At 70.2% G+C, this 230,686-nt stretch carries 187 protein-coding genes, 1 tRNA gene and 10 pseudogenes (2 of these 198 running past the window's edge); 134 read left to right on the top strand and 64 right to left on the bottom strand.

What is annotated here, in order from left to right:
- The 5 genes from IE325_RS02245 to IE325_RS02225 form a co-directional block, all read left to right on the top strand.
- Positions 1-632 carry the 3' portion of a LysR family transcriptional regulator gene (locus IE325_RS02245; protein ID WP_190067909.1) on the top strand. The gene continues 262 nt to the left of window position 1, outside the view, so 632 of the gene's 894 nt are visible here — the last part of the coding sequence; the start codon falls outside the window, past its left edge; its stop codon occupies positions 630-632.
- Positions 633-758: 126 nt separating this feature from the next.
- Positions 759-1,541 carry an SDR family NAD(P)-dependent oxidoreductase gene (locus IE325_RS02240; protein ID WP_190067908.1) on the top strand — a complete coding sequence of 261 codons (783 nt, stop codon included), beginning with the start codon at positions 759-761 and terminating at the stop codon, positions 1,539-1,541.
- Between the two features lie 57 nt (positions 1,542-1,598).
- Complete coding sequence (locus IE325_RS02235; RefSeq protein WP_229911616.1) at positions 1,599-2,633, top strand: alcohol dehydrogenase catalytic domain-containing protein; 1,035 nt, start codon at positions 1,599-1,601, stop codon at positions 2,631-2,633.
- 23 nt (positions 2,634-2,656) lie between these two features.
- Positions 2,657-3,721, top strand: a complete 1,065-nt coding sequence (locus tag IE325_RS02230) for a flavin monoamine oxidase family protein (protein ID WP_190067907.1) — start codon at positions 2,657-2,659, stop codon at positions 3,719-3,721.
- Positions 3,709-4,239, top strand: coding sequence for a DinB family protein (locus IE325_RS02225; RefSeq protein ID WP_190067906.1), 531 nt, complete (start codon positions 3,709-3,711; stop codon positions 4,237-4,239). Before IE325_RS02230 ends, IE325_RS02225 begins: the two co-directional genes overlap by 13 nt.
- 19 nt (positions 4,240-4,258) lie before the next feature.
- Here IE325_RS02225 and IE325_RS02220 read toward each other — a convergent pair whose 3' ends face one another.
- Both IE325_RS02220 and IE325_RS02215 read right to left on the bottom strand, forming a co-directional pair.
- A complete protein-coding gene (locus tag IE325_RS02220; RefSeq protein WP_190067905.1) occupies positions 4,259-5,716 on the bottom strand; it encodes an MFS transporter in 1,458 nt (485 codons plus the stop codon).
- 38 nt (positions 5,717-5,754) lie between these two features.
- Positions 5,755-6,873, bottom strand: coding sequence for an FAD-dependent oxidoreductase (locus tag IE325_RS02215; RefSeq protein ID WP_190067904.1), 1,119 nt, complete (start codon positions 6,871-6,873; stop codon positions 5,755-5,757).
- 187 nt (positions 6,874-7,060) lie between these two features.
- Between IE325_RS02215 and IE325_RS02210 the strand changes: the two genes are divergently transcribed.
- Together IE325_RS02210 and IE325_RS02205 are read left to right on the top strand one after the other, a co-directional pair.
- Positions 7,061-7,666, top strand: coding sequence for a TetR/AcrR family transcriptional regulator (locus IE325_RS02210; RefSeq protein WP_190067903.1), 606 nt, complete (start codon positions 7,061-7,063; stop codon positions 7,664-7,666).
- A 184-nt stretch (positions 7,667-7,850) separates the two neighbouring features.
- Positions 7,851-8,642: an RNA polymerase sigma factor SigF gene (locus tag IE325_RS02205; protein ID WP_190067902.1), complete on the top strand. Its 792-nt coding sequence runs from the start codon at positions 7,851-7,853 to the stop codon at positions 8,640-8,642.
- Here the strand turns inward: IE325_RS02205 and IE325_RS02200 are convergent.
- Positions 8,590-9,744, bottom strand: coding sequence for a GAF domain-containing protein (locus IE325_RS02200; protein ID WP_190067901.1), 1,155 nt, complete (start codon positions 9,742-9,744; stop codon positions 8,590-8,592). The two genes, IE325_RS02205 and IE325_RS02200, sit on opposite strands and share 53 nt — an antisense overlap.
- A 125-nt stretch (positions 9,745-9,869) precedes the next feature.
- Here IE325_RS02200 and IE325_RS02195 point away from each other — a divergent pair, with 125 nt between their 5' ends.
- The 4 genes from IE325_RS02195 (at position 9,870) to IE325_RS02180 (ending at position 14,137) form a co-directional block, all read left to right on the top strand.
- A complete protein-coding gene (locus IE325_RS02195; protein WP_190067900.1) occupies positions 9,870-10,586 on the top strand; it encodes an ANTAR domain-containing response regulator in 717 nt (238 codons plus the stop codon).
- A gap of 290 nt (positions 10,587-10,876) precedes the next feature.
- Complete coding sequence (locus tag IE325_RS02190; RefSeq protein WP_190067899.1) at positions 10,877-11,704, top strand: hypothetical protein; 828 nt, start codon at positions 10,877-10,879, stop codon at positions 11,702-11,704.
- A 148-nt stretch (positions 11,705-11,852) separates the two neighbouring features.
- Entirely contained in the window at positions 11,853-13,100 is a 1,248-nt protein-coding gene (locus tag IE325_RS02185) for an aminotransferase class I/II-fold pyridoxal phosphate-dependent enzyme (RefSeq protein ID WP_190067898.1), read from the top strand.
- Complete coding sequence (locus tag IE325_RS02180; RefSeq protein ID WP_190067897.1) at positions 13,097-14,137, top strand: MBL fold metallo-hydrolase; 1,041 nt, start codon at positions 13,097-13,099, stop codon at positions 14,135-14,137. The genes IE325_RS02185 and IE325_RS02180 overlap by 4 nt, the downstream gene beginning before the upstream one ends.
- A gap of 97 nt (positions 14,138-14,234) precedes the next feature.
- Here the strand turns inward: IE325_RS02180 and IE325_RS02175 are convergent, their stop codons facing one another.
- Entirely contained in the window at positions 14,235-14,849 is a 615-nt protein-coding gene (locus IE325_RS02175; protein WP_190068489.1) for a DedA family protein, read from the bottom strand.
- A 2-nt stretch (positions 14,850-14,851) separates the two neighbouring features.
- Positions 14,852-15,625 (bottom strand): MBL fold metallo-hydrolase, encoded by a 774-nt coding sequence (locus IE325_RS02170; protein WP_190067896.1) that lies wholly within the window; start codon positions 15,623-15,625, stop codon positions 14,852-14,854.
- Positions 15,626-15,708: 83 nt separating this feature from the next.
- Here IE325_RS02170 and IE325_RS02165 point away from each other — a divergent pair, with 83 nt between their 5' ends.
- The 6 genes from IE325_RS02165 to dnaK all read left to right on the top strand — a co-directional run bounded on the left by IE325_RS02165 (position 15,709) and on the right by dnaK (position 23,707).
- Positions 15,709-16,116 (top strand): hypothetical protein, encoded by a 408-nt coding sequence (locus tag IE325_RS02165; RefSeq protein ID WP_190067895.1) that lies wholly within the window; start codon positions 15,709-15,711, stop codon positions 16,114-16,116.
- 153 nt (positions 16,117-16,269) lie between these two features.
- Positions 16,270-18,282 (top strand): phage holin family protein, encoded by a 2,013-nt coding sequence (locus IE325_RS02160; protein WP_229911660.1) that lies wholly within the window; start codon positions 16,270-16,272, stop codon positions 18,280-18,282.
- Between the two features lie 80 nt (positions 18,283-18,362).
- Positions 18,363-19,424 (top strand): ATP-binding protein, encoded by a 1,062-nt coding sequence (locus tag IE325_RS02155; protein WP_190067893.1) that lies wholly within the window; start codon positions 18,363-18,365, stop codon positions 19,422-19,424.
- Positions 19,421-21,226 (top strand): vWA domain-containing protein, encoded by a 1,806-nt coding sequence (locus tag IE325_RS02150; RefSeq protein WP_190067892.1) that lies wholly within the window; start codon positions 19,421-19,423, stop codon positions 21,224-21,226. The genes IE325_RS02155 and IE325_RS02150 overlap by 4 nt, the downstream gene beginning before the upstream one ends.
- A 57-nt stretch (positions 21,227-21,283) precedes the next feature.
- Positions 21,284-21,712, top strand: coding sequence for an OsmC family protein (locus tag IE325_RS02145; protein ID WP_190067891.1), 429 nt, complete (start codon positions 21,284-21,286; stop codon positions 21,710-21,712).
- A 129-nt stretch (positions 21,713-21,841) separates the two neighbouring features.
- A complete protein-coding gene (gene dnaK, locus IE325_RS02140; RefSeq protein ID WP_190067890.1) occupies positions 21,842-23,707 on the top strand; it encodes a molecular chaperone DnaK in 1,866 nt (621 codons plus the stop codon).
- 7 nt (positions 23,708-23,714) lie between these two features.
- Here dnaK and narI read toward each other — a convergent pair whose 3' ends face one another.
- From narI to IE325_RS02110, 6 genes and pseudogenes are all read right to left on the bottom strand, one after another.
- Positions 23,715-24,437 carry a respiratory nitrate reductase subunit gamma gene (narI, locus tag IE325_RS02135; RefSeq protein ID WP_190067889.1) on the bottom strand — a complete coding sequence of 241 codons (723 nt, stop codon included), beginning with the start codon at positions 24,435-24,437 and terminating at the stop codon, positions 23,715-23,717.
- Positions 24,434-24,928 carry a nitrate reductase molybdenum cofactor assembly chaperone gene (narJ, locus tag IE325_RS02130; RefSeq protein ID WP_190067888.1) on the bottom strand — a complete coding sequence of 165 codons (495 nt, stop codon included), beginning with the start codon at positions 24,926-24,928 and terminating at the stop codon, positions 24,434-24,436. The genes narI and narJ overlap by 4 nt, the downstream gene beginning before the upstream one ends.
- A complete protein-coding gene (gene narH, locus IE325_RS02125) occupies positions 24,928-26,532 on the bottom strand; it encodes a nitrate reductase subunit beta (RefSeq protein ID WP_190067887.1) in 1,605 nt (534 codons plus the stop codon). Before narH ends, narJ begins: the two co-directional genes overlap by 1 nt.
- A complete protein-coding gene (locus IE325_RS02120; protein WP_190067886.1) occupies positions 26,532-30,236 on the bottom strand; it encodes a nitrate reductase subunit alpha in 3,705 nt (1,234 codons plus the stop codon). Before IE325_RS02120 ends, narH begins: the two co-directional genes overlap by 1 nt.
- Positions 30,237-30,344: 108 nt before the next feature.
- Positions 30,345-31,154, bottom strand: a pseudogene (locus tag IE325_RS02115) (SAM-dependent methyltransferase).
- 32 nt (positions 31,155-31,186) lie between these two features.
- Positions 31,187-32,050 (bottom strand): Sco1979 family transcriptional regulator, encoded by an 864-nt coding sequence (locus tag IE325_RS02110; RefSeq protein WP_190067885.1) that lies wholly within the window; start codon positions 32,048-32,050, stop codon positions 31,187-31,189.
- A gap of 227 nt (positions 32,051-32,277) precedes the next feature.
- On the opposite strand from IE325_RS02110, the gene IE325_RS02105 reads away from it, so the two are divergent.
- Positions 32,278-32,703 carry a hypothetical protein gene (locus tag IE325_RS02105; protein ID WP_190067884.1) on the top strand — a complete coding sequence of 142 codons (426 nt, stop codon included), beginning with the start codon at positions 32,278-32,280 and terminating at the stop codon, positions 32,701-32,703.
- Here IE325_RS02105 and IE325_RS02100 read toward each other — a convergent pair.
- Positions 32,685-33,515 carry a helix-turn-helix domain-containing protein gene (locus IE325_RS02100; protein WP_190067883.1) on the bottom strand — a complete coding sequence of 277 codons (831 nt, stop codon included), beginning with the start codon at positions 33,513-33,515 and terminating at the stop codon, positions 32,685-32,687. The two genes, IE325_RS02105 and IE325_RS02100, sit on opposite strands and share 19 nt — an antisense overlap.
- A gap of 179 nt (positions 33,516-33,694) precedes the next feature.
- On the opposite strand from IE325_RS02100, the gene IE325_RS02095 reads away from it, so the two are divergent.
- Together IE325_RS02095 and IE325_RS02090 are read left to right on the top strand one after the other, a co-directional pair.
- Positions 33,695-33,997 (top strand): 4a-hydroxytetrahydrobiopterin dehydratase, encoded by a 303-nt coding sequence (locus tag IE325_RS02095; protein ID WP_190067882.1) that lies wholly within the window; start codon positions 33,695-33,697, stop codon positions 33,995-33,997.
- A 5-nt stretch (positions 33,998-34,002) separates the two neighbouring features.
- On the top strand, positions 34,003-34,737 hold the full coding sequence (locus IE325_RS02090; RefSeq protein ID WP_190068488.1) for a class I SAM-dependent methyltransferase: 735 nt from the start codon (positions 34,003-34,005) through the stop codon (positions 34,735-34,737).
- On the opposite strand, the gene IE325_RS02085 is transcribed toward IE325_RS02090, so the two are convergent.
- Together IE325_RS02085 and IE325_RS02080 are read right to left on the bottom strand one after the other, a co-directional pair.
- Complete coding sequence (locus IE325_RS02085) at positions 34,706-35,182, bottom strand: hypothetical protein (protein ID WP_190067881.1); 477 nt, start codon at positions 35,180-35,182, stop codon at positions 34,706-34,708. The genes IE325_RS02090 and IE325_RS02085 overlap by 32 nt on opposite strands.
- Positions 35,179-35,658 carry a hypothetical protein gene (locus tag IE325_RS02080; protein ID WP_190067880.1) on the bottom strand — a complete coding sequence of 160 codons (480 nt, stop codon included), beginning with the start codon at positions 35,656-35,658 and terminating at the stop codon, positions 35,179-35,181. Before IE325_RS02080 ends, IE325_RS02085 begins: the two co-directional genes overlap by 4 nt.
- Positions 35,659-35,697: 39 nt before the next feature.
- Between IE325_RS02080 and IE325_RS02075 the strand changes: the two genes are divergently transcribed.
- The 4 genes from IE325_RS02075 (at position 35,698) to IE325_RS02060 (ending at position 40,882) form a co-directional block, all read left to right on the top strand.
- The gene (locus tag IE325_RS02075; RefSeq protein WP_190067879.1) at positions 35,698-36,648 is read left to right on the top strand and encodes a helix-turn-helix transcriptional regulator; all 951 of its coding nucleotides are present in this window, start codon (positions 35,698-35,700) and stop codon (positions 36,646-36,648) included.
- Positions 36,649-36,745: 97 nt separating this feature from the next.
- On the top strand, positions 36,746-38,596 hold the full coding sequence (locus tag IE325_RS02070) for a rhamnogalacturonan lyase (protein WP_308437623.1): 1,851 nt from the start codon (positions 36,746-36,748) through the stop codon (positions 38,594-38,596).
- A 110-nt stretch (positions 38,597-38,706) separates the two neighbouring features.
- Complete coding sequence (locus tag IE325_RS02065; protein ID WP_190067877.1) at positions 38,707-39,168, top strand: MarR family winged helix-turn-helix transcriptional regulator; 462 nt, start codon at positions 38,707-38,709, stop codon at positions 39,166-39,168.
- 58 nt (positions 39,169-39,226) lie between these two features.
- Positions 39,227-40,882 (top strand): MFS transporter, encoded by a 1,656-nt coding sequence (locus IE325_RS02060; protein ID WP_190068487.1) that lies wholly within the window; start codon positions 39,227-39,229, stop codon positions 40,880-40,882.
- A 4-nt stretch (positions 40,883-40,886) separates the two neighbouring features.
- On the opposite strand, the gene IE325_RS02055 is transcribed toward IE325_RS02060, so the two are convergent.
- Together IE325_RS02055 and IE325_RS02050 are read right to left on the bottom strand one after the other, a co-directional pair.
- On the bottom strand, positions 40,887-43,544 hold the full coding sequence (locus IE325_RS02055; RefSeq protein ID WP_190067876.1) for a cellulose binding domain-containing protein: 2,658 nt from the start codon (positions 43,542-43,544) through the stop codon (positions 40,887-40,889).
- A gap of 112 nt (positions 43,545-43,656) precedes the next feature.
- On the bottom strand, positions 43,657-46,572 hold the full coding sequence (locus IE325_RS02050) for a glycoside hydrolase family 48 protein (RefSeq protein WP_190067875.1): 2,916 nt from the start codon (positions 46,570-46,572) through the stop codon (positions 43,657-43,659).
- A 367-nt stretch (positions 46,573-46,939) separates the two neighbouring features.
- On the opposite strand from IE325_RS02050, the gene IE325_RS02045 reads away from it, so the two are divergent.
- Complete coding sequence (locus tag IE325_RS02045) at positions 46,940-48,658, top strand: glycoside hydrolase family 6 protein (RefSeq protein ID WP_190067874.1); 1,719 nt, start codon at positions 46,940-46,942, stop codon at positions 48,656-48,658.
- Between the two features lie 110 nt (positions 48,659-48,768).
- Here the strand turns inward: IE325_RS02045 and IE325_RS02040 are convergent, their stop codons facing one another.
- Positions 48,769-49,575: a phytanoyl-CoA dioxygenase family protein gene (locus IE325_RS02040; protein ID WP_190067873.1), complete on the bottom strand. Its 807-nt coding sequence runs from the start codon at positions 49,573-49,575 to the stop codon at positions 48,769-48,771.
- A 100-nt stretch (positions 49,576-49,675) separates the two neighbouring features.
- On the opposite strand from IE325_RS02040, the gene IE325_RS02035 reads away from it, so the two are divergent.
- Both IE325_RS02035 and IE325_RS02030 read left to right on the top strand, forming a co-directional pair.
- Positions 49,676-50,581, top strand: coding sequence for a class I SAM-dependent methyltransferase (locus tag IE325_RS02035; RefSeq protein ID WP_190067872.1), 906 nt, complete (start codon positions 49,676-49,678; stop codon positions 50,579-50,581).
- A 125-nt stretch (positions 50,582-50,706) separates the two neighbouring features.
- Positions 50,707-51,408 carry an SDR family oxidoreductase gene (locus tag IE325_RS02030; RefSeq protein ID WP_190067871.1) on the top strand — a complete coding sequence of 234 codons (702 nt, stop codon included), beginning with the start codon at positions 50,707-50,709 and terminating at the stop codon, positions 51,406-51,408.
- A 13-nt stretch (positions 51,409-51,421) separates the two neighbouring features.
- Here the strand turns inward: IE325_RS02030 and IE325_RS02025 are convergent, their stop codons facing one another.
- On the bottom strand, positions 51,422-52,117 hold the full coding sequence (locus IE325_RS02025; protein ID WP_190067870.1) for a glycoside hydrolase family 75 protein: 696 nt from the start codon (positions 52,115-52,117) through the stop codon (positions 51,422-51,424).
- A 202-nt stretch (positions 52,118-52,319) separates the two neighbouring features.
- On the opposite strand from IE325_RS02025, the gene IE325_RS02020 reads away from it, so the two are divergent.
- Complete coding sequence (locus IE325_RS02020) at positions 52,320-52,931, top strand: hypothetical protein (RefSeq protein WP_190067869.1); 612 nt, start codon at positions 52,320-52,322, stop codon at positions 52,929-52,931.
- Between the two features lie 107 nt (positions 52,932-53,038).
- Here the strand turns inward: IE325_RS02020 and IE325_RS02015 are convergent, their stop codons facing one another.
- On the bottom strand, positions 53,039-53,869 hold the full coding sequence (locus IE325_RS02015) for an aldo/keto reductase (RefSeq protein ID WP_190067868.1): 831 nt from the start codon (positions 53,867-53,869) through the stop codon (positions 53,039-53,041).
- Positions 53,870-54,180: 311 nt separating this feature from the next.
- On the opposite strand from IE325_RS02015, the gene pqqA reads away from it, so the two are divergent.
- The 8 genes from pqqA (at position 54,181) to IE325_RS01975 (ending at position 62,202) form a co-directional block, all read left to right on the top strand.
- On the top strand, positions 54,181-54,330 hold the full coding sequence (gene pqqA / locus IE325_RS02010; protein WP_190067867.1) for a pyrroloquinoline quinone precursor peptide PqqA: 150 nt from the start codon (positions 54,181-54,183) through the stop codon (positions 54,328-54,330).
- Between the two features lie 22 nt (positions 54,331-54,352).
- Positions 54,353-55,072: a pyrroloquinoline-quinone synthase PqqC gene (gene pqqC, locus IE325_RS02005; protein ID WP_373315072.1), complete on the top strand. Its 720-nt coding sequence runs from the start codon at positions 54,353-54,355 to the stop codon at positions 55,070-55,072.
- A 180-nt stretch (positions 55,073-55,252) separates the two neighbouring features.
- The gene (gene pqqD / locus IE325_RS02000; protein WP_190067866.1) at positions 55,253-55,507 is read left to right on the top strand and encodes a pyrroloquinoline quinone biosynthesis peptide chaperone PqqD; all 255 of its coding nucleotides are present in this window, start codon (positions 55,253-55,255) and stop codon (positions 55,505-55,507) included.
- Positions 55,504-56,586 (top strand): pyrroloquinoline quinone biosynthesis protein PqqE, encoded by a 1,083-nt coding sequence (gene pqqE, locus IE325_RS01995; protein WP_190067865.1) that lies wholly within the window; start codon positions 55,504-55,506, stop codon positions 56,584-56,586. The genes pqqD and pqqE overlap by 4 nt, the downstream gene beginning before the upstream one ends.
- On the top strand, positions 56,583-57,767 hold the full coding sequence (locus tag IE325_RS01990) for a glycoside hydrolase family 88/105 protein (RefSeq protein ID WP_190067864.1): 1,185 nt from the start codon (positions 56,583-56,585) through the stop codon (positions 57,765-57,767). Before pqqE ends, IE325_RS01990 begins: the two co-directional genes overlap by 4 nt.
- 4 nt (positions 57,768-57,771) lie before the next feature.
- Positions 57,772-58,560 (top strand): heparin lyase I family protein, encoded by a 789-nt coding sequence (locus tag IE325_RS01985; protein WP_190067863.1) that lies wholly within the window; start codon positions 57,772-57,774, stop codon positions 58,558-58,560.
- Between the two features lie 12 nt (positions 58,561-58,572).
- A complete protein-coding gene (locus IE325_RS01980) occupies positions 58,573-60,072 on the top strand; it encodes a glycoside hydrolase family 28 protein (RefSeq protein ID WP_190067862.1) in 1,500 nt (499 codons plus the stop codon).
- A gap of 60 nt (positions 60,073-60,132) precedes the next feature.
- Positions 60,133-62,202, top strand: a complete 2,070-nt coding sequence (locus IE325_RS01975) for a PQQ-dependent sugar dehydrogenase (protein WP_190067861.1) — start codon at positions 60,133-60,135, stop codon at positions 62,200-62,202.
- Between the two features lie 3 nt (positions 62,203-62,205).
- Here the strand turns inward: IE325_RS01975 and IE325_RS01970 are convergent, their stop codons facing one another.
- The 4 genes from IE325_RS01970 to IE325_RS01955 form a co-directional block, all read right to left on the bottom strand.
- On the bottom strand, positions 62,206-63,900 hold the full coding sequence (locus tag IE325_RS01970) for an AfsR/SARP family transcriptional regulator (protein WP_190067860.1): 1,695 nt from the start codon (positions 63,898-63,900) through the stop codon (positions 62,206-62,208).
- On the bottom strand, positions 63,897-64,700 hold the full coding sequence (locus tag IE325_RS01965) for a S1 family peptidase (protein ID WP_190067859.1): 804 nt from the start codon (positions 64,698-64,700) through the stop codon (positions 63,897-63,899). Before IE325_RS01965 ends, IE325_RS01970 begins: the two co-directional genes overlap by 4 nt.
- Positions 64,701-64,837: 137 nt before the next feature.
- Positions 64,838-66,664: an AMP-dependent synthetase/ligase gene (locus tag IE325_RS01960; protein WP_190067858.1), complete on the bottom strand. Its 1,827-nt coding sequence runs from the start codon at positions 66,662-66,664 to the stop codon at positions 64,838-64,840.
- Between the two features lie 251 nt (positions 66,665-66,915).
- Positions 66,916-68,439, bottom strand: coding sequence for an MFS transporter (locus IE325_RS01955; protein ID WP_190067857.1), 1,524 nt, complete (start codon positions 68,437-68,439; stop codon positions 66,916-66,918).
- 113 nt (positions 68,440-68,552) lie between these two features.
- Between IE325_RS01955 and IE325_RS01950 the strand changes: the two genes are divergently transcribed.
- Complete coding sequence (locus IE325_RS01950) at positions 68,553-69,536, top strand: Lrp/AsnC family transcriptional regulator (RefSeq protein WP_373315071.1); 984 nt, start codon at positions 68,553-68,555, stop codon at positions 69,534-69,536.
- On the opposite strand, the gene IE325_RS01945 is transcribed toward IE325_RS01950, so the two are convergent.
- The gene (locus IE325_RS01945) at positions 69,533-70,396 is read right to left on the bottom strand and encodes a LysR substrate-binding domain-containing protein (RefSeq protein ID WP_190067856.1); all 864 of its coding nucleotides are present in this window, start codon (positions 70,394-70,396) and stop codon (positions 69,533-69,535) included. The two genes, IE325_RS01950 and IE325_RS01945, sit on opposite strands and share 4 nt — an antisense overlap.
- Positions 70,397-70,565: 169 nt before the next feature.
- Between IE325_RS01945 and IE325_RS01940 the strand changes: the two genes are divergently transcribed.
- The gene (locus IE325_RS01940; protein ID WP_190067855.1) at positions 70,566-71,579 is read left to right on the top strand and encodes a bile acid:sodium symporter family protein; all 1,014 of its coding nucleotides are present in this window, start codon (positions 70,566-70,568) and stop codon (positions 71,577-71,579) included.
- Here the strand turns inward: IE325_RS01940 and IE325_RS01935 are convergent.
- From IE325_RS01935 to IE325_RS01925, 3 genes are all read right to left on the bottom strand, one after another.
- Positions 71,515-72,747, bottom strand: a complete 1,233-nt coding sequence (locus tag IE325_RS01935) for a DUF5005 domain-containing protein (RefSeq protein WP_190067854.1) — start codon at positions 72,745-72,747, stop codon at positions 71,515-71,517. The two genes, IE325_RS01940 and IE325_RS01935, sit on opposite strands and share 65 nt — an antisense overlap.
- Before the next feature lie 19 nt (positions 72,748-72,766).
- Positions 72,767-74,653, bottom strand: a complete 1,887-nt coding sequence (locus IE325_RS01930) for a sialidase family protein (RefSeq protein WP_190067853.1) — start codon at positions 74,651-74,653, stop codon at positions 72,767-72,769.
- A gap of 132 nt (positions 74,654-74,785) precedes the next feature.
- A complete protein-coding gene (locus tag IE325_RS01925) occupies positions 74,786-75,703 on the bottom strand; it encodes a quinone oxidoreductase family protein (protein WP_190067852.1) in 918 nt (305 codons plus the stop codon).
- 102 nt (positions 75,704-75,805) lie between these two features.
- Between IE325_RS01925 and IE325_RS01920 the strand changes: the two genes are divergently transcribed.
- Positions 75,806-76,243 (top strand): MarR family winged helix-turn-helix transcriptional regulator, encoded by a 438-nt coding sequence (locus IE325_RS01920; RefSeq protein ID WP_190067851.1) that lies wholly within the window; start codon positions 75,806-75,808, stop codon positions 76,241-76,243.
- Positions 76,244-76,262: 19 nt separating this feature from the next.
- Positions 76,263-76,790: an isochorismatase family protein gene (locus tag IE325_RS01915; protein WP_190067850.1), complete on the top strand. Its 528-nt coding sequence runs from the start codon at positions 76,263-76,265 to the stop codon at positions 76,788-76,790.
- Positions 76,791-76,879: 89 nt separating this feature from the next.
- On the opposite strand, the gene fdhD is transcribed toward IE325_RS01915, so the two are convergent.
- From fdhD to IE325_RS01890, 5 genes are read right to left on the bottom strand one after another with little or no spacing between them, the layout of a single operon-like run.
- The gene (gene fdhD / locus IE325_RS01910; protein WP_190067849.1) at positions 76,880-77,728 is read right to left on the bottom strand and encodes a formate dehydrogenase accessory sulfurtransferase FdhD; all 849 of its coding nucleotides are present in this window, start codon (positions 77,726-77,728) and stop codon (positions 76,880-76,882) included.
- Between the two features lie 7 nt (positions 77,729-77,735).
- A complete protein-coding gene (locus tag IE325_RS01905) occupies positions 77,736-78,596 on the bottom strand; it encodes a 2Fe-2S iron-sulfur cluster-binding protein (protein WP_190067848.1) in 861 nt (286 codons plus the stop codon).
- Positions 78,593-80,410, bottom strand: coding sequence for an NADH-ubiquinone oxidoreductase-F iron-sulfur binding region domain-containing protein (locus IE325_RS01900; RefSeq protein WP_190067847.1), 1,818 nt, complete (start codon positions 80,408-80,410; stop codon positions 78,593-78,595). The genes IE325_RS01905 and IE325_RS01900 overlap by 4 nt, the downstream gene beginning before the upstream one ends.
- A gap of 5 nt (positions 80,411-80,415) precedes the next feature.
- Positions 80,416-82,335, bottom strand: a complete 1,920-nt coding sequence (locus IE325_RS01895) for a molybdopterin oxidoreductase family protein (RefSeq protein WP_190067846.1) — start codon at positions 82,333-82,335, stop codon at positions 80,416-80,418.
- Positions 82,332-83,303: a 2-dehydropantoate 2-reductase gene (locus IE325_RS01890; RefSeq protein WP_190067845.1), complete on the bottom strand. Its 972-nt coding sequence runs from the start codon at positions 83,301-83,303 to the stop codon at positions 82,332-82,334. Before IE325_RS01890 ends, IE325_RS01895 begins: the two co-directional genes overlap by 4 nt.
- A 265-nt stretch (positions 83,304-83,568) precedes the next feature.
- On the opposite strand from IE325_RS01890, the gene IE325_RS01885 reads away from it, so the two are divergent.
- The 19 genes and pseudogenes from IE325_RS01885 (at position 83,569) to IE325_RS01800 (ending at position 108,051) form a co-directional block, all read left to right on the top strand.
- Positions 83,569-84,921 carry an OFA family MFS transporter gene (locus tag IE325_RS01885; protein ID WP_190067844.1) on the top strand — a complete coding sequence of 451 codons (1,353 nt, stop codon included), beginning with the start codon at positions 83,569-83,571 and terminating at the stop codon, positions 84,919-84,921.
- Entirely contained in the window at positions 84,911-85,039 is a 129-nt protein-coding gene (locus tag IE325_RS46610; RefSeq protein WP_268256322.1) for an MFS transporter small subunit, read from the top strand. The genes IE325_RS01885 and IE325_RS46610 overlap by 11 nt, the downstream gene beginning before the upstream one ends.
- Positions 85,040-85,188: 149 nt before the next feature.
- On the top strand, positions 85,189-86,127 hold the full coding sequence (locus tag IE325_RS01880; protein ID WP_190067843.1) for a beta-ketoacyl-ACP synthase III: 939 nt from the start codon (positions 85,189-85,191) through the stop codon (positions 86,125-86,127).
- A 153-nt stretch (positions 86,128-86,280) separates the two neighbouring features.
- Positions 86,281-86,958, top strand: coding sequence for a GntR family transcriptional regulator (locus tag IE325_RS01875; protein ID WP_190067842.1), 678 nt, complete (start codon positions 86,281-86,283; stop codon positions 86,956-86,958).
- Positions 86,959-87,175: 217 nt separating this feature from the next.
- Positions 87,176-88,357, top strand: coding sequence for an ROK family protein (locus tag IE325_RS01870; RefSeq protein WP_190068484.1), 1,182 nt, complete (start codon positions 87,176-87,178; stop codon positions 88,355-88,357).
- 85 nt (positions 88,358-88,442) lie between these two features.
- On the top strand, positions 88,443-89,963 hold the full coding sequence (locus IE325_RS01865) for a sugar ABC transporter ATP-binding protein (protein ID WP_190067841.1): 1,521 nt from the start codon (positions 88,443-88,445) through the stop codon (positions 89,961-89,963).
- Positions 89,960-90,979 (top strand): ABC transporter permease, encoded by a 1,020-nt coding sequence (locus IE325_RS01860; RefSeq protein WP_190067840.1) that lies wholly within the window; start codon positions 89,960-89,962, stop codon positions 90,977-90,979. Before IE325_RS01865 ends, IE325_RS01860 begins: the two co-directional genes overlap by 4 nt.
- 17 nt (positions 90,980-90,996) lie before the next feature.
- Positions 90,997-92,034: a substrate-binding domain-containing protein gene (locus tag IE325_RS01855; protein WP_190067839.1), complete on the top strand. Its 1,038-nt coding sequence runs from the start codon at positions 90,997-90,999 to the stop codon at positions 92,032-92,034.
- A gap of 251 nt (positions 92,035-92,285) precedes the next feature.
- Positions 92,286-93,521, top strand: a complete 1,236-nt coding sequence (locus IE325_RS01850; RefSeq protein WP_190067838.1) for a Gfo/Idh/MocA family protein — start codon at positions 92,286-92,288, stop codon at positions 93,519-93,521.
- Between the two features lie 15 nt (positions 93,522-93,536).
- Positions 93,537-94,535, top strand: coding sequence for a sugar phosphate isomerase/epimerase family protein (locus tag IE325_RS01845; protein ID WP_190067837.1), 999 nt, complete (start codon positions 93,537-93,539; stop codon positions 94,533-94,535).
- 302 nt (positions 94,536-94,837) lie between these two features.
- Positions 94,838-98,548 carry a ThuA domain-containing protein gene (locus IE325_RS01840; protein ID WP_190067836.1) on the top strand — a complete coding sequence of 1,237 codons (3,711 nt, stop codon included), beginning with the start codon at positions 94,838-94,840 and terminating at the stop codon, positions 98,546-98,548.
- A 94-nt stretch (positions 98,549-98,642) separates the two neighbouring features.
- Positions 98,643-99,785, top strand: a pseudogene (locus IE325_RS01835) (inositol-3-phosphate synthase); the annotation flags it as partial.
- A gap of 509 nt (positions 99,786-100,294) precedes the next feature.
- Positions 100,295-101,365, top strand: a complete 1,071-nt coding sequence (locus IE325_RS01830) for an SCO3242 family prenyltransferase (protein ID WP_190067835.1) — start codon at positions 100,295-100,297, stop codon at positions 101,363-101,365.
- Positions 101,362-102,393 (top strand): sugar phosphate isomerase/epimerase family protein, encoded by a 1,032-nt coding sequence (locus IE325_RS01825; protein WP_190067834.1) that lies wholly within the window; start codon positions 101,362-101,364, stop codon positions 102,391-102,393. Before IE325_RS01830 ends, IE325_RS01825 begins: the two co-directional genes overlap by 4 nt.
- 305 nt (positions 102,394-102,698) lie before the next feature.
- Positions 102,699-103,376 (top strand): annotated as a pseudogene (locus tag IE325_RS01820) (EboA domain-containing protein); the annotation flags it as partial.
- A complete protein-coding gene (locus tag IE325_RS01815; protein WP_190067833.1) occupies positions 103,376-104,293 on the top strand; it encodes a TatD family hydrolase in 918 nt (305 codons plus the stop codon). The pseudogene IE325_RS01820 and the gene IE325_RS01815, both read left to right, overlap by 1 nt.
- A 3-nt stretch (positions 104,294-104,296) precedes the next feature.
- On the top strand, positions 104,297-105,466 hold the full coding sequence (gene eboE / locus IE325_RS01810) for a metabolite traffic protein EboE (RefSeq protein WP_190067832.1): 1,170 nt from the start codon (positions 104,297-104,299) through the stop codon (positions 105,464-105,466).
- Positions 105,463-106,917: an alkaline phosphatase family protein gene (locus tag IE325_RS01805; RefSeq protein ID WP_229911615.1), complete on the top strand. Its 1,455-nt coding sequence runs from the start codon at positions 105,463-105,465 to the stop codon at positions 106,915-106,917. Before eboE ends, IE325_RS01805 begins: the two co-directional genes overlap by 4 nt.
- Before the next feature lie 87 nt (positions 106,918-107,004).
- Positions 107,005-108,051 (top strand): sugar phosphate isomerase/epimerase family protein, encoded by a 1,047-nt coding sequence (locus IE325_RS01800; protein WP_190067831.1) that lies wholly within the window; start codon positions 107,005-107,007, stop codon positions 108,049-108,051.
- A 64-nt stretch (positions 108,052-108,115) separates the two neighbouring features.
- On the opposite strand, the gene IE325_RS01795 is transcribed toward IE325_RS01800, so the two are convergent.
- From IE325_RS01795 to IE325_RS01775, 5 genes are all read right to left on the bottom strand, one after another.
- Positions 108,116-109,504 carry an OFA family MFS transporter gene (locus IE325_RS01795; RefSeq protein ID WP_190067830.1) on the bottom strand — a complete coding sequence of 463 codons (1,389 nt, stop codon included), beginning with the start codon at positions 109,502-109,504 and terminating at the stop codon, positions 108,116-108,118.
- A gap of 1 nt (position 109,505) precedes the next feature.
- Entirely contained in the window at positions 109,506-110,894 is a 1,389-nt protein-coding gene (locus tag IE325_RS01790) for an OFA family MFS transporter (protein WP_190067829.1), read from the bottom strand.
- Between the two features lie 121 nt (positions 110,895-111,015).
- Positions 111,016-113,160, bottom strand: coding sequence for an acetate--CoA ligase family protein (locus IE325_RS01785; protein ID WP_190067828.1), 2,145 nt, complete (start codon positions 113,158-113,160; stop codon positions 111,016-111,018).
- Between the two features lie 4 nt (positions 113,161-113,164).
- Positions 113,165-114,406, bottom strand: coding sequence for a formyl-CoA transferase (gene frc, locus IE325_RS01780; protein WP_190067827.1), 1,242 nt, complete (start codon positions 114,404-114,406; stop codon positions 113,165-113,167).
- A 10-nt stretch (positions 114,407-114,416) separates the two neighbouring features.
- Positions 114,417-116,099, bottom strand: a complete 1,683-nt coding sequence (locus tag IE325_RS01775) for a thiamine pyrophosphate-binding protein (RefSeq protein ID WP_190067826.1) — start codon at positions 116,097-116,099, stop codon at positions 114,417-114,419.
- Between the two features lie 145 nt (positions 116,100-116,244).
- Between IE325_RS01775 and sucC the strand changes: the two genes are divergently transcribed.
- The 3 genes from sucC (at position 116,245) to IE325_RS01760 (ending at position 119,929) form a co-directional block, all read left to right on the top strand.
- On the top strand, positions 116,245-117,378 hold the full coding sequence (sucC, locus tag IE325_RS01770; RefSeq protein ID WP_190067825.1) for an ADP-forming succinate--CoA ligase subunit beta: 1,134 nt from the start codon (positions 116,245-116,247) through the stop codon (positions 117,376-117,378).
- Between the two features lie 14 nt (positions 117,379-117,392).
- Positions 117,393-118,277 (top strand): succinate--CoA ligase subunit alpha, encoded by an 885-nt coding sequence (gene sucD / locus IE325_RS01765; protein ID WP_190067824.1) that lies wholly within the window; start codon positions 117,393-117,395, stop codon positions 118,275-118,277.
- A gap of 110 nt (positions 118,278-118,387) precedes the next feature.
- Complete coding sequence (locus IE325_RS01760; protein ID WP_190067823.1) at positions 118,388-119,929, top strand: aldehyde dehydrogenase family protein; 1,542 nt, start codon at positions 118,388-118,390, stop codon at positions 119,927-119,929.
- Between the two features lie 38 nt (positions 119,930-119,967).
- Here the strand turns inward: IE325_RS01760 and IE325_RS01755 are convergent, their stop codons facing one another.
- On the bottom strand, positions 119,968-121,299 hold the full coding sequence (locus IE325_RS01755) for a DUF2254 domain-containing protein (RefSeq protein WP_190067822.1): 1,332 nt from the start codon (positions 121,297-121,299) through the stop codon (positions 119,968-119,970).
- Positions 121,300-121,441: 142 nt separating this feature from the next.
- Here IE325_RS01755 and IE325_RS01750 point away from each other — a divergent pair.
- Positions 121,442-121,526: transfer RNA gene (locus tag IE325_RS01750), tRNA-Leu, on the top strand.
- A gap of 244 nt (positions 121,527-121,770) precedes the next feature.
- On the opposite strand, the gene IE325_RS01745 is transcribed toward IE325_RS01750, so the two are convergent.
- Complete coding sequence (locus IE325_RS01745; protein WP_190067821.1) at positions 121,771-122,124, bottom strand: hypothetical protein; 354 nt, start codon at positions 122,122-122,124, stop codon at positions 121,771-121,773.
- 545 nt (positions 122,125-122,669) lie between these two features.
- Here IE325_RS01745 and IE325_RS01740 point away from each other — a divergent pair.
- Together IE325_RS01740 and IE325_RS01735 are read left to right on the top strand one after the other, a co-directional pair.
- Positions 122,670-122,879 (top strand): hypothetical protein, encoded by a 210-nt coding sequence (locus tag IE325_RS01740; RefSeq protein ID WP_190067820.1) that lies wholly within the window; start codon positions 122,670-122,672, stop codon positions 122,877-122,879.
- Positions 122,873-123,183 (top strand): annotated as a pseudogene (locus IE325_RS01735) (helix-turn-helix domain-containing protein); the annotation flags it as partial. The gene IE325_RS01740 and the pseudogene IE325_RS01735, both read left to right, overlap by 7 nt.
- Before the next feature lie 129 nt (positions 123,184-123,312).
- Here IE325_RS01735 and aztA read toward each other — a convergent pair.
- A complete protein-coding gene (aztA, locus tag IE325_RS01730; protein ID WP_373315070.1) occupies positions 123,313-124,056 on the bottom strand; it encodes a zinc ABC transporter ATP-binding protein AztA in 744 nt (247 codons plus the stop codon).
- Positions 124,057-124,070: 14 nt separating this feature from the next.
- Here aztA and aztB point away from each other — a divergent pair, with 14 nt between their 5' ends.
- The 5 genes from aztB (at position 124,071) to IE325_RS01705 (ending at position 129,080) form a co-directional block, all read left to right on the top strand.
- Positions 124,071-124,928 (top strand): zinc ABC transporter permease AztB, encoded by an 858-nt coding sequence (gene aztB, locus IE325_RS01725; RefSeq protein ID WP_003997240.1) that lies wholly within the window; start codon positions 124,071-124,073, stop codon positions 124,926-124,928.
- 20 nt (positions 124,929-124,948) lie between these two features.
- Positions 124,949-126,178 carry a PQQ-binding-like beta-propeller repeat protein gene (locus IE325_RS01720; protein WP_190067818.1) on the top strand — a complete coding sequence of 410 codons (1,230 nt, stop codon included), beginning with the start codon at positions 124,949-124,951 and terminating at the stop codon, positions 126,176-126,178.
- On the top strand, positions 126,175-127,134 hold the full coding sequence (aztC, locus tag IE325_RS01715) for a zinc ABC transporter substrate-binding protein AztC (protein ID WP_190067817.1): 960 nt from the start codon (positions 126,175-126,177) through the stop codon (positions 127,132-127,134). The genes IE325_RS01720 and aztC overlap by 4 nt, the downstream gene beginning before the upstream one ends.
- 92 nt (positions 127,135-127,226) lie before the next feature.
- Complete coding sequence (gene aztD / locus IE325_RS01710) at positions 127,227-128,426, top strand: zinc metallochaperone AztD (protein WP_190067816.1); 1,200 nt, start codon at positions 127,227-127,229, stop codon at positions 128,424-128,426.
- Positions 128,427-128,864: 438 nt separating this feature from the next.
- The gene (locus IE325_RS01705) at positions 128,865-129,080 is read left to right on the top strand and encodes a hypothetical protein (RefSeq protein WP_190067815.1); all 216 of its coding nucleotides are present in this window, start codon (positions 128,865-128,867) and stop codon (positions 129,078-129,080) included.
- 308 nt (positions 129,081-129,388) lie between these two features.
- Here the strand turns inward: IE325_RS01705 and solA (IE325_RS01700) are convergent, their stop codons facing one another.
- From solA (IE325_RS01700) to IE325_RS01690, 3 genes are all read right to left on the bottom strand, one after another.
- Positions 129,389-130,534, bottom strand: coding sequence for an N-methyl-L-tryptophan oxidase (gene solA, locus IE325_RS01700; protein WP_190067814.1), 1,146 nt, complete (start codon positions 130,532-130,534; stop codon positions 129,389-129,391).
- A 20-nt stretch (positions 130,535-130,554) separates the two neighbouring features.
- On the bottom strand, positions 130,555-131,958 hold the full coding sequence (locus IE325_RS01695; RefSeq protein WP_229911614.1) for an NAD(P)/FAD-dependent oxidoreductase: 1,404 nt from the start codon (positions 131,956-131,958) through the stop codon (positions 130,555-130,557).
- A gap of 476 nt (positions 131,959-132,434) precedes the next feature.
- Complete coding sequence (locus tag IE325_RS01690) at positions 132,435-133,115, bottom strand: haloacid dehalogenase type II (protein ID WP_190067813.1); 681 nt, start codon at positions 133,113-133,115, stop codon at positions 132,435-132,437.
- Between the two features lie 613 nt (positions 133,116-133,728).
- Between IE325_RS01690 and IE325_RS01685 the strand changes: the two genes are divergently transcribed.
- Together IE325_RS01685 and IE325_RS01680 are read left to right on the top strand one after the other, a co-directional pair.
- Positions 133,729-134,415 (top strand): GntR family transcriptional regulator, encoded by a 687-nt coding sequence (locus tag IE325_RS01685; protein ID WP_048584588.1) that lies wholly within the window; start codon positions 133,729-133,731, stop codon positions 134,413-134,415.
- Between the two features lie 20 nt (positions 134,416-134,435).
- Positions 134,436-134,771 carry a hypothetical protein gene (locus tag IE325_RS01680; RefSeq protein ID WP_190067812.1) on the top strand — a complete coding sequence of 112 codons (336 nt, stop codon included), beginning with the start codon at positions 134,436-134,438 and terminating at the stop codon, positions 134,769-134,771.
- A gap of 87 nt (positions 134,772-134,858) precedes the next feature.
- On the opposite strand, the gene IE325_RS01675 is transcribed toward IE325_RS01680, so the two are convergent.
- Positions 134,859-135,137, bottom strand: coding sequence for a hypothetical protein (locus tag IE325_RS01675; RefSeq protein ID WP_190067811.1), 279 nt, complete (start codon positions 135,135-135,137; stop codon positions 134,859-134,861).
- 427 nt (positions 135,138-135,564) lie between these two features.
- Here IE325_RS01675 and IE325_RS46955 point away from each other — a divergent pair, with 427 nt between their 5' ends.
- From IE325_RS46955 to IE325_RS01595, 19 genes and pseudogenes are all read left to right on the top strand, one after another.
- Positions 135,565-135,774, top strand: coding sequence for a DUF2180 family protein (locus tag IE325_RS46955; RefSeq protein WP_063776924.1), 210 nt, complete (start codon positions 135,565-135,567; stop codon positions 135,772-135,774).
- Positions 135,775-136,954: 1,180 nt separating this feature from the next.
- Positions 136,955-137,428, top strand: coding sequence for a RidA family protein (locus IE325_RS01665; protein ID WP_229911613.1), 474 nt, complete (start codon positions 136,955-136,957; stop codon positions 137,426-137,428).
- Between the two features lie 123 nt (positions 137,429-137,551).
- Complete coding sequence (locus IE325_RS01660) at positions 137,552-138,658, top strand: alanine racemase (RefSeq protein WP_190067810.1); 1,107 nt, start codon at positions 137,552-137,554, stop codon at positions 138,656-138,658.
- Between the two features lie 71 nt (positions 138,659-138,729).
- Positions 138,730-139,464, top strand: a complete 735-nt coding sequence (locus IE325_RS01655) for an SDR family NAD(P)-dependent oxidoreductase (protein WP_190067809.1) — start codon at positions 138,730-138,732, stop codon at positions 139,462-139,464.
- Between the two features lie 332 nt (positions 139,465-139,796).
- Positions 139,797-140,150, top strand: a complete 354-nt coding sequence (locus tag IE325_RS01650; protein ID WP_190067808.1) for a cupin domain-containing protein — start codon at positions 139,797-139,799, stop codon at positions 140,148-140,150.
- A 153-nt stretch (positions 140,151-140,303) separates the two neighbouring features.
- Positions 140,304-140,503 (top strand): annotated as a pseudogene (locus tag IE325_RS45915) (IS110 family transposase); the annotation flags it as partial.
- Between the two features lie 67 nt (positions 140,504-140,570).
- Entirely contained in the window at positions 140,571-141,671 is a 1,101-nt protein-coding gene (locus IE325_RS01645; RefSeq protein WP_190067807.1) for an ABC transporter substrate-binding protein, read from the top strand.
- Positions 141,664-142,518: an ABC transporter ATP-binding protein gene (locus IE325_RS01640; protein WP_373315069.1), complete on the top strand. Its 855-nt coding sequence runs from the start codon at positions 141,664-141,666 to the stop codon at positions 142,516-142,518. The genes IE325_RS01645 and IE325_RS01640 overlap by 8 nt, the downstream gene beginning before the upstream one ends.
- Positions 142,416-142,802: a TOBE domain-containing protein gene (locus IE325_RS46950; RefSeq protein WP_373315068.1), complete on the top strand. Its 387-nt coding sequence runs from the start codon at positions 142,416-142,418 to the stop codon at positions 142,800-142,802. The genes IE325_RS01640 and IE325_RS46950 overlap by 103 nt, the downstream gene beginning before the upstream one ends.
- Before the next feature lie 3 nt (positions 142,803-142,805).
- The gene (locus tag IE325_RS01635; RefSeq protein WP_190067806.1) at positions 142,806-143,699 is read left to right on the top strand and encodes an ABC transporter permease; all 894 of its coding nucleotides are present in this window, start codon (positions 142,806-142,808) and stop codon (positions 143,697-143,699) included.
- Complete coding sequence (locus tag IE325_RS01630; protein WP_190067805.1) at positions 143,696-144,562, top strand: ABC transporter permease; 867 nt, start codon at positions 143,696-143,698, stop codon at positions 144,560-144,562. The genes IE325_RS01635 and IE325_RS01630 overlap by 4 nt, the downstream gene beginning before the upstream one ends.
- 58 nt (positions 144,563-144,620) lie before the next feature.
- Positions 144,621-145,229, top strand: a pseudogene (locus IE325_RS46605) (aldehyde dehydrogenase family protein); the annotation flags it as partial.
- 76 nt (positions 145,230-145,305) lie between these two features.
- Positions 145,306-146,106, top strand: coding sequence for an aldehyde dehydrogenase family protein (locus tag IE325_RS46600; RefSeq protein WP_308437622.1), 801 nt, complete (start codon positions 145,306-145,308; stop codon positions 146,104-146,106).
- 448 nt (positions 146,107-146,554) lie between these two features.
- Positions 146,555-147,016 (top strand): Lrp/AsnC family transcriptional regulator, encoded by a 462-nt coding sequence (locus IE325_RS01620; protein WP_190067804.1) that lies wholly within the window; start codon positions 146,555-146,557, stop codon positions 147,014-147,016.
- A 33-nt stretch (positions 147,017-147,049) separates the two neighbouring features.
- Positions 147,050-147,520 (top strand): annotated as a pseudogene (locus IE325_RS46945) (nucleotide-binding domain containing protein); the annotation flags it as partial.
- Positions 147,521-147,656: 136 nt separating this feature from the next.
- Complete coding sequence (locus tag IE325_RS01610) at positions 147,657-148,157, top strand: HisA/HisF-related TIM barrel protein (RefSeq protein ID WP_190067803.1); 501 nt, start codon at positions 147,657-147,659, stop codon at positions 148,155-148,157.
- Between the two features lie 325 nt (positions 148,158-148,482).
- Positions 148,483-149,622: an N-methyl-L-tryptophan oxidase gene (gene solA, locus IE325_RS01605; protein ID WP_229911611.1), complete on the top strand. Its 1,140-nt coding sequence runs from the start codon at positions 148,483-148,485 to the stop codon at positions 149,620-149,622.
- 18 nt (positions 149,623-149,640) lie between these two features.
- A complete protein-coding gene (locus IE325_RS01600) occupies positions 149,641-150,612 on the top strand; it encodes a succinylglutamate desuccinylase/aspartoacylase family protein (RefSeq protein WP_190067802.1) in 972 nt (323 codons plus the stop codon).
- A 350-nt stretch (positions 150,613-150,962) separates the two neighbouring features.
- Positions 150,963-151,424 carry an Lrp/AsnC family transcriptional regulator gene (locus IE325_RS01595; RefSeq protein ID WP_229911610.1) on the top strand — a complete coding sequence of 154 codons (462 nt, stop codon included), beginning with the start codon at positions 150,963-150,965 and terminating at the stop codon, positions 151,422-151,424.
- Here IE325_RS01595 and IE325_RS01590 read toward each other — a convergent pair.
- Positions 151,381-151,950 carry a hypothetical protein gene (locus IE325_RS01590; protein WP_190067801.1) on the bottom strand — a complete coding sequence of 190 codons (570 nt, stop codon included), beginning with the start codon at positions 151,948-151,950 and terminating at the stop codon, positions 151,381-151,383. The two genes, IE325_RS01595 and IE325_RS01590, sit on opposite strands and share 44 nt — an antisense overlap.
- Positions 151,951-152,044: 94 nt before the next feature.
- Between IE325_RS01590 and IE325_RS01585 the strand changes: the two genes are divergently transcribed.
- Together IE325_RS01585 and IE325_RS01580 are read left to right on the top strand one after the other, a co-directional pair.
- Positions 152,045-153,568: an ABC transporter substrate-binding protein gene (locus IE325_RS01585; RefSeq protein ID WP_190067800.1), complete on the top strand. Its 1,524-nt coding sequence runs from the start codon at positions 152,045-152,047 to the stop codon at positions 153,566-153,568.
- Between the two features lie 6 nt (positions 153,569-153,574).
- Positions 153,575-155,431: an ABC transporter permease subunit gene (locus tag IE325_RS01580; protein ID WP_190067799.1), complete on the top strand. Its 1,857-nt coding sequence runs from the start codon at positions 153,575-153,577 to the stop codon at positions 155,429-155,431.
- Between the two features lie 48 nt (positions 155,432-155,479).
- Here the strand turns inward: IE325_RS01580 and IE325_RS01575 are convergent, their stop codons facing one another.
- The gene (locus tag IE325_RS01575; RefSeq protein WP_373315067.1) at positions 155,480-157,174 is read right to left on the bottom strand and encodes a PucR family transcriptional regulator; all 1,695 of its coding nucleotides are present in this window, start codon (positions 157,172-157,174) and stop codon (positions 155,480-155,482) included.
- A gap of 307 nt (positions 157,175-157,481) precedes the next feature.
- On the opposite strand from IE325_RS01575, the gene IE325_RS01570 reads away from it, so the two are divergent.
- From IE325_RS01570 to IE325_RS01555, 4 genes are read left to right on the top strand one after another with little or no spacing between them, the layout of a single operon-like run.
- Positions 157,482-158,750, top strand: coding sequence for an aspartate aminotransferase family protein (locus IE325_RS01570; protein ID WP_190067798.1), 1,269 nt, complete (start codon positions 157,482-157,484; stop codon positions 158,748-158,750).
- Positions 158,747-161,650 carry an FAD-binding and (Fe-S)-binding domain-containing protein gene (locus IE325_RS01565; protein ID WP_190067797.1) on the top strand — a complete coding sequence of 968 codons (2,904 nt, stop codon included), beginning with the start codon at positions 158,747-158,749 and terminating at the stop codon, positions 161,648-161,650. Before IE325_RS01570 ends, IE325_RS01565 begins: the two co-directional genes overlap by 4 nt.
- On the top strand, positions 161,647-163,086 hold the full coding sequence (locus tag IE325_RS01560) for an NAD-dependent succinate-semialdehyde dehydrogenase (RefSeq protein ID WP_190067796.1): 1,440 nt from the start codon (positions 161,647-161,649) through the stop codon (positions 163,084-163,086). Before IE325_RS01565 ends, IE325_RS01560 begins: the two co-directional genes overlap by 4 nt.
- A gap of 36 nt (positions 163,087-163,122) precedes the next feature.
- Positions 163,123-163,563: a cupin domain-containing protein gene (locus IE325_RS01555; protein WP_229911609.1), complete on the top strand. Its 441-nt coding sequence runs from the start codon at positions 163,123-163,125 to the stop codon at positions 163,561-163,563.
- A gap of 14 nt (positions 163,564-163,577) precedes the next feature.
- Here the strand turns inward: IE325_RS01555 and IE325_RS01550 are convergent, their stop codons facing one another.
- Complete coding sequence (locus IE325_RS01550) at positions 163,578-164,321, bottom strand: IclR family transcriptional regulator (protein WP_190068476.1); 744 nt, start codon at positions 164,319-164,321, stop codon at positions 163,578-163,580.
- A 262-nt stretch (positions 164,322-164,583) separates the two neighbouring features.
- Positions 164,584-165,330: an IclR family transcriptional regulator gene (locus tag IE325_RS01545; RefSeq protein WP_190068475.1), complete on the bottom strand. Its 747-nt coding sequence runs from the start codon at positions 165,328-165,330 to the stop codon at positions 164,584-164,586.
- Between the two features lie 284 nt (positions 165,331-165,614).
- Here IE325_RS01545 and solA (IE325_RS01540) point away from each other — a divergent pair, with 284 nt between their 5' ends.
- From solA (IE325_RS01540) to IE325_RS01475, 14 genes are all read left to right on the top strand, one after another.
- Complete coding sequence (gene solA, locus IE325_RS01540) at positions 165,615-166,754, top strand: N-methyl-L-tryptophan oxidase (RefSeq protein ID WP_190067795.1); 1,140 nt, start codon at positions 165,615-165,617, stop codon at positions 166,752-166,754.
- 2 nt (positions 166,755-166,756) lie between these two features.
- A complete protein-coding gene (locus IE325_RS01535) occupies positions 166,757-167,818 on the top strand; it encodes a succinylglutamate desuccinylase/aspartoacylase family protein (RefSeq protein WP_229911608.1) in 1,062 nt (353 codons plus the stop codon).
- A 76-nt stretch (positions 167,819-167,894) separates the two neighbouring features.
- A complete protein-coding gene (locus IE325_RS01530; RefSeq protein WP_190067794.1) occupies positions 167,895-169,001 on the top strand; it encodes an ABC transporter substrate-binding protein in 1,107 nt (368 codons plus the stop codon).
- Positions 168,994-170,133 carry an ABC transporter ATP-binding protein gene (locus IE325_RS01525; protein WP_190067793.1) on the top strand — a complete coding sequence of 380 codons (1,140 nt, stop codon included), beginning with the start codon at positions 168,994-168,996 and terminating at the stop codon, positions 170,131-170,133. Before IE325_RS01530 ends, IE325_RS01525 begins: the two co-directional genes overlap by 8 nt.
- A 3-nt stretch (positions 170,134-170,136) precedes the next feature.
- Positions 170,137-171,033, top strand: a complete 897-nt coding sequence (locus tag IE325_RS01520) for an ABC transporter permease (protein WP_190067792.1) — start codon at positions 170,137-170,139, stop codon at positions 171,031-171,033.
- Positions 171,030-171,896, top strand: a complete 867-nt coding sequence (locus tag IE325_RS01515) for an ABC transporter permease (protein ID WP_190067791.1) — start codon at positions 171,030-171,032, stop codon at positions 171,894-171,896. The genes IE325_RS01520 and IE325_RS01515 overlap by 4 nt, the downstream gene beginning before the upstream one ends.
- On the top strand, positions 171,893-173,272 hold the full coding sequence (locus IE325_RS01510; protein ID WP_190067790.1) for an aminotransferase class III-fold pyridoxal phosphate-dependent enzyme: 1,380 nt from the start codon (positions 171,893-171,895) through the stop codon (positions 173,270-173,272). Before IE325_RS01515 ends, IE325_RS01510 begins: the two co-directional genes overlap by 4 nt.
- Positions 173,273-173,295: 23 nt before the next feature.
- Positions 173,296-174,249, top strand: a complete 954-nt coding sequence (locus IE325_RS01505) for a succinylglutamate desuccinylase/aspartoacylase family protein (protein WP_190067789.1) — start codon at positions 173,296-173,298, stop codon at positions 174,247-174,249.
- Positions 174,246-175,706 carry an aldehyde dehydrogenase family protein gene (locus IE325_RS01500; RefSeq protein WP_190067788.1) on the top strand — a complete coding sequence of 487 codons (1,461 nt, stop codon included), beginning with the start codon at positions 174,246-174,248 and terminating at the stop codon, positions 175,704-175,706. Before IE325_RS01505 ends, IE325_RS01500 begins: the two co-directional genes overlap by 4 nt.
- A complete protein-coding gene (locus IE325_RS01495) occupies positions 175,703-176,641 on the top strand; it encodes an aldo/keto reductase (RefSeq protein WP_190067787.1) in 939 nt (312 codons plus the stop codon). Before IE325_RS01500 ends, IE325_RS01495 begins: the two co-directional genes overlap by 4 nt.
- Positions 176,642-176,686: 45 nt before the next feature.
- Positions 176,687-177,352, top strand: coding sequence for a haloacid dehalogenase type II (locus IE325_RS01490; RefSeq protein ID WP_048585933.1), 666 nt, complete (start codon positions 176,687-176,689; stop codon positions 177,350-177,352).
- A gap of 52 nt (positions 177,353-177,404) precedes the next feature.
- A complete protein-coding gene (locus tag IE325_RS01485; RefSeq protein WP_190067786.1) occupies positions 177,405-178,688 on the top strand; it encodes an NAD(P)/FAD-dependent oxidoreductase in 1,284 nt (427 codons plus the stop codon).
- Positions 178,689-178,780: 92 nt separating this feature from the next.
- Complete coding sequence (aspA, locus tag IE325_RS01480) at positions 178,781-180,190, top strand: aspartate ammonia-lyase (protein WP_190067785.1); 1,410 nt, start codon at positions 178,781-178,783, stop codon at positions 180,188-180,190.
- A gap of 49 nt (positions 180,191-180,239) precedes the next feature.
- Positions 180,240-180,974, top strand: a complete 735-nt coding sequence (locus tag IE325_RS01475) for an SDR family NAD(P)-dependent oxidoreductase (protein WP_190067784.1) — start codon at positions 180,240-180,242, stop codon at positions 180,972-180,974.
- 53 nt (positions 180,975-181,027) lie between these two features.
- On the opposite strand, the gene IE325_RS01470 is transcribed toward IE325_RS01475, so the two are convergent.
- The 4 genes from IE325_RS01470 to IE325_RS01455 all read right to left on the bottom strand — a co-directional run bounded on the left by IE325_RS01470 (position 181,028) and on the right by IE325_RS01455 (position 188,056).
- Positions 181,028-183,724: a SpoIIE family protein phosphatase gene (locus IE325_RS01470; RefSeq protein ID WP_190068473.1), complete on the bottom strand. Its 2,697-nt coding sequence runs from the start codon at positions 183,722-183,724 to the stop codon at positions 181,028-181,030.
- A 162-nt stretch (positions 183,725-183,886) separates the two neighbouring features.
- Positions 183,887-184,984: an ABC transporter substrate-binding protein gene (locus IE325_RS01465; RefSeq protein WP_190067783.1), complete on the bottom strand. Its 1,098-nt coding sequence runs from the start codon at positions 184,982-184,984 to the stop codon at positions 183,887-183,889.
- Between the two features lie 620 nt (positions 184,985-185,604).
- Positions 185,605-186,684: a phosphotransferase gene (locus IE325_RS01460; RefSeq protein WP_229911607.1), complete on the bottom strand. Its 1,080-nt coding sequence runs from the start codon at positions 186,682-186,684 to the stop codon at positions 185,605-185,607.
- Between the two features lie 22 nt (positions 186,685-186,706).
- On the bottom strand, positions 186,707-188,056 hold the full coding sequence (locus tag IE325_RS01455; RefSeq protein WP_190067782.1) for an aspartate aminotransferase family protein: 1,350 nt from the start codon (positions 188,054-188,056) through the stop codon (positions 186,707-186,709).
- Between the two features lie 211 nt (positions 188,057-188,267).
- On the opposite strand from IE325_RS01455, the gene IE325_RS01450 reads away from it, so the two are divergent.
- Entirely contained in the window at positions 188,268-189,437 is a 1,170-nt protein-coding gene (locus tag IE325_RS01450; RefSeq protein WP_190067781.1) for an ROK family transcriptional regulator, read from the top strand.
- A gap of 306 nt (positions 189,438-189,743) precedes the next feature.
- Here IE325_RS01450 and IE325_RS01445 read toward each other — a convergent pair whose 3' ends face one another.
- The 7 genes and pseudogenes from IE325_RS01445 to IE325_RS01420 all read right to left on the bottom strand — a co-directional run bounded on the left by IE325_RS01445 (position 189,744) and on the right by IE325_RS01420 (position 196,871).
- Positions 189,744-191,174: an aldehyde dehydrogenase family protein gene (locus tag IE325_RS01445; protein WP_190067780.1), complete on the bottom strand. Its 1,431-nt coding sequence runs from the start codon at positions 191,172-191,174 to the stop codon at positions 189,744-189,746.
- Entirely contained in the window at positions 191,167-192,255 is a 1,089-nt protein-coding gene (locus IE325_RS01440; protein WP_190067779.1) for a homoserine dehydrogenase, read from the bottom strand. Before IE325_RS01440 ends, IE325_RS01445 begins: the two co-directional genes overlap by 8 nt.
- 201 nt (positions 192,256-192,456) lie before the next feature.
- A pseudogene (locus IE325_RS01435) lies at positions 192,457-192,809 on the bottom strand (MFS transporter); the annotation flags it as partial.
- A 52-nt stretch (positions 192,810-192,861) separates the two neighbouring features.
- Positions 192,862-192,960: pseudogene (locus tag IE325_RS46940) on the bottom strand (DUF6817 domain-containing protein); the annotation flags it as partial.
- Between the two features lie 137 nt (positions 192,961-193,097).
- The gene (locus IE325_RS01430; protein ID WP_190067778.1) at positions 193,098-194,387 is read right to left on the bottom strand and encodes an NAD(P)/FAD-dependent oxidoreductase; all 1,290 of its coding nucleotides are present in this window, start codon (positions 194,385-194,387) and stop codon (positions 193,098-193,100) included.
- 71 nt (positions 194,388-194,458) lie between these two features.
- Positions 194,459-195,127, bottom strand: coding sequence for a haloacid dehalogenase type II (locus IE325_RS01425; protein ID WP_190067777.1), 669 nt, complete (start codon positions 195,125-195,127; stop codon positions 194,459-194,461).
- A gap of 526 nt (positions 195,128-195,653) precedes the next feature.
- The gene (locus tag IE325_RS01420) at positions 195,654-196,871 is read right to left on the bottom strand and encodes an RsbRD N-terminal domain-containing protein (RefSeq protein ID WP_190067776.1); all 1,218 of its coding nucleotides are present in this window, start codon (positions 196,869-196,871) and stop codon (positions 195,654-195,656) included.
- Between the two features lie 527 nt (positions 196,872-197,398).
- On the opposite strand from IE325_RS01420, the gene IE325_RS01415 reads away from it, so the two are divergent.
- From IE325_RS01415 to IE325_RS01405, 3 genes are all read left to right on the top strand, one after another.
- The gene (locus tag IE325_RS01415) at positions 197,399-200,425 is read left to right on the top strand and encodes an aminotransferase class III-fold pyridoxal phosphate-dependent enzyme (RefSeq protein ID WP_190067775.1); all 3,027 of its coding nucleotides are present in this window, start codon (positions 197,399-197,401) and stop codon (positions 200,423-200,425) included.
- A 120-nt stretch (positions 200,426-200,545) separates the two neighbouring features.
- Positions 200,546-201,160 carry a succinylglutamate desuccinylase/aspartoacylase family protein gene (locus IE325_RS01410; RefSeq protein WP_190067774.1) on the top strand — a complete coding sequence of 205 codons (615 nt, stop codon included), beginning with the start codon at positions 200,546-200,548 and terminating at the stop codon, positions 201,158-201,160.
- Between the two features lie 163 nt (positions 201,161-201,323).
- Positions 201,324-201,689, top strand: a complete 366-nt coding sequence (locus IE325_RS01405; RefSeq protein ID WP_190067773.1) for an iron chaperone — start codon at positions 201,324-201,326, stop codon at positions 201,687-201,689.
- A 9-nt stretch (positions 201,690-201,698) separates the two neighbouring features.
- Here the strand turns inward: IE325_RS01405 and IE325_RS01400 are convergent, their stop codons facing one another.
- Positions 201,699-202,172, bottom strand: a complete 474-nt coding sequence (locus IE325_RS01400) for a MarR family winged helix-turn-helix transcriptional regulator (RefSeq protein WP_190067772.1) — start codon at positions 202,170-202,172, stop codon at positions 201,699-201,701.
- 213 nt (positions 202,173-202,385) lie between these two features.
- On the opposite strand from IE325_RS01400, the gene IE325_RS01395 reads away from it, so the two are divergent.
- From IE325_RS01395 to rph, 4 genes are all read left to right on the top strand, one after another.
- Entirely contained in the window at positions 202,386-203,603 is a 1,218-nt protein-coding gene (locus IE325_RS01395; protein ID WP_190067771.1) for a cytochrome P450, read from the top strand.
- A gap of 31 nt (positions 203,604-203,634) precedes the next feature.
- Positions 203,635-203,835: a ferredoxin gene (locus IE325_RS01390; RefSeq protein ID WP_190067770.1), complete on the top strand. Its 201-nt coding sequence runs from the start codon at positions 203,635-203,637 to the stop codon at positions 203,833-203,835.
- Between the two features lie 401 nt (positions 203,836-204,236).
- Positions 204,237-206,285 (top strand): elongation factor G, encoded by a 2,049-nt coding sequence (gene fusA, locus IE325_RS01385; protein ID WP_190067769.1) that lies wholly within the window; start codon positions 204,237-204,239, stop codon positions 206,283-206,285.
- Between the two features lie 203 nt (positions 206,286-206,488).
- Complete coding sequence (gene rph / locus IE325_RS01380; protein WP_190067768.1) at positions 206,489-209,089, top strand: rifamycin-inactivating phosphotransferase; 2,601 nt, start codon at positions 206,489-206,491, stop codon at positions 209,087-209,089.
- 74 nt (positions 209,090-209,163) lie between these two features.
- On the opposite strand, the gene IE325_RS01375 is transcribed toward rph, so the two are convergent.
- Positions 209,164-210,954, bottom strand: coding sequence for a pectate lyase-like domain-containing protein (locus IE325_RS01375; protein WP_190067767.1), 1,791 nt, complete (start codon positions 210,952-210,954; stop codon positions 209,164-209,166).
- A gap of 207 nt (positions 210,955-211,161) precedes the next feature.
- Between IE325_RS01375 and IE325_RS01370 the strand changes: the two genes are divergently transcribed.
- The 5 genes from IE325_RS01370 (at position 211,162) to IE325_RS01350 (ending at position 217,695) form a co-directional block, all read left to right on the top strand.
- Entirely contained in the window at positions 211,162-212,481 is a 1,320-nt protein-coding gene (locus IE325_RS01370; RefSeq protein ID WP_190067766.1) for an ABC transporter substrate-binding protein, read from the top strand.
- A gap of 5 nt (positions 212,482-212,486) precedes the next feature.
- The gene (locus tag IE325_RS01365) at positions 212,487-213,476 is read left to right on the top strand and encodes a carbohydrate ABC transporter permease (protein ID WP_190067765.1); all 990 of its coding nucleotides are present in this window, start codon (positions 212,487-212,489) and stop codon (positions 213,474-213,476) included.
- A gap of 7 nt (positions 213,477-213,483) precedes the next feature.
- Positions 213,484-214,323 carry a carbohydrate ABC transporter permease gene (locus tag IE325_RS01360; RefSeq protein ID WP_190068471.1) on the top strand — a complete coding sequence of 280 codons (840 nt, stop codon included), beginning with the start codon at positions 213,484-213,486 and terminating at the stop codon, positions 214,321-214,323.
- 29 nt (positions 214,324-214,352) lie between these two features.
- Positions 214,353-215,717 (top strand): GH1 family beta-glucosidase, encoded by a 1,365-nt coding sequence (locus tag IE325_RS01355; RefSeq protein ID WP_190067764.1) that lies wholly within the window; start codon positions 214,353-214,355, stop codon positions 215,715-215,717.
- Between the two features lie 112 nt (positions 215,718-215,829).
- Entirely contained in the window at positions 215,830-217,695 is a 1,866-nt protein-coding gene (locus IE325_RS01350) for a discoidin domain-containing protein (RefSeq protein ID WP_190067763.1), read from the top strand.
- Positions 217,696-217,711: 16 nt separating this feature from the next.
- Here IE325_RS01350 and IE325_RS01345 read toward each other — a convergent pair whose 3' ends face one another.
- The gene (locus IE325_RS01345; RefSeq protein WP_190067762.1) at positions 217,712-218,659 is read right to left on the bottom strand and encodes an ATP-binding protein; all 948 of its coding nucleotides are present in this window, start codon (positions 218,657-218,659) and stop codon (positions 217,712-217,714) included.
- 167 nt (positions 218,660-218,826) lie between these two features.
- Here IE325_RS01345 and IE325_RS01340 point away from each other — a divergent pair, with 167 nt between their 5' ends.
- The 5 genes from IE325_RS01340 to IE325_RS01320 all read left to right on the top strand — a co-directional run bounded on the left by IE325_RS01340 (position 218,827) and on the right by IE325_RS01320 (position 224,495).
- Positions 218,827-219,363 (top strand): GNAT family N-acetyltransferase, encoded by a 537-nt coding sequence (locus IE325_RS01340; RefSeq protein ID WP_190067761.1) that lies wholly within the window; start codon positions 218,827-218,829, stop codon positions 219,361-219,363.
- A gap of 6 nt (positions 219,364-219,369) precedes the next feature.
- Positions 219,370-220,866, top strand: a complete 1,497-nt coding sequence (locus IE325_RS01335) for an ABC transporter substrate-binding protein (RefSeq protein ID WP_190067760.1) — start codon at positions 219,370-219,372, stop codon at positions 220,864-220,866.
- A gap of 15 nt (positions 220,867-220,881) precedes the next feature.
- Positions 220,882-222,660, top strand: coding sequence for an ABC transporter permease subunit (locus IE325_RS01330; protein WP_190067759.1), 1,779 nt, complete (start codon positions 220,882-220,884; stop codon positions 222,658-222,660).
- Positions 222,657-223,877, top strand: a complete 1,221-nt coding sequence (locus IE325_RS01325; RefSeq protein WP_190067758.1) for an MDR family MFS transporter — start codon at positions 222,657-222,659, stop codon at positions 223,875-223,877. Before IE325_RS01330 ends, IE325_RS01325 begins: the two co-directional genes overlap by 4 nt.
- 180 nt (positions 223,878-224,057) lie before the next feature.
- Positions 224,058-224,495, top strand: a complete 438-nt coding sequence (locus IE325_RS01320; RefSeq protein ID WP_190067757.1) for a GNAT family N-acetyltransferase — start codon at positions 224,058-224,060, stop codon at positions 224,493-224,495.
- A 4-nt stretch (positions 224,496-224,499) separates the two neighbouring features.
- On the opposite strand, the gene IE325_RS01315 is transcribed toward IE325_RS01320, so the two are convergent.
- Positions 224,500-225,261, bottom strand: a complete 762-nt coding sequence (locus IE325_RS01315; protein ID WP_190067756.1) for a CDP-alcohol phosphatidyltransferase family protein — start codon at positions 225,259-225,261, stop codon at positions 224,500-224,502.
- Positions 225,262-225,369: 108 nt separating this feature from the next.
- Between IE325_RS01315 and IE325_RS01310 the strand changes: the two genes are divergently transcribed.
- The 5 genes and pseudogenes from IE325_RS01310 to IE325_RS45900 all read left to right on the top strand — a co-directional run.
- Positions 225,370-226,353, top strand: coding sequence for a zinc-dependent alcohol dehydrogenase (locus tag IE325_RS01310; protein WP_190067755.1), 984 nt, complete (start codon positions 225,370-225,372; stop codon positions 226,351-226,353).
- A 150-nt stretch (positions 226,354-226,503) separates the two neighbouring features.
- On the top strand, positions 226,504-226,902 hold the full coding sequence (locus tag IE325_RS01305) for a 6-pyruvoyl trahydropterin synthase family protein (RefSeq protein ID WP_190067754.1): 399 nt from the start codon (positions 226,504-226,506) through the stop codon (positions 226,900-226,902).
- Positions 226,903-226,949: 47 nt separating this feature from the next.
- Entirely contained in the window at positions 226,950-228,143 is a 1,194-nt protein-coding gene (locus IE325_RS01300; protein WP_373315092.1) for a glycosyltransferase family 4 protein, read from the top strand.
- A gap of 143 nt (positions 228,144-228,286) precedes the next feature.
- On the top strand, positions 228,287-229,237 hold the full coding sequence (locus tag IE325_RS01295; RefSeq protein WP_373315065.1) for a class I SAM-dependent methyltransferase: 951 nt from the start codon (positions 228,287-228,289) through the stop codon (positions 229,235-229,237).
- Positions 229,234-230,220 (top strand): annotated as a pseudogene (locus IE325_RS45900) (lysylphosphatidylglycerol synthase transmembrane domain-containing protein); the annotation flags it as partial. The gene IE325_RS01295 and the pseudogene IE325_RS45900, both read left to right, overlap by 4 nt.
- Positions 230,221-230,375: 155 nt before the next feature.
- On the opposite strand, the gene IE325_RS01290 reads toward IE325_RS45900, so the two are convergent.
- Positions 230,376-230,686: the end of a creatininase family protein gene (locus IE325_RS01290; protein WP_190067751.1), read on the bottom strand. Its footprint extends 472 nt past the window's final position; 311 of the gene's 783 nt are visible here — the last part of the coding sequence; its start codon lies off the right edge, out of view; it ends in the stop codon at positions 230,376-230,378.

Raw genomic sequence — 230,686 nt, 5'->3', positions numbered from 1 at the left:
CGGAGGCCCGGCGGCTGACCGAGCCCGGCGAGCAGAAGATCCGCATGGGTCTGTCGCCCCTGATCGGCTCCGACCTGGTCGCCCGGGTGTTCAGCCAGGTGTGCGACCTTCCCGTCCCGCGCGACCTCGTGCTGCGCGAGGCGAACATGGAGGATCTGCGCGCGTCCCTGCGCGCGGGCGAGCTCGACATCGTCCTGATCCCGGCCGTGGCCGCGATGCCGCGCTTCGAGCACCGGGTCATCGACGTCGTGCCGATCGTCGTGGTCACTCCCGAGCCCGCGCAGGACGCTCCGCTCGAACTGGAAGAGGCCGGCAAGGAGCAGTTCATCCTGGTGCCGGACACCTGCGGCCTGACCACCTTCACCACCCAGCTCTTCCAACGGCACGAGATGCCCCTGAACACCTATCCGGGGGAGGCCGCCAGCTATCAGGTCCTGGAGGGCTGGTCGAAGCTGGGCCTGGGCTCGGCGATGGTCCCCCGCTCCAAGCTCACCTCGCCCGACGTCCCGCACCGTCCGCTGCTTGACCAGGGCCGCGAGGTGCAGATCTCCTTCGAGGCGGTGTGGAGCGCCGAGTCCTCCCTCGCCGGTGACCTCCTCCGACTGGCCGACGGGCTCGCCGCGGCGCGCTAGCCATACAGAGTCGCCAGCCATACAGAGTGCTTATGCCCTGATTCAGAGTGATCCGCTACCGGACCTCGCTCGGAGTCCCTAACGTTGCCGCGTCCGGACGGCTCACCGACTCAGGAGCAGCACCGAATGCCCAGCACCCCCCTCGATTTCACCGGCCAGAAGGTCGTCGTCATCGGCGGCACCAGCGGCATGGGGCACGCCGTGGCCCGCCACATCCTCGAAGCCGGCGGCACCGCCGTCGTGACCGGGCGCACCCAGTCCGGTGCCGACGAGGCGGCGAACGCCCTGTCCGCCCACGGCAAGGCCACCGGCCTGGCGGCCGACCTGGCCGACCCCGCGGCCGTGGACCGCCTGCGCGTCACCCTCACCGAGGAGCACGCCGACGCCACCCTCCTCGTCAACGCGGCCGGGGTCTTCGCCCCCAAGCCCTTCCTGGACCACACCCCCGAGGACTACGACCGCTACCAGGCCATCAACCGGGCCTTCTTCTTCCTCACCCAGACCGTCGCCGGCAACATGATCGCCCGCGGCGCACAGGGGGCCATCGTCAACATCGGCTCCATGTGGGCCCACCAGGCCGTCGCCGCGACGCCCTCGTCGGCGTACTCCATGGCCAAGGCGGGACTGCACTCCCTCACCCAGCACCTCGCGATGGAACTCGCCCCGCACGGCATCCGGGTCAACGCCGTCGCCCCCGCCGTCGTGCGCACCCCCATCTACGAGGAGTTCATCCCCAAGGCGGACGTCGATTCCGCCCTCGACGGGTTCAACACCTTCCACCCCCTCGGCCGCACCGGCACCCCCGACGACGTGGCCGCCACCGTCGCCTTCCTCCTGTCGGGCCGGACCGACTGGGTCACCGGCGCGATCTGGGACGTAGACGGCGGCGTCATGGCCGGACGCAACTGACCCGCCGCCCATATCCCCCTTTTCGCCTTTTCGAGGTTCTACTGCGAGGAGAGACCCGTGTCCCAGAACGCCGAGGGAATTCACCGGGCCGCACAGGTGACGGAGCCCGGCGCTCCCGTACGGGTCGTGCCGGTGACGGCGCGGACACCCGGCATCGGCGAGGTACGTATCGACGTGGCAGCGACCGGCATCTGTGGCGCCGACATCGGTACGGTCCGCAATCCCGCCCCGGCGACCGGCTTCCCCGTCACTCCCGGCCACGAGGTCGCCGGTGTGATCGCGGAGCTGGGCCCACAGGTGGAGGGGTGGGCCGTGGGGGAGCGGGTGGCCGTCGGCTGGTTCGGCGGCAGCTGCGGGCACTGCTCCGCCTGCCGTACCGGCGATGTCGTGCACTGCCCGGAGCGGAAGGTCCCGGGCCTGTCGTATCCCGGCGGCTGGGCGAGCACCCTCACGGTTCCCGCCACCACGCTCGCGCGCATCCCCGAGGGCCTGTCCTCGGCGGAGGCCGCCCCCTTCGGCTGCGCCGCCGTCACCACCTTCAACGCGCTACGGCACTCCGGCGCCGGACCCGGTGACCTGGTCGCCGTCCTCGGGGTCGGGGGCCTCGGGCATCTGGCGGTGCAGTTCGCCGCGGCCATGGGGTTCGAGACGGTGGCGATCGCCCGGGGCGAGGAGAAGCGGAAGCTCGCCGAGGAACTGGGCGCGCGGCACTACATCGACGCCGAGCGGCAGGAACCCGGCGCGGCGCTGGGCAAGTTGGGCGGGGCGCGGCTGATCCTGTCCACCGCCTCCAGCACCAAGCCGCTGGCCGAACTGGTCGACGGGCTCGCCCCGCACGGGCGGCTCACCGTCGTCGGCTTCGACGGAGCGCCCCTGCAACTGCCCCTGGCCAAGCTCGTCATGGCGGCACGGAGCGTCTCCGGCCATCTCACCGGCAGCCCCGCCGACACCGAGCAGGCCATGCGCTTCGCGGTCGCCACCGGAGTCCGGCCCCAGGTGCGGACCGTCCCGCTGGAGGAGGCCCAGCGGGCGCTCGACACCCAGCAGGAAGGCAGGGCCCGCTTCCGCATGGTCCTCACCACCGGCGCGTGACCGCCGCTGAAGACGGAGAGAACATGAATCGGCATGACGTCGTCGTGGTCGGCGCCGGGATGGCCGGCCTCACGGCGACCGCCGCCCTGGCCGCCGCCGGACGTGACGTCCTGTGCCTGGAGGCCCGCGAACGCGTCGGCGGACGGCTGCTCAGCACGGCCGCCCTCGATCTGGGGGCCACCTGGTTCTGGGACGGGGAGCGGCGTGTCGCAGAACTCGTCGCGCGGCTCGGCATCGCCACGTTCGAACAGCATCTGGCGGGCGACACACTCGTACAGGACGCCACCGGCATACGGCGGCTGCACGGCAACCTGCTCGATGCGCCTGCCCGGCGTTTCACGCCGGGGGCCGACGCCCTTGCCCAGGCGCTCGCCGCCGAGCTGCCGACGGACGTTCTGAGGCCGGCCACCCCGGTCACCGCGATCCACCCCGGAGCCACCGGCGGGCTCGACATCCGTACGCCGGACTCGGTGCTGCACGCCGAGCACGTCGTCCTGGCCGTGCCTCCGGCCCTCGCCCTCGCCCGGATCGACTTCGGCGCCACGGAACTCCCCGCGGAACTGACCCGGCTCGCCCGGACGACCCCGGTGTGGATGGGGGCGGTCGCCAAGGTCGTCGCCCGCTATCCCACCGCGTTCTGGCGGGAGACGGGGCTCGCGGGAGCGGCGTTCAGCAGGACCGGGCCCCTACAGGAGCTGCATGACATGTCGGGTCCCGGCGGGCGACCGGCCGCCCTGTTCGGCTTCGCCCCGGCCCGGGCCGTGGGCCCCGGCTTCGAGCAGGCGGTGATCGCCCAGCTGACACAGCTCTACGGTGCCGCGGCCGCCGAGCCCGAGACGCTCCAGGTTCAGGACTGGAGCAGCGAGCGGTGGACCTCTCCGCCGGCCGCGCACCGACTCGCCGATCACTCCCTGTTCGGGCACCCCCTCTACCAACGGCCCGCCCTGGACGGCAGGCTGCACTGGGCCTCCACCGAGACGGCCGACCAGTACGCCGGGCACATCGAGGGTGCCCTCGCCGCCGGCGAGCGAGCGGCGCACGCTGTCCTGTCCCCGCACACCGATGAGGCGAACTCATGCTCCAGATAGAAGCGTTGCTGCGCGAATACGACCGCGCCCGTGCCTACACCGACGACCTGTGGCGGGACCTCACCCCGGACGAGGTGACCTGGCGCCCGCACGAGAACTCCAGCGCCATCGGCTGGCATCTGGGCCACCAGGCCCATGTCGCCCACTTCATGATCCGCAACCTCACCGCGGCCGAGCCCAGCCCCGACCCGGAGCTGGACGCCCTGATGGACTCGGCGAACCCGGAGAAGTTCCGCGGCACCCTGCCCACGGTCAAACGCCTCACCGACTTCCGCACCACGGTCGCCGAACGCGTGCACGCCCGCATCGGTGACATCGCGGCCGGCCGGGTCGGCGCCCCGACGCAACTCACTGTCGTCGCTGGCCACTTGCTCACCACCCTCATCAACCACGAGTACCAGCACGACCAGTGGATCGGCGAGGTCCGCACCACCGACCTCGGCCACCCGCTCCCGCCCGACCCCGACAGCGAACACCTCCGCCGAGTCGACGGCTACCTCGTGGTCGACGTCCTCTGACCGCGCGGCGGCAGGCCGGTCACGGCCGTCGAGGGCGGGTGAGCACCGCCACGGCGGGGTTGCGGGCCAGCATGAGCGCGGGAATCGCCGCGAGGACGAAGAGGATGCCCGCCATCGCGACGTAGAGGTGCACACCGGCCGCCGTGCTCACCGGGGCGCCGTCGGCGAGGGTCCCCGGAATCTGGGTCGCCTTGAGCACCTCGCCCCCGGCGATGTTGAAGACGACCGAGCCCAGGGCGAGTACGACCGACACCACGCCGGCGATCGTGCCCTGCCGCTCGGGCGCCTCGATGCCGGTCGCCAGGTTGTAGCCGGAGGCGCCGATCGCGCCCGCGGCGATGCCGAGCAGGGCGCCGCAGGCGATCGCCACCGGGAGGGCCGATACGCCCGCCAGCATCGCGAGCGTCCCCAGCACCCCTACGGCGATGCCGCCGAGGAGAGGCAGCGCGGGACCGAACCGGCCCGCGAGCCATCCGGCGCACATGCCGCCGATGACGATGCCCAGGTTGGGTGTGGCGAGAAGCACCGCGACCGCCTCGCCGTCGCCCAGTCCGTAGCCGAGCCCCAGGTCGGCGGGCACCTGGGCGATGATTCCGGTCAGTTGGAGCATGCTCCGGAAGGAGCCCGCCGCCAGCACCAGCGCCAGCAGCGTCAGCAGGATCGGGCCGCCGAGGGCCCGGATGTCGATGATGGGTTCGTCGACCCGCAGGGCGAGGAACACCCAGCCGGCCAGCGCGGCGGCACCGGCCAGCAGCAGCGCGATCATGCCCCCGGACAGCCATCCGAGGTCGCTGCCGAGACTGGCGTAGGCGAGCACCGCGCCGAGGCCGCCGCCGAGCAGGAGCGCCCCGCGCACATCGATCCGGCCGCTGGTGCGCACCGGCGACTCCGGCAGGAAGGAACGCACACAGAGCGCGGCCGCCGCGGCGAGCAGCGCCGCCACGATGAACACGCTCCGGTAGCCGAACACATCGATGACCGGCTGCATCAGGAACGGCTCGATGATCCCGACGACCGACGAGCCGGACGTCACGAGCCCGACCACGGCCATCGCCACCCGTGTGCTGCAGATCTGGCGTACGAGGGCCACCGTGAGGAACACCGCGGCGAACGCTGCGCCCTGGAGGAAGCGGCCCACCAGGAAGATCCATACGTTGGGGGCGGCGAGGCAGACCAGCGCTCCGGCGCAGGCGAGGGCCAGCGTGGCGATGAGTATCCGGCGCTTGCCGAAGATGTCGGAGCTCTTCGCGAGCAGCGGTGACCAGATGGCGCCCGCCAGCATCGCGCTCGCGTTCAGCCACGCGGCCTGGTCGGTGTCGAAATGGTCGAGTAACTGGGGCAGGACCATCATGGGCGAGCCGATGACCACGTCGGCCAGGACGTTGGCGAGGGTGAGAACCGCCGCCCAGAGGACGAGCCGCTTGCTCCAGCGGTGCTCCTGGGCGACGGGGGCGGGCTTTTCCAGCGTGTCTTCCACTATGAACTCTCTCCAGGGTGTGGGGGCGAGGGGTGTGTTCAGTGCGCGCCGGTGCCGGACGCCCGCAGTGCCTCGTTGCGGGCGGCGATGGCGGCCCAGGTGGTCGGCAGCATGCGGTCGCGACCGCTGTGGACACGGTCCTGGGCGAAGGTGACGTAGGGGCGCTGCCGGGCCTCGTACCGTGCGAACGCGACGGTGTGGTCGTCGCCGCAGCGTTCGAGTTCCTCGGCGAGGAAGCGGGCGCCGGTGAGTGCCAGTGAGGTGCCCCGGCCGGACAGGAAAGCCGGGCTGTACCCGGCGTCCCCGACGAGGGCGACGCGGCCCCGGTGCCAGGCCGGCAGGTGGATCTGGCTCGCGGAGGTGAAGAAGAAACCGGGGTCGGCGCGGGCCGCGTCCAGCAACTCCGGGATCCGCCAGGACCGGTGACCCGCGAAGGCGTCGATGAGGATCCGCTTCTGGGCGTCCAGGTCCCGGTGGTCGTAGTCGATCGACTCCGACCGGAACTGGAAGACCGCGACGGCCCTTCCTCCGTACCGGAAGACGCCCGCCATCCGGCCGGGGACGTTGTAGATCGAGTTGGCGCCCTCGGATCGCGCCTCGGCGGGGAGGTCGGCGAGGGCGAAGTAGACACCGAGATGCCGCAGGAAGTCCTTCTCGGGCCCGAACACCAGCCCGCGTACGGCGGAGTGCTGGCCGTCGGCTCCGATCACCAGGTCGTGGCGCCCGGTCCGGCCCGATGCGAAACGGACGTCGACACCGTCGCCGCCGTCGTCGGCCAGTGTCTCGACCGAGTCGCCGAAGCGGATCGCCGCGGTGTCCGGGAGCGCCTCGGCGAGGATCCGTACGAGGTCCTCGCGCAGCAGCTCGATGTCGTCGTCGGAGTCGCTGACCTCGGCCATCGGGATCCGGGCCACCGGCTGGCCCGTGCTGTCGACGAATCGGGTGAGCTCGGACATCCGGACCCGCTTCCGCTGGATCCGCGCGAGCAGTCCCATCCTCTCCACGGCCTCGATGGCATCGCCGCGGATGTCGATGGGTGTGCCGGTGAGCCGGAGCCGGGGGGCGTGCTCGACGACGGTCACGTCGTGACCGCGCCGGCCGAGCTCAAGTGCGCAGGCGAGCCCGGCGATTCCGGCCCCGGAGACAAGGATGTTCACGTGTGTGCCCCGTTTCGCTGAGGTGGGTCCGCGACAGTCGTGCCGTGACAGTCGTGCCATGACGGTCGGACCGATTAAAGAAACAATCTGTCGCTTTTAGCGAGAGTACTGGGCACCGGCTTGCACCGCAACGACGCACCTGGCGACAATCGGCACCCCAGCGGAGAAACAGGAGGTGGGCGCGGTGATGGCCGACGGGACCACGGACCGGCCGCCCGCGCGGCGCCCCGGTGGCCGCAACGCGCGGGTGAGAGCGCAGATCCTCGCCGCGACCGTCGAACTCGTCGCACGCGACGGCATCGCGGGCTTCCGCTACGAGGAGGTCGCCGAGTTCGCCGGCGTGCACAAGACCAGCGTCTACCGCAACTGGCCCGACCGTGAGGAACTGGTCGTCGAAGCCCTGCTGCGCTACGCCGAGGACCTCGCCTCGGTCGCCGACACCGGCGACATCCACCGGGACCTGGTGGACTTCACGCTGGCCCTCGCGGGCGGCCTGGAGACGCCGTTCGGCCGGACTCTCGAACAGGCCATTCAGCCCGCCCGCCAGACCGCCACCGTCCAGGCGCTGACCAAGATCCTCGACCAGCGTGTGGCCGCCATGCGGCGCCGCGTGGAGACCGCCGTCGACCGCGGTGAACTCCCCCCGGTCGACAGCGCGTTCCTGGGCGAGATGATCTCCGGCCCGGTGCATCTGATCGTCAACCGCGGCATGCGCCCCTTCACGCGCGCCGACGCGGATCGCATCGTCGGCGTGGTGCTCGCCGGCATCAGGGCCACGGCCCCGCGCGACTGAGCGTTCGCCCGCACGGGCGTTTGAGCGACCCGAGGACGGGCAGGCGGACGAACAGTGCTTCGGACAGGAGGCACGTCCGTGGGATCGGTGACTTCCCACCACGGGTGTGCCCGGTACCGGTGCGCGCCCCCACTCCCACGGTGACCGTCCAAGCCAGTGCACAACCAAGGGAGTTGCGACGCACATGCCCACCGCAGTGAGCGCGAAGCACCACCCGCACGACGACGCCCCCGACACCGCCGAGGACTTCCGCAGGCTCGCCGAACTGCCCCAGGGGCAGCAGCGCGACACCGTGCGCGCACGGATCGTCGAGGCCTGGCTGCCCATGGCCGACCGACTGGCCGGCCGGTTCCGCAGCCGCGGCGAGAGCTTCGAGGACCTGCGTCAGGTCGCGGCCCTCGGCCTGGTCAAGGCCGTCGACCGCTACGACCCCGCCCGCGGCAACGCCTTCGAGAGCTACGCCGTCCCCACCATCACCGGTGAGATCAAGCGGCACTTCCGCGACCACATGTGGACGCTGCATGTGCCGCGCCGGGTGCAGGACCTGCGCAACCGTGTCCGGTTCGCCGTACAGGACCTGCAGAACGTCTCGGGCCGCAGGCCCACCGTGGCCGAGATCGCCGAGCACGCGGACATGAACGAGGCCGACGTCCGCGCGGGCCTGGAGGCCCTGGAGAGTTTCACCGCCCTGTCGCTGGACGCGGAACTGCCCGGCAGCGACGACGGGTACTCGCTGAGCGACGCGCTGGGGTCGGCCGACCCCGCGCTGGACACGGTCGTCGACCGCGAGGCCGTCAAGCCACGGATCGCCGCGCTGCCCGAGCGCGAGCGGGCGATCCTCTACATGCGGTTCTTCGGCGACATGACGCAGAGCCGGATCGCGGAGCAACTGGGCATCTCACAGATGCATGTGTCCCGGCTCATCAGCCGCTGCTGCCATCGGGTGCGGGAGCAGGTTCTCGAGGATGCGGCCTGACGATCGTCAGCGTGATGTGACGGGCCATCGTGTCCAGCGCCTTCGCCTCCGCCATGGAGAACGGGGCGCGAGGACCGCATCTGAACAGCGTCAGCACGGCCCGTACCGCGCCCTCGGCCGCCAGGGGGACGCACAGCAGTGAGGTGACGTTCGCCTGTACGAGGACGGGGGCGCCCTCGGCGTCCCTGCCGAAGGCGTCCGGGTTCTCCGGGCGCACCTGAAGGGACGGGGAGGCGGTGCGTGCCGTGTCCGTGACCAGGGGGCAGTCGGCCGGGTCCTGCGCCGCGAGAACTGCGGCCTCCTCCTCGGAGGGGGCGAGCACGGCCGTACGGCTCATCCGCCCGGCGGCCGTGTCGACGATCACCCAGTCGGCGAAGGTGCCGTGCAGGACCCGGGCCGCGCGCCGCAGGACCGTCCCGCGGTCGCCGCGGGGTGCGGTCAGGAGAGCCGTCGTCATCTCGTCCTGGAGGTCCGCGAGGGCCGCCTGCCGGGTCGTCTCGGCCAGGTCCGGCGGCCGGGGCGGCGCCGTGACCGGCGTGGACGGCGTCGGCGCCCCGGGCCGCAGCACCACCAGCACCGTGGTGTGCGGCTCCCCGGTCGGGTGTACGGCCGTCAGGGTCGCCTGGACCGGGGCCGACGGGTGCTGCTGGAGATGCACGCTCAGGCTGCGGTCGCCCTCGCCGCGGGCCACCGCGGCGGCCTGCGAACGGAACGCCGCACGGTCGGCGTGGGCGAGGAGCCCCGTCAGCGGCCGCCCCGTCGCATAGCCGGACCGCACACCGGTGAAGGACGTCGCCGCGAAGTTCAGTCGGCGCACCACCGTCTCCCGGTCCACCAGCGCCACCGGGAGCGGGAACCGCTGGAACACCGCGCGCAGCAGATGCTGCTCCTGACGGTCCGCGGACGACGTACGGGGCAGTCCGCCCGAGGACAGCCGCTCGTACCACGGCCACAACTGGTCGGCGACATGGTCGAGTTCGAAGATCGCGGCGTCCAGGACCGTCGGCAGGTCCCCTTCGGACACGGAGCGCGCCGCCTTGAGTTCCGCGACGCGGCGCACGAAATCCGCGAGCTCGTCACCGAATCCGTCCGCCTTCTCCATGGGGATGAACCTAGCCCGCGTCGATGCGTTCCGGGGCGACCGGGATCCAACCGGTTCCCCCTGTTCTCCGGCTGTTTTCCCCGCCCGGGACCGGGAACGCGCAAGGAAGGAGGGAGGAGTTGAGGATGCCCGCTCACGAACGCGTGGAGCACTGGGGGGACGAGTCCGCCGAAGCCGCCCTTCCCGGACGCCGGCTGTCCGCGCTGGCCGAGCAGGCCGTGCGCTGCACCGCCGAGTGCTGCGGGGCCAGCAGCATGGTGGCCGAACCGGACGCCGAGCGGCCCGGCGCCGTCACCCATCCCGACCTCGCCGGACTCGTCGCCGTCCAGTTCCGCTCCGGTGACGGGCCCATCCCGGCGGCCCTGGAACGCGGCGAGCCCGTCGACTCGGCCGACCTGCTGCACGACGAGCGCTGGCCGGAGTACCGCGCCATGGCGCTCGACTCGGGCGTGCGCTCCAGCGTCACGCTCCCGTTCCGCCGGTCCGGTCTGACGGTGACGCTGAGCCTCTACAGCTTCCGTCCGGGCGCCCTGGAGGACGCCCGGCACGGACCCGTGCACGCCCTCGGCGAATTCGCCGCGAGCTGCCTCGTCCGCGACCGCTCCTACCGCGCCGCACTCACCGAACTCGACCACCTCGGCAACGCCCTGCGCTCCCGCCCCGTCGTCGACCAGGCCTGCGGCATCGTCATGCACGTCCTCGGCTGCGACGCCGACACGGCGTTCGGAGTACTGCGCCGCATCTCCCAGGGCACGAATCGGAAGCTGGCCGATGTCGCTGCGGGGGTGGTCGGTCGGCGGGGGCGGGGGTTGGAGCGGGATTTGGCGGCGTTGATGGATTGAGGTCGGTTCCCTTGGGCGGTCCGGTCTCACGGGCGCCCGGGGGCGCGGTCCGTTTGTGGCTTGCTCCGGCGATGCGGTTCGCTCCGGTGACTCGGTCTCTACGTGGCCCGCTCCCGCCGCTCGGCCCGCTCCCCGTCCACCGGGTGACCCATCTCGCGTCACCCACTCGGCCGTCCCCCGTCCCGCGAATGGTGCCCGGCCGCGCGCGCACGGGCGTCCGGCGGGCTGTCATGGGCTGCGGGGGCGCGATCGCCGTTCCCCTGCAGTCGTCGGCCGAAGGAGCTCACCCCATGCGCCGCACCGCCCGTGCCCTGTCCGTCGCCGCGCTGGCCGGCACCGTTCTGGGCGCCGCCGCCCCGACCGCCTCCGCGGACCCGGCCGCCGAGGTCAGCCCCGGGACCGTCTCGCCGGGCGGCAGTGTCACCGTCTCGGTCTCCTGCGATGCCTCCGGCGGGTCCGCGCCGGAGAGCATCGAGGGCGTCTCGCAGGCGTTCGAGGACGGCGTCGTCGACCTGAAGCGGGTCTCCGGCAATGACGAGAAGGCCGCCGGGCCCGCCTACAGCGGCACCGCGCGTGTCCCCGCGGCCGAGGACACGGAAAGTGCCCCGGAATCCGGCTGGACGGTCGACGGCACCTGCCCCGCGGCGGCCGGCGAGGAGGGGAAGGAGTGGAGCGCGACGTTCGAGGTGGCTGGGAAGGGCGGGGGTGGTGGTGACGGTTCAGGTGGTGGCGAGGCCGGCAAGGGTGATCCGGAGGGCGGCCTGGGTGGTGGCGGTGGCGGCAGCCGTACGTGCGACGAGTCCGGCTCGGACTGGTCCAAGTCCGAAACCGGGAAGCGCGAGGAGGACACCGGCGGGACCGACGCCGGGACGGCCGCGCCCGGCTGGGAAGCACCGACCGGAGGCGACAAGACCGACCCCGGGTGGAGCGAAGGCGGGTCCCACGCGGAGGACTGCGACGACGGCGGCGCCTCCACCGAGCACGGAGTGCAGGCCGGCACCGGCGGTACCTTCACCGACTCCGTCCCCGCCCTGGTCGCTGGCGGCCTCCTGATCGCGGGCGCGGCCGGCGGCGCGGTCTACCGGCTGCGCCGCCGTACCCCGGCCGCGGAGGACTGACCCGTACGGCCGCCCCGTGACCGGCGCTGATCGGCGCAACCCCTGCGCCCGCCCACGCACTCGCGCCACGATGGGTACGCACAGCCCGGCCCCCACCCCGTAGGAGCCCCAGAACCAGCACCCGGAACACGGCACAGCGGAGGCACGGATGCGCCGCACGGACCCCGAAGGCCACGGCCCCGTCCGCTACGGGCCGCCGCTCCCGGACGACGGGCTGCCCGTGCTGCCCGAACTGGCCGCCGTGCTCGCCGCGGCGGCGGGCCGGGCCGAGAGCGAGCCCATCGGGGGCGGCGACGCCCTGCTGGAGGCGGCGTGCGGCTACTGGGGCCGGCGTGGACTGCCGACCGAGCCCGGGCAGGCGGTGGCCGGCCCCGGCGCTCCCGCCCTGCTGCTGGCGCTGACCTTCGCGCTCGGCGGCGACGTCCTGGTGCCGAGGCCCTGCGCGGCCTGGTGGGCGCCGTACGCACGCCTGTTGGGCCGACCGGTCTTCCATGTCGCGACACCGGCCGAGTCCGGCGGCGTCCCGGACCCGTACGCCCTGCTGGAGACCGTCCGCCGGGTCCGTGCCGAGGGCGGTGACCCACGGCTGCTGGTGCTGTCCGTCGCCGACGACCCGACCGCCACCGTCGCCCCGCCCGAGGTGCTGCACGAGACCGTGGAGGCCGCCACCGGCGAGGGACTGCACCTGGTCAGCGACGAGACCTGGCGCGACACCGTGCACGCCCCGCACGACACCGTGCTGGTCAGCCCCGCCGAGATGCTGCCCGAGCGGGTCACCGTCGTCACCGACCTGGCCGGCGCCCACCTCCCGCCCGGCTGGCCGGCCGCGATCGCCAGGTTCCCCGCGCACGACGCCGGGAACGGCCTCCACGCGCGCGTGCTCGACGTGCTCACCGCACTCGGCGCCCGCGTAGCCGGACCGGTCGCCCTCGCGGCCGCGTACGCGCTCGCCGAGCCCGAGCCGGTCACCGCGCGCATCGCCGCCACCGTACGCCTGCACGCACGCGTGGCCGCCGCCGCGCACACCGCCGCCGTGAAGGCCGGCGCCCTGGCCCGGCCCCCGCGGGCCGGCCGGCATCTGTACATCGACCTCGGCCCCCTGCGCGCAGGACTGTCCGCGCGGGGCGTCGGCGACGCCCAGGACCTGGAGGACCACCTCGCCGCCCGGCTCGGCATGCCCGCGCCGGGCGGGCACCGCTTCGGCGACGACCTCGCCGCCCTGCGCGTCCGGCTGTCCACCGGACCGCTGCTCGCGGGCACCGACGAGGAACGCGCGGAATGCATGAGTTCACCCTCGCCGTTGGAACTGCCACATGTGCAACGCGCGTTGATCCACTTGAAGTCGGTCTTCGACGATCTACGCGACGAAGCTCAGCGACGGGAGCCTCCTCGATGACGCAGCAGTCCGAGTCGACCACCAGGCGCACCACCACGAGGCGTACGGACACCACGTTCCCGCCCCTCGCCGAACCCCGCCCGCTCTTCGAACGCCGGGTGTGGCCACGCACCTTCCACGACCGCCTCACCGCCCCGCTGCCCGGCATCAAGGCCCTCGCCCGCTTCGCCCGCGAGGGCTCCGTACGCCCCGGCCGCGACGGCCTGGCCGACATCCCGCGGCTGCCCTTCGAGCCCGCCCCGGTGCCGCGGGTGGACACCCGCACGATCGCCGTCTCCTGGGCGGGACACGCCAGTTGGGTCGTACGGATCGGCGGGCTGACCGTGCTCACCGACCCCGTCTGGTCCCGCCGCATCCTCGGCACCCCGGCCCGTGTCACCCCCGTCGGCATCGCCTGGAGCGCCCTCCCGCGCGTCGACGCGGTCGTCATCAGCCACAACCACTACGACCACCTCGACGCCCCCACCCTGCGCCGACTCCCGCGCGACACCCCGGTGTTCGTACCGGCCGGACTCGCCCCCTGGTTCCGGCGTCGCCGCTTCACCCGGGTCACCGAGCTGGACTGGTGGGAGGCGGCCGAACTGTCCGGAGTCCGCTTCGACTTCGTACCGGCCCACCACTGGTCCAAGCGCACCCTCGTCGACACCTGCCGCAGCCTGTGGGGCGGCTGGGTACTGACGGCGCCCGACGGCCGGCGCGTGTACTTCGCGGGCGACACGGGCTACGGCCACTGGTTCGCCCGCATCGGCGAGCGCTACCCCGGAATCGACTTGGCCCTGCTCCCCATCGGCGCGTACGACCCCCGGTGGTGGCTCAGCGACGTGCATTGCGATCCGGAGGAGGCGGTACGGGCGGCCATGGACCTGGGCGCGCGAAGGATGGCACCGATGCACTGGGGCACGTTCGTCCTGTCGGCGGAGCCGGTCCTGGAACCACTGACGCGGGTACGGGCGGCGTGGGAGAAGGCGGGACGGGACAGGGAGGACCTGTGGGATCTGCCGGTGGGCGGCTCACGGGTGCTTGAAATCGCCGGGTGAGGGTCGCGCCCCTTCAGTGGCGCGGGGCTGTATCGATATGCGGCTCCGCCGCGTGGGCGCGACCAGCCACGTACAACCTTCACCCCGCAACGCAACCTCACTTGGCAGCCCGAACCCGCCGCCACAAAGCAGGCGCCACACTGATCACCACAGTCAGCCCCACCGCCGCCACAACCCCCTCCCACGGCTCCGGAAACAGCGACCCCCCAAGAATCCCGATCAACTGATACGTCACCGCCCAAGCGAGGCACGCCGGCAAGTTCCCCCGCGCAAACCTCCGCATGGGCCACTCCGCCAGCAGACAAGCCAGCATCACTGGCAACCGCCCCGCCGGCACCAGCCGCGACAGCACCAGCACGGCCACCCCGTGCTCGGCGAGCTTCCCCTGCGCCTGCGCGAGCCGCTCCTCCGGCGCCCGCGAGCGAATCGCCTCCAGCCAGCGCGACCCGTTCTTCGAGCCCATGCCGCGCCGCCCCAGCCAGTACAGCGTGGCGTCCCCCAGGAACGCGGCCGTGGAAGCCGTGACGAACACCAGCGCCAGCGAGAACGGCGCCGTCTGATGGAACGCCACCACCGCCGCCGAACTCACCAGCGCCCCGGTCGGCACCACCGGCACCAGCGCCCCGATCAACACCAGCAGGAACAGCGACGGATACCCGATCGCCTGCTGTGTCGACTCCGGCGGCACCGTCGTCGCCGTCGCGGCCAGCATCGTCACCGGGCCACCCCCAGGCGCACGCTCTCCCCGTGTGCGAGCCGGTGCACGGACACGCCGGGAGCACGCTCGGCCGCGAGGCGTACGAACTCATCACCGGGCGCATGGAATTCGTGGGGGCGCACGGCGTCCATGCCGATCGGCCAGTAGGTGCCGTAGTGCACCGGCACGGCGCTGCGCGGCGCGAGCCGGGTCAGCGCCTCCGCGGCCCGCCCCGCGTCCAGGTGGCCCTCCCCGAGATACGGCCCCCAACCGCCCACCGGCAGCAGCGCCACATCGACCGGGCCGACCTCCTTCGCCATCGCGTCGAACAGCCCGGTGTCCCCGGCGAAGTAGGTGCGTGCCTCGCCCTCGATGACATAGCCGAGCGCGGGGGAGCGGTGCCGTCCGACGGGCAGCCGCCGCCCGTCGTGCCGCGCGGGAACGGCCCGTACCGCCACGTCACCCACGGTCGTCACATCGCCCGGCGACATCTCGATCACCCGCAGCTGGGTGAGCCGGCGCAGTCCGGGCACGGCCTCGGGTGCGCCCCGGGGCACGAGCAGGCGCGTGCCGTGGGGCAGCCCGACCAGTGAGGGAACGTGCAGATGGTCGGCGTGGAGGTGGGAGACCACGGCGACGTCGGCGCGCCGGGCGTCGGGCGCCGGGAGCACACCCCGGCGGCGGCGCAGGTGTGCGAGCCGGCGCACGAACAGCGGGTCGGTGAGGACGCGCACGTTCGAGTCCTCGACCGTGCAGGTGGCGTGACCCCACCAGGTGATCTCCACCGGCACCTCTTTGCCTCCTTCGCGCGACTCCCCGAAGCGTACGGGCTGGAGTAGGGTCGGCGGCGAAACCCGGAGGTGAGGGGGACGCCATGGGGCCATCCATAGTGCGCGTCACGGCCATCGCCAGTCTGACGCCGCTCGAAGAGCTGGACGCCGACCCCTTCCTGGTGGACTCCCGCAGCCAGCACGCGATGTGCGCGCGCTGGGCCGCGGAGCACGGGTACGTCGTCGCCCGCGAGCTGCTCGTACGGGGGCTGCGGGCGGACCACGGCGTCCTGTGGGAGGGCGTCCGGCCCGGCCTCGACCTGTTCGTGGCGCCCAGCCGGAGGGTGCTGGAGAGCGCGTTGTCCTCCGTCGAGGAGTTCTCCGCCGAGTGCGCTCGGCGGGGGGTGCGGGTGGAGACGGTGGGGCGGGCCGAGCCGCGGTACGACGCGCAGATGAAGGCGCGGGTGCATCGGCGGCTGTCCATGCCGACGGCGGGGTACGACGGGCGCTGAGTTCCCCCCGCCGCCGCTCACGGAGGGAACCGGCAGCCGTGGAAGACCGTTGTGTCAGGCTGGGGGCGTAAGGCCCGTTTCGGGACGTGAGGTGGGCTGGGCGTGCGTGGGCGTTGGCGGCGGGTTGCCAGTCAGGTCGGGCGGAGTGTGACCGTGTGGGCGGTCTCCACCGTGACCATGCTCGTGCTCGCCGGGATCCTGCCCGACTTCCAGCTCCAGTCCGCGGACGGCGACAGCGCCACCCGTATCGCCATGACCGCGGCCCTCGGCGCCGGTGCCTTCGGTCTGCTCTCCGCGCTCGTGTGGCCCCTGCTCGTACGGCTCCTGCTGCTCGTCCCGGCGCTGGTGCTGGGGCTGCTGGTGTTCTTCCTCAACGGCTCCCTGCTGATCGTCGCCCTGCGCCTGGTGCCCTCCGGTGACAGCGAGGCCGCCCCCGAGACCGCCGTCATCGTCGCCGCCGTGATGTCCGCCGTCGCCTCCGCCACCGGCGCCGCCCTGGCCGTACGGGACGACGACGCCTACCGACGCCGCCTGTACCGTCTCGCGGACCGCCGCCGCAGAGCCCTGCCACCCGGCCCGTCCAGCCCCGGCACCGTCTTCATCCAGCTCGACGGCGTCGGCCACGACGTCCTGCGCGATGCCGTCGACAAGGGGCTGATGCCGACCGTCGCCCGCTGGCTCGACGGCCCCCGCCCCACCCACCGGCTCACCCCCTGGCGCACTGACTGGTCCAGCCAGACCGGCGCCAGCCAGCTCGGCATCCTGCACGGGAGCAACCACGACGTCCCGGCGTTCAGGTGGTACGAGAAGGCGGCCCGCGAGGTGATGGTCTGCAACCGGCCCACCAGCGCCGCCGAACTCCAGCGCCGCGCCGTCGACCGCACCGGTGACGGCGGACTGCTCAGCGCGGACGGCGCCAGCCGGGGCAATCTCTTCAGCGGCGGCGCCGACGAGCAGGCCCTCGTGCTGTCCATCGCCACCAGGCGCCGCGACCGCCGCAACCGCTCCCGCGCGGGCTACTTCGCCTACTTCTCCGACCCGGCCAACGCCGTGCGCACCGCCCTGTCCTTCGTCGCCGAGGTCGGCCGTGAGATCGGCCAGTCCACCCGGTCCCGCGTCCGCAAGGTCCGGCCCAGAGTCTCCCGCGGCGGTCTCTACCCGATGGTCCGCGCCTTCGCGACGGTCGTGGAGCGGGACGTGGTCGTCGCCGCGGTGCTGGGCGACATGTTCGCCGGGCGCACCTCCGTCTATGCCGACCTGGTGGCGTACGACGAGGTGGCGCACCACTCCGGGCCGTCCGGCCGCGACACCGAGAAGGTCCTGGAACGGCTCGACCGGGCGCTGGCGTTGATCGAGAAGGCCGCCGAGCACGCGCCGCGGCCGTATCGGCTGGTCGTGCTGTCGGACCACGGCCAGAGCCCCGGCGAGACCTTCCGCGCCCGCTACGGCCTCGGCCTCGCCGACCTGGTGCGGGCCGGCTGCGGGCTGCCCGTGCCGCGCCGGGCCCGGCGCACCCACAGCGGTGCCGAGGCCCGCGCGGCCGTGCGCGCGGCGCTGCGCCGGCCCGTCGAGGAGGGCGCCGAGCAGTACCGCCCCTCCCGGCGCTCCGAGCCGATCGTGCTGGCCTCCGGCAACCTCGGCCTGGTCTCCTTCCCGGACGTCCCGCACCGGATGACCAAGGAGGAGATCGACGCCCGCCACCCCGCCCTGCTCACCACCCTCGCCAACCACCCGGGCATCGGCTTCCTGCTGGTGCGCAGCGAGCGGCACGGAGGGGTCGTGCTCGGCGCGTACGGCGCGGAGATCCCCCTGGACCGGCTGGACGGCGACCTCGGGCCGCTGGAGGCCTTCGGGCGGGGCGCCGCCGACGCCGTGCGCCGCACGCACTCCTTCCCGAACACCGCCGACATCATGGTCAACTCGTCCTACGACCCGGCCGACGGCGAGGTCCTCGCCTTCGAGGAGCAGATCGGCTCGCACGGGGGACTGGGGGGCGCCCAGGGCAGACCGTTCCTGCTGTCGCCGGTCGCCTTCTCCCCGGCGGTCGGCGACGCGGAGGAGCTGGTCGGCGCCGAGCAGGTGCATCGGGTGCTGCGGCGCTGGCTGAGCGAGGCGAACGGGCCGCAGGTGCCGGTCGAGACGGCGCCGGAGGAGCGGGCCGCCTGAAAATCGGCTGCGTGCGAGAGGCCGCGGGCACACACTGTTCGAGTCGCAAACCACTCGAACACTCCCAAGGAGCCCCTGCTTTGCAGGCTGCCGTCACCGTAACTCCCGCCCGAATCCCCGAACTGCTGCTCGGCCTCGCCACCGTGCGGCCGGTCTTCATCTGGGGCGCCCCCGGCATCGGAAAGTCCTCCGTCGTCAGGGCGTTCGCCGAGTCGCTGGGCCTGGAGTGTGTGAGTCTGCTCGGTACGCAGCTCGCGCCGGAGGACCTGATCGGTGTGCCGCAGATCCGGGACGGGCGCTCGGTGTTCTGCCCGCCGGAGGCCATCGCCCGCGACGAGCCGTACTGTCTGTTCCTGGACGAGCTGAACGCGGCCACCCCGGATGTGCAGAAGGCGTTCTACTCGCTGATCCTGGACCGCCGTATCGGCAACTACGAACTGCCGAAGGGCTCCATCGTCATCGGCGCCGGTAACCGGGCCACCGACAACGCGCTCGCCCGCCCCATCGCGTCCGCGCTGGTCAACCGGCTCGCCCATGTCCACCTGGAGGCCTCCGCCAAGGACTGGCTGACGTGGGCCGCGGACAACGGCATCCACCCGTGGATCCTGGACCACCTCACCGACCGCCCCGACCACCTGTGGTCCAAGCCGCCGAAGACCGAGGAGCCGTTCTCCACGCCCCGGTCCTGGCACATGCTCTCCGACGCGCTGCACTCCTTCGGGCGCGACCTCGACGAGGAGACCCTGAAGGTGCTGGCGCACGGCACGCTGACGCCGGCGCACGCCACCGCGTTCTGCGGCTACGTCAAGATCGTGCGCAGCCAGTACGGCATCGAGGCCATCATCAAGGGCGACGCCCGCTGGCCGCACCGTATGCAGGACCGAGACCTGCTCTACTACCTCGCCGAGTCGTTCCGTGGCCGACTGGTCAAGGAACTCCCGGTCAGCAAGGACCACATGTCGGCGAGCGGCCGGCAGACCGCGTACCGCGCCAAGTCGCTGCTGGTGCAGCTCGCGGAGATCTCCGTCGAGGTCGCCCAGAGCGTCATCGCCTCCGACGCCGACGGCAATCCCGTACTGCCGGCCTGGTTCCTGGTGGAGGCCGCGCGGGACATGCCCCGGCTGGTGGAGGCGCGCCGATGAGCCGTGCTCACGACAAGGGGAAGGCGAAGAAGAAGCGGGACCTCGCGGCGGAGGCCTTCACCGAGGGCCTGCGCCTCGTACGCGCCAACCCGGCGCTGGCCACCGTCGAGTTCACCGTCTGCCGCCTGGAGAACTGTGAGCAGTCGCCCCGTGACGGCCTCGTCCGCGTCGACTCCGAAGGCGACCTGCACGCCGACCCGGACCGCATCGCCGAACCCGCCACCTGGGCCTGGGCCATCGCCCACGCCGTCCTGCACCTCGGCTTCGGCCACGTCCCCGCCAGGACGGGCACACCCGTCCAGCCCGACCGCGCCGACCTCGCCGCCCGCTGCGTCGTCGTCAACCGCTTCCTGCTTTCCTTCCCGGTGGGGCAGACCCCCGACCACCTGCCCCTGACCTACCCGGACGGCGACGAGGAACAGCTCGCCGCACGCTGGCGTCGCGACGGCATCCCGGCCGCCTACGAGCGCTGCGGCACCGCGGGCCCGGAGCCCGACCTGCTGCTCGTGGAGTGGAGGGGATGGTCCGGGTCGCCCCCGGACCATCAACTCGCCTTCGCCACCGCGCTCACCCGGACCGTGTCCACCGCGATGGACCTGGCGGGCGGCCGACGCGACTCCATGGACGGCGAACCGGTCAAGAAGCGGCCCTGGCAGTGGGCCCTGGAGTGGTTCATCACCTCCTACCCGCTGCTCGGCGGCCTCGCCGCCGGCATCAAGCTCGTCGCCGACGCCGAACTCACCCGCGCGCACGGCATCTCCGTCGCCGCCGTCAACGCCGAGGCCGGCGAGATCTACATCAATCCGCTGCGGCACTTCGAGGACGAGGAATGGCGGTTCATCCTCGCCCACGAGATGCTGCACGCCGCCCTGCGCCACGGCGACCGCTGCGGCGCCCGCGACCCGTATCTCTTCAACGTCGCCTGCGACTACGTCATCAACGGCTGGCTGCGTGAGATGCAGGTCGGCGAGATGCCCCAAGGGCTGCTGTACGACGCCCAGTTCAGTGGCATGTCCGCCGAGGAGGTCTACGACCGGATCGTCGGCGACCAGCGCCGGATGCGCCGGCTGGCCACCCTGCGCGGCAAGGGCGTCGGCGATGTGCTCGGCACCCCGCTCGGCCCGCCCCGGGACTACGTCGACCTCGACGAGTTCTACCGCAGGGGACTGGGCCACGGCCTCGATCTGCACCAGCAGCAGGAGCGCGGCTTCCTGCCCGGCGGCCTGGTCCAGGAGATCCGCGCGCTCAGCCATCCGCCCCTGCCGTGGGACGCGCGACTGGCCCGCTGGTTCGACGAGTTCGTGCCCCGCCCCGAGCCGGTGCGGACGTACGCCCGTCCCGCCCGCCGCCAGGCCTCGACCCCCGACATCCCACGCGCCGGCCGCTACTTCCCGCCCGAGGAGATCGCCCGCTGCACCTTCGGCGTCGTCCTGGACACCTCCGCCTCCATGGGCGTGGGCCTGCTCGGCAAGGCGCTGGGCGCGATCGCCTCGTACGCCGAGGCCCGGGACGTACCGGCGGCGCGGGTGGTGTTCTGCGACGCGGGACCGTACGACGCCGGGTATGTGCCGGTGACGGACATCGCGGGGCGGGTGAGGGTGCACGGCCGGGGCGGTACGGTCCTGCAGCCCGGCATCGATCTGCTGCAACGGGCGGACGACTTTCCGCCGGGCGCCCCGGTGCTGGTCATCACGGACGGCTGGTGCGATGTGCTGCGGGTGCGGCGTGAGCACGCGTATCTGATTCCGCAGGGTCGTCGCCTGCCGTTCACCCCGCGTGGGCCGGTCTTCCGGGTGAGTTGACCCGGAGTGTGATCGGATGGTGTCCCAAGAGAACAGCCAGAATCGGAAGGACCCACCGTGGCAACCACGCGCTCCGCACACACCGTCTGGGAAGGCAGCCTGCTCGAGGGCAAGGGTGTCGTCGAATTCGACTCTTCCGGTGCCATCACCGCGCAGCCGGTCACCTGGGCCTCGCGCTCCCAGGACGCGAACGGCAAGACCAGCCCCGAGGAGCTGATCGCCGCCGCGCACTCCAGCTGCTTCTCCATGGCCCTGTCGCACGCCCTGAACGGCGCGGGCACGCCTCCCACCAAGCTGGTGACCTCGGCCGATGTGAGCTTCCAGCCGGGTGAGGGCATCACCGGCATCCACCTCACCGTGGAGGGGACGGTTCCCGGTATCGACAACGACACGTTCGTCGCCGCCGCCGAGGACGCCAAGAAGAACTGCCCGGTCAGCCAGGCGCTGACGGGCACGACGATCACGCTGTCGGCCAAGCTGGCATGAACAAGGGGGCCTGAGCGCTCGCTCAGGCCCCGTTCGGCGCCCCTCGGCCGGATCATTCGCCCCATTGACAAGAGCCCACTCAAGTTTTGTGCTGGTGTTCAAGAGGTGCCCTGGCGGAAGGGGACAACGATGGCACGCGCGGTCGGGATCGATCTCGGGACCACGAACTCGGTGGTCGCCGTCCTGGAGGGCGGCGAACCCACGGTCGTCGCCAATGCGGAGGGGGCCAGGACCACACCGTCGGTCGTGGCCTTCGCCAAGAACGGCGAGGTGCTCGTGGGGGAGGTGGCCAAACGGCAGGCGGTGACGAACGTCGAGCGCACCGCCCGCTCAGTGAAGCGGTACATGGGCGACGGGAACTGGCGCTTCCCCGATCAGGGCGACATCGACGGCACCCGCTACCGGGCCCAGGAGCTGTCCGCCCGGGTGCTGCAGAAGCTGAAGCGGGACGCCGAGTCCTATCTCGGCGAGGACGTCACCGACGCGGTGATCACCGTCCCCGCCTACTTCGACGACGCCCAGCGGCAGGCCACCAAGGAGGCCGGGGAGGTCGCGGGCCTGAAGGTCCTCAGGATCATCAACGAGCCCACGGCCGCCGCCCTCGCCTACGGCCTGGACCGCGGCGAGGAGCAGACCGTGCTGGTCTTCGACCTCGGCGGCGGCACCTTCGACGTCTCCCTGCTGGAGATCGGCGACGGCGTCATCGAGGTCAAGGCCACCAACGGCGACACGCACCTCGGCGGTGACGACTGGGACCAGCGGGTCGTCGAATACCTGGTCAAGAAGTTCAAGGGGCAGAACGGCATCGACCTCGGCAACGACAAGATGGCCCTGCAGCGGCTGCGCGAGGGCGCCGAGAAAGCCAAGATCGAGCTGTCCAGCTCCTCCGAGACCACGATCAACCTGCCCTACATCACCGCCTCCGCCGAGGGCCCCCTCCACCTCGACGAGAAGCTGACCCGCGCCCAGTTCCAGGAGCTCACCGCCGATCTCCTCGACCGCTGCAAGACCCCCTTCCACCAGGCCGTCAAGGACGCCGGCATCAAGCTCGCGGCGGTCGACCACGTCATCCTCGTCGGCGGCTCCACCCGGATGCCCGCCGTCACCGAACTGGTGAAGGAACTCACCGGCAAGGACCCCCACAAGGGCGTCAACCCCGACGAGGTCGTGGCCGTCGGCGCCGCCCTCCAGGCCGGTGTCATCCGCGGCGACGTCAAGGACGTCCTCCTGCTCGACGTCACCCCGCTGTCCCTCGGCATCGAGACCAAGGGCGGCATCATGACGAAGCTCATCGAGCGCAACACGACCATCCCGACCCGGCGTTCGGAGATCTTCACCACCGCCACCGACAACCAGCCCTCGGTCGGCATCCAGGTCTACCAGGGCGAACGCGAGATCGCCTCGTACAACAAGAAGCTCGGCGTCTTCGATCTGACGGGGCTGCCCCCGGCGCCGCGCGGGGTGCCGCAGATCGAGGTCGCGTTCGACATCGACGCCAACGGGATCATGCACGTCTCCGCCAAGGATCTCGCCACGGGGCGCGAGCAGAAGATGACGGTGACCGGCGGCTCGGCGCTGCCCAAGGACGACATCGACCGGATGATGCGGGAGGCCGAGCAGTACGCCGAGGAGGACCGGGGGCGCCGTGAGGCGGCGGAGACCCGGAACCAGGGCGAGCAGCTCGTCTACCAGACCGAGAAGTTCCTCCGCGACAACGAGGACAAGGTCCCCGCCGACACCAAGAGCGAGGTCGAGTCGGCGATCGCCGAGCTGAAGGAGCAGCTGGAGGAGAACGCCGAGACGAACGCCCTGCGCACCGGCATCGAGAAACTCGCCACCGTCAGCCAGAAGATGGGCCAGGCGATGTACGCCCAGTCGCAGCAGGCCCCGGAGGACAGCGCCACCGGCACCGAGCAGACCTCGGCGCCGGACGACGATGTCGTCGATGCCGAGATCGTCGACGACGAGAAGGACCAGAAGGGCGGGGCCGCTTAGAAGTGGCCTAGGACCCCGTCTTCTCCCAGCCCCGCCGCTCCGGCCGCGGCCCCAGCTGCCTGGGGTCGCGGCTGCGGTACACCACATACGGCCGGAACAGATACTGCACCGGCGCGCTGAACATATGCACCAGCCGCGTGTACGGCACCAGCGCGATCAACACCATGCCGATCACCATGTGGATCTCGTACAGCACCGGCACCCCCGCCATCCGGTCCAGATCGGGCTGGAGGGTGAACAGACTGCGGGCCCAGGGGGCGATGGACTCGCGGTAGTCGTAGCCGTCGCCGGAGCTGTGGGACAGCTTGGCGACCATGCCCATCACGATCGCTGCGACCAGCACGAGGTACATCAGCTTGTCGTTGGCAGTGGTCGCCCGGAACACCGGGGCGTTGGTGCGGCGGCGGTAGATCAGCAGCACGATCCCGGCGACCGTCAGGACCCCGGCGGCCGTACCGCCGTAGAGGGAGAACAGGTGGTACGTGTGCTCGCTGACGCCCAGCGAGTGCGTCCAGGTCTCCGGGATGAACAGGCCCACCAGATGGCCCACCAGCACGAACAGGATGCCGTAGTGGAAGGCGGGCGAGGCGATGTTGAGGAGCCTCGACTCGTAGATCTGGGACGAGCGGGTGGTCCAGCCGAAGCGGTCGTAGCGGTGGCGCCAGATCAGGCCGGCGACCAGCAGGGCGAAGGTGACGTAGGGCAGGACGCCCCAGAGCAGTGTCGTCATGGGCGGGTCCCCGTCGGCGCGGTCGGCAGTGTGGCGCACACGGCGTCCAGGACGGACGCGTACGGTGTGCCGAAGTCGGTGAGCCGGGCGCGGAGCTGCTCCAGGCACTCCTGGTGTTCGAGGAGCAGATCGGTGTTGCCGGTGCGGGCCGTGAACTCCAGGACCGCGGGCAGGAAGTCGGGCAGTTCCTCGCCGGTGAACTCCAGGCCGTGCGCGCGGTACAGCTCTTTCAGGCGGACCAGGGACATGCCGCGCCGCCGGGTGTCCCCGTCGAGCCACCAGGTCAGATACAGGCTGTGGCGGTTCTTGAGGTCGAAGACCTGGACGTAGTGCGCGGCCAGTTCGTCCGGTGGTGTGACGGTGGCGTGGTCGGTGAACTCCCGCAATTGCGGGGCGGCTTCGCGCAGCAGGGGCAGCCGGGCGCGGAAGTCGTCGTCGGGGTAGGTCAGGCAGAGCGCGGCCGCCTGGTAGAGCACATCGAAGGACGGCATCAGGTCTCCTCGATCTCGGCCGCGTCGTCGGCGGTCTGTCTTCTGCGCAGCATGTGGAAGTTCTCGACGGGGACTAGGGGCAGCAGTTTGCGGCCCGAGTCCTGGCCGAAGGGGCCGTCCCCGCCCATCCCGGGCCCGCCCTCGAAGTCGAGGCTGCACCCCTCGGGGAGCGCCGACTCCTCCAGGCGCCGGGCATCCGCGACGGCCGCCGTCGGAATGACGTACCGGTCCTCGTACTTGGCGACCGCGAGCAGCCGGTACATGTCCTCGATCTCCCCGGCCGCCATGCCCACGGCGTCCGGCACCGAGGGGTCCGGCTCCTCCCCGAGGTTGATGGCCCGCATATGGGAGCGCATCGCGGCGAGCTTCTCCAGCGAGGCACGGACCGGGCCGATGGCACCGGCCGTGAACAGCTCCGCCAGGTATTCGAGCGGGATGCGCAGCGCGTCGATCGCGCCGAACAGATTGCCCGCGTCCTCCCCGTCGTGCCCGGTCTCCGACAGCGCGTCCACCACCGGCGACAGCGGCGGGATGTACCAGACCATCGGCATCGTCCGGTACTCCGGATGCAGCGGCAGCGCCACCCGGTACTTGCTGATCAGCGCGTGCACCGGCGACCGTCTGGCCGCCTCCAGCCAGTCGTACGGGATCCCCGCGGTCTCGCACGCCCGCCGCACCTCACGGTCCTCGGGGTCGAGGAAGACGCCCAACTGCGCCTCGTACAGGTCCCGTTCACGCGGCACGGAGGCCGCGGCCGTCACCCGGTCCGCGTCGTACAGCACCACCCCGAGATAGCGCAGCCGGCCCACGCACGTCTCCGAGCAGACCGTCGGCAGACCGACCTCGACGCGCGGATAGCACATCGTGCACTTCTCGGCCTTGCCGGTGGCGTGGTTGAAGTACACCTTCTTGTACGGGCATCCCGTCACGCACATCCGCCAGCCCCGGCAGCGGTCCTGGTCCACGAGGACGATGCCGTCCTCCGCCCGCTTGTACATCGCCCCCGACGGGCACGACGCCACACAGGACGGGTTCAGGCAGTGCTCGCAGATGCGCGGCAGATAGAACATGAAGCTCTGCTCGAACTCGAACCGCACCTTCTCCGACGCCTCTGTGCGCGTCCGCTCCACCATCGGGTCGAGATCGCCGTAGGCGGGGGCGCCGGCGAGGTTGTCGTCCCAGTTCGACGACCACTCGATCTTCATCGGCTTGCCGTCGAGCTGGGAGACGGGCCTCGCGACCGGGTAGTCGTCGCCGAGCGGGGCGTCGGTGAGGTTCTTGTAGTCGTACGTCCAGGGCTCGTAGTAGTCCTTGATCTCCGGCAGTTCGGGGTTGGAGAAGATCCCGGCGAGCTTGCGGAAGCGTCCGCCCGCCTTGAGTTTCAGGGCGCCGCGCCGGTTCAGCTCCCAGCCGCCGCGCCAGCGCTCCTGGTCCTCGTAGCGGCGCGGATACCCCTGGCCGGGGCGGGTCTCGACGTTGTTGAACCAGACGTACTCCATGCCACGGCGGTTGGTCCACGCCTGCTTGCAGGTGACCGAGCAGGTGTGGCAGCCGATGCACTTGTCGAGGTTCATCACCATCGCTATCTGGGCCATCGGACGCATCAGTACTCGACCTCCTGGCTGCGACGGCGGATCACCGTCACCTCGTCGCGCTGGTTGCCCGTCGGGCCCAGGTAGTTGAACGCCCAGGAGAGCTGGGCGTAGCCGCCGACGAGGTGGGACGGCTTGAGGATGAGCCGGGTGAGCGAGTTGTGGATGCCGCCGCGCCGGCCGGTGGTCTCGGTCTTGGGGACGGCGACCGTGCGTTCCTGCGCGTGGTGCATATAGACGGTGCCGTGCGGGATGCGGTGTGAGACGACGGCCCGGGCGACGACCACGCCATTGCGGTTGACCGCCTCGATCCAGTCGTTGTCGGCGACGCCGATCGCCTCCGCGTCCTGCGGGGACATCCAGATGTTCTGGCCGCCCCGGGACAGGGCCAGCATGAACAGGTTGTCCTGGTACTCGGAGTGGATGGACCACTTGTTGTGCGGGGTGAGGTAACGGACCGTCACCTCCCGTTGCCCGTCCGGGCCGAGGCGGGGTTCGCCGAACAGCTTGTTCATGTCCAGCGGCGGCCGGTAGACGGGGAGCGCCTCGCCCAGCTCGTGTATCCAGTCGTGGTCCAGGAAGAAGTGCTGGCGGCCGGTGAGGGTGTGCCAGGGCTTGAGGTGCTCGGTGTTGAGGGTGAAGGCGGTGTAGCGGCGCCCGCCCGACTCGCTGCCCGACCACTCCGGCGAGGTGATCACCGGCACGGGTGCCGCCTGGGTGTCCGCGTATGTGACCCGCTTGCCCTCGTGCTCGGCCGCGAGGTGTGCCATCTCCTGCCCGGTGCGGGCCTCCAGGGTGCGGAAGCCCTGGGTGGCGAGGCGGCCGTTGGTGGTGCCGGACAGGGCGAGGATGGTGTTCGCCGCCTTCACGGCCGTGTCGAGCAGGGGGCGGCCGTCGGCGGTGACGCCGTTCAGCTGCCGCAGGTCCTCGACTTCTTGGTCCGGCCTCAGCGTGATGCCCTTCGCGGGCAGGCCGAGTTGCTCCGCCAGCGGGCCCAGCGAGGCGAACTTGGCGCCGATCGCCGTGTAGTCCCGTTCCACGACGGTCAGTTGAGGCATGGTCTTCCCGGGCACCGGATCGCACTCCCCGCGCCGCCAGTCCAGTGCGACCCCGCCCGGCTGGGCGATCTCGCCCGGCGTGTCGTGCTGGAGCGGGGTCGCCACCAGGTCCTTGCGTACGCCGAGATGGTCGACGGCGAGTTCGCTGAACCGCTCGGCGAGCGCCTTGAAGGCGTCGAAGTCGGTGCGCGCCTGCCACGGCGGATCCACGGCCGGGGTGAAGGAATGCACGTAGGGGTGCATGTCCGTGCTGGACAGGTCGTGCTTCTCGTACCAGGTGGCGGCCGGCAGGACGACGTCCGACAGCAGCGTCGACGAGGTCTGCCGGAAGTCCAGCGACAGCAGCAGATCGAGCTTGCCCTCGGGCGCCTCGTCGCGCCAGGTCACATCCCTCGGCCGGACGTCCTCCGGCGCCTCCTCGGCCTGGAGTGACGACTGCGTCCCCAGCAGATGCCGGGTGAAGTACTCCGCGCCCTTCGCCGACGAACCCAGCAGATTGGCCCGCCACAGCGTCACGATCCGCGGCCAGTTCTCCGGCGCGTCCGGATCCTCGCAGGCGAACTTCAGGGTGCCCGCGCGCAGTTCGGCCACCACCCGCGCCACCTGGTCGCCGAACACCTCGCCCAGCTCCAGCGGATTGCGGTCGAACGTCGGATACGACGGCATCCACCCCGCCCGCGCCGACAGCGCGAGACAGTCCGCGCCCGTCATCCCCCCGAAGCGCCCCGCACCCAGCGGCGAGGCGAGCACATCGGCCGTGAACCGGTCGTAGCGCCACTGGTCGGTGTTGAGGAACCAGTACGCCGTGCCGATCATCTGCCGCGGCGGACGCGACCAGTCCGAGGCGGCGGCGAGCGTCGCCCAGCCGGTCACCGGACGGCACTTCTCCTGGCCCACGTAGTGCGCCCAGCCGCCGCCGTTGCGCCCCTGGCAGCCGGTGAGCTGGAGCAGGGCGAGAAAGGCGCGGTAGATCGTCTCGGAGTGGAACCAGTGGTTGGTGCCCGCGCCCATAAGGATCATGCAACGGCCCTGCGACCGCTCCGCCGTCCGCGCGAACTCCCTTGCGATCCTTACGCACTTGGCCGCCGGGACGGAGGTGTGCGTCTCCTGCCAGGCCGGGGTGCCGGGAGCCTCGGCGTCGTCGTACGACGCGGGCCAGCGGCCCGGCAGGCCCGGCCGTGCCACCCCGTACTGCGCGAGCAGCAGATCGAAGACGGTCGTCACCAGAGGGCCCTCGGCGCCGCCGAGCCTCGTCGCCGGGACACCACGGCGTACGACGTCCCCGCGCCCCTGCCCGTGCGCCCCGCCCTCGGTGTCGAAGCGGGGGAGCAGCACCTCGACCCCACCGGCCACCGCAATGCCGTACAGGCTCAACTTCGGTCGTATGTCGCCGAGTTCGAGATTCCACCGGCCCTTTCCCGACTCGGTCCAGCGGAAGCCGAGGGAGCCGTTCGGGGCGACGGCGCGGCCGGACGCCTCGTCCAGTACGACCGTCTTCCACTCGGCGCCCTCGCCCTCCTGGCCGAGGTCGGAGGCGCGCAGGAACTTCGCGGGGACGTAGGCGCCGCCGTCCCGCTTCTCCAGGGTGACCAGGAAGGGCAGGTCGGTGAACTGCCGTACGTAGTCCGCGAAGAACGGGGTGTCGCGGTCGACGAAGAACTCCTTGAGGACGACATGCCCCATCGCGAGGGCCAGCGCGCCGTCCGTGCCCGGGTGCGGGTGCAGCCACTCGTCGGCGAACTTGGCGTTGTCGGCGTAGTCGGGCGCGACCACCACGACCTTCTGGCCCCGGTAGCGGGCCTCCGCCATCCAGTGCGCGTCCGGGGTGCGGGTCACCGGGACGTTCGAGCCCCACATGATCAGATACGCGGCGTCCCACCAGTCGCCCGACTCCGGTACGTCGGTCTGGTCGCCGAAGACCTGCGGGGAGGCGACCGGCAGATCGGCGTACCAGTCGTAGAAGGAGAGCATGGGGGCGCCGATGAGGGAGTGGAAGCGGGCGCCCGCCGCGTGCGACACCATCGACATCGCGGGGATGGGGGAGAAACCGGCGATGCGGTCCGGGCCGTACGCCTTGATGGTGTGGACGTGGGCGGCGGCGACGATCTCTATCGCCTCGTCCCAACTCGCCCGTATCAGACCGCCCTTGCCGCGTGCCCGCTGGTACTCGCGGCGGCGCTCGGGGTCGTCCTGGATGTCCGCCCAGGCGCGGACGGGGTCGCCGAGGCGTTCCTTCGCCTCCCGGTACAGCTTCAGGAGCACCCCGCGGACGTACGGGTAGCGGACCCGGGTGGGGGAGTAGGTGTACCAGGAGAAGGCGGCGCCGCGCGGGCAGCCGCGGGGCTCGTACTCGGGGCGGTCCGGGCCCACGCTCGGATAGTCGGTCTGCTGGGTCTCCCAGGTGATGATGCCGTCCTTGACGTACACCTTCCAGCGGCAGGAGCCGGTGCAGTTCACGCCGTGTGTGGAGTTCACGACCTTGTCGTGGCTCCAGCGGTCCCGGTAGAAGGCGTCCGCCTCCCGCCCGCCGGTCAGCGCCACGCTGTGCAGATCGGGCGCGGGCGTGCCGGGCCGGAAGAACCTGCCGGCCTTCAGCAGCGCCGCGCCCGGCTCGGCGGGCGGCGTGGGCGGGCCGGGCGGTATCCGGGTGTCGGTCACAGGCGCTCCCTTGGTTGCCCTGGTCCCGAACCTAGGGCGGGGCGGGGAAGCGCACCTGTTCACGGCACCCGTACGGGTCGGAGAACCCCGTCCCGGCACCCGTACGGGTCAGGGCTTGCGGGCGACCCCCGCGTACACGGGCACGATGCCCTCCGCCTGGGCCGCCACGTCCTCCGGCCCGGGGCGCCAGCCGTAGACGGGGATGATGCCGGGGCCGAGCAGCTCCAGGCCGTCGAAGAAGCGGGAGAACTCGGGCAGGGAGCGGGGGTGGAACGGGGTGCCGCCGCGCCGGAAGTGTTCGGCGGCCTTGTCGATCGCTGCGGGGTTCAGATCGGGGGTGACCTGGGAGAGGATCAGATGGCTGCCCGGGGCGAGCGCGGCGACGTATCGCTGGAGCAGGCCGTACACGTCGTCGCCGTCGTCGCTCAGGTAGTGCGTCAGGGCGACGAGGGACAGCGCGATCGGCTCGGCGAAGTCGAGGGACTCCCTCGCCCGGCCCAGCAGGGCGTCGATGTCACGGACGTCGGCGTGCACATAGCTCGTGCGGCCCTGAGCCGACCCGTGCAGCAGCGCCTCCGCGTGCCGCAGCACGATCGGGTCGTTGTCCGCGTAGACGACCTTGCAATCCGGGGCGACGCCCTACGCGACCTGGTGCAGATTGGGCTCGGTGGGGATGCCCGTGCCGATGTCCAGGAACTGGCGGATCCCGGCCTCGGCGACGGTGCGCACGGCCCGGTGCATGAACCGGCGGTTGGCCCGCGCCCCGCGCAGGACCGTGCTGTCCGCGGCGAGGATCCTGCGGGCCAGTTCCTCGTCCACCGGGTAGTTGTCCTTGCCGCCCAGCCACCAGTCGTAGACGCGCGCCGGATGCGGCCGGCTGGTGTCGATACGGGTGGGCGCGGACTCGGATCCGGACATGTGGGGTCGTCTCCTCGGCGGTCAGCAGGGGGTCAGCAGTCCTCGCGGTACTCCCGCAGGATCTTCTTCGTGCGCTCGGCCGACGCGGCGGCCGTCGACATGTGGTCCAGGACCTCCAGATGCGCCGCGACCTCCCTGCGGGAGTCCAGATACAAGGCGCCGCTCAGATACTCCGTGTAGACCATGTCGGGCAGCTCAGGCTCGGCGAACCGGAACAGCGTGAAGGGCGCGTACGTCCCCGGGTGCGGGCCGGAGGCGAACTCGGCGATCTGCAGCGTGATCCGGTCCCGCTCGGCGAACTCCAGCAGCTTGTCGACCTGGCCCCGCATCACCGCGCCACCGCCGCTCACCGGCCGCCGCAGCACCGTCTCGTCCATGATCACCCACAGGTGCGGCGGCTCCGCGCGCTCCAGCAGCCGCTGGCGCTCCATGCGCAGCGACACATGGCGCTCTATCGTCTCCGGCCCCGCCTGCCCTATCGTCCCCGCCTCCAGGACGCCACGGGCGTACTCCTCGGTCTGGAGCAGTCCGGGCACGAAGTGCGGCTCATAGGACCGGATGATGCGGGCGGCGCCCTCCAGGCTCACATACAGGCTGAACCAGTCCGGCAGCACATCGTGGAACCGCTGCCACCAGCCCGGCTGGTTCGCCTCCTCGGTCAGCGACACGAACGCGGCGGCCTCGTCCTCCGGTACGCCGTACGTCTCGAGGAGCACCTGTACGTACGGGACCTTCAGGGCGACCTCGGCCGTCTCCATCCGCCGTACGGTCGCCGCGGTGACGCGCAGCACCCTCGCGGCCTCGTCACGGCCCAGCCCTGACGCCTCCCGCAACTCCTGCAAGCGTTTACCGAGCACCACCTGGCCCACCGTCGGGGCCGGCCGCCGCTCACTCACGCCACGCCTCCCCTACGCGCCGAAAGTACGGGGTGCAGTGTGCCATGTTCCGGTTTCCGGTGGGGGCGGACGGGGTCGTGTGCGGGTGACGCGGTCATTACCCGCCAGGTAATCGACCTGCCCGCCCGTCCGCGAGACCGTTGAGGCACCGGATCCCGGGCCGGCGCACTCCGTCCCGGGACCCGGCCCCACCACCGCAACCCGACCTCGACGGAGGGTGATTCACCATGTCCGCCACCTCGCTCGCCGCCCTCGCCCGGACCTCCGACCCGCAGACCGTGCTGCGCCGCTTCCTGGCCCTGGACGCGGTGGTGACCGGGGCGAACGGGCTGGCCTATCTCGTCGCGTCCGGCCCGCTGGGACGGCTGCTCGGCGTCGACCGGGAACTGCTGCTGATCCTGGGCGCGTTCCTCGCCGCGTACGCCGGTGCCGTCGCGTTCCTCGCCTCCCGCGCCCGCCCCGCCGACCTCCCGGTACGGGCCGCGATCGAGGCCAACCTCGCCTGGACCGTGCTGAGCCTCGTCGCGCTCACGCTGTGGCTGTCGCCGACCACGACGGGCGCGGTGTGGACGGTGCTCCAGGCGCTCACCGTCGCCGGGTTCGCCGGGCTGCAGTACGCGGCCCTGAGGATCCGTCAGGGTAGCAGCGACTGAAGGTACTTGACCGTCGCCGGGTCGGCCGGGAGCAGCGTCTCGATGGCCAGCTCGGCGACGGTCACGTCCATGGGCGTGTTGAACGTGGCGATGGAGGAGATGAACGACAGCACCCGGCCCTCGTGCTCGATCCGCAGCGGCAGCGCGAAGTACGGGACGGGCTCGGCCGGTTCGGCGCCGGGCGCGTCATCCGGCACCGGGTACGCCGCCACCTCTTCGTACAGCTCGCGCAGCGGCTCGGAGCGGTGCAGGGCGATCTGCCGTTCCATCTGGGCGAGGAGATGGCCGCGCCACTCGCGCAGATTGCGGATGCGCGGTGCGAGACCCTCCGGGTGCAGGGTCAGCCGCATCGCGTTGAGCGGGGGCCGGAGGAGATGCTCGGGGAGGTCGTCGAGGAGCATGAGGATGCCCCGGTTGGCGGCGTGCACGTTGTACATCGCGTCGACCACGAGCGCCGGGTAGGGCTCGTAGCCCTGGATCAGCTGTTCCATGCCCGCGCGCAGCGCGTCCAGCGCCGGGTCGTCCAGCGGGGTCTCCGGGAAGCGCGGGGCGTAGCCGGCGGCCAGCAGCAGCGCGTTGCGCTCACGCACCGGTACCTCCAGGTGCTCGGCCAGCCGCAGCACCATCTCCTCGCTCGGCCGGGAGCGGCCCGTCTCGATGAAGCTGATGTGCCGCGCCGAGGAGTCCGCCCGCAGCGCCAACTCCAGCTGGCTGACCCGGCGTTGCTCGCGCCAGGCCCGCAGCAGGGGGCCGACGCCCTGGTCGGCGGGGGTGGCGGCGGTCCGGGTGGCGCGGGACGGGACGGGGGTCATGAGGACGACGGTAGTCGAGGACGGCGTGGGACGAAGGCCTGATGTATGTCGGCCCCCCTTGGCGTCCGGTCGCCGGAAGTGTGCGCCGCCGACCCCGGGGGCATGCGTCTGACCAGGGCGTCGTGCCCGGACTGTGGCAGGCTGAAGAGGAACCCTCCCGTTCAGGAAGGAGCGAGGCCATGCCCCTCGAACCGCTGTCGCAGAAGGAGATCGAGGACCGGCTCTCGGAGCTGCCGGGCTGGTCACAGGAAGGCGACCGCATCGCCCGCTCCTACCGGCTCCCCTCGCACTTCGCGGCCACGGCCATGGTCGTGCACATCGCCCAGGTCCAGGAGGAGCTCGACCACCACTCCGACCTCACCCTGGGCTACAACACGGTGTCCCTCACCGTGAACACGCACACCGTGTCCGCCGTGACCAAGCGGGACTTCGCCCTGGCCCGCAGGATCGAGGAACTCGCCCCCGGCCACGGAGCCCAGTGACGCCGGTGCTGGACTACGACAAGGAAGCCGAGCGCTACGACGCCTCACGCGGCGGCGAGCCCCGGGCGGCCGCCGCCGCGGAGGCGGTGCTCGGCCTCCTCCCGGAAGGAACCCTGCACCTGCTGGATGTCGCCTGCGGCACCGGCATCGTGACGCGCCGGCTCGCCGCCCGCCTGTCCGTGACGGGCGTCGACCTCACACCCGCGATGGCCAGGCAGGCAGCCGCCCGCGTGCCCGGCGCGGTGGTGCTCGCCGACAGCCGTCGCCTGCCCTTCCGGGACGGCCGGTTCGACGCGGTCAGCAGCGTGTGGCTGCTGCACCTCGCCCCGACCGCCGAGGACGTACGGACCATCATCGGCGAGTGCGCCCGGATGCTCCGGCCCGGCGGGGTCTATGTCACCACCGTCGACAAGGCCGCCGCCCACAATGTGGGCAGTGACATCGACGCGGTCATGGCCGCCCGGCCGCGCCGCCCGGCCCGGGACACGGCGGCCCTCGTCGAGTCCTGCGCCCTCGCCCACGGCCTGGTCCCCGCAGGACAGGCCCGCTTCACCGGGCACGGGCAGGGCCGCAGCCCCCGCCGCACGGTCGCCGACCTGCGCCGGGGCTGGTTCGTCAGTGTGCCGCCGGGCGGGGCGCTCGCCGACGGGTTCGCCGACCGCCTCGCGCGACTCCCCGACCAGGACCGCGCCCGGCCCGACCCGGTGTTCAGCCTTCGGGCGTTCCGAAAGCCCGGGTGAACTCCATGATCCAGTTGGTCAGCCAGGTCTCCCCGTCGTCGATGGAGAACGCCTGCTCCCAGCGGGCCGACCCCACCGACAGCCCCGACCACTCGAACCGCACCCACACGTCCTTGCCGCTGTAGCTGTCGAAGCCGTGGAACTCCCCGCGACCGCCCTCGAAGCCGCCGACGACCGGCGGGAACAGCGTGCCGGTGACACTGGACGCCCAGTACAGCGACCACTGCCCGCTCTCCCGGTCGAAGAGCCGCAGGGTCGCCCCCTTCGCCGACAGATGCGGCATGTCGACCTCGTCGAGGTTCGCGGCCCCGTCGAACAGCGACCAGCAGCGGCTGGTCCCGGGGAACTCCTCCCAGTCGCTCTCCGGGTCGAGGAAGTCGGTGCGGCGGTGGTGGCGGACCACCCACTCGCCGTGGAAGAAGTCGAAGTCGTTCGGGCTGCTCATGTGCGGTCTCCAGTGGTTCCCTCGGGCAGGGAGTCGGCCAGGTAGCCCGTCAGGTCCGGGACTTCGGGCGCGAGTATGTGGCGTATCCAGGCGTCCCGCTCGTGCTGGATCGGGGGGAGTTCCCAGACGCAGCCGATCCACGGCAGGTCAGGCTTGATGAAGTGGGTGGGGTCCCGGTCCGGGCAGCCGAGGGCCGGCTGGCCCGCCGAGGCGCCCTTGAAGTGCAGGACGTTGTCCCAGACCCAGCTGTAGACGTTCAGATAGGCGCCGTCGTCCCCGCCCCGGTGCAGGACGACGAAGGTCGCCGGGGGAGTGCCGTCCGGTTCGGGCAGCAGCTCCGGCAGGATCTCGTACGCCGCCTTCTCGACCTCGGGCGCGATGCCCGCCGGGTCGGCGGTGACGTGGTAGCGCTTGATGTGCCGTCCGGCCACCTCGATCGGCGGTGGCACGGTCAGCAGTTTCTCCTTGAAGGGCATGACGCGACGTTAGGGCCGCTTCACTGACATCCTGTGTCAGTGAAGTCCAGCCGACTCGTCTCCGTCCTCCTGCTGCTCCAGACCCGTGGCCGGATGACCGCCGCCCAGCTCGCCGAGGAGCTGGAGGTGTCGGTGCGGACGATCTACCGGGACGTCGAGGCCCTCGGCGCCGCCGGGATCCCGGTGTACGGCGACGCGGGCCACGCCGGTGGCTACCGCCTCCTCGACGGCTACCGCACCCGCCTCACCGGACTCACCGCCGACGAGGCCGAGGCCCTCTTCCTCGCCGGCGCCCCGGGCCCCGCCGCCCAGCTCGGCCTCGGCTCCGTCCTGGCCGCCGCCCAGCTCAAGGTCCGCGCCGCCCTGCCACCGGAACTGCGCGGACACGCCGACCGGATCAGCGGCCGCTTCCACCTCGACGCGCCCGGCTGGTACGCCGACGCCGATGACACGCCCCACCTCCCGGCGGTCGCCGACGCCGTCTGGAACAGCCGGACCCTGCACGTCCTGTACCGCCGCTGGCGCGAACCCACCGACGTGGAGCGCCGCCTGGAGCCGTACGGTCTCGTCCTCAAGGCGGGCCGCTGGTACGTCGTCGCGGGCCCGGGCCCTCGCACCTTCCGCGTCGACCAGATCCTCCAACTCGCCGACACCGGTGAGGAGTTCGCCCGCCCCGACGACTTCGACCTCGCCGGATACTGGGCCGCCTACCAACGGGACTTCCACGATCGGCTCCGCACCGGCCGCGCGCTGGTCCGGCTGGCGCCCGGCGTGACCCTCGACCGCACCGCCGACCACCGTACGGAGGACGACGGTTGGACCCGGGCCACCGTCCCCATCGAGTCCGTCGACCACGCCCACGCCGACTTCCTGCGGCTCGGCACCGGCATCGAGGTGCTCGAACCGCTCGAACTACGGGAGCGGATCGCCCGGACGGTCGCCGAACTGGCCGAAAGATACGGCAACTCGCGCACGCACAGCGGCGACTGAGGGAACGGAACCCGTCCGTCCTCCCGAGGAGGTACGTCACGTGCAGCACCGCAGACGCCGGGCAACCCTCGCCGCTACTCTCGCCACAACCGCCCTGATGGCCGCCGGACTCACCACCCTCAACGGCGCCGGAACCTCCCCCAGGCTCGAACCGGCTTCGCTCGGCTCGCCCGGGGGCACCCCCATGGCCGCCACCGCCCGCCAGGTCGAGGCGCTCGACCGGGGCGTCGTCAGCGTCCACACCTCAAGCGGCAACCTGGTCAGCTGGCGCTGGCTCGGCACCGACCCGAACGACGTCTCCTTCAACGTCTACCGGGCCGGTACGAAGGTCAACTCCACCCCGATCACCGGCTCCACCAACTACTTCCACTCCGGCGCCCCCGAACAGGCCGACTACACCGTCCGGGCCGTCGTGGGCGGCGTCGAGCAGGCCGACTCCGTGCACGCCATCCAGTTCCGCCCGGGATACAAGGACGTCCCCATCAGCCCGCCTTCCGGCGGCACGACCCCCGACGGAGTGGCCTACACCTACGAGGCCAACGACGCCTCGATCGGCGACCTCGACGGCGACGGCGCCCTCGACATCGTCCTCAAATGGCAGCCCACCAACGCCAAGGACAACTCCCAGTCCGGCTACACCGGCAACACGATCGTCGACGGCATCAAACTCGACGGCACCCGGATGTGGCGCATCGACCTGGGCCGCAACATCCGCTCCGGCGCGCACTACACGCAGTTCCAGGTGTACGACTACGACGGCGACGGCAAGGCCGAGATCGCCATGAAGACTGCCGACGGGACGAAGGACGGCACGGGTGCGGTGATCGGCAGTTCGTCCGCCGACCATCGCAATTCCTCCGGCTACGTCCTCTCCGGGCCCGAGTACCTGACCATGTTCAACGGGCAGACCGGCAAGGCGATGGGGACGGTGGACTACGTCCCGGCCCGGGGGACGGTGTCGTCATGGGGCGACTCGTACGGCAACCGGGTCGACCGGTTCCTCGCCGGTACCGCCTACCTGGACGGGTCCCGGCCCTCGCTCATCATGGCGCGCGGCTACTACACCCGTAGCGTCATCGCGGCCTGGGACTGGCGGAACGGTGCCTTCACCCGGCGCTGGACCTTCGACACCAACTCCTCCACCAACACAGGGAAGGGGTTCGACGGGCAGGGCTCGCACAGTCTGTCCGTCGGGGACGTCGACGGCGACGGCAAGGACGAGATCGTGTATGGCGCGATGGCCGTCGACGACAACGGCAACGGCCTGTGGACCACGAAGACCGGCCACGGCGACGCCCAGCACCTCGGCGATCTCGACCCCGCGCACGCGGGCCTGGAGTACTTCAAGGTCTCGGAGTCCACGAGCCAGCCCGCCGAGCTGTACATCAACCCGGCCAACGGCTCGGTGAACTGGAAGCTCGCCGCCTGCTGCGACAACGGCCGGGGCGTGGCGGGGGACATCTACGCCGGGAACGACGGCGCCGAGGTGTGGTCCGCCTCCGACACCTCCATCCGCGACGAGGCCGGCGCCACCAAGGGCCGCGAGCCGTCCTCCGTCAACTTCCTGTCCTGGTGGGACGGCGACACCGTACGCGAACTCCTCGACGGCACCCGCATCGACAAGTACGGCACGTCCGGCGACACCCGTCTCCTCACCGGCTCCGGCGTCTCCTCCAACAACGGCACCAAGGCCACGCCCGTGCTGTCCGGCGACATCCTCGGCGACTGGCGCGAGGAGGTCATCTGGCGCACCAGCGGCAATACGGCGCTGCGGATCTACTCCACGCCGTACGAGACGAACACGAAGATCACGACCCTGCTGCACGACACGATGTACCGGACCGGGCTCGCCTGGCAGAACACCGCCTACAACCAGCCACCACACCCGGGCTTCTTCCTCGGAAATGGCATGGCTACGGCCCCCCGGCCGACGGTGTACACCCCGTGACCTGCTGAAAAGGGCGGTCACCCCCAGCTCAGGCGGGTGACCGCCTCTCTTACCCTCTTTTTAATAGGCAACCTATATAGGTGCGTGATACGACTGTGGGTGTGGACGGAATGGAACAGCCGGAAGACACGGCCCACGCGCTGGCCGAGATCGCCGGGATCGTGGTCCGGAGCCTCGCGGACCGTCGGGGCATGAGCTTCACGACCGCCTCCACGCTGGGTCGGCTGGAGCGGGAGGGCCCGGCCCGGCTGACCGTGCTCGCGGCGGCGGAAGGTGTCGCCCAACCGTCGATGACGCAGCTCGTGCAGCGGCTGGAGCAGCAGGGGCTGGCCTCGCGGATCAGTGATCCCGACGACGGGCGGGTCAGCCTGGTCGCCATCACGGACGCCGGGCGCACGGTGCTGGCCGAGCGCAGACGGGAGCGGGAGGCGAGGCTGGTCAGCCTGCTCGCCACCCTCCCGGAGGACGAACGACAAGCGCTGGGCGCGGCCATGGGCACCGCCCTGCCACTCGTCCGGCGCATGGTGAACGCAGCGGAGAGAGCAGGCCATGGCCACCGAGGAGACAACTGACCGCGCGGGTACCGGCGCTGGGGGCGAGGGCGTCCGAAAGCGCACCCGTACCGCTTGGATGGGCGCCGACCACCCCCGCTACAAGTGGGTGGCCCTGACCAACACCACTCTCGGCATCCTGCTCGCCACCATCAACAGCTCGATCGTGCTGATCTCCCTGCCGGGCATCTTCACCGGCATCCGGCTCGACCCGCTCCAGCCCGCCAACGTCAGCTATCTGCTGTGGATGCTGATGGGATACATGCTGGTCACGGCGGTACTGGTGGTCGCCCTCGGGCGGCTCGGCGACATGTGGGGCCGGGTCCGTATCTACAACGCCGGATTCCTGATCTTCACCGTGACCTCGGTGATCCTCTCCCTCGACCCCTTTCAGGGGGCGGGCGGGGCGCTGTGGCTGATCGGCTGGCGCATAGCGCAGGCAGTCGGCGGCGCCATGCTGATGGCCAACTCCGCGGCGATCCTCACCGACGCCTTCCCCGCCCGCCAGCGCGGCATGGCCCTCGGCGTCAACATGGTCGCGGGCATCGCCGGATCGTTCCTCGGCCTGGTGCTCGGCGGGGCCCTGGTGACCTGGAACTGGCGCTCGGTCTTCTGGGTCAACGTGCCCATCGGCGTCATCGGGACGGTGTGGGCATACAAGTCCCTGCACGAGACCGGCGTCCGCACACCCGGCCGGATGGACTGGTGGGGCAACCTCACCTTCGCCGTCGGCCTGACCGCGCTGCTCGCAGGCATCACCTACGGCATCCAGCCCTACGGCGGCCACACCATGGGCTGGACCAACCCCTGGGTGCTGGCCGGGCTGATCGGCGGCGTCGCAGTACTCGCGCTGTTCTGCGTGATCGAGACCAAGGTCGCCGAACCCATGTTCCCGCTACGGCTCTTCCGCGACGCGGCATTCGCGGGCGGCAACCTCGCCGCGCTGCTCGGCTCCATCGCACGCGGCGGGCTCCAGTTCATGCTGATCATCTGGCTCCAGGGCATCTGGCTGCCCCTGCACGGCTACGACTACGCCGACACCCCGCTGTGGGCGGGCATCTACATGCTGCCGCTGACCGTGGGCTTCCTGGTCGCCGGGCCGGTGTCGGGCTATCTGTCGGACAAGTACGGGGCGAGGCTGTTCGCCGCCGCCGGATTTGTGGTGATGGCCGGGTCCTTCGCCGGGCTGCTCGCCCTGCCGACGGACTTCGCCTACGGGCTCTTCGCACTCCTGGCCTTCCTCAACGGCCTCGGCGGCGGCCTCTTCGCCGCGCCCAACACCTCGATCATCATGTCCAGCGTGCCGGCCGAGGCACGCGGCGCCGCCTCCGGGATGCGCGCCACCTTCCAGAACGCGGGCATGGTCCTGTCGATGGGCGTCTTCTTCTCCCTCATGGTCGCCGGGCTCTCCGGCTCCCTGCCGCAGACGCTGACCTCAGGGCTGACGGCGCAAGGCGTCCCGGCCGACGCGGCGCACGCGGTGGCCGGACTCCCACCGGTCGGCGTCCTGTTCGCCGCGTTCCTGGGCTACAACCCCATCCAGCATCTGCTCGGCGGCACCATCCTCGGAGGCCTCCCGCCGGACAACGCCGCACACCTCACCGGGCGGGAGTTCTTCCCCAACCTGATCTCCCAGCCCTTCCACGACGGCCTGGTCGTGGTCTTCTCCCTCGCGATCGCGATGTCCCTGGCCGCCGCGGCCGCGTCACTGATCCGCGGCCGCGGCGGCCGGTGACACCTCAGCCCACCGTGCAGCTCTGCTCACCGAGCCGGAACGCCGTAGGTCTCGCGTTCGCCCCCGACCAGCTCCCCGTGAACCCGAAGCTCACGGACGCCCCAGCCGCGACATTGCCGTTCCAGCCGACGTTCTTCGCGGTCACCGCCGAACCCGACTGCGTGTACTCGGCGTTCCACACCTGCGTCACCTTCTGCCCGTCCGCGAAGGACCACCCGAGCGACCAGCCGTTCCAGGCGCCGGAGCCGATGTTGGACAGCTGCACATCCGCCTGGAAGCCGCCGGACCACTGATTGGTGACCTTGTACGTCACCGAGCAGGCGCCGGTCGGGTCCGGGTCCGGGTCCGGGTCCGGATCCGTCGTCCCGCCGTCCGCCGTGTCGCCGTAGACGACCCCACGACCGTTCGTCGACACATATACCCGCCCGTACACCCGCGGATCACCCGTGATCGCCGCCCCCGTCCAACCCCACTGATGGGCATCGTCGTTGATACGGGTCCAACTCGCGCCCTTGTCGGTGGAGCGGAAGATGCCGCGTACGCCGCCGATCTTCGCGCTGGTGTAGAGCGTCTGGTACGACGCTCCAGGCGCCGCCTTGCCGAAGCCGACGGTGTCGGCCTGCTCGACGCCGGCGAGCTTGGTGAAGGAGGCACCCGCGTCGGTCGAGTGCCACAGCCCGTACGCCCCGTCCGGCGCACCGCCCGCCAGCCACACCTCGCCCTTCACACCGGGCAGCGCCTTGAAGCGGACGCTGTCCCCGCTCGGCAGCCCGGTCGCGGAGGACGCGGTGAAGGTCGCGCCCCCGTCCGAACTGACGTAGAACTTCCCGGACTTGAAGCCGTAGAAGGTCTTAGGGTCCACCCGGTCGGACTCGACGACCGCCCCGGCCGGTATGCCGCTGGAAGCGGCCCACGAGTTACCGAACCCCGTCGTGTACTGCACACCCGCACCGGCGGGGCTCCACACGAACCGGCTCCCGTCCGACGCCGCCGCGACCGTACCGCCGCCGCTGACGCCCGAAGGGTCGGTCCCCGCGAACCAGTTGGCGCCGTTGTCGGTCGAGAACACGATGTGCGGCCCGGAGTCCAGATCGCCCACTCTGACCACCGTACTGGGACTGGACTCGGCGAAGTCGAGACTCGTCGTCGTGGTGAAGTTCGGCTGGGTGAACATCATCGGCGGGACCTTGGTGAGGTCGGTGTGCCGGAAGCCGCCGACGTCGCCGAGGGCGCTGAGGAGCGGGGCGCCGGACGGGGGAGAGGCGAGGTCGTTGACCGCCGTCTCCTCCAGGCCCTGCACCATCGGCCTGATGGTGAACCGACTTCCGCTGTCCCAGTTCGTCAGATCCTCGGTGCCGTAGATCGTCGCACCGGTCCCGTACATCATCCGGTTCGAGTCGAACGGGTCGATCTCCAGCGCCTCCGTCATCCAGCCGAGCTTGGGTGTCTGCTCGGGCGGTGACGGGTTCGCGCCCCAGGTCAGCCAGGGTGAGGACGAGACGTCCATGGTGTATCGGTTGGCGCGGTCGGGGTACGACGTGTAGTCCCACGCCTTCGTCCAGGTCCCGCCGCTGTCCGTCGAGCGGAAGATCTGGGTGTCCGGCCACCAGGAGCTGTATGCCGTCGCCATCACCGTGCCCGGTTTCTGGCGGTCGACGGTCAGACCGGCGAAGCCGTAGTAGGTGTCGGCCTCTGCGACCGGGCTGATGTCGGTCCAGGCGCCGGTCGCCGTCGCGTACCGCCACAGCCGGCCCTTGCCGCCGTCGTACGGCCCGCCCTTGTCGCTGTAGGCGAGATAGAGGTAGCCGTTCGCCGCGTCCAGGACACCCTTGTGCGCCAGATATCCCGTCGGCTGCCCGGCGACCCGTGACCAGGTCGCCCCCGCGTCCGTCGACCGGTACACGGCGTTGTCCTTGTCGGCGACCCCGACGTAGATCGTCCTGGTCGCGTTCCCGGCCGTCCCCGTGGACTCGCCGAACGTGACCCAGACGATGCCCTGGTTGTCGCTGGCGTACCCGCTGGTGTCGCTCGGATCCTGCACGTAGTTGCCGACGTTGGGGAAGTTCGCCACCTGCGACCAGGAGGCCCCGGAGTCCGTCGACCGCCATAGGCCCTTGCCGCTGGGCGCGCCCAGATACAGCACGCTGTTGCGGTTCGGGTCGACCGCGAGCCGCTCACCCATGCCACGTCCTGGCATGTTGCCGCCCAGCTTGAAAGGCAGCGCGGCCTTCTGCCAGCTGGCGCCCCGGTCGGCGGATCGCATCACGGCACCGTTGCCCGGGTCCCAGGAGTTGGTGTACGTCCCGACCGCCGCGTACACCTTGTCCGGGTCCACGGAGTCCGACGCCAGACTCACCACCCCGGTGTGCCCCCAGTCGTCCCACCCGACCGAGTCCAGCAGCGGCGTCCAGGTCTTCGACGACTGCTGCCAGCGGTAGGCGCCGCCGATGTCGGTACGGGCGTAGGCGAGGTTCTTCTCCTTGCGGTTGAAGACGATGCCGGGCACGAAACCGCCGCCGTCTATGCGGGCGTTCTTCCAGGTGTAGGTGTCGGCGGTGATCGACACGTCCGTCGACGCGTCGGCGGCGAGTGCGGGTGGGGTGCCCGCGAGGAGACCGGCCGCGAGGGCCAGCGCGGCCGTGAGGATGCGTGTTCTTCGCACGGTGGGGGTCCTCTCCTTTGGCAAGCGCTTGCTATTCGGTACGGCGACAGCCGGGCGACCCCCGTGCGGGAGGGGGGTCGCCCGGCGCTGTACGCAGAGCGTCAGCGGGGACTTATTCGAGGAGCTCCGCGTACGAGCCCATGGCCAGGGCGATGTCCGCCTGGGCCCAGAACCGGTGGTACGTGAACGACGGCACCGCGCCGCCGGCCAGATATGCCTCGATCTTCGACCAGGCCGGATCGTCCTCATAGAACGACCGGATGGAGTCGAAGGTCGACGACGAGCTGATCGCGTCGCCGTTCGGCATGGTGCCGGTCCAGCCGGACGGGATGTAGATCGCGTCGTCGAAGCGGTTGTAGTCGGCGCGGTTCTCCGGGACGGCGATCCCGAGGGCGTCCTGGTAGTTGCCCCACATGCCGTCGAGGAGCGCCTTGGCCGTGGTGGCGGCCTGCGTGTCACCGGAGCGGTCCGCGTAGTACGTCAGGGTCTTGGCGTACGCGGCCGTCACACCGACGTCGTTGGTGTAGTCGGCGACGGTGACATGAAGTCCGTTGTTCGCACCCGGACTTGAAGCGTTCCAGGTGTCCGGCTGCCCCGACCACTGAAGCGTCGACGGAATCCGGTACGTCCCGTCAGGGTTGACGGTCGTCTCGGACAGTGCCCAGTCGACCCACTTGTCGAGGACGGCCTTCGCGGACGCGTTCCCCGTCTGCTGGTAGTACTCGGCCACCCGCTCCATCGACCACGCCTGGAAGCCGAACCACTGGTTGGACGGCGGGTCGTGGTAGACGGGCTGCTGGTCGTAGTACATGCCGTAGAAGGTCGACCTGCCGGTGGGCGGTGTCGCGTACCGGCCCGCCCAGCTGTTGGTCGCCCCGCCCGCGATCGCGCCCTCGCTGGACTGCAGCCAGCGATAGAACTCGATCTGCCGCTCCAGGGACTTGGCCCAATCCGCCTGCCCCGTCGCCGACTTGGGCTTCAGATCCGCGTACGAGCTCAGCGCGTACGCCGCCATCGGGTTCTGGTAACCCCCGTGCGTATGGCTGGAGCCGATGCGCCAGGCCCAGCCCGCCGAGGTGTCGGTGGCGCCGCCCCAGGCGTAGTACCAGGAGAGCAGATAGTGCGAGGCGTCCTTGCCGGTGCCGGCCGGGCAGCTGGACGGCCCCACGCAACTGCCGATCTTCTTGAAGTACTTGTCGTACATCGCGTACCGCAGATAGTCGCCCATCTTCGCAGCCTTGGACACGGTCGCGGAGATGTCGCCGCCCTTGCCCTGCTCGTCGGCCCACTTGTCCGCCCAGTACGCGGCCTGCACCGCACGGGCGTCGGCGTCCGGGGCGTTGGTGAACTTCCACTGCTTGGCGTACGACGCGTCACCGGTGAAGAGGTCCAGGTAGCCGTTCCTGCCGCCGTACTTGAACTGGTCGCACGTCGGCTGCGGCACCGTCTCCCACACCGATTCCTGCGCGCCGCGCTGGAAGGTGTTGATGTACGACGGCCCGGTGTCACCCGGCCCCGCCTCGCACTTGCCCGGCGAATTGCCGTACCCGTAGACGTTGTCGACGTCCTGCAGCCAGTGCATGCCGTAGACGTCGTCGGTGCCGTACGCGCTCTTCAGCTCACCGGCGATGGGGTCCGAGCCGACGGAGACCGACGAGTCGAGCTTCGCCGGGTACTCGTTGGGCGTGTCCAGCTCGGGCGCGTACGTCGCCGGCTTCGAGGCGTTGTAGAAGGAGTTCGTCGGCTGGTCGGCGTGGGTCGGGATCATGTACTTCTCCATGATGTCCCAGGCCCCGTTGAACTTGGACCAGTCGCCCGTGACCTTGCCGTACATCGCCTGCAGCCAGAGAAGGTAGCTGTAGGCCTCCGACGTGGTCTCATGACCGTGGTCCGGCGCCTCGACGATCAGCGTCTCGACCGAGTGGTAGGGGATGCCCTCGGGCGAGAAGTAGCCGTTCGCCGGGTTGGTGATCTTGCCGTACAGCTCCAGGAAGCGGGCGTCGTACGCCTTCGTCGCCGCGATCTGGGTGACCGTCACCGACGCCTTGGCGTGCCCGCCGGCCGTCGACTCGAAGGTCGCCGCGCCGGTGCCGGAGCTGCCGGCTGCGATGGTGACCTTCTGGGCGGTGTTCCAGTTCGAGGGCGTGAAGGTGAGCGAGGCGCCGCCGGTCACCGACAGGCCCGTGTTGCCGCTCGCCCGGGCGGTGGAGACGGTGACGTTGGCCGAAGGCTGCGTTGACAGCTTCACGTCATAGGTCGCCGACTTGCCCTGCTGGATGGGGAGTTGGGCCGGTGTGGCCACCACGGCGGGACCCGAGGCGACCGTGACGCCGACCGGTGTGGACTCCGCGGATGCGCCCAGGCTGTCGTACGCCTTGGCCAGCAGCGAATGACTGCCCACGGTCAAGCTGGAGACCGAGAGCGCGTACGGCGCCGTGGTGTCGGTGCCCAGCAGCGTGGTGTCGTCGTAGAACTCCACCTTGCCGATGGTCGCGTTGTCCGCGGCGGCCGCGGTGGCCGCGAGCGGGACGGCGTCGCCCTGCGAGTAGACGGCGCCCGCCGCCGGGCTGGTCAGCACGGTGATGGGGGGTTGGTGGGCGCCCGTGCAACTCGTGCCGTTGATGGCGAAGTTCGTGGGCGCGGCATTGCTGCCGCTGTAGGTGAACTGCGCACCGGTGGAGACCGCGGCACCGGCGGCGATCCGCCCGTTGTGGCCGGCATCCTTCACGGTGACCGTCTGACCGGACTGCGACCAGGTGCCGTTCCAGCCGTTGCCGAGCTTCTGGTTGCCCGTGTAGCCGTACGTCAGGGTCCAGCCGTCGATGACGTCCGTACCGCGGTTGGTGAGCGTCAGCTCCGCGGTGAAGCCGGAGCCCCAGTCATTGGTCTTGTAGTCGACACTGCACTGAACCGCCGCTGCCTGCGCGGGTGTCGAACCCGTGCCCAGCATCGTCAAGGGAAGAGCGAGGGCCGCGACTGCGGCCGTCCAGAACCTTCGTACGGCTCTGCGTCTGCGTGGGGGATGCACGTGCTGGTTCCTCCTTGCGGCTCGGAGAAGTCAAGGCTTGAACCAGTGGGAGCGCTCCCATAGTGGGGACGGGGGTGCAAGGGGTCAAGGTGCTTGAAGAGTCGAAAAGATTCGATGAGTTCAGTTGAGCAAAAGTCAGTAACTCCCCTGTCCTTTACCGTCACTTGGCGCTAACTTCAAAAGCACCAGTGGGAGCGATTCCATCAGTCGACGCGTCCGTCACGACGCGCCGGAGCTGCAAGGAGTCGCTCATGCGACACCCCTCACGTTCAGTACTTTTAGCCGTCGTCGGCACCTCCTCCTTGCCTCTTGCGCGCCCTGCACGGACGAACCGTCAGCACCCGCAACCAAGAAGGAACCCGCACTCATGAGTCGTACCAGAACAGCGATGCTCGCCGCCCTGGCGCTGGTCGCCGGGGCCTCGGGAACCGCGCTCGCCGCGGACCCCGGCGGAATCGGCACGGCCGCCGTGCCCTGCACCGTCGACTACAAGGTGCAGAACCAGTGGGACACCGGCTTCACCGCCGCCGTCACCGTCACCAACCAGGGCGCCGCCAAGTCGAACTGGTCGGTGAAGTGGTCGTACGCCGGCAACCAGAAGGTCACCAGCGGCTGGAACGCGAAGATCGGCCAGAGCGGCGCCGATGTCACCGCGGCCAATGAGACCTACAACGCCACGCTGGCGACCGGAGGTTCGGTCAGCTTCGGCTTCCAGGGCACTTACAGCGGCAGCAACGCCATCCCCGCCACCTTCACCCTCGACGGCGTGACCTGCAACGTCGACGACGGCGGTGGCGGCCCCACCGATCCGCCGGACCCCGACCCCACCGGCCCCAAGGTCGACAACCCGTACTCCGGCGCCAAGGTGTATGTGAACCCGGAATGGTCCGCGAAGGCCGCCGCCGAGCCGGGCGGAAGCCGGATCGCCAGCCAGCCGACCGGCGTCTGGCTGGACCGGATCGCCGCGATCAACGGCGTCAACGGCGGCATGGGCCTGCGCGACCACCTCGACGAGGCCCTGACCCAGAAGGGCTCCGGCGAACTCGTCGTCCAGCTGGTCATCTACAACCTGCCGGGCCGCGACTGCGCCGCCCTCGCCTCCAACGGCGAGCTCGGCCCGACCGAGCTCGGCCGGTACAAGACCGAGTACATCGACCCGATCGCCGCGATCCTCGCCGACCCCAAGTACGCCGCGCTGCGGATCGTCACCACGATCGAGATCGACTCCCTGCCCAACCTCGTCACCAACACCGGCAGCCGTCCCACCGCCACGCCCCAGTGCGATGTGATGAAGGCCAACGGCAACTACCAGAAGGGCGTCGGCTACGCCCTCAACAAGCTCGGTGACGTGGCCAACGTCTACAACTACATCGACGCCGGCCACCACGGCTGGATCGGCTGGGACGACAACTTCGCCCCCAGCGCCACGGTGATGAAGGAGGCGGCCACCTCCGAGGGCGCCACCATGAACGACGTGCACGGGTTCATCGCCAACACGGCGAACTACAGCGCGCTGAAGGAGAACAACTTCACCATCAACGACTCCGTCGGCGGCAAGTCCGTCCGTGAGTCGAAGTGGGTCGACTGGAACCGGTACACCGACGAGCTGTCCTTCGCGCAGGCCTTCCGCCAGCAGCTGGTGACCACCGGCTTCAACTCCGGTATCGGCATGCTGATCGACACATCGCGGAACGGGTGGGGTGGCTCTGCCCGGCCCGCCGGTCCGGGGGCCACGACCGACGTCGACACCTATGTCAACGGCGGGCGCTACGACCGGCGCATCCACGTCGGCAACTGGTGCAACCAGTCGGGGGCCGGGCTCGGCGAGCGGCCGCAGGCCGCCCCGGCGGCGGGCATCGACGCCTACGTCTGGATCAAGCCTCCGGGTGAGTCCGACGGCGCCAGCTCGGAGATCCCGAACGACGAGGGCAAGGGCTTCGACCGGATGTGCGATCCGACGTACACGGGTAATCCGCGCAATGGCAACAACATGTCCGGTGCGCTGCCGAACGCTCCGCTGTCGGGGCACTGGTTCTCTGCGCAGTTCCAGCAGTTGATGCAGAACGCGTATCCGCCGTTGTCGTAGAGGAGTGACGGCGGCTGCGGGTTCGCTGTGGCTGGTCGCGCCCACGCGGCGGAGCCGCAAATCGGATACAGCCCCGCGCCCCTTAGGGCGTCGTAGTTCGCCGGGGTTGGTCAGATCTCTTGGGCCAAGCCCCGGCGGATTGCGAACTCCACCGCTGAGTAGTTGCCGTCCGGTCGCTCCAGCTCCAGTGGTACCGACGTGTGCAGGGGCGGCTGGGCCATGAAGCGCGGGCGGGTGCCGTGGTGGGGCTGGGCGGCGTGGACCAGGAAGGGGTGGCAGAGGTAGACGTCGCCGGGGCGTCCGGTGGCGTGGGCGAGCGGGCGGTGGGCCGAGGCCTCGGCGACCTTCGGGCCGAGCTCCAGGAAGGAGGCGCCCTTCTCGCCGTACGGCTCCAGGACCTTCGGTACGTCGAGATGTGAGCCGACCCTGATGCGGGTCGGGGCGTCCGCCTCGGTGACCTCGCTGAACAGGAACAGCATCAGCAGCGCGCGCTCCTTCGAGGCCAGATTCGTGTGCGGGTGCTCGGCGCCCTCGGGCACATAGCTGGCCTCGATGTGCCAGCCCGCGTCGTCCGGTTCCTCCTCGTGCGGGAACCGCAGCGGGAAGCTGCCCAGCGAATAGCGCGACTGCCAGCGGTCCTCGCCCACCAGCAGATCGAAGGCCTCATGCAGGGCGGGTGTGTTGGCGGCGGCCGCGAAGGGGCCCTGCGCCATGTCGTACACCCAGTGCACGGGGTCCTTCCAGGTCGCCGGGTCCTGTGCGTCGTATCCCGTCTCCCGCCACAGCAATCGCGCGCAGTGCTCGGCGACACGAGGCGGAAAGGCGCCCTCGATCTTCACGAACCCGTCGCGGAGGAAGCGCTCCACCATCTCGTCGTCCATCGGACCATCGTGGGTGCTCGGACCCGTCGGCCGCATCCGATTTTTTTGCCTCGCTTTTGCCGTTACGGCAAGGACAGTGGCCCCGCGACGGTGCGTCGGCGCACGCTGGCGTCACCAGAGGGAGAGGCTGACGAGCATGGCGCACAACCACCACGGCGACCACGGTGACCACCACGCCGGTCACCACCACCACGACCACGCCGACATCGACTGGGGCGAGATGGCTCCGCTGCTGGAGGCGCAGGCGGAACTGTTCACGCCCCTGTACGAGCACGCCATGGCCTGGCTCGCCAAGCGGCAGACCGAGCCGGGGCTGGTCGTCGACGCGGGCAGTGGCCCGGGCGTCGTCGCCTGTCTGCTCGCCGACACCTTCCCCGGCGCCCGCATCGTCGCCGTCGACGGATCCGAACCGCTCCTGGAGCGGGCCCGGGCGCGTGCCGAACGGCTCGGGGTCGCCGACCGCTTCGGCACCCTCGCCGGTGAACTCCCGGAAATCCTCGACGACTTGGACTACCCGGCCGATCTGCTGTGGGCCAGCCGCAGCCTGCACCACCTCGGCGATCAGCGCGCCGCCCTCGCCGCGTTCGCGGACCGGCTCGCGTACGGCGGCACCCTGGCCCTCCAGGAGGGTGGGCTGCCCACGCGGTTCCTGCCCCGGGACATCGGGTTCGGGCGGCCCGGGCTCCACGCGCGGCTCGACGCACTGGAGGCGGAGTGGTTCGCGCAGATGCGCGCCGACCTGCCCCGCTCCGTCGCCGAGACCGAGGACTGGCCCGCGCTGATGACCGCCGCCGGCCTGAGGCCCTCCGGCACCCGCACCTTCCTGCTCGACCTGCCCGCCCCCACCACGGACCGCGCCCGGGCCTACGCCGCCGCCGTCCTCACCCGCATCCGGGAGGGCGTCGCCGAGCGCCTCGACGCCGACGACCGCGCGACCCTCGACCGCCTCCTCGACCCGGAGGACAAGGCGAGCGTCCACCATCGCCCCGATCTGTTCGTCCTGGCGGCGCAGACGGTGTACACGGCGGTCCGGACCAGGTGACCGGGCCCGGGTGACCTAGCCCGGGTGAGAGGCCTTGACTTCGAGAGTTCTCCAAGTGATGGAATCCCCGTCGTCCGAATCGGGACACCGGGATATCGGGACACCGGGATACAGGGGGAACCTTCATGAACGACTCTCCGGTCGCGCTCATCACCGGCGGCGGCAGCGGCATCGGCGCCGCCGTCGCGCGGCAACTGCTGGACGCCGGGCACCGGGTCACCGTCACCGGTCGGGGTGAGGCGCGGTTGCGGGCCTTCGCCGAGGAACTCGGGGAACCGGAAGGTTTGTTGGCCATCGTCGGGAACGCCGCCGAGTACACCGACGTCCAGGTGGCGGTCGACGCGACGCTCAAGGCGTTCGGCCGACTGGACACGGTGGTCGCCAACGCGGGGTTCGCGACCCACGACACGGTCGCCGAGGGTGACCCGTCCGGCTGGACCGAGATGGTGCTGACCAACGTCCTCGGCCCGGCCCTGCTCATCCGCGCCTCCATCGACGCCCTCAAGGAGACCCGCGGCCGGATCGTGCTGGTCGGCAGTGTCGCCGGGTTCGTGAACGGGCCCGGCAACATCTATGGGGCGACCAAGTGGGCCGTGACGGGGCTCGCCGAGAACACCCGGCGACAGGTGACCGACTGGGGCGTGGGCGTCACCCACATCGCGCCCGGCCGGGTCGAGACACCCTTCTGGGACAGCTACGGCAGCCTGCCGCCCGGGCATCTGCTGACCGCCGACCAGATCGCCGACTCGGTGGTGTGGGCCGTCCGGCAGCCCGACGGCGTGGACGTCAACACCGTCGTCGTACGGCCGCTCGGGCAGCCCAACTGACGTACCGCAGCTGTTAGTTGTTCTGGATGAACTCCTTCGCCAGCTTCTCGCCCAGCGTGACCGCCGCGCCGTGGTTCTCGATGGGCGAGACCTTGGAGTTCTTGAAGAGGATGTAGGTCACACCGGAGTCGGTGCCGCCGTTCTCCGGGTCGGGGTCTATGCCGAGCCGCTCGGCGGTGGCGTACGAGGCCTCGCCGATGATCCGCTGGGGGCCCGTGTCGCCGACGACGGCGTAGACGACCTGGTTGTCGTGGATCACGGCCACCACGCCGCCGCCCTTGATGCCGGCGCCGGAGTAGTCCCAGGTGCCGCTGACGCTGGGGACGACGACATAGGGCAGGGTGTCGGCGCGCAGCGGCTTGCCGTTGGACTGGTGGAAGGCGGTGTCGGGCTGGTACCAGGGATCGGTGTCCGCGTTGCACTTGGCGGTGCGCTGGCCGTCGCAGTCGATGTCCATGTCGGCCTTCCAGAACACGGCGCCGTTCTTGCCGCACACCGGGACGGTGGCCGAGGTCTCCTCGTCGGTGCGGTACTTGCCGTTGGAGATCTGGGAACAGGACGTCACCTTCGCGAGCAGGTCGGCCGCACTGACCGAGCCCTCCTGGAGGGACGGCGGTTGCGGGTGGCCGGAGGCGCTGGTGGGAAGCAGACCGGCGGCGAGCAGCGCGGCGCCGGAGGCCGCGATGAGGGTCAGTGTTCGGATACGCACTGTGGGGGGGACCCTTTCGTGAGGAATCTGTTAGGAAAGTTTCCTGACTGGATCGCGTGCAGCGTGAACCTCTTTGCGTGTCCCCGTCAAGCCCTCGGGATGCGATCTCGGGCCCGGTGTGCTGATTGCGACGTCATGCGCCCAGTAGAAGACTGGACATACCGAAGATTTCGGATGTCAGCCCGGATTCCCGGGAGGTGTCATGTTCGTACGCGCCATCTACACGACCGGCGATCCCACGAAGATCGACACGGCCATCAGGGCCCTGAACACCGAGGGGCGGGACCTGCTGGAGGACCGTCCGGGGTACCGCGGGGCGAGCGTCTTCGTGGACCGGACGCTCGGCAAACTCCTCGCGGCGAGTTGGTGGGAGTCGGAGCAGGCCCGGCAGAACAGTGACGAAGTGCTGCGTGAGCGGCGGGTGTCGATGCTGGAGCCGTTTCTGGGGACGGTCTCGGTCGACAACTACGAGGCGCTGGTGTTCCACCAGGCGCGGCAGCCGCAGGCGGGCGGCGGGCTGCGTGTCTCCAGGCTGGAGTTCGACCCCAGGGACACGGATCTGCTCGCCGACACATTCAGGGCCACCGTGGTGCCCAGGCTCGAGACCCTTCCGGGGCTGGCCAGGGCGTCCCTGCTGGTCGACCGGGCGCGCGGACGCGGCTTGGTCGGGGTGATCTTCGTCGACCAGTCGTCGCTGGCGGCGTCCCGCGCGGGTCAGGCGGCGGCCCGGCACGAGGGTGCGGCCAAGGCGCATGTGGCGGTGACCGGGCTGGAGGAGTTCGAGGTCGTCTTCACCGATGTGCGCGGCGACTGAGCCGTCGCGGTCGCCGACGGCATCCCGCTAAGGGCCGGTACGCGCTCGCCCGCCGCTCGGACGGTCGAGCGGCGGGCGAGCAGTCGCGGGCGAGCGGTCGGGTGGTCTCAGCTGACGGTCGCCGGGTCGCTGCCGATCCGGCGGTCCTCGTTCAGCGCGCTGATCGCCGCCAGGTCCTCGTCGTCCAGGCTGAAGTCGAAGACCTCGATGTTCTCCTTGATCCGGGACGGCGTCACGGACTTCGGGATCACGATGTTGCCGATCTGGAGGTGCCAGCGCAGCACGATCTGGGCCGGGGTGCGGCCGTGCTTCTGTGCGATGGCGACGATCGCCGGGACCTCCAGCAGGCCCTTGCCCGAACCCAGCGGCGACCAGGCCTCGGTGGCGATGCCCCGCTCGGCGTGGAACGCGCGCGAGGTGTGCTGCTGAAGGTGCGGGTGCAGCTCGATCTGGTTGACGGCGGGGACGACCGACGTCTCGTCGAGCAGCCGCTCCAGGTGCTCCGGAAGGAAGTTGGAGACACCGATCGCGCGGATACGGCCGTCGGCGTGCAGCTTCTCGAACGCCTTGTAGGTGTCGACGTACTTGTCGCGCGACGGAGCCGGCCAGTGGATGAGATACAGGTCGACGTAGTCCAGGCCGAGCTTGCCGAGCGACACGTCGAAGGCGCGCAGCGTGGAGTCGTAGCCCTGATCGCCGTTCCAGAGCTTGGTGGTGACGAAGATGTCCTCGCGGGGGAGGCCGGAGGTGGCGATGGCCTTGCCGGTGCCCTCCTCATTGCCGTAGATCGCCGCTGTGTCGATGCTGCGGTACCCGGCCTCCAGCGCGGTGCCGACCGCCTCCTCCGCCTCGCCGTCCGGCACCTGCCAGACGCCGAAGCCCAGCTGGGGCATCTCGACGCCGTTGTTGAGGGTGATCGGGGGGACCTTGCTGCTCACGAGCTCTCGATCCTTACGGTTGTCGTCAGGTGGTACTCATATCGTCAACGATCACGAGGCGTGATGCATTCCTGACCGCCGAATCCGCCGGGGAAATCGCGGCAACTGACTGGCGAGTCAGCGGAACGTCGGTGAGATTGGCCGGAAACGCATCCGACGTTATCGGTCCGGACCATTGACCGTGGGCCGTCATGCCGCGACTCTGAATCCCGCCACCGAACGTGTCGATGAACTCGGTGCACGCATGTGAACGGCAGCCGCCTGTCTGGGCTCTGAGACCCCCACTTCCTCAGGAAAGCAGGTATGCGCACATGGACGAGAAGCTGCTCCGTACCCTCCCGGCCCTCGCGACGGAACAGATCATTCAGGAAACATCGGAGGAAAGCGTCTGGCGTAGCCCCGGCTACACCGTCGTGGACACCGCGCTCGAAGTGACCGCCTACGCCCTCGCCGACCGCTGACCGGCCGCACCGCGAGAGCATCGTGACCGCGACTCGCGTGCACGCGCACGGCGCCGCAGCCCCCTGGACGACCACCGAGTTCACTGGGCGGCTGCGCGCCGTCACCGCGGCCCGCTACCACGACCGGCACCCCTTCAACCTCCGTATGCACAAAGGCGAGTTGACGCCCGCCGAACTGCGCCGCTGGATCGCCAACCGCTTCCACTACCAGCGCCACATCCCCGTCAAGGACGCCCTGATCCTCGCCAAACTGGAGCGTCCCGCGCCGCGCCGGGCCTGGCTGCGCCGCATCCGCGACCACGACGGCACCGCCGAGGGCGAGGGCGGCATCGAGCGCTGGCTGCGCCTCGGCGAGGCGGCCGGCCTGGACCGCGAGGAACTCTGGGACGCCTCCCGGGTGCTCCCCGGGGTGCGGCTCGCGGTCGACGGCTACGTCAACTTCTGCCGGCTCAGCCCCGTCGTCGAGGCCGTCGCCGCGTCCCTGACCGAACTGTCCGCACCCGACCTGATGCGCACCCGCATCGACGCCTTCGAGACCCACTACCCCTGGATCGACCCGGCCGGCCTCGCCTACTTCCGCACCCGGGTCGACCAGGGCGCCCGGGACGGCGAGGAGGCCCTCGCCCTGGTCCTGGACCAGGCCCGCACCCGGGAACAGCAGGAGCGGGCGGTGGGTGCGCTGGGGTTCAAGTGCGATGTGCTTTGGGCGTTGCTGGACGCGGTGGATGGGGGCGGGCCATGAACCGGCGTCCTGTTCTCGCCCGTGCGGCGGCCCTGCGGCATGACTCGGTGGACGGAGGTGGCCCATGACCTGGGGTGCTGCCCACTCGCGTGCGGTCGGCGTACGCCATGGCGCGGCGTGCGGCGGCCAAGACGGAGCCCGAGCTGCAAGCCGAGCCGGAGCCACCGGAGGTGACCCCCCATGACCTGGCGCCCCACCCTCGCCCGCTCCGTCGTCCTGCGTCACGACCGGGTGCGCGGCACCGACCTGTTGCTGCTGCCCGAGCGGGTGGTCGTGCTGCACGGCAACGCGGGCGGCGTACTGCGGCTGTGCGACGGCAGTCGCGAGGTGGAGGACATCGTCGCCGAGCTGGCCGCGCGCTTCCCTGGCGCCCCGGTCGCCGGCGAAGTGCCGGAGTTCCTTGAGACGTTGCGGAAGGAGGGCTGGCTGCGATGACGGTCGACCCGCCGTGGGCCCTGCTCGCGGAGCTCACCCATCGCTGCCCGCTGCGCTGCGGGTACTGCTCCAACCCCGTCGAACTGGTCGGTCGGTCAACAGAGCTGACCGCCGGGGAATGGGCCGGAGTGTTCCGGCAGGCCGCTGACCTGGGCGTCGTACAGACCCATCTGTCGGGCGGCGAGCCACTGTTGCGGCGAGACCTGCCGGACATCGTCGCCGCAGCCGAACGCGCGGGCCTCTACACCCAGCTCGTCACCAGCGGCGTCGGACTGGGGGAGCGGCGGCTCGACGAGCTGGTCGCGGCCGGGCTGCACAGCGTCCAGCTGTCCGTGCAGCACGCCGACCCCGACGCCTCCGACCGCATCGCGGGCGCCCGTTCGTTCGCCGCCAAGGAACGCGCCGCCCGGCTGATCCGTGCCGCCGGGCTGCCGTTCGGCCTGAACATCGTCCTGCACCGCACCAACATCGACGCCCTCGACGACCTGATCGCCCTGGGCGTGGCCTGGGGCGCCGACCGAATCGAGCTCGCGCACACCCAGTTCCACGGCTGGGCCCTGCGCAACCGCGCCACCCTGCTGCCCACCCGGAACCAGGTGGACCGCGCCCGCACCACACTCACCCGCTGGCGCGAACGCCCGGGCCCCGCACCGGAGTTGATCTGGGTCACCCCCGACCACATCGACGGCGTCGCCAAACCCTGCATGGGCGGCTGGGGCGCCCTCTCCCTCACCGTCGCCCCTGACGGCACCGTCCTGCCCTGCCCCGCCGCGGCCGCCCTCCCCGGCCTCGACCCACCCAATGTGAGGGACCGTCAACTCGACTGGATCTGGCGGGAGTCGAGGGCGTTCAACGCCTACCGCGGCGACTCCTGGATGCGCGACCCCTGCCGAAGCTGCGGCCTCAGCTCCACCGACCACGGCGGCTGCCGCTGCCAGGCGTTCGCACTCACCGGCGACGCCACCCGCACCGACCCGGCCTGCCGGCTCTCACCCGACCACGCCCTCATCCGCGACCTGGTCGACAGCCCCCGCCCGGCCGCAACCCCCGTCCACGCCTACCGCGAAGGAGCACCATGAGACGCCTGCACGCGCTGCTGACGACGACCGTGCTCGCCGCCGCGACCCTCACCGCCGTCCCCACGGCCGCGGCCGAACCCGCACCAGCCATGGCGATGCCGGTCACAGCCCCCGTCACCACCGCCGACTGGTCCGTCGCCATGGTCGACTCCACCACGGCCCGCTACACACCGACCACCATCGGCGGCTGGTCGTACCCGGTCGGCCTCTACCTCTACGGCCAGTACCTGGTCTTCCGCCGCACCCACAACCCGCAGTACCTGGCGTACATCAAGAGCTACGTCGACCGGTTCGTGGCCGCGGACGGCTCCATGAGCCAGAGCTTCAACAACCTCGACAGCATGCAGGCCGGGCGGCTGCTGACGATCCTGCACCACGAGACCGGCGACGACCGCTACCGCATCGCGGCCCGCAAGATCCGCGAACGCCTCGACACCTACCCGCGCACCGAGGACGGCGGCTTCTGGCACGCCGACACCGCCAGCCGCGCACATCAGTTGTGGGCCGACGGGGTCTACATGGTCAACCCGTTCCTGGTCGAGTACGGCAAGGAGTTCGACGACTCGTCGTACGCGAACGACGAGGCGGCCAAGCAGCTGTACCTGTACGGCAGCCATCTGCAAGTAGGCAATGGCCTTCTCCGGCACGCCTACGACGAGTCCCGCACCGCCACCTGGTCCGACCAGGCCACCGGCCTCGCCCCCGAGCACTGGTGCCGTGCCGTGGGCTGGTACTCGATGGCGATGGTGAACGTCCTGGACGCCATCCCGGGCGACCACCCCCGCCGCCAAGCCCTGCTGCGCATCCTGCGCAAGCTCGCCAAAGGCCTGGAGCGCACCCAGGACCCCTCCACCGGCCGCTGGTTCCAGGTCATCGACAAGGGCGACCGCGCCGACAACTGGACCGAGACCTCCTGCTCCAGCATGTTCACCTACGCCCTGTCCCGAGGCGCCCAGCAGGGCTACCTCGACCGGCACTACGCGACCGTCGCCGAACGCGGCTACCAGGGCGTCCTGAAGAAGGTCTCCCTCGGCGCGGACGGACGCACCGACCTCACCGACATCTCCATCGGCACCAACGTCGGCGACTACGCGTACTACATCGCCCGCACCCGGGCCACCAACGACTTCCACGGCCTCGGAGCCTTCCTGATCATGAACGAACAGCTGAGGAGTGATTAGTGTCATGGGCACATCCAGAAGGGTCCTGCTGGGCGCCGCGCTGGGCGGCGTGGCCTCCGCCGCCGTAGGGTTGCCCGCCGCGACGCACGCACGGGCCGCGTCCTGGCAGCTGAAGTGGTCGCCGTCCGCGAGCTCCGACGGCATGCGCGCCTTCGAGACCATCGAGGACGACCGCGCCGACTCCCACCCGGGCGGGCAGCCGCACATCTACGCCACCGGCGACAACTGGCGCTTCAACATGCACATGTCCGACCGGGACACCTCCACCGACCGCCAGCGCCAGGAGGTCACGGGCCTGCGCACCTCCGGAAGCAGCTATCTGAAGTGGACCCAGGGCCAGACCTGGCGGATCACCTACTCCATGTACATCCCGAGCTCGTTGAAGGCCACGACCTCCTTCACCCACATCATGCAGATGAAGCAGCCCGGCTCCGGCTCCTCCCCGATCGTCGTCCAGTCGCTGCGCCGGGTGAACGGCGCCCAGACCATCGAGCTGAAGCTCTTCGACAGCGACACCCTCGTCGGCCGTACGGACCTGGCGCCGCTGCACGACAAATGGACGGACGTCGACTTCCAGATCAAGGTCGGCAACGGCTCGGCGGGCTCGGTCCGTTGGATCCTCAAGAGCGGCGGCACCACAGTGATCGACAAGTCGAAGTCGGGCGTCGACACCTTCCTGGCCGACCGGGTGCGCCCCAAGTGGGGCATCTACCGTTCCCTCGGCGACACCTCCGGCTCACTCCAGGACTGCCACCTGCTGCTCACCAACCTCCGCGGCTATCAACTCGTATGAGGGGACGGCCAGATGAGACCCGTACGCCCTCTCCTACCGGCCCTGCTCGGCTTCCTCGTGGCACTCGGCCTGTCCCAGCCCCCGGCCGTCGCGACGACCGCCGCACCGCCTGTCTTCGACGTGCGTTCCTACGGCGCCGAGGGCGACGGCTCCGCCAATGACACCCCGGCGATCCAGCGGGCGATCGACGCCGCGCACGCCGTCGGCGGGGGAACCGTCCTCGTCCCGGCACCCGGCGTCTACAAGTCCAAGAACACGATCCGGATGAAGAGCCATGTGACGCTGAAGGTGGACAGGGGCGCCACGGTTCAGGGCGCCGGCGCGGACACGTACGACCCGCCCGAGCCGAACCCGTACGACGAGTACCAGGACTACGGCCACAGCCACTTCCACAACGCGATGATCCACGGCGACCGTCTGACCGACATCGCCTTCACCGGCGGCGGAGTCATCGACGGCGGCGGCAACCTGATCACCGGCACCCCTAAGTCCGGCGAGGCCGACAAGATCATCTCGCTGACGCGGTGCGATGGACTGCGGCTGGGCGATGGCCTGACGCTGCGCCGCGGAGGCCACTTCGCGGCCCTCATCAACGGCTGCCGAGACGTCACTTCGGACCGGCTCACCATCGACACCGCTAGCGACCGCGACGGCTGGAACATCATCAGCACGACCGACGTCACCGTCACCAACGCCCACTTCGAGGCCAACGACGACGCCCTCGCCTTCAAGAGCGACTACGCGCTGGGCGCCAAGCTTCCCAACGGCCATGCCAGAGTGGGCGACTCCTATCTATCGGCGCGGTGCTGCAACGCCCTGATGTTCGGCTCGGAGACCTGCGGCGACTTCACCGACTACCGGTTCGAGCGGATCCGTATCGAGGGCTCTGACAAGTCGGGGCTCGGCATGGTCTCCATGGACGGCGCGAAGATCTCCGACGTCCACTACCGCGACATCACCATGACCGGCGTCCGCTCACCGATCATGCAGAAGATCGGCACCCGAAAACGCTGCGGTAACGACCCCGGCGTGGGCTCCATCAGCGACATCACCTACGACGACATCACCGCGACCGGCACCGACCCGTCGTTCAGCCCGACCCTGTGGGGCGAGCCGGGCCCGCACCGCATCAGGAACGTCCGCTTCACCCACGTCGACCTCACCGTGCCCGGCGGCCACGACCCCATGGACACGGGCGTGCCGAGCAACGACCCCAAGAATTACAACCCCAACAGCATCGGCACCCGCCCCGCCTACGGCTGGTACCTCCACCACACCGACGGCATCACCTTCACGGACAGCTCCGTACGCCTCGCCGCCGACGACTCCCGCCCCGCGGTCATCGCCAATAACGGCAGCTCGCTGCGCTTCACCCGTTTCACGGCCCAGCGCGGCAGCGGATCGCCGTACGACATGGGCTTCCAGACGGTGACCGGCGCCTGCGTGACCGACAGCCACACCACGACGGGCGGTGCCCTGCGCGTCACCGGCACCGGCTCCGACGACTGCTGACCGCCCCTCATCCGCGCCCGCACCCGTAGGACATCCCCCCCACCTGGAGGTGGACCCCCCATGCATGTCACCCCCACCAGACGCCGCTCCTACCGGGGCGTGCTCACCGCCGCCCTCGGCGGCCTGCTGCTGTCCCTCCTCACCGCCTCCCCACCGTCCGGTGCCGCGGCCGCCGCCGCGAGTGACCACCAGGCCGAGACCGCGACGATCTCGCAGGGCACGGTGGCCACCAACCACAGCGGCTACACGGGCACCGGCTTCGTCGACTACACCAATGTGACCGGCTCGTACGTCGAGTTCACGGTGAGGGCGGACGCGGCGGGCGGCGCCTCGCTGGCCCTGCGCTACGCCAACGGCACCGGCGCCGACCGGCCCATGGACATCTCGGTCGGGGGCAAGGTCATCGCGTCGAAGGTGTCCTTCCCGCCCACCGCGAACTGGACCACCTGGGCCACCAAGACGGTCAACGCCGACCTCACCGCCGGTACCAACAAGATCCGCGCCACCGCGACCACCACCGCCGGCGGCCCCAACCTCGACAAACTGACCGTGGGCACGACGGCCGACACCCAGACCCCGACCCGCCCCGGCGCACCGACCTGCTCCGCCATCACCGAGGACGGCCTCACCCTGACCTGGGGCGCCGCGACCGACGACGTGGCGGTGACCGCGTACGACATCTACGAGCACGGCAACAAGATCGGCGAGGCCGCGGGCAGCGCGACCACCTCGAAGCTCACCGGGCTCACCCCGGCCACCACCTACAACCTCACGGTCATCGCCCGCGACGCCGCAGGCAACGCCTCGCCCGCCAGCCCGGCCGTGGACTGCACGACGAAGACCAGCTCCGACACCAGCCCGCCGACCGGACCCGGCACCCTGTCCTACACCGACGTCACCGCGAACAGCGCCAAGCTGAGCTGGGGCGCCGCGACGGACGACAAGGCGGTCACGGCGTACGACATCCGCAGCGGCTCCACCGTCTACAAGACGGTCACCGGCACCCCGCCCGCCACCTCGGCCACGCTCACCGGGCTGGCCTGCGACAGCCCCTACAACCTGAACGTCGTGGCCCGCGACGCCGCCGGGAACGCCTCCCCGCAGAGCAACGCGGTCACCTTCACCACCCGGGCCTGCGCCACCGACGGCGGTGTCCCGTCGTCCATCGGCACCGTGTCGACCGGCTGGAGCATCCCCTGGGGGACGTACTGGATGCCCGATGGCAACAGCGCCCTGGTCACCGAACGCGACAGTTTCAAGGTGTTCAAACTGACCAAGGACGGCACCAGGACACAGGTCGGCAAGGTGCCCAACGCGGTCACCACGGACGGCGAGGGTGGACTGCTCGGCGTCGCCGTCGACCCCGACTGGGCCACCAACCACCGCGTCTACTTCATGCACACGGCCTCCGAGGGCAACCGCATCGCACGCATGACCTACGACGGCAGCTCGCTGAGCGGCTACACCGTGCTGCTCCAGGGCATCAAGAAGAACCGCTACCACAACGGCGGCCGCCTCGCCTTCGGCCCCGACGGCCTGCTGTACGCCTCCACCGGCGACGCCCAGACCTCGTCCCTCGCCCAGGACAAGAACTCCCTCAACGGCAAGATCCTGCGCCTGACGACGGACGGCAAAGCGGCCCCCGGCAACCCCTTCGGCAGCTACGTCTACTCCCTCGGCCACCGCAACCCCCAGGGCCTGGCCTTCGACAAGAACGGCCGCCTGTGGGAGGCGGAGTTCGGCAACAGCTCCTTCGACGAGCTCAACCTCATCAAGCCGGGCGCCAACTACGGCTGGCCGATCTGCGAAGGCACCTGCTCGAACGCCGGCATGACCAACCCCAAGAAGACCTGGCGTGTCTCCGAGGCCTCCCCGAGCGGCATCGCCATCATCCGCAACGTCATCTACATGGCCGCCCTGCGCGGCGAACGCCTCTGGCGTATCCCGATCGACGGCGACACCGAGAACGTCGGCTCGGCGACCGCGTACTACGTCGGTACCTACGGCAGGCTCCGCACGGTCACCAGGGTGCCGGGCGCCGACCAGCTGTGGCTGTCCACGACCAACAGCGACAACAACGGGGGTGAGCCGGACGGAGCGGACAAGATCTTCCGGGTGAGCATCAGCTGACCGTCACGGCGTCTCTTCCTCATGGATGCGGCGCGCCAGATCCCGCAACGACGCGCTCGGGGCCACCCCGAGCGCGTCCGCGAGAACGCGTCGCGCGCCGGCGTACCGGTCCGGTGCCTCGTCCGACGCCGCCTCGCGGTCCAGGGTGGCCAGGAGCAGCTCCAGCAAGCGCTGGCTCTGCGGATTCCCGGCGACCCGGTCGGCCAGTTCGGTGATCAGCTCGTCATGGTCGCGGCCCAGCTCCAGATCGAGCTCCAGACGAGCTTCGACAAGGTCCACATGCCATGCCCGCAGCAGTGCCCGCTGCTCCCTGGCGTAGGGGCCGGGCAGGCCGGCCAGAGGGTCGCCGGTCCACAGCGCCAGCGCCTGGTTCAGCAACTCCCGCGCCTGTTCCGATCCTTGGGCCCGACGGCTCCGCTCCACCAGCTCCCGCGCCTCGTGGAGATCGAGTGACCCGGGGGTGAGCCGGATCAGATAGCCCGAGGGTTCATTCACCAGCACATCGGGACCGAGGTCACGCTGAAGCCGCGCCATGTGGAAGAGCAGCAGCCTGAGCGGCGACACCTGGAAATCGTCCCCCCACGCGGCGCGCATCAGCTCGTCCGTGGGGACGACGCGCCCCGCGTTGAGCAACAGCTTGGCCAGCAGCAGGCGTTCGCGATCGGAGGCGAGGGCCACCGTCCTGTCGTCACGCCGGGCACGGACCGGACCGAGCAGGCTGAAGGTCCGCGGTGCGGGAACGGCGGCGTGCCGCACCGCGGGTCGGCTCTCGGCCCGCACCCTCGCGGCCATCAGCGCCCTTGCCCGCGTGAGACGCTCGCCGTCTCCCGACCCCGCGGCCACCAGGCCCTCCGCCGCCGCGAGACTCGCCAGCGCGGACACCGCGAGAGGGTGACGACGACCCGCGAACGCCGCCGCCTTCTGCGCGGCGATGAGCAGGACGTCCACGGCGCGCTCCGACCGTTCGCGGTCGCCGGCCGCCGTCGCCGACTCGCACTCGGCGAGGGCCAGAGTCACCAGCGCGGAGAGGGACTTGGGATGTTCCGCGCCGAGCTCCGCCACCAGAGCGCGGGCGATGTCACCGAGGTCGTCGAGGTGGGCGTCGGCCTTGGCGTGATCGTTGCGGGCGCGCGCTGCCGCCGTCAGCAACGAGACCACTCGCAGCCGCAGTTCGAGAAGCGCTTCGGGGCGGCCGTCCACGGGGGACATGCGGAGGAACCCCGCAGCCCGCTCGGCGGATCTGGCGGCGGTCTCGGGGTCGTCCAGCCCGAGTTCGACCGCCGCGAGATTGGCGAAGGTGATCGTCAGGTCCGTGAAGTCCGCGCGGGAGCTCGGCCGGCCCAGGGTGGCCGCTGTGGACGACACCCTTTGGGCGGCCGGTAGTTGACCACGCTCCGCGAGTGCGACGGCGATGTGATTGAGCGCCGCACGCGGGGACCCGCCATCGGTCCCCTTCGCCGTCAGACGGGACACGCACTGCCGCAGCAGCGACTGTGCGATCTCCGGTTCGCCGAGGTCGTCGAGGAGACCGGTGAGGTGCGCCACGGTCTGGCCAGGATCCCGGTACGACAGCAACTCGGGGTCCCCGCACAGCCGTTGGACCGCGTCGTGGAGCTGATCGCGCGCCGCCGTGTCGCCGTCCCGCGCCTGCTCGGCCAGGCAGAGCGCGGTGTCCCACGCCTCGGGCCGCTCCGTCATACGTCACCACCGCCCAACTCCCGGTCGATGAGCCGTCTGACCGCCTCGGCCTTCATCTCCGCGGCGCTCACCGGGTCGATCAGCCCGCGGTCGGCCCAGTCGTCGAACTGGAGCAGCAGCTTCTCGGCGTCCGCGTACCGCGCCGGGGCCGTCGGCTCCTTTCGCTGCCGCGACCGGGGCGGCCTGACCACGTCGATGAGGTGCCCGACGTCGAACTGGTCGAAGCGGCTCATCGCCTCCCCGATGGTGGCGGCGATGAGCACGTTGGCGGCGCGGGTCGGGTCGGCGCGGTCCGGGGTCTGCTCGATGAGGATGCCCAGCATCGTCGGCATCCCGGCCCTGTCGTCCGGGACGCCCTCGACGGGGCCGCCCGAGTAGCCGGAGTAGTCGCCCAGGTGCTGGTCCGCGGTCAGTTGCAGCGCCTCGATGGTGGCGCCGCCGACGCACAGATGATGGGCCGTACCGCTCACCAGGCCGCTGAGGTGCACGTCGGTCGTGGTCGGGCGGTAGGGGCCGCGCCATCGGCCGCCGTCCCGGGCGCGGTCGGCGGCGGGCACCGGCAGGCCCACCCGCTGGTCGGCGGAGATCTCGACGAGCGCCAGATCGGCCTTCTCGTCCTGGCGGCAGATCCTCCCCTCGACGCGTTCACCGTCGCAGAGTTCGATGTCGACCTGGTCCTCGAGGGCCAGCCCACGCAGGCAGTGCAGTGCCGTGAGCACGAACGTACGGTTGAGCAGAAACCCGCCGCCGAGCCGCTGCCCGGCCCGGTGCAGGTCGACCCAGTACTCCGGTGCGGTCACGGCGTCCCCGGTGTGCGCCCGATGTCTGCCATGACCGTTCGTCCCCCGTGCACTGGGCGCCCTGGGCGCCGGTGGCCGATATCAACTCAAGCGTATCGGGGGAGAATTGGTGCGGGCGAGTGCCGCGGGGGCGCAGTTCACGCCTGGTACAGGGCCTCGACCTCGCCCGAGTACGCGTTCTCGATCGCCTTGCGCTTCAGCTTCAGGGACGGCGTGAGCAGTCCATGCTCCTCGGTGAAAGGCTGGGCGAGGATACGGAAGGTACGGATCGACTCGGCCTGCGAGACCAGGGTGTTGGCGGCGACGACCGCGCGCCGCACCTCCGTCTCCAGGTCGGCGTCGCGCACCAGCTGGGCCGCTGTCATCTGGGGCTTGTCGCGCATCATCAGCCAGTGCTCCACGGCCTCCTGGTCGAGGGTGACCAGGGCCGCGATGTACGGGCGGTCGTTGCCGACGACTATGCACTGGGAGACCAGGGGATGGTCGCGGACGCGTTCCTCCAGCAGGCCCGGCGACACGCTCTTGCCGCCGGAGGTCACCAGGATCTCCTTCTTGCGGCCGGTGATGGTCAGGAAGCCGTCCTCGTCGAGGGAGCCCAGGTCACCGGTGGCCAGCCAGCCGTCGTGCAGGGACTCGTCGGTGGCCTTCTGGTTGTTGAGATAGCCCTGGAAGACGTTGGCGCCGTGCAGCCAGATCTCGCCGTCGTCCGCGATGTGCACGGTCGTGCCGGGGATGGGCCGACCGACGGTGCCGTAGCGGGTGCGCTCGGGCGGGTTGGCGGTCGCCGCCGCCGTGGACTCGGTGAGGCCGTAGCCCTCGTAGATGTGCACGCCCGCGCCGGCGAAGAACAGCCCGAGCCGCCGGTCCATCGCCGAGCCGCCGGACATCGCGTGCCGGATACGGCCGCCCATCGCCGCCCGCATCTTGGAGTAGACGAGCTTGTCGAAGAGCTGGTGCTGCATCCGCAGCCCCGCCGACGGTCCTGGCCCGATGCCCCACGCCTTGGCCTCCACGGCGTCCGCGTACTTCACGGCGACCTCGACGGCCTTCTCGAAGGCGCCCGACCTGCCCTCCTTCTCGGCCTTGCGGCGGGCGGCGTTGAAGACCTTCTCGAAGATGTACGGCACGGCCAGGAAGAACGTCGGCTTGAACGCGGCGAGGTCGGGCAGCAGCGCGGCGGCGTTCATCTGCGGCTGGTGACCGAAGCGGACCCGGCCGCGGATCGCGGCGACCTCCACCATCCGGCCGAAGACATGCGCGAGCGGCAGGAACAGCAGGGTCGCCGCCTCGTCGCCCTTCTTGGAGTGGAACACCGGCTCCCAGCGGTCGATGACGGTGTCCGCCTCGTACATGAAGTTGCCGTGCGAGATCACACAGCCCTTGGGGCGGCCCGTGGTGCCCGAGGTGTAGATGATCGTCGCGACCGAGTCCGGGGTGACCGCCTGCCGGTGGCGGTGGACGACGTCGTCGTCGAGGTGGGCACCGGCGTCGTACAGCTCCTGCACGGCGCCCGAGTCCAGCTGCCACAGCTGGTGCAGCCGGGGCAGCCGGTCGATGACGGTGGCGATCGTCATCGCGTGGTCCTCGTGCTCCACGATCGCCGCCGAGCACTCGGCGTCGTACAGCATCCAGAAGCACTGCTCGGCCGAGGAGGTGGGGTAGATCGGCACCACCTGGGCGCCGATCGTCCACAGGGCGAAGTCGAAGAGCGTCCACTCGTAGCGGGTGCGGGACATGATCGCGACGCGGTCGCCGAACCGGATGCCCCGGGCGAGCAGGCCCTTGGCCAGGGCCAGGACCTCGTCGCGGAACTCGGCGGCGGTGACGTCCCGCCAGTGGTCGTCCTCGTCCTTGCGGCCCAGGACGACATACAACGGGTCCTCCTGGGCATGCTGGAAGACGACGTCGGCCAGGCCGCCCACCGGCGGTGCCAACGCCAACGGAGGGTTGGTGAACTCGCGCAAACCCCGCTCCCCGCTCCGAAATGCCTCGGCTGAAAAGCTCCGCTCAGCGCCGTGAAAGCTACCCCACCCGCCGGTGGGGCGGGAGGGGGGCGAAATTCGAGCGGTGCTCACGTACGCACAGGTCAGCGACGGAAAATGCGCTCACATGGGGAAGGGTCGGACAGAAAACTGACGGTTGAGTAAGTTTCGGACCCGTAATCTCCACCGAATCTGTACGACCCGATTACCCGGTCCGGTCCCTTTCGATCATGCTATCCCCGGGGCGTCGCCGTCTCCTCTGCCGTCTCGTCTGCCGTCTTTTCTGTCAGCGTACGCTGGGCCGAACCTGTCACTCCGGTCTTTGCCGCGGACGGCCCGCGGACCAGCGCGAGCACCAGGACCCCGGCCACCGCGGCCGTCGTCCCCGCCGCCACCGCGACCGAGTTCAGTCCGTCGGCGAAGGCCCCGCGCAGCGCCGCCTCACCGAAGGCGCCCCGCAGCGCACCCGCCCCGCCGCCCGCCAGGGCATGGGCCGCCTCGTCGGGCAGCGTGTCCCGCATCCGTGAGGTCAGGACCGTGCCGTAGAGCGCGATGCCGAGCGCGTACCCGAGCTGCCGGAAGGTGTTCACCGCACCGCCCGCCATGCCCGAGCGCTCCGGCGGTACGGCGGCCAGCGCGGCGCCCGCGATACCGGGCGAGACCAGACCCGTACCGACACCCACCAGCACCAGCCCCGGTATCAGCGCACTCGCCGTCGACCCGGCGTCCAGGACCGCCATGCAGAACTGGCCCGCGCCGATCAGCAGCAGCCCCACCCCGATGGTGAGCCGGGCCGGCACCCCGTGCAGCAGCCGCCCGCCGGCCGCCGCGACCACGAACGACGCCAGCGACAGCCACAGGAACACCGCACCGCCGCGCACCGGACTCATCCCGAGCAGCGTCTGCAACCAGATCGAGGAGTACGCCATGGCACCGAACGCCGCCGCGTTGAAGGCGAGCGCGCCCGCCATCACCCCCGAGAACGCGGGCCGGCCGAACAGCCGCGGGTCCAGCAGCGGATCGGCGACCCGCCGCTCCACCAGCACGAAGCAGACCAGCGCCAGCGCCGCCCCGGCGAACCACCCCAGCGTCCCCGGCTCACCCCACCCATGGCTCCCCGCCCGCACGGCCCCGTACGTCACCGCACCCGCGAACACCGCGAACGTCACCGTGCCCGCCCAGTCGATACGACGACCCCGCGCACCCCGCGACTCCGGCACCACCCGCAGCGTCAGCCACACCGCGGCCACGCTCACCGGCAGATTGACGTAGAAGATCCACCGCCAGCCCGGCCCGTCCGTGAGCAGCCCCCCGACGATCGGCCCCACAGCGGCCGCCGCCCCGCTCACCGCGCCCCACACGCCGAGCGCGATCGAGCGCCGCTTGCCCTGATAGACCGAGCCCAGCAGCGGCAGCGTCGTGGCGAACATGGCCGCCGCGCCGATGCCCTGCAACCCCCGGGCCGCGACCAGCATCCCCGGCCCGGTCGCGAGCCCGCACAGCAGCGACGCCACCGCGAAGAGGACGACCCCGGCGACATGCACCCGCCGCCGGCCCAGTACATCCGCCGCGGCCCCCACCCCGAGCAGCAGCGCGGCCAGCGCCAGCGCGTACCCGTCCATCACCCACTGCAGATCACTCAGCGAGGCATCCAGCGCCCTCGCCATGTCCGGCAGCGCGACGATCGCGATCGTCACATCCAGCAACAACATGAACGTGCTCAGGCACACGGCCGTGAGCGGCCCCCAGGTGCGCATCTCCCAGTACCCCTTGCGTCTCGGATGCGTTTGCCCGCGTACGATGGCCCGCACACAGCCGATCACGGCGGTATCGGGCATCACATCGCCGGAATCCGACAGGAGAAGCCGCCGTGAAGATGGAATCCCACATCTTCGACGAGCTCGACCTCCAGCTGCTGAACGCGCTGGAGGCGAGCGGCCGGGCGTCCTTCGCCCGCATCGGGGAGGTGCTCGGGGTCTCCGACCAGACCATCGCCCGCCGCTACCGCCGGCTGTGCGCCGAGGGCGGCCTGCGGGTCGTCGCCGTCCGCGACGCCGAGCGCCTCGGGCAGGACCACTGGACGATGCGGCTGCGCTGTGTGCCGGACAGCGCCCAGGTCATCGCCGAGGCACTCGCCAAACGGGACGACACCAACTGGATCGGCATCGCCTCCGGCGGCACCGAGGTCGTCTTCGGGACCCGGCCGCGCAACACGGACGACCGCGACGACCTGCTGCTCGGCAAGCTCCCGCGCACCCCGCGCGTCCTGGAGATCCGCGCCCACCAGATGCTGCACCGCTTCTACGGCGGCCCGAACGGCTGGCTGAGCAAGTTCCGGGTGCTCACGGACGACCAGGTCGAGGCGCTGCGCCCCGTGCTGTCCCCGGGGTCGGGACCGGCCCGTATCGAGCCCGATGACGAACCGCTGGTCGCCGCCCTGGAGCGGGACGGCCGCGCGACCCACCCCGAACTCCAGCGGGCCACCGGCCGCTCGGAGTCCGCCGTGAAGCGCCGCCTCGCCGCGCTGGTGGCGTCCGGCGCGATCTACATCGACGTGGAGTACCAGTCCGAGACCATCGGCTATCCCTTCGCCGCCCTCCTGTGGATCACCACCACCCCGGCCGCCCTCACCTCCGTCGGCGAGGCCCTCGCCACCCACGACCCGATCGCCCACGCGGCGGCGACGGCGGGCCCCTGCAACATCATCGCGACGGCGGTGGTCAAGAACAGCGCGGAACTGTACGCGTACCTCAGCGGTCCCCTGGGTCAGCTGGAGGGCGTCCAGCATGTGGAGGCATCGCCGTTCCTGCGGCGGGTGAAGCAGCTGACGTACAAGCAGCGCCCCGCGCGTTAGCGCCGGTGCAACCGATCCCCACCCGCCAGAATCGCCGCCGCCAACGCATCCGCCGCCCCCTGTGCCGCCGTACGGCGACCCCCGTGCACCAGCACGAAGTCCACCCGCCCCAGCTCCGGCAACCCGACCCGCTCCGGTACCCGTACCAGCCCCGGCGGGATCAGCCCCCGCGAGTGCGCCATCACCCCCAGCCCCGCCCGCGCCGCCGCGACCAGCCCGTTGAGGCTGCCGCTGGTGCAGACGATCCGCCAGTCGCGGCCCTGTCGCTCCAGCGCCTCCAGGGCCAGCGCCCGGGTGATGCCCGGCGGCGGATAGACGATCAGCGGCACCGGGCGGTCCGCCTCCAGGCGGAGCCGTTCCGCGCCGATCCACACCAGGCGGTCGTGCCAGACCAACTCGCCCCGAGGGTCCTCGGGACGCCTCTTCGCCAGCATCAGGTCCAGCTTTCCGGCGGCCAGCTGTTCGTGCAGGGTGCCCGAGAGTTCGACCGTCAGCTCCAGGTCGACCTCGGGGTGGTCGTAGCGGAAGCCCTCCAGGATCTCCGGCAGCCGGGTCAGGACGAAGTCCTCGGACGCCCCGAAGCGGAGCCGGCCGCGCAGCCGGGTGCCGGTGAAGAACGCCGCCGCCTGATCCTGCACCTCCAGGATCCGCCGGGCGAACCCGAGCATCGCCTCGCCGTCCTCGGTCAGCTCCACGGAGTGGGTGTCCCGGGTGAACAGCGGCCGCCCGGTGGCGTCCTCCAGGCGCCGTACATGCTGGCTCACGGTCGACTGGCGCAGGCCCAGACGACGGGCGGCCTGCGTGAAGCTCAGCGTCTGGGCGACCGCGAGGAACGTACGGAGGTGGGAGGGGTCGTACACGCTGACCAGACTAGCGCTGTTATCGCGGATCGTGATGACAGTCAGAGTGGTATGCCGGATTCCCGATCGCTGATCGCCGGAGGACGATGGAGAGGGCACGTCCGTGCCTGGAACCGGAAGTTCAGCGAAGTAGTGGAGCACAGTGAAACGCCTGCAATGGCCGCGTTGGATGCCCATCGACCCGTACATCCTGCTGTTGCTCGGGACCGTGGGCCTCGCGGCTCTGTTCCCGGCGCGCGGGGCGGGCGCCGACGTGGCGTCCGGTGCCTCCACGGCCGCGATCGCCTTCCTGTTCTTCCTGTACGGCGCCCGGCTGTCCACCCGTGAGGCGCTGGACGGGCTGAAGCACTGGCGGCTCCATGCCACCGTCCTGGCCTGCACCTTCCTCGTCTTCCCGCTGCTCGGTCTGGCCGCCCGCGGCTTCGTGCCGGTGCTGCTGACGGAGCCGCTCTACCAGGGGCTGCTCTTCCTCACCCTCGTCCCCTCCACCATCCAGTCCTCGATCGCCTTCACCTCGATGGCGCGGGGCAATGTGCCCGCCGCGATCTGCGCGGGCTCCTTCTCCTCGCTCGTCGGCATCGTCATCACCCCGCTCCTCGCGGCGGCCGTGCTGGGCGGGAACGCGGGTGGTTTCTCGGCCGACTCACTGCTGGGGATCGTGCTCCAGCTGCTCGTGCCGTTCGCCGCCGGGCAGCTGCTGCGGCGCTGGATCGGCGGCTTCGTCGCCCGGCACAAGAAGGTCCTCGGGCTCGTCGACCGGGGCTCGATCCTGCTGGTCGTCTACGGCGCGTTCAGCGAGGGCATGGTCCAGGGCATCTGGCACCAGGTGAGCCCGCTGCGGCTCGGCGGACTGCTCGCCGTCGAGGCGGTGCTGCTGGCCGTGATGCTGGCCCTGACCTGGTACGGCGCCAAGGCGATGCGCTTCAGCCGCGAGGACCGTATCGCCATCCAGTTCGCCGGCTCGAAGAAGTCTCTGGCCTCCGGGCTGCCGATGGCGAGCGTCCTGTTCGGCGCGCACGCCTCGCTGGCCGTGCTGCCGCTGATGCTCTTCCACCAGATGCAGCTGATGGTGTGCGCGGTCATCGCCAAGCGCCGTGCCCACGACGCCCAGGAGACGATCACCGTGTCGGCGCCGCCCGCAGAGTCACGAACCGCGGTCGGTACAGGGACACGTTCCGGCTGAGCTGGGTCGCCGCCGCGCCGCCGGTGTCCAGCCAGTTGACGTCGTAGCTGACCACCAGGCGTCCGTCGTCGCTCAGTTCCGGATGCACCTGGGGGTTGTAGGCGGCGACCTGGCCGCCCGGCGGCAGCGACGGGCTGAAGTCCCTCGTCGGTCCGTGCCAGGGGCCGGCGGGGGAGCAGGCCCAGTACGACGTCACCGTCGTCAGACCCGCGCTGCCCGCGGCCATCGTGAACAGCAGATACGTCCCGCCCACCCGCGCCACCGAGAACGCACTGCCCACTCCCGTGCGCTGCCCGTCGCCGAGTACGGCACGTGGCCGGGCAGTGCCCCACTCGGAGCCGTGCCAGTACTGCCACGCCCCCGGCTCGGCCAGCCGGCCCTTCGGGACCCGGGCGACATACGCGTGAGAGACCGGCCGCGACGCCGCCTGGCCGTCGTCGCCCCCGAAGACGTATGTCCAGCCGCCCTCCTCGATCAGCGTCGTCCCGAACAGGACCCGCCGCGAGGCGTCCGGCACCAGCTGCTGGTCGAGAATCTTGGTGATCGACTCCACCCGCAGATCGGGCAGGGAGAGCGTGGCGACCTCGGTGGCGGTGGGCACGCCGTAGATCCAGGGGGACTGCCCGGCCGTGCGCACCCACAGCAGCACCCGCAGCACCTGGTCTGACGAACCGGGGGAGCGGGGCTCGACACGGGCCGCGACCGGCCAGCGCCACTGGTTCGGGGCCGGGTCGGGGAAGAGCGGGGCGGGCAGGGTGCGCTCCAGGCGGCCGTCGCGCATGACGACCGCCGAGTTGCGGACCAGGGGGGCGGACGCCTCCCGCCAGGTGTAGGACTCGCCGAACGGGTTGGGCGGGGCGTGCACCTGGCCCAGGTAGGTGTCCGAGAACAGCCACAGCAGCCGGCCGTCCGGCAGCCGTACCGAGTGGGTGCCGTCGCCGCCGGTCCAGTCGTCGGCGCGGGAGGGGTCGTCGCCGTAGCGGGCGAACTCGGCGGTGAGGTCCTTCTCGGCCGACCAGGACGCCACCGAGTGCGGTGCGCACGCGGCACCGCCCTCCCGTTCGCCGTCGTCCGGGAGGGCGGTGAGCAGCACGGCCCCGAGAACCAGGGCCAGCAGGATTCCGAGGCCGGTTCCGGTGCGCTGTCGTGCTCGTGCGTCGTCGGGCACGCCCGGGACGTTAGTGGCCTCAGCCCACTTGGTCCATGGGCAGCCACAGGACGGTGTCGGGGGTGGTGACCTTCTTCTTGCGGGTGGTGGACGGTGCCGCCGCCGCGTTGAGCTCCTCGTCGCCGAGCGCCCGGTTCCACACGCGCACGTCGTCGATCGAGCCGGTGAGGAAGGCCCTGCTGTCCATCCGCTGCCCGATGTGCACACCGAACGGCGAGTTACGGCTCACCGACCCGGTCACATCGGTGGTGGTGACCGCCCTGCCGTCGAGGAACAACGTCAGCTGGCCGCCGCCGCGCCGCAGGGCGAGATGGTGCCACTCGCCGTCGTTGGCGGCGCCGCCCGCCCACACCGACGAGGTCCTCGTCACCCCGTAGCCCTCGCGGGTGGTGATGAGGCCGCGCACCCGGTCGTTGTCGGGCTCACCGCGCAGCCACACCTGGGGCTGGAGGCTGCCGATCCCGCCCATCCACAGGAACGGCTGCTCACCGCTGGTCGCGGAGTACCGGAAGAACAGCGACACCGTGAACTCGTTGGTCCCGAGCGGAAGACTGGTCCGGTACGGCAGCCGTACGGCGTCGTCGTCCCCGTCGAACCGCAGGGCGTTGCCGAGCACGCCGTCCGTCACCTCGGGCCCGCCGAGCACCGTCGCGCGGGGCGCGCCGATGGCGAGGTCGGGGGTGGTCGGGTCGGGGCCGCGCCGGGGGCCGAGCCACTCCTCGTTGAACCGGGCGAAGCGGATCTCGTCCCGCGCGTCCACGGTCCCGCCCTCGTACATCAGGCCCACGGTGGACGAGTCGATGTCCACCATGTCGGAGTAGCCGGACCAGTCCGTGGTGACGACCTTGCCGCGGTCCACGCTGTCCCAGGTGGTCCCGCCGTTGTAGGAGCTGCGGATCATCATGGTGCGGCGGCGGTCCGGGTCGCCGGGGGCCGACAGCAGTATCCGGTTGCCCAACTGGAGTGTGGCGCCCTGCACTTGGGGCGTGTAGAAGTCCGGAAGGTCGCGGAACGGCCCGGTGAAGCTGTCGCCGCCGTCCGTGCTGAACGTCTGCGAGCGATGGCCGAGGTCGGTGCCGTCCTGTTCCCGGCCGCTGATGAGGATCGTGCCGTCGGTGCGCTCGGTGAGGGTCACCTCGGACGGCTTCTGCCGGAAGGTGCGGTCGGCGGCGGAGATGGACCAGGAGTCGGTGGCGCCGATCCGCCAGTTGTCGCCGCCGTCGTCGCTGACGATGAGGGCGGCGTGGTTGGCGGAGACCCGACTGCCGTCCCAGGTCTCGGTGTTGACGCCGAAGACCAGCCGTCCGGCGTGCGGGCCCTTGGTGAGCTGGATGCCGTGCACGGGGCCGGTGGCGTACCAGGAGTTCCAGTTCGCGGGCAGTATCGAGGCGCTCAGATCGCGCGGCTTGGACCAGGTCCGGCCGTCGTCGTCGCTGTACTGCAGATGCGGGGTGCGGTCACAGGGCACGGAGCAACTGCCCGCGTCCGTGCGCCCGGTGTTGTAGGTCTCCGCCAGCAGGATGCGGCCGGTCCGGCGGTCGACGATGGGTGCCGGGTTGCCGTGCGTGTCGCCGTTTCCCTCGTTGACGACCTGGAGCGGGCCCCAGGTGCGTCCGCCGTCGGTGGACCGCTTGACCACGAGGTCGATGTCGGCGGCGTCGCCGCAGTTGAGCACCCGCCCTTCGGCGAACGCCAGCAGCGTGCCGTCGTTGGACTTCACGATCGCGGGAATGCGGAAGCAGGCGTACCCGGGATCCTGGGACGCCTTGAACAGAACCTGTTGCTCGAACGACGGGACCGTCTTGCGCGGTTGGGACTGTGCGGGACCTAAGGTCGCGGCCGTCGCCGAGATGGCGACGGCCGCGACGAGGGCAGCTCTGAGACGTGCGCGAACTCTTGCCGGCATGGTGCGGCCCGCCCTTCATCGTCTGGTCATGCGTCCAGGCATCTGAACATTCGGACATCCCACGTCCAAAGTGCGCATCACAGACGTTAGTTGGGCTATCGCACACATCACAAGAACCATGCACGTGTCACATCACGGATGGAGTACTACTTTCCCCCGGTTGACCCGTGACTCGACGGCCGCATGCGCCTCGGCGGCCTCCTCCAGGGTGAACTCCCCGTGCACGGCAGGCTTGACGGCCCCCTCCTCGAACAGCCTCCACAGCTCCTGCCGCCAGCGCTCGTACAACTCGGGCTCACCGCGAGCGATCCGGGCCATCTGGAATCCGATGACGGACTTGGCGCCGACAAGAAGGTCATATGCCCGAATCGTTCCACCGCCCGAACTGTAAGCCACGAGTCGCCCTCCGGCGGTGAGCGCCACGACGGCAGGGGTGAGAATCTCGCCGCCGACACCGTCGAGGGCGTAGTCGACGGGTTCGCCCCAGCTCTCCTCCTCGTACGTCACCACCTCATCGGCCCCGACGGAGCGCACGAAGTCGGCCTTGCCGGCATCGGACACGGCACCCACGACCCGCCCCGCGCCCCGCACCCGCGCCAGCTGCACGGCGAGATGCCCGACGCCGCTCGCCGCCGCTGTGACCAGGGCCGCCTCCCCCTTCCGTGGTCGGGCGGCCTCCAGCGCGCCGAGCGCGACCAGGCCGCTGCGGACGAGGGCGACCGCGTCGACGGCGGAGGCGCGGCCGGGGATCGGGGAGGCCATGCCCTCGTGCAGTAGCGCCTGGTCGGCGTACCCGTGCCCGAAGCACAATCCCGTCACCCGGTCGCCGACACGGAAGCGGCCGGTACCCGGGCCCACGGCCATGACCTCGCCCGCGATCTCGCCGCCCAGCGGCACCGGCTCGGCGGCCTCGGTGACCTTGCGGACGACGGGGAGGGTCACGCCGATCGCCTCGCAGCGGACGAGGAGCTCGCCGGGGCCCGGCGTGGGGACGGGGGCCTCCTCCAGGAACAGGGGGCCGCCGGTGGAGTCGTAGCGGACGCGGCGCATCGCACCTCCAGATTTCATTGGGAACACCAACGGTTGCCGGATGACGCCGAAGCTACATATCAGTCGTTGGGAAGTCCAATGAATTCTCGATAGGGTGCCGCCATGTCCGAAGCCCCCCTCCCCGCGATCCGGTCCCTCCCCAGCTGGCTGCTCGGCCGTGCGGCGGCCCGCGGGCGTGCGCTCGTGGCCGAGGCGCTCGCGGCGGAGGGGATGAGGATGTGGCACCACGTCGTCCTGTCCGCCGTACGCGACCTCGCCCCCGTCGCCCAGGCGACGCTCGGGCGCGGCGTACAGCTCGATCCCAAGGACCTGGTCGGGATCCTCAACGACCTCCAGTCCGCCGGCCTCGTCGTACGCGAGCCGGATCCCCGCGACCGCCGCAAGAACGCCGTCTCCCTCACGGACGAGGGCGCGCGGCTGCTCGAGCGCTGCGAGAAGGCCGCCCGAGAGGCCAACGACGCGCTCCTCGCCCCCCTCTCCGCAGCCGAACGCGACCAATTCATGGACCTGTTGATCCGGATTTCCGGTACGCAGAGCTGATGGCGGATAACGTTCCGTCATGACCGCACCTCTCGCGCTCCCGCCCGCACACACCGCCCTCGTGCTGGTCGACCTGATGGACCGCATCGTCGCGCTGCCCCTGGAGCCCCGGAAGGGCACCGAAGTCCTCGCCACCTGCGAGGAGTTGGCGACCGCCTTCCGTGCCTCAGGGGCGACCGTCGTCCTCGTCCGCGTCGAACGACCCGGCGTCCCGGAGCAGCCACCGGGCAGCGGCCTGGTCGCGGGACTGCTGAAGGACGGCGACATCGAGATCGTGAAGCGCACGATCGGCGGGTTCCAGGACACCGGCCTGCACGACCGGCTGCGCGAACGGGGCATCGGCACGCTCGTGTTCGGCGGCATCGCCACCAACCTGGGCGTGGAGTCCACGGCCCGGGCCGCCGCCGACCTCCGCTACGACCTCGTCTTCGTCGAGGACGCGATGACGGCGTTCACGGCGGCCGAGCACGAGGCGTCGGTACGGCTCGACTTCCCGAGGCTGGGGACGGTGGTACGGGCGGCGCAGGTGCGCCTCACGAGCGGCTGAGCCGACCTGGGGGAACAGCGGGGCCCCGGCACGGCGCAGGGGGCGCTCCCCGCCGGTGGGGGCCCCGCCGCCGTGTAGCGGGGAGCCGGTCAGGCCTGGACGGCCGCGGTCCGCAGAGCGAGCCGGTGTTCGCCCGCGTACACGTTCATGGAGCTGCCCCGCAGGAAGCCCACCAGCGTCAGCCTCGTCTCCGCCGCCAGGTCCACCGCCAGCGAGGACGGCGCCGAGACCGCGGCGAGCACCGGGATGCCGGCCATCACGGCCTTCTGCGCCAGCTCGAAACTGGCCCGCCCCGAGACCAGCAGGATCGTCCGGGACAGCGGCAGGTCGCCGTTCTGCAGGGCGCGGCCGACCAGCTTGTCGACCGCGTTGTGCCGGCCCACGTCCTCCCGGATGTCCAGCAGCTCGCCCTCCTCGGTGAACAGGGCCGCCGCGTGCAGCCCCCCGGTCCGGTCGAAGACCCGCTGGGCCGCGCGCAGCCGGTCGGGGAGGCTCGCGAGGAGTTCGGGGTCGACCCGGACCGGGGGAGTGTCGGCTATCGGCCAGCGGGCCGTCGTACGGACGGCGTCGAGGGACGCCTTTCCGCACAGCCCGCAGGACGACGTCGTATACACGTTCCGTTCGAGCGTGATGTCGGGGATGGCCACGCCCGGCGCGGTCCGCACGTCCACCACGTTGTAGGTGTTCGAGCCGTCCACGGTGGCGCCCGCGCAGTAGACGATGTTCTGGAGGTCGGAGCCCTCGGCCAGCACGCCCTCGCTCACCAGGAACCCGGCGGCCAGCGCGAAGTCGTCGCCCGGCGTGCGCATCGTGATCGCCAGTGGCTTGCCGTTGAGGCGGATCTCCAGCGGTTCCTCGGCGACGAGGGTGTCCGGCCGGGTGGAGACCACCCCGTCCCTGATCCGGATCACCTTGCGTCGTTCCGTGACTCGTCCCATATGTGTCTCAGTCCCGGTTCTGTACGTGCTGGTAGCCGAAGCGGCCCTTGATGCAGAGGTTGCCGTGGGTCACCGGGTTGTCGTGCGGCGAGGTGACCTTGACAATCTCATTGTCCTGCACGTGGAGCGTGAGGTTGCAGCCCACACCGCAGTACGCGCACACGGTCGTCGTCTCGGTCTGGGCGCTCTCGTCCCAGGTATCCGCCGCCCGCATGTCGAACTCGGACTTGAAGGACAGGGCCCCCGTCGGGCAGACCTCGATGCAGTTCCCGCAGTACACGCAGGCGGAGTCCGTGAGCGGCGCGTCGTGCTCGACCGCGATGCGCGCGTCGAAACCGCGTCCGGCGACCGAGATCGCGAAGCTGTTCTGCCACTGGTCCCCGCACGCGTCCACGCACTTGTAACAGAGGATGCACTTGTCGTAGTCCCGCACATACAGATCGTTGTCGACCTTCGGCTCCTCGTTCAGCCGGGCCGCGTCCGGGCCGAAGCGGTCGGGCTTCGCCTCGTACTCCTTGATCCACCCGGCGACCTGCGGCGTCGTGGACAGGTCGACCGAGGAGGCGAGCAGCTCCAGGACGATCTTGCGGCTGTGCCGCGCGCGCTCCGTGTCGGTCCGCACCTCCATACCGGGCTCGGCCTTCCGGGAGCAGGCCGGGACCAGGGTCCTGGAACCCTCGACCTCCACGACACACACCCGGCAGGCGTTCTTGGGCCGCAGCGTGTCCCCTTCGCACAGGGTCGGGACGTCCTTCCCGGCCGCCCGGCAGGCGTCGAGGATGGTCGACCCCTCGGGGGTGCGCACCGGCTCCCCGTCGATGGTGAACTCCAGCAGTCGGCGCGGAATCCCCAGCGGTGTCACGGTCATTCGTACGCCCCCAGTCGGTCGATGGCGGATTCCACGGCGTTCCACGCGGTCTGCCCGAGACCGCAGATGGAGGCGTCCCGCATGGCGCGGCCGACCTCCCTGAGCAGGGCGATGTCATCGGAGGCGGCCGCACCCGTGCGCTCGACGATCCGGTGCAGCGCCTCCTCCTGCCGGACCGTGCCGACCCGGCAGGGCACGCACTGCCCGCACGACTCGTCGCGGAAGAACTCGGCGATCCGCAGCAGCAGCCGGGGCAGCGGCACGGTGTCGTCGAAGGCCATGACGACACCCGAGCCGAGCGTCGTGCCCGCCTCCCGCGTGCCCTCGAAGGTGAGCGGGATACCGGTCTCGTCCGGCCGTACGAAGCCACCCGCGGCCCCGCCCAGCAGCACCGCCCGCAGCCCGTCCCGCACCCCGGCCAGCTCCAGCAGCTCGCCGAGCGTCGCGCCGAACGGCAGCTCGTAGATCCCGGGCCGCTCGACGCTCCCGGAGACGCAGAACAGCTTCGGTCCTGTGGAGCGCTGCGTCCCGATCGCCGCGTACGCCGGGGCTCCCATGGTCAGGATCGGCAGGACGTTGACCAGCGTCTCTACGTTGTTCTCCACCGTCGGCTTGCCGAAGAGGCCCTTCTCCACCGGGAACGGTGGCTTCGAGCGGGGCTCGCCCCGGTAGCCCTCGATGGAGTTGAAGAGAGCCGTCTCCTCACCGCAGATGTACGCCCCGGCGCCGCGCCGGATCTCGATGTCGAAGGCGTATCCCTGGCCAAGGATGTCGTCGCCGAGGAAGCCACGCGCGCGTGCCTGCGCGAGGGCGTGTTCCAGGCGGGCGAGGGCTCGTGGGTACTCGCCGCGCAGATACAGATAGCCCTTGTGGGCGCCGGTCGCGTACGCCGCGATCGTCATGGACTCGACCAGCGCGTACGGGTCGCCCTCCATGAGCACGCGGTCCTTGAAGGTGCCCGGCTCCGATTCGTCGGCGTTGCAGACGAGGTAGTGCGGGTGGTCGGGCTGCGACGCCGTGGCCTGCCATTTGCGGCCGGTGGGGAAGGCGGCGCCGCCACGCCCGACCAGGCCGGAGTCGGTGACCTCGCGGATGACTCCGGCGGGACCGAGCTCGAAGGCCCGGCGCAGTGCGGTGTAACCGCCGTGGGCGCGGTAGTCGTCGAGGGACGAAGGGTCCACGACACCTATACGGCGCAACAGGACGAGTGCCGGGTCCCCTGCCTGCGGCACCGCCATCGCCGCCGACGGCTCCTCCGGCGCCGAGTCCGGTGCGCTCGCGGCGAGGACGGCGTCGTGCACGGTCGCCGGCGCCGCCACCGCCGTACGCACCGGATCGCCGGCCTTGATCGCGAGGGCGGCAGGAGCGCGTTCGCACAGGCCCAGGCAGGGGCTGCGCTCGACGTGGACGCCTGGGCCGAGGCTCGCCTCGATGCCCGCGCACAGTTCGCTCGCGCCGGCCGCCGCGCACGCGAGGTCCGTGCACACATGGAGCACGGTCGCGGGGCGGGGCTTGACCGAGAACATGGCGTAGAAGGTGGCGACGCCGTACGCCTCCGACGGCGGCACCGTCAGCCGGCGGCACAGGTAATCGAGGGCGCCCTCGCTGATCCAGCCGATCCGGTCGTTGATGGCGTGCAGCCCCGGCAACAGCAGGTCGCGGCGGTCCCGGGCCTCGCGCCCGCCGCGTGCCCAGCGCAGGTCGGCGTCGGAACGGTCGGCGCCCTCCCAGGAGGACTCCGGGGGGCCGAGCAGGGCGTCGACGGCGGCCCGTTCGTCATCCGTCGGTTTGCTGTCACCGAAGTGCAGGTCCACTTATGTCACCTCACGATGGTCGCGACGGGGAGCTTCTCGATCCGGATCGCCGACGCCTTGAACTCCGCCGTCCCGGCGATCGGGCAGTTCGCCTCGATGGTCAGCTGGTTGGTGTCCACCTCGTCCGGAAAGTGCATGGTCATGAAGGCGAGCCCCGGCCGAAGCGCCGTGTCGACCCACACCGGCGCGACGACCACACCGCGCCGCGAGCTCACCTGGACCTCCTCGCCGACGACGACCCCGTACCGCTCGGCGTCCTCCGGGCTGATCTCGACGTACTCGCCGCGCCGCAGCGGGGAGGCGAAACTCCCGCTCTGCACCCCGGTGTTGTAGGAGTCGAGCCGGCGTCCGGTGGTGAGCCGGATCGGGAACTGCTCGTCGGTGAGATCGACCGGCGGATCGTGCTGCACGAGCCCGAACGGCGCCGCCATCCCGCGCATCGACGGGTCCTTCTCCCACAACCGGCCGTGCAGATAGGTCGGTTCGAGCTGGTCGGTGCTCGGGCACGGCCACTGGATGCCCTGGTGGTGCTCCAGTCGTTCGTACGTCATCCCGTAGTGGTCGGGGGAGACGGACCTGAGCTCGTTCCAGACGGCCTCGGAGTCCGCGTACTTCCACTCGTGGCCGAGCCGTGCCGCCATCTCGCAGATGATGTCGATGTCCTCGCGCGCCTCGCCGGGCGGTGTGACGGCACGGCGAACGCGCTGAACCCGCCGCTCGCTGTTGGTGGTGGTGCCCTCGGTCTCGGCCCACCCGGCGGTGGCGGGGAGGACGACGTCCGCCAGCTCGGCCGTCTTCGTCAGGAAGATGTCCTGGACGACGAGGAAGTCCAGCTGCCGCATCCGCCGTACGGCCTGCTCGCTGTCCGCCTCCGACTGCGCCGGGTTCTCGCCGATGCAGTAGACCGCCTTGAGCTCGCCCTCCTCCATCGCCTCGAACATCTCGGTGAGGTTGAGGCCGTAGTGGGGCTGGATGACGGTGTCCCAGGCCGACTCGAACTTCAGCCGGGTGTCGGGGTCGAGGATGTCCTGGAAGCCGGGCAGCCGGTTGGGGATCGCGCCCATGTCGCCGCCGCCCTGGACGTTGTTCTGGCCGCGCAGGGGTTGAAGCCCGCTGCCGTAGCGGCCGACATGCCCGGTCAGGAGCGACAGGTTGATCAGCGCGCGGACGTTGTCGGTGCCGTTGTGGTGCTCGGTGATGCCGAGGGTCCAGCACAGCTGGGCGCGCTCGGCGCGGGCGTAGGCGTGGGCGAGTTCCTTGATGGCGGCGGCCGGTACGCCCGTCACCTTCTCGGCGAGGGACAGCGTCCAGGGCTCGACCAGTGCCTTGTACTCCTCGTAGCCGCTGGTCGCCCGCTCGATGAACGCCTCGTTCGCCAGGCCCGCGTGGATGATCTCGCGGCCGATCGCGTGCGCCATCGGGATGTCGGTGCCGACGTTGAGCCCCATCCAGCTCTCCGCCCACTCGGCGGTGGAGGTGCGGCGCGGGTCGACGGCGTACATGCGGGCGCCGTTCCTGATGCCCTTGAGGACGTGCTGGAAGAAGATCGGGTGCGCGAAGCGGGCGTTGGAGCCCCACATCACGATGACGTCGGTGTGCTCGATCTCCTCGTAGGAGGAAGTGCCGCCGCCCGAGCCGAAGGCCGCCGACAGGCCCGCCACGCTGGGGGCGTGACACGTCCGGTTGCAGGAGTCGACGTTGTTGGTGCCCATGACGACGCGGGCGAACTTCTGCGCCACGTAGTTCATCTCGTTGGTGGCGCGGGCGCAGGAGAACATGCCGAAGGCGCCGCGGTTGCGGGCCAGGCCCTCGGCCGCGCGGGTCAGTGCCTCCTCCCAGGTCGCCGGCCGGAACGGCTCGTCGCGGGAGTCGCGGACGAGCGGCGTGGTGAGCCGGGTGTAGTTCTTCGGTTGCCGTTTCCTCATGCGGCGCTCCTCAGCGCGAGCAGGTCCGAGATGGCGTGCACGGTGCGCAGGGTGGGCACCTGGACGCCGGTGATCTCCGCCAACTCGACGACCGCCGCGAGGAGCACGTCGAGTTCGAGCGGCTTGCCGCGCTCCAGGTCCTGGAGCGTGGAGGTGCGGTGGTCGCCGACCTTCTCGGCGCCCGCGAGCCGGCGCTCGATGGAGACGCCGACCTCGCAGCCCAGGGCCTCGGCGACGGTGAGCGTCTCGGTCATCATGATCTCGATGACCTTCCGGGTGCCGCCGTGCAGACACATCTGCCGCATGGTGGCGCGGGCCAGCGCGCTGATCGGGTTGAAGGAGATGTTGCCGAGCAGCTTGAGCCAGATGTCGTTGCGCAGGTCGGGTTCGACCGGGCATTTCAGGCCACCGGCGACCATGGCCTCGCTGAGGTCCAGACAGCGCTTGGACACACTGCGGTCGGGCTCGCCGATGGAGAACCGGGTGCCTTCCAAGTGCCGTACGACACCCGGTCCTTCGAGCTCGGTGGCGGCGTAGACCACACAGCCGATGGCCCGTTCGGGCGCGATCACCGCACTGACCGCGCCGTCCGGGTCCACGCTCTCGACGCGGTGGCCGTCGTGCGGGCCGCCGTGCCGGTGGAAGTACCACCAGGGGATGCCGTTCTGGGCGGCCACGACCGCCGTGCCGTCATGCAGAAGGGGCTCGATCAGCGGCCCGCACGCCGCGTACGAGTTGGCCTTCAGACCCAGAAAGACATAGTCGACCGGGCCGATGTCGGCCGGGTCGTCGGTGGCGTGGGCGCGGGCGGTGAAGTCGCCACGGGGGCTGAGCACCCGCACTCCGTGCTGCCTCATGGCCGCGAGATGCGGTCCACGGGCGATCAGATGCACGTCGGCGCCGGCGCGGTGCAGCGCGGCTCCGACATAGGCGCCGATGGCACCGGCGCCGAGGACTGCAACTTTCACTTCGGAACGCTCCGTTCGGTCGAGGGAGTACCGCGGAGGTGGCTGGTTCTGAGAAGTAGCGTCTGATCGAGTCTCATCTCGTCGACTGAATATTGTCTACAGTATGGATAGGGGGTCAGCAAGGGTTCGCGCACGGTTCGCGCACGGCGTTCGGGAAGGCTTTGCGGACGGCGTTCGACCGTTCGTCGCGTCGTGCATACCGCTCACCGCATACGATCGACCGTTGCCTTCTCAACATCCCGGGTGCTCTTTACCGTGCGGGATCATGAGTCCACCGGTCGCACCCCCGGGATGGAGCCGCTGGCTGGTTCCACCCGCCGCTCTCTCGGTTCATCTGTCCATCGGCCAGGCCTACGCCTGGAGCGTGTTCAAGCCACCGCTCGAATCCGCCCTCGGCCTCAGCGGCACCCAGAGCGCCCTGCCGTTCCAGCTCGGCATCGTCATGCTCGGCCTGTCCGCCGCGTTCGGCGGCACGCTGGTGGAGCGCAACGGCCCGCGCTGGGCGATGACGGTCGCCCTGATCTGCTTCTCCTCCGGCTTCCTGCTCTCCGCCCTCGGCGCGGCCACCGAGCAGTACTGGCTGATCGTCCTCGGCTACGGCTTCGTCGGCGGCATCGGCCTCGGCATCGGCTACATCTCGCCGGTCTCCACCCTGATCAAGTGGTTCCCCGACCGGCCTGGCATGGCCACCGGCATCGCGATCATGGGCTTCGGCGGCGGCGCGCTCATCGCCTCGCCCTGGTCGGCGCAGATGCTGGAGTCCTTCGGCAGCGACAGCTCCGGGATCGCGGTGGCATTCCTGGTGCACGGGCTGTCGTACGCGGTGTTCATGACGCTGGGTGTCCTCCTGATCCGGGTGCCGCGAGCCGACCAAGGGGCGCGGGGCGGTGTTGAATCTGCGGCTACCGCCGCGGGGGCGCGATCAGCCCCCACCGACCCGCAGGTGTCCGCGAATCAGGCGATCCGCACGCCGCAGTTCTGGTGCCTGTGGGTCGTGCTCTGCATGAACGTGACCGCCGGCATCGGCATCCTGGAGAAGGCCGCGCCGATGATCACGGACTTCTTCGCGAACACCTCGACGACGGTGTCGGCGTCCGCCGCTGCAGGCTTCGTCGCCCTGCTCTCCGCCGCCAACATGGCGGGCCGGATCGGCTGGTCCTCGACCTCCGACCTGATCGGACGCAAGAACATCTACCGGGTGTACCTGGGCGTGGGCGCGCTGATGTACGGCCTGATCGCGCTGGCCGGCGACTCCTCGAAGCCGCTGTTCATCCTGTGCGCACTGGTGATCCTGTCCTTCTACGGCGGCGGCTTCGCGACGATTCCCGCCTATCTGAAGGACCTCTTCGGGACCTACCAGGTCGGCGCCATCCACGGACGGCTGCTCACCGCCTGGTCCACGGCCGGCGTCCTTGGGCCGCTGATCGTCAACTGGATCGCCGACCGGCAGGAGGAGGCCGGCAAGGACGGCTCCTCCCTGTACACACTGTCCCTGTTCATCATGATCGGGCTGCTCGCCGTCGGCTTCGTCGCCAACGAGTTGGTACGGCCCGTCCATCCGCGCCATCACCTTCCGGTGCCGGCGCAGAAGGAGAAGGAGGTCGCCGATGTCGAGTAACAGCGGTCCAGCCGACCGGCGCGCGCTGATCGCCTTCGCCTGGCTGTGGGTGGGAGTGCCGCTCGCGTACGGGCTCTACGAACTCGTACGGAAGGCGACGCAGCTGTTCACCGGGTAGGTGTTCGGGAGGTGTCCGGGCGTCCGAGGGGCTGATGGAAGCTGACAACACGGGCGCCCGTTTCCTGTGGCAACACGTGCCGTCGTACCCGTGAGTCACTGATCAGACTGGTGAATCCCGCTACCCGAGGCCCGAGGGGATCACCAACGATGAACGGCTCGCGCATCGCCGCAGTCGGCCACTATCAGCCCGCCAAGGTACTCACCAACGAGGAACTCGCGGGCATGGTCGACACCAGTGACGAGTGGATCACGTCCCGCGTGGGCATCCGTACGCGCCACATCGCCGGGCCCGACGAGCCGGTCGACGAGCTCGCCGCCCACGCCGCCGCCAAGGCGCTCGCGGCGGCCGGTCTCGCCCCCGGTGACATCGACCTCGTCCTGGTCGCCACCTCCACGGCCATCGACCGCTCCCCGAACATGGCCGCCCGGGTCGCCGCCCGCCTCGGCATCCCCTCGCCCGCCGCGATGGACGTCAACGTCGTCTGCGCCGGATTCACCCACGCCCTGGCCACTGCCGACCACGCGGTACGGGCCGGTGCCGCGACCCGGGCCCTGGTGATCGGCGCCGACAAGATGTCCGACGTCACGGACTGGAGCGACCGTACGACCTGTGTGCTGGTCGGCGACGGGGCCGGCGCCGCCGTCGTCGAGGCGTCCGAGGAGGCCCGCATCGGGCCGGTGCTGTGGGGTTCGGTGCCCGAGATGGGGCACGCCGTACGTATCGAGGGGCAGCCGGCGCGGTTCGCGCAGGAGGGGCAGAGCGTCTACCGCTGGGCCACGACACAGCTGCCGGCCATCGCCCGGCGCGCCTGCGAGCGGGCGGGACTCGCGCCCGAGGACCTCGCCGGGGTCGTCCTGCACCAGGCCAACCTGCGCATCATCGAACCCCTCGCCCTCAAGCTCGGCGCGGTCAACGCCGTGGTCGCGCGGGATGTCTCCGAGTCCGGGAACACCTCGGCGGCGAGCATTCCGCTGGCCCTGTCCAAGCTCGTGGAGCAGGGGCGGATCTCGACCGGGGACCCGGTGCTGCTGTTCGGGTTCGGCGGGAACCTGTCGTATGCCGGGCAGGTCGTGCGCTGTCCCTGATGTCTGAGTGATGTAGCCGTGTGATGTGGCCAACTCTCCGTTTCCCTGGCCCTTGTGCGCCGTAGACTGTAGACGAAAGACAATCAATACTGGCTTTCCGTGACGGTCGGCTACGGGACGCAGTCGCCCGGCGTTCGCCCAGGAGGGGAACCGATGTTGTCGACAGGACTGCCGCAGGGTGCGGTGCCCAAGCTCGAACGGCCCGGCCCGCTGCGCGACCGTGTCTATGAGGCGCTGCTCGAACTCATCACGACCCGCGCCCTCCAGCCCGGCCAGCATCTGGTCGAGAGCGAACTGGCAGGTCACCTCGGCGTGTCGCGTCAGCCGGTGCGGGAGGCGCTGCAGCGGCTGAACACCGAGGGCTGGGTCGATCTACGGCCCGCGCAGGGCGCGTTCGTGCATGAGCCGACGGAGGAGGAGGCCGACCAGCTCCTCACCGTGCGCACCCTCCTGGAGGCCGAGGCCGCCCGGCTCGCCGCCGCCCATGCCGACAGCGCCGGCATCAAGGCCCTGGAGGAGCTGTGCGCGGAGGGCGAGAAGGCCGTCGCCGCCGATGACGTGGATTCGGCCGTCGCCCTGAACGCCCGCTTCCACGCCAAGATCATGGAACTCGCCGGCAACGCGGTCCTCGCCGAGCTCGCGGCCCAGGTCGACCGCCGGGTCCGCTGGTACTACACGCCGGTCGCCCGCCAGCGTGGCCACCAGTCCTGGATCGAGCACCGCGGCATGATCGCCGCGATCACCGCCCGTGACGAACAGCAGGCCACCCAGCTGATGCGGGAGCACACCGAGCACACGCGACGCTCGTATCACGCGCGGTCGGAGTCCTGAGCGCGACTGTTTGCCGCGAGTGACCCTGTCTCACCCCTCCCTGGGCAGCCGTCGGCCCTTCTTTGTCCTGTGAGTGGAGAAAGTTGACGGCAATCTCTGCTCAAGTTCTTCCCAGCTGCTGCAGCCGCTGCTACTTTCCCCTCGAAAGAAGGCCACGCACGTGGCCGAAACCCGGCGCGCTCAGGCCGATTGAGGCGGGGAGGGGCTCGTGAGACGTATGACGGCGCGACCCGCTAACGGTCATCAGGCCAAGCTGCTCAGGCTCCTGCGCGACGGAGGCCCCAACTCCCGGGCCCAGCTCGGCGATCAGATCGACCTCTCGCGGTCCAAGCTGGCCGTGGAGGTGGACCGTCTGCTGGAGACGGGACTCGCCGTGGCCGACGGACTCGCCGCCTCGCGCGGTGGCCGCCGGTCGCACAACATCCGGCTCAACCCCGATCTGCGCTTCCTCGGCGTCGACATCGGCGCGACCTCGGTCGACGTCGCGGTCACCAACGCCGAACTGGAGATCCTCGGACACCTCAACCAGCCCATGGACGTACGCGAGGGCCCCGTCGCGGTCTTCGAGCAAGTCCTGTCCATGGCCGCCAAGTTGAGGGCCACCGGGCTCGCGGAGGGTTTCGACGGCGCCGGCATCGGCGTCCCGGGACCGGTCCGCTTCCCCGAGGGCGTCCCGGTGGCTCCGCCGATCATGCCGGGCTGGGACGGCTTCCCCGTGCGGGAGGCCCTCAGCCAGGAACTCGGCTGCCCGGTCATGGTCGACAACGACGTGAACCTCATGGCGATGGGGGAGCAGCACGCGGGCGTCGCACGCTCCGTGGGCGACTTCCTCTGCGTCAAGATCGGCACCGGCATCGGCTGCGGCATCGTCGCGGGCGGTGATGTCCACCGCGGTGTCACCGGCAGCGCGGGCGACATCGGGCACATCCAGGCCGTGCCCGACGGCCGCCCCTGTGCCTGTGGCAACCGGGGCTGTCTGGAGGCCCACTTCAGCGGCGCCGCCCTCGCCCGGGACGCCGTGGAGGCGGCCCAGCAGGGACTGTCCGAGGAACTCGCCTCGCGCCTTGCGGCGAACGGCACCCTGACCGGCGTCGATGTCGCCGCCGCGGCCGCCGCCGGTGACGCCACCGCGCTCGATCTGATCCGCGAGGGCGGCAACCGCGTCGGCCAGGTCATCGCCGGACTCGTCAGCTTCTTCAACCCCGGCCTGGTGGTGATCGGCGGCGGGGTGACCGGCCTCGGCCACAACCTGCTCGCCGCGATCCGCACCCAGGTCTACCGCCAGTCACTGCCCCTCGCGACCGGCAACCTCCCCATCGTCCTGGGCGAGTTGGGCCCCACCGCCGGCGTCATCGGCGCGGCCCGGCTCATCAGCGACCACCTGTTCTCACCCGCGTAAGCACAAAGTTCAGTACGGCGCATCCGCACCGCCCCCTGCTTCGCCCTGCCCTGAAACCGGCCCGCACGCCCGCCAAGGGGACCTCATGGCACCAGAACCACCGCTGCTCGGTATGAACGGCATCACCAAGTCATTCCCCGGAGTGCGCGCACTCGACGGCGTCGACCTCGACGTCCAGGCCGGTGAAGTGCACTGTCTGCTCGGCCAGAACGGCGCGGGCAAGTCCACCCTCATCAAGGTCCTGGCCGGCGCCCACCAGCCCGACACCGGCACCATCCGCTGGCGCGGCGAGGAGGTCACCCTCCGCTCGCCTATCGCCGCGATGCGCCTCGGTATCGCCACCATCTACCAGGAACTCGACCTGGTGGAGCATCTGTCGGTCGCCGAGAACGTCCACCTCGGCCATGAGCCGACGACGGCCGGCTTCGTCGTACGCGGAAAGGCGGCCCGGGTCTCAACAGCCCAGCTCCTCAAGCGACTTGGGCATCCGGAGATCGAACCGGGCCGACTGGTCGGGGAGCTGTCGGCCGCCCAGCAGCAGATCGTGTCGATGGCGCGGGCGCTCTCCCATGACGTACGGCTGATCGTGATGGACGAGCCGTCCGCCGCCCTCGACCCGGACGAGGTCGACAACCTCTTCCGTATCGTCGGCGACCTCACCGCCGCCGGAGTCGCCGTCGTCTACATCTCGCACCGCCTGGAGGAGATCCGCAGGATCGGCGACCGGGTGACCGTGCTGAAGGACGGGCGGGCCGTGGCCGGCGGGCTCCCGGCGAAGTCGACACCGACGCGTGACGTCGTGGCGATGATGACAGGACGGAATGTGGAGTACGTCTTCCCTGAGCGGCCCACTCAGGACGCGACCGGCGGTGAGCCGCTGCTGGAGGTCCGAGGGCTCGCCCGGGACGGTGAGTTCGAGTCCCTGGACCTGACCGTGCGGCCCGGGGAGATCGTCGGGCTCGCGGGGCTGGTCGGCTCGGGGCGGTCCGAGATCCTGGAGACGATCTACGGGGCCCGCAAGCCCAGCGCCGGTCAGGTCCTCGTGGCCGGGCGGGCGCTGAAGCCGGGCAGCGTGCGCGCCGCCGTGCGCGCCGGACTCGGGCTCGCCCCCGAGGAACGCAAGGCACAGGCCCTGCTGATGCTGGAGTCCGTCACCCGCAATGTCTCGGTGTCCTCCATGTCCCGCTTCTCGCACGGCGGTTGGATCGACCGCGCGGCCGAACTCGGGGCGGCGCGAGCCGCGACCCGCGAGCTGTCGCTAAGGCCCGACAACCCCTCGGTGCCCGTGCGCACCCTCTCCGGCGGCAACCAACAGAAAGCCGTCCTCGCCCGCTGGCTGCTGCGCGGCTGCCGGGTCCTGCTGCTCGACGAACCCACCCGCGGCGTCGACGTCGGCGCCCGCGCGGAGCTCTACGCGGTCGTACGCCGGCTGGCCGACGAAGGCCTCGCCGTGCTGCTGGTCTCCAGCGAAGTGCCCGAGGTACTGGGCCTCGCCGACCGCGTCCTGGTGCTGCGCGAGGGCCGTGTCGTACACACGGCGCCCGCGCGTGAACTCGACGAACACCGCGTACTCGACCTCGTCATGGAAGGAAGCCCGGCGTCATGACGCAGCACGCCTCACCGCCGCGGGACAGCACCGGCAAGGTGCAGTCGGCCGACGGAGCGCCCGCCTGGCGGGGCCTGATGGCCCGCGCCGACGTGCGCACGCTCTCCCTGCTCGGCGTCCTCGCCGCGCTGATCGTCATCGGCGGCATCACCAAGCCGGACGAATTCCTGGACACCCGCAACCTCCAACTCGTCCTCACCCAGGCCTCCGTCATCGGCGTCGTCACCGTCGGCATGACCTTCGTCATCATCTCCGGCGGCATCGACCTCTCCGTCGGCGCGATCGTCGCGCTGGCCTCGGTGTGGGCGACGACGGTGGCGACCCAGGAGTACGGGTTCGCCGGCATCCTCTTCACGGCGGTGATCGTCGGTGTGGGGTGCGGCCTGGTCAACGGGGTGCTGATCGCGTACGGCGGCATGGTCCCGTTCATCGCCACGCTCGCCATGCTGGCCTCGGCGCGCGGACTCGCCCTCCAGATCACGGACGGCAAGACGCAGATCGTCACCATCCCCTCCGTGCTGGACCTCGGTGAGCGTGACGCGTACGTCCTCGGTATACCCCCGCTGGTCATGGTGTTCGCGGTCGTGACGATCATCGGCTGGCTCGTCCTGAACCGCACCACCTTCGGACGGCGCTCGGTCGCCGTCGGCGGCAACGCGGAGGCGGCCCGTCTCGCCGGCATCGACGTCCGCCGCCAGCGGCTCTATCTCTACCTGCTGTCCGGACTGTGCTGCGGCATCGCGGCCTTCCTGCTGATCATCCTGTCCGGCTCCGGCCAGAACACCAACGGCAACCTCTACGAACTCGACGCCATCGCCGCCGCGATCATCGGCGGCACCCTGCTCACCGGCGGGCGCGGCACCATCGTCGGCTCCGTGCTCGGTGTCCTGATCTTCACCACGATCACCAACATCTTCGCCCTGAACAACCTGCAGAGCGACGTCCAGCAGATCGCCAAGGGCGCGATCATCGTCGCCGCCGTGCTGGTCCAGCGCCGTACCGCAAGCACGACCTGAGGAAAGGGTTCACCGTCATGCCAGAGCTCACCAGTCGCAGAGGGCTGCTGTTCGGAACCGCCGCCATAGGTGCCGGTGCCCTCCTCGTGGGTTGCACGAGCAACGAGTCCAGTGACGAGCCGGCCGCGAACGACCAGCCGGCCGCCGACGACAAGCCCGGCAAGGAGGTCACGATCGGCTTCGCCGGTCCGCAGGCCGACCACGGCTGGCTCAACGCGATCAACGACAACGCCAAGAGCCAGGCGAAGAAGTACTCCGACGTCACCCTGGAGATCACCGAGGGGTCGAACGACACCGCCGCGCAGATCGGCCAGATCGAGACGCTGATCAACAAGAAGGTCGACGTCCTGGTGGTGCTGCCCGCCGACGGCAAGGCCCTCACCCAGGTCGGTCTGAAGGCGATGCGCGCCGGCATCCCGGTCATCAACCTCGACCGGATCTTCAACACCCCGCAGGCGTACCGCTGCTGGATCGGCGGCGACAACTACGGCATGGGCCTCAACGCCGGTCACTACATCGGCGAGAAGCTCAAGGACAAGGCGGACGCCAAGGTCATCGAGCTCGCCGGGCTGGACAACCTGGAGCTGACCAAGCAGCGCACCCAGGGCTTCGACGACGCGCTGAAGAACTACCCCAACATCAAGAAGGTGGCCCGCCAGGCCGCCGAGTTCACGGTCGAGTCCGGCCAGGCCAAGATGGCGCAACTGCTCCAGGCCCAGTCGAAGTTCGACGCCCTGTGGAACCATGACGACGACCAGGGCGTGGGCGCGCTGCGCGCCATCGAGCAGGCGGGGCGCGACGACTTCCTGATGGTCGGCGGCGCGGGCGCCCTGTCCGCGTTCCAGGCCATCAAGCAGGACAGCGGAGTCCTCAAGGCGACCGTCCTGTACCCGCCGACCATGGCCGCGTCCGCCATCGACCTGGCCCGTGCGCTGGGCCAGGGCAAGGGGGTCGGCGGCATGGCGGAGTTCGAGATCCCTGCGTCGATCACGCTGTACTCGGCGGTGGTCGACAAGACGAACGTCGACCGGTACATGTCCACCGGCTTCAAGTAGGGGCCGCATTTCCGAATGCCGGTCGGATCAACCCCCTTAAGGGGCGCGGGGCTGTATCGATTTGCGGCTCCGCCGCGATGGGGTCCCCCCGCTCGAGCGAATTCGAGAGTGGGGGAGCGATCAGCCCCGACGGCGCCGCAGCCGCGATACGGCCAGAACCCGGCACTTCGCGGCGCCGCCATCCCGCGCCCCTCCGGAGGAACCCGCCGGCAAACCCCCCACAGCGCCACGACGACGAGGAGGACCTCTTCATGGGACAGCCGCAACAGCCCGAGGCCGGCAGCGGCACCGGGATGCCGGGACCTGGCACCCCGGGAAAGCCGTCGCTGCGCGTCGGCATGGTCGGCTACGCCTTCATGGGTGCCGCCCACTCGCAGGGCTGGCGCACCGCGGGCCGTGTCTTCGACCTCACTCGCACCCCGGTCCTGGCCGCGATCTGCGGACGGGACGCCACAGCTGTACAGGCGGCAGCGGAGCGGCACGGCTGGGAGTCGGCCGAGACCGACTGGCGTGCGCTCATCGCACGGGACGACATCGATCTCGTCGACATCTGCACCCCGGGCGACAGCCACGCCGAGATCGCCCTCGCCGCACTGGCCGCGGGCAAGCACGTCCTGTGCGAGAAGCCCCTCGCGAACACCGTCGAGGAGGCCGAGGCCATGACGACGGCGGCCGAAGAGGCTTACGGACGCGGCCAGTTGGCGATGGTCGGCTTCAACTACCGTCGGGTGCCCGCCACCGCGCTGGCGCGCAACATGGTCGCCGAGGGGCGGCTCGGCACCCTGCGCCACGTACGGGTGACATACCTTCAGGACTGGCTCGTGGACCCGGAGTTCCCGCTGACCTGGCGGTTGCGCAAGGAGCTGGCCGGTTCGGGCTCGCTCGGTGATCTGGGCGCGCACATCATCGACCTGGCGCAGTACCTCGCGGGGGAGCAGCTCGTCGGGGTGTCCGCGCTGATGGAGACGTTCGTCAAGGAACGGCCGCTGCCCGGCGGACCCACCAGCGGACTGTCCGCCGTCTCCGCAAACGGCACCGGCCAGGTCACCGTCGACGACGCCGCCGTGTTCACCGGCCGCTTCCCGTCCGGCGCCCTCGCCTCCTTCGAGGCCACCCGCTATGCCACCGGCCGCAAGAACGCCCTGCGCATCGAGCTCAACGGCGAGCTCGGCTCCATCGCGTTCGACCTGGAACGGCTCAACGAGCTCTCCTACCACGACGGCAGGGAACCCGGCGCGCACGCCGGCTTCCGCCGCATCCTCGTCACCGAACCCGACCACCCCTACCTGGACGCCTGGTGGCCGCCGGGCCACGGCCTCGGCTACGAGCACACCTTCGTCCACCAGGCCCGCGACCTCGTCCACGCCATCGCCGAGGGCCGGCAGCCCGAACCGTCCTTCGCCGACGGGCTGCAGGTGCAGCGCGTGCTCGCGGCGGTGGAGGAGAGCGCCGAGAAGAACTCCGTCTACACGCCCATCGCCGTCTGAGGAGGGTTCAGGAGAATGCCGCGTCAATTCACGCTCTTCACCGGCCAGTGGGCCGACCTGCCGCTGGAGGAGGTCTGCCGCCTCGCCCGCGACTTCGGCTACGACGGCCTCGAACTCGCCTGCTGGGGCGACCACTTCGAGGTCGACAAGGCGCTGAGCGACCCGTCCTATGTGGAGTCGAGGCATCAGCTCCTCGACAAGTACGGCCTCAAGTGCTGGGCCATCTCCAACCACCTGGTCGGCCAGGCCGTCTGTGACGCCATCATCGACGAGCGGCACCAGGCCATCCTGCCGGGCGAGGTGTGGGGGGACGGCGATCCGGAGGGGGTCCGGCAGCGCGCCGCGTCCCGTATGAAGGACACCGCGCGTGCCGCCGCCGCCCTCGGCGTAGACACCGTGATCGGCTTCACCGGGTCGGCCATCTGGCACCTCGTCGCCATGTTCCCGCCCGCGCCCGAGTCGATGATCGAGCGCGGCTACGAGGACTTCGCCGAGCGCTGGAACCCGATCCTCGACGTCTTCGACGAGGAGGGCGTGCGGTTCGCCCACGAGGTCCACCCGAGCGAGATCGCGTACGACTACTGGACGACCTGGCGTGCCCTCGAGGCCGTCGGGGGCCGCCCCGCCTTCGGGCTCAACTTCGACCCCTCGCACTTCGTGTGGCAGGACCTCGACCCGGTCGGGTTCCTGTGGGACTTCCGTGACCGCATCTACCACGTCGACTGCAAGGAGGCCCGCAAACGCCTCGACGGCCGCAATGGCCGCCTCGGCTCGCACCTTCCCTGGGGCGACCCGCGCCGGGGCTGGGACTTCGTGTCGGCCGGGCACGGGGACGTCCCCTGGGAGGACGTGTTCCGGATGCTGCGCTCCATCGACTACAAGGGGCCCATCTCCGTGGAGTGGGAGGACGCGGGCATGGACCGGCTCCAGGGCGCACCAGAGGCGCTCAGGAGTCTGAAGGCATACGACTTCGAGCCGCCCAGCGCATCCTTCGACGCCGCGTTCAACAGCTGAACCAGGCCCCCGGCGCAGGTCGGGGACGGGGACCGGCAGTACCGCCGGTCCCCCCTCCGACCTGCGCGGATCCCGCTTTGTCCTGTGATGGGAAAAAGTTCAACAGATCCTGACGCAAGGGGTGTTCGCCCCGGACGGACGCGGTTACCGTCCCTGAAGTGTTCAGGACACACGCAGAAGTGCCCATGGCACACGGAAGTGTTCATGCACAGCCACCTCCGGGGTGACGGCGCACCCCGGCGCCCGCACCGCACGTCTACGCACCCACCCCGTACGGCCCACCCCGTTCCCGGAGGGACCTCGTGCACAGAACAAGACCTCGAAGCACCGGCACCCCAAGACGTCCCAGGCTTCGCACCTCCCTCGCCCTGTTCACCGGCCTGCTGCTGGCCGTGGGCGCCCCGGCGACCGTCGCCGGCGCCAACCCGGAGCAGGCCGAACCGGCAGCCGCCGAAGGCCAGTTCCAGCAGGTACCGCTCGCCAAGGGCGAACCCGAGATGGGCGAGCCCATGTCGCTCGCCGTACTCCCCGACCGCAGCGTCCTGCACACCTCGCGCGACGGCACACTGCGCCTCACCGACCAGGGCGGCGTCACCAAGATCGCCGGACGGCTCGACGTCTACAACCACGACGAAGAGGGCCTCCAAGGCGTAGGCATCGACCCGGACTTCAAGAACAACCGGGCGATCTACCTCTACTACGCCCCGCCGCTGGACACCCCCGAGGGCGACGCCCCGGAGACCGGCACCGCCGACGACTTCAAGAAGTTCGACGGCGTCAACCGCCTCTCCCGCTTCACCCTCAACGCCAACGGCACGCTGAACATCGCCAGCGAGAAGAAGGTCATCGACGTCGCGGCCTCCCGCGGCACCTGCTGCCACGTCGGCGGCGACATCGACTTCGACGCGGCCGGCAACCTGTATCTGTCGACCGGCGACGACACCAACCCCTTCGCCTCCGACGGCTACACGCCGATCGACGTCCGCGAGGGCCGCAACCCCGCCTTCGACGCCCGCCGCAGCGCCGGCAACACCAATGACCTGCGCGGCAAGATCCTCCGTATCAAGGTCGCCGAGGACGGCTCGTACACCGTCCCGGAGGGCAACCTCTTCGCCCCGGGCACCGAGAAGACCCGCCCCGAGATCTACGCAATGGGCTTCCGCAACCCGTTCCGGATGAGCGTCGACGACAAGACCGGCATCGTCTACGTCGGCGACTACGGCCCCGACGCCGGCGCCGCCAGCCCCACCCGCGGCCCGGGCGGGCAGGTCGAGTTCGCCAAGGTCACCAAGGCCGCCAACTTCGGCTGGCCGTTCTGCACCGGCAACAACGACGCCTACGTCGACTACGACTTCGCCACCGGCACCTCCGGCGCGAAGTTCGACTGCGCCGCCCCGAAGAACACCTCGAAGTACAACACGGGCCTCACCGACCTGCCGCCCGCGCAGGCCGCCTGGATCCCGTACGACGGCGGCTCCGTGCCCGAGTTCGGCAGCGGATCCGAGTCCCCGATGGGCGGCCCGGTCTACCGCTACGACCCCGACCTCGACTCCAAGGTGAAGTTCCCCGAGTCCTACGACGGCGACTTCTTCGCCGGTGAGTTCGGCCGCCGCTGGATCAAGCGGATCGAGCAGAACGCCGACGGCACCGTCGCGAAGATCAACGACTTCCCGTGGACCGGCACCCAGATCATGGACATGGAGTTCGGCCCCGACGGCGCGCTCTACGTCCTCGACTACGGCATCTCCTGGTTCCAGGGCGACGAGCACTCCGCGCTCTACCGGATCGAGAACGCCGAGGACGGCTTCTCCCCGATCGCCGAGGTGACCGCCGACAAGACATCCGGCGCGGCAGGACTGAGCGTCAAGTTCACCGCCTCCGCCAAGGACGCCGACTCCCCGGACCTCACCTACAGCTGGGACTTCGGCGACGGCACCAAGGGCGAGGGCCTCAACCCCACCCACAAGTACCGGAAGATCGGCACCTACAGCGCCACCTTCACCGCCAAGGACGCCGAGGGCCACACCGGCAACGCCAGCGTCCGGATCGTCGTCGGCAACACCGAACCCAAGGTGAAGATCGACATCCCGGGCAACGGGGCGCTCGCCGAATTCGGCAAGCCCGTCCCCTTCAAGGTGACCGTCACCGACCCCGAGGAGACCATCGACTGCTCCAAGGTCAAGGTCGCCTACAGCCTCGGCCACGACTCCCACGCCCACGAGCTGACCAGCGAGATGGGCTGCGAGGGCACCCTGACACCGCCCGCCGGTGACGGCGGCCACGACCCCAACGCCAACATCTACGGCGTCGTCGGCGCCAGTTACACCGACGGCGGGGCCAACGGCCAGGAGGCGCTGACCGGCACCGCCCGCACCGTGCTCCAGCCGCTGCACCGCCAGGGCGAGCACTTCACCACCCAGTCGGGCATCTCCGTCATCGACAAGACCGGCGCCAACGGCGGCAAGACCGTCGGCGACATCAACGACGGCGACTGGATCGCCTTCACCCCCTACCGGTTCGACGGCCAGAAGAAGATGACCGTACGGGCCTCCTCCGGCGGCGCGGGCGGCTTCATCGAACTGCGCACCGGCTCACCCGACGGACCGCTGCACGGCTCGGCGTACATCCCGCCGACCGGCGGCTGGGAGACCTTCCAGAACGTCGACGTGCCCCTGCGGGCGCTGCCCAAGGGCACCACGGAGATCTACCTGGTCTTCAAGGGCGGCGACGGCGCGCTGTACGACGTGGACGACTTCGAGTTCTCCAAGGAGCCGTTCAGGGGCGGCAAGAAGGTCCTGGTCTTCTCCAAGACCGCCGGCTTCCGGCACGACTCCATCCCGGCCGGCATCGCGGCCCTGAAGGAGCTCGGCGGCCCGGCCGGCATCACGGTCGACGCGACCGAGGAGGCCAAGCAGTTCACCACGACCAACCTCGCCAAGTACGACGCGGTGGCGTTCCTGTCCACGACGGGTGATGTCCTCAACGCCGAGCAGCAGAAGGCGTTCGAGAACTACGTGGCGGGCGGCGGTGGCTACATGGGCATCCACGCCGCGGCCGACACCGAGTACGACTGGGCGTTCTACGGCGGCCTCGTCGGCGCCTACTTCGACTCGCACCCGGCCATCCAGAAGGCCACCGTCCGCGTCGAGGACCACGACCACCCGTCCACCGCGCACCTCGGCGACGCCTGGGAGCGCACCGACGAGTGGTACAACTACCGCACCAACCCGCGAGCGCAGGCCAAGGTCCTCGCCACCCTGGACGAGACCACCTACCAGGGCGGGAACATGAAGGGCGACCACCCGATCGCCTGGTGCCAGAGCTACGGCGGCGGCCGGTCCTTCTACACCGGCGGCGGCCACACCAAGGAGTCCTACGCCGAGGAAGCCTTCCGCGCCCACCTGCTCGGCGGTATGCAATACGCCACCGGCCAGGTCAAGGCGGACTGCAAGCCGAGCACGGGCTACCGGAAGATCTTCAACGGCCAGACCCTGGACGGCTGGAAGCAGGCCGGGCCCGGCAAGTTCAACGTCAAGGACGGCACGCTGGAGACCGAGGGCGGCATGGGCCTGCTCTGGTACCAGGCCAAGGAGCTGAAGTCGTACTCGCTCAAGCTCGACTGGAAGATGCAGGGCGACGACAACTCCGGGATCTTCGTGGGCTTCCCGGCCTCCGACGACCCCTGGTCCGCGGTGAACAAGGGCTACGAGATCCAGATCGACGCCACGGACGCACCCGACCGCACCACGGGCTCGGTCTACTCCTTCAAGTCGGCGGACATCAGGGCCCGTGACCGGGTTCTGCGGCCGCCCGGCCAGTGGAATTCCTACGAGATCAAGGTCCAGGGCGAACGCCTCCAGGTGTTCCTCAACGGAGTCAAGATCAACGACTTCACCAACAAGGACCCCGAGCGGAGCCTGACCGACGGCTACATCGGCCTGCAGAACCATGGCGCCGACGACCAGGTCTCCTTCCGCAACATCCAGTTGAAGGAACTGCCCGTCACCGGGTAACCGAACGGCGGCGGGCGGGGGACGCCGGACCCCCGCCCGCCGTCTCCCTCTCTTTTTCGGTTCGTGCACGACCAGGACGACCAGGAGGCTGCCCATGTCCGCGTCCCTCTCCCGACCGCGTGTGGGCGTGTGGCTGATCGGAGCCCGGGGCTCCGTCGCCACCACGGTCGTCACGGGGTGCGCCGCCATCACGGCGGGCCTGCACCCGCCCACCGGCATGCTGACCGAGACCTCGGCGTTCACGGACAGCGGCCTGCCGGCCCTCTCCGACCTCGTCTTCGGCGGCCACGACACCCTCGACTGCCCCCTGCCCAAACGCGCCGAGACCCTGACGGCAGGCGGTGTCCTCCCACCGGGCGTGGCCACCGCGGTAGCCGCGGAACTGGCCGCCGCCGACCGGGAGATCAGGCCGGGCGGCCCCACGTCGGGGGACACGAGAAGCGAGGCGGAACTGATCCGCGCCTTCGCCGACGACATACGCGACTTCGTTCGCCGCCACGAGTTGTCGCGGGCCGTCGTGGTGAACGTCGCCTCCACGGAAGCGGCCTCGGCGGGACCCGACGCTCCACTCCCGGCGAGCACCCTGTACGCCCTGGCAGCCCTGCGAGCAGGGTGCCCGTACGTCAACTTCACCCCGTCCGAGGGCATGCACCACCCGGCCGCCGCCCGAGAGGCCTCGCTCAGCGGCCTCCCCTACGCCGGCCGGGACGGCAAGACCGGCCAGACCCTGCTGAGGGCGGCGCTGGGCCCGATGTTCGCGCAACGGGCGCTACGAGTCCGGGCCTGGTCCGGCACCAACCTGCTGGGCGGCGGCGACGGCGCCGCCCTCGCCGACCCGGCCGCCGCCGCGGCGAAGAACGCCGGCAAGGAACGCGTCCTCGCCGACACCCTCGGCACCGTCCCCGAGGGCGAGGTCCACATCGACGACGTCCCCGCCCTCGGCGACTGGAAGACCGCCTGGGACCACATCGCCTTCGACGGCTTCCTCGGCACCCGCATGATCCTCCAGACCATCTGGCAGGGCTGCGACTCATCCCTCGCGGCCCCCCTGGTACTGGACCTGGCCCGCCTCACGACCCGCGCCCACGAGGCCGGCCTTCGCGGCCCGCTCTCCGAACTCGGCTTCTACTTCAAGGACCCGGTGGGGGAGGGGCCCGCGAGCTTGGGGGAGCAGTACGCCGCGTTGCTGGGGCTGGGGGTGCGGCTTCGGACGGTGGGGGGTGGCGGGGGCGCGCGGGGTACGACGGCTGCGGGGGAGAGCGCTGAGTTGGGTGCGGGGCGTGGCGGTGCGGATGTGGGAGGTGCTGTTCGGGGTGGGGGTGGCCGCGGAGGCTTCGAGGGCGGTGCCGGGCCGGGGGAGTCCGCTGGTGGGGGTGCTGTCCGGGGTTCCGGTGGCCGTGAGTCTGCCGTCCGGGGAGTTGGGCGCGGCGGCGGGACCGGCGAGGAGGCCGGCGCTCGGGGCCTCTGCCCGAGTGGGGCGGCTGCGGAGGCTGTCGCTCGGGTCGTGGGTCACCGGGAGTCCAGTCCGCAGGCCGCCGCTCGGAGCGCCGGTCACCACAGGGCTGACGATGACGATGGCGCTGCGGCGCCGGGTGGGACGGCTGGGGACGCTGACCCCGACCGGGGCGCGGCGCATCGCGAGTCCGCTGGGGAGGCTGCCGCCCAGGGCACCCGTGACCGTGGGTCCTCCGGGGAGGCCGCTGCCCAAGATGCCGAGTCGCGCGAGTCCGCTGCCGGGGAGCGGTCGTGAGCCGTAGACGTGCCTGGGCCGAACTGCTCAGGCTTCCCGCCCTGTTCACCGTCCCCGGCGACGCCCTGACCGGCGCCGTCGCCGCCGGGGCCCGGCCCAACTCCCGCACGCTGCTCGCCATCGGCTCCTCCCTCTGTCTCTACGAGGCCGGCATGGCCCTCAACGACTGGGCGGACCGCGCGGAGGACGCCGCCGAACGCCCCCACCGTCCCCTCCCGTCCGGCCGCATCCACCCCACAGCCGCCCTCACCGCGGCCTGCGCCCTGACGGGGGCCGGCCTGGCCCTCGCCGCCCGCGCCGGCCGCCCCGCCCTCACCGTCGCCGCGCCCCTCGCGGCCACCGTCTGGGCCTACGACCTCGCCCTCAAGCACACCCCCTCCGGTCCCGCGGCCATGGCCACGGCCCGTGCCCTGGACCTCCTCCTCGGCGCCGCGGCCACCTCCGGCCACACCCGCGCCGCCCTCCCGTCAGCCGCCCTGCTCGGCACCCACACGCTCGCGGTCACCGTCGTGTCCCGCCAGGAGACGCAGGGCGGTTCACCCCTGGCACCGCTCACGGCCCTGACCGCGACGGCCCTGCTGAGCGGCCTGCTGGCCCACCGCCCCACCGGCTTCCCACCGGACCGGACCTCGGACACCGGCGCGGGCGCCGTCCAGCCGGAGGCGGCCGCTCCCGGCCGACCAATCATGTCGGTCCCTCTCCCTGCCACCGCCGAGCCCAAGGCCGCCGCTCGCGGCCGACGACCTGGGCCCGGCCACGCCTCGCGGGCCACCCCACCCTCGCCGCCCACCTGCGCCCAGCGAACCAGCCACGCCTGGCCGCCCGCCCGCGCGCTGACCACAGCCCTCGCCGCCGCCTACGCCGCGACCGCCGCCCGCCCCTACTTCCACGCCACCCTCAACCCCTCCCCTCCGCTCACCCAACGAGCCGTCGGCGGCGGCATCCGCGCCACGATCCCGCTCCAGGCCGCACTGTCCGCCCGATCCGGAGCCGGCCTCACCGCCCTGGTCATCGCGGGACTCGCCCCGCTCGGCAGACGGTTCGGAAGAAAGGTGAGCGTCACATGAGCCGAACGACGACGATCCCGGGGCACACCGCAGAGGCCCAGCGAGGCGACGGCAGCCTCCCCGGCACGAGCGTTGAGCCCGCCCTTGACGCGCGTACGCCCGCCGTGACTCCCCAGACTCCCCTCCGCTTCGGCTACGGCACCAACGGCCTCGCCGACCTCCGCCTCGACGACGCCCTCACCCTGCTCGCCGACCTCGGCTACGACGGCGTAGGCCTGACCCTCGACCACATGCACCTCGACCCACTCGCCCCGGACCTCGGCGCCCGCACCGCACGGCTCGCACAGCGGCTGGACGCGCTCGGTCTGGACGTCACGGTGGAGACGGGCGCCCGCTATGTGCTCGACCCGCGCCGCAAGCACGGCCCTTCCCTGCTGGACCCCGACCCGGACGACCGCGCCCGCCGCGTCGACCTGCTGATCCGCGCCGTCCGTGTGGCAACCGACCTCGGTGCTCACGCCGTCCACTGCTTCAGCGGAATCACACCACCCGGAACGGACCCCAGCACCGCCTGGCACCGCCTGACCGACGCGCTCACCCCGGTCCTGGACGCCGCCACCACCGCCGGCATCCCCCTCGCCGTCGAACCCGAACCCGGCCACCTCCTCGCCACCCTCGCCGACTTCCACCGACTCCGCCGCACCCTCGGCGACCCGGAACACCTCGGCCTCACTCTCGACATCGGCCACTGCCAGTGCCTCGAACCCCTCTCTCCCGCCGACTGCATACGCGCCGCCGCTCCCTGGCTGCGCCACGTCCAGATCGAGGACATGAGCCGCGGCGTCCATGAACACCTCCCCTTCGGCGATGGCGAGATCGACTTCCCACCCGTTCTCGCCGCGCTTGCCGCCTCCGGCTACCAGGGCCTGACCGTCGTCGAACTTCCCCGCCACTCCCACGCGGGCCCCCACTTCGCCGCTCACTCCCTCCCGTTCCTCCGCACCGCCGAGGCCACGGCCACCAGATCACCTGTACTCGTCCCACCCCATGGCGATCCCTCCGCCACCCCCGAAGGGAGCACCTCATGACCCACCCCCGCACCAGCCCGGCCACCCCGGGCGCGGCCACGGACAGCCAAGCGCCCACGGAGAACCGAGCAGGCTCCGAGGACCGCACCGGCGCCGATGCCCCAACGGCTGCTGACAGCCGGGACACCCCCGGCGACAGAGCCCACGCCGACGACAGAGCCCACACCTCGGGCAGAGCAAGCTCCGGTGCGCAAGCCGGCACCGACCGCCGACCCGGCACGGAGCTCCGAGCCGACCCCGTCGTCGAGGGCAGGGGAGGAGACACCGAAGGCCGAGCAAAGGCCTCGCCCCCGCCGGTCACCCCGGGCCCACCCCTTGCCCTCACCCCGCCCACCTCCCTCCGCGCCCACCTCACCACCCACCTGGCCCCAACCGCCCGCACCTGGCTGCACCGAGCCCTCGACGAGGCCGTCTCGCACCCCGGCACCCACGGCCCCATCTCCGTCTGGGAGTTGCGCATCGCCGAGGCCGGCCGTCGCTGCGGCCCGGACCACGCCGACGCCGCCCGCGTCCTGATCCTGCACGCGGCCCGCGCCGACGCGGACGCCCTCACCCGGGTCTACTTCCAGGGCACCGCCGCCGAACGCCGCGCCGTCCTGCACGCGCTGCCCCATCTCGTGCCCGGCCCCGAGGCCCTCCCGCTCGTCGAGGACGCGCTGCGCACCAACGACACCCGTCTCCTCGCCGCGGCCGTCGGCCCCTACGCGGCCCGGCACCTCGACTCCCACCAGTGGCGGCACGCCGTACTGAAGTGCCTGTTCACCGGTGTGCCCGTGGACACCGTCGCCGACTTGGACCGCCGCGCCCACCGCGACGTCGAACTCGCCCGCATGCTCGGCGACTACGCCGCCGAACGCACCGCCGCGAACCGTCCCGTGCCCGAAGACCTGCACCGCGTCCTGACCCTGACCGACCCCACGGCCACCCCACCCGCGCCCGCCGCCGACCACGGCAGCCGCGGCACCGACGGCAAGGAGTCCTGATGCGCCTCTTCGACCCCCACATCCATATGACGTCGCGCACCACCGACGACTACGAGGCGATGCACGCCGCCGGCGTCCGTGCCGTCGTCGAGCCCTCCTTCTGGCTCGGCCAGCCCCGCACCTCTCCCGCCTCCTTCCTCGACTACTTCGACTCCCTCCTCGGCTGGGAGCCCTTCCGCGCCGCGCAGCACGGCATCGCCCACCACTGCACCCTCGCCCTCAACCCCAAGGAGGCGAACGACCCGCGCTGCGTCCCCGTCCTCGAAGAACTGCCCCGCTATCTCGTCAAGGACCAGGTCGTCGCCGTCGGCGAGATCGGCTATGACTCGATGACCCCCGCCGAGGACACCGCCCTCGCCGCCCAGCTCCAACTCGCCGCCGACCACGAACTGCCCGCACTCGTCCACACCCCTCACCGCGACAAGCTGGCGGGCCTGCGCCGCACCCTCGACGTCGTCCGGGAATCCGCGCTGCCGTCGGACCACGTCCTGGTCGACCACCTCAACGAGACGACGGTCAAGGAGGCCAAGGACAGCGGCTGCTGGCTCGGCTTCTCCGTCTATCCCGACACCAAGATGGACGAAGAACGGATGGTCGCCATCCTCCGCGAGTACGGGCCCGAGCAGGTGCTGGTGAACTCCGCCGCCGACTGGGGCAGGAGCGACCCCCTGAAGACCCGCAAGGTCGCCGACCTGATGCTGGCCGAGGGGTTCGGCGAGGACGACGTGGACCGGGTCCTGTGGCGCAACCCCGTCGCCTTCTACGGACTCAGCGGCCGCCTCAACCTCGACGTGGCCACCACTGACGCGACCCACGAGGGCAACTCCATTCTTCGGGGCGCCCCGAAGATGCCCGACGATGGATCGACGGGCACACCTGACGAGCGGCACCAGCCGACCGCGGCCCCGGGGGCGTGAGCGATGCGCTTCCGCCACCCCGACGGCTCCACCGTCCACCTCGCCTACTGCACCAACGTCCACCCGGCCGAGACCCTCGACGGAGTCCTCGCCCAACTCCGCGACCACTGCGAGCCGGTGCGCCGACGCCTCGGCCGTGACCGTCTCGGCATCGGCCTGTGGCTCGCCAAGGACGCCGCCCACGCCCTCGTCACCGACCCGTCCGCCCTGCGCGGCCTGCGCACCGAACTCGACCGACGCGGGCTCGAGGTCGTCACCCTCAACGGCTTCCCGTATGAAGGGTTCGGTGCCGAAGAGGTCAAGTACCGCGTCTACAAGCCGGACTGGGCCGACCCCGAACGCCTCGACCACACCACCGCCCTGGCCCGCGTCCTCGCCGGCCTCCTTCCCGACGATGTCACCGAGGGCAGCATCTCCACGCTGCCCCTGGCCTGGCGCACCGCCTATGACGAGCGCCGCGCGCGGACCACCCGTACCGCCCTGCTCACCCTCGCCGAACGCCTCGACGCCCTGCAGGAGTTGACCGGCCGCGACATCCGCGTCGGCCTCGAACCCGAACCCGGCTGCATCGTCGAGACCACGGACGACGCCATCGCCCCCCTCACCGCGATCGGCCACGACCGCATCGGCATCTGTGTCGACACCTGTCACCTCGCCACCTCCTTCGAAGATCCGCACACCGCCCTGGACGCACTCACCGCAGCCCGCGTCCCTGTCGTCAAATCCCAGCTGTCGGCCGCACTGCACGCCGAACACCCACACCTCCCCGATGTCCGCGAGGCCCTCGCCGCCTTCGACGAGCCCCGCTTCCTGCACCAGACACGCACCTCCACCGCCGCCGGCCTGCGCGGCACCGACGACCTGGGCCAGGCACTCAACGGCGAGGCTCTCCCCGACGCCTCCCCGTGGCGCGCCCACTTCCACGTCCCCCTCCACGCGGCCCCCGCCGCACCTCTCACCTCCACGCTCGATGTCCTGAAGGGCGCACTGGCCCGGCTCGTAGGCGGCCCGCACCCGCTGACCCGGCACCTGGAGGTCGAGACCTACACCTGGCAGGCCCTCCCCGCCGAGTTGCGCCCGCGCGCCCGAAGCCAGCTCGCCGACGGCATCGCCGCCGAACTCACCCTCGCCCGCGACCTGTTGACCGACCTCGGCCTGAAGGAGCTGCCATGACCGAGCCACCACAACCGGCAGCCCCGGAGGACGCGGCCACACGCCCGGCGCCCCGAACGGAGGCCACCGTCGCAAGCCGCCCCAACCCCCTCCTGGTCCTGGACGTCGTCGGCCTCACCCCCCGTCTCCTCGACCACATGCCCCACCTCAAGACGCTCGCCCAATCCGGCTCACAGGCCCACCTAGGCACGGTCCTGCCCGCCGTCACCTGCGCCGCCCAGTCGACCTTCCTCACCGGCACCCACCCGTCGGAGCACGGCATCGTCGGCAACGGCTGGTACTTCCGCGACCTCGGCGACGTACTCCTGTGGCGCCAGCACAACGGCCTGGTGGTCGGCGACAAACTCTGGGACGCCGCCCGCCGCGCCCACCCCGGCTACACGGTCGCCAATATCTGCTGGTGGTACGCCATGGGCGCCGACACCGACATCACTGTCACCCCCCGTCCGATCTACTACTCCGACGGCCGCAAGGAACCCGACTGCTACACACGGCCGCCCGCCCTGCACGACGAACTCACCGAGAAACTGGGCACCTTCCCGCTCTTCCACTTCTGGGGCCCGGGCGCGGACCTCGTCTCCAGCCGCTGGATCATCGACGCGACCCGCCACATCAACCGCACCCGACACCCCGACCTGACGCTCTGTTACCTCCCTCATCTCGACTACGACCTGCAGCGCTTCGGCCCCGACGACCCGCGCTCGCTGAAGGCGGCCGCAGACCTGGACGCGGCCATGGCTCCGCTCCTGGACGAGGCCCGAGCGGAGGGCCGAACCGTGGTGGTGCTCTCCGAGTACGGCATCACCCGTGCGGACCGGCCCGTGGACATCAACCGCGCCCTGCGGCGCGCGGGACTGCTCGAAGTGCACACCCAGGACGGCATGGAGTACCTGGACCCGATGGCGTCACGCGCCTTCGCTGTCGCCGATCACCAGATCGCCCATGTCTATGTGCGCCGGCCGGAAGACCTCGACGCGACCCGAGCCGCACTCGAAGGACTGCCCGGCATCGAGCGACTCCTCGACGACGAGGGTAAGAAGACCCACCATCTCGACCATCCGCGCTCCGGCGAACTCGTCGCCCTCGCGGAGCCCGACGCCTGGTTCACGTACTACTACTGGCTCGACGACGCTCACGCGCCCGACTTCGCACGGCTCGTCGAGATCCATCGCAAACCCGGCTACGACCCGGTCGAACTCTTCATGGATCCTCTCGACCCGTACGTCAAGGTCAAGGCCGCGACCGCGCTCGCGCGCAAAAAACTCGGCATGCGTTATCGCATGGCGGTCGTGCCCCTGGATCCGTCACCTATTCGCGGCAGCCACGGCCGCCTCCCTGCGAGCGACGACGAAGGTCCGCTCCTCATCTGCTCCACCCCCCGCGCTGTCGGCGACCGCGTCGCGGCCACCGATGTGAAGTCACTCCTGCTCCAACTCGCCGGTCTCGGCTGAGGGGCCCCACCGGCCCGTCTCTCCCGACTGGTCCCCAGTGAAGCACTCACCACTGACAACGGCCTTCGATCCCAAGGAGTTCCAGGCATGAGCCGCTTTTCCCAGACCGATCCCGAACTCACCCACCGCCTCAGCAGACGAGGCATGCTCGGCGTGGCCGCGGGCACTACGGCCGCCGCCCTGCTGGGCGCCGCCACCGCACCGGCGACCGCCGTGCCCGCTCCCGCCGCGGCCTCCCACGGCGGTGGCCGTGGCCGGCCGGTCCTGCCGCCCGGGCGCCTCGGCATCCAGCTCTACAGCCTGCGCGACAAGGTCTCCACGCTCGGCTTCGCGCCCGTCTTCGCCGAACTGGAGAAGTACGGCTACGACGAGGTGGAGTTCGCCGGATACACCCAGGGCTCGGCCGGCCCGATCACCCTCGCCCAGCTCAAGCGGCTGGCCAGGAACCACGGCCTGAACCCGATCGGCAGCCACGTCGGCTACTACTCGGACGACCCGAACGCCTACACATTCGCCCAGAACCTCACCAAGGTCCTGGACGACGCCCAGGCCCTCGGTCTGAAGCACATAGGCACCGCGTCCGGGCCGTTCCGCTACGGCTCCACCGTCGATGCCTGGAAGCGTGCCGCCGAGGAGTTCAACACCTATGGCGCGGCGGCCAGGGCACGCGGCATGAAGTTCTACCAGCACAACCACTCCGAGGAGTTCTCCTTCGCCACCGACAACCCCAAGGTCCGCCTCTACGACGTACTGCTCGCCGAGACCGACCCGGACCTCGTCTTCCTGGAGATGGACATCTTCTGGGCGTACTCGGGCCAGTTCCGCTTCTCGAAGCGCCCCGACGGATCAGCGGCTCCCTTCGAACCGCTGGACTACGTGCTGAAGCAGCCCCACCGCTACCCGCTCTTCCACGTCAAGGACGGTGTGAGCGACCCGGCCAACCAGTACGGCTACGACATGGTCGACGTCGGTGACGGCGACATCGACTACAAGCGGTTCATCTCCGCCGTGACCAGACTGCGCGGACAGCGATTCGCCCACCACTGGCAGGCGGAGCACGACAACCCGAGCGAGTCGTTCACGTTCGCCCGCCGCTCCAGCGCACACCTGCACTCGCTGCGGGAGAAGTGCTGACGGTCGTAACGAAATGAGGAGGCCCTCCCCGGGTCGGGGAGGGCCTCCTCATGTTCGCGACCATTCAACCTGCCGGATGTGGCGTCGCCGTCCGCCCGGGCTGACGCAGCAGCAACGCGATCGCCGCCGCCACGATCGACACGCCGCCGGCCAGTGCGTAGGCGCCGTCGTAGCCCCAGGCCGCGACGACCATGGAGCCCAGACCGCCGCCGAACAGGCCGCTGATCAGCTTGCCGCTGTAGACGAGGCCGTAGTTGGTCGCGTTGAAGTTCTCCCCGAAATAGTCCGGGGTGAGCGCCGCGAACAACGGGTAGAAGGCGCCGCCGCCGAACCCGGAGAGGAACGCGAAGAACAGGAACAGCCACTCGCTCCTGAGATCACCGGCCCAGATCACACCGAACTGGGCGAGACCCAGCACGACGATCACGAACACCAGGGTCGACTTACGGCCCCATCGGTCCGACAGCCAGCCCACGACGCCGCGGCCGACGCCGTTGATCACCGCCATCACACCCATCGACGACGCCGCGACCAGCGGGCCGAAGCCCACCTCCTTGGCGTAGTCGACCTGGAAGGAGATGCCGAAGATCGACACCCCGGCGGTCAGCACTACGGACAGCCACATCAGGGGCAGCATGCCCGTCCTGATGGCCTCCCGTGGCGTGTACTGCTTCACCGCCGGAGGGTTCTTCGCCAGGCTCGCCGCGCTCTTCTGACTGCCCGCGTACGACAGCGGATCGATGTCCGCGGGCCACCAGTTCTTCGGCGGATCCTTGAAGAAGAACGCGCATCCGAAGACGACGATCATGATGTAGCAGCCGATCAGGTCCAGCACCCGGTGGTAGTTCGCGGTGTCGAACCCGTAGTTGAAGATGAAGATGAACGGCAGCGATCCGTACGCGAACCCGCCATTGACGAACCCGGTCCTGGCGCCGCGCCGCTCGGGGAACCATTTGCCGACCATGTTGATGCAGGTCGCGTAGACCAAGCCGGCGCCGATGCCGCCGATGACGCCGAAGCCGAGGATCGCCAGCCAGACGTTGTCGAGATGCGACAGGGCGAGGAACCCCAGCAGACACATGCCGGAGCCGATGTACATCGCGGAACGGGCCGTCAGGATGCCCTTCTCGCGCAGCCAGCCCGCCGGGAAGGCGATGCCGGCCTGGAAGAACACCCAGACGCTGAGGATCCAGAAGGTGTTGCTCTGCGTCCAGCCGTGCGCGTGGGACAGGGTGTCCTCCGCGGAGCCGTACGCGTATTCGAAGACGCTGATGGCCATCATGGCGATCCACGGGAGATACACCATGAGTTTGCGGGAGTGGCCGAGGATGTCGCGGTCGGTCTCGCCGACCCGGTAGACGCGACCTCGTGAGTCGGTCACCTCGTGGTAGGGACGGTGTGCGGCGTCGGTTGGTGCGGACGAACTGTTCGCTGCGTACGGATCTGCCGTCATGTCAGGCCATGTCCTCGCCGAGCGGTTGGGGGTTGGGGGAGATACCGCGCGCGTTCTTGTCGCGTCCCGGTGGACTCAGGAACAGGGCCACACAGCCGGCGAAGAGCGAGATGGAGCCGGCCAGGATGAAGGCACCGGAGTGCCCCCAGGCGCCGACGACCACGGAGCCCATGCCCGCTCCGAGACCGGAGACCAGCTTGGCGCTGTAGACCATGCCGTAGTTGGACGCGTTGTTGTTCTCGCCGAAGTAGTCGGCGGTGAGTGCCGCGAACATCGGGAAGATGGCGCCGCCGCCGAAGCCGGAGATCGAGGAGAAGATCAGGAACAGCGGAAGGTTCTTGGCGTCGGCCGACCAGAGGATGCCGTACTGGGAGAGACCCAGGACGATGCAGACGAAGATCAGGCACCGCTTGCGGCCGTAGAGGTCGGACAGCCAGCCGATGACGCCTCGGCCGGTGCCGTTGACGATCGCCTTCAGGGACATGGCCGTGGCCACGATGCCGCCCGCGAACCCGGCCTCCTCGCCGATGTCCACCTGGAAGGCGATACCGAAGATGTTCACGCCGGACGTGCACGCGAGGCAGAACCACATGAGGGCCACGCGCCCCGTCTGCCAGGCCTCCTTGGGGGAGTACTGGTGGACGGCCGGCGGGTTCATGCGCATCGAGCGGGCCGCGCGGGGGTCCTTCGGCGGGTTCAGCGGGTCGACCTCGGCCGGCCACCAGTTCTTCGGCGGGTCCCTGAAGAAGAAGCCGGAAGCCCCCACCATCAGCGCGAGGAAGAGACCGACCGACACCAGCACCCAGCGGAAGTTGGTGAGGTCCATGTAGCCGGTGAAGAGGAACACGAAGGGCACCGAGCCGTAGGCGAAGCCGCCGTTGACAAACCCGGTCTTGCCGCCCTTGCGCTCCGGATACCACTTGCCGACCATGTTGACGCAGGTGGCGTAGACCATGCCCGCGCCCATGCCGCTGAAGACGCTGAAGCCTATGTAGGCGACGACGACATGTGGTGCGAAGGCCAGCGAGAGGTAGCCCATCAGGGTTCCCGCCGCGCCCAGCATCATCGCGAAACGGGCCGGCAGCTTGCCGGACTCCCGCAGCTTGCCGGCCGGGAAGGCCACGGCGGCCTGGAAGAACACCCAGACCGTCATCATCCAGAAGATGTGCGCACTCGCCCAGTGGTGCGCGGTGTGGAGCGTGTCCTCGGCGGACGCGAACGCGTACTCGGCGGAGGAGATGCCCATCATGCCGACCCAGGGCAGGATCACCATCCACTTGCGCTTGCGCCCCATGATGTCGACGTCGGTCTCGCCGAGTCGGTAGACGCGTCCGTTCTTGTCGGTCACCTCCCGGTAGGCGGTGACTCGCGTAACGTCAGTAGTGGTCACGTTAATTGCACCCCTTGCGTCGAAAGTTCTGGCCAGCGCCCCCTGTCCAATGCCTTTCGTGCGCGCGCGGGTCCCGGGGCCGGCCGACGCGCACCGTCGGCCGCCCCCCCGCTGCCTCACCTCATGAACCGCCCCCCAACAGTCCCGCCGCCCGTGCCCAGCGATACTTTGCGCCGAGCACGGCCACCGGCTTCTCGGTCGTGTACGGGTATGCCACGACCCCCCGCTCGTACAGGTACTGGCAGGCCTCCTCGACCTCCACGTCACCCGCGAGCGACGCGACGACGGGCTTCTCTATGCCGCGCTCCCGGAACTCGGCCACCACGCGCGCGGTGAGCTCCGCGAAGACCATCGGGGGAGTGACGATCGTGTGCCAGTAGCCCAGGACCAGCGCGTGGATGCGCGGATCCTCCAGGCCGAGCCGGATCGTCGCCTCGTACGTCGACGGCGGCTCGCCACCCGTGATGTCGACCGGGTTGCCGGCCGCCCCGAAGGGCGGGATGAACTTCCGGAAGGCCTCGTCCAGGTCCGGCGGGATCTCCATCAGGGACAGGCCGTTGTCGGTGACGGCGTCCGAGAGCAGCACACCGCTGCCGCCGGCCCCCGTGATGATCACGACGTTGTCGCCCTTGGGAGCGGGCAGAACCGGCAGCCCGCGCGCGTACTCGAGCATGTCGTTCAGCCCGGGCGCCCGGATGACACCGGCCTGCTTGAGGATGTCCTCGTACACGGCGTCGTCGCCGGCGAGGGCCCCGGTGTGCGACCCGGCGGCCTTCGCGCCCGCGGCGGTACGGCCCGCCTTGAGGACGACGACCGGCTTCTTCGGCACGGTCGCCTGCGCGGCCTCGACGAAGGCCCGCCCGTCCTTGAGGTCCTCCAGGTGCATCGCGATGCACTCGGTGTGCGGGTCCTCGCCGAACCAGGTCAGCAGGTCGTCCTCGTCCAGGTCCGACTTGTTGCCGAGGCCGACGATGGCCGACACGCCCGTCTTGGTGGTCCGCGCGAAGCCCAGGATCGCCATGCCGATGCCGCCGGACTGCGAGGTCAGCGCCACCCCGCCCTTGACGTCGTACGGCGTGCAGAACGTGGCGCACAGGTCCTGCCACGTCGAGTAGTAGCCGTAGATGTTCGGCCCGAGCAGCCGGATGCCGTGCCGCTCGGCGATGGCCACGATCTCGTCCTGGAGCTCGTGCTCACCGGTCTCCGCGAACCCGGAGGGGATCAGGACGGCGTTGGGGATCCCCTTGCGTCCCACCTCCTCCAGGGCCGAGGCCACGAACTTGGCGGGGATAGCGAAGACCGCCACATCCACCTCACCGGGAACGTCCGTGACACTCTTGTACGCCTTGCGGCCCAGAATGTCATCGGCCTTGGGGTTCACCGGGTGGATGTCCCCGGCAAAGCCGCCGTCGATGAGGTTGCGCATGACCGAATTGCCGATCTTGCCCTGCTCGTTCGAGGCGCCGATGACCGCGACCGACGACGGCTGCATCAGCCGGCGCATCGAGGTGAGGATCTCCTCGCGCGAGTAGCGCCGGCGCTGCTTCGCGGGCGCCTCGGAGAGGATCACGCGGATATCGGCGGCGATCGCCCCCTCGGCGGTGGCGATCACCGGGTTGAGGTCCACCTCGGCGATCTCCGGGAAGTCCGCGACCAGCTGCGACACCCGGCGGATCTGCTCGGCGACCGCCCACCGGTCCACGCCCGCCTGGCCGCGCACACCGTGCAGGATCTCCGCCGAGCGGATCGAGTCCAGCATGGACAGCGCCTCGTCGGCGCTCACGGGAGCGAGCCGGAAGGTGATGTCCTTGAGGACCTCGACGAGCACTCCGCCGAGCCCGAAGGCGACGACCTTGCCGAACGTCGGGTCGGTGACCGCGCCGACGATCACCTCCTGCCCCTGCGGGAGCAGCTCCTGCACCTGGACGCCCTCGATCCGGGCCTTCGCGTCGTACGCCCGCGCGTTGTCGACGATCTTGTGGAACGCCGCCCGTACGTCCGTCGCGCCGTCGACGCCGACGATCACGCCGCCCGCGTCGGTCTTGTGGAGGATGTCCGGCGAGACGATCTTCATCACCACGGGCCCGCCGAAGCGCGCCGCGTAGGCCACCGCCTCGTCGACGTCCGTCGCGAGCTCCTCGCCCGGTACGGCGATCCCGTACGCGTCGGCGATCACCTTGCCCTCGGGCGCGGTCAGCGCGGTACGTCCCTCGGCCCGCACGGAGTCGAGGAGCGTCCGCACCCTGAGCTCGCGGTCTTCGGCCATCACGTCAGATCACTCCGTTCGACTTGAGCAGGCGCAGCTCCTCGTCACCGAGGCCGAGCTCGCCGATGTAGACCTCTTCGTTGTGCTGGCCGAGCAGTGGAGAACTGCTCACCTCGACCGGCGAGTCGGAGAGCTTGAGGGGGCTGCCGACGGTGACGAAGTCGCCCCGCTCGGGGTGCGGCACGGTGACGACCATCTCGTTGGCGACCAGCGAGGAGTCCTCGATGATCTCCTTGGTCGACAGGATCGGCCCGCACGGGATGTTGTGCGCGTTGAGCTTCTCCAGCACTTCCCACTTGGGCAGGGTCGAGGACCACTCCTCGATCAGCTGGAACATCTTGTTGAGCTTGGGCAGCCTGGCCTCCGGCGTCGCCCACTCGGGGTCGTCGGCCAGTTCGGGCCGGCCGATGAGCTCGCTGAGCGGCTTCCAGCCGACGGGCTGCACGATGACGTACACGTAGTCGTTGGGGCCGCCCGGCGCGCACTTGACCGCCCAGCCGGGCTGACCTCCACCGGACGCGTTTCCCGAGCGGGGAACTTCCGTGCCGAAGTCCTCGTTCGGATATTCAGCGAGCGGCCCATGTGCCAGGCGTTGCTGGTCCCTCAGCTTCACCCGGCACAGGTTGAGTACGGCGTGCTGCATAGCCACGTTGACCCGCTGCCCACGCCCGGTGTTCTCGCGCTGGAACAGCGCCGCGAGAATCCCCGCGACGGCGTGCACACCCGTCCCCGAGTCCCCGATCTGAGCTCCGGTCGCCATCGGCGGCCCGTCCTCGAAACCGGTGGTCGACATCGACCCGCCCATGGCCTGAGCGACGACCTCGTACGCCTTGAAGTTGGTGTACGGACCGTCCCCGAACCCCTTGATGGAGGCATAGACGATACGCGGATTGATCTCCTGGATGCGGTCCCAGGTGAACCCCATGCGGTCCACCGCGCCCGGTCCGAAGTTCTCGACCATGACGTCGGAACGCCGGATCAGCTCGGTGAGGATCTCCTTGCCGCGCTCGGTCTTGGTGTTGAGGGTGATGCTCCGCTTGTTGCAGTTGAGCATCGTGAAGTAGAGGGAGTCGACGTCCGGGAGGTCGCGCAACTGCTTGCGCGTGATGTCACCGGTCGGCGCCTCCAGCTTGACGACATCCGCGCCGAGCCAGGCGAGCAACTGGGTCGCGGAGGGCCCGGACTGCACGTGCGTCATGTCCAGGACGCGGATGCCTTCGAGAGCCTTGGTCGACATACCAGTCATGAAGGCCTCCTCACTTGTACATGGTCTGGTTCATGGTTCCGGGGGCGTACGCGTCCGGGTCGACCCAGACGTTGATCAGCGACGGCTTGCCGGACTCGCGGGCGCGCCGCAGCGCGGGGCCGATGTCGGCGGGGTCACGGACCTCCTCGCCGTAACCGCCCAGCATCTGCGCGAACTTGTCGTAGTGGACGTCGCCGAGGGTGTTGCCGACCCGCTCGCGCTCCAGGCCGTACTTCTGGGCCTGGCCGTAGCGGATCTGGTTCATCGAGGAGTTGTTGCCGACGATGCCGACGAACGGGAGGTTGTAGCGGACGAGCGTCTCGAAGTCCCAGCCGGTGAGGGAGAACGCGCCGTCGCCGAAGAGTGCGACGACCTCCTTGTCGGGCCGTGCCTGCTTGGCCGCGAGCACGAACGGCACCCCGACGCCGAGCGTGCCCAGCGGTCCCGGGTCCATCCAGTGGCCCGGCGACTTGGGCTGCACGACCTGACCGGAGAAGGTGACGATGTCGCCGCCGTCGCCGATGTAGATCGAGTCGTCGGTGAGGAAGTCGTTGATCTCGCTGACCAGCCGGTACGGGTGGATGGGCGAGGCGTCCGACTTCAGGCTGGGCAGCCGCTTCTCCAAAGCGGTCTGCTCGGCCGCGCGCAGCTCGTCGAGCCACTCCTTGCGCTTGGACGCGCCGCCGTTGACGCGCCCGGAGGCGGCCTCGGTGACCGACTTCAGCACCAGGCCGGCGTCGCCGACGATGCCGAGGTCGATGTCGCGGTTCTTGCCGACGGTGCGGTAGTCGAGGTCGATCTGCACGACGGTCGCGTCCGGGGACAGCCGCTTGCCGTAGCCCATGCGGAAGTCGAAGGGCGTGCCGACGATCACGATGACATCGGCGTTGGAGAAGGCGTAGCGCCGTGACAGCTGGAAGTGGTGCGGGTCGCCGGGCGGCAGGGTGCCGCGGCCGGCGCCGTTCATGTAGGCCGGGATGTTGAGGGTGCGTACGAGCTCGATGGCCGCCTCGGTGCCGCGGGTCGTCCACACCTGGCTGCCGAGCAGAATGGCCGGCTTCTCGGCGTGGACCAGCAGGTCGGCGAGCTTCTCGATCGCCTCGGGGTCGCCGGCCGAGCGGGTGGAGGCACGGTAGGCCCCCTCCTTCGGCACACGCGCCTTGCTCACCGGCACCTTGGCGTCGAGCACATCGCGCGGGATCTCCAGGAAGGAGGGCCCGGGCGCACCGTGGTAGCACTCGCGGAACGCCATCGACACCATGTCCGCCGCGCGTGCCGTGTCCGGCACGGCCGCCGCGAACTTGGTGATCGGCGTCATCATGTCGACGTGCGGGAGGTCCTGGAGGGACCCCATCTTGTGCTGGGTGAGTGCGCCCTGGCCGCCGATGAGCAGCATCGGTGACTCGGCGCGGAAGGCGTTGGCGACACCGGTGACGGCGTCGGTGGTGCCGGGACCCGCGGTGACGACCGCGCATCCGGGCTTGCCGGTGAGACGGGCGTAGCCGTCGGCGGCATGGGCTGCGACCTGCTCATGACGGACGTCGACGACCTCGATGCCCTCGTCTACGCAGCCGTCGTAGATGTCGATGATGTGGCCGCCGCACAAGGTGTAGATGCGGTCGACCCCCTCGGCCTTCAGCGCCTTGGCAACGAGATGACCACCGGAAATGACGTCCTGGGTGTCGTCGGGCATGGCGAAGTCCTGTCCCTTCGTAGGGGGGTGGAACGGCTCTCGCGGTACATTGCATACAGTCGACGAATACTGTATGAACCTTGTTATCCCGCATCCGGTGGGTGGTGTCCAGGGGGCGTGCGGCACTTTTGAGTCAGGAGCCGGAATGGACCTGTACGAACACCAGGCAAGGGAACTTTTCGAAGAACACGGCATCTTGGTGCCGCGGGCGGAGGTGACGGACTCACCGAAGGAAGCCCGCGAGATCGCACGCAGGCTCGGTGGCCGAGTCGTGGTGAAGGCCCAGGTGAAGACCGGTGGCCGGGGCAAAGCGGGCGGTGTGAAGATCGCCGCGGATCCGGCCGCCGCCGAGATCACCGCGCGCCAGATCCTCGGCATGGACATCAAGGGCCACACGGTCGGCAAGATCATGCTGGCCCAGCCCGTGAACATCGAGACCGAGTTCTATGTGTCCTACGTACTCGACCGCGCGGCGGGCGGCTTCCTCGCCATCGCCTCCGCCGAGGGCGGCATGGAGATCGAGGAGGTCGCCGCCACCCGGCCCGAGGCCGTGGCCCGTATCCCCATCGACCCGGCCGAGGGCGTGACCTCGGCGAAGGCCGGCGAGATCGCCGAGGCGGCCGGCCTGCCGCCGCAGACCGTCGACGTGCTCGTAAGGCTCTGGGAGGTGCTGGTCCGCGAGGACGCTCTGCTGGTCGAGGTCAACCCGCTGGTGCGCACCGAACAGGGCCAGATCCTTGCCCTCGACGGCAAGGTCACCCTCGACGACAACGCCCGCTTCCGCCAGGCCAGGTGGGGCGCCGAGGGCGTCGAGCACGACGACGCGCTGGAGGCGGCCGCCGCGGCCAAGGGGCTCAATTACGTCAAGCTCGACGGTGAGGTAGGCATCATCGGCAACGGCGCGGGCCTCGTCATGTCGACCCTCGACGTCGTCGCGGGCTGCGGCGCCCGCCCCGCCAACTTCCTCGACATCGGCGGCGGCGCCTCGGCCCAGATCATGGCCGACGGACTCTCCGTCATCCTCTCCGACCCGGCCGTGAAGTCGGTCTTCGTCAACGTCTTCGGCGGCATCACCGCGTGCGACGCGGTCGCCGACGGCATCGTGCAGGCCCTGGACAGCGTCCAGTTGACCAAGCCGCTCGTCGTGCGCCTCGACGGCAACAACGCCGCCCGTGGGCGTGCCATCCTCGACGGCCGAGCCCACCCCTTGGTCCAGCAGGCCACCACCATGGACGGCGCCGCGCTGCGGGCCGCCCAACTCGCCTCCGCCACAGCCTGAGGAGACACGACGACATGGCGATCTACCTCACCAAGGAGAGCAAGGTCCTCGTCCAGGGCATGACCGGCGGCGAGGGCATGAAGCACACTCGGCGGATGCTCGCCGCCGGGACGAACGTCGTCGGCGGCGTCAACCCGCGCAAGGCGGGCCGCACCGTCGACTTCGACGACCGCGCCGTCCCCGTGTTCGGCTCGGTCGCCGACGGCATGCGCGCCACCGGTGCCGACGCGACCGTCGTCTTCGTGCCGCCCGCCTTCGCCAAGGCGGCCGTCGTCGAGGCCGCCGACGCGGGCATCGGACTCGCCGTCGTGATCACGGAGGGCATCCCCGTCCATGACGCCGTCGCGTTCACCTCGTACGCGAAGTCCAAGAGCACCCGGGTCATCGGCCCCAACTGCCCCGGCCTGATCACCCCCGGCCAGTCCAACGCGGGCATCATCCCGGCCGACATCACCAAGCCCGGCCGCATCGGCCTGGTATCCAAGTCCGGCACGCTCACCTACCAACTGATGTACGAGCTGCGCGACATCGGCTTCTCCACCTGCGTCGGCATCGGCGGCGACCCCGTCATCGGCACGACCCACATCGACTGCCTGGCCGCCTTCCAGGACGACCCCGACACCGAACTCATCGTCCTGATCGGCGAGATCGGCGGCGACGCCGAGGAACGCGCGGCCGCGTACATCCGCGACCACGTCACCAAGCCGGTCGTCGGCTACATCGCCGGCTTCACCGCACCCGAGGGCAAGACGATGGGGCACGCGGGCGCGATCGTGTCCGGCTCGTCCGGCACCGCTGCGGCGAAGAAGGAAGCACTGGAGGCGGTCGGCGTGGGAGTCGGCAGCACGCCCACCGAGACCGCGCGCCTGGTGCTCGACCGCCTGGGCGTCGAGGCGTGACGTCACTCATAGTCGGCGTGAGGTCACTTTCAGGAGTTGCCGCACGCCGCTAGCTTCCGCCGTAGCCATCAACGACCGCCCCCGACTGTGCACCGAGAGCGGAGACCCCCATGGCCACCACCCTCACCCTCAAATCAGGCACCTCCTGGGCAGACGCCTGGCAGCGCTGCCTGACCGTCGCCCCGGAGGCCTTCCGGGACGACCGAGTCCTCAACCTGTGGAACTCCACCTGGCAGGCCGACGGCCGCGCCCTGCCCGCCACCAGCCCCGTCGACGGCAGCCCCATCGCCGGCCCGCCGCGCCTGGACCAGGACACCGCCCACCAGGCCGTACGCGCCTCGCTCGACCAGCACCGCGCGTGGCGGCACATCCCGCTGGAGGAACGCCGGGCACGCGTCGCGGCGACCCTCGACGCCCTGACCCAGCACCGTGAACTGCTCGCCCTGCTGCTCGTCTGGGAGATCGGCAAGCCCTGGCGGCTCGCGCAGGCGGACGTCGACCGGGCCATCGACGGCGTGCGCTGGTACGTCGACGGCATCGAGCCGATGGTCGCAGGACGGGCCCCGCTGAACGGCCCGGTATCCAACATCGCGAGCTGGAACTACCCGATGAGCGTGCTCGTTCACGCAGTGTTGGTACAAGCACTGGCAGGCAACGCGGTCATCGCCAAGACCCCGACCGACGGCGGTGTCGCCTGTCTGACCCTGGCCTGCGCGCTGGCCGCCCGCGAGGGGATACCCGTCACCCTCGTCAGCGGCAGCGGAGGCGAGCTGTCCCAGGCGCTGGTGCGGGCGCCCGAGATCGGCTGCGTCTCCTTCGTCGGGGGCCGCGACACCGGCGCCGCGGTGGCCACGGCCGTCGCCGACCTCGGCAAACGACATGTACTCGAACAGGAGGGACTGAACACCTGGGGCATCTGGAACCACACCGACTGGGACGCGCTCACCGCGGTCATCCCCAAGCTCTTCGACTACGGCAAACAACGCTGCACGGCATACCCGCGCTTCGTCGTCCAGCGTGAGCTGTTCGACGAGTTCCTGGGGGCGTACCTCCCGGCGGTGCGCACCCTCAAGGTCGGGCACCCCCTGGCGGTCGAGCAGCACGACGACCCGTATCCGCAGCTGGACTTCGGGCCGGTGATCAACGCGGCCAAGGCCAAGGAACTCAACGACCAGGTCGCCGAGGCGATCGACCGGGGCGCCGTCCCGCTGCACCGGGGCGACGCGTCCGACGCCCGCTTCCTGCCAGGCCAGGACACCTCGGCGTACGTCCAGCCCGTCACCCTGCTGAACCCACCGCCGTCCTCGCCGCTGCATCACGCGGAACCGTTCGGCCCGGTCGACACCATCGTCCTGGTCGACACGGAGGCGGAGCTGCTGGCGGCGATGAACGCCTCCAACGGCGCGCTGGTCGCCACGCTGTCCACGGACGACCGGGCGACGTACGAGCGACTCGCACCGCAGATCCGCGCGTTCAAGGTCGGCCACGGCAAACCGCGCTCGCGCGGCGACCGTGACGAGCTGTTCGGCGGGTTCGGCGCGTCCTGGCGCGGCGCGTTCGTCGGCGGGGAGCTGCTGGTGCGCGCGGTGACGCAGGGGCCGGCGGGGGAGAGGCTGCCCGGGAACTTCCCGGAGTACCAGCTTCTTCCGTGAGCGGTGAACCCCGGGGCATCGGCCGGCCGGTGAACCGGTTAGCCGATGCCCTGCCGGTCCGGGCGCAGTGCGAACGCCCGGTCCGTCGGGTTCGGGGCGCTCTCGTCGACCGCTTGGCGGAGCAGTTCGCGATGCCGCAGCAGCGGCTCCCGCCGATCCGCGTGGGCGAGCAGCAGAAGGTCGTCCAGGCCGGCCAGCATGCGGCGTGACACCTGCGGGCTCCCGAGGGCGCACCCGCGCACCTCGGTGAACCCGAGGTCCACCAGCTCGGTCCACCCCGGCACGGGCTGCACCAGGCGCACGGTCCCGCTCCGGTCCCGGTGCAGGGCGACGTCCAGCGGTTGCCGGGTCAGCGCGGCCAGGAACTGCACGATGCGGTCCAGTGCCTGCACGGCCGTCGTCGGATCGTTGATCGCGGGCGACAGGGCACGCAGCGCGATGTCGCACAACTGCCGCAGCCCGAAACCGAGATCCTGGTGGTAGGTCCGCTCCACCCCGACCGAGGCGGTGTAACGCAGGGCGCCGAGCGGCGGGGCCGCCCCGCCGTGGACAGCCAGCAGGGGTGTGCCGGGCACCACGAAGTCCCCGATGCGCGGGATCAGCCGCAGCACGACGCCGTGTCTGCGGGCTGCCCGCACCAGCCGTGCGATGTCCACGTCCCGCAGCACCCCCGCCCGGCCCTCGTGCGGCACCCACGCCGTCGCGGAGCCGAGTTCGGGCGTGTCCGGTCCGCTCGCGGGCGGGGGCATCGAAGCGATCGCCCGGAAGGACTCCGTGGCGATCCGCGCGATCACATGGCTGATCCGCATCATCCGCAGGGTGCTGTTCACGTACAGCACGAAGAGCAGCAGGCTCAACGCGACCATGCAAAGCGTGAGGATCGACTGCACCAGGGGCAGCGTCGTCACGTCCCGGGCGTCGTCGGCGGTGTCGAAGGCGGTCAGCACCAGCAGCGTCAGCACGAAGGTGGCCAGGAAGACCGCGAAGGTGGCCTTGGTGATCCGGCTGCGGACGAAGAGCCGTACCACACGCGGCGTGAACTGCCCGCTCGCCATCTGCACGGCCACCAGCGAGATGCTGAAGACCACACCGATGAAGGTCATCATCGCCGACCCGACGGCGCTCACCACGGCCTTGGCGTCCTGCGCGAACCGCAGCAGGTCGTCGAGGGTCTCGTAGTCGCCGTCCTCCCGCAGCGCGTCCACGAGGGCCGTGTCGAGCGCCTGCGCCGCGAGCCACACCAGGAAGACAGCCACCATCGCGGCGGTCGGGGCGAACCAGAACGTGTCCCGCAGATGCTCCCTGAACGGCGACAACGCACGCGGACGCCGGCGCGCATGCGGGCTCTGCGTAACCAGCCAGTCACTCATGGTGTGACCCTAGGTGCATCGGAGCGCGAGGTCCCGGACCCCCGCCCGATGGAAGGAAACGCAGGTGAAAGGCGCTCCGAAAGCTTGGTATTGTTGTCCACGTCGCCGAGGGGAGCACCCCCGTCAAGGCGGCAGACACCTGGTCCGGGTGGCGGAATGGCAGACGCGCTAGCTTGAGGTGCTAGTGCCCTTTATCGGGCGTGGGGGTTCAAGTCCCCCCTCGGACACAGATAGGGATGATCAAGAGATCGTCCCGAAGCGTTCACGAATTACCGGTCGGGTCATGTGACTCGCCGGTATTTCGTCGTTTCTGGGGCCTCGATCCCCTTGATCGGCTCGATGAGGGGTGAGGCGGCGGCGGTCCAGGTACTGCGCCCCTCACCTGCGGAAACAGGACATGCCTGCGCGACGGCTGGTAGCCGTGGCGCAGGCATGTGGGGTTTTCAGGGGGCGGAGCGCGGCTGAGGTGTGTCACTCGCGTGGCGGAAGCTCGGCCTGCTCGGTCGGGAGCGGTCGCGCCTGGGGTGGAACGGGCTCGCCGAGTTGGGTTGCGGCGCTCTGCGAGCTGGCTTTGCGGGGCTGGATGCCCTGGTCGCGGAGGAACCGTCGGATGGCTCTGAGGTTCGCCACGAAGATGATGACGGCATTGAGCAGGGTCTGTGCGACGCGTCCGTGCGGCGGGCGGAGCTGTGGATTGTCGATGCTGTCGAGGGCGGACTTCTTGAGGTTGCCGTTGCCGCCCTCGTTCTGACTGCGCAGTCCGGACCAGGCTTCCTGCCACAGAGGGGTGAACAGGGGGTATTTCTGCCGCCACTTGGCCAACACGATGCCTGGGACGGTGATGCTCTTCCCCCTGCAGATGTCGGGGTAGACGGGGGTGTCCCGCTTGGGCCTGGAGATGGTGGGCAGGGCTGCCGGGGTACGGACAGCGGGGGCGTCGAGGTCGACGACGGTGGGTGGATGGGCGTGGCTGGGGCCGGCGGTAGCAGGTGACCGTGGCGTGGGACCCGAGGGCGGGGCACTGTCGACGCTGGTCCCCTGCGGGCCCGTACTCCTTGATCTTGGTCTGGTGTTCCTTCCGGGACTGGATCAGGTTGAGTGCGTGGGCGCGGTCCTCGTCCATGCGGCTGTCGATGTATGTGGCGCCCGCAGTGATGAGAGGGGTGGGCATCAGCGGGCAGTGAACTCGCCACCGACCAGCACGAACACTGGCACCCGGCGCGGCACGGCCCATCAGCTTTGCCGCGCTCTACGAGCAGTGGTGGTTCGCCTGCCCCGTGTGCCGCTGGCCGATGAAGGTCACCCGGCACTGTTCCCGTAAAACGGTCACTGGCAGGGTCTGCTGCTTTTACCGGCCGCACGCGGCGCTGATGGGAGCCTCCTACACTTTCAAGATCCCCGATGCCGGGAAGCCGCCGTCGCTGATCCCCGGCGCCCCGCCCCCGGCCGGAGCGGCGTCCGTCCTCGCCTCCGGCCTGCGCGGGCCCGCGCCGCAGCCGTTGCCGGCCGCCGGGTATCTCGCGCTGACGCGTGGACCGTGGCGTTACACCACCGTTCCTGGCCTCGTTGAGATCGCCTGAGCCGGCGCACCTTCGCCCGCCGCTTCAACGACGAGGTGCGCTCAGCCCCGACCGCGGGCTGATCCGGCAGTGCGTCGCCCGAGCCCGGGACCTGTTGGTGTCCAGCGACCTGTCGGTGGACCAGATCGCCGGCCGGGTCGGCATCGCCACCGGCGCCTCCCTGCGCCAGCACCTCCACGCGGCAATCGGCGTCTCCCCACAGGCGTATCGGCGTACGTTCCAGGCGGCACGCCAGGACCGGGTCGGACCTATGTCAGCCGTTCTCCACGTCGGCGGCTGTGAAGTTGTCGAGCATCGCTCCTGACGCCGAGAAAGCCCGACGGTGCCGTGACGCAGGCGCTGCGACGGCTCGGGCTTCCACCGGCACCGCGCGGTTACATGCAACAGCGGCACGTGAGGCACCGTCGCCACGAGACATGACGGGGCAGTCGTGTCAGGCCGGTTGCCAGATCTGAGCGAGTGCCGAGGCGGTGAGGAGCTGTTCGGGGTGCCCCTGTCCTGCAAGGTGGCCGTCGCGGAGCAGGAGGCAGGCGTCCGCCGAGCGTGCGGCTTCGAGGTCATGGGTGGCGTGGACGACGGTCACCCCGTCGGCGGCCAGCTCCGTCAGCAGCGCGGAGATTCGGTCTTTCGCATCGAGGTCGAGTCCCGTGGTCGGTTCGTCCAGGAGGAGCAGATCCGATTCCTGGGCGAGTCCTTGGGCGATCAGGGCGCGTTGCCGCTGTCCGCCGGACAGTTCTCCGAGTTGACGGGTGGCGAGGTCGGTGATGCCGAGCCTCTCCATGGACTGGTCCACGGTGGCGCGATCCTGTCGGGTCAGTCGGCGCCACGGTCCGCGGTCGCCCCAGCGCCCCATCTCCACTGTCTGCCTGACCGTCAGCGGCAGTACGTCGGCGACGGCGCTGCGCTGCGGAACGAACGCCGGCGGCCGGTTGCCGACGTGGTGGAGCCGGCCTGATGTGGGTTGGATCACTCCGGCAATCACTCCGAGCAGGGTCGACTTCCCGCTTCCGTTGGGGCCGACGAGTGCGGTGATCGCCAACGACGGTATTTCCGCATCGAGTTGGTGCAGAACGGGACGGCCGGGGTATCCGGCGGAAAGCTCCGTGAAGCGAACCCGGGGCGTCCCGGTCTCGGCGAGGGCGGGAGGGGGCCCCTGTGTTTTGAACATGATATTCATTATAGTCTGCTGGCATGGAGTGGTTGACGGGTCCCTTCGAGGTGACCTTCGTGCAGAGGGCGCTGTGGGGCGGGATGTTGGTGTCGGCGATCTGTGCCCTGGCCGGCACCTGGGTGGTGCTCAGGGGGATGGCCTTTCTCGGTGACGCCATGTCGCACGGGTTGCTGCCCGGAGTCGCGCTCGCCGCGCTGTTCGGCGGCAACCTGCTGCTGGGGGCGCTGCTGAGCGCGGCCGTCATGACGGCCGGCGTCACAGCCCTCGGCCGTAACCCGAGGCTGTCTCAGGACACGGGTATCGGCCTGCTGTTCGTGGGGATGCTGTCGCTCGGTGTCATCATCGTGTCGCGGTCGCAGTCCTTCGCGGTCGACCTGACCGGGTTCCTCTTCGGTGACGTCCTCGCCGTCCGCGAGCAGGACCTGGTGCTGCTGGGTGTGGCGCTGCTGCTGGCACTCGCCGTCTCGGTCCTCGGTCACCGGGCCTTCCTCGCCCTGGCCTTCGACTCACGCAAGGCCCAGACGCTCGGCTTGCGGCCCCGCCTGGCTCACGCAGTGCTGCTCGGCCTGTTGGCGCTGGCCATCGTCGCCTCCTTCCACATCGTGGGCACGCTGCTGGTGCTCGGCCTGCTCATCGCTCCGCCGGCCGCAGCGCTGCCCTGGGCGCGCAGTGTGCGGGGCGTCATGGCCCTCGCGGCGCTCCTCGGCGTCACCGCCACCTTCGGTGGCCTGCTGCTGTCCTGGCACCTGAGCACCGCGGCCGGCGCGACCGTCTCGGCCCTCGCGGTGAGCCTGTTCTTCCTCTCCCACCTGGCATCCGCTCTCCGTCACCGCCGCCGTGCGCGCCTCCTCGGCGCTCACGCCACAGCGACCGACTGAAAGAACCTGAGGCGATCCCCTTGCCTGTCCGAAACAACGTCATACCTTGGGCGCCCGCCGCACTCGTGGCGATCTCCCTGCTCACCACGAGTTGCGCGAGTCACGACGACAGCGCGTCCGCCCCGCAGGCCCCCGCCTCGGCCTCCGCTCCGCACGGTTACGTCGAGGGTGCTCAGGAGAAGGCCGAGCAGCAGTCGCGGCTGCTGCTGAACGACCCGGTCACCGGCGACACACGGGTACTCGATCTGATCACCGGGAAGACGCACAAGGTGTCCCGGACTTCGGGCACCACCGAACTCACCACCGACGGCCGCTTCGGCTACTTCCACACCGCGGGCAGCACGCGCGTCCTGGACAGCGGCGCATGGATGGTGGACCACGGCGACCACGTCCACTACTACAGCGCGGCGATACGTGACGTGGGCCGGGTGCCCGGAGGCCCGGGCACCCGTGTCCGCAGCGATGCCGCCGTCACGGCGGTGACCGACGAGGACGGCCGCGCCAGGATCTACCGCCGGGCCGCTCTGGAGAAGGGCAAGGTCGGCTCCGCCCGCCCGCTTCCCGGGACGCACGCGGGGGTTGTCGTGCCGTACGCGGAGCACCTGCTCGGCGTCACGGACGACGGGAAGGTCGCGGTGTACGACCGCGAGGGCCGGCGGACCGCGTCGCCGGACGCCCGGTGCGAGGAGGTGCGGGGCGACGCCGTCACCCGGCGCGGAGTCGTCCTCGGGTGCGCCGACGGTGCGCTGCTCGTCCGTGAGGACGACGGCAGGTTCACGGCCGAGAAGATCCCGTACGGCAGCGACGTACCCGAAACGGAGCGGGCCACGGCTTTCCGGCACCGGCCCGGCAGCGACACGCTCACGGCGCCGGCCGGGGATGGGGCCGTTTGGGTCCTGGACGTCACCGAGCGTACGTGGACGCGGGTGCGGACCGGTTCCGTCGTCTCCGCCAACACCGCCGGTGAGGGCTCCGTCCTGATCGTCCTGGAGACCGACGGAGCAGTCCACGGCTACGACATCGCCACCGGCAAGCAGGTCTCCAGGACGAAGCCGCTTCTGACGGGCGCCCCCGAGACCGGTGGCGACGGGGACGCGGGACCGGTCATCGAGGTCGACCGCAGCCGCGCCTACCTCAACGACTCCAAGGGCAAACGCGTGTACGAGATCGACTACAACGACAACCTGCGCATCGCGCGCACCTTCGACCTGGACATCGAGCCGGCCCTGATGGTGGAGACCGGACGATGACCACACGGACGCGAGGGTCGCGGCGGACGCGCACCCTCCTGCTGGTCCTGCTCACCCTCGCCCTGGCCGGTGCCGGCACCGGCTGTACGAGCCGCGACGACCGGCCCCGGGTGGTGGTGACGACCAACATCCTGGGCGACATCACCCAGGAGATCGTGGGGGACGAGGCCGATGTGACCGTGCTGATGAAGCCGAACGCCGACCCGCACTCCTTCGGCCTGTCGGCCGTGCAGGCCGCCGAGTTGGAGCGTGCCGACCTGGTCGTCTTCAACGGGCTGGGTCTGGAGGAGAACGTACTGCGGCATGTGGACGCCGCCCGCGAGGCAGGCGTGGCCACCTTCGAGGCCGGCAAGGCGGTGGACCCCCTCACCTTCCAGACGTATGACGACGGCGGCCCCGAGGAGGAGGCCGGGCAGCCCGATCCGCACTTCTGGACCGACCCCGACCGCGTTCGCAAGGCCGTGGGCATGATCGCCGACCAGGTGATCGAGCACGTGGACGGGGTGGACGAGAAGGCGGTCCGCGCCAATGCCGACCGCTACGACGGCCGACTCGCCGACCTGGCCGCCTGGATGGAGAAGTCCTTCGACCGCATACCCGAACAGCGGCGGGCGTTGGTGACCAACCACCACGTCTTCGGCTACCTCGCCGAACGTTTCGGTTTCCGCGTGATCGGTGCGGTCATCCCGAGCGGTACGACGCTGGCCTCGCCCAGCTCCTCCGACCTGCGCTCGCTCACCCAGGCGATGCGCAAGGCCGGCGTACCCACCGTGTTCGCGGACTCCTCCCAGCCCAAGCGGCTGGCCGAGGTCCTGCGCACCGAGCTGGACGGTCAGGTGCGCGTCGTCGAGCTCTACTCCGAGTCCCTGACCGAGAAGGGCAAGGGCGCCGGCACCTACCTGCAGATGATGCGCGCCAACACCACCGCCATGACCGACGGCCTGACCGGCGCCTGAACCAGAGCCCCTGACGTGCACACCGGCCGACGGCCGCTCACGCACACCCGTACCCACTGCCGCGCCCGCGCGGCACAGAAAGGAACACCCCGGTGAACAAGCCGATACGCAACAGAGCCTTCACGGGCACAGCCCTCGCCCTGGCAGTCTCCGCGGTCCTGACCGCCTGCGGAGGGGAGGACAGCTCCTCGTCCGACACGCAGGCCAAGAACGCGCCGGGCACCAAGGCCGTGGCGGTCAAGGACCCGCTGGTCGCCACGTTCGACGGCGGCCTGTACGTCCTGGACGGCGAAAGCCTGAAGCTGGCCAACACGATCGAGCTGCCCGGCTTCAACCGCCTCAACCCCGCCGGCGACGACTCCCACGTCATCGTCTCCACCGACTCCGGATTCCGCGTCCTGAACGCCGCCGAACAGACCTTCACCGGCGTCGAGTACAAGGGCGCCAAGCCCGGCCACGTCGTCCAGCACGCCGGCAAGACGGTCCTGTTCACCGACGGCACCGGCGAGGTCAACGTCTTCGACCCCGCCGACCTCAAGGGCGGCAAGAAGCCGGAAGGCCGCGCCTACACCTCCGCCGAACCGCACCACGGCGTCGCCATCGAACTGACCAACGGCGAACTCCTCACCACCCTCGGCACCGAGGAGAAGCGCACCGGCGCCCTCGTCCTGGACAAGAACAACAAGGAGATCAAGCGCAACGAGAACTGCCCCGGCGTCCACGGCGAGGCCGCCGCCAAGGGTGAGGTCGTCGGCATCGGCTGCGAGGACGGCCTCCTGATCTACAAGGACGGCAAGTTCACCAAGGTCGACGCTCCCGACGACTACGGCCGCATCGGAAACCAGCGCGGTAGCGACGCATCCACCATCCTCCTGGGCGACTACAAGACCGACCCGGAGGCCGAACTGGAGCGGCCGACCCGCATCTCCCTCATCGACACCGAGACCGGGAAACTGCGCCTGGTCGACCTGGGCACCAGCTACTCCTTCCGCTCGCTCGGCCGCGGACCCCACGGCGAGGCCCTTCTCCTCGGCACCAACGGCACCCTCCACGTCATCGACCCGGAGACCGGCAAGGTCGACAAGAAGATCCCCGTCGTGGACGACTGGCAGGAGCCGCTGGACTGGCAGCAGCCCCGGCCCACCCTCTTCGTCCGCGACAACACCGCGTACGTCTCCGAGCCGGGCAAGCGCCAACTGCACGCCATCGACATCGAATCGGGCAAGAAGATCACGTCCGTGACCCTGCCGAAGAGCACCAACGAACTGTCCGGCGTCGTCGCCGGCCACTGATCCTCCGCCCCCGGCGAGGCCGTCCCGCCCGGGCCGGGTCCGGCCGCGGGTCTACGACGGCCATGCCGGCGCGCCACGGCCTCGCCTTGGGCGGCTGGCCGGGGGAGAGGTGACCGTCAAGGGCGGACCGGACGGCGGGCCGGTCAGCGCATCGGGTACGTGCCCCACGAGTTGGCCTGGGGCTCCCCATCGACATCGCGGGCGCGGTCCTCACCGGCCGTACCCGGCAGATGGGCCAGCTACGCCGCCCGGGCGCGACGGACTGAGCGGCGGTGGACGAGGCCCTGGATCTGACCGGGGCTCACCGCGCTGCGGCGACGCCCCGTCGGCGAGCTCTCCGGCGGCCGGAGGCAGCGGTCCTGGTGGCCCGTGCGCCGGCCGCCGGCCCGCGCATCCTGCTCCAGGACGAGCCGTTCACCGGAGCCGACGTCCCAGGAGATGTTGAACGAGCTGTTCGGCCGACTGGCCGCGGAAAACAGGGCACTGCTGATGACCACCCACGACCTGGCGGGCGCCGCCCGCACCTGCCACCAGGTGGTGCTGATGAACCGCACGGTCGTGGCCGAGGGCGGCCCCGAACTCCTCGCCGACCCCGACCAGGCGCTGCGGGCCTCCGGCCTCGACCGCGTGATCGGCACGGTGACCGCATCATGAGCGGACCTGCTGAACTTCCTCCCGGACCTGTGGCACCTGCCGTCCATGCAGCGGGCTCGGCTCTGGCACAACTGGGCCGGCGCGCTCCGCACCGGCGGAGCGCTGATCATGGAGTCGCAGCACCCCAGACGGTTCGGCCCCGTGCATTGTCCGCCCTGTCGCCGGGCATCGCCGGCGCCACTTTACGGGTGGACAGTTCAGCAGACGACAGACGGTCGTTGCGGGACATCAAGAGATGAGTCTCGCAACGACCGTCAGCCCGATGGCGATACCGCGGCTACTGCGCCGAGGCGGCGGAAGTGGGTGGGCTACCTGGTCTTGAAGCGGTCCGGACGCACGAAGTCCAGGCCGTCGATGGTCTGTTTGCCGAGAGCCTCGTGCGCGGCGATGTGGCCGTAGCCGGTGGCCATCTTGAAGCCTTTTCCGGAGAATCCGGTGGCGCAGTAGACCCTGCTGTTCTCGTTCAGCCAGCCGAGGAGGGGATGCCTGTCCTCGGTGAAAAGGTCGGGGAAGGCGTCGGAGCGCACGATGGTGGGGGTCAGACCGGGAAAGAATTCGGTGACGATATCGGTGACCTTCTCGACTTCTTCCCGGGTGAGTTCCCTTGGCACGGAGTCCGGGTCCGGGGTTTCCCTTCCGCGTCCGTCCAGCGGTCCGTCCACCGATGCCTTGACCGTCACGCCATCGACGGCGGGTGCGCCGTACAGGGAGCGATCGCCGTACAGCCGGCTGAAGACGGGGAATTTCTCCGGCGAGAACTGCATGCCGTCCTGGGCGATGAACCAGGTCAGGACGATCCGATGGGTTTCCGTGACGGCCTTGAGGTGGTCGGGCATGAGCCTTCGGGACCAGCCGCCCGAGGCGACGATGACCTTTTCGAACGTCCAGGTTCTGTCGCCCGAGGTGACGACCACGCCGTGGTCGGTTTCGGTGATGCTGTCCACGGGTGTGTTCTGAAGGACGGTGGCGCCGTTCGCCCGGGCCGCCGCGACGGCGGCACTGACGGCGCGGTCGGTGCGTAGGACGCCGGCGCGGGGGTCATAGACGGCGCAGTCGTCGGGGCGGAGGTTGTGCTGGGGGTAGCGGTCCGCCATCTCCTCCCGGCTGAGGACGCAGTGCTCGGCTCCGGTGATGCGCGTTGCTTCGAGGAGGCTGGTGATGAAGCTGCCGTTCGCCGTCCCGATGGACAGGCCCCCGGTAACCGTGAGGATTTCCTGCCCGGTTTCCGCTTCGAGGTCGGCCCACAGGCCGCGGGAGCGCTCGATGATGGGGTAGTAGTCGGGCTTCCCGAGGTAGACCATGCGGAACAGGCGGGTGTCCCCGCCCACGGCACTGCGGCCGTGGGCCGGGGTGGCGGCCTCGAAGCCCACTACCGAGTCGGACAGCCGGGAGGCCTGCCACAGGGCCATGCTTCCGATGCTGCCCAAGCCGATGACTGCGAGCTTTGCGTCCATGAGAGCAGTTTCCTTTTCGTCTACTCGTGAAGTCCGGCGAGTCGGCTGCCGAATCTGGCCAGCAGTGAGGTGGTGCTGGAACCCCTGCGCTCTTCCCACCGGTCGGCAATGCCGAAGAGCCGGTACATGGCGTGAACGCCCAGCCAGCGGATGGGTTCCGGTTCCCACTTCGGTGCCCGGTAGCCGACCCAGGGAAGGGTGGTCCGCTCGGTTTCCATCTCGAAGGCGAGCTCCACGAGAGTCCTGCCGCCGACGTAGGCCGACGTGACACCGTGTCCCGCGTAGCCGGTGGACGAGCCGATCCCGGATGCCGGGTCCCAGTGCACGCCGCCGTTCCAGTCACGCGTGACGCCCAGGACGCCCGACCAGGCGTGGTCCACCTCAAAGGGAATGCCCGGGAAGAAGGAACTGAGCTTCTGCGAGATCAGGTCAATGGTGGACTGGGCGGTCGCACCGGCTCCTCCCGTGCCGGACCCGAACCGGTAGGGGACACCGCGGCCCCCCATGGCGATACGGCCGTCCGCCGTCCGCTGGGCGTAGATGAAGGTGTGCGCGGAGTCGTTGAGGCACTGGGGCCCGTCCCAGCCGATCTCCTGCCATGCCTCCTCCGGCAGGGGCTTGGTCACGATCATCGAGGAATTGACAGGGATCAGGGTCCGGCTGCCCAGCAGCTGTCCCGAATAGCCTTCGGTGCAGATGAACGTCTTGGCCGCGGTGACGCGTCCGTTGGCCAGGCTGAGGTTCTTGCCCTCGACACTGTCCACTCGGCTGCCCTCGTAGATCTGGACCCCCATGGAGGTCAGGGTGTCGGCGAGGCCGTAGACGAGTTTCGCGGGGTGGAGCCGCGCGCAGTGCTTGTAGAAGAGCCCGCCGTGGACGGTGGAGATGTCGATCCGGCTGCGGAACTCGTCCCGGTCGAGCATGTGGACTTCGTCGTCGGTCAGCCCGTACTTCAGGTCGGCATCACGCCTGGCGACAAGCCGGCCCAGCCCCGCCCGAGTGTGGGCGGCGACGAGCGCGCCACTCTTGTGCTGATCGGCATCGATGCCCTCGGCCTGGAGGATGTCCAGGACGGCGTCGACACCGGCGACGAATTCCTGCTGCAGCGCCCGGCTGGCTTCCAACCCGCCTCCGGCGCGGGCGAAGGTGGCACGGTTTCCCGGGGGCATTGCCGAGAGCCAGCCACCGTTGCGTCCTGATGCGCCGTAGCCCACCTGCTCGGCCTCGAAGACCGCGACCGAGAGAGACGGTTCGAGCTTCTTGGCGAAGTACGCCGCCCACAGGCCGGTGTAGCCGCCGCCGACAATGGCCACGTCGACGGAGTCCTGGCCGGTGAAACGGGGGAACGAGGGCTTCTTGTCGGCGAGTTGGGCCACCCAGAAGCCGAGCTCTCCGTTTCGGGGTGGTGCCGCCAGGGCGTTCATGTGCGTCCTTCTTCTGTGTCTGGGAACCGCGTGGGCCGGTGCTGGAAGGCGGTGTAGCGGCCGTCGGCGGAGGAGGGTTGTCCCGGTGATGGACGGGGACTCCGACGATGCGAGGAAGAGGACGATGCGGCGAAGCACTGCATACGGTCGATGTTGTCCTGCATCACGTCGGCCGGCACGATCGGCGCCGGGTGTCATTCGCTCGACGAGGGTGTCGGGTGCCTGCTTCACTGGCCGCGTTGGCGACGTTCGACTGCTCGCCGAAGTCCGGCGTGCCGGCCACCAGGACCAGCGTCTGTACGATCCGGACCGGTCCAGATCACGTCCCGGCCGACAACGCCCTCACTCAGCGGCTCACTGTCCCGGAAGGCAGTCGGCCCGAGATATCGGTGACTGAGCCCGCAACCCGGTGCTGCACGAAGTACGTGTTGCGGGCGATGACGGGTGGCTCCAGTCCTCAGTTCTCCGCTCAGGTGTCAGGGACGCGGGAGGCCGAAGAGGACGGGGAGGTCGGCGATGTCGGTGATCCGCTCGTAGCCCAGCCAGTGCTCGTCGTGCTCCCAGCCGCGGTCCATGTACACCTTGTTCTTGATGCCCATGATGGCCGCGGAGCGATGGTCATACATCGGGCTCGCGGAGACGTGCACGAGCTCGTCGGGTGTCACACCGAGCTTGTCAAACATGTACTCGAACGCGCGGAGTCGCGGCTTGTAGACGCCCATCTCCTCGGCGCTGATGACGACCTCGAACGGGGCCTTGAGGTTCTCCGCGAGGCGCACGGCGTGCGCGGTGTCGCTGTTCGTGATGATGACCAGCGGGACTTCCTCGGCCAGGCGGTTCAGCGCCTCGGTGACACCCGGGTACGGGCCCCAGGTGGGGATACGGTCGTACACCGCACGCGCTTCGTCCTCGCGGTACTCGAGACCGACCTTGTGCAGAGCGCGTTCCATGGAACGAGCGACGACCTGGTGGAACGGCTGGTAGGCGCCCGTGCACTCGTCGATCCGGTACGCCTTGCAGATCCGCAGGAACTCATCGGCGACCTCGGCCGGCAGCCGGTCGCCCAGGACCTCACGCATCGTGTCGTTGATGCTGAACTTGATCAGTGTGCCGTTCATGTCGAACGTCGCGAACTTGGGCTTGATGTCGAATCCCACTGGTCCTCCTAGTGCTTCAGCGGAGCAGCTTGGCGCTCTGGTCGATTGTCGACCATCTGTTGGTCGATTGTCGACCAGGTGATTTGGAATGTCAACGCCTAGCTCATGGCCAGTCGGCGCTCCCTCGAACCGCTGTCCCGCCCCTGTTCCTCGGTGCCCCTCTCCACCATGGTCATGAGGCTCCCTTTTCTTGTCTGGTAACCAGACGTCGTGTCAGCTGGTGAGCCTGCGGTGGCTGAGCAGGGCTGCGGTGATGCCGTCCGTAGGCCAGGAGGTGTTCGGCTGCTTTGCCCTGCGCTCGTGGCGGCGGTGCCAGGGCGGAGGCCGGCGAGCCAGGACACTGTCCTCTCGGCGTCCGGAGGCACGAAGGTGCTGCGTCGCACATCCTGTGCACCGCCGAGCTACGGACCGCCGCGCTCCCTCGGTCGGCTGCAGGCGTCTTGGCGGCTGCCCCAGTGTCACCGCGACCCGTGAGCTGGGAGGGGCACGGCACGGCTGTGATTCAGGAAGCTCCGTGCCCGAGGACCAACTTGAGCGTGGATGCCAAAAACCAAGCGGAGGTATAGTCGACAAACGACCAAATGGTCGACAGGCGCCGACGGAGGGCAACGGGGTGGACCACAAGTTCGAGTGGCAGGAGCAGCGGATGACGACGCCGGACGGCGTCTACCGCACACTGCGTGCCGCCATCCTCGATGGGACCGTACCTCCCGGTGGCCAACTGCGCGAGGCGCACATCGCCACGGATCTCGGGATCAGCCGGTCCCCGCTGCGCGAGGCGCTGACCAAGCTGGAGGAGGAAGGGCTCGTCGTAAAGATCCCTTACCGCGGGGCGTTCGTCGTAGAGGTGAGCGCTCGCGAGGTCGCCGAGATCGACTCGGTCCGGCTACGTGTCGAGCCCTACGCCGCCGAACTCTCGGCCGAAGCATTGCGCGGTCCTGAGCGGCCTCAGCTGCTGCAGACCGTCGAGGATCTCCGCCGGGCAATGGAGAAGGACGACATCCCGGCCAGTATCGACGCACACCTTCGCTTCCACAGGCTCTTCTACGATCTCTCGGGGCACGGCATCCTGCAGAGTCTCTGGAACGGCTGGGAGACCAAGCTGCGCCTCTACCTCAGTGTCGATCACCGCACTTACAGCGACAACCCGCATCAATTGGTCGTCGAGCACGAGAGGTTGGCCACCGTTGCCCTGGAAGGCGACACCGACGCGTTCCGTCAGGAACTGGCCGCCCATTTCCCCATGGGACTGCGAGCCCAGCCGGGAGACCAAGGGGAACACGCGCACCGGCATGCATGAGGCCATGCAGCCTGCGTGAAGTGTCCAAAGGCAACCTCATTCAGCGGGGTGGACGCGAAGCAGTACGGCTCGGTGCGCTGGTGCCGTCCAGCCAGGTCACCGTCATCACCGGTTCCGCCACCCGCTCGGACGTCACCTGGCTGCGGGTCACCACGGCGATCTTGACCTGCCACAGCAGGTCGGCGCCCGTCGCCGCGGCTGCGAGTCACGGTGGAGATCCGGAACAGCTCCGGTCCGCCGGCAGCGGCATGCCCGCCGGCAGGGCTGTCGGCAGACGGCTGGCGAGCTTCTGCTCGCTGGCGAACCGCGCCGAGCGCGGCATGGACCACTGCACGGGTGGTCGGCACGGCTCCTGAAGCCGCGGGCGACACGTCGGTGAGGCTCGATGAAGCCGCTGGAGTCTTGATGGCCGTGTCAAAGAAGTGTGTCTGTCGCCGGTGCTGTCAGGCGTCGGTGTCGGCGGCCGCTTCGAGCAGTGCCAGGGCGTGGTTGTGGAACCGGCGTTCGGCATCGCGGCATGGGGCGTTGAAGAAGGCTCGCTGAGCTTCGGCAAGATCGCAGTTCAAGAGCCCCATGGTCACGACTGTGGCTTCCACGCCGTGGCAGCCGTTGTCTTTGAGGAACTGCTGGAGTGCGTCCGTGTCGCCGGTCGACTCCCAGACGGGCCGGGCGGTTTCCTGCATGGCTGCGATGCGCGCTGATCGTTCTGCGTCGAAGCTCACTGGACCCGCCTCTCTGGGATGGGTCCGCAGACTATCGCCGGTGGTGGGGCGCGTTGGTCCATTAAGCGGCGCGAGGCAATGGTGGGCGCAGGGTGAAGGGCCTTGGAGTCGCACCCCGGCAGCGCCATCCGCGCCGTGCCGACGTTCAACGGGCGACGCCGCCTGGAGCGCGGGTCGCGAGGCGCGGGGACGCTGACCGGGCCGCCGTACCTCTGAACAGCGAACGCTGACTGATAGTCAGGTCAAGCTGCTTCACTGCTTCGCTGCATCACGCACTGGCCATACGATCGCGATCGAGTCTCAGTCTTGACAAAGTCTAAACTAGGCCATACTTTTCAAGCTCCTTGAGTGGGTGTGCGTGGCCTGGGTGGGTTTGTTCACGTTGGTTGGCCGCCACACCTGGCCCCTGCTGAAATCGGAGTTGGACATGAGGTGCTACGACTGCCTCCAGGAGGCCCGCAGCGACACCACCGGCATCGGAGTGTGCTCGCGTTGCGGCTTGGCCACCTGCGAGAACCACGCTCGCGTACGTCAGGTACAGATCACCCGCCAGGTCGGCATGGGTGCTGCATACGGCCGCATCCCTGCACGCAGGGTCGTATGCCACACCTGCGACATGGCCGAGACGGCCCACTGACCCGCATGGTGCGCTTATCGCACCGCATCTTCGGTCGTCGAATGCGCGCTGTCTGTTCGTGCGCCCGTTCTTGGCCTGCCCGGACGCCGTCCCGGATCACTGGCGCGGCGTCCGGGCCTCAGTCGTGCCCATGGTCATTGCGTCACGCTGGAGGCGCAACCGCGGACGACAAGAGGTCGCAGGAGCAGAACGAGAACGGATCAATCGCCGGGTGGCCAGGACGTCAACTGCAGCGAGGGCCGGGCGCGCCCCTTGGGTCGGGGGACTTCCAGGGCTGCGTGATCGACGAGGCCGCGACCACCCGATAAGGATCTGTGCCCGGACTGCCGGGCGGACACCCACTGACCGCCGGGCGGTCCGAGCTGTCGCATGCTGCAACTCGGACCGCCGGATGCCGGCGCCTGTGCTGTCGTGATCGACCCTCCACGATGTCCCCACCGACGGTCATTCCGGCGTGTCCTGGGGGCAGGGACGGTCGTGGAGTCCACGCTGACCAGGCACAACTCCGCCTTGCCCTGGCGGGTGACTTCGGCGATCAGGCCTTCCCGTATCGCGGTGAAGGGACCGGCGCCCCCCCGACCTGCAAGCGCCCGTAGGCGGTCGGCCAGTCCCGGACGCGCCTGCCATCTCACGCCGCTGCGTGCTTGCCCTGAACCGCCGCATCGCGCCGTCGAGCTGATTCCGCAGTCGCTCAGGGTAGGGCCGTACTCGCCCGTCGGCCGGAACGGTGCGGTCAACTTCCACTGTTCGTCGGAGAGTTGCATCAGCGTCACGGTCGTCTTCCTGCCGGATCCGCCTGCCTGCCTGCCGGATCCGGATCGGCTCGACCATCCGTGTCAACCGCTCGACATGATCGTCCACGCCGAACCTGATGAGATCGGTGGGCCGGGTCGCGACGTCGACCGCCGCTTCCGGCGGCGCCGGGCGGAGCTGCACGTGGCGCTCCGAGGTCGCACTCGGGGCTGAAGTCCGTATTGACAGTGCTCGACGGGCACCCATATGGTCGACAAACGACAATACGGTGGCAGTTTTAAGTCACCATATGGTGCTTTGTCGCCACTGTTACTCGAGAGGAGAACCGAGTGCAGATGATCAAGATGCATACGATGCAGGTTCTTATAGGGAACTGTGTTGGTTTGTGCCCTGCTCTGTTCGCGGAGGGGGCGCGATGAGCCAGTCCGTGACTTCGGCAGCGAACACCGACTCGGCTTCCGATCGGCTTCAGGCGTTGGGTCTGGCCCTTCCCGAGCTCCGTGACAACCCGTACTACGTGCACCACCGGAGTGTGGATTCCAGCATCTACATCTCGGGCCAACTGCCTTACCAGGACGGCTGGCTGCTGGGGCAGGGCACTGTCGGCAGGGACGTCGAGCTGGAGACGGCCAAGGAGCTCGCGCGCCATGCCGCGCTCAACTGCCTCGCCGCCGCTGTGCAGGCGGTGGGCGATCTGGACCGGGTCCGGATCGTGCAGATGCTGGTCTTCGTGGCCAGTACACCGGACTTCGGTGAGCAGTCGAACGTCGCCAGCGCGGCCAGTGACCTGCTCATCGAGGTGCTGGGCGAGAACGGACGGCACGCTCGCACCGCGATCGGTGTCGCCGGGTTGCCGCTCAACAGTCCGGTCGAGATCCAGATGGTCTGCACCGCTGTGTAGGGCGGGCCCGACGGCGGTGTACGCAAGTGCGCGCGACATCGCGGGCCGTGCACGTTCGGCATCCAGAGGGAGTCAACACCCGCGCCCCTCGATCATTCCAGGCACAACCACAAGGAGGGCAGCGTGAACCGGCTGCAACGAGCACTCGACGCTCTGGTCGAGCGGATCGACACCCCCGCGCCGATCGTGCTGGTCGACGTCATGCAGGGCAACATCGACCGCGTTCAGGGCTTCGCCGACCAGCGCAACCTCAAGGTCAGGCCGCACGTCAAGACGCACAAGTGTGTGGAGATCGGGCGACGCCAGATCGAGGCCGGCGCGGTCGGGATCACCGCGGGAAACGTCGGTGAGGCCGAGGTCTTCGCCGCGGCCGGGTTCGACGACATCTTCCTCGCCTACCCGATCTGGGCCGCTGGAACGAAGCGAGCCCGGATCCGCCGGCTGGCCGAGTCCGCCCGGCTGCGGGTCGGCGTCGACACCGTCGCGGGGATCGAGGCCCTCGCCGACGCGATGGGCGACGAACCGGACCGGCTGCAGGTCGTGATCGAGGTCGACTGCGGCGCGCGTCGTTCCGGGGCGCCGCCCGAGGCTGCGGGCGATCTCGCGCTCGCCGCCCGCAAGCGCGGTCTGGTACCGGTGGGCGTCTTCACCTATCCAGGTCACGGCGGCGCCGGTCGCGACGCTCGCCACCGCGCCGCGCAGGACCAGGAGGCCGCGCTCACCACCGCGGTACGCAGCCTCGAAGGCGTCGGGGTCACCGCAGAGGTGGTCAGCGCCGGCTCCACTCCCACCCTAGAGTTCTCCACCAGCGGCGTGATCACCGAGATCCGTCCCGGCGAGTACGTCTTCGGCGATCTGAACAACGTCCGGCTGGGCTCCTGTACGGAGGACCAGATCGCGTTGTTCGTTGCCGGGACCGTGGTCAGTGACTGGGTCCCCGGCCAGGTCATCGTCGATGTGGGCAACAAGGCCCTCAGCAAAGAAGGCAGCCCCGAGATCGGCTACGGCGGCATCGCCGGCACGAAGGCGGTCCTGTCCAAGGTCAACGAGTACCACGGGTTCGTCCCGCTGCCGGACGGCGAGTTCCGCCCCAGCGTCGGCAGCGTCGTACCGGTGGTGCCGAACCACGTGTGCCCGGTCGTCCTCGGTTTCGAGGAACTGATCGTCACCGACAGCACGGGCACGTCCCTGCAGCGGTGGCCGGTCGACGCCCGCGGATTCCTCAACTGACCGGCACGGGACGAGATTTTCGTGGCCGAGCCCGCAACCCGACCTACCTCCCCCGTAAAGGAGCGCCTTACATGAGACTCAACAACGTCGCGGCCCTGGTGACCGGCGCCAGCAGTGGCATCGGGGAGGCGGTGAGTTCCCACTTCCGGCGCGAGGGCGCGCGGCTGCTGCTCACCGGCCGCAGGGAGCGGCTCGACAGCGCTGAGCCCGACGACCTGTATGTTCCTGGAGACCTCAATGACGAGGCGTTCGTCGAGCGCCTGGCCAAGCAGGCCGCCGAGTCCTTCGGCACCGTCGATGTCGTCGTCCTCAACCACGGCCTGCAGGCCAGCAGTCCGCTGACCGAGATGGCCTACGACGACGCGAAGAACGTGCTCGAGAGCAACCTGCTCAGCGCGTTCCTGGTGATGAAGCACTTCGCGCCGCTGATGCCCGAGGGCGGCGGCTCGTTCGTCTGCGTCGGTTCACGGCTCGGCATGGTCGGCAAGCCCGGGGAGGTTCTGTACTCCGCCGCCAAGGGAGGCCTCATCATGCTCGCCAAGGGCGCGGCGATCGAATGGGCTGCGCGCAACATCCGCGTCAACGTCGTTGCTCCCGGTCTGACCGCCACCCCGATCATCGAAGCGGTGATCCAGCGAAGCCCCGACCCCGAGGCCTACCGCCGCGAGCGCGAGAGCCAGATCCCGCTCCAGCGCCTCGCCACCCCCGAAGAGGTCGCCGACGCGGTGCTCTTCTTCGCATCGTCGGAGTCGTCGTACGTGACCGGATCGGTCCTGACCGTCGACGGCGGGTACACCGCTTTCTGACCACCCTGCTGGGCATCATCTCCAGCAATGGGCTGATCGACCTGCTCTCCGTCTCGCCTTCTGCCTCGGGCGATCGCCGATCGCGGCATGAACGGTCGAGCACGCGTCGAGCGCGTCCCCCATTCGCCGCACTCGAACGGTGCCACCCACAGGGCGCCCGTGCCGACAACAGCATCCGAGCCCCCGGCCACCCCGGCACCAGCCGCGACGCGTCGCGGGCCTCCGCACGCCGCGAACGGGTCACGCCCACGAATGCGTGCCAGACGCCGCTCGGCAACGGCTCATCGACCGTGGCCGCGGCTACCAACCTCTCCAGCTCAAGAAGGAAAGACATGTCGCTCCTGAAGGCCATCGACACCCATCCCTCCTTCGCGCCGCGCGAGTCCGGCCCGCTCCCGGAACGCCTGGTTTCCGGCAACCCCGCCTTCAAGACCTGGGCCCAGGACGTCGCCCGCGGGGAGTCGATCCATACGGGCGTCTGGGAAGCGACACCCGGCGAGATGCGCTCGATCAAGGGCGAGACCTTCGAGTTCTGCCACATCCTCTCCGGCATCGTCGAACTCACGCCGGAAGGTGGTGAGCCGGTGATCTACAAGGCCGGCGACAGCTTCGTCATGAAGCCGGGCTACGTCGGCGTCTGGAAGACCATCGAAACCGTGCGCAAGATCTACGTGACCGTGATGTGACGCCGATGCCGCGCGACCCGATCGTGTTCGGGATCTCTCGCGAAGCTACCTGCTGAGCAACGTCACCCGGGGCAGATGGACCGCCCGGCACGTCCCTCAACCGCAGGCCCCGCTCTGCCTCACCCTGACGAAGGCCTTCATACTGCGGCTCTGGTGAAAACCGCCGCCACCCTGCCGGTCACCGCCTGCGACGGCTCCGGCTTCCCCACCGCCACTCACCCGGTCTTCTGGCCGGCGTCGCCCCGACACAGGTCGTCGGGGACTTCGATCCACGGCGAACACGCGCCCAAAGCGGCGGCCGACAACGCAAGCGGGTCATGCTTCCGTCCGCGTTCGTCGCCCTGCACGATCCCCCGCCGCACCTGCGAGGTAAAGCCCCGCACAGCTGGTCCCATGCATCCCCGTATGAGGAGAATTGCCATGAGTGATCCCCAGATCGGCCGTAGAGCGCTCCTGCGTGGAGCAGGCGGCCTCGCCGCCCTCGCCGCTCTTCCCTCCCTCGCCGCCTGCGGCACCGGCACCAGCCGTGTGTCGTCCGGTGGTGGCAAGGGCGGGAAGACGGTGGTCGTCCGTGACAGCGGCGGTTCCTACGGCGCGGCGCTGCAGAAGGCGATCTACACGCCGTTCACGCAGGAGACGGGCATCGAGGTGAAGGTGCTGAACCTGGACGACGCTCCGCTGCTGGCGCAGATCAAGCAGGGTCGCCCGCAGTGTGACCTCATCAACAACTCGATGATGTCGCACACGAAGTACGTCAAGCAGGGCGCGCTGGAGGCGCTGGACCTGGACCGGGTCAAGAGCGTCAAGAGCGCGAAGATCCCCGAGGCCCAGATCACTGAGTATGCCGTCGGCCACGCCTTCTACGGCCAGTGCATCGGGTACCGCACGGATGCTTTCGGGGGTAAGAAGCCGGAGTCGTGGGCGGACTTCTGGGACACCAAGGCGTTCCAGGGCGGCCGTTCGATGGTCAGTCCGGACGGTGACCTGCCCGAGTTGGAGTTCGCGCTGCTGGCCGACGGTGTCCCGATGGACAAGCTGTATCCGCTGGATGTGGACCGTGCTTTCAAGGTGCTGACCCGGCTGCGGGGTGACATCAAGAAGTTCTGGGACAGCGGCCCGCTCCCCGGCGTGCTCCTCAGCCGGCAGGAAGTGACGATGTCCACCGTCTGGGACGGCCGGCTCGCCGACCTGCAGAAGCAGGGCGTCCCGGTGGAGCGGCAGCTCAACGGTACGCGCCGCCAGTTCTCGGGCTATGCCATCGCCAAGGGCGCGGCCAACGCGGACAACGCCTACAAGCTGATGGACTTCTCGCTGCGTGCGGAGAGCCAGGCCAACCTGGTCAAGTTCTTCCCGTCGAACCCGTCGTCCCCGCTGGCCTACGCCAAGCTCACGGACGACGAGCGCAACGCGTCCGCGGGTGCGCCCAAGTACTACGACAAGGGCTTCGACGCCGATGTCGACTGGTGGCTGAAGAACGAATCGGCCGTCACCAAGCGTTGGTTGGAGTGGGCTCGTGGCTGATTTCGGTATCGCCGCACCGTCGGTGAAGGTGGCCGACGGCAAGCCGGCCACTGCGACCGGCAAGTCGCTGTCGGTGGTCGCGTTGCGTAAGACGTACGGGGATGTCGTCGCTGTCGACGAGGCGTCGATGGAGATCGCGGCGGGGGAGTTCGTCACCTTCCTCGGTTCCTCGGGGTCGGGAAAGACCACGACGTTGATGATGATCGCCGGGTTCTGCGAGCCGGACTCCGGCACGATCACCGTCGGCGGCCGTGACGTCACCCGGCTGGCGCCGCAGAAGCGGGGTCTTGGTTTCGTCTTTCAGCAGTACCTGCTGTTCCCGCACATGACGGTCGCCGAGAATGTCGCCTTCCCGCTCACGCTGCGCGGGGTGGCGAAGGCCGAGATTCGCCGCCGGGTGGGGGAGACGCTGGAGATCGCGGGCCTGTCCGGGTTCGGTGGCCGTAAGCCGCGTGAGCTGTCCGGTGGTCAGCAGCAGCGTGTGGCGTTGTGCCGGGCGCTGGTCTACCGGCCGCCGGTGATCCTCATGGACGAGCCGCTCGGTGCCCTGGACAAGAAGCTGCGTGATCAGCTCCAGGTCGAGATCAAGAGCATCCAGCAGGAGCTCGGCCTGACGGTCATCTATGTGACGCATGATCAGGAAGAGGCGCTGGTGATGTCGGATCGCATCGCGGTGATGCGCAACGGCCTGATCGAGCAGTTCGACACCCCCGTGAGTTGTTCGAGCGGCCGAAGACCCCCTTCGTGGCGGACTTTCTCGGCGCGGCCAACTTCCTGCCCGGCCGCATCGACAAGCACGACGGCGAGCACACCCTGGTCCGCCTCGACGAGTCCGGTGGCCTGCTGAAGGCGCGCCGTCACCAGCTGCCCTCCGGCGCCCAGGTGAAGGTGGCTGTGCAGCCGGGCCGGTTGCGGGCCTGCGCCACCGACGACGGCTTCTGTACCGGCACGGTGGAGACCGCCACGTACGTGGGCACCCTGGTCCGCGCCGGCGTGCGGATCGACGGCGGTCAGGCGCCGCTGCTGCGTCTGGAGGTACCGGCCGGCCGAAGCCCCGTGGCGGGCGAGCGGGTCGGGATCACCGTCGATGCGGACGACGTCAACCTCTTCCCGACCGAACAGGGCGAGTGAGCCATGGCCGCCCTCACCGCCACCACCCCCGCCCGCCCGCGCAAGCTCCTGGCCTCCCGCAAAACCCGCGTAGGGATCCTGTACGCGCTGCCAGTTGTGGTCTATCTGCTGGTGCTGTTCGTCTACCCGATCTTCTCCACGCTGCTGCTCAGCCTGAAGGACGCCGACGGCTCGTTCACCCTGCACTGGTACGCCGACGCACTCACCGGCGTGAACCTCTCCGTGCTGTTCACCACGCTGCGGATCTCCGCCGAGACGGCCGCGCTGAGCCTGGTGTTCGGGTTCGTCCTGGCCCAGGCGATCTCCCGGCTCAAGCCCATCCTTGCGGGACTTGCGATGCTGGTCGTGGTAGTGCCGCACTTCGTCAGCGCCCTGGTACGTACCTACGGCTGGATCATCATGCTCGGTGACAAGGGCCTGGTGAACGAGAGCCTCACCAGCCTGTCGGTCCCCGGAGCGCCGTTTCAGCTGCTCTACAACGAGTTGGGTGTGGTAATCGGCACCACCTCGATGATGCTCCCGTACACGGTGCTGCTCCTGTACGGGGTGATGCGCGGTGTGGACCGCCGCCTGCTGGCGGCCGCGGCCAGCATGGGCGCAGGCAAGGTGACCATCTTCCGCCGCATCTATCTGCCGCTGGTCGCCCCCGGCCTGGCCAGTGCCGGACTGCTCAGCTTCATCCTCTCGCTGGGCTACTACATCACCCCGGCCCTGATGGGCGGACCGAACCAGACGATGATCGCCACCCTCATCAACCAGCAGGTGACCAAGGAGAACCAGTGGAACGGGGCGGCCGCGCAGGGCGTCATCCTGCTGGTCCTCACCCTCGCCGGACTGCTCCTGGTCAAGGCCGTGACCTCGCTGGGCGCCAGCCGTAGGAAGAGGAGCGCCACATGATGGAGCTGCGCAAGTCCCTCACCGGACGCATCGCCCTCACCGCGGTCGCCACGGTGATCCTGCTCTTCCTCGCGCTGCCGATCGTGGTCATCCTCGTCACCTCGTTCAGCAACAACGCCTTCGCCTCCTTCCCCCCGGAGGCGTGGACGCTGAACTGGTACAAGGCCCTGTTCGCCGGCGGCAGCAAATGGCCGGCCGCGCTGTCATTGAGCGCCCTGGTCGCCGCCCTGAGCACCGTGTTCTCTCTGATCATCGGGGTGACCGCGGCGACCGCGCTGGTCCGCAGCGAACTCCCGCTGCGCTCGGCGGTCTTCGCCCTGGTCCTCGGCCCCCTGGTCATCCCCCAGATCGTCACCGCACTCGGCCTGTTCCTCCTCTTCGAACCCGCCGCGATGCTGGGCAGCCCCATCGCCATCGCCCTCGGACACACGGTGCTGGCCTCCCCGATCGCGGTACTGATCCTGATCGCGACCCTGCGCGGCATCGACGAACGGCTGGAGGACGCCGCGGCGAGCATGGGCGCCGGCCGGCTGACGATCGCCCGGCGCATCACCTTCCCGCTGGCGGCGCCGGGCATGATCGCGGCGGCGATCTTCTCCTTCATCACCAGCTTCGACGAGTTCTACATCTCCCAGTTCCTCTCCTCCGTCGACACCGTCACCCTCCCCGTCCAGGTCTACAACTCCCTCACCTTCGAGATCGACCCCAGCGTCACCGCCGTCAGCGCCATCCTCATCGCCTTCGCCATCCTCGCCCTCGGCCTCGTCGCCCTCGTGCGCTGGCTCGGCTCCGGACGCCAGGACTCCCTGCTGTCGGTCGAGAACACGGTCGGAGTCGCCAACCCGGGAGGCGACGCCGTATGACCACCCACCGATCGTGCTCTCAACACACCATCCTGCGATCAGCGAAAGAGCCACGCGCATGACTGACACGCTCACCGCTCCCTCAGGGGAGTCGGCACTCCTCGAATCCGTCCCCCGCGGCTTCCTCGCCCACGACTGGCAACCCGCCACCGGCGGTCGCACCTTCGAGGTGCGCAACCCCGCAACCGAGGAAGTCATAGCCACCGTCGCCGACTGCGGCGCACAAGACGCGCTCAAAGCGCTGGACGCAGTGGCCGCGGCCGCCGACCAGTGGGCCCTCACCAGCCCGCGGGAACGCGCAACCGTCCTGCACCGGCTCACCGACTCACTGCTCGAACACCGTGAGCGTCTGGCCCGGATCATCACCCTGGAGATCGGCAAGACGATCACGGAAGCCCGGGGCGAGGTCGACTACGCCGCGGCCTATTTCCGCTGGTACGCCGAGGAAGCGGTCCGCCCCCACGCACGCAGCACCCCCTCACCCGACGGCAAGAGTCACATCGTCACCGTCGCCGAACCGGTCGGCCCCTGCCTGCTGATCACCCCGTGGAACGTGCCCTTGGCCATGGCCGCCCGCAAGGTCGCCGCCGCCCTGGCCGCCGGCTGCACCGCCGTGCTCAAACCGGCCGCGCTGACGCCCCTGTCCTCCCTGGTCCTGGGCGAGCTGGCGCGTGAGGCCGGTGCGCCCGCGGGAGTGCTGACCGTGATCACCAGCAGCGACGCAGCAGCGGTCACCCACGGCTCTGCTGGCCGACCCCCGGCTGCGCAAGCTGTCCTTCACCGGGTCAACCCCGGTCGGCAGGCTGCTGCTTCAGCAGAGTGGTGCCCGGGTGCTGCGCACCTCGATGGAGCTGGGCGGCAACGCGCCGTTCCTGGTCTTCGACGACGCCGACCTCGACCTCGCGGTCCGCGAAGCGATGATCGCGAAGATGCGGCTGGGCGGCCAGTCCTGTGTCGGCGCCAACCGGTTCCTGGTCCAGGAGGGAATCGCCGACGCGTTCGCTGCCGCGATGGGCGAACAGATGGCCGCCATCCGGGTGGGTCCCCCGGACCGTGAGGACACCGGCCTCGGCCCGCTGGCCGACCACCGTGCGGTGGACAAGGTCCGCCACCTCGTCGAGGACGCCGTGGCCCGTGGTGCCGTCGTCGCCGGCACGGCGGACATCCCTGACGGGCCGGGCCACTACGCTGCCCCCACCGTGCTGGACCACGTCCCCGCCGACGCCGCGATCATGCACGAGGAAGTCTTCGGCCCCGTCGCCGCCATCCACCGGTTCTCCACCGAGGCCGAGGCCATAGCGGTGGCCAACAACACCGAGCACGGCCTCGCGTCGTACGTGATGACGTCGCACATCGACTGCGCCCGCCGGGTCGCCGCCCGTTTGCAGGCCGGCATGGTCGGCATCAACCGCGGCCTGGTCTCCGAGGTCGCGGCACCCTTCGGCGGGGTCAAGCAGTCCGGCCTGGGCCGCGAGGGCGGGCCCGAGGGCCTCCACGAGTACCAGCAGCTCAAGTACCTGTCCATGCCCGGCTTCAACACCTGAGCAAGCCGACACGAGCGGCAGGGCTCGCCCGCGTCCTGGCCGGGCAACGCAGTGACCGGAGTGGTGATCAGTTCCGCGACGGCCACGAGCGGCGCGACCAAGTCCGCCCGGGTGGCCGCCAGTCTCCGGCGGCGGCCATGATGTCGCCGGCCTGGCCGCCCAGACGGATCTTCGACACGTTAAGCAGCCACGACTGCCCGGTGGGGAGCCTCGGTTCTTCCCCGCCGGGCTGACCTCTTGTCGGCGTACACATGAACCTGCACAGCCACGCCCGGCGTCCAGAGGCTCGACACACGCGTTGAGCCGCCGGCTCTGATCCCGGCCGGGCACATCCTGAGCTTGATCAGCAACCGGCACGCACCATGCTCCGCAGGAACCCATGGCACCCGCGATCCGCGTGCCGTAGGGGCTGCCATCTCCACGGACTTTGTGAAGGAGACGGTCGACCGTGGACGCCATCGACGAGAAGATCATCGCCGAGCTGACCCGTAACGCCCGCATCTCGCACTCGGAGCTGGCCGGCAAGGTGCTGCTGTCCCGCAATGCGGTGCGCCAGCGCATCGAACGGCTGGAGCGCCGGGGTCACATCGCCGGCTACACCATCGTCCGCGCGGGCGACGACACCGGCAATGTCGTCTCGGCGCTCGTACTCGTCCACCGTCAGGACCGCATGCGTGGCGGTGATGTCCTGGCCGCGCTCAAACGCATCCCCGAGGTTGTCATCTGCGAGATCCTCAGCGGCGACTTCGACATCATGGTGCGCCTGGAGGCCGCCTCGCTGGAACGCGTACGAGTCATCTGGCAGGACATCGCCCAGATGCCCGGCGTACGGGACACGGTCACCGCGCTCACCCTGTCCAGCGTCGTCAACCGCCCGCGAGGAGAACGGAATACAACGCCACCGGGGTGAGCAGCGTCATCGCCTCTTCCGCGGCTCGACGAAGTGTTGTGGGTCGGCTCCCCAGGTCTGGCTGCCGCCCTGGCCCGAAGGTGCGCACGCGCTACGGACAGCGCTGCGTCACCGCCCGCCCTGCCGCCGGCCCGACGTCCACTGATCGTGGTCGGCGGCACCAACCCTGCGACCCGGCGGCAGTTGGCCGAGCTGCACACCAGGGTGGACGTCCAGGGTGTCACCGTCAGCGTCGATCCGGCCCCGGCTGTGGAGACGCTGCGCGGCATGACGGCCCCCATCCTCACCCTGCAGACACCCGATGAACGCCACACGCCACAGACCGCACAGGAACTCGCCCGTTCTCAGGCCGCAGTCGTACAGGCGCTGGCCGAGGACCACACGGTCGACGCACTCGTCATCACCGGGGGAGAAACGGCCACCACGGTGCTCCAGCCCCTTGGCGCCACCGGCATCGACCTGCTCGACGAACCCGAACCCGGCGTCGTCCGCGGATCCCTGACCGGCCGACTCCCCCTTCCCGTGGTGGTCAAGGCAGGCGGCTTCGGCGACGACGCCCTGCTCCTGCGCCTGTGCCACCTCGTCCGACATCGAGGTCGACCCCGACACCCTCGCCCAGCTCCACACCCGCATCAAAAACATGGGCGCCACCACCTACCTCGAAGTCGTCAGCACCCACCGGGACCAGGCACTTGCCTCGGTACGGACGGCCACCGAACTCGGCGTCGACTGGCTGATGGGCGGCACCTGGATCGAGGAGACCCTCCACCTCCTGCACGGCACATCCATCGGCTACCTGCCCTTCGCCGGAGAACCCGTGGGGCACCCCACACGCCTCGCCGGTGACCCGGGCCGCATCGCCGATGACTGCCGACGAGCGGAGGCCGCGGGCTGCGCCGGCGTCGACCTCCTCGCGTACCGCGCCACCGATGCCGACCCTCTCGACCTGGTCCGCGCCGCCCGCGCCGCCACCACCGGCCGTCTGGTCGTCGCCGGCTCGATCACCAACACCGGCCAGATACAGGCGCTCGCATCAGCCGGAGCCGACGCCTTCACCATCGGATCCGCCGCCTTCGACGGCTCCCTGCAGCCCCTCGCCGGCACCCTCCGGTCCCAACTGGCCCCAGTGGTGGGTCGGTAGCGTGAGCCGCCCCCGGGAACCAGAAGCAAGGTGGCGCGGAGCGCCCGGTGCGTGGGGGAGCGGTCACCGCTTCGCCGTCCGGGATGAAGGGGCATCCGCCAGTGCACGAAGACCGGGCAAGGTCACGAGCGAGGTGAGGTCGGGTCGCGCGGCCATCCGCTGGGCCTCTTGACTCGCCCCTGAGCCACTGTCATCCTCTGTGCCAGATAATAGCATGGCGTGCCACATTGTGGCACAAGATGAGGCGCGCCCCCTCCGAGTCGCCACAAAGCCTCCTCATGCTCGGGGCCCAGCTTGCGGCCCGGTGATACGAAAGGAAAGTCCTGTGTCAGCTGCGAGGAAGCGCGTCGCGGTGGTCGGCGTGGGAACGATGGGCAGCCAGGCCGCCTGGCGGCTGGCCACCCGGGGTGCCGAGGTCGTCGGCTACGACCGGTTCGCGCCCGGTCACGACCGCAGCGCCGCAGGCGGTGAGACCCGGGTCTTCCGCAGCGTGCAGACCCACGACGGCCGCTATGTGCCGCTCGTCCGGCACGCCGACGCCCTCTGGAAGCAGTTGCAGGCGGAGACCGGGCGGGAACTGCGCCGTCTGACGGGAGCCCTGGTCATGGGGCCGGCCGACGACCCCGAGATACGTACCGTCATGGACGGCATCGCCGAACACGGCCTCGACCACGAGGTGATCGACACCGAGGCGATGACGAAGCGTTTCCCACAGTTCCGCGTCGATGAAGGCGACTTGGTGGTCCTCGACTCCCACGCGGGCTTTGTCCGCCCCGAGCTGACGGTCCAGACCGCGGCCCGGCGTGCCGAGGAGCTGGGCGCCCGGATCCGCCGCTACACGCCGGTGCGGGAAGTCACTCCCGTCGCCGGGGGAGGTGTGGAGATCCGCACCGACACCGACACCGAGCGTTTCGACGCCGCGGTCGTCACTCCCGGCCCCTGGGTGGGCGATCTGCTGCCCGACCTACCGTGGGAAGTGAGCGTCTACCGTGCGATCAGCGCCTGGTTCCTGCCCCACGAGGACCACCCGACGGACGCGGAGCGTCCCGCCTTCGTCCGCTGCGGCGACATCCCCTTCTACGGCATCCCGTCCCCGGACGGCCTTGCCGTCAAGCTCGGCCTGCCCCAGCCCCACCACAAGCCCGTGGAGGACCCGAACCGCCTGAACCGGACCGTCGCACCGGAGGAGCTGGAGGCCTTCACCACGGCGGTGCGACGCCACCTGCCCGGCCTGAACCCCGATCCGGTACGCCTGTCCGTCTTCATGGAGGGCTACACCGACAGCACCCGCCCGCTGGTCGGCCCTCTGCCGGGCTGCGACGACATCGTCCTGCTGGCCGGCTTCTCCGGCCAGGGCTTCAAGATCTCGCCCGCCATGGGGGACATCGCCGCGGACCTCGCCCTGGAGGGCCGTACCTCCCAGCCGATCGACTTCATCACCACAAACGGCCGCACCGCGGCCTGAGTCCGAACGAGGTAAGCCATGACCCTGACCATCGGCGCGCTGCGGGCCGGGCCCGGCCGGAAGACCCGCGGGGTTCTGCCCGCCGACCTCGGCCCCACGACGGCGGAGGTTCCCCTGATCCTCGTCAACGGCTCCCGCCCCGGTCCCAGGGTCGTGATCACCGGTGGTGTCCACGGCGGCGAGTTCATCGGCGTCGACGCCGCCACTCGCCTGGCCGGGCTGCTGGAACCGGACGATGTCGCCGGCCAGGTGGTGATCTGCCCCGTGGCAAATCCCCCGGCCGTGTACGGGGGCAGGCTCAACATCTCCCCGCTGGACGGCGTCAACATCAACCGCGTCTTCCCCGGCGACAAGGACGGCGGCCCCACCGACCGGATGGCGGCCTGGCTGTTCGAGCACCTGATCGACGGTGCCCACGCCTACGTGGACCTGCACAGCGGCGGCATCGACCAGCGTCTGCTCGACTTCGTCGGCTACCGCCTGACCGGCGACGACGAACTGGACGCGAAGAACAGGGGAATGGCCCACGCGGTCGGATACGAGCGGGTCATCTTCGGCACCAGCCCGGACGGCGGCAACAGCCACGCCGCGGCGAACCGGCAGGGCGTCCCCGCGATCCTCGTCGAGACCGGAAAGCTCGGCGACCGCGACCCCGTCACCGTGCGCAGGCTCCTCGACGCCCTGTACCGGATCCTGCACCACCTCGGTGTCATCGAGGCGCCGCAGGACCTCGCACCGGTGACCGTACCGCCACGCGACTGGATCTGGACGGGCGAGGTCGAATCTCCGGCCGCAGGCCTCTGGTACCCCGACGCGGTCACCGGTGACGAGGTGACCGAGGGGCAGACCATCGGCCGCATCATCGACCCGATCGACGGCGCCGAACACAAGGTCTCCGCCGTCTCCACCGGAACGATCATCTACAACATGAATGGGCTGACCGTGCGCCCCGGCACGCACCTCGCCGCCATCGCTGCCCCGCACCACTGACGGGCCGCATGCCCGCCCACGTCGGTGCGCCCAACCACTGCGACAAGGGCTTCGACACGGACATCGACTGGTGGCTGAGGAACGAAGCGGCCGTCCCCAACGCTGGTTGGAGTGGACTCGCGGCTCAACTCGGTGTCGCCACACCTTCCGTCAAGGTGGCCGACGTCAAGCCGGCCACGGCGACAGGCACAGCGCAAGAAGCTCCGCGACAAGCCTGGTCCCGCTTCGACCGGAGCGGCGGCCTGCTGAAGGCCCGCCGACACGGCCTCGCCTCCAGCACCCGGTCTCGCCGGAGACCCATGCCGTGGGGGTTTGCGACCTTGACCGATTCGCGAAGGAGACGGTTCGCTGTGGACGCCATCGACGAGAAGATCATCGCCGAGCTGACCCGCAACGCCCGTATCTCGCACTCGGAGCTGGCCGGCAAGGTGCTGCTGTCCCGCAATGCGGTGCGCCAGCGCATCGAACGGCTGGAGCGCCAGGGCCGCATCGCCGGCTACACCATCGTCCGCGCGGGCGACGACACCGGCGATGTGGTCTCCGCACTCGTACTCGTGTACCGCCAGGACCGCATGCGTGGCGGCGACGTCCTGGCCGCGCTCAAGCGCATCCCGGAGGTCGTCATCTGCGAGATCCTCAGCGGTGACTTCGACATCATGGTGCGCCTGGAGGCGGCCTCGCTGGAACGTGTACGGAGCATCTGGGAGGAGATTGCCAAGATGCCCGGCGTGCGGGACACGGTCACCGCACTCACCCTGTCCAGCGTCGTCAACCGCTCGCGAGGAGAACGGAATACAACGCCACCGGGGTGAGCAGCGTCATCGCCTCTTCCCTCTCCAGCAGCCCGCCCTGCACCACGAGGTCCACGTGACGGGCCGGGTGCTCCTCGTTGGCGGTGATCGCGAGGTCGAGTCGGACGGCTTTGCGCAGTTCAGCGCCGGTTCCGTTGAAGGTATCGGGCGCAGCGGGTGTGGCGCCATCGCTGAGTCGCGCGATGGCAGCCTCAGCTCCGTACGGCCTCTTGCTGACAGTGATCGTCTGTGCTGCGGAGGTCCGGTGCTGAGTGCGACGCCGAGCCGTCCGCGCAGGCCCGGCTGCGGGACGCGCGCCCTCGCGGCGGCACGCGGCTCGTATCCCCGAAGCCGGGTTGCGGTGCCCAATGACGGGGCCGATCACGGGTACGCTGCCGACGCTCGCCGCATGGCGGAAGCCGGCTCGCGGGTCAGCCGGAGCGGGGATGAGCCAGGTCATGCCATAGCGGAGCCATCCGGTCGCGGATGGCGTTACCTCATGCGCGGCGATCTCATTGGTTGAGAATTCACCTACCGAGTAGATCAAGTAAGGCTCGCCTAAGTATAGTGACCGAGCCCCCATTGCCCACCTCTGGCGCGCAGGGGCTCAAACCACCCTCTCTCGCATGACAGGACCTCCCATGCGTACGACCCCCCGTGGCGTCTTCGTGGCTCTCGCCCTCACTCCGCTGCTCGCGGGCTGTTTCGTGTCCGGCGCAGAAGGATCCGGTTCGGATACGGAAGGCGGGTCGGCCGGTCGGCTGAGGGTCGCGCTCGCCCGGCCGCCGGTGCAGGCACTGTCCCCGTACAGCGACGACGCCACCTTGCTGGGCAAGCTCTCCGTCGTCGAAGGACTCACCGCCCTGGACAAGAACGGCGCCGCAGCCCCCGCGCTGGCGAAGTCCTGGAAGCAGACCAACCCCACGACCTGGACCTTCGAGCTGCGCAAGGCCACCTTCCAGGACGGCACGCCGGTCACCGCCGAGTCCGTGGTCAACGCCCTCGACCACGCGGACGCCGCAACGCCCAAGCCCCGCGTCCTCAGCGACGTCACCCTCACCGCGAAGGCCGACGACGCCGACACGGTCACCATCAGCACCAAGGCCGCCGACCCGGTGCTCCCGCTGCGCCTGGCCAGCCCGGTGCTGGCCATCCTCTCCGCCAAGGCGTACGGCAAGGACGGCACGGTCAGCCCGATCGGCACCGGAACCGGCCCCTTCAAGGTCATGAAGCTCACCGGCAAGTCCAAGGCCGCGCTCGACCGTTACGACGGTTACTGGGGCGGCAAGGCCAAGGCGCCCGGCATCGACGTCACCTGGATAGCCGACGGCATCGCCCGCGCCAACGCCCTGCGCGGCGGCGACGTGGACATCGCCGAGTGGATCCCCACCTCCCAGGCCAAGCTGCTGGACGCGGACACCCGTCACGAAGTGCCCTCCGTACGGACCGACAGCCTCATCCTCAACACCGGCAACGGCATCTTCACCGACCCCGCGCTGCGCGCGGCGGCCAGTGAGGCAGCGGACGGCTCCGCGCTCGTCGACTCGATCTTCAGCGGCTACGCCGACCCCGCGCAGGGCCTGTTCGGACCCGCCGTGTCCTGGGCGGCCGACAAGCGTGTCGAGGTCACCGGCCGGGCCAAGGCCGCGACACCCGCGCAGGTCAGGTCCAAGACGAAGGGCAAGGTTCTGCGCCTGGCCGCCTTCACCAACCGCGCGGAGTTGCCCGAGGCCGCCTCCGTGCTGCAGCAGCAGCTCGAGAAGGCCGGGTTCACCGTGAAGCAGGACGTCCGCGAGTACACGCAGATGGAGGCCGACCTCCTCGCCGGCAAGTACGACGCCCTCGTCATGTCCCGGGTGGTGCTCCTCGACACCGGCGACGCGGTCGCCTACCTGGCGAGCGATTACAAGAGCGACGGCGTGTACAACATCGCCCGTCTGAAGGACACCAAGGTGGACCAGGCCATCAAGTCCGCCGCCGAGGAAGGCGACACGACGAAGCGGCAGCAGAAGATCATGGCCGCCGAGGCGCAGATCCTGCGCACCGACGCCGTCGTCCCACTCGTCCACGAGAAGGTCGTCCAGGGCATCGCCGCGAACGTCGAGGGCGTGCTCCTCGACCCTCGCGAGCGCTCCCTGATCGACGTCGACACCCACCTGAAGTAGCGGCCGATGAGCGTCATGTCGGCCGGTACCGAGGCCCGCCCGTCCCGGTGGCGCGCGGGCCTCGGCCGCCTCACTGCCGGGGCCGCGCTGCTGACGGCCGTGGCCATGCTGCCCTGGCTGTCCGGCAACGACCCCGCCCTTACGGTCCTGCGGGCCCGTTCCGCCGACCAGGATCCGACTCCGGAGCAGCTGGCTGCGGTGCGGGAGCAACTGGGTCTGGACGAGGGACCGTTCACGCACCTTCTGCACTGGCTGGGCGCCTTGCCGCAGGGCGACGCGGGCACCTCCTGGGTGTCAGGTGAGGCGGTGCTGCCCCAGGTGACGAGTGCCTTCGCGGTCTCCGTCACGCTGATGCTCGGGGCGCTCGTCGTCACCATCGCGGTCGCCGCTCTGGTCAGTGCCCGCACCGTGTATCTCGGCTCCCGGCGACGACTGCACCGGGGGACAGGGGCCATCGGCGTCGGCGTCCTCGCGGCGCTGCCCAAGTTCCTGCTCGCCTCACTCCTCGCCACCGTGTGCGGGGTGTGGCTGGGCTGGTTCCCGTCCAGCGGGTGGGAGGGACCGCCGTCCATGGTGCTGCCCGCGCTCGCCCTCGGGGTTCCGTCCGGCGCGATGATCGGCGGTCTGCTCGACCAGTCGCTCCCCGCTGCCTTCAACGAACCGTGGGCCCGGACCTGGCACGCCTACGGCTACGCACCCCACCACGTCGCCCGGCATGCGTTGCGCCGCGCGCTGGCCGGTGTCCTCCCGCAACTCCTGCCGACCGTCGTGGGGTTGGTCGGCGGTGCCGTCGCGGTGGAGAAGATCTTCAACATTCCCGGCCTCGGCCGCCTCGCCCTGGACGCCGCCATCGCCCAGGACCTCCCGCCCCTGCAGACCGCGACACTCGCCCTCATCCTGCTCGGCGTCGTCGCCGGCCTCCTCATCCAGGTCCTGCGTCGCGCCCTGCTCGGCCCGGCCCTGCGGGACGGAGCCCTGCCCGCCCTGCACACACCGGCCGCTGCCCGAGGGCGCTTCACCCGCTGGGCCGCCATGGCCTGCGCCCTCGCCCTGCTCACTCTCGTCACCGCCGGACTGCTCCGCGATCCCCTCCACGTGGACACCGCGGCCCGACTGCTCCCGCCCTCAGCCGCACACCCGTTGGGCACGGATGCGCTCGGCCGAGATCTGCTGGCCCGGTTGGGCCACGGGGCGCTGCGCACGGTGGGCATGGCCCTCGCGGTGACGGCGGTGTGCACCGTCATCGGGCTCCTGCTCGGCATGGCGGCACAGGTCGGCGCGGGGCTCACGGAAGTGGTGTCGACGATGCCTGCTGTCCTCGCCGGAATGCTGACCACGGCGGTGACAGGCCCCTCGGCCTCGGGTGCCGCCCTCGCGGTCTGCCTGGTCGGCTGGACCCCCTACGCCGCCCAGGCCGCGGCCCTGCTGGAACAGGAACGGGCCAGCGGCCACATGCTCGCCTCCCTCTCCTTCGGCGCCGGCCCGGGCTACCTCCTCCGCCACCACCTGCTCCCCGCCGTACTGCCCCCCGTCCTGCGCAACGCCCTCCTGCGCCTGCCCACCACCGTCCTCGTACTGGCCTCCCTCGGATTCCTCGGTCTGGGCGAACAGCCGCCCACCGCCGAGTGGGGCCGCCTCCTTTCGGAGAACCAGCCGTACGCGGAACTGGCGCCCTGGACCGTACTCGCCCCGGCCTGCGCACTCGTCCTGCTCTCCGTCCTCGCCCTCTCCGGCACGGACGCCGCGGCTGCGCGCGGCCCGGCGTCAGTCCGGGGCCGGATGTCCCGTCGGTCCCGTAGGAGAGGTGTGCAGGGGGAGGAGAAGGTCAGTGCCGGGCGAACCGCACCCCGGTCGGTTGTCTGACGCCGCCACATCGCGGTCGCAGGAAAAGGGCATCGCCCGGCACGGACCTCATTGGAGCCGCAGGACGTCGAGGGCCGTGAGTGCCACGTGCAGTTCGGTGCGCTGTTCGCCGGACTCGAGGTCGCAGTCGAGTATCCGCTCGATGGCGCGCAGTCGTTGGTAGACGGTCTCGCGGGACAGACCGCCGGAGCGGGCGGCCACCGTCTTGTTGCCTGCCGCGTCCAGGTAGTGGCGCAGGGTGGTCAGCAGGTCCGTGCCATGGCGGGCGTCGTGGTCGGCGAGTCGGCCGAGCCGGCGTTCGGCGTAGTCCTGGATCCGGGTGTCGTCGCGGAGAGCGAAGAGAAGGCGACGCAGGCCGATGTCGGATCGTTCGTGGTATGAGCGGTCCGGCGGGAGCGACTGGCCGGGCTCGGTGGCTTCGGCGACGCGGGTCGCCTCACGGAAGGAGCGGGCGACGGCAGGGAGGTCTGCCGCCTCGCTGCCCGTGCTCACCGTCGTCCCGGGAACCAGGTCGAGTGCGGTGCGGCTCAGATGCTCGACGACAGGGCGCCACGGTTGCTCGGGGCGCAGGGACAGGAGGATGCCGAGGCGGGTCGGTGCGAGGAGGCCGACGAGGGCCTGTGTTCCCTTCTTCTTCAGCTCCTCGGAGAGGAGTTCCTCGGCCTTGGTCGTGTCGTCCTCGCAGGGGACGTCTGCGAGTACGGCGATGAAGCGGGAGTCCGCCGTGGGCAGGCCCAGCGCGGCGATCCGGGCCTCGGCGTCGGCGGGCGAGCGGTGGCGCTGTTCGACGAGGTCGCGCAGCACGCCGCGGTGTGCTGCGCGTTCCCACGGCGTGGGGTGGGTGAGACGGGCGATGGTGAGGGCCATCGCGGTTCTCTCCAGAACCGTGACGGCTTCCGGACCGAACGGGCCGAAGGTCGAGTGAGCGGCCGGGCCGGGCGCGGGCGGCAGCATGGCCACCCTGCCCCAGCGTTCGCCCTGGTACTCGACGGGCGCCACGAGCCAGCCCTCGGGGCCGGAGACGGTGGTGTGGTCGGCGGGCGGTGTCGCTCGGGAGCGCTGTTCCCAGGAGGTGAGCGCCGCCTCGGCCGTGTCACCGGAAGGCTCGCAGACGAGTGCCTGGTGGACCAGGTTCTCCAGTACGACGGTGTGGCCGCTCATCTCGGCGGCGGCGCGTACGACGTCCTCGGGCCCGGCGCCGCGCAGGGTGAGGGCGGTGAACGCCTCGTGGACGCGCTGGGTCCGCCGCATCACCTCGGCCTGGTTGCCGAGGATGAACGCGTGGACGACCTGGGTGACCTCCAGGAAGTTGACGTCCTTGGCCAGGGTGACGAGGGGCAGGCCGCGGACCTCGCAGGCGTGGACCAGGGCGTCGGGCGGGCGGTGGTAGCGGCGGACCAGTTCGATGACCAGGGCCGCCGCGCCGATGTCGGCGAGTTCGTCGACGTAACGGCGCACGCCCGCCGGCTCCTCGGGCAGAGGCATCCCGGTGGTCAGGACGAGTTCGCCGCCTTTCAGGAAAGAGGCGGGGTCGGTCAGTTCGGTGATGTGGACCCAGCGGACGGGGCGGTCGAGCCGGGACAAGCCGGTGACGACCTGGGGCTGTCCGGCGGCGAGGACGGGAAGGGCCAGTACGTCGGCCACGGTGAGCGGGCGGCCGGCGGTGTTCACCTCGCGGCCCGGCACGCGGGCGTCGGGGCCGTCGGCGCCCGGCCCTGGAGCCGTGGGGTGGTTCTCGCTCACGGTGCCTCCATGGGGGGTCCCGGCTCCGGTGAAGGCACAGAGCTCGGGGAAGTGCCCCGTCACTCTGACAAGCATCGCTGACCTGCGCAAGAGCACGGAGACGGCAGCCACGAGGCGGAGGGGCGGCGTGGAGGGCCCGGCGCGCCTGACACAACGTCCGGATACCGCGTCCCGGCCGGACAGATCGCGCGTTGGCGCGGCCCTGGTCCGCCGAGATGCTCGTCAGAACGCAGTACAACCGCAGCACAACCGCAGCAGAACACCAGCAGAACCGCAGCAGACCGAACACCGAGGCCGGGAGACGAACATGACCGCACTGTCGCCGCACCTTCGCCAGGCCACGCCCGTGGTGGCGGCCCGGGGCGAGGGCGTCCACCTCTTCGACCAGGACGGCCGCCGCTACCTCGACTTCACCGCCGGCATCGGCGTCACCAGCACCGGTCACTGCCACCCCAAGGTCGTCGCGGCGGCGCAGGAACAGGTGGGCACGCTGATCCACGGCCAGTACACGACGGTCATGCACCAGCCCCTGCGCCAGCTGGTCGAGAAGCTCGGCGAGGTGCTGCCGTCCGGCCTGGACAGCCTGTTCTTCACCAACTCCGGCAGCGAGGCGGTGGAGGCCGCCCTGCGGCTGGCCCGCCAGGCCACCGGCCGGCCGAACGTCATCGTCTGCCACGGCGGCTTCCACGGCCGTACGGTCGCCGCCGCCTCCATGACGACCTCCGGCACCCGCTTCCGGTCCGGCTTCTCCCCGCTGATGAGCGGTGTCGTCGTCACGCCGTTCCCCTCGGCGTACCGGTACGGCTGGGACGAGGAGACCGCGACCCGCTTCGCCCTGAAGGAGCTGGACTACACGCTCCAGACGATCTCCTCGCCCGCCGACACGGCCGCGATCATCGTCGAGCCGGTGCTCGGGGAGGGCGGATACGTCCCCGCCAACCGCGCCTTCATGGAGGGCCTGCGGGAGCGGGCGGACCGCCACGGCTTCCTGCTGATCCTCGACGAGGTGCAGACGGGCGTCGGCCGCACCGGTCGCTTCTGGGGTCACGACCACTTCGGCGTCACGCCCGACATCCTCGTCACCGCCAAGGGCCTGGCCAGCGGGTTCCCGCTGTCCGGCATCGCCGCCTCCGAGGAGCTGATGACCAAGGCGTGGCCCGGCTCGCAGGGCGGTACGTACGGCGCCAACGCCGTCGCCTGCGCCGCGGCCTGCGCCACCCTCGACGTCGTACGTGACGAGAAGCTCGTCGAGAACGCCGAGTCCATGGGCAAGCGGCTGCGCCAGGGCCTGGAGGCGGTGGCCGACCGGACGCCGGGCATCGGCGACGTGCGCGGCCTCGGCCTCATGCTGGCCACCGAGTTCGTCACCGAGGACGGCAGCCCCGACCCCGAGACCGCCGCCCGCGTGCAGCGAGCCGCCGTCGACGAGGGCCTGCTCCTGCTGCTGTGCGGTGCCTGGAACCAGGTCGTACGCATGATCCCGGCGCTCGTCATCGACGAGACCGCGGTGGACGAGGGCCTCCAGGCATGGGCGACCGCCGTCGAGGCCGGCACATCGGGAGCGGCAGCGCGATGACGGACACCACCACGGCCCTGGAGGCGTTGGTCGCGCGGCTCGCCGAGACCGCGCCTGGCCTGCGGGTGGAGACCGGCCCTGGCTCCACCGGTCTCTACGCCTACGACGCCTCCAACTACCGGGTCCCGCCGAGGGCCGTGGTCTTTCCCCGCAGCGCCGACGACGTCGTCGCGGTGCTGCGGGCCTGCCGTGAGACAGGCATCCCGGTCACCGCGCGTGGCGGCGGCACCAGCATGGCGGGCAACGCGGTCGGGCCGGGCGTCGTCCTGGACTTCTCCCGGTACATGAACCGGATCCTGGACATCGACCCGGTGGCCCTCACCGCGCGCGTCGAGGCCGGAGTGATCCTGGACGCGCTGCGCAGCGCGACGGCCCTGCACGGGCTCACCTTCGGCCCCGACCCGTCGTCGCACAGCCGGTGCACCCTCGGCGGGATGATCGGCAACGACGCCTGCGGCAACCGGTCCGTGCGGCACGGGCGCACGAGCAGCCACATCGAGGCTCTGGAGATCGTGACGGCCGACGGCGTGCGGGCCGTCGCCGACCGGACCGGCCTGCACGCGGCCGACCCGAACGACACGGACGCGGTCGAGCGGGTCGCCCGCCTCGAAGCGGACGTTCGCCGCCTGATCGAGGCCGATCTGGCGCTGATCCGTACCGAGCTGGGCCGCATTCCGCGTCAGGTCTCCGGCTACCAGCTGCACCACCTGCTGCCCGAGCACGGCTTCGACATGGCCCGCGCACTGGTGGGCACCGAGGGCTCCTGTGCGGTCGTCACCGCAGCGACGGTCCGCCTCGTGGCGACCGCACAGGCTTCCACCCTCCTCACCCTCGGCTACGACGACGTGGTCGACGCCGCCGAGGACGTCCCCGAGATCCTGCGCCGGCACCCCACCGCCGTGGAGGGCATGGACGAGGCGATCGTCGCCACCATGCGCGCCCGGCGTGGTCCGGACTCCGTCACCGGGCTGCCGGAAGGGCGTGCCTGGCTGTACGTCGAGCTCGACGGCGACGACCAGGCGGCCGTCGACGCCCGCGCCGACGAACTGCTGGAGGTGCTCAAGGCCCGCGGCCGGATGACCGGCGGGCGGGTCGTGCACAGTCCGGCCGAGCGGCGCTCGCTGTGGCGGGTCCGTGAGGACGGGGCGGGGCTCGCGGCTCGTCTCGTGGACGGCGGGGAGTCCTGGCCAGGCTGGGAGGACGCGGCGGTCGCGCCCGAGGACCTGGCCGCCTACCTGCGGGACTTCCGCAAGCTGCTGGCCGCCCACGGGCTGACCGGTGTGCTGTACGGGCATTTCGGCGCCGGCTGCGTCCACGTACGCATCGACTTCGACCTCGCCACGGACTCGGGGCGGACCGCCACCCGCCGGTTCCTCTCCGAAGCCGCCGCCCTGGTCGTCGAGCACGACGGCTCGCTGTCGGGCGAGCACGGTGACGGGCGGGCCCGCGGCGAGCTGCTGGAGGTCATGTACAGCCACCGCATGATCCGGGCGTTCGCCCGCTTCAAGGAGATCTTCGACCCCGAGGGCCTGCTCAACCCCGGCGTGATCGTGGCCCCGGCCCGCCTCGACGCCGACCTCGCGCTGCACACGCCCTCGGACGTGGTGCCCGTCGAGACCCTCTTCTCCTTCCCCCACGACGAGGACGGCTTCGCGGGAGCGGTACGCCGCTGTGTCGGCGTCGGCCGCTGCCGCAGCGACGCGGGCGGCGTGATGTGCCCCAGCTACCGGGCCACGGGGGAGGAGAACGACTCCACGCGGGGCCGGGCCCGTCTCCTGCAGGAGATGGTGCGGGGCGGGACCGTCCAGGACGGCTGGCGCTCGACCGAGGTCAAGGACGCCCTTGATCTGTGTCTGTCCTGCAAGGCGTGCTCCAGCGACTGTCCGGTCGGCGTCGACATGGCCACGTACAAGGCGGAGTTCCTGCACCAGCATTACAAGGGCCGAGTCAGACCCCGCTCCCACTACTCCCTGGGCTGGCTGCCCCTGACATCCAAGCTCGCCGGATGCGCGGCCCGCCCGGTGAACGCGCTGCTGCGCGGCCCGCTCGGGAAGCTGCTCGCGCGCCTCGGTGGCGTGACCACGAAACGCCGGATCCCGGCCTTCGCCTCCCGGCACGCGCTGCGCCGGGCGCTGCGCACGGCGAGGACCGGCGAACCGGCGAAGACGCTGCTCTTCGTGGACAGCTTCACCCGCGCCTTCCGCCCCGACGTGGCCGGGGCGGCGAGCCGCGTACTCGCCGACGCCGGCCTTCCCTGCACGGCACAGGACGACCTGTGCTGCGGCCTGACCTGGGTGAGTACCGGGCAACTGTCGCTCGCGCGCCGCATCATGGCCCGCACGGTCGCCCGCCTGGACAACGGCGACGATCGGCCCATCGTCGTGGCCGAACCCAGCTGCGCCGCAGCGCTCAAGCGTGACGTGCCCGAACTCCTCGGCACCGACGCCGCCCGACGCGTCGCGGCCCGCGTCCACACCCTCACCGGAGCCCTGACCGACCTCGCCGCACCCGGCTGGGCGCCACCGGAGCTGCCGGACAACGTCGTGCTGCAGACCCACTGCCACGAGTACGCCACGTTCAAAGGCCGCCACCCCCGCGACCTGCTCGGCCGCCTCGGCGTGACGAAGGTCGACGAGGCCGAGGGCTGCTGCGGGCTGGCCGGCAACTTCGGCTTCGAGAAAGAGCACTACGACACCTCGATGGCCGTCGCCGACCTCGCCCTGAGACCCCGCCTCGACGACGTCGACCCTCGGACACCGGCCGTCGTCGTGGCCGACGGCTTCAGCTGCGCCACCCAGATCGACCACCTCGCCGGAGACCGGGGCATCCGCGCCCTGCACCTCGCGGAACTGCTCGACCCCGCCGCCGACCGGCCCGGACAACCAGGAGAGAACTCATGACCGACACACCCACGCAGTTGTTCATCGGTGGCGCCTGGGTGGACGCCGCGGACGGTGCCACCATGCCCGTCGACGACCCTGCCACCGGCGAGGTCCTCTGCCACGTGGCCGACGCCGGCTCCAAGGACGCCAAGCTGGCCGAGGAAGCGGCCGTGCAGGCGCAGGAGGAGTGGGCGCGTACGGCACCCCGGGTGCGCAGCGAGATCCTGCGCCGCGCCTACGAGATCATCATCGAGCGCACCGACGAGCTCGCCCACCTCATGACGTCCGAGATGGGCAAGCCGCTCGCCGAGGCCAGGGGAGAGGTGGCGTACGCGGCCGAGTTCTTCCGCTGGTTCTCCGAGGAGGCGGTCCGCATCGACGGTGGCCTCGCCACCTTGCCGGACGGCCGCAACCGCATGCTGCTCTCCCGCCGCCCGGTCGGCCCCTGTCTGCTGATCACCCCGTGGAACTTCCCGCTGGCCATGGGCACCCGCAAGATCGGCCCGGCGATCGCCGCGGGCTGCACGATGATCCTCAAGCCGGCCCCGCAGACCCCTCTCTCCAGCCTGGCCCTCGCCGCGATCCTCAAGGAGGCCGGGCTGCCGGACGGCGTGCTGAACGTCGTCACCACCTCCCGTGCGGGGGAGGTGTGCGAACCGCTCCTGCGCGGCGGGCGGATTCGCAAGCTGTCCTTCACCGGTTCCACGGCCGTCGGGCAGCTGCTCCTCGCCCAGAGCGCGGAGGCGGTCGTACGGACCTCGATGGAGCTGGGCGGCAACGCGCCGTTCGTCGTCTTCGAGGACGCCGACCTGGACAAGGCGGTGGACGGGGCGATGGTCGCCAAGATGCGCAACATGGGGGAGGCCTGCACGGCCGCCAACCGCTTCTTCGTGCACCGCTCGGTGGCGGAGGAGTTCGGGCGGCGCCTGGCCGAGCGGATGGGCGCGCTGGTCGTCGGTCCGGGCACCCGGGACGGCGTCGACGTCGGCCCGCTGATCGACAGGAGGGGGCGCGCCAAGGTGGAGGAGCTGGTCGCCGACGCGGTCGAGCGCGGGGCGCAGGTGCTCGTCGGCGGCCGTACGCCCGAGGGCCCCGGCTGCTTCTACCCGCCGACCGTGCTGGCCGATGTCGATCCCGGCAGCCGCCTGATGGACACGGAGATCTTCGGCCCCGTCGCCGCGATCCTCACCTTCGGCGATGAGGACGAGGTGATCCGCCGGGCCAACGACACCCCCTGGGGCCTGGTCGGCTACGTCTTCACCGAGGGCCTCGACCGTGCCCTGCGGGTGAGCGAGCGGCTGGAGGTGGGCATGGTGGGCCTGAACACGGGTCTCGTGTCCAACCCCGCCGCACCCTTCGGCGGCGTCAAGCAGTCGGGGCTGGGCCGCGAGGGCGGCCGGGTCGGGATCGACGAGTTCCTCGAGTACCAGTACCTCGCGGTGCCCGTGAGCTGACGGCGGTCATGCCCTGACCACGTCGTATCACGCACCGTGACGGGTCGTACCCGTGCCCGGTTTCCACGCCGCCGGGCACGGGTGGACGGCCATCGATTTCTTGACTTCGAGGAAAGGAAGAACATGTCGTTCCTGAAGACCATCGACACCGATCCCTCCTTCGCGCCGCACCAGTCCGGTCCGCTCCCGGAGCGTCTGGTCTCCGGCGACCCCGCGTTCATGACCTGGCCCCAGGATGTGGCCCGTGGGGAGATGATCCATACGGGGGTCTGGGAGGCGACGCCCGGCGAGACGCGCTCGATCAAGGGGGAGACCTTCGAGTTCTGCCACATCCTCTCCGGCATCGTCGAACTCACGCCGGAAGGTGGCGAGCCGGTGGTCTACAAGGCGGGCGACAGCTTTGTCATGAAGCCGGGCTTCGTCGGGGTCTGGAAGACCATCGAAACCGTGCGCAAGGTCTACGTGATCGTGAAGTGATGCCGGGACCGTCGTCAGGCCAGATGGCGGGCGGTGATCTCCGCCGCGGTCTCGGCGACCAACCGACCCAGCTCGGGCAGCCTGTCGGCCTCGAAGCGGGAGTCGGGCAGGGAGACGGCCACGGCGGCCAGCGGTGTGTCCTCACCGTCGAGCACGGGTGCCGCGATCGCGCAGATCCCCTGCAGGTACTGGTTGTGGTTGACGGCGTAGCCACGCTCTCTCACGCGGCGGAGCTCCGCGCGCAGTTCCCCCGGGTCGGTGATGGTCTCCTCGCCGTAACCCTCCAGCGTCCCCGCGGTGACCTCTTCTATCTCGGACTTCCCCAGATGGGCGAGGACGGCGTTCCCGGCGGCCGTGGCGTGCAGGGGCGAGGTGTCGCCGATGGCGTGGTAGGTGCGTACGGCGTGGTCGCAGTCGACGCGGTCGACGACGACCATGCCTTGCAGGGCGTCCGGTACCGAGAGGTGGATGGTCTCGTTCAGCGCGTCGCGGAGCCGGATCATGGGTTCACGTGCGGCGGCGAACAGGCTGGAGCCCTGCAGGGCGGCGGGTCTTACGGCGAGGACGCGGGCGCCGATCTCCCAGCGGGTGGTGTCCTTGCGGTTCGCCCGCAGCCAGCCCGCCTCGTTGAGGGTGACCAGTGTGCGCTGCAGGGTGGACTTCGGTAGCCCGAAGATCTTCGTCAACTCCCCTACGGTCACGGGCTGATGCTGGGCGACTGCCTCCAGAACCCGCAGCGACCTGGTGACGCTCTTCATTTCCATTCGATGCCCCCTCAGACCTGTGGATCCCTGGTTCTCATTTCTTGACTCCAGCACGGAGTCACGGTCACGACCCGTGCCGGATGTCAGCATAGCGTGCCACATTATGGCATGCGGCGGAGTTTGGTCGATCAGTAGACCCGCCTTGCCCCGGCCGGGCGCAGGGCGGTGGCTGACGTGACACAAGACCGGGGGCCGGCCTCACGCGCTGACGCGTGTGAGGCCGGCCCGCGGTCGACGGCTTGCGGGCGTCTGTCGTTCAGGCGCCCAGGCGGCGCTGTGAGATCTCCGCGGCTGTGTCGGCGACGAGGCGGCCCAACTTGGGCGTCCGTTCGCCGTCGTACCGAGCCTCGGGCATGGAGACGGCCACGGCGGCCAGCGGGGTGCCGTCCTCGTCGAGCACGGCGGCGGCGACGGCGCAGACGCCCGGCCGGTACTGGTTGCGGTTGACCGCGTAGCCGTCGGTGCGGATCCGGTCCAGCTCGGCGCGTAGCTCGTCGGGCTCGACGGGGGTCGTGTCGCTGAACCGCTCCAGCCCTGCGGCGATGAGTTCTTCGACGTCCCGCTTCGGAAGGTGGGTGAGGATGGCGCGTCCGACGGCGGTGGCGTGCAGGGGTGAGGTGTCGCCGATCGTGTGGAAGGTGCGTACCGCCTGGTCGCAGTCGACGCGGTCCACCACGACCATGCACTGCAGGGCGTCCGGTACCGAGAGGTGGATGGTCTCGTTCACCGCGTCGCGGAGCCGGATCATGGGTTCACGCGCGGCGGCGAACAGGCTGGAGCCCTGCAGAGCGGCCGGTCGTACGGCCAGGACGCGGGCGCCGATCTCCCAGCGGGTGGTGTCCTTGCGGCTGGCGCGCAGCCAGCCGGCCTCCGCCAGCGTGACCAGGGTGCGCTGCAGGGTGGACTTCGGCAGCCCGAAGATCTTCGTCAACTCCCCTACGGTCACGGGCTGATGCTGGGCGACCGCCTCCAGGACGCGCAGCGACCTGGTGACGCTCTTCATTTCCATCCGGTTTCCCCCTGTTAATCCTCGAAATTTCTGCTGGACACCCTCTTGACTCCCCTCTGAAGCCACTGTCATTCTCTGTGCCAGATTCTAGCACAGCATTCCACATAGTGGCACGGCCTTCGGGGAGATCCCCCCGCAGTGAGCCGGACTGCGAGACGCGGCGGTTGCGAGCCGCAGGTCCACAAGGAGGGCCTGGCTCCCGCTCAAACCATCTCGAATCGAACAAGCCTCACGTCGATGGCTCAGCATGCGCCTCGGCGATACGAAAGGAAAGTCCTGTGTCAGCTGCCAGGAAGCGCGTCGCGGTGGTCGGCGTCGGAACGATGGGCAGCCAGGCCGCCTGGCGCCTGGCGGCCCGCGGCGCCGAGGTCGTCGGATACGACCGCTACGCACCCGGCCACGACCGCAGCGCCGCCGGCGGCGAGTCCCGGATCTTCCGCAGCGCGCACTTCGAGGACTCCCGGTACGTCCCCCTCCTCAAGCACGCCGACGCCCTCTGGGAGCAGCTCCAGCAGGAGACCGGCCGCGAGCTGCGGCGCCTGACCGGGTGCCTGCTCATGGGGCCGACCGACCACCAGCAGATGGCCACCGTCCTGCAGTCCATCGCCGAGCACGACCTCGACCACGAGGTGCTGGACGCCGAGACCCTCGCCAAGCGCTTCCCGCAGTACCGCGTCGAGGACGGCGACGCGGCGGTGCTCGACCGCCGCGCCGGGTTCATCCGCCCGGAGCTGACGATCCAGACCGCTGCCCGCCGCGCCGAGCAGCTGGGCGCCGTGATCCACCGCTACAGCACGGTCCGCGAGATCGTCCCCGTCGCGGGCGGCGTGGAGATCCGCACCGACTCCGGCAGCGAGCGCTTCGACACCGCCGTCGTCACGCCCGGCCCCTGGGTCAACGACCTGCTGCCCGACCTGCCGTGGGAGGTGGAAGTCCGCCGCATCGTCAGCGCCTGGTACGTGCCCACCGCCCCAGAGGCCTGGTTCGGCGAGGAGCGCCCGGCGTTCATCCGTACGGCACCCACCCACTGCTACGGCCTGCCCTCCCCGGACGGCATCTCGGTCAAGCTCGGACTGTCCCGCGCGCTGCACCGGCTCGCCGACGACCCCAACCAACTGGACCGCACCGTGCGGCCGGACGAACTGGAGATCTTCTCCGAGCTGATCGGGCGTTACCTGCCCGACCTGCACCCGGACCCCACCCGCCTCTCCGTCTATATGGAGGGCTACACCGAGAGCAGCCGCCCCCTGGTCGGCCCGCTGCCCGGCGCCGGGAACGTCATCCTGCTCGCCGGATTCTCCGGTCACGGCTTCAAACTCTCGCCCGCCTTCGGTGACATCGCCGCGGACCTCGCGCTGGACGGCGCCTCGCCCCAGCCCATCGAGTTCCTGTCCACCGTCGGCCGTACGGAGGCCTGACCATGAACGGCACCCCACTCTCCGTCGGCACCCTGGTCGCCGAGCCGGGCACCAAGGCCCGCGGCACCGTCCGCGCCGACCTGGGCACCCTCACCGCGGACATCCCGCTGACCCTCGTCAACGGGACCCGTCCCGGCCCCCGGGTCGTCATCACCGCGGGTGTGCACGGCGGCGAGTTCCCGCCCATCGACGCCGTCGTGCGACTCGCGGACGCGCTGGAACCCACCGAGGTGCACGGACAGGTGATCATCTGTCCGGTCGCCAACCCGCCCGCCGTGTACCGGGGTCGGCTCAACGTCTCCCCGGTCGACGGCGTGAACCTCAACCGCGTCTTCCCCGGCGACCCGGCAGGCGGCCCCACCGAGCGGCTGGCCGCCTGGCTCTTCGCGAACCTGATCGACGGCGCCGACGTCTACATCGACCTGCACTGCGGCGGAATCGACCAGGTCCTGCGGGACTTCGTCGGCTACCGCCTCACCGGTGACCCGGACCTCGACAAGGCGACCGCCGAACTGGCAGGCTCCTTCGGCATCGAGGACGTCATCCTCGGTCTGGCGCCCGAGGGCGGCAACAGCCACGCGGCCGCCGCCCGCCGGGGCATCTCGGCGGTCCTCGTCGAGGTGGGCCAGCTCGGCCAGCGGGACGAGGCCACCGCCCTCCGCCGCGTCGACGGCCTGCTGAAGGCCCTTCGCCATCTGGGCGTCCTCGACCAGGACGGTTCCGCCCCGGCACCGATCCGCTCGTGGGTCTGGTCCGCCGGCGTCACCGCCGAGGCCACCGGCCTGTGGTACCCGGAATTCTCCTTCGACGCCGACGTCATCGGCGAAGTCGCCGAGGGCGACCTCCTCGGCCGCATCGTCGACCCGACCGACGGCACGGAGCACACCGTCCACGCCCCGGCCGACGGACGGATCTTCTACGGCATGCACGGCCTCACCGTCGCCCCCGGTACCGAACTCGCCGCCCTCGCCATCCCGTGGGACCCCGACACGGCCGCGCGGGCCGACACCCTCCGGGCTCCCGGTCTGGGTGCCGGATCCGACGAGGCGGATCCCCGCCCCTAGACCCCCATTTCAGCCGCCCCCCTCTCCACGTCCCCAGCCGCCCCTTCTCACGGCCAGTACCTCCAGGAGGCACCAAATGAAAGATGCCCGAATAGACCGCAGACTGTTCCTGCGAGGAATAGGCGGGGTCACTGCGGGTGTCGCTGCCGCGACCGCCCTCTCCGCCTGCGGTACCGGCACCAGCCGATCCGGTGCCGGCAGTGGGGGCAAGGGCGGGAAGACGGTGGTCGTCCGTGACAGCGGCGGTTCCTACGGCGCTGCCCTGCAGAAGGCGATCTACACGCCGTTCACGCAGGAGACCGGCATCAGCGTCAAGGTGCTCAACCTGGATGACGCTCCGCTGCTCGCCCAGATCAAGCAGGGCCGCCCGCAGTGCGATCTCATCAACAACTCGATGATGTCCCACACCAAGTACGTGGCCCAGGACGCGCTGGAGGCCCTGGACCTCGACCGGATCAAGAGCGTGAAGAGCGCGAGGATCCCCGAGAACCAGATCACCGACCATGCCGTCGGCAGCAGCTTCTACGGAGCCTGTATGGCATACCGCACGGATGCTTTCGGGGGTAGGAAGCCGGAGTCGTGGGCGGACTTCTTCGACACCAAGGCGTTCCAGGGCGGCCGTTCGATGGTCAGTCCGGACGGTGACCTGCCGGAGCTGGAGTTCGCGCTGCTGGCCGACGGCGTCCCGATGGACAAGCTGTACCCGCTCGATGTGGACCGTGCCTTCAACGCCCTGACCCGGCTGCGGGGTGACATCAAGAAGTTCTGGGACAGCGGCCCGCTCCCCGGCGTGCTCCTGAGCCGCCAGGAGGTCACGATGTCCACCGTGTGGGACGGCCGTATCGCCGACCTGCAGAAGCAGGGCGTCCCGGTGAAGCGGCAGCTCAACGGCATGCGCCGCCAGTTCCAGGGCTATGCCATCGCCAAGGGCGCGGCCAACGCGGACAACGCCTACAAGCTGATGGACTTCTCGCTCCGTGCGGAGAGCCAGGCCGCCCTGGCCAAGGCCTTCCCGTCGAACCCGGCTTCTGCGGAGGCCTACACGATGCTCACCAACGAGGAGCGTTCCCAACTCGCCGGTGCGCCCGAGTACTACGACAAGGGTTTCGACACGGACATCGACTGGTGGCTGAAGAACGAATCGGCCGTCACCAAGCGTTGGTTGGAGTGGGCTCGTGGCTGATTTCGGTATCGCCGCACCGTCGGTGAAGGTGGCCGGTAACAAGCCGGCCACTGCGACCGGCAAGTCGCTGTCGGTGGTGGCTCTGCGCAAGACCTACGGCGACGTCGTCGCCGTCGACGAGGCGTCGATGGAGATCGCGGCGGGGGAGTTCGTCACCTTCCTCGGCTCCTCCGGGTCGGGAAAGACCACGACGTTGATGATGATCGCCGGGTTCTGCGAGCCGGACTCCGGCACCATCACCGTCGGGGACCGTGACGTCACCCGCCTCGCCCCGCAGAAGCGGGGCCTGGGCTTCGTCTTCCAGCAGTACCTGCTGTTCCCGCACATGACCGTGAGCGAGAACGTCGCCTTCCCGCTCACCCTGCGCGGCGTGCCGAAGGCCGAGATCCGCAGGCGCGTCGGGGAGACGCTGGAGATCGCCGGTCTGTCCGGGTTCGGCGGGCGCAAGCCGCGTGAGCTGTCCGGCGGCCAGCAGCAGCGTGTCGCCCTGTGCCGGGCGCTGGTCTACCGCCCGCCGGTCATCCTCATGGACGAGCCGCTCGGTGCCCTGGACAAGAAGCTGCGCGACCAACTGCAGGTGGAGATCAAGACCATTCAGCAGGAGCTCGGCCTGACCGTCATCTATGTGACGCATGATCAGGAAGAGGCGCTGGTGATGTCGGATCGTATCGCGGTTATGCGCAACGGCCTGATCGAGCAGTTCGACACCCCGAGGGAGCTGTTCGAGCGGCCCAGGACGCCGTTCGTGGCGGACTTCCTCGGCGCGGCCAACTTCCTGCCCGGCCGCATCGAGCAGCACACCGACGAGCACACCCTGGTCCGCCTCGACGAGTCCGGTGGCCTGCTCAAGGCGCGCCGCCACCAGCTGCCCTCCGGTGCCTGTGTGAAGGTGGCTGTGCAGCCGGGCCGGTTGCGGGCCTGCGCCACCGACGACGGGTTCTGTACCGGCACGGTCGAGATGGCCACCTATGTGGGCACCTTGGTCCGCGCCGGGGTACGTGTCGACGGCGGTGACGGGCCGCTGCTGCGCCTGGAAGTACCCGCCGGGCGGGGCCCGGTCACCGGTGAGCGGATCGGGATCAGCGCCGACCCGGGCGATGTCAACCTCTTCGCCGACGAACAGGCGGGGTGAGTCATGGCCGCCACCCTCACCGCGGGCGCTCCCGCCCGCCCGCGCAAGCTCCTGGCCTCCCGCAAAACCCGGGTCGGGATCCTGTACGCGCTGCCGGTCGTCGTCTACCTGCTGGTGCTGTTCGTCTACCCGATCTTCAGCACCCTGCTCCTCAGCCTGAAGGACGCCGACGGATCGTTCACGCTCCACTGGTATGCCGACGCACTCACCGGCGTCAACTTGTCGGTGCTGTTCACCACGCTCAGGATCTCCGCCGAAACGGCCGTGCTCAGCCTGGTCTTCGGGTTCGTCCTGGCCCAGGCCATCACCCGGCTCAAGCCCATCCTGGCCGGCCTGGCCATGCTGGTGGTGGTCGTCCCGCACTTCGTCTCCGCACTGGTGCGCACCTACGGCTGGATCATCATGCTCGGTGACAAGGGCCTGGTGAACGAGAGCCTCACCAGCCTGTCGGTCCCCGGCGCGCCGTTCCAACTGCTCTACAACGAACTCGGTGTGGTCATCGGCACCACCTCGATGATGCTCCCGTACACCGTGCTGCTGCTGTACGGGGTGATGCGCGGTGTGGACCGCCGTCTGCTGGCGGCCGCGGCCAGCATGGGCGCAGGCAAGGTGACCATCTTCCGCCGCATCTATCTGCCGCTGGTGGCCCCCGGCCTGGCCAGTGCCGGACTGCTCAGCTTCATCCTCTCGCTGGGCTACTACATCACCCCGGCCCTGATGGGCGGACCGAACCAGACGATGATCGCCACCCTCATCAACCAGCAGGTGACCAAGGAGAACCAGTGGAACGGGGCGGCCGCACAGGGCGTCATCCTGCTGGTCCTCACCCTGGCCGGACTGCTCCTGGTCAAGGCCGTGACCTCGCTGGGCGCCAGCCGTAAGAAGAGGAGCGCCACATGATGGAGCTGCGCAAGTCCCTCACCGGACGCATCGCCCTCACCGCGGTCGCCACCGTCATTCTGCTGTTCCTGGCGCTGCCGATCGTGGTCATCCTCGTCACCTCGTTCAGCAACAACGCCTTCGCCTCCTTCCCGCCGGAGGCGTGGACGCTGAACTGGTACAAGGCCCTGTTCGCCGACGGCAGCAAATGGCCGGCCGCTCTCTCCCTGAGCGCCCTGGTCGCCGCCCTGAGCACCGTGTTCTCCCTGATCATCGGGGTGACCGCGGCGACCGCGCTGGTCCGCAGCGAACTCCCGCTGCGCTCGGCGGTCTTCGCCCTGGTCCTCGGACCGCTGGTCATCCCGCAGATCGTCACCGCACTCGGCCTGTTCCTGCTGTTCGAACCCGCCGCGATGCTGGGCAGCCCGATCGCCATCGCCCTGGGCCACACCGTGCTCGCCTCACCGATCGCGGTACTGATCCTGATCGCCACTTTGCGCGGCATCGACGAACGCCTGGAGGACGCCGCGGCGAGCATGGGCGCCGGCCGGCTGACGATCGCCCGGAAGATCACCTTCCCGCTCGCCGCACCGGGCATGATCGCGGCGGCGATCTTCTCCTTCATCACCAGCTTCGACGAGTTCTACATCTCCCAGTTCCTCTCCTCCGTCGACACCGTCACCCTGCCCGTCCAGGTCTACAACTCGCTGACCTTCGAGATCGACCCCAGCGTGACCGCGGTCAGCGCGATCCTCATCGCCTTCGCCATCCTCGCCCTCGGCCTCGTCGCCCTCGTGCGCTGGCTCGGCTCCGGACGCCAGGACTCCCTGCTGTCGGTCGAGAACACGGTCGGCGTCGCCAACCCGGGAGGCGAGGCCGTATGACCACCGCCGCCGCCACGGCCGCCGCCACCGCTCAGCGGCACCTGCTGCTGCACATGACCGCCAACGGCTCGCTCGGCCCGGAAGGCGAGGACCTCCTCGTCGTCCGCCGAGGCGAGGGCCCGTACGTCGATGACTCGGAAGGCAGGCGTTACATCGACGGCCTGTCAGGGCTGTACTGCTGCCAACTCGGCTACTCCTACGGCCCCGAGTTCGCCGAGGCGGCCGAACGGCAGCTGCGCGAGCTGTGCTACAGCCCGCTGTGGACCGGCTCCGCGCACCCCTCGGCCATCGAACTCGCCGAGCGGCTGTCCCGGATCGCCCCCGTCGACATCGAGCACACCTTCTTCTCGAGTGGTGGCGCCGAAGCCGTCGAGACCGCCTGGAAGATAGCCCGCCGCTACCACGCCCTGCGCGGCGAGCCCGGCCGCACCAAGGCGATCGCCCGGCGCGGTGCCTACCACGGCCTGACCATCGGCACCCTGTCGTTCAACGACGACCCTGGTCTGACGGAGCCGTACGGTCCGCCGGCGATCGATACCCGGTTCGTGTCGAACACCAACCGTCTCGGCCTCGCACCGGAGTTCGCGGACGACGAGGTGTACACGGCATGGCTGCTCGCGGAGTTGGAGGCCGCGATCCTGACCGAGGGCCCCGAGACCGTCGCGATGCTCATCGCCGAGCCGGTGCAGAACCGAGGCGGTTGCATCACCCCGCCCCAGGGTTACTGGCAGGGGTTGCGGGCGCTGGCCGACCGGTACGGTTTCCTGCTCGTCGCCGACGAGGTCATCACGGCCTTCGGCCGGGTCGGCGAGTGGTTCGGCGGGGACCGCTACGGCGCCCGCCCGGACATGGTCACCGTCGCCAAGGGCATCACCTCGGGATACGCCCCCCTCGGTGCAACCCTGGTCGGCACCAAGGTCACCGAGGTCATCAACCGGCCGGGCGCGGTCCTCAACCACGGCTACACCTTCGCCGGGCACCCGCTGAGCACGGCCATCGCCCTGCGCAACCTGGAGATCATGGAGCGGGACCGCGTCCTGGACAACGTCCGCGGTCTCCAGGGCGACCTGGCGAGGCGCATGGCGGCGCTCAAGGACCTGCCGATCGTCGGCGACGTCCGCGGCACCGGGTTCTTCTACTCCTGCGAACTCGTCGGCGACCTCGACGACGGCGCTTTCAGCGCCAAGGCCCGAACCGAGCTGATCGGCGACCTGATCCCGCGTCGGCTGCGCGAGGCCGGACTGCTGGCCCGCGTCTACAACCGCTCCGCGCCGCTGGTCCAGATCGCGCCCCCGCTGATCAGCGACCGCGCCGTCCTCGACCGTATCGCCGCGATCATCGCGGGCGTCCTCGCCGAGGCATCGGCCCGCATCTGATCCACCCCTTGGAAAGGATCCACATGTACTCCATCGGTCAGCTGACCGTCGCCCCCGGCGAGCGCGCCCAGGGCCTGATCCCGGTCGGCACCAGCAGCTACGGCGTGGAGCTCGGCATTCCGCTGATCGTCGTCAACGGCGCGCAGGACGGCCCGGTCCTGTGTGTGGACGCGGGCGTGCACGGCGACGAGTACGACGGCCAGGAGGCCATCCGCCGCGTCCTCGCCGAGATCGACCCGGCCACCCTGCGCGGCACCGTCGTCGGCATCCCCTGCATGAACACCCCGGCCTTCGAGGCGGCCGCCCGCGCGAGCGGCATCGACCACCTCAACCTCAACCGCATCTTCCCGGGCGACGCGGAGGGTTCGTACTCGCAGCGTCTGGCCGCCACCTTCGTCGAGCAGGTCGTCCCCGCCGTCGACGCCGTGGTCGACCTGCACACCGGTGGCGCCTACGGCGAGATCGCCCCGCTCGTCATCCTCCAGGGCGGCTACGAGGACCTGGCGACGGACCTGGCCCTGGCCGCCGGGCACGAGCTGGTCTGGAAGGGCGGCAAGTGGGGCGGCACGGTCCGCCACCCCGTCCTCGAGGCCGGCAAGCCCGCCATCACCATCGAGTGCGGCGGCGCCACGTACCGCGAGACCAACGTCGAGCACCACATGAACTCGATCCGCAACATCCTGCGCAGCCTCGGCCTGATCGACGGCGAGGCGGAGCTGCGGGACACCTACACGACCGTGTCCGGGACGTTCGCCCGCTCGGCCTCCGGCGGCTTCTTCGTCGCCCGCGCCGAGCCGGGGGAGACCTGCAAGGAAGGCGACCTGATCGCCACCATCACCGACCACTACGGCAACACGCTGGAAGAGGTCACCGCGCCGCAGGACGGCATCGTGCTCTGGGTCCGCCGGATCCGCACCGTCCGCCCTGGCGACGAGGTCGTCATCTTCGGCGAGGTGCTGGGAGAGATCCAGCCATGAGCGACGAACTGCAGCTGACCGAGCTGCTCATTGACGGCAAGCAGGTCCCGGCCGCCGACGGACGCTCCTTCACCGTCCTCGATCCGTCGAACGACACGGCCATCGCCCAGGTGGCGCTGGCCGGCAAGGAGGACGTGGACCAGGCGGTGGCAGCCGCGCGCACAGCCTTCACCGCTCCCGAGTGGGCCGGGATGCGTGCCGCCGACCGGGGGCGCATCCTGTACCGGATCGCGGAGGCCATCCGCTCCCAGGGCGACCGGCTGGCCCGCCTGGAGAGCCAGGACGTCGGCAAGCCGCTCCGCCAGGCGAAGGCCGATGTCGAAGCGGCCGCCCGCTACTTCGAGTTCTACGCGGGCGTCGCCGACAAGCTCGGCGGCTCGACTGTCCCGCTCGGCCCCGGCCTGCTCGACTACACCGTCCGCGAGCCGATCGGCGTCTCCGGCCACATCATCCCGTTCAACTACCCGCTGCAGAACACCGCGAGGGGCTCCGCGCCGGCGCTGGCCGCCGGCTGCACGGTGGTGCTCAAGCCGTCCCCCGAGGCGCCGCTCACCCCGCTGGAGATCGGCAGGATCGCCCTGGAGTGCGGTCTTCCGCCGGGCGTCCTGAACGTCGTCCCCGGCGACGGCGAGACCGGCGCGGCCCTCGCCGGGCACCCGGACATCGACCAGGTCACCTTCACCGGCTCGGTGCCCACCGGCATCAAGGTCGCCCAGGCCGCCGCCGCCAACGTGGTGCCCTCGGTCACCGAGCTGGGCGGCAAGTCGCCGGTCGTCGTCTTCGCCGACGCCGACTTCGACCTGGCGCTCGGCGCTGTCGCCGCCTCCGCGTTCGGCAACGCCGGGCAGACCTGCTCGGCGGGCACCCGGCTGCTCCTCCAGCGCGGCGCCGAGGAGTTCCTGGACAAGCTCGTCGCGCACGCCGCCTCCCTCAGCATCGGGCCCGGTCTCAGCGACCCGGACGTCGGCCCCCTCGTCGCCGCACGGCAGCGGGACCGGGTCCTCGGCTACCTGGAACTGGCCCGGGAGGAAGGCGCCGTGGCACGGGCCGGCGGAGGCGCCCCCGCCGACCCAGCACTGGCCGACGGCTACTACGTCCAGCCGACCGTCCTCACCGGACTGGACAACCAGGCCCGGTGCGCCCGCGAGGAGATCTTCGGCCCCGTCGTCACGGTCATCGAGTTCGACGACGCGGCCGAGGCCCTGGAGATCGCCAACGACAGCCCGTACGGCCTCGCCTCGTATGTGTGGACCCGCGACATCGACAAGGCGATGCGTATGGCCGAGGGCATCCGGGCCGGCCAGGTCTACGTCAACGCCACCGGCGTCGGCACCGGCGTCGAGCTCCCCTTCGGGGGCTACAAGCACAGCGGCTGGGGCCGGGAGAAGGGTCTCGAAGGCCTGAACAGCTACCTGCAGACCAAGAACGTCTGCATCGGATTCGGAAACCGGTCATGAGATACCGCACGCTCGGTGAGCGCGGTCCGGCCGTCTCCGTGGTCGGCGTGGGCGGCAACAACTTCGGCGCCCGCCTCGACGAGGACGGAACGAAGGCCGTCGTCCACGCCGCCCTCGACGCCGGGATCACCCTGTTCGACACCGCCGACATGTACGGCGGGTCCGGCGAACGGGGTGGCTCGCGCGGCGACGGTGAACGGCTCCTCGGGGCCGCGCTCAAGGGCAGTCGCGACCACGTGGTGCTGGCCACCAAGTTCGGCATGGAGATGGGCCGGGACGCCGACCTGTACGGCCCGCGTGGATCCCGTGCCTACATCCGGTACGCGGTCGAGGCATCGCTGACCCGGCTCGGCACCGACCGGATCGACCTGTACCAGTACCACGAGCCGGACGGCGTCACGCCGTTGGAGGAGACGGTCGCCGCGCTCCAGGAGCTGATCGCCGAGGGCAAGATCAGGTACGTCGGTTGCTCCAACCTTCCGGCCGAGCACCTCACCGACGCCTTCGTCTCCACACAGGCCCGCTACCACCTGCTCGACCGCGGCGTGGAGCAGGACCTGATCCCGGTCTGCCTGCGCCACGGCGTCGGTCTGCTGCCGTACTACCCGCTGGCCAACGGCCTGCTCAGCGGAAAGTACCGGCGCGGCGAGGAGCCCCCGCCCGGCAGCCGGCTGTCCTGGCGGCAGGGCTGGCTCACCGACGCGGCCCTGGACAGGGTCGAGGCGCTCACCACATACGGCGCCGAACGCGGCCTGACCCTCCTCCAGGTCGCGGTCGGCGCACTGGCGGCCCTGCCCGCCGTCGGCTCCGTCATCTGCGGAGCCATGACCCCCGAACAGGTCACCGCCAACGCGGCGGCGGCCGACTGGATACCGAGCCCGGCCGACCTGGCCGTCCTCGACGTGATCGTCGCCCCCGGCGAACGCGTCGTCTGAAGCCCCCACCCCTCTGAAAACCGCGAGAGACCAAGGCTGGACACCATGCGAGAGATCGTCACCTTCGACGCCTATGCGACCCTGATCAACTTCGAGCTCGGTCCCACGACCCTGAAGGTCCTGGAGGACCGGCTGGATCTGGACAACCTGGATGTCGACGAGTTCCTCGACGACTTCCGCGTCATGCGCTTCCAGGCCGTCCTGGAGGCGTACCGCCCGTACCACGAGGTCCTGCACTCCAGCCTGCGCAACGCGATGCGCCTGCACGGCCTGGAGTACCGCGAGACCGACGGCGAGGCCCTCGTGGACGCCGTCCCCACCTTCGGCCCCTTCCCGGAGGTCCCGGAGGCACTACGGAAGCTGAAGACCAAGTACGAGATCGCCATCATCTCCAACTCCGATGACAACCTGATCGCGCGGAACGTCAAGAACATCGGCGTCGAGTTCGACTACGTCATCACCGCCCAGCAGGCCGGTGCCTACAAGCCGGACCGCCAGACCTTCAAGCACGCCTTCCGGACCATGGGTGTCGAATCGTCGCAGGTCATCCATGTCGCCCAGGGCTGGGAGTACGACCACATCCCGACCCGCGACCTCGGCCTGAAGCGCCGGGTGTGGATCAACCGTTACGGCCGCAAGGGCAGCGCCGACTACCAGCCGTACGACGAGCTGCCCGACCTGTCGGGCCTGCCGAAGCTCCTCGGCTGCTGACCCACGGCGCACCGGCGACACAGGACTGAAAGAACATCAGAGGACGCACGCCATGAAGCAGATCCCCTACTGGCTGGACACAGCTCCCGCCCTGCCCGACCGTTCCGGAAAGGACCTGCCCGAAGAGGCGGACGTGGTGGTGATCGGCGGCGGCCTCACCGGGCTGTCCACCGCCTACCATGCCGCAGGCAAGGGTGCCCGGGTCGTCCTCGTCGAGAAGGACAAGGTCGGCTCGGGCGCCTCCGGGCGCAACGGCAGCATGTGCACCCAGGGCATCACCATCAGCCCCGCCGAGGCGCGCAAGCGTTTCGGGCAGGAGCGGGCCCGCGAGCTCTACGACGCCTTCCGCGACGCGGTCGACCTCGTCGAGGACCTCACCAAGACCGAGAACATCGACTGCGACTTCAACCGCTCCGGGCGCCTCGGCGCGGTCTGCAAGCCGGGGCACTTCGACGGACTGCGGGCCAAGCAGCGCGACCTGGCCGACAACTTCGGTCACGAGACGATCGTGCTGAGCAAGAGCGAACTCCGCGCCGAACTCGGCACGGACTACTACCACGGCGCCCTGCTCGACCCGGACAGCGCGGGCCTGCACGTGGGCAAGTTCGTCGGCGGCCTGGCCGCCGCCGCCGAGCGGGCCGGCGCCGAGATCCACGAGCGCAACGCCGCCACCGGCCTCACCCGCCTCCCCGGCGGCGGGTTCGTGGTGGAGACCATGAACGGCACCATCCGTGCCAAGCAGGTCATGGCGGCGACGGACGCCTACACCGACAAGTCGATGCCATGGTTCCGCAAGCGGCTCATCAACGTCGGCAGCTTCATCATCGTCACCGAACCGCTGGGGGAGGCCCGCGCCAAGGAGCTCATCCCGAACGGCCGCCTGCTGGTCGCCCACAAGAACGTTGGCCACTACGTCCGCCTCACCCCGGACAACCGCCTCGCCTTCGGCGGCCGGGCACGCTTCGCCCCCTCCAACCCGGCCTCCGACGTCAAGAGCGGTGACATCCTCAAGCGGGAGATGACCGAGATCTTCCCGCAGCTTGCCGGGGTGCGCATCGACTACGTGTGGGGCGGCATGGTCGGCTTCTCCTGGGACCGCATCCCGCACGCGGGTGACGTCAACGGCCTGTACTACTCCATGGGTTACTGCGGCCACGGCGTCCAGATGGCCACGTACATGGGCCGCGCGGTCGCCGAGATGATGGACGGCAATCCCGAGGCCAACCCGATGCGCGGCTTCGGCTTCCCGAAGGTGCCCGTCCCCTTCTACAACGGCACCCCCTGGTTCCTGCCGTTCGGCGGCGCCTACTACAAGGCGAAGGACCGCCTGCTCTGAGCAGGTACCGACACCGGTGACACCGCGGGGGCCTTCCGCGCAGCGGCGTGGAAGGCCCCCCACCATGCCTCCCGAGAGAGGGCCCCAGCCCCATGACCGCCGTCACCCGTAGCGAGCACGATCTGCTCGGTGACCGGGACGTTCCCGCCGATGCCTACTGGGGTGTTCACACCCTGCGTGCCACGGAGAACTTCGCGATCACCGGGACGCCGATCTCCGCGTACCCGCACCTGATCGACGCCCTCGCCGCCGTCAAGGAGGCCGCCGCTCTCGCCAACGAGGAGCTCGGGCTGCTGGAGCCGGAGAAGGCCGCCGCCATCGTCGCCGCGTGCCGGGAGATCCGCTCCGGCAAGCTGCACGAGCAGTTCGTCGTCGACGTCATCCAGGGCGGCGCGGGCACCTCGACCAACATGAACGCCAACGAGGTCGTGGCCAACCGGGCGTTGGAGCTGCTGGGCAACGCCAAGGGTGAGTACGAGTTCCTGCATCCCAACGAGGACGTCAACCTCGGTCAGTCGACGAACGACGTGTACCCGACCGCCGTCAAGGTCGCGACGGTCTTCGCGGTGCGCGGGTTGCTCAAGGCGATGTCGGTGCTCCAGGACGCCTTCGCCCGCAAGGCCGTCGAGTTCCGCGACGTACTCAAGATGGGCCGTACGCAGTTGCAGGACGCGGTGCCGATGACGCTCGGGCAGGAGTTCTCCGCGTACGCCGTGATGATTGACGAGGACCGGTCCCGTCTGGCGGAGGCGGTCGAGTTGATCCATGAGATCAACCTGGGTGCCACGGCCATCGGCACCGGCCTCAACGCTCCCGCCGGCTACGCCGAGGCTGCCCGCCGCCACCTCGCCGCCATCACCGGACTGCCGCTGGTCACCGCCGCCAACCTGGTGGAGGCGACCCAGGACTGCGGGGCGTTCGTGCAGATGTCCGGCGTGCTCAAGCGGATCGCCGTGAAGCTCAGCAAGAGCTGCAACGACCTGCGGCTGCTGTCGTCCGGGCCGCGCGCCGGCCTCGGCGAGATCAACCTGCCGCCGGTGCAGGCCGGTTCGTCGATCATGCCCGGCAAGGTCAACCCGGTGATCCCCGAGGTCGTCAACCAGGTCGCCTTCGAGGTGATCGGCAACGACGTCGCCATCACCATGGCCGCCGAGGCCGGACAGCTCCAGCTCAACGCCTTCGAGCCGATCATCCTGCACTCCCTCTCGGAGTCGATCACGCACCTGCGCGCGGCCTGCCTGACCCTCGCTGAGCGCTGCGTGGACGGCATCACCGCCAACACCGAGGCGCTGCGCCGCAGCGTGGAGAACTCCATCGGCCTGGTCACCGCCCTGAACCCGCACATCGGGTACACGGCGGCCACCGACATAGCCAAGGAGGCCCTCGTCAGCGGGCGGGGCGTGGCCGAACTCGTCCTGGAGAAGGGCCTGTTGCCCGCCGAGACCCTCGCCGACCTGCTCCGCCCGGAGATCGTCGCCGGCAGCGGCCACGTACTGCCCTGACGGCCGCTGACACCGGTGCCGGCCCGTCAGTGACTGAAGAGGAACGAAAATGAGACTGCAGGACGTGAACGCTGTGATCACCGGAGCATCGAGCGGCATCGGCCAGGCGGTGGCCTCCCACTTCCGCCGAGAGGGCGCCAACCTGCTGCTCACCGGACGGCGACCCGAGCTGCCCGAGAGTCACCCGGATGATCTCTACCTCCCGGGCGACCTCAACGACGAGGCCTTCGTCTGCGAACTCGCCGCCAGAGCGGCGGATCACTTCGGTGACGTGGGAGTGGTCGTCCTCTGCCACGGACTTCAGAAGTCCGGCCCGCTCTCGGAGACGACTGCCGATGACGCACGCGACCTGCTCCACAGCAACCTCCTGAGCGCCTTCCTGGTGATGAAGCACCTGATGCCGCTCGCTCCCCGGTCCGGCGGGTCGATGGTGTGCGTCAGCTCTCGCCTCGGCATGGTCGGCATGCCGAACCAGACCTTGTACTCCGCCGCCAAGGGCGGCCTCATCGCGCTCGCCCGCGGCGCCGCCATCGAATGGGCGCCCCGCGGCGTCCGCGTCAACGTGGTGGCACCCGGTCTGACCATGACGCCGATCATCGAGGCCTCGTTCCAGCGACGCCCCGACCCTGCTGCCTACCGGCGCGTCAGAGAGGACTCCATCCCGCTCCGCAGGCTCGCCACACCCGAGGAGATCGCCGACGCGGTTCTCTTTCTCGCCTGCCCGGAGTCGTCGTATGTGACCGGTGCCGTCCTGCCCGTGGACGGAGGCTACACGGCGTTCTGAGCCCCACGGGGCGGGCGCCGGTCATGCCCGGGCCTGACCGCGCGTCACGGCGATCACCAGTCCGCGTCGCTCCATTGGTCCAGCAGCGCTTCGGCCATGTCCGCGTCGGGTTCGGCCGACGTGCTGTGGAGCGACTGCTCCGTCCAGATCACCTTGCCGCGGGGCAGGTAGCGGGTGCCCCAGCGCTGCGTGAACTGGGCGACGAGGAACAGGCCCCGCCCGCCCTCGTCGGTGTCGGCCGCCCGCCGCAGGTGCGGTGAGGTGCTGCTGCCGTCGGCGACCTCACAGATCAGGCTGGTGCCGTCCCGGAGCACCCGCAGCCGTCTTGGCTCGGCGCCGTAGCGAATGGTGTTGGTGACCAGTTCGCTGATCACGAGTTCGGTTGCGAAGGCGAGATCCTCCAGCCCCCACTCCGCGAGGCGGCGGCCGACATCGGCTCGGATTCCGGCGACGGCGGCGGGATCTGCGGGCACCTCCCAGTCGGCGACCAGGGAGGGGTCCAGCAGGCGGGTCCGGGCGACGACCAGGGCGATGTCGTCGCTCGGACGGGCCGGCAACAGGGCCTCGAGGACCGCCTGGCACGTTTCGTCCGGAGTCCGGCCCGGGCCTGCCAGGGCCTCGCACAGCATGTCCAGACCGGTGTCGATGTCCCGGTTCCGGTCCTCGACGAGACCGTCGGTGTACAGGACCAGCTGGGAGCCCTCGGGCAGGGTGAATTCGGCACTCTCGAAGGGCAGGCCGGCGCCCAGCCCCAGCGGCGGGGAGACAGGCACCTGTACCTGCTCGACCGTGCCGTCCGGGTGTACCAGGGCCGGTTCCGGGTGCCCGGACCTGGCAAGCGAGCACCGCCCGGCCACCGGGTCGTAGACGGCGTACAGGCAGGTCGCTCCCGTGATTCCGCCGCCATCGATCCCCTCGCCGTCGCCCCCTTCGCTGTCGACCCGGGCGACCAACTCGTCCAGATGCCTGATCAACTCGTCCGGTGAGAGATCGAGGGACGAGAAGGTGCGCACCGCGGTGCGCAGCCGGCCCATGGTGGCCGCGGCGTGCAGGCCGTGGCCGACGACGTCGCCCACGACCAGCGCGACCCGGGCCCCGGGCAGCGGAATGACGTCGAACCAGTCGCCGCCCACGCCGGCCCGGGCGGGCAGATAGCGGTGGGCGACCTCGACGGCGGACTGGTCGGGCACGGAGCGTGGCAGCAGACTGCGTTGCAGGGTCACGGCGAGGGCGTGCTCGCGGGTGTAACGGCGGGCGTTGTCGATGGCCACCGCGGCGCGGGCGGCGAGCTCCTCGGCGAAGGCCAGGTCCTCTTCTCCGAAGGCGTCCTGCTCCACACGCCAGAAGTTGACCATCCCCAGCACCACGCCGCGGGCTTGCAGCGGCACGGTGATCAGGGAATGCAGACCCGAATCCAGGATGCGCCGGGCGCGTTCGGGGGCCTGGGCCCGCCAGCCGTGCGAGGCGCTCAGGTCGGAGACCATGACGGGCCGGCCGTGCTGGACGCTGTCGGCCGTGGGGTTGCCGGGCAGGAAGCGGATGAGCTCGCCCACCGGGTAGAGCGGCCAGGCCCCCTTCACGCCGTGTACCGCCGTGCGGCGCATCTCAGGGCTTGGCCCGACCGGTTCATCACCCTCCAGGACCGGATCCTGAAGGTCGACCGTGACGACGTCGGCGAATCGGGGGACGGCCACGGCGGCCAGTTCCTCGGCGGTGCGCTTCACGTCCAGCGTGGTACCGATGCGCACTCCCGCTTCGTACAGCAGGCGGAGCCGTTCTCCGGTCACGGCTGCCCGGCCCGCCAGGGCCTGCAACTCCGTGGTGTCGCGCAGCGTGGCCACACTGCCACGCTGGCCGCCGTGCTCGTCGACGGGCCGGATGTTGAGCGCGAGCAGTCGGTCACCGGCCAGATGGATCTCGTCAGTGACGGTCCGGCCCGAGCGGAGCAGCTCCGTGGTCCCCGTTTCCAGGCCCAGTTCCGTGATGCGGCGCTGCTCGGCGTCCGCGGGCAACTCCAGCAGCCGCCGTGCCTCGTCGTTGGCCAGCAACAGCCGTCCGTCGCCGCCGACGATCAGGACCCCTTCCCGCACCGCGTGCAGCACCGCGTCGTGGTGTTCGTACATCCGGGTCATCTCGGCCGGGTCCAGGCCGTGGGTCTGGCGACGCAGACGCCGCGACACCAGTGCGGTACCGCCCGTGACCAGGGCAAGTGCCCCGCCGACGGAACCGAGCAGGAGCGGCATCTGGTGCCGCACGACGGCGTTCACGCTCTTGACCGTTACCCCGACCGACACAAAGCCGACGATCCTCTCCCCACCGGTGTCGAAGACGGGAACTGTGGATTCCACAGCCAGGCCGAGGCTGCCTTCGAAGTCCTGGGTGAAGGGTCGGCCGGCAGCCGCCCCCTCGCGAAGGCCGAAGACATGTTCCCCGATCCGTCTCGGGTCCGGGTGCGTCCAGCGATATCCCCGCGGATCGATCGCGACGACGAAGTCGACGCCCGTCAGCTTGCGTGTCTCCTCCGCCCGGGGTTGCAGTACGGCGGTCGGGTCGGTCGACTTCATCGCTTCAACCGTCCCGGGGGCACGCGCGAAGGTCTGGGCGACTCCCAGCGAGAGCTGGCGGGCCTCCTGAGTGCTCGTGTACCGGGCTTGCAGGACGAGCGCCACCCCCGCGGCAGCGCCGAAAAGGATCACCAGAACCAGCTGCCAAAGGAACACCTGACCTGCGACGCTGCGCGCGTTCAGCATGGAGCGCACACGGGTTCCGGGCGGCCGGTCAGAGGGCCTCTGGGGCCGGTCGCGCCGACCGAAAATGCTGGTCATGTTCACGGGATGTCCCTCCCGTCGCCCGGCAGGAGTCGGTGGCGGAGAGGGCAGGACCGGCCAGGCCCGGCCCCCTTCAGTGTGGTCTCAGGACCGCACCCATTCCTGCCAGCGCTTGGTCACGGCGTCCTTGTTCTCCACCCACCAGTCGACGTCCAGGTCGAAGCCGGTGTACAGGTGCTCCGGGGAGCTGGCCAGGTCCGCGGCGGCCCTGGGAAGGTACTTGTAGGCAGCGGGCACGACCGGGCCCATGGGGTAGACCTCGGCGAAGCCGGCCTGCACCTCGGGCCGCAGGGCGAAGTCGATGAGCCTGTAGGCGGCGTCGACATTCCGGGCGCCGATGGGGATGCCGAAGCCGCTGCTCTGCCGGCGGGCGCCGTTCCACTGATAGGCGAGCGGTGCGCCCTGCTTGATGAGCTGGTTGGGGCGGCCGTGCCAGACGCTGGAGGCCACGACCTGCCTGCGTTGCAGCAACAGTCCCGGCGTAGCGCCGTCGACCCAGAACTCGCGCACGGAGCTCTTGATCCCGTCGAGCACTCGGAAGGCGCGGTCGACGTCGAGGGGATAGAGCCTGTCCTTGGCCACACCGTCAGCGAGAAGGGCGAACTCCAGCTCCGGTGGGCCCGCGTCCGGGCCCTGCAGGGCACGGCTGCCCGGGAACGCACCGGTGTCCCAGAAGTCCGCCCAGGACTGCGGCGTCTTCCCGCCGAAGGCGTCGGTCCGGAACGCCATGACGCTGGCCCAGTAGTTCTTGCCGACGCCGTACGAGGTGAGCAGCGACTCGGCGATGCCGGCGTTCCTCGCGCTCTTCAGCCGGTCGTAGTCGAGCTCCTGCGTGGCCTCGTCCCGCTCGAAGCGTGCCAGTGCGCTCATGTCGATGTCGATGACGTCGAACTGCGGGCGACCTTCCTTGATCTGCGCAAGGATCTGCGCGTAGAAGGGGATGTTGACCACGCTGACCTGGATGCCGGTCTCTTTGCTGAACGGCTCGTAGACCGCCTTGCGGTTCGCTGCGCCGTAGGCGCCGCCGATGTCACGGACGACGAGCGTCTTGCTGCTTCCGGCGTCGTTGGTCTTCCGGTCGGCACGGCCTCCGCATGCGGTGAACGAAGTGGCGGCGGCGCCTGCCGCGACGGAGCCGATCCCGCGTAGAAAGGCCCTGCGGTCGATCCTGACGTCCATCACCGTATGCCTCCTGCGAAACGGGGTGCGAGGCCCGTCGGCGCGGGCTGTTCGCGGGACGCCGTCGACGCTCGTCGCCTGGGCGGACGCCGGACCATGGGTCAGCCGGGGCGACTGTGAGCCGGGTCACGCCATGGTAGGACCATGCGGTCAGGGATGCCATGACCTGGCACTACACCGCGGCGACAGCGGGCGCCGTCGCCGATGGCGGCGCTGATCGCGGTCGGGGGTGGCCAGGCCCGCGGCGCAGGGGCAGGCGATGAGCAGCATGGTGATCGCCCGTCGGGCGTATCGAGTGGGGACGTACGCGATCCCCGCGAGGCGAAGGAGACGGGGACGAAACGGCGGGTGAAGGCAGTGGTGACGGTCTGGATCGGGGCCCGGTCGGCCTGTGCCTCCTCGACCCGGGTGTACGCGGGCACCCTCATCTCCAACGGCTCCCTGACCATGCGGGCCGCCTCCGTCGGGTCACGGACCAGCCAGCCCCGCTCCTCGCCGATGGAGAGCAGCTCCCGCCGATGGCGCGTGGGGTGCGGAGTGGCTCGGCAGCCCTTCGGCCGGTCGCCGGCCTCTTCAGCACCTCGTCGTAGGGGCGGTAGTCCGGTCAGTACGCCTGTTCGGGTTCAGGCGAGGTCATGACGGCCTTCCCAGAGCTGCGCAATGACGTCGTCCAGGGGTACGGCCATGGCCCGCCCGACGTTGAGCCAGTCGTCCTTGGCGTGGCCGAGGAGGTAGTCGCGCCGTTCTGGTACGCGCTCCGCGCGCCAGTTCGTGATCAGCGCGCGCAGCGTGAGTCGTGCCAGCGCGGCAATCGGCAGCAGCGGAAGTTCCCAGTCCTTGATGGGGTGTGCCCGTTCGTAGCCGGCGACGAAGGCGCAGGCATCCCGCCAGGGGTGATCCGGCGCCCGGCCGAGCAGGTTCGCCAGGGAGACAGCAGGGTCGAAGATCACGGCACTGCGCATGGTGTCACCGAAGTCGATGACGCCGGTGACAAAGTCGTCGCTCTGCGGATCCACCACAACGTTGTAAGGGCTGTAATCGCCGTGGATCACTTGCGTTTCGAGATCATTCAGCCTCGGGACGATGGCTCTGTCGAAAAGCCGGAAGACCTCCTGAGCCAACTGACGGTGCTCGGTATTCGGCGTGTGCTCGACAAGTCCGGTCAGCTGGTGGAAATGCCGAAGGTCCCAAACCAGCCCTCGTCGGTCCGCAGGGTGCTCAAATGCTTTCAGCGCCACGTCGACTCGTCCCAGCATCTCGCCCACCTGGGCGAGCTGTTCCGCGGTTGGATTCGTTCGTGCCAGGACCGGACCTTCGACGAAGTCGAACACCCGCAGGATTCGAGTCCTGCTGTCGTTCGTTTTGATGGCCACGCGGTCGTCTCCGTCGACGGTCAGCTTCACCCGCTGGACCGGCAATTCCGGAGCGGTGCTTTGGAGAAAACGCATCACGGCGGTCTGTAGAGCGACAGCCATCTCTGCCTCGTCAGGGGGTGAAACCTTCACGAGGTAGTCGTTCGAGTCGGTCCTGAGCCTGAACGTGTCGTCCTTCTCCGTCGCCAGTCGATCGAGGCGTCCGCCGACGTGGTAACGCCTCTCAAGGAGGGCGCTCACCAGCATGACGTCGATGGGCTCGTGAGACGATGCCAGGCCGCTCTCCTCGAAGAGCCGTTGAGCGATTCTCATTGCCGGTGAGTTGTTCATGGTCATTTCCTTGGCCAGCCTGTTACAGACGGTCCTTCGCGATCTCGGAGAAGGTCTCCAGGAATCGGGTCACATCGGCGGAGGTGAAGGCGAGCGGGGGACGGATCTTCAGAACGTTCGCCGCTTTGCCCGTGCCGCTGATGAGGATCCGACGGTCGCGCATGTCGTTGATGACGTCTTCGGTGCGTGAGCGGTCCGGCTCGAGCGTCTCCCGGTCCTTGACGAGCTCCACACCGACGTAGAGACCGCTACCACGCACCTCAGCCACGTGAGGGGAATCCTTCGTGATCTCCTGGAGCCCTGTGCGCAGAGCCGTACCGTTCTCGAGAGCGCGCTGCTGCACGTTCTCGTTCTCGAAGACATCCAGGACCGCGGCGCCGGCGGCCACAGGGATCGAGCTGCCGGCAAAGGTGTTGAAGTAGCGAACGTTCTGTCCGAACTCCTCGCAGATCTCAGGGCGGAAAACCACACCGGAGATCGGCAATCCGTTGCCCATCGGCTTACCCATGGTGACGATGTCCGGCAGCACGGCGTGGCGGGTGAAGCCCCACATCGAATCCCCGAGCCGGGCGAATCCCGACTGCACCTCGTCCGCGATGTAGACACCGCCGGCCGCGTGCACCTCCTCCACGACGGCCCTCATGTAACCGACCGGGTCCGTGAAGATTCCATCGCTGGAGTAGGCGCAGTCGGTGATCAGTGCCGCGAGCCGGTAACCGTGGCGCTCGAGGTCGTCGATCGCGCCGCGCACCTGGTCGCGCATGTGCTCGGCGAGCGTGGATCCGGGCGCGACGAGGCGCGGGTCAGGAGGATCGATGAGCCGGACGTTCGGTCCCAGCGGTGATCCAGTGCCCAGAGTCGGCGAGAAGCTCGCCACCTCACGAGTGAGGCCGTGGTAGGCCCAGCGGGTCACGATGATGCCCTCACCGCCGGTGTGGAACCTCGCCACCCGCACCGCGAGGTCGTTGGCCTCCGACCCGCTGCACGCGAGACTCAGCTTCGACAGCTCCTCGGGGAAGGTCGCGAGAAGCCGCTCCGCATAGTCGACCAGCGACTCCTGGACGTAGCGGGTGTTGGTGTTGACTGCGGTCATCTGGCGGGAGACGGCCTCGGCCACGTGCGGGTGGGCGTGCCCGACGCACGGAACGTTGTTGTACGCGTCGAGGTAGTCGTTGCCGTCGCGGTCGATCAGGTGGGCTCCGTGACCGGAGACGAACTCGACCGGCTCCTTGTAGATGAGCGTGTAACCGGGACCGAGCACCTTGTCGCGGCGTCGGATGGTCTCCCGGAGGTGTTCGGGGAGCTCGCTCAGGCCGCCCGGGTCGAACCGGTTGGGGTAGTGGGCGAGGGCTCGACTCAGCGTCGAAGTCATCGTGGGCACACCTTTCGGCCTGGTTCCGTCGGAGCTGCTTGCTGCTGCGGCTGAGACCCTACCCATTTTTGGTTCCAGTTCCAACCTGAAACAAGAAACCGGCGTGAGCTGCACGGCGCATGGTCAGTTGGTAGGAGTGCATGACCCGTTGATCGTCGCGTCCAAACCGGGCCCGGCTCGCTCGGCGTATCGTGCTCGCTATGGTCATGAGGTGACCAGCAACCCCACATCGCGCGACTACAACAAGGCCTCGGTCCTTGATGTGGTCCTGACCCGGGCGCCCTTGACGCGGAACGAGCTCATCGAGCTCACGGGCTTGAGCAAGGCCACGGTGTCCCGAGCCGTGGAGGAGCTTCGGGCGGATGGCTTCGTCATCGACGGCGGAGTGGATGAGGTTGTCGGCCGCGGCCGCCGGTCCACCTATCTGGACGTGCCCGGCACGACCGGGCACGTCGTGGGTATCAGCTTCGGCGCGCAGACCACCTGCGTCCTCGTGACCGATCTGAGGGGCCGCGAGGTCCACCACGTGACGGTTCCCACCGAGGGCCACGACGAGGTCAGGGCCGGCGCCGAATGGCTGGTCGGCCTGATTGCGAAGGCCGGCGAATCCGCACAGGGACCACTGCGCCAGGTCGTCGCCGCGGTGCCGGGCCGGGTCCGGAACGGCAAAGAGATCTTCGGCCCGGCGGAGTCGATGAAAATCTTCACTGGCTCTGATCTTCAGCGAGCCATTGAAGACCTGATCAATGCTCCCGTGCTCCTCGACAGTGACGCCAATGCGTCCTTGCTCGGCATCCTCACCACCGACGCCACCGTCAGGAACGCCGCGCTCTTCGGCCTCAGCACCAACCTGAACTTCGCCAGCTGCACAGATCACGAGCTCGCCCGTGGGCGGACGCCTGCCTTCGGGGACATTGGTGTGCTCTCCTCCGGGGTTGACGATGAGATCCTCGATGAGCTGCTGAGCACAAGAGGTCTGCTTCGCTTTGCTCGCGGGCGCGGACTCGACCTGGAACGCATCGAAGACCTCTGGCTGGAACCGCACGAAGAGATGGCGCACGCCGAGGTGCTGGAAGCGTTCACCACGGCCATCGCGACCGCTGTCAGCGTCGTCGCCGTGATGCTGGACCCGGAATCGGTCTATTTCGTGGGTCGATTGCGCCCGCTTGTCGAAGAAGTGCTTCCCGAGGTGCGCAGGCGACTGGACCAGAGCCTTCCGGCCGTCCCAGAGATCAAGGCGGTGACGCAGGTGATCGGCCTGTCGACGGCAGAAGGAGCGGTGTACGCGTGCCTGACCATGGCTCAGGGCCGGCTACGAGACGCTGTGCTCGGGGCGCGTCGCCAGAGCCAACCTACAGAGCGATCCGCACCGGCCTTCTGACTCGGCCACCAAACCGACTCTGCCTGTGCCGACCCTGGCTGCCCGGTCCGTGTCGACACCCACCTGAAGTGGCGGCCGATGAGCGTCATGTCGGCCGGTACGGAGGCCCGCCCGTCCCGGTGGCGCGCGGGCCTCGGCCACCTCGCCGCGGCGTACGGGACACGGTCACCGCGCTCACCCTGTCCAGCGTCGTCAACCGCCCGCGAGGAGCGCGGAGTTCAACCCAGCCGTGGTGAGCAGCGCATCGGCAGGTACTCGCCGGTCAGCCGTTCAGCGCCAGGGGTTCGCGCTCGGTACGGAAGGCGGTCATCGCACCACGTCGGTGATGTGGTTGATGCAGACGACCTTGGGCTGGGTCATTTCCTCGAAGGCGAAGCGCACGCCTTCGCGGCCCATGCTGCCGTACTTGAATCCGCCGAACGGCATGGCGTCGAAGCGGTAGTCGGAGGAGTCGTTGATCATGACTCCGCCGGCTTCCAGCAGCCGGGCCGCGTTCAGGGCGTGGTCCAGGCGGGAGGTGAAGATGCCCGCGTGGAGGCTGTAGTCGATGGCGTTGGCCTGTTCGATGGCGTCCTCGAAGGACGTGAACGGCTGCAGCACGACGACCGGGGCGAACACCTCCTCCTGCCAGATGGAGCAGGTCGCCGGGACGTCTTCCAGGACGGTCGGCGCGTACAGGGCTCCGGCGACGGTGTTGCCGCACAGCAGCCTCGCGCCCTGGGCCAGGGCCGTGTCGATCTTGGCCCGGGTGGCGGCCGCGGCCTGCGGGGTGATCATGGGGCCGATGTCGGTGTGCTCGTCGAGGGGGTCGCCGACGCGCAGCAGCCTGGTGCGGGCGACGAAGGCGTCGCGGAAGCGTTCGTAGACGTCAGCGGCGATGAGGATCCGCTGGGTGCCGATGCAGTTCTGGCCCGCGGCCCAGAACGCGCCGGAGACGCAGGAGGTGACGGCCTCGTCGAGGTCGGCGTCGTCCATGACGATGACCGGGGCGTTGCCTCCGAGGTCCATGGCGAGCTTTTTCAGGCCGGCGGTGCGGGAGATGGCCTCGCCGGTGGTGAATCCGCCGGTGAAGGACACCATGCGTACGTCGGGGGCGGTCACGATCGCGGCGGCGATGTCGGCGTCGCCGTTGACGACGGTGACGATCTCCTCGGGCAGGCCGGCCTCGATGAGGGTGTCGACCAGGCGCAGTGCGGACAGCGGGGTCAGGGCGGAGGGTTTGAGGATGACGGCGTTGCCGCCGGCGATGGCGGGGCCGAGTTTGTGGGCGACGAGGTTGAGGGGGTCGTTGAAGGGGGTGATGGCGGCGATGATGCCGAGCGGTTCGCGGGTGAACCAGCCCTGCCGTTTCTCCGAGCCCTCGTAGGAGTCGAAGGGGATGACCTCGCCGGCGTTGCGCCGTGCCTCGGCCGCGGACAGGGAGAGGGTGTTGACCGCGCGGGCGACTTCCCTGCGGGCCTGGGCGATGGTCTTGCCGGCCTCACTGACGATCAGCTGGGCGAAGGACTCGGTGCGCCGCTCGATCAGGCGGGCGGCGCGTTCCAGGATCGCGGCCCTGGAGGCGCGGGACAGCGCGGCAGCGGTGAGGCGTCCGCACCTGGCCTGCTGCAGGACGCTGCCGATGGCGGCCGCGTCGGCGGTGGGCACGGAGGCGATGACCTCGCCGGTGTAGGGGTTGTGCACGGGCGCCGCGTCGGCGCCCAGTTCGATGCCGGGGGGCACGGCGGTGTCAGACACGGTGGCTCTCCTGGAGAACGGGGCGAGTGGGGGCGGTGTCGTCGTCCGCATGGCGCTGGTGGATGGCGATGAGGTCCGACAGCAGGGCGTAGGCGGTCTCGACGCGCCCGGCGCCCGGCCCGGACACCGTGACGGTGCCGAGGAGGTCGGTGTGGAAGGCGACCGCGTTGACGGGTCCGGAGATCCCGGCGAGCGGGTGGTGTGCGGGCAGGGCGAGCGGGGTGACGCGGGCGTCGACGCTGCCGTCCTCGTGGCGGGTGGCGGAGCCGACCAGCTTCCAGCGCAGCCCCTTCGAGGCGGCGTCCCGCACTTCGTGGGGGGTGATCGCGGAGATGCCCTCGCAGAAGACGTCCTCGCGGCGCAGGTCGGCGCCGAGGACCTCGTTGGCCAGGATCATGACCTTGAGCTGGACGTCGTGGCCCTCGATGTCCGCGGTGGGATCGGCTTCGGCGTACCCGAGCTCCTGGGCTTCGGCGATGGCCGCCGAAAGCTCGATGCCCTCTTCCAGGCGGCCGAGGATGTAGTTCGAGGTGCCGTTCATGATGCCCTGGACGCCGGTGATCTCCAGGCCGCCGAACATGCGCTCGGCGGTGCGCAGGATGGGGGTGCCGCTGAGCACCGAGCCCTCGAACTCGAAGCTGACACCACGCTCGGCGGCCAGTTGCTTCAGTGCGCGGCCGGTGAGCGCGACCGGTCCCTTGTTGGTGGTGCACACGTGCTTGCCCGATTCCAGGGCCCAGCGCACATGGGAGAGGGCGGGCTCGCCGTCGGTCGGGTTGGTGAACGTCGCCTCCACGACAATGTCGGCCGGCACCTCACGGATCACCCACTCGTTGCGCGGATCCGCGCTGCCGCCAGGCAGACCCGCGAAGCTCAGCTCCCCGGGATCGGCGGCCAGCAGCGGCGCCAGATCGATGCCGTCGGTGTCCACCAGGGAACCGGCCCGCAGATCGGTGATCGCCACCACCCGCAGGGCGAAGCCCAGCTCCTTGGCCAGGCGCTCCCCGCTCTCGGATATCAGCTCGGCAAGCGCGCGATTGACGCCGCCGAATCCGATGAGGGCGAGATCGTATCGGCCCATGAGATCGCTCCTTCACAGTCCGCCGCCTTCACGTGCGGCTGCTCAGAGCCTCGCTTCTGTGCCTGTCACCTGCTCCATGCCACAACGACCACACGGCATGCCGATCTGCTGTGTCGTAGGGCGATTCGCCCACCCCAGGTCCGGTGGCATCCGGGTCGTTACAGCGGAAGGCGGAGGGCTGGGGACGACGAGGTCCCCGCTCTAAAGGCGAAGCAGGACCAAAACCTTCAGTGGCAGGCCCAGGTCGAGCAGGGAGGCGGTGGCCGAGCTGCCGATGAGGACGATCAGGCCGGAGACGGAGGACAGCGCGTCCGTGTAGAGGCCGATGCGGCCGTCCTCGGCGAGGCCGGGCACCCAGGCGTGGGCGGCGGGGACGGCCGGCATCTGGCCGAGGGTGAGCAGGACGACGTACCCGGCGGCGGGCAACAATCCCGCCACACCCGCCCAGCAGCCAGGACAGGGCTGCCTGGGAGCCGGTCGCGCTCTGCACCTCGTTCGGCAGGGTGAGGTGGAGCTGGTCGTAGGCGTTGCAGGTGGGTGCCGTACGCGCAGCAAGAGGGCGGGGCGGGCGCCCCACGCCGCGAGCTGCTCCTGGACGCGCTGGAGGTGCGCGAGGAGGCTCCCTCCGGGACGGACGAGCTCCGCCGCACCGAGATCGCGCAGGAAGGCAACGGCCTGAGCGGATGCGCAGGGGAAGCCAGACACGGGCGGGCTCCTTCCGTCGCTCGGGTCGGCACCCGTCCGTGCCTTCGCCCGGAGCCCGGACCGCGAGAAGACGCCGGACGGGTTGCCGTTGCCTATGGCGGACACCGCCACTGGCCCTTCCGATGAATCGCTGTTGGTCAGCGCAGCCGGTCCTTGGCCTTGTAGTACGCCCCGCCGAACGGCAGGAACCAGGCGGTGCCGTTGTAGAAGGGCACGGGAACCTTGGGGAAGCCAAGGTCACGCAAGGGGTTGGCCTCCGGCTTGCCGTCCATCATCTCGGCGACCGCCCGGCCCATGTACGTGGCCATCTGGACTCCATGACCGCAGTACCCCATGGAGTAGTACAGGCCCTTGGCCCCCTCGGCCTCACCCGCGTGTGGGATGCGGTCCCAGGAGAAGCCGACCATGCCGCCCCAGACGTAGTCGACCCGGACGCCCGCCAGTTGCGGGAAGATCTCCGCCATCTCCCGCTTCAGGACGTCCCCGCTCTTCACGTCGGAGGCCGGGTCGGAGGGCGCGAAACGGGCCCGGCCACCGAAGGCGAGGCGGTTGTCGGGGGTGAGGCGGATGTAATGGCCGACGTTCTTGGAGTCGACCACCAGGCGCCCGTTGGGAATGATCTCGCGAGCGCGTGCCTCGCCGAGCGGCTCGGTGACGATGATGAAGCTGCCGACGTTGATCAGCCGCTTCCGGAACCAGGGCAGCGCCTTGTCGGTGTAGGCGTCGGTGGCCGCCATGACCTGCTTGGCGCGGATGGGGCCGTGCATGGTCTCGACGAGGAAGCCGCCGCGGGTCCTCGTCAGGCCCGTGGCGGCGTTCCGTTCGTGGATGTCCGCACCGGCGCGTTCGGCGGCCTCGGCCAGGCCATGGACGAACTTGCCCACATGCAGGGCCGCGCCGAGGGGGTCGAGAAGGGCGCCGTGGTAGTAGTCCGAGCCGAGTTCGGCGCGCAGTTCGTTCTTGGTCAGCAATACCGTGTCGTGGCCGTAGTTCTCGGCCAGATCGCGCTGCTTGGCCCGCATGGCGTCGAAGTGCTGGGGCTTGAAGGCGACGCCGAGGCGCCCGGCACGGTGGAAGTCGCAGTCGATCTTCTCCTTGACCGCGAGCTCCTCGACGAGGTCCACCGCGTCGCGGAACGCATCGTAGATCTCACGGGCGCGCTCCATCCCGTAGCGCTTGCGCGCCTCGGTCGGGCTGATGGTGATGCCGGGGTTGCAGTGACTGCCGTTGCGCCCTGAGGCGCCCGAGCCGACCTTGTCCTTCTCGACGAGGACGACCCGGGCGCCCTTGCGGGCGGCGTGGTAGGCGGTGGACAGTCCGGTGAGGCCGCCGCCGATGACCACCACGTCGGCCTCGTCCGGCAGGTCCTTTCCGGACCGGTCGGGCAGGGCGGGAGCGGTGTCGAGCCAGTAGGGGATCTGCTTCATGGCGCGTCCTTTGCGTTCTTATCCTGTGTCGCCGTGTCGCCGTGTCGCCGTGTCGCCGTGTCGCCGTGGTGTCAGCAGCCGAGCAGGGCCGGCAGGCCGGACAGGTCGGGCAGCTCGTCGTAGGGCTGGTAGTCGGCGCTGCCGCTGTGGAATTCGTAGCGGTTGATCCACACGCGGCGAGCGAGGCCGAGATCGCGGGTGGGGATGAGGTCGTACTCCCAGCCCTGGGCGACGTGGATGACCTGCGACGGCTCGACGCCCATGGTCTGGAAGGCATACTCGAAGGCCTGACGATCCGGCTTGTAGGCGCCTGCCTGCTGGGCGGTGATGACATGGTCGAACTCGACGCCCATGTTGGCCACGTTCTGGGCGATGAGGTCGTCGTCCGTGTTGGAGATGATGGCGATCTCGTACCGGGACTTCAGTGCCCGCAGGGCGGCCGGGACCTCGGGGTGGGGACCGAAGGTGGGCACGGCCGCGACCAGGGCCTCGCCGTCGGACTTCCGGTACTCCAGGCCGTGCAGACGCATGGCTGCCTCCAGGCTGGAGGGCAGCAACTCGCGGAATGGGCGGTAGGCCTCCAGGACGGCCTGGAACCGCATGACGCGGAAGTCGTCGAGGAACTCGTCGACGTTCAGGCCGTCCAGGTCCAGCCGGTCGGCCAGGACCTTCAGGGTGGTGGGGCCGAGCTGGAAGTCGACCAGGGTGCCGTAGGCATCGAAGGTGACGATCTGACGCATGGTGTTCAACCTCTTTCCGGGCATATCAGACACCCTGTTCGTCGGGAGTCACGATTTCGTCGAGTGCGGTCAGGTCCGCCGCATCGGGGGTTCAGGAGGCGGCCGCTACGTTGGCGGCGACCTGTTTGGGGGGATGCGGGCTGGGAGCCCGAGGGGCCGCCGCTGGAGGACGAGCCCCCGGACAGGGCCGGGGACGGTGAATGCTGATCAGGTGGTCGGCGGCAGCACCATTACTGCTCCGAGTGCGATGAGCCTTTCTCCAACCCGAGGTGATGCGTCAGTGAAGCACCGTGGAGAATCCGGCAACAAGGGACGTGAGGCCGCGAGATCGACCGCGTATTTTGTGCCTGTGCACAATTTCCTGTCAGGAACCTGGTGCGGCTCCCGCCCGAACCGGCTGAGTCTCTGAGCGGCACCGCGAGCGGCTCCGGTACGAACTGCCGCCGATTGCCGCTGCCGCCCGGCGGCGTGACCGGGCTGCCGGCCGCGTAGGCCGTCGGCCTCATGAAGGGCAGCAATCGGTGGATCAGTACACCGTCGCCCGGAAGCGGGCGCCCGCGTCCGTCTCCAGCCAAGCCAGGGCGAGGACCAGCCGGGCGGCGTCGTTCGGCCTGGACAGCTTCAGCCCGGTCGCCTCTTCCGCGGCCTGCAGGCGATTGCCCACCGTGTTCCGGTGACGGTAGGTGCGTGCGGCCACCTCGGCGACCGAGCCCAGGTCGAGGTACCAGCGCAGGGTCTCGACGATGCTGTCGCTGTCGCGCAGCCCGAGGAGTGGGCGCAGCACGCCGGTGGCCATCGCACCGGTGAGCTCCTCTTGCGCCGACATGATCGCCCCGACCCAGTGGCCCTCCACGTGTCGCACTCCAGGTTGCGCGGAGCTGCGGATCGCGGCCCGTGCGAACCGGATGCCCCGTGCCGTCAGCGCCAGCCCGGGGACTTCCGCGATGCCGCAGCGCCACGGAGCGAACGGCCGGAGCATGGCAAGCATGGCCTCTTGATCGCACCGTCCGTGGCGGATGACGCCGAGGAGTTCGTCGCCCATCCACCCGAAGTGACGCAGCAGGCCGCCCCGACGCAGCGCATCGTCGACCTGGGACAGAGCCGGGTCCCCGGTGGGAACGGATTCGACCACGACCACGGTCAGGGCGACGTGCTCGGAGAAGCCCAGCAACGTCGAGGCCTCGGCGACCGTGGAGGGATCGTGCTCCCCTTCCAGGACGAGGCGGCTGAAGGCGCGGTTGCGTACCTCCGTACGACGGCTCGCCAGGTCGCGCTCGGTGCGGCGGTAGGCGTCGACGACTTCGACGCTGTTGGCGTCCGTCGCCTCCCAGACGCGGATCAACCCGTCGAGGAAGTCGGGATCGGCGCTGATGCCACGTGCTCGCCCCTCCGCGAGCACGGCCTCCCACAGGGTCCTGAGGTCCAGCTGGAAGGAGTGCATCAGAGCGGTCAGGGGAAACGCCTGTTCCGCCCGCTCGCGTCCCACGTCCTCGGTGGCGCGCGAGACCGTCCGGGGCACGGGACCGCCGGCCAGCCGGGTGAGGGCGAGTTCGAGGGTTCGTCTCATCCCCTCCCGTTTCTGGACCGGGTCCCAGTCCGCCGACGCGTAGGCGGCCTCCCCGGCTTCCAGCTGTTCGAGAGCACGAGAGGTCAGTTCGTCGAGTCGTTCCTCGAGGAGCTGGCGCGCGATCGCCTGCACGGCGTCGTGGCGGGCCCCACCCTGACGGCGTCCCGGGCCGCTCATGAGGACCGCCTTTCCCGACGACAGCCGTCACCGGACGGATACGGGGCCGTCTCCGGGAAATGCCGCTGACATGCCGGTGGGGCTCCCTGACAGAAATTGTGCACAGGCACAAAATACGGGGTCGATGTCGCGGCCTCGCGTCCCTTGTTGCCGGATTCTCCGCGGGGTTTCATTTTGACGCGTCACCTCGGGTTGGAGAGGGCTCGAGGCAGAGCGGGATCGAGACCACCCCAGGACTTCCACAGACTACGAGGAGCTCAAGGCGAGGGTCGAGGACCAGAACGTCGCGGGCCCCTGCAGCGGTACATCGAGGAGTACGAGACGGGGGAGTTCGCCTGGCCCTGCCTGTCGTCGACGTGGTCGCGCAACTCGGCGCGGCGAGGAGATCTGCGCAACCCCTGAAGCGATCGAGACTCAGCGGCGGCAGCCCAGCCCTGCCCCCTCCTCCCAGGAGCCGCATCGACCCGAGCGTAGTGACGCAGGCCCACGGTGATGAGTGACCTGACGACGAGAGAGAGAACGCACCGATGACCTCAGCGACCACCACCGGCCAGGACGGAACGGCCATCCCCGGTCACACCGGCCAACTGCCGGGCTCGCTCCTCGATGACGTGCTGCGGCAGTCCTTCGGACTCGAGGGATATGTCCAGCACCCACTGGGAGGGGAGGTCGACCAGAACGTCCGGATCACCGGCGATGACGGCATGCGCTACTTCGTACGGGTCACCCGCGCGGAGCCGGACTCGGCCGACGTCCTCTGGCAGAACGCACTCTTCCGGCATCTGGCCTCCACCGTTCCCGACCTTCCGGTGCCACGACTGGTCCCGACACGCGAGGGGAAGTACCTTGCCGACGTCGTCCACGAGGGCCGAACGCACGTGATCCGCGTGATGAGCTGGCTTGAGGGCCGGGTCCTGGCGGAGCTCGACGACCACCCCGCGGCGCTTCTGCGTCAGCTGGGAGAAGCCGCTGGACGGCTGAGCCTCGGACTCTCCAGCATGGAGCCACCGGTGGGCCTGGAACCGCACGACTGGGACATGCGCAGGGCCGCCGAGATCGTCGAGGCGTCGCTGCACGCCGTACAGGACACGGACCGGCGGGAGTCGGTGCGCACGATCATGGGCTGGTACGACGATCTCCTGCCGGCCTTGGACCGACTGCCGCGGAGCGTCCTGCACCAGGATCTCAACGACGCCAACGTTCTGGCCGACGCCGACGAGGACGGGGTGCTGCGGATCTCGGGCATCGTCGACCTGGGCGACTCGCTCTACAGTGTGCGCGCGGCGGAGGTGGCGATCGCGGCGGGCTACGCCATGGTCCGCAAGGCCGACCCCCTCGCCGCGGCGGCCGAAGTCGTGGCCGGCTTCCACTCGGTGCTCCCCCTCACGGCGGAGGAGCTGGCGGCTGTCTATCCGTTGGCGGCCGCCCGGCTGTGCATGAACGCCGTGACGTGGACGCGCCGGGTCGCCGAGAGCGACACGCCGTACGGGCGAACCCGCGTGCAACACACCTGGCCGACGATCGCGCAGGTGGCCGCGGTCTGCCCCGACGTCGCCGAGGCGACGTTCCGGGTCGCCTGTGGACTCCCCCGGACGCCGGAGCAGGGGGCTTTGGAAGGGGTCTTGGCAGAGGCGGCCCGAGACGGTGCCCCGCACACACCGGCCCCGCGGCTGCTCGACCTGCGACCGGCAAGTGATCTTTACGACGACGTCGACTGGCACGATGCGAGTGCGGTGCGTGTGCGCATCGACGACGCCCTCGACGGCCGGCGGCGGCGGGGCTACGTGCCCCACCTCAGCGCATCGCTGCTCCTGGGGGGCCGGCGCCGCCCAGGAGCCGACGAGCCCGCGACGGTTCAGGTCGGCGGCTCGCTGATCGTGGCAGACGCCGAGGAAGTTGCCAGCCCGCTGTCCGGCGTCGTCGAGGCCCAGGGTGGCCCCGGTATGCCGTTGGTGCTGCGCCATGCGGTCGAGGGGCTGGAGTTCTGGACGTGCTGGTGGGGACTCGACGACTCGCCGCCTGTCGGGGCGGGAGTCCCGGCCGGGGCGCCCTTGGGACGCGCCGGCGCGAGCGATGAGACGGACCCGCTCGGCCCCCGCGTCCAGGTGCAGGTCCACCGCACCGCACGGATGGCCACGTGGCCGCCGCCTCGTGCCGTGCCGCCCTCCGTACGGCAGGTGTGGAGCCACCTGTCACCCGACCCCGCCCGGCTCCTCGGGTTCACCGAGTCCCCCGCCGCGGCCCCCACCATCGACGACCTCGTCTCAGTGCGCCGTCGCCACATCGCCCGCTCCCAGCGCAACTACTACCGCAACCCCATGAACCTGGTGCGTGGGCGGGACGTGTGGTTCCACGACGAGGACGGCCTGGCCTACCTGGACTCGCTGAACAACGTCACCCACGTCGGCCATGCCGAGCCACGGGTGACGGCCGCCGCCACCCGGCAGCTGCGCAAGCTCAACACCAACAGCCGTTTCGTCTACCCGCAGATCGCCAGCTACGTGCAGAAGTTGGTAGCCACCCTGCCCGACCCGCTCGAGGTCGTCTTCCTCGTGTGCACGGGCAGCGAGGCGAACGACCTGGCGCTGCGGATCGCCCGCCAGGTGACAGGTCGTCAGCACATCGTCAACATCGACGGCGCGTACCACGGAAACACCGGTGTGGTGACCGGGATCAGCCCGAACCGCTACAAGGGCCCCGGCGGCGCCGGCGCACCCGCCACCACCCACGAGGTCGTCATCCCGGACCGCTACCGCGGCACCTACGGGTACGACGACGCGGACGCCGGAGCCAAGTACGCGCGCGACGCCGCGGCAGTCATCGAGCGGATCTCGGCCGACGGCCGAGCCCCAGCCGCCTTCATCGCCGAGTCCCTGATGGGATCGGGTGGGAACATCGTGTTCCCCGACGGCTACCTCGATGGCGTGTTCACCGCTGCCAGGCGGGCGGGCGCCCTGTGCATCTCCGACGAGGTCCAGGTCGGCGTCGGACGACTCGGGCCCTGGTGGGGGTTCGAGCTCCAGGGGGTGGTCCCGGACATCGTCACGATGGGCAAGCCGCTCGGGAACGGGCACCCCCTCGCGGCGGTGGTCACGACTCGGGAGATCGCCGACGCGTTCGACACGGGCATGAAGTACTTCAACACCTTCGGCGGCAACCCGGTCTCCTGCGCGATCGGCGAGGCCGTGCTCGACATCGTCGAGCAGGACGGGCTGAGGGAGAACGCCGTGAGCGTGGGCGGGTACTTCGCCCAGTCACTGCGCGAGCTCCAGCGGCGCCAACCGCTCATCGGCGACGTGCGGGCACAAGGGCTCTACCTCGGCGTCGAACTGGTCCGTGACCGCACCACCAAAACGCCGGCCACGGAGCAGGCCTTCATGGTCACCGAGCTCATGAAGGAGCGAGGCGTCATCGTCTTCCCCAATGGCGTGCACGACAACGTACTGAAGATCAAACCGCCCATGACCTTCCGCCGCGAGCACGTGGATCTCTACGTCGACGCGCTGGACGAGGTCCTGTCCCTGCCCGAACTGCGCTCGGCCGTCCAGTCCTGAGACGGGCAACCGTCCACGGAGGCAGTGAACGAGAGGGGCCCGCGCAACGCGAGAAGTTCCCTGCCGGCCGGCTTCTCCGGACAGGGCTGCAGGTTCTCGCCTGTCCGAACGAGGTAAGTCATGACCCTGACCATCGGCGTGCTGCGGGCCGGGCCCGGCCGGCTGCTGGAACCGGACGGCATCGCCGGCCAGGTGGTGATCTGCCCTGTGGCAAATCCCCCGGCCGTTTACGGGGGCAGGCTCAACATCTCCCCGCTGGGGGGAATGGCCCACGCGGTCGGATACGAGTGGGTCATCTTCGGCACCAGCCCGGACGGCGGCAACAGCCACGCCGCGGCGAACCGGCAGGGCGTCCCCGCGATCCTCGTCGAGACCGGGCAACTCGGCGACCGCGACCCCGTCACCGTGCGCAGGCTCCTCGACGCCCTGTACCGGATCCTGCACCACCTCGGTGTCATCGAGGCGCCGCAGGACCTCGCACCGGTGACCGTACCGCCACGCGACTGGATCTGGACGGGCGAGGTCGAATCTCCGGCCGCAGGCCTCTGGTACCCCGACGCGGTCACCGGTGACGAGGTGACCGAGGGGCAGACCATCGGCCGCATCATCGACCCGATCGACGGCACCGAGCACAAGGTCACCGCCACCGCCACCGGAACGATCATCTACGGCATGAACGGGCTCTCCGTCCGCCCCGGCACGGAACTCGCCGCCATCGCTGCCCCGCACCACTGACGGGCCGCATGCCCGCCCACTGATTCGAGGATGCGCGTCCATCAAAATAATTGCGTGTGCATGCTCTCGTTTCCAGCTGATGCGGGCCGAGGATTTCCCCGGCCCGCATCAGTCGTTCGTACGGCTCATTGATCGGTGCCGTCGCTGGGCTTAGCCTCACCGCATGGTGCACAGCACGGCGGACGATGTCGACGCCTATCTCGCCGAGGTGCAGCCCGAGCGCGCGGAGGCCCTGACGAAGCTCAGGGAGCTGTGCCGCGCGGAGCTTCAGGGGTTCAGCGAGGACATGAAGTACGGGATGCCCACCTACCAGCGTGACGGTGAGCCCGAGATCGCGTTCGCGAGCCAGCGGCAGTACATCTCCTTCTATCTGATGCGCACCGATGTCCGGGACGCGTTCGAGGAGCGGCTGGCCGAACAGGACATGGGCAAGGGCTGCCTGCGCTTCCGTAAGCCGGAGAAGATCGACTTCGAGCTGGTCCGGGATCTGCTGCGGGCCACCGCGAGCGGACCCGGCCCGATCTGCTGACGCGCCGGCTCAGTCGTCGTCCGGGTTCCTCGGCCAGGGCCGCCCCGTGATGCGTTCGATGTCGGTGTTGAACTGACGTAGATCGGCGATGAACCGCCCCAGCCGCTCAGGCGTCCAGTCGGCCACGACCGTCGACAGGCCGGTGACGATGCCGGCGCGCTGCTCGGACAGGAGCCTCAGGCCCTCGTCCGTGATGCGGAACTTGCGGGCGACGCCGCCGGTCGGGTCGAGGGTCCGCTCCACCAGGCCGTTGCGCAGCAGGGCCGAGGTCTGGCGGGTGAACGTGGACGCCGCGAGTCCGAAGGCCTCGACGAAGTCCGGGATGGACATGGGGCCCTGGGCCTCGAGTCTGTTGAGCAGGACGTAGGCGCTCTGGTCCAGTGGGTCGCCGCCGCGCGGGCCCCGCGGCGCCCGCATCTCCTTGTGGCGGGTGAGGATCAGCAGTTCACGCTCGATGCGTTCCGCGGCCCCTCGGGCATCCATGCCGACCTCCTTCCCGGCCGCACGGCCGGGTCCCCGACTCCCCGAAGCCCTCACCCTACGGTCGGATTGCGCCATACATCGAAAGTGCATCATGCACTCTTGATGCATGATGCACCACGTGCGTAGCGTGCGTGCTGTGAACGCTTCCGCGTCGCTCACCCGCCTCTCCCTCCCCCCCCCACACGCACGTCCCCCCACCCAAGGTGATGACAGATGCGCGAGAACGACCTGCTCAGGCTGCCTCTGCCCAGTGACAACCCGTTGGAGCCGCCCGCCGATTGGGAGCGACTGCGCAGTCGGTGTCCGGTGGCCACCGTCGAACTGCCCAGCGGTGACAAGGCGACCTATCTGACGCGCTACGACCACGTCAAAGCACTGCTGGCCGACCCCCGTTTCGTCCGGCCGACCGCCGAGGACGCGGGTGCCGCCCGTATCGCGCCCGAAGGGGCCGGTGGTCCCGCCGCGGACGGGAGTTCGCCCCTGGCCCTTCCCGACCGCGGCGAGCCGCACCTGCGTTGGCGGCGGCAGGTGGGCAAGTACTTCACCGCCAAGCGCATGACCGCCCTGCGCCCCGGCATGGTGCGCACCGCCGAGGGCCTCGTCGACGACGTGGTCCGGCAGGGACAGCCCGCCGACCTCAAGGCAGGCCTCGGCTTCCCGCTGCCCGTCTACGTCATCTGCGACATCCTGGGTGTCCCCGCCGCCGACCGGGACCGCTTCTCGCACTGGTCCGACGCCTTCCTCAACGTCAGCCGCTACACCGGCGAGCAGACCCGGGCGGCGTACGACGAGTTCGCCGAGTACATGGCGGCGCACATCGCGGTGACGCGCACCGAACCCGGTGACGACCTGATCAGCATGGTGATCAAGGAGAGCGAGGGGGAGGGGCAGGGGCTGACCGACGACGAACTGCTCGGCACCGCCATGGGGCTGCTCGTCGCCGGGCACGAGACCACCGCCAACATGATCGGCAAGATGGTCGCCATGCTGCTCGCCGACCGCACCCGTTGGGAGCGGCTGCTGGCCGACCCCACCCTCGTGCGCACCGCGGTCGACGAGGCCCTGCGCTTCGACGCCAACCTCGGCTTCGGGATCCGGCGTTATCTCACCGAGGACGTCGAGGTCGACGGCGAGTTGCTGCCGAGCGGCACGACCGTGGTGTGCAGCATGCCCGCCGCCAACCGGGACGAGCGGGTCTTCGACGACGCCGACGACATGCTGCTGTCCCGGTCCCCGAACCCGCATCTGACGTTCGGCTCCGGCCCGCACTCGTGCCTCGGCCAGAGCCTCGCGCGCACCGAACTCCAGGTCACCCTCGACGTGCTGCTCCGCAAGCTGCCGACCCTGCGACTGGACGTCGGCGTCGACGAGTTGCGGCGGGTCGAGGGACTCCTCGTCGGCGGGCTGAGCACGGTGCCCGTGCGGTGGTGACCGGAACGGCGGGAGAAGGAAGGCGACAGCGGTGAAAGTCCATGTGGATCAGGACCGGTGCTGCGGCGCCGGACAGTGCGTGCTGATCGCACCCGAGGTCTTCGACCAGCGTGACGAGGACGGCATCGTCACCCTGCTCGACCCCAGCCCCGCGGCGCAGGAACACGCCGCCACCCGCGAGGCGGCCGCCGTCTGCCCCGCGGCCGCCATCACCATCGACGACGACGAGTAGCCCCTCACGCCGGGGCCCACCGCCTCGCTGAAAAATCGCGTGCCTCGGCACGGCCCGGCTCCCTACACTCGCCACATCATCACGCGCCGCCCCTCCGTTCGGCGGCGCTTCATCGTGACGAGTCGAGGGGAGCCGGGCCGTGCCTGACCGCACCGCTTTCGTCGTCTCCCCCTGCCGGTACGAGGTGATCCTCGTGTCCTCGTCCGCCCGGTGCCCGCTGCGCGGCCGGTACCGGATGCCCGTGACGAGCCTCTGACAGCGCCCGAGCACCCCGAAAGAACTTCCCTGTCCTGACCCGTTCCTGACGGGCGGCAGGTCGTGCCCGTGTGCGCCGACGCACCACCGTCCGGGAATCGCGCTGACCCCTTTCCGTTTCCGGAACATCCGAAAGGCCAAGGGCCGTGCGCACCGACCTCAACACCCTCGCCGTCATCCGCAACCTCGGCATCCTCGCCCACGTCGACGCGGGCAAGACCACCGTCACCGAGCGGATCCTGTTCGCCACCGGCACCACGCACAAGCGCGGCGAGGTCCACGACGGCACGACCGTCACCGACTTCGACCCGCAGGAACGCGACCGGGGCATCACCATCTTCGCCGCGGCCGTGAGCTGCGCCTGGGACGGTCACCGCATCAACCTCATCGACACCCCCGGCCACGTCGACTTCGCCGACGAGGTCGAGCGTGCCCTGCGCGTACTGGACGGCGCGGTCGCCGTGTTCGACGCCGTCGCCGGCGTGGAACCGCAGAGCGAGTCCGTGTGGCGGCAGGCGGACCGGCACGGTGTGCCGAGGATCGCCTTCGTCAACAAGCTGGACCGCGCCGGAGCGGACCTCGACAGGGCCGTCGAGTCGATCAGGGAACGGCTCCATCCGACGCCGCTGGTCGTGCAGTTGCCCATCGGCGCGGAGGACGGCTTCCGCGGTGTCGTGGACCTCGTACGGATGCGGGCGCTGGTCTGGGCAGACGGCGCCGACACCTTCGTCGAGGAAGAAGTGCCCGGAAAGCTGCGTGAGGAGGCGCAGCGGCGTCGGCGGTCGCTGGAGGAGGCCGTCGCCGAACTGCACGCGGGTGCGCTGGACGAGTTCTGCGCAAAGTCGACCCTCTCACCGGAGACCCTGACAGTCGCACTGCGCGAGCTGACGCGCACCGGCGACGGCGTGGTCGTGCTGTGCGGCTCTGCCTACCGCAACCGTGGTGTGGAGCCGTTGCTCGAGGCGGTCGTGGCATACCTGCCGTCACCGCTCGATGTGCCTGCCGTACGCGGTATGCGCGACGGCGCCGACGAGGAGCGGTCCGCCGATCCGGCGGCGCCGTTCGCGGGGCTGGCGTTCAAGGTGAGCGCGACGCCGACCGGGCGGCTGACCTATCTGCGGGTGTACTCGGGAACGATCGGGAAGGGGGACACGGTGCTGGACGCGACCGCCGGACGCACCGAGCGGATCGGACGGATCCTGCGGGTGCAGGCCGACCGGCACGCCCAGGTGGACCGGGCCGTCGCCGGGGACATCGTGGCCGTGGTCGGTCTGAAGTCGGCCCGCGCGGGCTCCACGCTGTGCGCGCCGAACGCGCCGCTCGTCCTCGAACCGCCCGGCGTCGCCGACCCGGTGGTGTCGGTCGCGGTCGAGGCCCGCAGGTCCACGGACACCGACCGGCTGGCCACCGCGCTGGCCCGGCTGGCGGAGGAGGACCCGTCGCTCGTCGTGCGGACCGACGCCGAGACCGGGCAGACGCTGCTGTCCGGCATGGGTGAACTGCATCTGGAGGTCGCGGTGGAGAAGATCCGGCGGGAGGCCGGCCTGGACGTCAACGTCGGCCGCCCCAGGGTGTCGTACCGCGAGACCGTCGGCCGTGGCGTGACCGGCTTCGTCTTCCGGCACGTCAAACAGGACGGCGGGGCGGGCCAGTTCGCGCATGTCGTGCTCGACGTCGAGGCCCTGGAGAAGGGGTCCGGCTTCGAGTTCCGCTCGGCCGTGGTCGGCGGCCGGGTGCCGCAGGAGTACGTCCGTGCTGTGGAGGCCGGCTGCCGGGACGCCCTCGCCGAGGGCCCCCTCGGCGGTCACCCGGTGACCGGGCTGCGGGTCACCCTCACCGACGGGGCGACCCATGTGAAGGACTCCTCCGACACCGCCTTCCGCACGGCCGGCCGCCTCGGCCTGCGCGACGCCCTGCGCTCCTGCGCGATGGTGCTGCTGGAGCCGGTCGTCGAGGTCACGGTCACCGTGCCGGAGGACGCCGTCGGCACCGTGCTCGGCGACCTGGCGGCACGACGCGGCCGGGTCTCGGGCTCGGTGACCCGGGCGGGCGCGACGGTCGTGACGGCGACCGTGCCGCTGGCCGAGCTCTTCGGCTATGCGACGCGGCTGCGCAGCCGGACCCAGGGCCGGGGCACCTTCACGGCCCGTCCGACCGGCTACGCACCGGCACCGGTGACGGCACCGGCCCGGTGAGTGACAGGGGCGGGCCCNGGGGGGTGGGGCCGCCCCCGAAAAAGAAAGGGGCAAGGAGAACTCTCTCCCTGCCACTCTCAACGTATAGCGCACTGGGGGGCTTGCCACAAGGCCCGGGTCACGGCGCAGAATCGTCCGCCGATGGCACAACCTGGCATCACAAGCCCTGCCCGGCCGAGCACGGCCGCCCCGGAGGTATCGCGTTGACTGAGCAGTACGTGTTGGTTCTTCAGGAGATCGACGAGTCGCAGGTGGCGGTCGTCGGCGGCAAGGCCGCGCACCTCGGAGGGCTGTCGCGGATCGAGGGCGTCCGTGTGCCGGTCGGCTTCTGTGTGACGACGGACGCCTTCCGGCGGGTCGTGGCGCAGACGCCGTCGATCGACGAGCGGCTCGACCGGCTGGCGCGGGTGAACCCCGAGGACCGGGAGGCGATCGGCACGCTCAGCGCGCAGATCCGCCGGGCCATCGAGGAGACCGCCGTCCCGGACGATGTCGTGACGGCCGTCATCGGCGCGCTCGCCGGGCTCGACGAGGGGGCCGCCTACGCCGTGCGATCCAGCGCGACGGCGGAGGACCTGCCGACGGCGTCCTTCGCCGGCCAGCAGGACACCTACCTGAACGTCGTGGGGCGGGCCGAGATCCTCCGGCACATCAGCCGGTGCTGGGCCTCGCTGTTCACCGAGCGGGCGGTGACGTACCGCCGCCGTAACGGCATCGACGACCGTACGGTCCACATGGCCGTGGTCGTGCAGCGGATGGTCTTCCCGCAGGCCTCCGGCATCCTGTTCACGGCCGACCCCGTCACGGGCAACCGGAAGGTCGCCACCGTGGACGCCGGTTTCGGCCTCGGCGAGGCCCTGGTCTCCGGCCTGGTGAACCCGGACGTCTTCAAGGTGCGCGACGGCGAGGTCGTCGAGAGGACGATCGCCGCCAAGCAGCGTGCCGTCGAGGCCCTGCCGGACGGCGGCACGCGGGAAGTGGCGATCGACGCGCGGCGGCAGGAGCAGCCGGCGCTGACGGACGCGCAGGCCGTGGAACTCGTGGCGCTCGGGCGGCGGATCGAGGCGCACTTCGGCCGCCCGCAGGACATCGAATGGTGCCTGGTCGACGGCGGCTTCCAGGTCGTGCAGAGCAGGCCGATCACGACCCTGTTCCCCGTCCCCGAGAGCGGCGACCAGGAGAACCACGTCTACGTCTCCGTCGGTCACGGGCAGATGATGACCGACCCGATGAAGCCCCTGGGCCACTCCATGTGGCAGCTGACCGCCATGGTGCCGATGCACGAGGCCGCCGGACGGCTGTTCGTCGACGTCACCCCGCGCCTGGCCTCGACCGCGAGCCGCGCCGGTCTCCTGGATGTGCTGGGCCGGGGCGACCCGCTGATCAGGGACGCGCTGGAGACCGTCCTCGACCACGACGACTTCGTCCCGACGCTCCCGGACACGAGCCCCGGCGGGCCACCGGCCGGCGGTGCGCCCGCCGCCCCCATCGAGAACGATCCGGCCGTCGTCACCGAGCTGGTCGAACGCAGCCGGACATCGATCGCCGCCCTGGAGCGCGACATCCGGACGAAGACCGGACCGGCGCTGTTCGACTTCCTGCTGGAGGCCTTCGAGGAGCACAAGCGCGTCCTGAGCGACCCGCTGAGCATGCAGGCGATCATGGCCGGCATGGAGGCCACCTGGTGGCTCAACGACAACCTGCTGGAGTGGCTGGGCGAGAAGAACGCGGCGGACACCCTCACCCTGTCCGCCCCCGGCAACATCACCTCGGAGATGGGACTTGCGCTGCTCGACGTCGCCGACGTGATCCGCCCGCACCCGGAGCTGGTGGCGTTCCTCCAGGGCGTCGAGGACGACGGCTTCCTGGACGAGCTGGCGAAGCTCCCGGGCGGGACCGGGGCGCGCGACGCCATCGAGTCCTACCTCGACCTGTACGGCATGCGCTGCGTCGGCGAGATCGACATCACGAGGCCACGCTGGCGCGAGCGGCCCAGCACGCTGGTGCCGGTGATCCTCGACAACGTCAGGAACTTCGAACCGGGCGCCGCCGGGCGCCGCTTCGAGCAGGGGCGGCGGAAGGCGGAGCAGAAGGAACAGGACGTGCTGTCCCGCCTGCGCGCCCTGCCGGACGGTGAGCACAAGGCCGACGAGACCAAGCGGATGATCGACCGGGTCAGGACCTTCATCGGCTACCGCGAGTACCCGAAGTACGGGATCATCAGCCGCTACTTCGTCTACAAGCAGGCCCTGCTGAGGGAGGCCGGGCGTCTCGCGCGGGCCGGGGTGCTCGCCCGGGCGGAGGACGCCTTCTACCTCACGTTCCAGGAACTCCGCGACGCCGTGAGCTCGAACCACGTGGACGACCGGCTCGTCCAGGAGCGCGAGGAAGCGTTCCGTTCGTACCACGCGCTCACCCCGCCCCGGGTCCTCACCTCGGACGGCGAGGCCCTCACCGGGGCATACCGGCGCGACGACGTGCCGGACGGCGCCCTGGTCGGCCTGCCGGTGTCCGCCGGGACCGTCGAGGGCAGGGCCCGCGTCATCCTCGACATGGCGGAGGCCGACCTCGAAGCGGGCGACATCCTGGTCACGCCCTTCACCGACCCCAGCTGGTCGCCGCTGTTCGTCGGAATCGCGGGTCTGGTGACGGAGGTGGGCGGCCTGATGACCCATGGCGCGGTGATCGCCCGGGAGTACGGACTGCCCGCCGTCGTCGGCGTGGAGCAGGCCACCCGGCGGATCATGGACGGCCGGCGGATCCGCGTCCACGGAACCGACGGATACGTCGAGATCCTGCCCTGAACCGGTGATTCGCCATTGCTCTCCCCGGAGCCTCCTTCCGGGGAGAGTAACTGGTCACCAGAGCCGGCGGGCTCTCAGGGATACGACACCACGGTCGACGGCACCGTCGAGGTGCCCGACGTCGGTGACCCCGTGTCGTTGATGACGCACTCGTACTGCCCTTGGCCGCCCAGCGACACGACGAGCAGGTTGTGGAACCGCACCCCGGACCGCACGGGCGCGGCGAAGCCGTGGTGCTGCACGATCGTCGGGTCGACGTTGTAGTAGCAGTAGCTGCCAAGTCCCCAGCCCTCGTGCGCCGTCACGCCGTCGCCGACCTTGTAGGCGGCGTAGCCCTTGAGGGGGCCGTTCTGGATGGCGGCCTGGTTCGGGGCGTCGTACGCCTTCTCGTTCTGGAAGAAGATCGTGCGGCCGCGCTGGCCGTTCCACTGGACGTCGTACTTGTTGAAGTGCTCCACAAACAGGCCCGTCGCCAGCACGTCGTCGCCGTTGACGACGACGCCGTAGTCGGCCCGGTTGGTCTCCCAGCCGACGCCCTCGCCGTGGTCGGCGCGCCACACCCAGGTGTGGTCGACGATGGTGTGCCGGCTGTTGATCACCATGCTGGTGGTGGCCTTGCCGGCGCCCGCGCCGCCGATCCGGACGAAGACGTCCTGGACGGTGACCGGGTTGGCGGAGTGGTCCGCGGAGGCGCTCTGCGGCCCGATCTCGAGCAGGGTGGGGGAGTTGACCGGTCCGGCGTCGACGAGGAACCCGGCCAGGCGGACCCCGTCGACGTCGGCGACCTTCAGGGCCGTGACCCCGCCGTCCGGGATGAGGGTCGCGTAGCCGAGGCCCAGGACGACGGTGTTGGGGCGGCTGACCTGGATCGGCCGGTCGAGGTGGTAGATCCCCGGGGTGAGCAGGAGGTGCAGTCCTTGTGCGAGCGCCTCGTTGAGGGTGGCGGCGGAGACGCCGGGCCGGGCGACGTAGAACTGTGACAGCGGCAGCGAGGTGCCTCGCGGGGTGCCGTTGCCCCAGGTCACGCCGCGGGCGTTGGTGCGCTTCTCCGGGAGGAAGACCCGGTAGTCGTTGCCCTGGAGGTACAGGAAAGGCTTCTCGCGCGAGATCGGGGTGGTGTCGAGCGTGGTGTACGGCGGGTTGGGGAAGCTCTGCGCGGGGGCGCCCTCGACGCCGGAGAACACCATGTTCCACACGCCGTTGAGCCAGCTGCCGATCGCGCTGTCGCGGGTGTACCACTGCTGCTGCGAGTACGGTCCGACCTGGCCGTCGATCCTGCTGTCCGCGATGTAGCCGCCGCTCGCCCAGCCGTAGCCGGTGGGGGAGAGGTTGAGGCCGCCGCGGACATGCATCCGGCGGAACGGGGCCGCCTGCGCGACCGCCCACCGGTTGGTGCCGTTGACCGGGACCAGGGCAAGGTTCTCCGCCGAACGCCAGAAGTTCTGCGTGGCGTTGCCGTTGAACCAGCCCGCGTCGACGGTGACGTCGCCGTTGATGGTGGTGTCGTCGGGGGACAGGCCGAGGCCCGCGATGGAGGTGTAGAAGCCCAGCTGGGCGTTGAGGCCGTGGTAGGTGCCGGGCTTGAACAGCAGCGCGTAGCGGCCGGTGCCGAACTGCGCCGACTCCTGCCGGCGGAAGACCTCGTCGAGCCGGGCCTGGATGCCCGGGGTCGACGGGTCGAAGACGATGACGTTCGGGCCGAGGTCTCCGCCGCCGGGCAGGGCACGCGGCTTCTTGCGGACGGACGGGGCCGCGGCGGACGGCGTGGCCGCGCCGAGTACGGCCGGTGTGGCCGCGGCGGCGGCGCCCAGCAGGGTACGGCGACCGATCGAGGGTGGCCGGGAATCCGGGGAGGAAGCAGGCATGGGGCGGCTCTCCTTGTTCAGGAAGTGAACATGGTGGGGTTTGGGAGCGCTCTCTCGCCGGTGAACGGTTCAGCTGTAAAACGAAGGAGTCAAGACTTTGGACCGGCGTCCGGCGACTGTGTCAAAAGCCTTGACGCGGCTGCTCCTTAAGGCTTAACTCACGCTCTAAATTAAGCAGTAGTACTCCCGGAAGGGACACCTGGAGCCATGCGCACTTCGCGAGCCGCGGCCGTAGCTGCCGTCACCATGTCTCTCGCCCTGGCCGCGACGGCCTGCGGAGGCGGTTCGTCGACCGACGGCGGCGGGTCCAACGACTCGCCGAAGACCCTCACGTACTGGGCCTCCAACCAGGGCGCCAGCATCGAGGTCGACAAGAAGGTCCTCCAGCCCGAACTCGACAAGTTCGAGAAGCAGACCGGCATCGAGGTGAAGCTGGAGGTCGTGCCCTGGTCGGATCTGCTGAACCGGATCCTGACCGCGACCACCTCCGGCCAGGGCCCCGACGTCCTCAACATCGGCAACACCTGGAGCGCCTCCCTGCAGGCCACCGGGGCGCTGCTGCCCTGGGACGAGAAGAACTTCACCGCGATCGGCGGCAAGGACCGGTTCGTCGACTCCGCGCTCGGCTCGACCGGCGCCGAGGGCCAGGACCCGGCGGCGGTGCCGCTGTACTCGATGGCGTACGCGCTCTACTACAACAAGAAGATGTTCGCCGACGCGGGCATCTCCAAGCCGCCGGCCACCTGGGAGGAGTTGGTCGCCGACGGCAAGAAGCTGTCCAAGGACGGCAAGTGGGCCCTGGGCGTCGAGGGCTCGAACCCCTCGGAGAACATCCACCACGCCGTCGTCTTCGCCAAGCAGCACGGCGCCGACTTCTTCACGGCCGACGGCAAGCCCGACTTCACCTCCGACGAGGCCGTCGAGGGCGTCAAGCAGTTCGTCGACCTCATGGCCAAGGACAAGATCATCGCGCCCGGCAACGCCGAGTACGCGCAGAACCAGTCCGTCAGCGACTTCGCCAAGGGCAAGACGGCGATGCTGCTGTGGCAGTCCGCCTCCGCCAACCTCAAGTCGCAGGGCATGAGCGAGGACGCCTACGGCATCGCGCCCGTGCCGGTCCAGTCCGGCGCTCCCGGTGCCGACACCGGCGTCAACTCCATGGTCATGGGCATCAACATGGCCGTGTTCAAGAACACCGACAACATCGACGGCGCCAAGCAGTTCGTGAAGTTCATGACGAGCGACGCCGAGCAGAAGATCCTCAACACGGCGTACAGCACGATCCCGCCGGTCAGCGGCGCGCAGTCGGACGCGTCCTTCAACACCCCGGCGAACGCCGTCCTCAAGGACACCCTCGCCAAGAGCGCCGTAGCGGCACCGCAGGTCGCCGACGAGTCGCAGTTCGAGACGGCGGTCGGTACGGCCGTCAAGGAGCTGTGGGCCGACGCCGCCGCCGGACGCCCGGTGACCACCGACTCGGTGAAGGCGGCCCTGGAGAAGGCCCAGCAGCAGATGCCGACGAAGTGAGCACGATGACGACCACGGTCCCCGCGAAGGCCGAGGTGCGTGAGAACTCCCCCGGGACGGCGGACGGCCCCCGCCGCCGTCCCGGGCGGATCCGCCGCATCGGCCTGCCGTATCTGCTTCTGCTGCCCGCCCTGCTGCTCGAACTCCTGGTCCATCTGGTGCCGATGGTCATCGGCATCGCGATGAGCTTCAAGGAGCTCACGCAGTTCTACATCCGCGACTGGACCACGGCACCCTGGAACGGCCTCGACAACTACCGCATGTCGGTGGACTTCAACGCCCCCGTCGGCGAGGCGCTGCTCCACTCCTTCCTGGTCACCGTCGCCTTCACGCTGCTCTCGGTCGGCCTGTGCTGGCTGATCGGCACGGCCGCCGCGATCTATATGCAGGACACCTTCCGCGGCCGGGGCCTGCTGCGCGCCCTGTTCCTGGTGCCGTACGCGCTGCCCGTCTACACGGCCGTCATCACCTGGGTGTTCATGTTCCAGCACGACAACGGCCTGGTGAACCACGTCCTGCACGACCAGCTGGGCATCACCGACAAGCCCTCCTTCTGGCTCATCGGCGACAACAGTTTCATCGCGCTGCTGACGGTGTCGGTGTGGAAGGGCTGGCCGTTCGCCTTCCTCATCGTCATGGCCGGCCTGCAGAACATCCCGAAGGAGCTGTACGAGGCGGCGGCCCTGGACGGCGCCGGCATGTGGCAGCAGCTCCGCCGCATCACCCTGCCGTCCCTGCGCCCCGTCAACCAGGTCCTGGTCCTGGTGCTGTTCCTGTGGACCTTCAACGACTTCAACACGCCGTACGTCCTGTTCGGCAAGACCGCGCCCGAGGCCGCCGACCTGATCTCGGTGCACATCTACCAGGCGTCGTTCGTCACCTGGAACTTCGGCACGGGCTCGGCGATGTCCGTACTCCTGCTGCTGTTCCTGCTGCTGGTGACCGGCGGGTACCTCTGGCTCACCTCGCGCGGACGGAGGACCGCCGATGCGTAACTCGCCCATGTCGCCCCCGGGTTCCTTCCTCTGGTCCCGGCGGATCTTCCTCACGCTGCTCACGGGCTTCGTCCTGGTCCCCGTCTATGTGATGGTCTCCAGCTCGCTGAAGCCGCTCGCGGACGTCACGGGCAAGTTCCGCTGGCTGCCCAGCAGCCTGACCATCCGCCCGTACATCGACATCTGGTCGACGGTGCCGCTCGCGCGCTACTTCGTGAACTCGCTGATCGTGGCGGGCGCGGCGACGGTCTGCTCGGTGGTGATCGCGGTCTTCGCGGCGTACGCGGTCAGCCGCTACAGCTTCCGGGGCAAGCGGGTCTTCACGGTCACGGTGCTCTCCACACAGATGTTCCCGGGCATCCTCTTCCTCCTCCCGCTGTTCCTGATCTACGTCAACATCGGCAACGCCACCGGAATCGCCCTGTTCGGCTCGCGCGGCGGCCTGATCCTGACGTATCTGACCTTCTCCCTCCCCTTCTCGATCTGGATGCTGATCGGGTACTTCGACTCGGTGCCGCGCGACCTGGACGAGGCGGCCCTGGTGGACGGCTGCGGACCGCTCGGCGCCCTGTTCCGGGTGGTCGTGCCGGCCGCGATCCCCGGCATCGTCGCGGTCGCCGTCTACGCCTTCATGACCGCCTGGGGCGAGGTGCTCTTCGCGTCCGTCATGACCAACGACACCACCCGCACCCTCGCCGTCGGCCTCCAGGGCTACTCCACGCTCAACGACGTGTACTGGAACCAGATCATGGCCGCCTCGCTGGTCGTCAGCGTGCCGGTGGTGGCGGGTTTCCTGCTCCTCCAGCGCTATCTGGTCGCGGGCCTGACGGCGGGCGCCGTCAAGTGACCCACACCTCTCATTCCGAAGGGATCTCCGTGTCCGACCGCATCGACCTCGCCGCACTCACGAACGACTTCCTGTGGGGCACCGCCACAGCGGCGTACCAGATCGAGGGAGCCGTGGCGGAGGACGGCCGTTCCCCGTCGATCTGGGACACCTTCTCGCACACCCCCGGAAAGATCGACAACGGCGACAACGGCGACGTCGCCTGCGACCACTACCACCGCTGGCGCGAGGACATCGGCCTGATGCGCCGACTCGGCACCAACGCCTATCGGTTGTCGGTCGCGTGGCCGCGCGTCATCCCGGGCGGGGACGGACCGGTGAACGCCAAGGGCCTCGCCTTCTACGACGAGTTGGTCGACGGACTGCTGGAGGCGGGCATCGCTCCCTCCGTCACCCTCTACCACTGGGATCTGCCCCAGGCGCTCCAGGACCGGGGCGGCTGGCCCGAGCGGGCGACGGCCGAGCACTTCGCCGAGTACGCCTCCGTGGTCGCCGCCCGCCTCGGCGACCGTGTCACCCACTTCGCCACCCTCAACGAGCCCTCCTGCTCGGCCTGGATCGGCCACCTGGAGGGCAAGATGGCGCCCGGCCTGACCGACCTCACGGCCGCCGTCCGTGCCTCCTACCACCTCCTCCTCGGCCACGGCCTGGCGACCCAGGCGATCCGCGCCGCCGCGCCCGGCGCCGAGATCGGCATCGTCAACAACCTGTCCACGGTGTACGCGGCAGGCGACCGCCCTGAGGACGAGGCCGCGGCCCGCCGCCAGGACGGCCACGTCAACCGCTGGTGGCTCGACCCGGTGCACGGCCGAGGCTTCCCGGCCGACATGGTCGAGACATACGGCGTCGAACTCCCCGAGCAGGCCGGTGACCTGGAGACGATCGCCGCCCCGCTCGACTGGCTCGGCCTGAACTACTACTTCCCGGCCCACGTCGTCGACGACCCCGAGGGCCCGGCGCCCTACGCCCGCGCGGTCCGCCGCCCGGACGTCCCGCGCACCGGCATGGACTGGGAGATCGACGCGAGCGGCATCGAGACGCTGCTGCTGCGCCTGACCGACGAATACGGCCCCCGCAAGATCTACGTCACCGAGAACGGCTCCGCCTTCCCGGACGTCGTGCGCCCCGACGGCACGATCGACGACCCCGAGCGCCAGGACTACCTGGTCCGGCATCTGGCGGCCTGCGCCTCCGCCGCCCGCAAGGGTGCCCCGCTGGCCGGGTACTTCGCCTGGTCGCTGCTCGACAACTTCGAGTGGGCGTACGGCTATGCCAAGCGGTTCGGCCTGGTCCACGTCGACTACGAGACCCAGGTCCGCACGATCAAGGGCACCGGCCACCGGTACGCGGACATCGTCCGCGCGCACGGGGCGGGGGCCGAGCGGGCGGCCTGACCCGACCGCGGTGGGCGTGGGAGCCGGAGCCCACGCCCACCGCACCTCCACCAGCACCTGCACCTCCTCGAACTGTCATGAACGCGCCATCATCGACACTCAGGAGAACCGCATGCCGACCCGCACCCTCCTCGCCGCCCTCGCGACGGCCGCCCTGCTGGCCTCGGGCACGGCCCTGGGCGCACCGGCGCCCGCGGCAGCCGTCGCCGTCGACTGGGACACCGACCGGGCGAACACGGCCTACGCAGCCGACCCCGCCGCCGTCACCGCGTCCGGCAGCGAGAACGCCGCCACCGCCCCCGGCCTCGCCTTCGACGCCGACGGATCGACCCGCTGGTCCAGCGACTTCGCCGACGACGCCTGGATCCGCGTCGACCTCGGCGCCATGATCCGGGTCGACCGGGTGGTCCTCGACTGGGAGGCCGCCTACGGCAAGAGATACGTCCTGGAGGTCTCGAAGAACGGCACGGACTGGACCCCCTTCTACACGGAGACCGCAGGCACCGGCGGCTCGGTCACCGCGCACACCTACCCGCAGGAGGTCACCGGCCGCTACATCCGCATGCGCGGCATCGAACGCGCCACGCCCTGGGGCTACTCCCTCTACTCCTTCAAGGTCTACGGCGGTGAACCGGCCCCGGCGTCGACCACCCGCACCAACCTCGCCCTGAACCACCCCGCGTACGCGAACCACTACCAACACGCGGGCAACTCACCGGCGTTCGTCACCGATGGCGGCCGGCCGGCCGACCTCAAGGCCGACGCGACCCGCTGGTCCAGCGACTGGAACGCGGACCGCTGGATCTCGGTCGACCTGGGCGCCACCTCCACGATCAACTCCGTGGACCTGTACTGGGAGGCGGCCTACGCGGTCGACTACGAACTCCAGGTCTCCGACGACAACCGCACCTGGCGCACGGTCCACCGCCCCTCATCCACCGAGGTCGCCGCTCGCCGATCAAACGTCAAGTCTCCGGCGGAGGCGGTGGGCGTACACGACACGATCACCCTTCCCTCGCCCGCGACCGGCCGCTACGTCCGCATGCTCGGCAAGGAGCGCCGCAGCTTCTACAACCCGGCGCCCGCGACGGCCCAGTTCGGCTACTCCCTCTACGAGTTCGAGGTCTGGGGCACGGGCGGCAGCGCGTCGGCGGCGTACCCCGCCCTGCCCGGTGGGCAGCCGGGGGAGTACGGGACCACCTTCTTCGACGACTTCACCGGCACCGCCCTCGACCGCTCGAAGTGGCGCGTTGTCCGCACCGGCACCGAGATGGGCTCGGTCAACGGCGAGTCGCAGGCGTACGTCGACTCCACGGACAACATCCGCACGGAGAACGGCACGCTGGTCCTACGGGCCAAATACTGCAAGGGCTGCACCCAGGCGGGCGGCGGCACCTACGACTTCACCTCGGGCCGTATCGACACCAACACCAAGTTCGACTTCACCTACGGCAAGGTCAGCGCCCGGATGAAGCTCCCGGTCGGCGACGGTTTCTGGCCCGCCTTCTGGCTGCTCGGCAGCAACGTCGACGACCCCTCCGTCTCCTGGCCGGCCTCCGGCGAGACCGACATCATGGAGAACGTCGGCTACCGCGACTGGACCAGCACCGCCCTGCACGGCCCCGGCTACTCGGCCGACGGCAACATCGGCGCCCGCCAGATCTTCCCGGACGGCGGCACCGTCGACCAGTGGCACACCTACGCCGTCGAATGGACCCCGACCGGCATGCGTTTCTCCGTCGACGGCCGCCTGGTCCAGGAGACGTCCCGCAACAAGCTGGAGTCGACGCGGGGGCAGTGGGTGTACGACCACGACCAGTACGTCATCCTCAACCTTGCCCTGGGCGGTGCGTACCCGGCCGGCTGGAACCAGGTGGCCACGCCCTACTGGGGGTTGCCGCAGTCGAGCGTGGACCGGATCGCGAGTGGGGGAGTGCAGGCCGAGGTGGACTGGGTGCGGGTGGAGCAGAAGCGGTAGGCCGCGCCTGGGCGCGTCAGGACTGTACCGGCGGCCCCGGTACGAACCCCGGGTCCACCTGCCCCGCCAGGTCCTCGCCCGTCCTGGCGTCCGCCCATGCGCGGGCGTTGCGCAGATGGAACTCGACGGCGTGGGCGTGCGTCGCGGCCCAGTCCTTCGGGAGGGCGTCGACCGTCTCGCGCAGGACGTTCAGGGCGTGCACGTTGGAGGACTCCAGCTCGCCCTGTTCCCGGCCCTGTTCGGCCGCGCGGACCCAAGGGGACTGGACGAGATGGGTGAGGAGGTCGTCGCCCACCTCCTCCTTGAGGAAGAGCAGGTCGTCCTCGCAGGTCACCTTGTTGCCGACGACCGCGATACGGATGCCGAACTCGCGGGCGTGGTCGCGGTACTGGCGGTAGACCGAGACGCCCTTACGGGTGGGCTCGGCGACCAGGAAGGTCATGTCGAAGCGGGTGAAGAGACCTGATGCGAAGGCGTCCGCGCCCGCCGTCATGTCGACCACGACATATTCGCCGGGGCCGTCGACGAGGTGGCCGAGGTAGAGCTCGACCCCGCTGAGCTTGGAGTGGTAGCAGGCCACTCCGAGGTCGCTCTCGTCGAAGTCGCCGGTCACCATCAGCGGTACGTCGCCCACGCGCCGGACATGCCTCGCGTGCAGTTCGTCGTCGCCGAGGAGGCGCAGGAGGCGGGAGCCCCGGCCGGGCGGCGTGGTCTTGATCATGGCGTCGGCGGAGGGGATGCGCGGGTTGGTGCCGCGCAGGTACTCCTTGATCGCGTGGACGTGCGCACCGAGGGGCGGGGCGTCCAGGGCGGTGCCGGTGTGGCCGAGGGCCTCGGCGAGGTGCTGGTTGATGTCGCCGTCGATGGCCAGCACCGGGGCGCCGGAGCGGGCCAGATGGCGGGTGAAGAGCGCGGACAGGGTCGTCTTGCCGCTGCCGCCCTTGCCGACGAACGCGATACGCATCAGTGGCCGACCTTCAGGAGCAGGGTACCTTTGTTGAAAACGGATGTCATGTGGCCAGGTTGGATGCGGCTCTTGATCGCTGTCAAATCGCTTGAGCTGTAAGGGGGTTGTGGTGATCGCCGGGGGCGTCGTGATCTCCCCTTGTTCTTAATGCATATGATGTGCAAGTGCGTGACTACAGCATCAGGGCGGCGAGCCCGGACGACCTGGACGGTGCGCGAGCCCTGATGCTCGACACCGTCTACCACGACTTCGGCACCGGCTATGTGCCCCACTGGCATGCGGACATCATCGACCCGGCCGCCGCCTATCTCGCTTCACCCCGACACACCCTCCTCGTCGCCCTCGATCCGCGCGACAACGGTGTCGTGGCCACCGCCGCCCTCGACTCCCGCGGCCCGGCCCACCCGCCGAACCCGCGCGACCTCGCCGAGCGCTACCCCTCCGGCGCCACCGCACAGCTGCGCCGGATCTACGTACGCCCCGAGCACCGCAGGCGCGGCCTGGCCCGGCGGCTCGTCACGGAGCTGCTCGCCTTCACGGCGGCGGACGGCGGCTACCGCGCCGTCTATCTGCACACCGACCCCAAGGTGCCCGGCGCCGAGGCCTTCTGGCGCTCGCTCGGCAAGGTCGTGCACGACGAACGCGAGGAAGCCGACGGCGGCAATGGCGTCGTCCACTTCGAGATACCGATGGAGCGATAGACCACCGTGCGACGCCGAATACGCCCGTTCCTCGCCCTCGTCCTTGCCCCGGTGCTGGCCGGCTGCTTCGCCTCCGGCGGGGGCGGCAGCGACTCCGCCGACGGCCCCGGCGCCGGCTCGCGCCTGCGCGTCGCCCTCGCCTTCCCGCCCGCCGAGAACCTCTCGCCGTACGGCGCCGACGCCACCATCCTCAGCCGCCTCGGCGTCACCGAGGGCCTGACCGCCCTGGACGCCAACGGCGCCGCCGGCCCCGCCCTCGCCGCCTCCTGGCGCCAGGAGAACGACCGCACCTGGCTGTTCACCCTCCGCGAGGCCACCTTCCAGGACGGCTCCAAGGTCACCCCGGCCGCGGTCGCCGCCGCCCTCACCCACGCCACCCAGGCCAAGCCCGCCCCCGCGGCCCTCGCCGGCGTCACCCTCACCGCGAAGCCCGAGGGCGCCACCGGCGTACGGATCACGACCGGGGCCACCGACCCGGTCCTGCCGCTGCGCCTGTCCAGCCCCTCCCTCGCCGTCCTCTCCGCCAAGGCCTACGACAAGAAGGACGACGTCGACCTGGTCGGCACCGCCACCGGACCCTTCGAACTCACCAAGGTCATGGGCGCCACCGCCGCCACCCTCGACCGCTACGACGACTACTGGGGCGGCCGCGCCCAGGCCCCCGGCATCGACGTCAAGTTCGTCGCCGACGGCACCGCCCGCGCCAGCGCGCTGCGCACCGGCCAGGTCGACCTCGCCGAGGCGATCCCCGTAGCCCAGGCCGCCACCCTCGACCAGAACACGCGCAAGGCGACCGCCACCACCCGCACCACGAGCCTGCTCCTCAACTCGAAGAAGGGCCCCTTCAAGGACGCCGCGCTACGAGCCGCCGCCCGCAAGGCCGTCGACACCTCCGCGCTCGCCAAGGACGTCTACGAGGGCTACGCCGACGCCGGTGCCGGCATCTACGGGCCCGCCGTCACCTGGGCCGAGGGCAGGCGGACCGAACCGGTGGGGCGGGCCGAGCCCGCGAAGCCCGAGCGCACCCGCATCACGCTCGCCACCTACGACAACCGGCCCGAGCTCCCCGAAGTCGCCCAGGTGCTGAAGCAGCAGCTGGACAAGGCCGGGTTCGACGTCACCCTTGAGGTGCGCGAGTACTCGCGGCTGGAGAGCGACGCGCTCGGCGGGAAGTTCGACGCGTTCGTCCTCGCCCGCAACACCCTCGTCGACACCGGCGACCCCGTCTCCGTCCTGGCCAGCGACTACACCTGCGACGGCGGCTACAACATCGCCCAGCTCTGCGACAAGGACGTCGACCGGGCCGTGGCCAAGGCCGAGGACACCGTCGACACCGCCGGGCGGCAGGACGCGGCGATGGCCGCCGAGGCCCGCATCCTGGGCACCGACGCCGTCGTACCGCTGGTCCACCAGCGCATCATCACCGGCGTCGGCACCTCCGTCAGCGGCGCGCTCCTCGACCCGTACGAGCGCACCCTCGTCGGCATCGGCACCCGGCGCTGACCCGTGCGGCAGAGCATGGCCACGCTGTTGTGGCGGGCCGGGATCGCGGGCGCCCTCATCACCCTCGTCGGCCTGCTGCCCTGGCTCTCGCACACCGACCCGGCGCTCACCGTCCTCAAGGCACGCTCGGCGGACCGCGACCCCAGCCCCGAGGTGCTCGCGGACATTCGGGCCCAACTCGGCCTGGACCACGGTCCGTTCCACCTGCTCGGCGACTGGCTGAGCGGACTCTGGCACGGGGACGCCGGCCGGTCCTGGATCTCCGGCACCGAGGTCGCGCCCGCGGTGCTCCAGGCCCTGGGCGTCTCCCTGCTGCTGATGGCGGTGGCGATCGCGGTGGCCGCCGCCACCGCCGCGCTGATCTGCGCGCGCACCCTGTGGCTCGGCGCACGGCGGCGGCTCGACGGCCGGCGCGCCGCGGGTACCGGCTCCGCCGTCCTCGCCGCACTGCCGGAGTTCCTCACGGCGTCCGTGCTCGCGACGGTCGTAGGCGTACAGCTCGGCTGGCTGCCCGCCCTCGGCTGGTACGGCTTCCAGTGGACGATCCTGCCCGCCCTCGCCCTAGGCCTGCCCGCCGGTGCCGTCCTCGGCCGGCTCCTGGACGACCTGCTGCCCGGCGCCTTCGCCGAACCCTGGGCGCTCGCCGCCACCGCACGCGGACTGCCCGGCCGCACCGTCGCCCGCCAGGCCCTGCGCCGCTGTCTGCCCGGACTGCTGCCCAACACCGGCCTGTTCGTCGTCGGCATCACCGGCGGAGCGGTCGCCGTCGAGCAGATCTACGACATCCCCGGCCTCGGCCGCACCACTCTCCAGGCCGCCCTCGCCCAGGACCTGCCCGTCCTCCAGGCCGGCACCCTCGCCCTGGTCCTCCTCGCCGCGATCGCCGCCGCCCTGGCCCACCTCCTCACCCGCCTCCTCATCGGCCCGGCCCTGCGCGACGGCGCCCTGCCGTCCCTGCACCGCCCGACCCCGCCCGCCCGCCGATTCCTGCCCTTCGTCCTCGGCGGCCTGCTCCTCGCCGTGATCGGCCTCGGCCTGCCCCGCGACCCGCTGGCCCTCGACACGGCCCAGCGACTCACGGCCCCCTCCCCGGCCCACCCGTTCGGCACCGACGCCTTGGGCAGGGACATCCTCGCCCGCGTCGGCCACGGTGCCCTGGACACGCTGCTGCTGGCGGTGGCCATCACCGCCGTCACCCTCCTCACCGGCCTGGCCCTCGGCCTGCTGCCCCGGCTGTCCGGGCCGCTCGTCGACACGGTCACCGCGCTGCCGCCGGTCCTCGTCGCCCTGCTCGTCACCGCGGTCGCGGGCAGCGGAAGCACCACGCCCGCGCTCGCCGTGGCCGCCGTCGCCTGGACGCCGCTCGCCGCCCACACCTCGGCACTGCTACGGCAGGAACGCGCGGCCCTCCACCTCACCGCGACCCGAGCCCTGGGCGCCGGCCCCTGGTACCTCCTGCGCCACGAACTGCTCCCCGCGGTCGTACCCCCGGTCACCCGCCACGCGTTGCTCCGCCTCCCCGGCATCGCCCTGGCCCTCGCCTCGTTGGCCTTCCTCGGCCTGGGCGCCCAGCCACCGTCTCCTGAATGGGGCCTGCTCTTCGCCGAGAACCAGCCCTACGCCGAACGCGCCCCCTGGGCGGTGCTCGCCCCCGCCGCCGTACTCGCCCTGCTGGGCGCGCTGGCGGTGACGGCGGCGGGAGGACTGCGGCGCAGCAAGCGTGCGGCCGAGCGGGAGGAGACGGACGTACCCGAACACCGGCCGGAGGTAAGGAAGCTGGTGGCCACCCGATGACGCCACTGGTAGTCGCAGGCCTCCGCGGGCGGAAAACATCCCTCTCGCCCCTCCTCCGCCTCCTCATCCTCACCCAACTCGCCTTCAACATCGGCTTCTTCGCGGTCCTGCCCTTCCTCTCCGAGCACCTGGGACAGGCCGTCGGCATGGCGGGGTGGCTCGTCGGATTCGTGCTGGGACTGCGCACGTTCAGCCAGCAGGGGCTGTTCGTGGTGGGCGGGGCCCTGGCAGATCGCTATGGCATCCGCCCGGTGGTCCTGACCGGCTGCGTTCTGCGCATCGCCGGATTCGTGTGGCTCGGGTACGCACGCGAGACATGGGCGGTCATCGGGGCGGTTCTGCTGATCGGCTTCGCCGCGGCCCTGTTCTCACCGGCGGTGGAGTCCGAGGTCGCCCGCCAGGCCGTGCTGTGGGAGGAGGCGGGCGGCGGCTCCCGCACCCACGTCCTCGCCCTGCTCACGGTGGCCGGACAGGCGGGCGCGTTCATCGGCCCGCTGCTCGGCGCGCTCCTGCTTTCGGTGGACTTCCGCACGGTCTGCCTGGCCGGTGCCGGGATCTTCGTCCTGGTGCTCGCCGGGCACGCGTGGCTGCTGCCGCAGCACATACCCGGGCGGGGAGGTGTCCGGCTGCGCGGCGGCATGGGGAAGCTGCTGCGCAACCCCCGCTTCCTCGCGCTGTGCTGCGCCTACGGGGCCTACCTGCTCGCCTACAACCAGCTCTACCTCGCCCTCCCCGAGGAGGTGGAGCGCGCCACGGGCTCCCAGGCGGCGCTCGCCTGGCTGTTCGCCCTGTCCTCACTGCTGGTGGTGCTCGCCCAGCTCCCCGTCACCCGCTGGGTGGGGGAGCGGCTCACCCTGCGCCGGTCCATGGTGGCCGGCCTGCTCCTGATCTCGACGGGCTTCACCCTCGTCGCCGCGGCCCGCCCCGCCCACTGGACCGGCACCGCCGGCCTGTTGCCCGCGGCCGGCTTCGTCATCCTGCTCACCCTCGGCCAGATGCTCGTCGCCCCGGTCGCCCGCGCCTGGATCCCCGACCTCGCCGAGGAGGGCCGCCTCGGCCTCTACACCGGCGCCCTGTCTTCGATCTCCGGCCTGATCGTCCTCATCGGCAGCTCGGCGACGGGAACCCTCCTGGACACCGGCTTGCCCACAGCCGTTCCGTGGTTGGTGCTGGCGGTTGTGCCGTTGGCGGCGGTTGGGGTGCTGCCGCGTCGGTAGGGGTCGTGGTGTGGGCGTGCGGGTGGAGGTTGTTCAGGTGGCGGGCAGGCCGGGCGGCAGCGGCCCGCGGGGGGGCAGGGAGTTGTGCGACCAGCCAGGACGTAGCCGTTCCGTGGCTGGTGTCGGCGGCTGTGCCGCTCGCGGCGATCAGGGCGCTGCCGCGTCGGTAGGGTTCACGGTGTGGATGTTCAGGTGGAGATCGTCAGGGAGGCGAGCGCGGAACTCGTGGCTGCCTTCGGCCGGCTGCTGCCGCAGCTCTCCCGGACCGCCGAGGGTCTCGACCTCGTGGCGGTCGACCGGATCCTTCAGTGCGAGGCGAGCACTGTGCTCGTGGCCCGGGCGGGCGGCGAGATCGTCGGCACCCTGACCCTGGTGATGTTCCCCGTGCCCTCGGGGTTGCGCGCCCGGATCGAGGACGTGGTCGTCGACAATGCCGCGCGCGGCCGCGGAGTCGCGGGATCGCTGATGCGTGAGGCGGTCCGGCTGGGCCGGGAGGCGGGTGCGCGGACCGTCGACCTCACCTCGCGGCCGGACCGGGCCGCGGCGAACAGGCTGTACGAGCGGCTGGGGTTCGCCGTGCGGGAGTCCACGGTGTACCGGATGCCCCTCGACGGCTGACCACTCAGGACGCCACCAGCTCCCGCACCTTCGGCACCGAGACCCGTGTCGTGCGTGACGTCCGGTACAGCCACATGATGTCGCGGCCGAACGACCAGACCAGCGCCGCCAGCGCCGTCGCCGCCACCGCGAACGTCGCCGCGTACGGCAGGTAGCCCGACGCGGCCAGCAGCAGGAACACGCCCTGCATCGCGGCGACCGTCTTGCGGGCCGTGCTCGGGGGGAGCGGGGCGTTCAGCCAGGGCCAGACGCGGGCCGCGGCGACGAAGCCGTAGCGCATGGCGCCGATGAGGAGGACCCAGGGGCCCAGCGACATGGAGACGTACACGCTCAGGACCAGGATCAGGAACGCGTCGACCTCCATGTCGAAGCGCGCACCGAGGGCCGTCGACGTGCCCGTGCGGCGCGCCACCTTGCCGTCCACGCCGTCGAGGATCAGCGCGACCGCCGTCAGGCCGACGAAGAGCGTGACGGGCGGCGAGCTCTGGAAGAAGGAGTCCGCGACCAGTGCCGTGACGCCGCCGACCAGCGTCGCCCGGCCGAGGGTGACCCGGTTGGCCGGGCCGAAGGAGCGCAGCCCGGACCGGTGCAGGGCCAGGGAGAGCATCGCCCAGGTGGCCGCGGCGAAGACGAGGCCGGTCAGCCAGCCCGCCGGCCCGAGGCCGATCGCCGATCCGAGCAGGGCCAGCAACAGGATCTGCACGCCCGCTCCCACAGCGGTCTCCTGCTGGACCAGCCTCGCGTCGTAAGTGTTGTTCAGGGCCACCGCACATTCCTCCGGCCGGATGACAGAGTCGATCAAGGCCGCGTACTGTGCGCGACCTGTGCACACTCCCGTACGTGCACAGCTTCACGATCGTTCAGGAGGATCCAGATGAACCGCACCGCACGCGCGTTCTGGCTCAGCTCTCCGGGTGAAGGAGAGATCCGGGAGGCGGTCCTTCCGGAGCCGGGCGAGGGCGATGTGGTGGTGCGGTCGCTGTACTCCGGGGTCAGCCGGGGCACCGAGACACTCGTGTTCCGCGGCGGGGTCCCCGAGAGCCAGCACGCGGCCATGCGGGCACCGTTCCAGGAGGGCGAGTTCCCCGCCCCGGTGAAGTACGGCTATCTGAGCGTCGGGGTGGTGGAGGAGGGCCCGTCCTCGCTCGTCGGCCGTACCGTCTTCTGCCTGCATCCGCATCAGACGCGGTACGTCGTCCCCGCCAGCGCCGTCACCGTCGTACCGGAATCCGTCCCCGCCGAACGAGCCGTCCTCGCCGGCACCGTCGAGACCGCCGTCAACGCCCTCTGGGACGCCGCGCCGCTGGTCGGCGACCGGATCGCCGTCGTCGGCGGCGGCATGATCGGCTGCTCGGTGGCCGCGCTGCTGGCCCGCTTCCCCGGCGTACGGCTCCAGTTGGTCGACGCCGACCCGGGCCGGGCGGCCGTCGCCGAGGCCCTCGGCGTCGGATTCGCCACGCCCGGCGACGCGCTCGGCGAGTGCGACCTCGTCGTCCACGCCAGCGCAACCGAACAGGGCCTCGCCCGGTCCCTCGAACTGCTCAGGGCCGAAGGCACCGTCCTCGAACTCAGCTGGTACGGCGACCGGCACATCACCCTCCCGCTCGGCGAGGCCTTCCACTCCCGGCGGCTCACCCTCCGCAGCAGCCAGGTCGGCACCGTCTCCCCGGCCCGCCGCGCCACCCGCAGCTACGCCGACCGGCTCGCCCTCGCCCTCGACCTGCTCGCCGACCCGGCGCTCGACGCGCTCGTCACGGGGGAGAGCGCTTTCGAGGAACTCCCGGACGTGCTGCCCAAGCTCGCGTCCGGGGAGATCCCGGCCCTCTGTCACCGCGTCAGGTACACGGACACCCCCTGACGGACTCGTTCATTCCCGGACGACAAGAGCGCCTGACCTGAGAAAAGAGTGAGAGACGGCTGAACACGGGGAAGCGACTAGCCGTACTACTCGACATCCCCGGCAGCGATCAGCGGGGATGAGGAACGCACCGCACCTGGAGGGTGTCCGTTGTTCAGCATCACCGTCCGCGATCACATCATGATCGCCCACAGCTTCCGCGGCGACGTCTTCGGACCCGCGCAGCGCCTGCATGGAGCGACGTTCCTGGTGGACGCAACGTTCCGGCGCGAGCAGCTGGACGACGACAACATCGTCGTCGACATCGGACTGGCCACGCGCGAACTGGGTGCCGTCGTCGGCGAGCTGAACTACAGAAACCTCGACAACGAACCCGACTTCGCGAGGATCAACACCTCCACGGAGTTCCTGGCGAAGGTCATCGCCGACCGGCTCGCCGAGCGGATCGAGAAGGGCGCGCTGGGCGAGGGCGCCAAGGGCCTCGCCGGTCTCACCGTCACGCTGCACGAGTCGCATGTCGCGTGGGCGAGTTACGAGCGTGCGCTGTGACGGACGTGACGCTGGAAAAGAACGTGGCCCTGGACAAGAGCGTGGCTCTGGACAAGAGCGTCGCCCTGGACAAGGCGGAGAAGGTGTCGCTCGGGTTCGTGCCCGTGCAGCACTCCGTCCTGAAGCACGCCGAGATCATCCCCATGTCCCTGTGCTCCGTGCACTTCGTGCTGCCGGGCGGCGTCGACGACCTGGCCGCGCCGAGCGGCGGCAACGCCTACGACCGTCGGGTGTGTCTGGACCTGCCCGGCTTCGGCTGGCAGGTGCACAAGCACGCGGTGGACGGCGGCTGGCCCCGCCCCGGCGCCGAGGCCCGTGCCGAACTCGCCCGTACGCTGCGGGAGTTCCCGGACGGCACGGTCGTCCTGCTGGACGGGCTGGTCGCGTGCGGCGTCCCCGAGATCATCGTGCCGGAGGCCGAGCGGCTGCGGCTCGCGGTCCTCGTCCACCTCCCGCTCGGCGACGAGACGGGTCTGGAGCCCGCCGTCGCCGCGGACCTGGACGCCCGGGAACGCACGGTGCTGCGAGCCGTCGACGCGGTCATCGCCACCAGCGACTGGGCCGTGCGCCGCCTCGTCTCCCATCACGGCCTCGCCCCCGAGCGCGTCCATGTCGCCGCCCCCGGCGCCGACATCGCGCCCCTCGCCGCGGGCACCGACGGTGTGTCCCGCCTGCTGTGCGTGGCCGCCGTGACACCGCGCAAGGGACAGCACCGGCTGGTCGAGGCGCTGGCGGCGGTGACCGATCTGCCGTGGAGCTGCGTCTGCGTGGGCGGGCTGAACCAGGACCCCGGGTACGTGGCCGAACTGCGGTCCCTCATAGCGAAGCACGGCCTTCAGGACCGGCTGATCCTGGCGGGCCCGCAGGCCGGCGCCGAACTCGACGCCAGCTACAACACGGCCGACCTGATGGTGCTCACCTCCTACGCCGAGACGTACGGCATGGCGGTGACCGAGGCGCTCGCGCGCGGCATCCCCGTGCTCGCGACCGACGTCGGGGGACTGCCCGAGGCGGTCGGCCGCGCCCCCGACGGCGGTGTCCCCGGCATCCTCGTCCCGCCGGAGAACCCCGCCGCCATCGCCGTCGAACTGCGCGGCTGGTTCGGCGAGGCGGACGTACGACGCCGGCTGAAGGCGGCGGCCCGGGCCCGCCGAGCCGCACTGAACGGCTGGGCAGGCACGGCCCGCAGCCTGGCCTCGGTACTGGGCCGACTGCCGAACGAACCCCGGAGGGCGGCATGAGGAATTCGGCGACGACACGGAACGGGGGCACGATCCCCGCCCAGCCGGGGCCCCGGGACGCCACGGACTCGACGCGGCGGGGGACGGAGGGGGCTTCGGGCGACGGGGCGTCCGAAAGCGGGATCGTTTCAGCGGAGGGTGACATGAGTGGAGTGTCCGTACCGGCGGCCGGTGACGCGGACGCCGTGATTCTCGGGGCCGGTCCCACCGCCAACCCCGGTGAGCGGGCCACCGTACGGCTCAGGGACGCCGGGCCCGACGACCCGCCGCGCTACGCCCCCGAATGGCTGGAGCTGCGCGAGGGCGCAGACGCCGCAGCGCGGGCGCACGATCTGCTCGACCCGCTGCGGATCCGGCTCGCCAACCGGCCGGGCCGGGCCGGCGGACTGGTCATCCACGACCTGGGCTGCGGCACCGGCTCCATGGGCCGTTGGCTCGCGCCCCACCTCGACGGCGCCCAGCACTGGGTCCTGCACGACCGCGACCCCTACCTCCTGCACTTCGCCGCCGTCGCCTCCCCGCGCTCCTCCGCCGACGGCAGCCGCGTCACGGTCGAGACCCGCCGCGGTGACGTCGGCCGCCTCACCCCGGACGCCCTTCTCGGCGCCTCCCTGGTGACCGCGTCCGCACTGCTCGACGTCCTCACCCGCGAGGAGATCGACACCCTCGCCGCCGCCTGCGTGGGCGCGGGCTGCCCGGCGCTGCTCACGCTCTCCGTCGCCGGGCGCGTCGAACTCACCCCGTCCGACCCGCTGGACCAGGAGATCGCCGAGGCGTTCAACGCCCATCAGCGGCGCGCGGGTCTGCTGGGCCCCGACGCCGTCACCGCGGCGGCCGAGGCCTTCTCCGAGCAGGGTGCGACCGTCCAGGTCCATCCCAGCCCCTGGCGGCTCGGCCCCGGCGAGTCGGCGCTCACCGCCCAGTGGCTGCGCGGCTGGGTCGGCGCGGCGGTGGAGGAACGCCCCGAACTGCGCGAGCGCGCCGACCGCTATCTGACCGAACGGCTCGCCGCCTGCCAGGCCGGCGAACTGCGCGTCGTGGTCCACCACAGCGACCTGCTCGCACTGGTCCGGCCGACGGGCGGGGCGTCATGAGCGTGGAGACGGTGGCGAGGACGCACGCCGCGGTACGTCGGGACGACGTCGCCCCGGCCGCCATCAGCGTGAGCGCCCCCGTCTCCCCCTCCCGCATCGGCGTCATCGTCACCCGACCCCGCACCGAACAGGCTCGGCCCCGCTCGTTCCTCTCCCGCCTCAACACCCCGGCCTTCCGTACCCACCTCGGCACGGCCGTCGGCGTCGTCATCCTCGTCGCGCTGTTCTGGCGGCTCGGGACCGGTGTCTTCCTCGACGGGCTGCGGCGGATCGATGTGCCGGCGCTGCTCGGGGCCGTCGGGATCGGGTTCGTCACCACCGTGTTCAGCGCCTGGCGCTGGCAGTTGGTGGCGCGCGGGCTGCGGATCCGACTGCCGCTGTGGCCGGCGGTCGCCGACTACTACCGGGCCCTGTTCCTCAACGCGGCCCTCCCCGGCGGTGTCCTCGGCGATGTCCACCGGGCCGTGCGGCACGGGCAGAGCGCCGGTGACATGGGGCGCGGGGTGCGTGCGGTGGTGCTGGAGCGGACCGCCGGCCAGGTCGCTCTCGCGGCCGTCGGCGCCGTCGTACTGCTCACCATGCCGTCACCGGTGCTGAATCAGGCCCGCGACATCACGCCGCTCATCCTGTTCGCCACCGTGGGCGCGCTCGCCGTCGTGACCGCCGTACGCATGAACCGGGCGCCGTCGCGCCGGGACCGGAAGCCGTCGGCGCTGCGTACGACGCTCGGCGAGGCCCGCGAGGCGCTGCTGTCCCGCCGTAACGGGCCCGGCGTCGCCGTCTCCTCCGTGCTCGTGCTCGCCGGGCACCTCGGGATGTTCGTGCTGGCCGCGCGGATCGCCGGCTCCGACGCCTCCGTCGCGGCGCTGCTGCCGCTCGCCGTGCTCGCGCTGCTGGCCATGGGTCTGCCGCTGAACATCGGCGGGTTCGGGCCCCGGGAGGGCGTCACCGCCTGGGCGTTCGCCGCCGCGGGACTGGGCGCGACCACCGGACTGGCCGTCGCCGTCATCTACGGCGTGCTCAGCTTCGTGGCCGCCCTGCCGGGCCTAGTCGTCCTGGTCGTCCGCTGGTACGCCGGGCTGCGCAAGGGCACCGGATCCGCCGCGACCATGGCGGACCCGGAACCCAGCGGCTATTTTCAGGCGTCCGCCGTGTCCGCTTCGGAATCGTCCGCGGAGGTCAGCAGTGACACATACGCGCCGAAGGAATCCGCGAGGCTCGCCAGCAGCCCCTTGCCCTTTTCTGCGGAACCCAGCGAAGGACGCCCGATGACACCGGAATCGGTATAGGCGGACATACCGAGGGTCAACAGATGACGACGGTCGTCCGCGACGAAATCGGAAGTCTCATATCCCGGCCGGATCAATTCGGGATGAGCGTGCAGAAGGATGGAGGTCTCGATTTCCCCCGCATGCATGTCGGTGAGCAGCGAGGTCACCACCCCCGCCC

It is taken from the genome of Streptomyces lanatus (assembly GCF_014655715.1).
GTDB lineage: Bacteria > Actinomycetota > Actinomycetes > Streptomycetales > Streptomycetaceae > Streptomyces > Streptomyces lanatus.
Note: the sequence above shows the minus strand (reverse complement) of the source record. Positions and strands in the feature narration are given on the sequence as shown.

Excerpts from the sequence above, each read along its gene's own strand:
- IE325_RS01430 (WP_190067778.1), bottom strand. The coding sequence starts at position 194,387 with ATGAAGCAGATCCCCTACTGGCTCGACACCGCTCCCGCCCTGCCCGAC.
- IE325_RS01420 (WP_190067776.1), bottom strand. The coding sequence starts at position 196,871 with ATGAGCGGCCCGGGACGCCGTCAGGGTGGGGCCCGCCACGACGCCGTG.
- IE325_RS01970 (WP_190067860.1), bottom strand. The coding sequence starts at position 63,900 with ATGACGGAGCGGCCCGAGGCGTGGGACACCGCGCTCTGCCTGGCCGAG.
- pqqA (WP_190067867.1), top strand. The coding sequence starts at position 54,181 with ATGGACGAGAAGCTGCTCCGTACCCTCCCGGCCCTCGCGACGGAACAG.
- IE325_RS02105 (WP_190067884.1), top strand. The coding sequence starts at position 32,278 with ATGTCCGCCACCTCGCTCGCCGCCCTCGCCCGGACCTCCGACCCGCAG.
- IE325_RS01375 (WP_190067767.1), bottom strand. The coding sequence starts at position 210,954 with ATGCCTGCTTCCTCCCCGGATTCCCGGCCACCCTCGATCGGTCGCCGT.
- IE325_RS02150 (WP_190067892.1), top strand. The coding sequence starts at position 19,421 with ATGAGCCGTGCTCACGACAAGGGGAAGGCGAAGAAGAAGCGGGACCTC.
- IE325_RS01405 (WP_190067773.1), top strand. The coding sequence starts at position 201,324 with ATGGTGCACAGCACGGCGGACGATGTCGACGCCTATCTCGCCGAGGTG.
- IE325_RS01800 (WP_190067831.1), top strand. The coding sequence starts at position 107,005 with ATGAGCCGCTTTTCCCAGACCGATCCCGAACTCACCCACCGCCTCAGC.
- IE325_RS01455 (WP_190067782.1), bottom strand. The coding sequence starts at position 188,056 with ATGACTTCGACGCTGAGTCGAGCCCTCGCCCACTACCCCAACCGGTTC.
- IE325_RS01895 (WP_190067846.1), bottom strand. The coding sequence starts at position 82,335 with ATGAGGAAACGGCAACCGAAGAACTACACCCGGCTCACCACGCCGCTC.
- IE325_RS01365 (WP_190067765.1), top strand. The coding sequence starts at position 212,487 with ATGACGACCACGGTCCCCGCGAAGGCCGAGGTGCGTGAGAACTCCCCC.
- IE325_RS01295 (WP_373315065.1), top strand. The coding sequence starts at position 228,287 with ATGAGTGGAGTGTCCGTACCGGCGGCCGGTGACGCGGACGCCGTGATT.
- dnaK (WP_190067890.1), top strand. The coding sequence starts at position 21,842 with ATGGCACGCGCGGTCGGGATCGATCTCGGGACCACGAACTCGGTGGTC.
- IE325_RS01860 (WP_190067840.1), top strand. The coding sequence starts at position 89,960 with ATGACGCAGCACGCCTCACCGCCGCGGGACAGCACCGGCAAGGTGCAG.
- IE325_RS02065 (WP_190067877.1), top strand. The coding sequence starts at position 38,707 with ATGGAACAGCCGGAAGACACGGCCCACGCGCTGGCCGAGATCGCCGGG.
- IE325_RS02070 (WP_308437623.1), top strand. The coding sequence starts at position 36,746 with ATGGCCGCCGGACTCACCACCCTCAACGGCGCCGGAACCTCCCCCAGG.
- IE325_RS01785 (WP_190067828.1), bottom strand. The coding sequence starts at position 113,160 with ATGGCCGAAGACCGCGAGCTCAGGGTGCGGACGCTCCTCGACTCCGTG.
- IE325_RS01330 (WP_190067759.1), top strand. The coding sequence starts at position 220,882 with ATGGCCACGCTGTTGTGGCGGGCCGGGATCGCGGGCGCCCTCATCACC.
- IE325_RS01395 (WP_190067771.1), top strand. The coding sequence starts at position 202,386 with ATGCGCGAGAACGACCTGCTCAGGCTGCCTCTGCCCAGTGACAACCCG.
- IE325_RS01400 (WP_190067772.1), bottom strand. The coding sequence starts at position 202,172 with ATGGATGCCCGAGGGGCCGCGGAACGCATCGAGCGTGAACTGCTGATC.
- IE325_RS01530 (WP_190067794.1), top strand. The coding sequence starts at position 167,895 with ATGAAAGATGCCCGAATAGACCGCAGACTGTTCCTGCGAGGAATAGGC.
- IE325_RS01990 (WP_190067864.1), top strand. The coding sequence starts at position 56,583 with ATGAGACGCCTGCACGCGCTGCTGACGACGACCGTGCTCGCCGCCGCG.
- IE325_RS01440 (WP_190067779.1), bottom strand. The coding sequence starts at position 192,255 with ATGGGCCGATACGATCTCGCCCTCATCGGATTCGGCGGCGTCAATCGC.
- IE325_RS02060 (WP_190068487.1), top strand. The coding sequence starts at position 39,227 with ATGGGCGCCGACCACCCCCGCTACAAGTGGGTGGCCCTGACCAACACC.
- IE325_RS01585 (WP_190067800.1), top strand. The coding sequence starts at position 152,045 with ATGCGTACGACCCCCCGTGGCGTCTTCGTGGCTCTCGCCCTCACTCCG.
- IE325_RS01475 (WP_190067784.1), top strand. The coding sequence starts at position 180,240 with ATGAGACTGCAGGACGTGAACGCTGTGATCACCGGAGCATCGAGCGGC.
- sucC (WP_190067825.1), top strand. The coding sequence starts at position 116,245 with ATGGACCTGTACGAACACCAGGCAAGGGAACTTTTCGAAGAACACGGC.
- IE325_RS01485 (WP_190067786.1), top strand. The coding sequence starts at position 177,405 with ATGAAGCAGATCCCCTACTGGCTGGACACAGCTCCCGCCCTGCCCGAC.
- fdhD (WP_190067849.1), bottom strand. The coding sequence starts at position 77,728 with ATGGGACGAGTCACGGAACGACGCAAGGTGATCCGGATCAGGGACGGG.
- IE325_RS01870 (WP_190068484.1), top strand. The coding sequence starts at position 87,176 with ATGACGGCGCGACCCGCTAACGGTCATCAGGCCAAGCTGCTCAGGCTC.
- IE325_RS01460 (WP_229911607.1), bottom strand. The coding sequence starts at position 186,684 with ATGAACAACTCACCGGCAATGAGAATCGCTCAACGGCTCTTCGAGGAG.
- IE325_RS01755 (WP_190067822.1), bottom strand. The coding sequence starts at position 121,299 with ATGAGTGACTGGCTGGTTACGCAGAGCCCGCATGCGCGCCGGCGTCCG.
- IE325_RS01885 (WP_190067844.1), top strand. The coding sequence starts at position 83,569 with ATGAGTCCACCGGTCGCACCCCCGGGATGGAGCCGCTGGCTGGTTCCA.
- IE325_RS01415 (WP_190067775.1), top strand. The coding sequence starts at position 197,399 with ATGACCTCAGCGACCACCACCGGCCAGGACGGAACGGCCATCCCCGGT.
- pqqE (WP_190067865.1), top strand. The coding sequence starts at position 55,504 with ATGACGGTCGACCCGCCGTGGGCCCTGCTCGCGGAGCTCACCCATCGC.
- IE325_RS01760 (WP_190067823.1), top strand. The coding sequence starts at position 118,388 with ATGGCCACCACCCTCACCCTCAAATCAGGCACCTCCTGGGCAGACGCC.
- IE325_RS02225 (WP_190067906.1), top strand. The coding sequence starts at position 3,709 with ATGCTCCAGATAGAAGCGTTGCTGCGCGAATACGACCGCGCCCGTGCC.
- pqqD (WP_190067866.1), top strand. The coding sequence starts at position 55,253 with ATGACCTGGCGCCCCACCCTCGCCCGCTCCGTCGTCCTGCGTCACGAC.
- IE325_RS01565 (WP_190067797.1), top strand. The coding sequence starts at position 158,747 with ATGACGGACACCACCACGGCCCTGGAGGCGTTGGTCGCGCGGCTCGCC.
- IE325_RS01500 (WP_190067788.1), top strand. The coding sequence starts at position 174,246 with ATGAGCGACGAACTGCAGCTGACCGAGCTGCTCATTGACGGCAAGCAG.
- IE325_RS02035 (WP_190067872.1), top strand. The coding sequence starts at position 49,676 with ATGGCGCACAACCACCACGGCGACCACGGTGACCACCACGCCGGTCAC.
- IE325_RS01550 (WP_190068476.1), bottom strand. The coding sequence starts at position 164,321 with ATGAAGAGCGTCACCAGGTCGCTGCGGGTTCTGGAGGCAGTCGCCCAG.
- IE325_RS01650 (WP_190067808.1), top strand. The coding sequence starts at position 139,797 with ATGTCGCTCCTGAAGGCCATCGACACCCATCCCTCCTTCGCGCCGCGC.
- IE325_RS01940 (WP_190067855.1), top strand. The coding sequence starts at position 70,566 with ATGCCCATCGACCCGTACATCCTGCTGTTGCTCGGGACCGTGGGCCTC.
- IE325_RS01490 (WP_048585933.1), top strand. The coding sequence starts at position 176,687 with ATGCGAGAGATCGTCACCTTCGACGCCTATGCGACCCTGATCAACTTC.
- IE325_RS01345 (WP_190067762.1), bottom strand. The coding sequence starts at position 218,659 with ATGCGTATCGCGTTCGTCGGCAAGGGCGGCAGCGGCAAGACGACCCTG.
- IE325_RS02020 (WP_190067869.1), top strand. The coding sequence starts at position 52,320 with ATGTTCGTACGCGCCATCTACACGACCGGCGATCCCACGAAGATCGAC.
- IE325_RS02190 (WP_190067899.1), top strand. The coding sequence starts at position 10,877 with ATGCGCCGCACCGCCCGTGCCCTGTCCGTCGCCGCGCTGGCCGGCACC.
- sucD (WP_190067824.1), top strand. The coding sequence starts at position 117,393 with ATGGCGATCTACCTCACCAAGGAGAGCAAGGTCCTCGTCCAGGGCATG.
- IE325_RS01350 (WP_190067763.1), top strand. The coding sequence starts at position 215,830 with ATGCCGACCCGCACCCTCCTCGCCGCCCTCGCGACGGCCGCCCTGCTG.
- IE325_RS01695 (WP_229911614.1), bottom strand. The coding sequence starts at position 131,958 with ATGAACGCCCTGGCGGCACCACCCCGAAACGGAGAGCTCGGCTTCTGG.
- IE325_RS02205 (WP_190067902.1), top strand. The coding sequence starts at position 7,851 with ATGCCCACCGCAGTGAGCGCGAAGCACCACCCGCACGACGACGCCCCC.
- narI (WP_190067889.1), bottom strand. The coding sequence starts at position 24,437 with ATGACGACACTGCTCTGGGGCGTCCTGCCCTACGTCACCTTCGCCCTG.
- IE325_RS01410 (WP_190067774.1), top strand. The coding sequence starts at position 200,546 with ATGACCCTGACCATCGGCGTGCTGCGGGCCGGGCCCGGCCGGCTGCTG.
- IE325_RS01580 (WP_190067799.1), top strand. The coding sequence starts at position 153,575 with ATGAGCGTCATGTCGGCCGGTACCGAGGCCCGCCCGTCCCGGTGGCGC.
- IE325_RS01815 (WP_190067833.1), top strand. The coding sequence starts at position 103,376 with ATGCGCCTCTTCGACCCCCACATCCATATGACGTCGCGCACCACCGAC.
- IE325_RS01560 (WP_190067796.1), top strand. The coding sequence starts at position 161,647 with ATGACCGACACACCCACGCAGTTGTTCATCGGTGGCGCCTGGGTGGAC.
- solA (WP_190067814.1), bottom strand. The coding sequence starts at position 130,534 with ATGGACGCAAAGCTCGCAGTCATCGGCTTGGGCAGCATCGGAAGCATG.
- IE325_RS02210 (WP_190067903.1), top strand. The coding sequence starts at position 7,061 with ATGGCCGACGGGACCACGGACCGGCCGCCCGCGCGGCGCCCCGGTGGC.
- IE325_RS02195 (WP_190067900.1), top strand. The coding sequence starts at position 9,870 with ATGCCCGCTCACGAACGCGTGGAGCACTGGGGGGACGAGTCCGCCGAA.
- IE325_RS01740 (WP_190067820.1), top strand. The coding sequence starts at position 122,670 with ATGGGAGCCTCCTACACTTTCAAGATCCCCGATGCCGGGAAGCCGCCG.
- IE325_RS01655 (WP_190067809.1), top strand. The coding sequence starts at position 138,730 with ATGAGACTCAACAACGTCGCGGCCCTGGTGACCGGCGCCAGCAGTGGC.
- IE325_RS01495 (WP_190067787.1), top strand. The coding sequence starts at position 175,703 with ATGAGATACCGCACGCTCGGTGAGCGCGGTCCGGCCGTCTCCGTGGTC.
- IE325_RS01545 (WP_190068475.1), bottom strand. The coding sequence starts at position 165,330 with ATGAAGAGCGTCACCAGGTCGCTGCGCGTCCTGGAGGCGGTCGCCCAG.
- IE325_RS02095 (WP_190067882.1), top strand. The coding sequence starts at position 33,695 with ATGCCCCTCGAACCGCTGTCGCAGAAGGAGATCGAGGACCGGCTCTCG.
- IE325_RS02180 (WP_190067897.1), top strand. The coding sequence starts at position 13,097 with ATGACGCAGCAGTCCGAGTCGACCACCAGGCGCACCACCACGAGGCGT.
- IE325_RS01955 (WP_190067857.1), bottom strand. The coding sequence starts at position 68,439 with ATGCGCACCTGGGGGCCGCTCACGGCCGTGTGCCTGAGCACGTTCATG.
- IE325_RS01515 (WP_190067791.1), top strand. The coding sequence starts at position 171,030 with ATGATGGAGCTGCGCAAGTCCCTCACCGGACGCATCGCCCTCACCGCG.
- IE325_RS01600 (WP_190067802.1), top strand. The coding sequence starts at position 149,641 with ATGACCCTGACCATCGGCGCGCTGCGGGCCGGGCCCGGCCGGAAGACC.
- IE325_RS02240 (WP_190067908.1), top strand. The coding sequence starts at position 759 with ATGCCCAGCACCCCCCTCGATTTCACCGGCCAGAAGGTCGTCGTCATC.
- eboE (WP_190067832.1), top strand. The coding sequence starts at position 104,297 with ATGCGCTTCCGCCACCCCGACGGCTCCACCGTCCACCTCGCCTACTGC.
- IE325_RS01425 (WP_190067777.1), bottom strand. The coding sequence starts at position 195,127 with ATGCGTCAGATCGTCACCTTCGATGCCTACGGCACCCTGGTCGACTTC.
- aztA (WP_373315070.1), bottom strand. The coding sequence starts at position 124,056 with ATGAATATCATGTTCAAAACACAGGGGCCCCCTCCCGCCCTCGCCGAG.
- IE325_RS01845 (WP_190067837.1), top strand. The coding sequence starts at position 93,537 with ATGCCGCGTCAATTCACGCTCTTCACCGGCCAGTGGGCCGACCTGCCG.
- IE325_RS02045 (WP_190067874.1), top strand. The coding sequence starts at position 46,940 with ATGAGTCGTACCAGAACAGCGATGCTCGCCGCCCTGGCGCTGGTCGCC.
- IE325_RS01570 (WP_190067798.1), top strand. The coding sequence starts at position 157,482 with ATGACCGCACTGTCGCCGCACCTTCGCCAGGCCACGCCCGTGGTGGCG.
- IE325_RS01865 (WP_190067841.1), top strand. The coding sequence starts at position 88,443 with ATGGCACCAGAACCACCGCTGCTCGGTATGAACGGCATCACCAAGTCA.
- IE325_RS01905 (WP_190067848.1), bottom strand. The coding sequence starts at position 78,596 with ATGACCGTGACACCGCTGGGGATTCCGCGCCGACTGCTGGAGTTCACC.
- IE325_RS01980 (WP_190067862.1), top strand. The coding sequence starts at position 58,573 with ATGAGACCCGTACGCCCTCTCCTACCGGCCCTGCTCGGCTTCCTCGTG.
- IE325_RS02040 (WP_190067873.1), bottom strand. The coding sequence starts at position 49,575 with ATGCGGCCGACGGGTCCGAGCACCCACGATGGTCCGATGGACGACGAG.
- IE325_RS01470 (WP_190068473.1), bottom strand. The coding sequence starts at position 183,724 with ATGCTGAACGCGCGCAGCGTCGCAGGTCAGGTGTTCCTTTGGCAGCTG.
- IE325_RS01510 (WP_190067790.1), top strand. The coding sequence starts at position 171,893 with ATGACCACCGCCGCCGCCACGGCCGCCGCCACCGCTCAGCGGCACCTG.
- IE325_RS01645 (WP_190067807.1), top strand. The coding sequence starts at position 140,571 with ATGAGTGATCCCCAGATCGGCCGTAGAGCGCTCCTGCGTGGAGCAGGC.
- IE325_RS01975 (WP_190067861.1), top strand. The coding sequence starts at position 60,133 with ATGCATGTCACCCCCACCAGACGCCGCTCCTACCGGGGCGTGCTCACC.
- IE325_RS02030 (WP_190067871.1), top strand. The coding sequence starts at position 50,707 with ATGAACGACTCTCCGGTCGCGCTCATCACCGGCGGCGGCAGCGGCATC.
- IE325_RS02165 (WP_190067895.1), top strand. The coding sequence starts at position 15,709 with ATGGGGCCATCCATAGTGCGCGTCACGGCCATCGCCAGTCTGACGCCG.
- IE325_RS02200 (WP_190067901.1), bottom strand. The coding sequence starts at position 9,744 with ATGGAGAAGGCGGACGGATTCGGTGACGAGCTCGCGGATTTCGTGCGC.
- IE325_RS01855 (WP_190067839.1), top strand. The coding sequence starts at position 90,997 with ATGCCAGAGCTCACCAGTCGCAGAGGGCTGCTGTTCGGAACCGCCGCC.
- IE325_RS01610 (WP_190067803.1), top strand. The coding sequence starts at position 147,657 with ATGGGCGCCACCACCTACCTCGAAGTCGTCAGCACCCACCGGGACCAG.
- IE325_RS01535 (WP_229911608.1), top strand. The coding sequence starts at position 166,757 with ATGAACGGCACCCCACTCTCCGTCGGCACCCTGGTCGCCGAGCCGGGC.
- IE325_RS01705 (WP_190067815.1), top strand. The coding sequence starts at position 128,865 with ATGTTGAACGAGCTGTTCGGCCGACTGGCCGCGGAAAACAGGGCACTG.
- IE325_RS01925 (WP_190067852.1), bottom strand. The coding sequence starts at position 75,703 with ATGCGCCGCGTCCGCTACGACTCCACCGGCGGCCCCCTGTTCCTGGAG.
- aztC (WP_190067817.1), top strand. The coding sequence starts at position 126,175 with ATGACCACACGGACGCGAGGGTCGCGGCGGACGCGCACCCTCCTGCTG.
- IE325_RS01805 (WP_229911615.1), top strand. The coding sequence starts at position 105,463 with ATGACCGAGCCACCACAACCGGCAGCCCCGGAGGACGCGGCCACACGC.
- IE325_RS01875 (WP_190067842.1), top strand. The coding sequence starts at position 86,281 with ATGTTGTCGACAGGACTGCCGCAGGGTGCGGTGCCCAAGCTCGAACGG.
- IE325_RS02100 (WP_190067883.1), bottom strand. The coding sequence starts at position 33,515 with ATGACCCCCGTCCCGTCCCGCGCCACCCGGACCGCCGCCACCCCCGCC.
- IE325_RS01930 (WP_190067853.1), bottom strand. The coding sequence starts at position 74,653 with ATGCCGGCAAGAGTTCGCGCACGTCTCAGAGCTGCCCTCGTCGCGGCC.
- IE325_RS01775 (WP_190067826.1), bottom strand. The coding sequence starts at position 116,099 with ATGCCCGACGACACCCAGGACGTCATTTCCGGTGGTCATCTCGTTGCC.
- frc (WP_190067827.1), bottom strand. The coding sequence starts at position 114,406 with ATGACTGGTATGTCGACCAAGGCTCTCGAAGGCATCCGCGTCCTGGAC.
- IE325_RS46955 (WP_063776924.1), top strand. The coding sequence starts at position 135,565 with ATGAGGTGCTACGACTGCCTCCAGGAGGCCCGCAGCGACACCACCGGC.
- IE325_RS01920 (WP_190067851.1), top strand. The coding sequence starts at position 75,806 with ATGTCCGAAGCCCCCCTCCCCGCGATCCGGTCCCTCCCCAGCTGGCTG.
- IE325_RS02080 (WP_190067880.1), bottom strand. The coding sequence starts at position 35,658 with ATGCCCTTCAAGGAGAAACTGCTGACCGTGCCACCGCCGATCGAGGTG.
- IE325_RS01850 (WP_190067838.1), top strand. The coding sequence starts at position 92,286 with ATGGGACAGCCGCAACAGCCCGAGGCCGGCAGCGGCACCGGGATGCCG.
- IE325_RS01825 (WP_190067834.1), top strand. The coding sequence starts at position 101,362 with ATGAGCCGAACGACGACGATCCCGGGGCACACCGCAGAGGCCCAGCGA.
- IE325_RS01505 (WP_190067789.1), top strand. The coding sequence starts at position 173,296 with ATGTACTCCATCGGTCAGCTGACCGTCGCCCCCGGCGAGCGCGCCCAG.
- IE325_RS02085 (WP_190067881.1), bottom strand. The coding sequence starts at position 35,182 with ATGAGCAGCCCGAACGACTTCGACTTCTTCCACGGCGAGTGGGTGGTC.
- IE325_RS01360 (WP_190068471.1), top strand. The coding sequence starts at position 213,484 with ATGTCGCCCCCGGGTTCCTTCCTCTGGTCCCGGCGGATCTTCCTCACG.
- IE325_RS01520 (WP_190067792.1), top strand. The coding sequence starts at position 170,137 with ATGGCCGCCACCCTCACCGCGGGCGCTCCCGCCCGCCCGCGCAAGCTC.
- IE325_RS01370 (WP_190067766.1), top strand. The coding sequence starts at position 211,162 with ATGCGCACTTCGCGAGCCGCGGCCGTAGCTGCCGTCACCATGTCTCTC.
- narJ (WP_190067888.1), bottom strand. The coding sequence starts at position 24,928 with ATGCCGTCCTTCGATGTGCTCTACCAGGCGGCCGCGCTCTGCCTGACC.
- IE325_RS01310 (WP_190067755.1), top strand. The coding sequence starts at position 225,370 with ATGAACCGCACCGCACGCGCGTTCTGGCTCAGCTCTCCGGGTGAAGGA.
- IE325_RS01915 (WP_190067850.1), top strand. The coding sequence starts at position 76,263 with ATGACCGCACCTCTCGCGCTCCCGCCCGCACACACCGCCCTCGTGCTG.
- aspA (WP_190067785.1), top strand. The coding sequence starts at position 178,781 with ATGACCGCCGTCACCCGTAGCGAGCACGATCTGCTCGGTGACCGGGAC.
- IE325_RS02185 (WP_190067898.1), top strand. The coding sequence starts at position 11,853 with ATGCGCCGCACGGACCCCGAAGGCCACGGCCCCGTCCGCTACGGGCCG.
- aztB (WP_003997240.1), top strand. The coding sequence starts at position 124,071 with ATGGAGTGGTTGACGGGTCCCTTCGAGGTGACCTTCGTGCAGAGGGCG.
- IE325_RS01795 (WP_190067830.1), bottom strand. The coding sequence starts at position 109,504 with ATGACGGCAGATCCGTACGCAGCGAACAGTTCGTCCGCACCAACCGAC.
- IE325_RS01880 (WP_190067843.1), top strand. The coding sequence starts at position 85,189 with ATGAACGGCTCGCGCATCGCCGCAGTCGGCCACTATCAGCCCGCCAAG.
- narH (WP_190067887.1), bottom strand. The coding sequence starts at position 26,532 with ATGCGTCCGATGGCCCAGATAGCGATGGTGATGAACCTCGACAAGTGC.
- IE325_RS02230 (WP_190067907.1), top strand. The coding sequence starts at position 2,657 with ATGAATCGGCATGACGTCGTCGTGGTCGGCGCCGGGATGGCCGGCCTC.
- IE325_RS01635 (WP_190067806.1), top strand. The coding sequence starts at position 142,806 with ATGGCCGCCCTCACCGCCACCACCCCCGCCCGCCCGCGCAAGCTCCTG.
- IE325_RS01325 (WP_190067758.1), top strand. The coding sequence starts at position 222,657 with ATGACGCCACTGGTAGTCGCAGGCCTCCGCGGGCGGAAAACATCCCTC.
- IE325_RS02175 (WP_190068489.1), bottom strand. The coding sequence starts at position 14,849 with ATGCTGGCCGCGACGGCGACGACGGTGCCGCCGGAGTCGACACAGCAG.
- IE325_RS01630 (WP_190067805.1), top strand. The coding sequence starts at position 143,696 with ATGATGGAGCTGCGCAAGTCCCTCACCGGACGCATCGCCCTCACCGCG.
- IE325_RS46610 (WP_268256322.1), top strand. The coding sequence starts at position 84,911 with ATGTCGAGTAACAGCGGTCCAGCCGACCGGCGCGCGCTGATCGCCTTC.
- IE325_RS01985 (WP_190067863.1), top strand. The coding sequence starts at position 57,772 with ATGGGCACATCCAGAAGGGTCCTGCTGGGCGCCGCGCTGGGCGGCGTG.